Below are 230,686 nucleotides of genomic sequence, written 5' to 3'. Positions count from 1 at the left end.
GCGATGTGCCGCCAGCTATGCCAACAACTCCTTTGACAACACCTGGAATCTATTAACGGATGGAATTTCCTTCGACAGTTTTAGATTCTCAGAGCGTCAATTTGCGGTCGATAGTCTGCGCTACCCGGGGCTACGTAATGCAGCGCACGCCCTCATCGACCGTCAACGATATCGTTCCCAACTTTTCAGACACGAAAGCGGTCGCGAAGCACAGTACTCCCGCCTGACCCAGGGCGAGTGGCCAGCATTATTTGAACGCCACGGAGTTGCAACTGACGATGGAACATATCGCCTGATTTTCCATGACGACTTGCCTGAACAACTTCAGCCTCTGATTCACGAGCCAAGCGTCCTCGTCATTGAATCTGCCTCTCTGGCCGAGGTCGAACTTCACGCGCTAACCAAATCTGCGTCCAGAGAAATTTTCGAAATCGACGTTTCTGGAATGCCCACGACCTGTCTGACTTTCGCAAGTGGCCTGCTACGTGTTCCGGTCATCGGTAACCGTGCATTCCTGAGCGAAATTCGTAGCCACCTTTGCGTAGCGTACGTATTTGAAGACCACGCGCTTCTGGTCGAGTACCCGTGGTGTGGCATGACAGCAAAAGCGCGAATTGCAGCAGCAGAGTCGCTGGAAATTCGGGCATCCAGAGACCCGTCACCAGTTCCCCCTGCCGGCTATACGGACATTCTTGCGTGCAAGTTTATGGTCAACCACGTGCAGGGGCTTCCGACGGGCCGACTAGATGTTTGGGCAGACGAGATTCCCTTCTAGACCCACCCTGCTTAGTCCTTTTTGGTCTCCAGGCCACAACCCGGTAACGAAAAATCAACCACCTCACTTATGTTCCATCATCCCGACGCTTCCGCCCCGTACGACGACATTCTGCGGCTCTTTGAATACGCCAAGTTACTACTCGACCTGCATCAGGACAAAGGAGTTGAGTTCTGGCGAAACATTGATGAGACAGCTCTAGAAATCTGGATTCGCGAAGACAACGCCGATATCTCGAAACTTCTGGACTCTCGCGCCGCACTGTATGATTTGAGACAGCTGCTCTCAATGCATCTTGCGAAGATGCGATGCGCAGCCGAATGGATTCACCGCATCATCGTAGAAAACAGCAACGAACACATGATGCCCGACTACAGATACAGCCCCCGATTCGGTTCGCTGTACCATGACCATCCCGAGCTTATTCGTGACTGTTATCAGCATGCAGACCTGCCACAAGCAATTTTGATGCTGTTGAACAGATGGTACTTCCCCCCGCTATCGAAGGATTCAGTCGCGTGCACGCAATTTTTGCCCCATTCCATCATTAAAACAGCAGACAACGACGCGCTGGCATCTTTTCTCGCTGAAGATTGGTTCGCCGGCGACCGCTTTCAGGTTGACCGCGACCTGCTGAAAACCATCATCGGAAACGCGAGCAACGAGCGGCAGATTCTCGTGATTCCACGTCTGAAAGAGTGGGAATCAAACCCACTTGCATTGGTGTCTGCCAGCGCGACACCAGTCATCGAAAAATCCAGGCTCGATTCGCGCGTCACTGAGACATTCGCAGGTGGGCTGTTGCGCCTCCCGATGTCGGGCAGCCACGAATATCTTCAATCCGTACGTAGCCGGGTCGCGGTTCTTTACCTGTTCGACACGTATGCGCTTTTCGTCGAGTACCCCTGGAATCGGTTTGGGTCGGCCTACACCCGATTTCAATGTTTCTATGCTGCGGCCGGGAACACCTCTGACAGCGAGTCGCAGTACCCGATTGAGCAACACGACCGATTAGACCCGCTACGAGGCTGGTTTGCCGATGCTATCACCGAGCTATCAAGAAAGCGTATCGACAGCTTGAACGGCGCTAGCAAGGCTCCGCTAAAAATCATCTCTTAGATTTACGAGTAATGACAGGATGGCGCGGCTCCTAACACGGGAAAGGGGCTGCCCATTTATCAATCAGTTACTTCGGTTCGAGATAGTAACAACCCGTCAGCATCGCAGAAGCATGTAACTGTTTCCTTCGTGCTACATTGAGGCGTAATTCGATTGTCACCAAGCGGCTAACGAGCGCAGCGCTCGCTGGATGGCTGTCTGCTCTCAGAGATATCTGGTAGCTCGGATTGAGTACCTGGTGTTTCGGCCTCTATGGCAAACGAAAAGAGAAATTTGCCGAAAAGATGGGTTGTGAATCTGATAGGCACTCAACCTTCGGAAGCGTTTGCTGCATAAGCGTCGAGCGAGTTGCGCGGACGATGCCGGTCAGAGGCAGGCGCCATAACTCGCCAATTATGGAACGAAGGTCGAAACTTACCCATGATCCACGAATCCTATTACTGGAAACAACCTCTGCTTAGAACCGCGAATTGGCTTGAACGGCTTCGTGTTGATGATAACAATGAGGAGCGGGCACTTGCACGATTGGAACGCGAACTGTTTGTCGGCTTCTACAGCATTCGGAAGTTACTCGATACGTTCAAGGTCTCACGCGCGACGCGTACAAAAACATTTGCACTAATCTGGTCGCCGACTGTCAAGTCAGTTGACTATATGAATTGGCATCGAATTGATGAGCTTTTCAATCTCGATACACAACACATCGAACAACGCGATATAACTTTTCTTTGCAACCAGTTCGTTCATAGCTATGTTTTTATTCCCGCTTGCGACGAAGAAGGCGCGCTTGCCGGCGTCTATGTCGCGTCAGACAAGGCCAAGCGTGACAAAGTTTATTTTGTTGCGATCGATCAAATGCTTGAAGCCTTCCGAGTCGTAGGAAAGGACTACCCGACCGAGCAGCACATGCAACGAAACAAGGATGGTCAGTGGGAGGAGATAGCACCGCCAGCCTTGGAATAGCTTTGCCGGCATCGCGATTCAAGTCGCCTTGCGCAAGTCAGCTATGCCTGCGATGGGTGCGCGAGCAGCGGCGACATCTGTTCAATTCAGCAGTAAGGGTGTTCGTTAAAAGCGAGAAATGCTCCCTCGCGCACATAGCTAAAGACATGCTATCCGTCGATTCCAATATTTTACATATCGTGATGGACCGGACATCCGAGCAATCAACAATTTTAAGGTTTTGTAATAGCGTTCATCGACCGCGCTCACCTTGCAAGGGTTATGAGCAGCGTACGGAAGAACTCGGACGTCATTCGGATAGCACTAGAACGCGGCATGGATGCGTCCGGCGATTCGGCTTGAGGCTAGCACAATCTACAATGTAGCGCTCCTGCTCTAATCTCCCGCGACAGGATTACAATGCACTGCTTTCCGGAGCACTTCTTTCATCCACCTCTGCAATTGTCGGGTAAGTCGCGCCAGAGTCGGTTCAGCGCACTACATGGCGCCGTGCTCCGAACGGGAACGGTTTGCGGCTTACGCTTCCTTTTCGGACAACTCTGCGTCCTCCGCATCAACCGGAATGCGATGTCGACCATTCGCCCCGCTTTTAGACCGGAAATATGGAGCAATGTCATTATAAAGGGCGCGCCCTTTACGTCGATCTTCCTTCGACATAGGCATCGGACTCATCGCGTCGCCACTTCGGAAGGTGTACCCCCACTGCCTTGTATATAGGTCCCGATGCGGTGTATGCACGCCTGAAAGCTTCGCCAACTCTATGAGTCCAGTGCTTTGCAGCAAGGTTCGGAACTCGCCTTCATTGCTGTGTCCAAGCGCAATGTAAAAGAGGTATCTCAACTCAATATAGGTTAGTTGCGCTCGAACGACATCAAGGTAAAACTGCCGTTCTTCAGGATCCACCCCCACTGCTTCTACGTGGCGCAATAGCAGCTTGAATGACTCCACATACCGTGCATGCCGATGCATGTTCAAATAGATGGCGCGGTAGTGGGCAAATCTCAGCGCCAGGTGGACGCTCCCCGCGTCTATCCTCACACCAGCCTTCCTCAGCTTTTTGGGAATACCCTCGGAGGCCGAGAGTCCTTCGGCGCGCATGTGCTCGTCAAGTGCGACCGCCATGCGGTTTAACGCATCGATCCCATCGTATGTGCGTCCATCTCGTTTGGTCTTTAAGGCGGCAAGTGCAGCTTGGTAGATATCGAGCAGTCGAAAAAATTTCGCCTCGGACCACTCCGAATTCTGCCGCTTTCTCCCAATCGTGATCTCGTCGCGTTGATCAATAAGTTGCTGTCGCTGGAGGAAGATCGTGATGATCAATCCGGCAAATGCAAGCGAGCTAAACAGCGTGTTTAACCCTCCAAACGCGTCACCGAATTGGCCCGCCGCCTCGCCGCTTCTTCGCAGCGTTGACCAACCCGGCCAAATTACAGCGGCGTATCCTACGCACAAGCCTACGACGCCTGCGAATAGGAGACTCGACAGAATCCACCTTTTCGTTGAGACGTTCTGCCTGCGCTTTTCCGCTTCAGTAGGCGTCTGCATTTGCTCCGCCCCTCGCACCTTACTCAAAATGCATACCTCAATCTGACAACGAAATTTAGCCAGTACGCGACGCCTACGCTGCAGAGATGCCTAACTGTGCGTGACGCGCACTGCCTCAAGTGAAGCGTCCCAAATGTCACCTTAACGACGAGGCGACGAGAAACTTGAGGTCAAAGACCCAGCCATTCGGGCCGGCAGTCTTCAACCCGAGGCTTGCATCCTTACGATTTTTGAACAGAGCATTTCCCGCAGCCACGGTCGCTCGCAGTTTGCGCTACATTTGACTGCCGCTTTGATCACGCAACCAATTAGCAAAATGAGTCAAGAAATCCTGAATGCCGCCGCCATGATTGCGGCCATTATTAAAACCAATCCCGACACGTTGACCAGGGCACGCCAACAGTCCAGTTTTCCGGACATTGAGAATCTGGTCGTTAAGTCTATCGCGACCGCAAAAACACCGACAATGGCAGTCCAAGCTTATGCACGTTTCGGCGCATTAGTCCCTGATTGGAATTTCGTATACGCATCAGACAATGGTGCCCAGCTGGGATTTTCGGCAAGTCACACATTTTCGGAGGGCTCGGCTGTTCGAGGCTTGCTGTCAAAAAATAGTGTTTTCGTTCTTGACAGAGATACGAATGAGGAAATGCGAGAGGCCATCGAAGCAAAGTTGCATATCGACTACTCCATCGCGCTGGATACACAAACCGTTAGTTACCTAGAACCTTTTCTGACCGGCAACAACAGCCGCCTCCCGAAAGACTTTCTGGAGGTTTTCGAGTTTATTGCGCAAGACACTGTTTTCGTCGATCCCATTCCGTACATGATGGAGAACCTACCCAACGTTCTAGTGGAAGGTCGAAGGCCGGCGATCAGGCAAAAGCTCGTCGGTTACGAAAAATTGCGCGATATCGATGCGGAGTATTTACGAACCACGTCCTGCGTCCGATTCAGAAGTTCCGAAGAGGAGCGTAACCGCCGTGTTGACGAGCATCTTAAAGTCATGATCGAGGATGCATCAAAGCCGGCTCTTTTGAATCACGTGATCGGTAGTCGTGACGCCCTTTACTGCATCCTGTTAAAAATGACCACTATTCAACTGCGCCAGCAAAAAAAGTCGCTGGAGGAAAAGCTGGAAGAGTTCATTGAATTTCTAACCCGCCGACTGCACACCGTATTTCTTCGACTGATAGCTGTAGCTAATGAGTATTTCGTCAACGGTCAAAATTTGACGTTTTTCGGGAAAATTCAGCGAGCATCCGCCGGAAAGACGGCTGAAATGTTTGATCATTTGAAGAACATGGCGTGGGATCTTCTCCATGTGCAATGTGTTGAAGGTGCGATACCTCTTTACCGAGGCTCGTCTGCGATGCGCAAACTTTCACCCCGCTATTTTTTCCCATCGCTGTTGACATGTGATAGAAAACTGGTCGAAATCATCGATCTTTACCCACTCAAGTCATACGCATACCGGAGAAATCCGGATCGCATCGCGACGTTTCCTGAAGTCCCTGTCGATGTGAGATTGGCCAAGATAGGGAAACTAGCATCCGAAAAGCTAGACAAAGGTTTCTCTCAGGCAGAGATCAAGCGACGCGAAGCCGACCGCCGCAATGTTCGGAGGGATTTAAGCACCCTCACGCGTGAGCTGGAAAGCGAATTTGCCAAAGCTACGGTGATCAGATAAGCAAATCACGGCTGGCGGAATACGTGACACCTCTCTTCTGCGTGCAGATTGCTCTGAGGCGTATCGGCGGAGGAAATCGATATGCACGTTGCGTATCTATCCGACATAAACTGTTATGGTATCGGCGTTGCGAAGAACCGGAGTCCGCCAATGGTCCACCAAGGCCCGACCGCCATCTTTCCATAGTGCGCTCTACACCGGGAACCGAGCATTTTCCAGTATTCGGGTCCGTCTCCTGGTACTCAACGCGGAAGTGGCAGATGTTTGTGAAAGATGGCGATTACAACCTTGTCTTCTGACTCTGGCACTGGAGGATGCACGTATAACCGATTTTGGTGGAGTTCAAATTTACCATGCCATTCGCAGTAGAGCGTTCGATTCTGAACTTCAACTTCTCGGGCTGCCCGGCAAGTCCCGTCCCGATAGACATCCGGGTTCTCAGGTGCAATCTCCAGGTTTAATCCGTGAAAGCGTCGCTCGATTGTCTGGTTCGAAGGACGCATATGATGCTCCGGGCCTGCCGGCTCCCCCACTCTCAAGGCAGGAGGTGGAAACGTGAAAGCCCAGTGCCCATGATCATTCAACTTCGCAAGATAGCGACGTACGCGATCCGATAGTCTCGTGTAGCCACCTTCGAATCGTCCCAAGCCGTCCCACACGCCTTCGCAGAAAAAAAGATCGGGATACGCATGAGGAGCGAGCCGCGCAAGCGTCGCTTCGCTATCGCGCTCAATCTCAATCACACTTCTCCAGAACTCACGATGACTGCGTTCGTCCTTGACCCAATGCACGGTGGCAAATCCCGCAGCAGACTCGGTGCGCATCGGTCGGTCTCGATTTAGCGATAGACAAGCGACGGCGCGACCTGCTCTAACACTGTGGTGTGCCCAGGCAACATCACAGTTGTCGCCCGGTTCGCCGCCGTCAATCTGGATCCGGAAGTCTTCTGCTCCGGCAGGCCAGTCAACTTCATCGCCATAACGCGGGGCAGACATAAGCCATGCGGCCAGCGACTGTTGAACTTCCGCAGATAACTGTTGAGCCATGGTCCAAAGATCCTGGCCGTCCAGCATGGGCCGGCTCTGCAGGTCGTCCCCTATCCAAACCGTCTCATCGCGAGACTGTGCAGTATCAACGCGTTCGAGGAACGCGTCGATTGCTGCATCCACGTCATCAATAGCTTGTCCATCGAATTGCCACTCAGATCCGTCAACGACAAATGACATTCCTTAGCTCCGACGTCGAATTCGCCCCAGCGACGCGACGTCTATTTGAAATTGGTCAAAAAATCCGCGAGGCCAGTGAGAGATTCCACCGATGGTGGTGAACTCCAGACGGTTGACTTTAGGCTTGCCGTCGTTATCGGACTCAAAAAAATGCGCAATGGCACGGTCATGGGCGAGGTAGCCGAATTCGCCGATTGCACGTCTCATGCCGTTAAGGATATGGTCCGAGTGCGTCTCAACTATCACCTGGAGGCCCCGCCCCGCCAACCAGGCCAGGAAAACCCCCATCCGCGATTGCCCACCCGGGTGAAGATGCGCCTCGGGGTTTTCGATAATCAGAACGCCTCCGGCTGCCGCCGTAAGTCCGGCAACGACGATGGGGAGAGCGTACGAGACACCGAACCCCATATTAGGAGCACTCGCCCACTCCACCGCGTTGGGTGCGCGAAAGTACAGCGATGAGCCCAATGGCGCGCGAATTGTCGAATCCAGGACGATGGGGCGACACATCTCACTGACCCAGCGCTCAACTTCATACTTGAGAAAGTCCGCATCGGTCCCTTCCTCATCCGACCGGATGTCTCCCCTGTCAGGATGTCGTCGACCCTCATCTTCCAACGGCTTGCTTCCCAACATAGCTAGCATTTGCGCACAATGCTCCCCCTTCACCCCGACCTCAAGCTGGGTCGGCGGCAACGGGGATGTTGCGTTCACGGTGCGAGGGCCCAATCTTTCGGCAGTCAGGTAGCAGAACGACCTTGGGGCACCTGAGAAAATCTGGTCATCGAGGACAAGTGGACAATCTGTCAATGTCAGATACAACGCATCGTCCGTGTCCGCGTCCAGCCGCCACACCGAAGTAGTTCCGTCCGACGTCGCTACCCTGAATTCAATGATGTCATCAGCCTGCCAGTTGCGCACATCTTTGGTCCGCCCAAGTTCCATCCCGAATGGCTCGTTCAATCGAACTGTACTTCCGGGTGCTTTTCCTGACGCCTCCTTGGCGAGAAGAACGGATTGAATCAGCGACGTTTTGCCAGATCCGTTTGTACCGGTCAATACGGTCAGGTTGGCGAAATCAAAATCCTGCTCTCTGAAACGCTTGAACCCGGAAATCCCGAAGCTGGTAATCACCTAATTGCTCCTTCTAGCGCCGCTTTCGTTCTCATGATCCTGCGCTCAACTGCGCGTGGGTCTCCGGTACCGACCGTCACAGAACGTACGTAATCGGGATCGTCGAACAGTCTCCGAAATGCAGCCGCAATCTTCGGTTTCTTCGAGATCAGTTGCGCCGTTGGATATGCGGAAAATGCAACAGCTTGCGCTTCGAACAACGCGCGGTTGATTGGCCCCCGCTTGCGCTGACCCGAAGACGGGCGCCGGAACGCATCTTTCTCAAGGATGAAATGCGCATTCTCCATGGCCCGGTCGAAGTTATCCTTGAGCATAGTGAGTTGCGCGTCATCAATCTGACTGCCCTTCTTGGAGCGGTTATCCAACCGCCGCGTGAACTCGACAAGGAAGGAATCCAGCCCTGAAAACTGTCTGTACTCCGCGTCTGAGTACAGGTGGAATGCGCAAAATCGCAAGACAAGCTCGCGGCTCGTCATCCGACCGCTGTCGCGGACAGGTCCTTTTCCGGGATCGCGCCGCCAGAATTGTGATTCCGTCGCGCGATCAAATGACGGTAACTCCGAAAGTTCTTTCAGAAACTGGCGCGAGCGCTCCTTGCTCATCGCGTGTCGAATCTCTTGCGTAGAAAGCGGGCTGCCGAGAGTGTTGACTCGGCTGAAGATGTCGTACTTCACCTCATCAGGCGTCTGAGGTTCGATAACGTGAATCACGATCTGAGTGCCTCGAAACCTGCGCGAAGCAGAAGGATCGAGCTGCGAATACGTCAACCCATCCAGGTCATTTAAATACTGTAGGTCTTGCCCTTCAAGCCGATGACCGTCCGCCATGAAAAGAGAAACGGTTGACAGACGCTGTACTCCATCAACCACTTGATACGTTGCGTCGCTCTCCTGGTTGAAATAGAAGGCCGGCAGCGGAATGCCAAGCAGGATTGACTCAACGAGACGAGTCCGTTGCCGCCGCTTCCACACGAAATCTCGCTGGAAGTCAGGTGACAAGTCGATCTCGTTATCAGATATCTGGGTCACTACATCGCGCAGCGACAAATGGCGGGTGGTTATCCGGATTTTTCCTGGATCCCACGGTGCGGCATCGGCGTTCTGGCTTCCGGTGTCCTCGTCTTCGACTAGCTCGGGCGAGACATCCTCAGCGTTTTCGCGGTCGCTCATTTCGGAAGGGTCTGTCGGCATGGCAGTAGTTAAAAAATTCAAATATCCAAATCGTACACGATACCGGGGGCCTGACCGCGCCCAACCTGGAAAACCAGTCATACGGCCGTATGAGTGTCGCCCGTACTCAAAGATTACCCGTAAGCGGACTCACATTTCTCGTCACGGGGAAGCGCCGTTGCCGCGCAAATGCAGTGGCCTTCAGGCCAAAACCTCCTGGCACATGCGCCCAGCCACAGACGCGCCAAAACCTAAAAACTCGAATCGTTAGCATCGCGGATGGACAAACACCTTAACAACCGACAGGCAGGTGACTTGTGCCGCCCACGGCTCAACGCGCGGCCACAATCATCTTGGCGTGCATAGCGACAGGGATACTGGCCGCCGGGGAGTTCTCCCCGACGTTGGCGCTGAGTCGGCCGGGCTCTACGATGGCAGATTTAATCAAGCAGACGCGATTAGTCGCATGTCCGGAACCGGTATTATCTCTCAACGGGTTCGCATCTACGTGTTCATACGCAAACATCTTCTCAGGAGATTGCCGCCAGCGTGCGCAACGCGCGCGTCGCGTGGAACGAAACGCCTTAACTTCCATCCCAGATATCTCGTCGTTACTGCCGTTCCTGTCTCAAGCACGGTACGCGGCATTCTGTACGCGCGCTGTCGCGCCGGACCGGTCACACCGCCTGATGGTTCGCGTGAACGGTAGCGGGCTCGACTGTTATCTGTCGAATGCGGTGATGAACACACCTCGTGTCGCTCCAGCCTTGGCGACAACCGCTGCGCGCCGGATCACCGGCACACCATTGAGAAACTCAAACCCAAGCCACAGACCTTCACGTGGATTACGTTTCGCGAAGAGCGGTTTCCCTATAAGGCCTATCGCCGGCTGTGGGAACAGTTGGAGGCAAGGCTGACGCAACGCGAGGCGTCGAAAAACCTCAGTTGGATTGCTTGAACTCGCCGCGCTCGATGGAATCGGCACCGAGCTGACCGCACGCCTCAACGCGTTGCTGGTTGATGGCAAGCTGCCTGATCTGAAGGCTTTGCGTTAAAAATTTGTGTTTCGTTACGCCGATTGCTGCAAGGTCGACCTTCAGAGTCATCAGTGAACAGCTATGACGAACTGCTGGATCGCATGAGGACATGGTAATCGGGATATGCAGGAGTTGTCGCTCTTGAGTTTGCAGCTTCATGAGTTGCCGCGCCTGTCCGAACTGCCGTTCGCCATCGCGAACAAGATACCGGACGAACACCTTCAAATCCAAGGAGGTCATCAGCGACTCCAAGGATTCATCTCCTCGATATTCACATGCTTGTCCGTCTTCACCGACCCAGCCAGGTCCAGAATCGATAGACTTTTCGCGCATACGATGACGTCCCCGCCTGGGTCACATGCCACAAGGCGGGTGCCCGACCGGCGTGAAGTGCGGCTCTCAGTTCGGCAGGGACGATGCTGTCCCTTGGATGTCATGATTGATTTGGCCACTGCTAACTCCTCAATTTTCCTTTCGCCGCTCGCAAGCCGTGCCCTCCCTTTGCACGGCCACGCGCCGCTTACGGGTCGGCCGACGAATTCTGGAATGCCGACGTAAAATCAAAACGTTAGCAAGCATATTTGACGATATCACGCGGGTAGTCAGCACATGCCCGTCGTCTTCAGTCGAAAATCGTCGTATTTGGCTCCGCCCAGATAGTCGGCAACCATGCGGCAGACAGGTGCAAATCTGCACGCCCCGGGAAGTGTCTCAACAACGTCCGTGCTCGTAGACGTACTGCGCGCACGTCCAACTTATTAGGGGCGCTAGCCAATTCAATAAGGAAGTCTTGCGTGTCCAATACCGCGCGAGTGCGCTCATATGGTTGCGTCATCAATCATCCTTTCCAGGGCGCCGTTCGCTCTTGACCGGAGCCTTCCTGGATATGGAAAATCCGGACGGGCACCGGCGAAGTTATTTTGCACGCGTCGGGTCAGATTCCTACCTATCGGCAGAATCATTCGGTTGGTCGGGTTTCGGCCGGTCGAAGTCCGCCTCCGCCTCCGGAAACGGATTTCTCCAATCCGGACACAATTGCTGGGTCACGTCGCGCCAGCTCGTAATGTCCCACACCCTCGCCGCGCGATGCCACACGTAGTCCGCATCCTTGTCTAGTCCGGCCCTCCCAAGCAGATAATATTTTCGACCCGTGGAGGTCACCCCGGTCCGTGTGCGCGGATCAAAGGACACGATGGGCGTACTTACGCGACCGTAGCAATCGGAGGCGCTGAAACCAAGAAAGTGGCGCTTCCCTTTGTTGCTCTCGCGGATACACCAGCGCTCGAGAAAAATCTTTTCACCAGTCCCGGCCGGACTCGCTTGATATAGCGGCATTTCGACCCTCTTCTGCAGGTGCGGTATGGCTCAGCTCACAACGGCAAAATCAATGCATATCACACCACCGTGAGCGTCCAGATTGGATTCGCTTGTAATACTTCAGGCCCTGCGATTCGCACGAGCCACCTCCGACGCCTATTCGGAAGTTAGTCCGGTCACAAGTGAAAAACATGAGAAAACAACTCAACGAACCCTTCGCGCGGGGTTCTGCCAGTTCAGATTTCAATTACGAGTTCAGGATTGAACTGCGCGTTCTCATAAAACAAATCAGGCCTGGTTCTGTTGCGGCCGGGACGGCCTCGCGGGTTACACAGAACACGACATTTTCCTATCGAGTAGTCCGAGGTAAAGTGAATGTGGCCGTGAATCCAGAAATCCGCCTTGACAGCAAGCCGCTCGACGTTCGTCGCGTATGCGGCAGCCAGACTGTGTTCCCGCTTCGCGTGTGGAACAGACATTCCACTGGGGGCGTGATGGGTGATCACCACTGTTTTGCCAGAAAACGGCTCGTTCAGACGCTCGTTAAGCCATCGAAGCGTTTTACGCTGGTGTTGACGCGCGTCCTCTGGCTGGAAGAAACGCCGATCCGCGCGACGGATTTTTTGATGGTCAAGCATCGACATGCCGGCGGTTTTCATCGCATCGGCAAAATCGAGCGGGTACAGAAAATAGTCTGTCCACATACAGGCGCCCAAAAAACGAACCCCGCCAAGCGCCAGCATCTCGTCCTGAAGAAAATGGACCGACGTGCCCTTCGCTTTCTCGCGCAGTTCATCCACGAGCGCCGGATAAACACAGTCATAGGGCTCGTGATTGCCGTGCACGTATATCACGGGGATTTTGTAATCGGCGTAGAGACTTACCGCATCAGTCCCGTTCGCAATATCGCCCGCCAGGACAAGCACCTCGGCGTCTGAAGCGGGTTCGATAACGCTTGCGGCGCGACCACTTTCCAACTCGTGATGCAGGTCCGAAGCAATCTGCAACTTCACCGTGTTTCCTCCTCCGCGTGACGAGCACGCCTCAATCAAACGTCCTCCGCGTCCCCGGGACACCACCGGAGTGTGGTTTGCACCGTTCATGGCAAGTTGAACGCACGCAAAGACCAGCTAAATGCTCACGAGCCCGGCTCAGCTCATGCTGAATATGCCAAGTATGGAACATACGTCGCGATAGTTCAATATATATATTGATTTTTGTGGTCCAGCTAGATGCATACGGCAGCAACCGGTCCGGAGCACAACATCAAGCTGTTAAGGCCGAACCATGGGTTGCGAAACGGTCTTCGCGTGCCGGCCGGCGCTTTATCTAGCAGGCAGTATTGAGTTGGCGTTGACTGGCAACGATCTCGCAATCACGTTGCCAAAAGGCTCGCAGGAATCAGATGTTGGTGTCGATCGCTGTGGGTGAACAGCAAAGTCGGAACTCCAGGGGAATGGCCAACGCGCTGTATACCAGCGCTACTCGAAGACACTCGAGAGGATCGGTGCCGACGCCATCGATTGCAGTTGCAACGCCTGGCTTTGAGTCACGTCCGTCAACGCGAAATCATGGCGGACCGGATTCCCGAACACTTGCAGACAACGACGCGCGGCTTCTCGAAGTTGCTGAACACGGCCAGGAACTACGCAGCAGCCCCCTGCCATGTCCGCTAGCCTTGCGGATACGCCGCAATTTCAGACTTTCCATGCGTATCAGACAGTCACTTGTGCCGCACTCAATGAAACTCGACCGAAGGGGATCGGCTCGTCAGAATTGGCCCAAGCGCGGATGTCTCCCGACCGTAATTGCGATCAGTCGAGATCGCTCTACGTGGCAACATCCGACAACTAGAAATTGTATTGCAGGTACAGTTCACTAAAGTTGATGCCGGGGTTCGGATGCTCAAGACCGGCATTTGAGAGATGCTGAAATCTGAAGCCAGCCTGGTATTCCTGGTGCGATCCAAATGCGGCACCGACGCCGACCATATCCGCAAACTGGAATGATGAAGAGAAGGTCCGATCTTCTGTTTCTCTCACATGGGAAAGCAACCGCACACCCACACCTGCCTCGACGTAAGGTCGGAACCACCCTGAGCTCTTTATGAATCGCAAGACAGGGGTTATCCCGAACTCCCAGATGTTCGGATGGACGCCGCCGCTCTCGCGAATGTCCCAATACGCTGCGTGCGCTTCCCCCACAACGGTAAAATGGAATCCACCGATTTCCCACCAAGTTAGACCCGGATCCCAGACCATTCCGATGTCTGCCTTTCTCACATCGTGATCCGCTGTGCCGGCGGCAACCTGAATCCCATAATCGGAAGCATACGCATCCTGAAAGCAGGCCGCAATACAAGTGAAAGCAAATAGCGAAGTAAAACCGCGAACAATCCTGTTCTTGATTTCGGGCATGAATATCCAACGGTCGAAATAGTTGTTCTTCAGCGAAGCTATCCGCCGGCGGCACATATCTAGTTATTTCCTTGGACCTGGTTCTAGATTTTTTAGGCCACAGCCAGATCTGGACAAGCTTCCACGTACCATCCTGCGCTACAGTTTATTCGACGTAAGGAATTCGTGCTTTGAAGCCGCCGCAGGTACCGCCCTACCTGATAGGCAGACAATACGGGATCAAGTGATGAAGCTGCCTCGTTTCGTCTTCTACACCGAGTGCAAATCCCCAGATGCCTCTTTGCTTGAGCGTCAATCCGTTCGGATTGGTTTTTTTCGGCTCGTAGATGGGTATGGGAGCCCGCCTTGAACCTGGGCGACGTCCTAACCACTTGTCGAGAATGCGATGATCGGGGAAACAAAGCTCCGGGACGACGTCTCTTCGCAGCGCGTTTCGTTCAAATCGACCGTGTGATCGATTGACAGCCGGATGGATACGAATTAAAAGCACATATCCGTATCCCAGCTGTTTGGCGAGATTTCGACCAAGACTATGATCGTAGTCAATTTTCCAGGGACTGGCACCGAAGACTGATTCGGCTGTCCTGCGGTAGCCTCTATATTCAGGCCGGACATACACAAGCCTTAGAAGGCCTTGCTCGATAGCGAACGCGTTCTCGACGCTTACGCGACCAATCCTGAAGCACGTTCCGCCGATGTAGTTGTAGATATGCTCAAGCGACTGCCCAGCGATTGGCACGGCGTCTTGCCCCAGTCCCTGCAAGCGTTGCCCGATGTAGCGCCACGTGCCAGGCACAATTTCTTTTTTCAGACTGAGCATGCCTTCAAGATGTAGAAATCGATCAAGGCCAAACGCCTCGAGCTTGCCGCCTCCCCCCGTCAAAGATGGGCGTCTGGTACCAAACAACTACCACTTGCAATATAGCCGGTCGATCTCTGCAAGTCGCTCGCTACGCGCAAACTGTCTTACGCGCGAAGCTTCGGAGTCTTGCGTCTACTTCTCAGCTTTTTTCGGCTTGCGAGTGGACAGTGCACAGAAGCACAGCAGAACCAGAACAATGCCGAAAAAATACGCTACGACGGTGGCCAGATCCGAGTCCGCCATGTTAGAGCCCCATCAGGTTGTCTTCACTTCTTATCGGCAGATAGGCCGAAAATTTTAGGCATATTTCAAAAAAAATGCCGACTATGCCTGCTCGCATTCCGAAGGCAGCGGCCTCTCGACGATATAGGCGGCCTCGCTATGAGGCCGCTAGGCGGCACCGATTTTTGGCCGGGGGCACACGCGGCTAATAACCTAAAACTATCGCCGAAATTGACAGATATTAGTTGATATTGAAGGTTGATTGCCGAAAATTATGAAGAGCAAGACCCAGCAAAGGCGCATCGAGCATCCCTGCCACTAAAATGAAATGGAGGAGCACAGAACCTGACACCGGTGGCGCAACCTCCAGACACCGGAGAGACGACACTTTAGTAGTTTGACGGCGAAGCCGTGGAAAAGCCCGAGCCCGCCTGGTCGAACAGGTTACCGTCGGATTGCGGGGTGATAACGCTTAACAACTGATCATAAAGATGTTCGGGGTTCGAGCGGAAACGAAGCGCGTCGGCAATTCGTGCGAGCGCCGTGAAACCAACCATTCCCAATCCGAATCTAGCGGCCTCCTCAAGAAAAGGTTGAATCTCTGCGTCACTATGTTTTGTGACCAGCACACCAACAACTTCAAGATGTCCCAGATTCTGCTTTGCAAAGCTTTCCTTTATCCGCAGCACGCGTTGCTGAAGCTTTGAAAGCTTTTCAGAGGAATTCGTGACGACAGCGGCGCATTCAATCACAGCAATTCTGCCGGTCGGCGTCTCACAGTAGATGTCGGGAGCTTCCTGAAGGTGCGATATCTCCCCCAGATACATGCAGTTGAAGCCAAGGTCTTCCAGCGCAAGCGCGAGGATCCGTTCAAACGGATGTCCACGGCATTCGCGCGACAACAACTCCTCTTTCAGCCTCGTTAGATTGTTGTCAAATTGCGCCAGAAAAGCGGCTCGCTGGGTAGGTAAGCGAGTTGGGTCGACGATCCACCAGCGGGAAATGCTGTGGGCCGCATAGCTGAGAAAAACCTGGCAGATTGGCACGTCACCAACATCCTGCCTGAACTGCGCCGAGATCAGACCGTCCGCCTGCGGTGTCCAGTCAACCGTTTCCCCTGTCTTCGAACTCCGCGTCGCCTTCTTCCCGTCTGTCATCGTCTTCACACCAATTCTCAGCAACGCGGAGTTAATGCGTGGACTCGCCAGCACCTTAACCACTAACTCTCCACTATGAATGGTTGAGTCTGCAAGGATGGTCTCGGCCGGCCGCTGTAGCAAAATCTCAATCGCCGTCTCGGATCTTCGCAAAAGTGTGTCCGGAAGCAGATGTTCACTAAGCAGGTCGCTCAAGCCGTCGTAAGGCGTGTCGAGAGAGCGAAGTTGATGGTCTATGTCAGCGAGCACACGTCCATCAATGTTTGGTGCACGGCCACCTGACACCACGAGCGCGGGTGACCTCGCCTGACTTGGTTGATGCTGCGGAAGATTCTCTGGAAAAAAAGTCGCGTTTAACGACGATCGCTCCTCACGTGGCAGCACGTAAGTCTTCCCATCCACTTCGATGCCACCCTCGTATGCAATTTTGTCGAAGTCGTAATTGCCGTCGTTCAGCCGGAACACCTTGCGGCCAACAGTGATGCCACCAATGGCCACAGTAGATGGCTCCAGCAAAAGAGCCGGAACGCGGTCATACATGTACTGGATAATCGCCCATTGAAGCCAGCTTTGCCCCGCTGCTTCGATCGCTACGTACGACATGATGACGTGTTGCGCGGCAGTCGCCCAATCTTCCGCTATCGTCGTAAAGCGTTTGATTTCAGACTCTGAGTAAGCTGAGATGCCTGACTGACGATTACTTCCTTGCATGATGATGTTCACCTGTATGAATATTGGTTACGGTCAGCGCATCACGAAATAGGAAGCTGATGAGATACCGGCTGTCCTCTGTCCTCACCGCCCAATGCGTCCGAAGCAATCTGACTTTGACAGGGCAAACTATAAATCTGCACGGCGCCGTATTGCCAAACGTCAACACGGCGCTTCCACCTACCAATGCATCCAGCGACCTACATCAAGCCAGGATAGCTAGGTAACGACCTGCTATCGTAGTAGTGAGATGCCGTAGTTTCAACTGCTTTGCTTGAATCTAAAGCCGAGATATTCTTGATCATGCGATCAGATTGATGGACCCATGCCATGGCGCGAGGTATATATGCCTTGGGCCGCGAAACGCGCAGTCTCTCGCACGTCGTCAGTCAGAATGTGCGATGTGCATGCAATCATGCATATAAGCACCCCACCTTCACTCTTGCGAAACTTGAGTCTTGCGCTGACACAGTTCCCGACTACCGTATGAGCCGGATCCCGGTATGCATTATCGAACCTCTCGCTAAAGTTTCAGAAGATTCATGCCGATACATCAAAGGTATCCCTCATCAAGATATTGAGCTAGCGAAGCGAACTTGCGTGCCAGCTCGGTTTTCTTCTGAGGCGCCATGTTTCTGCAAAAGTGTGTGGCGTAAGTCTATGATCGGCCGTCCGAATCCGCGCGTTGCTATACGCATCAGGCAACCCACGGAAAGACACATGGTCAAGCACTACAGGCAAAGTGAACATGATGCATCGAGCGAGAATCCGGTCGTCGCAACACCACAGGGACTTCCTTCCTTGCAGGAATTTTGGGACGAGTTGGCTTCCTATGCATTCACTCCAGAGCAAGGACAGGCGGATATAGGTATCTTTCTCTGGCTGCAAGCCGTCGCGGAAAAATCGCCAACGCATCACGCGCTCATGTCGAGCTTCTGGGATGCTGCCTTTGACGGAGTGGCAAGGCCAGCGCGTCCGACAAACGGTTAATTCACTGGCGGCTTCTAGCCGCCAGTTTCTTTCAGGTGTCAAATTGAAAAAAGTGTGGAACTGGTTGATTGAGCTCTATCGTTGGGTTTGCTCCCTTACGCAGAAAAACTTGCCGCAGCCCGGCGCAACCGCAACCGCCGCACCGGCGGTGCCAAAGCCACCGAAGCCGCTCGCGCTATACGAAGGCCGCGAACTCGATTTTGACTCCGCGAAGGTCGCTTCGGCTCTGGAGCTTATGCGGCGGACAGATCCTAAAAGCGGAGAGACTACCGGCCCAAGTGAAGCTCAGGAACAACTGATATTCGCAAAAGAACGCGGAGTATCGGTCCTCGCAGGCGCCGGCTCGGGCAAATCCACCTCTCTCGTCTCGCGACTCCTGTTCATGCGACATCAACTCGACATTCCATATCCGCAAATTTCGGTGTTCACGTTCACACGCAAGTCGCGGGAAGATTTCATTGAAAAACTGGTCACCGAATCCAGTCACTGGCCAAACCCGGTCGCTCCCGATCTGGCCGAAAAAATTGTTAGAACCTTTCATTCGAAAGCGTTGGCAATGGCGCGCGGAGCGATGGATCCGAACACGCGCATTTTCGAATTTCTGGGTGCTCCACTACCTACAAGGAAAGGGTCCACAGCTTCCGATGAAGTAGCGGATTTAAAATCGACCGTGGAACCTCGTCCGGATGAATTGTCGGAAGCAGAGATGGAAGCGAACAGGCTGCCAGACGTGTTTCCTTCTGATCTTCGGCTTGAGCAGGTCCGGTTTCTGGATGCCGTGTACCGCCGTTGCTTCGCCAGTAGCCAGGAGTTCCGGGATACTGTCAAAGCGCTCCTCCGTGAGTCGGTCAGGCCAATGACTCCGCGCAACCCCGCCGACCCAGCAGTTGAAGCCGCCAAAAAGGAGATTGAGTGGCATGCAAAACACGATCAGCTACTCTTTGAACTTACTACCACGCATTGGACCAAACACGGTCAATGGCCAATCGAAGGCGTTCGGGAACTCGACGATAACGGAAAGCCATTCATGCTCGAAGCGTTCGGAACACACTTCCGCGCGCACGGATATGTGCGGCAATTGAACGCGTATATCGTGCTTGGCGTAGAGAACGGCGTCAGAAACACGCCATTGAAGCTCAAGCCGTCATACAAGGGCGTGTGGGCCAGTGTAATCGAACGGACCAAGGTCGCCGTCCTTCTTGCTTATTGCGACAAGCCTGTCATCTACGTTCGCAATGACTATCAGCTTCAGAATCTATCGCTACTGCTACGGTACGAGGCCGGCACGCAATCGACAGAGGCACCAAAGTTCAACATTGTGCCGCCGGGAGACTACGCGGACGCCCCTATAGACATTGCGCTCTACAAAACAGGAATTTTTGCGGAGAATCTGGCGCTTGATCCCCGAAAACTCCTCAACCGGACCCTTCTCCCTGCCGGGAGCGCCGAATATCAATTCGCCGCCGCCACCGCAGCTTTCTACGAGGAACTGTACCGAACGTTCGAAGCAGAACAGGTTGAGTCATTCAATCGCATCTTCTCCAAGCTTGCATCTGAAGCTGAATGGTGGCCGAAGGTGACGGGCGGAACAGCTTTGACGATGAAACATCTGCTCATCGATGAATTTCAGGACATTTCTCCTTTGATTGTTCGTTTCGTCGCCGCCATGCATAAGCGGCTTCAGACCGTGTCGAAGGGCTTTGACGCGCCAACGTTGATGTGCGTCGGGGATGACTGGCAATCCATCTACGGTTGGCGTGGCAGCTCTCCTCAGTTTTTCCTCCGCTTTGCCCAATATTTTCCTGGTGCTCGCAAAGCGGCTTATCGGCTTCGCGAAAACTACCGCTCATCCGCCGCCATTATCTCTGCCGCAGAGTCGGCGCTCAGCGACCTCGTTGAACAGTTTCCCGACAAGCAAGGCGGCATCGCAATGGGCAAACTGCGCGGCCTGAACCGTCCGGTTGCTTTGGTCGCGGAGTTCGTCACGGATGACGCTGTCGAGCTTGTGCGCACGCTTCTGGAACGACTTCCCTCAGGTGAGCGCGTGTTCGTGCTCACTCGGACAAAGACCAATCCAACCTTCACAGCTATCAAGAACGCGTTCAGGCATGAAAGCAATGACCGGCTCGTTGCTACGACTTTTCACCAGAGTAAAGGTCTGGAGGCGGAATACGTTGTGCTTGTGGGCGATATTCAGTATTCGAACGCTCACGTGTTGAGAAATGCGCTATACAGGATGGCGCGCATGGGCAACGGACGCTCGGAAACCCCATACGACGACGCCCAGCGCGACGAGGCGCGCCGCTTGGCGTACGTCGGCATAACGCGCGCGAAGAAAGTTTGCATATGGCTGTGTAAGCCACAGGATGGCGGTACGTTTAACCGGCTGCCGTCAAACGCCGGATTTTCCCGCTCGATGAAGCTAGGAGAGGTTCAAGACATGCTGGACGAACTGCTTGCGGACAAGACGCGCTCGGCGTAAAAATACGTGGCGCGGTTGCCCCATGGCGTCGCAGACATACAGTCACTCGAAGGTCGTTGCTGCTGCCTCCTGTGGTGGGGGCGGCGTCGACGGGCTTCCTCATTCCATGGACCGAGCCCCGCGAATTTTTCGCGAACGCACCTCACGCTTTGCGTCTCGGCCGCTTTGACGGCTCTCCTGCAGCGAGCACTTCGGCCTGTAGCAACAGTGCCGATACCGGTTGCTCCAGCGCAGCCGCGATGTTCTGTAACGTATCCAGCGAAACGTTGACCTGCCCCAGTTCAAGAAGCGACAGGTACTGGCCCGTGATTCCGCAGCGGGACGCGAACTCCGCCTGCGTCAAATCCCGTTCGCGACGCATGGTCCGGATGACTTTCCCGACGGGCAGGCGTTGGATCATTACCTTCCTTCTAGCCAAACTCCAGAGTTTCAGTCAACCAAAGGAAAGTCTCAACAACATATATGTTGAATTTTTCAGGAGCTCTATTGATAACGGCGCTATCAAAGGTGACTGCCCAGTGGGCGCGGCTTCCCGGCTGGCTCAACCTGAATGTGCGTCCGGCCGCCATGCCATCCGGCGGCGTTATCAATTCGGCAAAGAGGACGGCGTCTGTTCGATAATCGGCGGCAGCCGTCGCAGCGAATGGCAACCGGCGTTGGGCCCGCCGTTCTTCCCCGCATATTACGACGGCCAGCGGTAGCACGCCGCCGTTGCCTGCGCCCGTCATTCCTGGCTTCCATGTACACCGTCGGCAGTGAAAGCAAGGCACGCGAGCCGGCGACGCGTCGCCAGCTCGCACAAGACAACACCTATCGCTTGTCAAACACCGCCAATAGTTCCCCAACGACGCCTCGAGAGTCGGCGGCAGCACTTATCGACCGTCGCGCAGCGAATGTGAATATATTGGCTTATGCCTAGAGCCCCCGGGCTATAGCACAATCGTGATTGGACACGACAACCGGAATCCCCCGAGCGGCAAGCTCCCTCGCCAAATCCGCGAGTTCGCGTTGCCGGTCCATCCCGAAGCCGGCAGCAGCGTACGCCCGGAAACTCACGGCCTCATAGCGGTCGAGATGCGGAGGATCACAATAGACGACATCATCCGCTGTGGTTATCCGCATGACGTCCGCGAAATCACCGTGGAGGAATGTTGCACGCCGCGCTCTCTTTGCAAACGCAAAAATCTTGGACGTCGGGAAACGTGGTACTTGTTTTGGATGTCCGTAGGGAACGTTGAATTGTCCGGACCGGTTGTACCGGCAGAGCCCGTTAAATCCAAAACGGTTCAGATAAAAAAACTGCGCCGCACGCATCAGGACGTCGGATTCTTCGTTGAAGGCGCACCGCATCTCCTTATAACGTTCTGGCGTGCGGTAGCTCTCGTCAAAGAAGCGGGACGCTATATCGACGAATTGCTGAGGCCGCTCGGTGACAACCTGATACAGGTCAATCAGATGCCGGTTACTGCCGGAAAGGAGGTACTCTTCGAAACCTTCTGCGCTCAGGAAAATCGCCCCGCCACCAACAAATGGTTCGACCAAACGTTTTCTTGATAAAAGCGCGGGAAGTATGTGAGGAAGCAGACGGCGTTTTCCGCCCGCCCATTTTACGAGAGGCCGTGCGGCCCCGATTACCTGAGGCACTGGATGTTTTTGCATCCAACATCAAGCAAACAGGTTTTAGCCGGCTCTACGCCAGATTCAGATTTTCTGCTTACCGATTAAAAATCGATGCGTTTCGGAACTCACGTCGCCCCGACCGAAAGCGCATCGGATTTGCGATCGGCTGGCTTTCGGCTTTTGCCGCACTTGCGGGTGGCCGCCGCGCCGCTGCCGTGACACTGGCAGGCCATGCAAGAAATCGATACAATCCGCGTCACTTAGCATGTCGCCCGGGGTCCGCGTCGACCAGCGTTCACCCGTAACTGTGTCGAAGTGCGCTGTGTTAACGCAATGTCCGACGCTCGCCCCTTTCCCTTAATCAGAGATGACGAACGAGAACTCAGCGGCGCAGTTGGTCAGCACCGAAAACGCCGCTGGCAGCGCACCAAAGGTTCCGCGCAAGGAGCTTTTGCCAGGGAATCGGACGGTTATTACCGATCTCTATATCGCAGGAGCTATCACGAATGAACGCACCGATTATGCTTTCAAGGTGTACGTCCGGCTGAATGGCAGAAATCAGAGTATGCGGAAAGTATCGTTTCAGCACAGCGTGTTTGAAAGTTGCTACTTTAACAACTGCACGTTCGATTCCTGTGACTTCACGGGATGCCGGTTTGTCGGATGCAATTTTCATCAGTCAGCTTTTACCGGCTGCGATTTCAGGTACGCGATTTTTGAACGCTGTCAGATTGACGACGATATTCTTCAACGGGAAGCGCCTCGCGAGGAGAACCTGAAAATGCGGTTCGCCCGGACGCTGCGCATGAATTTTCAGCAGATGGGTGATGCAAAAGCAGTAAACAAGGCGATTTCGCTTGAGCTGGAGGCAACCGAAGGGTACCTGAAGAAGTCCTGGTCGTCGCAGGAAAACTACTATCAGAAAAAGTATTCCGGCTGGAAGAAAGTTCGACAGTTTTTGAAGTGGAGCGACTTTAAGATTTTGGATTTCATTTGGGGAAATGGGGAGAATATCCTCAAACTGATGCGCTCCATTTTTCTGGTGCATCTACTCATTGCGCTATACGACGTTTGCCAGTTCGGAAACGCATGGGATCTGAAGAGCTTTGCAGTGAGCCTTGCCGCGTCGCCTGGAGTTTTTTTCGGTATCGTTAATCTGCACACGTACCCGGTCTGGATTTCGTCTGTCATTGCAGCAACTCGCCTGGTCGGATTTGCCTTCCTGACGGCGATTCTCGTGAAACGGTTCGGGAGACGGTGATGCATATTTACGCCTTCGGTTCCGTATGCCGTGGTGAAATTGACTTCGGTTCTGACGTCGACCTGCTTGCCTGTACCGATGGACCCGCTTCGCACATCGATCCGCAAAAGTATTCGATTTACCGCTACGAACGGCTGCGCGCGATCTGGGAAGAAGGAAATCCATTTGCTTGGCATCTGCATCTCGAATCGAAGCTGCTGTTCTCATCCGACGGCCTCGATTTCCTGACCCGTCTCGGACAACCCGCACCATACCGTGCAGCTTCTGCCGATCTGGACAAATTCGCACGGCTTTTTGAACGCTCCCATCACGAGTTGCAGAACTCGTCAAATAGCGCAGTCTTTCACCTGTCCTGCATGTTCCTCGGTGTGCGCAACTACGCGACCTGCTATTCGCTCTCAAGCGGACATCCGGTATTTTCGAGAAATTCACCGCTGATGGTGCAGCCAACCCTTCAAATCGATCCTGCCGCATACTCGATACTTGCACGTGCTCGGCTGCTGTCAACGCGCGGCCATGGCGAGAACATTCTGCCGCAAGACGTGTCCGCAGTCATTGAGGCGGCGGCTGTAGTTCCTTCGTGGATGGAAAACCTGAAGAGTAGAATTAAAAATGAGTGAATTTAACAACCGTATCGACGCGCAGCGCAGTATCCTGCACGTCGTGAACAGCGGGCACTGGGAAGAAGAGCTTTTTGGTCTCTCGAGAGGCTCAATCGACCGCTGGATGCGCATCAACAAGATCGCGCCGTCGAACGAGCTGGCGCAGGCGGTCTACGAAGCCGCTGATAAGCTGTTTTTTCTGGCAAACAAAAGCCAAGAGCAAATAACTGAGGAATATCAACTACTTTCGCTCGCAGTTTCTAACCTTACCCGGCGTATCGAAGACATTGTGGATAGGCACATAATTGCGTACGCGAAGCATGAGAAGAATTAGGCGCCGTTCTACTGATTACCCGGAAACCGAGTCCACGATGCGTTTGTTCTCGCGCCCGAACTTCGCCAGGCATTGCAAAAGTCCGTTCGTGGGACAGGTTGGGAAGGGCAGAGTCATCGTAAATGTCGTCCGGCGCGTCACATGAAGAACGACGAATACTTGTGCTTCGTTAATCCATTGAGCATGTTGCGGCTACCGCTTTTGGTTCGGCAAGCCACCAAGCAAGACGCGCGCTGATTGAGGGATTTCGAACGATACACTCAGCATAGGTGAAAGCGCCTGCTTGACCAGCGGATTCCGTACGTTGAACCGCCCCGGGGAATCGTAGAGGCTGGTTGGTTTAAATTGATACGGGTTCAGTGGCAGCTGTTTCAAGTTGCCGATAGTAGCTTGCCTCAGCTTGAGGCGGGCGGAATAGCCGAGACGTTTCGTCAATCGATGATGATTGAACCAGGTCACCCACCCCCGGCGTTGCCAATTCAACAAATTCCCGCGTTTCCAGGCGCGGCGATGAATCAGTTCAGCCTTTTACAAGCCGTTGATCGTTTCGACCAAGGCGCTGTCATCGCTGTCGCCCCGGCTGCCGACCGACGGTTCGACCCCCGCTTCGACCAGCCGTTCACTACAGCGAATGCTGACGCATCGCGACCCTCTGTCCGAATGGGATCAAAGTCCCGTCGTCGCCCATGCGTCCCGCGTAAAGCGCCTGTTCAAACGCATCTAGAACGAAGTCCGTGGTCATCGAAGTACTGACCCGCTAGCCGACCATACGGCGATCGAACATCAAGCCGCGCAAACCCAGTTGCTTCGTCAACCGTTCGACCATGCAGCGTGGCACCGCGATACGCTCCCGATTCATCTGCTTCCAGACTTTATCGGCGCCGTAGACCTGCTTGTTGGCCCGCTATACACTCTCGATCCCCGGCCGCAGATGTTGGTTTCGAATTGCGCGAACAGAGCGCCGCAACGGATCACGAAGCTGTGCAGCATGGCGTCGGTAGCCCGACGGGGCAAACCGCAAGACCTTGCGGATAGGCTAAACCCCGAAGGCGTCGCGATGCTGATCGATATAGAGCTTCAGAACTTGAAACGGCGGTCGAGCTCCGCCTGGGCGAAAAAAATGCGCTCGCGACCATTAGAATTTCGTTGGCACGACGCAAATCCTTGACTTTGCGCTCCGGGGCTTTGAAGCGCTCGCGCGTATCTCAGGTCACGCCATCGCGCTCACCATGGTCGACTTGGTCGCGCTCGACCCACTCGTGCAGTGTCTGCGCTGTGCAGCCGATCATAGCCGCAATTGATTCGACCGCCGCCCACATCGACGGAAGTTCGCTACGCTGCTCGCGCACGAGACGCACTGCGAGCTACCGGACTTCCGGAAAAAGCTCGGTTACCTTCCTGTTCACTACTCCACTCTCAAGGGTTGGAGCCTCCACAAAATCTGGGGCGGTTCACAGTGCCGATAAGCACAAGTTTCTCTGGCCTTAGCCATTCAATATGCAAATGGACTCACACGAACGCGTAGCCAGCGTTGACCAGCACTATCCATGCAGTCACCGAATTCCATTGATACATGCTTCTCGCATCGGCTAACTCTATCGAATGAGAGCATTGAGTTCAGTGCAGAAGTAGTGGACGGCCTCGACCACACCGCACGCAGGATAGCAAAAGCGTCATCGAGATCCCAACAGCCACCCGCAAGATGCCCTCGTGCTATACAAACGGGCATGTATATGCACACCTCCAGTCGAGCGAATATCACAGAAATTGGTCGAGCAGGCTTGGGGTGGCTTCCGGATTTCAGCACTGTGACGTCAGTCTATCTTCAGAATTCGTGGACAACGTACTGTCGTCTTTTTGGCTTACGAACCGAAATAAACCGGCTTCATTCCGTCATTCGGATCAGGCCGCACTGAACCTTGAATCTTATGACCTAGATGGGCGAGAGTGGTGTCGAACGACCGAAGCAAATGGTGAGTGCCAGAAGCTGAAGTGCCATCGGTGACGCCACCAACTCCGGTCGACGAAGTGTTATCGGAATCTACGTTTGCTTGCGCTCCGTGCAAATCAGAAGGAGCAGCCACTCCGTTTGCTTGAGCGAACGATGAAACAGCGGGAATTGCAAGAGCAGCAGCAACGATGAGAGACTGAGCGAGCTTCATAATGCTTACCTCTAGACTTGGTTTCTTCGCAAACGACCGCTTGCGTTTCAGTTGTTGCAGTCTAGGCCGATGCTGACTTGAAATTAAGCATCCACGAAACAATACAATGTTGCCGATCTAGGTATAAACCCCAATCGGACGCGTGCCAAGCGATCGATAGCTCAACACTTGCGATCTGGGCTGATGCAATATCCCATTATCTAGCAGCTGCTCTCTCGCTGTCGCCCTGCTTCCGGAACGGACTTGCGAAACATCAGGGCTGAGTTGTCTGAACAGCTTGCGCGTCGGGTCCCGTGTTTTGATGCCATGATGACTACCTCGCTACCCGTGCTATTCATTTGTGACACCACAGCCCTTCTTCGTCGCGCCGTGAAAAATACCGACGCAATGCAAACATGCATTACATCGCAATGCTATCGAGAACTTCCTCAACTATCTGCGCTGGCGACAGCGTAATACTCACTGCTATAGCTTCTTCCGGTCCCGGCGGTTCAAGCGTTTCGAGCTGGCTATTGAGCAGCGACGGGTCGAAAAAGTGACGCGTACGCGTTTTGATCCTCTCACTTAGGACCTCCAGCGTTCCTTGCAGGTAGACAAATGTTACATCCTTATCGCCGTCACGAAGGACATCGCGGTAAGCGCGTTTCAGGGCTGAGCACGCATATACATGCGGCATCGCGTCGCCCTGTTTTCTAACAATCGATTGACGAATTGCCCGTAGCCATGGCCATCGGTCATCATCGGTTAACGGTATCCCTTCGTGCATCTTGTCCTTGTTTGACTGGCTATGAAAGCTGTCTGCATCTTCGAAGTCACAACCGAAGCGTTTAGCCAATGCCTCCCCGATTGTCGTTTTTCCGCATCCCGACACACCCATCACGATGAAGATCACCTGAACCCCCTTACACGACTTTTGAGAGCGCGAATGTCAGAGCTAGCCCCATCAGCGAAATTATCGTTTCGCAAAGGGACCAAGTTTTGAACGTCTGGCCAACGGTCATGCCGAAATACTCTTTGATGAGCCAAAATCCACCGTCGTTGACATGAGAGAAAATCAATGACCCCGATCCCGTTGCCAACACGAGCAATTCGGCACTCACGGCCCCGTGGGCCGCTGCCGAGATCGGTGCAACGATGCCGCACGCCGTGGTCATCGCGACGGTTGCAGACCCTGTTGCGAGCCGTATAAGAGCCGCTACAGACCACCCTAGGAGTAAGGGCGAGAGATGTGCGGCAGACGCGGTCTTCACCAGTTCCTGTGAGATTCCACTGTCGTGCAGCACATTACCGAAACCTCCGCCGGCACCAACGATTAACGTTATCCCGGCAATAGGTCCGAGGCATTCCCCGCAAAATTTCTGGATGTGCTCGCGATTGAAGCCGCGCGACGAACCAAAGCTCCAGAAACTGAAGAGCAATGCAAGCAGCAGCGCAACGTCGGAGTCTCCGATGAAGTGGAAAATCTCATTCGGCCACGTTTTTGGTGCGACAAACGTGTCGGCCGAACTACCGATCAGCATGAGAATCACTGGTAGCAAAATGCTGAACAACGTGATGCCAAAGCCAGGCAGGTCGCGCTTCAGTCCATCCTCTCGGGAATTCACGAACTGTGATGCCAAAGCGTTGTCCCTAGGTAGTTGTATACGCTTGTGCATCAGGAGCGCGAACAGAGGGCCAGCCACGATTGCGGTAGGAATACCAACGACCAGGCCGTATACGATTGTGCGGCCAATGTCTGCGTGATAGGCTTGGACCGCAAGCATCGCAGCCGGATGCGGTGGGACCATCCCGTGCACTACGGAGAGGCCTGCGATCATTGGCAACCCCACAAGCAGTAGCGACTTATTCGTTCTTCTGGCGACATTGAATGCTATCGGAATGAGAAGTACGAAGCCGACTTCGAAAAATACTGGCAGACCCACGATGATTGCGATGCACATCATCGACCAATGGATGCGTTTTTCTCCGAACCGTTGTATCAAGGTGTTGGCGACGCGCTCTGCCCCGCCCGACTCGGCCATCATCTTGCCGAGCATGGTGCCCAGTCCGACCACAATCGCGATGTGTCCGAGTGTCTTGCCGTTGCCCGTCTCAAATGCCGTGACGATCTTGCTCATCGGCATACCAACAGCAATCCCAAGGAACAGCGAGACGATGATAAGAACAAGAAAGGGGTAAACCTTGTATCGCGTGATTAGCAGGATCAACAGAGCGATGGCAACGAGCGCGCATACCAGTAGCGTGCTGCCGCGAACAGGTTCCACGTTGTGTCTCCCTTTCAGTCCAGCGTCAGTGCGCGGACGCCGGGCTGGATGCGACGATGAGCTGATTTCCGGAATCTAGGAACGTCGAGTCCACCCCTCGAACGGAAAACAAAGAACGCAATACCGAGCAGCTGCACAGTTTCGTCACCCGAGCTAGGCCTCGAACCGGCGACAAGAAGATGACCGCCTTTCTCAGTGACGTCAGACGCGGGAGCGGACAGCTCGAATACCCTACGGAAATCACCAGTCCGGCGCGAGTGATGCGAAGCATGCTAGCCCAACCCGTCTAACGCGCAACTATCTGAACAGGTGTGCGCGATCAAACACGATGTGTTTTCTTGTCATGCAGACAAGAATGATGCCCTCAATTCAATACATCATTTCACGAGGGACGTTAAATTCAGAGTGAAATTTCGCTAAAGGTCGCTAAAGTCAGCTTCATATGGGCGCGCTGCAGCGCCCTGTCGCGGATGGGGGCGCCCGAGTCGCATGCCCAGTCAGCGACGATGCCTTTCCCGGAGTCGGTTGCAGGGAGCGCGGTGCGCGCTTAACCAGAAGCTCGACCGCCACTCTGCTCAACTGCGTCCAAAGGCTGCGGCAAAATCCTCTGAGTAGATTTCTGCCAGAGCAAGGCGCAGTGCCGCCGCACGCTCTTTTCCATATACCTCTTCAAATTGGGTCTGAGCCTTGCGCCAGAGACGATTCGACTCGGCAAGCTTCGCCCGACCATTTGGCGTCAGCTCGATGCGACGACTCCGGCCGTCGTGATTGTCCGGCCGCTGCAAGACATAGCCGTCACGTTCGAGCGGCTTGATGTTGCGTCCGAGGGCTGACCGGTCCAGCACCAACGCGTACGCGAGATCGGTCATGGTTGGGCTGCCTGCACGTTCAATTTGAAGGAGAATTGAACGCTGCGCAGCACTAAGCCCGCACGGCTCCAGAACAGTGTCGTAGAGCTGCGAAAGTCTGCGGTTGGCCTTGCGCAGCGCTGCGCCATTACAGAAGAGCGGGTCTTTCTGATTCACTGTTGTCACTCGATTCTGCTCCGATATACCCGGAAACTTTGCCTGACGTCCGATTGCCCTACCAAGGTAGTTTGAATCACCCTGACGAATATTGGCACATGCACGTACATTCTGAATGAAATGTACGTGCATATGCCGATAAATATTGTAGTGGACAAGTGATCCGATGAGCACAACTCAGCCCGAGGGTGCTCCACTGCGAACGTCGCACCCGCATCCACGCGTGGCTGTTGCATTGGCAAGCCGGAGACGACGCGCAGCGGACGCCTCTGTGAGTCGTTGACGAACAGAGGCGTTTCTAACGAATTGAAATGCAGCTTTCAACCGAACAGGCCGACCAAGCGGGCGCAAGCGGTTGCAGATGGGCGCGTCGCACCGGCCTAACGGCCGGAGAGGGCCATACTGCCAAGGGGTAACTGCCCGATAATGACGTTTGGGGTAAATGAGCAGTTGTTGCGCACAGGGTCAATTTACCTTCACATCCTTGGACCGGTGTACGGTTTCTTTGGCCTCGGATTTTCACTCTACTTCGCCGCACAAGGTGCGGGACGCCTGAATTGGCCGCTCGCGGCAGAAGCGCTGCGCCTCGTGGTGTTTGCAGGTGTCGGTGCTTTGGTACTCCGTCTGACAGGGTCGCTTTCGTATTTCTTCGCGATTGGCGCTATTGCGATGGTCACCTACGGTACTGTCGTTGCCTGGTCAGTTGTTTCAGGGCACTGGACGTGCATTGGTTCACGTCGGACGACTTGAACACTTGCCAGCTCGATTCATTCGAACATCGTCGACGCTCCCTCGGTTTTTCAAGGCGTCCGTCCAGACGTGGAATGAACGCGCCTACGGTAGAGATGCAATTGTTAGATTCCATGGCATCCCGTCGATTGGTTTCGTTCGTTCGAGCGTGGGCGGCCGCATACACGAATATGACTCGATGACAGTCGGTGCGACACGCCGTCACTTCTATGTCTTATGCGTCTCGTGTATTCAACTCGGGAACGTGCGCGCAGAAACCTCCAAGTCCGGTTCTCGCCTCTATTATTTCGTAATTTGACAACGGCCTTTTGACTCAAAACGGCACGTGGCCGAAACTTGTATCAAATATCATCCATCAAAAGAGGAAGGCTGATCGCGTCGGTTAGCCTGTCGGTCTATGGAGACCCAATCGCGTAACAGACCACGCCCCGACCTTTATGCCTAGCTGGAGACTCAACAAAATATGAAGAAACAGTGGCTCGCTACGCCCCTCATGCTCTCGATCGCAGGAATCGCCTCCGCGCAGACTTCTGTTCAACTTTACGGCATCGTTGACGCCGGTATCACCTATCGCTCTAATCAGCGAACCGGATCGCCAGGGGATTACAGCGGACACTCAGATGTCAGCGTGACCAGTGGCAACTACTCAGGGAGTCGATGGGGATTGAAAGGAAAAGAGGATCTAGGGGGCGGCATGAGTGCTCTGTTCCTGCTGGAAGATGGGTTCGATATTACGAGCGGGAAAACCGGACAGAATGGCGGACTATTTGGGCGCCAGGCGTTTGTCGGTGTCAGCAATACGCAATTCGGGACGATCACGTTGGGCCGTCAGTATTCGTCGCTCAATGATTTCGTTGTTTCCGTGTCTCCTGTGGCTTTTGTCGGCGGCTACGGTGCACACCCCGGCGACATTGACGACCTTGACCAGACGGCCCGGGTAAACAATTCCATCAAATACACCAGCCTTACTTACAGCGGATTTGCGTTCGGAGCCCTGTACGGCTTTGGCGGACAGCCGGGCAGCCTGAAGCAGCAGAACACATGGAGCGTGGGTGCATCGTATGCGGGCGGCCCGGTACACGCGGGTATCGGTTACGAGCGCTCTGACAATTCAAAAACGGGTGCGACCGATCCAACCGTCGGGAAATGGAACGGCAGCGATGACGGCTTCTTCAATTCCTCGATTAACGAGGGATATGCGAGCGCCTTGTCGCAACAGATTGTTCACGCCGGCGCGACCTACGATATTGGACCCGTAACGGTTGGGGCAAACTACAGTAACGTTCAATACCGGCCGGGCTCAGACTCGCTGTTCAACGGCATCGCAACGTTCAATATCGTTGGTGCGTTTGCCCAGTGGAAGGTTCATTCGTCTCTGCGTCTCTTTGGGGGCTATAGCTATACTCGCGGCGGCAAGCCAGATGGAATCGAAGAGCGCGCGCAGTACCATAACGTAACTCTCGGCGCCCTGTACAACCTCACCAAGCGATCGACTCTATACGTTCTCGGCGGCTATCAGCACGCTTCGGGTGACACACTCAATGCTCTGGGCAATCCGGTTGCCGCAACCGCGTCGGTGTCTGACAAGGGGAACGGCAGTTCATCGGCGGCTCAATCACAAGCGATTATCACCGTAGGGATGCGCCACTTGTTTTGACTGGCATAACTGTATTTGGAGCAGTTTTGCACTACCTTGACGACAGTCGGTTAGCGCGGCTCCAATGACACCTGCGCATCGACGTCGGCCTTATTAGAAGCGGTTGGTCGTTACTGGGACGCCATAACAATCGCATGTCCGGCTGCTCGCCCATACGATGACGACGGCAGACATCAAACACCGACGCCAAGAGTCCCTCGAAAACGTCAGCGTGCACTGAAGTGCAGTCGCTGGAACAGCGGCTTGATTCCGTCATCTGCACCGTCACTTCGCAATCCCAGGTTTGGTTCGGTACTCGAAAATTGAATCCGCCACCCAGTGCCTGATTACGATTCCAGCCTGTCTACTAGTAGTTCTGGCTATCCATCTATAGTTCGCAAAACAAGAACCATCATCGCGGACAAGAATTTTAATTCTAAAGCGAAACAATTCCCGCGCCAAAATAAAGTATGGTTGCAATCTAACCGATAGAGACAGGTGTGCATCCTTTAGGGCGGACGCGGCACTGCCGTTTCATATCAACAGCGTAACGATCAAACGCAGACATCCGTTCATGACGTCAGCGGCTACCCCAATAACAGTCGCCATGCCTGATAACGTAAAAGATGCCAACCAGGCGTCGTCGAAACTATTTGACCGGTCACCTGCCTGGCGCGCGGTGAGGACTCGCCTTCCCCGTCTCCTCGCGGCAGGCACCGGTTGCCTGATTGTTCTCACTTTTACTTTGTTCGGAGAGCGTTGCGCGCATCGAGCAGTAGTCAATCACGAACGGATGGCTGGAAATGATCTGCTTATGTCTGTCGAACGGATTCTGAATAGCGTTACCCTGACCCGACAACCTGAACTTGCGACGCTCCCAGGAAAGCCATGCAATGATGCAAGACAGCCTCTGACCCGACTTCAGACATACATTCGATACGTGCGCGGCATCAATCTCGTCGAAGATGGACGTGTTTATTGTGCGACCGGCTTAGGACAAATCGACATCCCCTTATCCACGTATGTGATTGCAGGTGGGTCGGGCGTCAGTGTCAACCTTTTGCCGCAAACACCTTTTCATCCAAAGGATCCTGTTGTGGCGTTGTTTGTGCCAACAGCTCGCGACTCAGGGATCCTGTATCTGATCGCAGGTGACTACATCGCAGATGTCCTTTCCCATGGTGCTGGATACGGGTTGGAAGATGTAGTGTTGTCGATAGACAATTCAGGAACGCTCGACGGCAACAATGTATTTGCGCCTGCTACGAGGCCGGCAATATCAGGCAGCACCCGGATGCATTCTGCGAGATGGCCTCTATCCATTTCATTGTCTACCAACAACAGATTCCCGTCGCGACTGCACTGGCATTACCGTCTATATTTTGCAACTGCAGGCGCGATCCTGGATCTAGCCATTTTCGCGCTCTATCCGCTCGGATTTGGGCGAACCCGGAGGCTCCTCCGAGAGGTACGTCGCGGCCTGCGACATCGCGAATTTCACCTCGTGTACCAGCCTATAGTTGACGTCGTCAGTCGCCGTACCGTGGGCGTAGAAGCGTTGTTGCGCTGGGAACATCCCAAGAAAGGCCCGGTCGCACCATCCTCTTTCATGGGTGAAGTCGAATCGAGTCTCCTTCTGGCTGACGTCACAGAATTTGTATTGCGTACGGCAATAGTAGAGATAAGCAACCGTGCGCCTACGTTGCCATTGCGAGTGTCTGTCAACATCGCGGCAGGCGATCTGACCAGGAAGGGGTTTGCCGCCAAAGTGCTTTCCCTTCTCACCATGCTACCGGTCGGCGTTGGTCTCATTCTGGAACTTACCGAGCGATTTCTCGTGAATGAAGACCCGCATACACTTGACGTGTTTAATGAGCTGAAGGCAGCAGGCGTGCGATTCGCGATCGACGACTTTGGTACACACCACAACAATCTTGACCTTATCAGTCGCTTCCCGTTTGACTATGTGAAAGTGGACAGCCAGTTTGTGAGAAACCTCGATTCAGGTGGCAAGGAAATTATCGAGGCTATCGTAAGCGTCGCAGAACGTTTCGGATCAGCAACCATTGCTGAGGGTGTTGAGACTGAAGCGCAGCATCGCTTACTTCAAGAATCGGGCGTCTCGTTCTGTCAAGGCTACCTTTATCAGCGGCCAGTTCGGGCCGAGCGACTTACCAGGTCCCCCGAGTACCTTCCCGCTCTGGCAACAGAAACGCGCGGAGATTGAAGATGACATCTGTGCGAAGCATTGGCACACGCGTCTGGATCGGACACTCATGTGGGAACAAGCACCGTGTGCCTATCAAATCGACATCCCGGTTTTCCAAGACACGAGTCGTATTGAACTTCACGGCTGCTCGCCAACTCCGCGAGCTGTTGATCGAGAAGGGGAAAAAATTGCTGAAATCGTCTTGCCAGGATCGGTGTTGGACTCTTGGTCGTCGATGCATGGCTTTCGCCCAAGCAAAACTTTATCAACGGCGGGTTTTCGAGGAGGAGGTAGCCAATGTATCGCCAAGTATCGCAGCAATGGTGGCGGACCCAAGCGTCTTTCGAAGTCCATCATCTATCGAGTCATAGACTTGACTGAGCGTTACCCCAATGCCTCGACCAACCGGGCATGCCTGGCTGGGCTTCGAGGTATGCAGAGCAAAACGTGCACCCTCGCCCAGCGCATCAAAGACATTGAGCAAAGTGATGGCCTCAGCACTTTTTGCCAGACGCCATCCGGCATTGATGCCGCGATAACTCTCGACGAGACCTGCCTTACCGAGCAACCCCAGCGTACGCCGAATGACTACGGGATTGGTGTTGACGCTCTTTGCTATCTGGTCGGAGGTTACCGGGTCAGGATTGTTCCGCGCGACAAGTGCCATCCACGTCAGTACGTGAGTCGCCACGGTCAACCGGCTGTTCGCGCTCATAAAAACCTACGTATCCATGTCTGATGTAACTATATTTGTTACATCGAAACCTGTCAACCAGCATGCAAGTCGTACTGTGGCTTGTGCTAATTGCGGAGATGGTCTATGTTGTAACCAAAGCAGTTACAGCCGATGCTTGTGGCGCGTTGCGATTGCCACACCTTCGCCCGACAAGTCGGACCTGAACCGCTGCGTGCCCTATTTTTCAACAAACTAGAACCTTCAAGATGTCGACACTTTTAGACTCTCTCCAGATTGGTCAACTGATGCTTTCAAACCGCGTCGTCATGGCGCCGCTTACCCGCATGCGGGCGTTTTCTGAACGCAGCCCGGGGGCCATCAACGCCGCCCACTACGCACTGCGCGCAGGGGCAGGACTTATCATTACCGAAGCGACTTCCGTCACTCCTCAGGGCGTGGGTTACCCGAACACACCGGGCATCTGGACGGAAAAGCAGGTTGCCGGCTGGAAAGAAGTAACGTCGGCAGTGCACGGCGCCGGCGGCCTCATTGTGTCGCAACTGTGGCACGTTGGGCGTGTCTCCGATCCGATCTACCATGACGGCCGTCCTCCCGTGGCGCCAAGCGCGATTGCGCCAGAGGGCAACGTCAATCGCGTGCGTCCCCAGCGTCCCTATACTGTTCCTCGAGCACTAGAAACTGATGAGGTACCTGGCATCGTAGAAGACTTCCGGAGAGGGGCTGAGAACGCGAAACTTGCCGGGTTTGATGGCGTCGAGCTTCACGCTGCGAACGGATACCTGTTCGACCAGTTCCTGCACGATGGGTCCAACAAGCGAACTGACCGCTACGGCGGCTCAATCGAAAATCGCGCGCGTTTCCTGCTGGAAGCAGTGGACGCGTTGCTCTCGGTCTGGCCAGCAGGTCGAATCGGTGTTCACCTGAACCTGATGTCCAGCTCCTACTCGATGCACGACACTAATCCCCGTGCTCTATTCACGTATGTGGCCGAGCAGTTAAATGAGCGAAAAATTGCTTTCATTTTTTCGCGAGAAGCCTTGGAAGGCGGCGAAGAACGCATCGGCCGCGACGTACGCCGCATTTTCAAAGGCTCGTACATCGTGAACGAAGGACTGACAAAGGAAAGTGCCGAAACGGCTATTGAACGTGGCGAGGCTGATGCAGCGGCATTTGGACGCCCATTCATCGCTAATCCTGATCTGGTTGAGCGCTTTCGACGAAACGCCCCGCTTAACGGTGTCAATCTCGAAACCGTCTACACGAATGACGAAACTGGATACAACGACTACCCCTTGCTCGATCAAGCAGACTGATGTCGGAGGGCCGCCGATGGCGAACGGTCGCTGACGCAAAAGCAGCGTCACCACCGTTCCCCCGGCGGCTGCAACAACCTGCACGCGGCGTTGCTCCAAGGATGCCTCTGGTCCTCACGCCTTGCTTTTTTCGTAATCTTCGCCAAGAACGCGACCACCTCAGAAGTGAGATTGCATCGGTTTCGACCTCAAAAGTCAACGGAGTTACTTAGTAATGTTCGCCGGAAGTATCCAGCGACCAGAAATCACCGTTCAGGCCAACTGACCGGAATATCTCAAGGGCCTCGACCGGCGTCCATTTTTTCCAATCTGGATCGGCGTGATGGGAATACCAGCGCCGGGCGAGCTCCGCGAGCTGGGTAATGGGCATCACCGCCCCCAGTGGGAACTGATGCCTCTCTGCCCAAACTGTGACATCTTCTCGAGAGCGAAACGGGAGAACCCGCGCGCAAAAGTGATGCACGTTATTCCATGCCTTGCGCGGAGGTTCCGCGAAGTGGACGAAGAGTTCAGTCTGCAGTGGCACTCCATCTTGCATCTTGATCTCGATTGGTTCCGCTTCGCCGCCGATTCTGGTATGAACGGTCACCTTGTCTTTGACGAGTGCCGAGATGCCAAGCGCGCACCACATGCAGGGAGCCCACCAGCCTTGTTGAGGTCCCTGTACCCACGTGTGCGTAGGTGATGCAGAGAACGGGTGCACAACCCAGAGGCTGCGGCCGTCGGGATGGAGCACAACACCGTGGGATGCCTGTAGCCGGTGAAGCCCTGCATCAATGGCGCTGGCACTCAAGCCCAGCCTCTCTACCAGCTTCTCCTGAGATGGGGCATGACCATCCTGCATGAAGGTTGAAACAATTTGATGATGTATCAGTGAGTCAATCTGGGTCTGAGACATAAGATTTTCCGGCAATGCCGTACGGAGAGGGGTTTGGGAAGATGACTTTGGGCAAGGTATTGAAATTCGCTGCGCCTCTGTAGCGCTTAAAAAATTGCTGGCGAGGCGATAACCAGAAGGATACGCCTATGCGGCTGCCCTGACCTTCACGTCAGATCCGGTGCGCTTCAGTTCGGTCATGTCCTTTTCAAGCGCAAGAGGCAGTTCACGCGCAAGCAGCTCCAGCCACTCGCGCGTTTTGGCATCCACAAATTTCCTTGACGGCGTTAGTGCATAGACACCCACGTCGGTGGATTTCCAGTCCGGCAACACGTGAACGAGCGCGCCATTTAGCAGGTGGTCCAGCGTCGAATACGCGGGCAGCAGCGCAACTCCGACTCCCCGGAGAGCTGCGTTGACAACTGCCTCCGGAACGTCACTCACAAGAGGGCCATCCGGCATGAACGAGAATGTTTCATGTTTCCCCGTCAGCGCCCACATTGCGTCCAGCGACGGATTCACGAGTCTCAGACATGGATGCGTGCGCAGGTCCCTCGGATGGGATATCTCGGCTGAGGTCGATAGATATGCAGGAGACGCGACGAAAATGCTGTGCACACTGCCTATTCGGCGCGCAACCATCATCGAGTCCGGTAGGGAATGGGAGAGGTAGACACTCATGTCGGCTCCATCCGCGAGGAGATCAGGGGCCTCCTGGGACGTTCGATACTCCACCCGGATACGAGGATAGGTAACGCAGAACTCAGACAGCAGGGGCGCAATATATCGTGCGCCAAAGCTGGCCATGACCAGAACCCGGAGTCGCCCATTTGGCTCGGCATCGGATCCTGCCGCAATCTCTTCCGCCTTCGCCACAAGTTCGATGACCTGTCTACAGTGTTCAAGGTATCTCTCGCCGGCCTCTGTGAGCGCTAACCGTCGCGTCGAGCGTTGCATCAACTTTATCTGCAGCCGCGCCTCGAGATCCTTGATTAGTCGCGAGACCTGCGCCGTGTTCATATCCATCTGACTGGCCGCGCTCGTAAAGCTGCCAGTATCGATGACGTGAACAAATGTGTTCATGGCCTGAATCAGTCCAGCTTCGAGAAGTTTCTTCATAGTAACAAGCTTACTTTTGCGTCAAGAGTCTTTTGCAGGTGCCGCAATTGATCGACCGTTGACTTTCGTCCAAGGTATTCCAAGCCGCCATAACTTTGGCTGCCGACGGTGTGCCACCCACGCGCGTCATGAACACATGACCGAACGTCGGGCGACTCTGCCTGCGTAGGCGCCTCGCAGCGACGCGTAGATGTCCCGCGTTTGACTTTGCATAAATTATGACTATCATATATCTAAACGATTAATGAATGAACAAATCCGTCGACCAACCCTTCGCGTCGCGGCCGCGTTCCTCGTGACGCCACACACGCCCTCTTCTGATGAACACATCTGCACCTGAAGGCTTCTCATGGGAGAAGCAAAAACTCCTTCTTCTGATTGTCACAACGTCTCTCTGCGTGCTCGTCGTCATGGACGCCAATATGGTCGCTCTGTCTCTTCCGTCAATATCAAGGAGCTTCCACTCTGATTTCAATCAGCTCGAATGGGTGATCAGCGCTTACATGATCACCTTCGCGGCCTGCCTTCTTCCGGCAGGGGGACTGGCTGATCTGTATGGAAGGCGCAGCGTGTTGATGTACGGTCTGCTCATTTTTTGCGTGTCGTCCCTCGTTTGCGGTCTCGCGCCAAATACTCAGGTACTCAACATTGCCCGGGCTGTACAAGGCGTCGGCGCAGCATTACAACTTACTTCTGCCCTGGCAATTATTGCGAACGCATTCACTGACAGTGCATCGGCTTATCACGCCTGGGCGCTATGGGGTACCTGCATTGGTTTGACCACATGCGCGGCACCCGTGGTTGGCGGGATCTTCACAGCTTCGCTTGGGTGGAGGTCGATCTTTCTGGTCAACGTGCCCCTCGGCATCGTTATCTATTTCCTCGTCCGCCGCTATGTACCCGAATCCCGGAGCCTCGTTGCGAGACCAATCGACTACACCGGGAGTTTTCTTTTTGCAGGCATGCTAGCTCTGCTGATATGGGCTCTGATCACGGCAGGTGCCGCTGGCATATCAGCGCCCACGACGAAGTTCAAATTTGCCGTCAGCTTTGCATTGTTTGTGGTGTTTTTGGTCGTCGAAAATCGCCGGCTGCATCCGATGATCGACCTTGGGCTCTTTGCAATGCCAAGATTTTCAGCGGGTGTCGTGGGAATGTTCGCCTATGCCGCGTCGGCACAGGTGCTGCTCACTTTTTTTCCGATCTACCTGCAAACCTGGTTCCGTCTCTCACCGATGATGGCGGGTGCCGCAATGCTGCCATTTGCTGTGGCGATGGTCATCGGACCGAGTCTTGGTGTGCGACTTGGGCGAGGCAGGTCAGCGCATTACCTGCTTTCGCTCGGCCTTGTGGTCGTCTGTGCAGGTGATGCTGCATCCGCGTACGTGGTTACCAGTTCACACTACTTTCTCGTCGCCCTCGTAATGGCTGTCGTCGGTCTCGGAGCGGGGATACTGAACGGTACAACGCAGCGAGCGATCATGAATGAGGCCCCGGTCGATCGGGTCGGCATGATTTCCGGTATCGCCCAGACGACGCGGTTCGCGAGCATTGTGATGGCGGTGGGCGTACTTGGCGCGGTTATCGCACAGCGGGCGCACTCCACATTTTCAGGCCAGATCGCCGAAACGCTCGTACCACCAGCCGCCGCCAAGGCGTTTGTCGAGAAGGTATTGGCGGGTGATGTAGGGCACGCGGCATCGCTAGTTCAGGGAAATGCCTTTCCCCAAGCGCTCTCAGTCGCGCGCACGGGGAGCGTAGCTGGATTTTCGAGTGCCCTTCTGCTATCAGCGGGCATCGCGGTGGTGTCAGCTGTACTCATACTCCTCCTGATTTCGCGTGCGCAGCCGTCCCGCAAGGCCCAGACGAGCAAAGAAGCCGGGTCAGCCTGACTCCTGCCGTTATTAGTGATGGATGCAGTTTTCCGCACTTCCGGGCGCCACGTGTCTCACGCTCGATGCCAACGGCGATTGCCTCTATTTTTTCCGCGTTCAAGGAGTAACAATGGAATACAGATTCCTCGGTGGATCGGGCCTCAAGGTCCCGGCACTAAGTTTTGGCACCGCAACGTTCGGCGGTCAAGGTGAATTCTTCGGAGCGTGGGGACGCACGGTGGGAGATGACGCCCGCCGGATTGTCGATATCTGTCTGGACTCGGGCATCACAATGTTTGATAGCGCAGACATCTATTCGGCGGGACGCGCCGAAGAGGTACTGGGGGAAGCCATCAAGGGGCGCCGCAATCAGGTGCTGGTCTCCACTAAGGCCACCTTCCGGTCTGGACCGGGGCCCAACGATATCGGTTCCTCACGCCTTCATCTGATTGATGCCTGCAATGCGGCTCTCAGTAGATTGCAGACCGACCATATTGACCTGCTGCAGATGCACGGTTTTGATGCCTTCACGCCGATCGAGGAGACACTGGGTGCACTCGACGACCTTGTGCGCGCCGGCAAGGTGCGATATATCGGCTGCTCGAACTTCCAGGTTGGCACCTGATGAAGTCACTTGCGGTGGCTGATCAGTTAAACCTTCCGCGATATGTCGCGCATCAGGCTCACTACTCTCTCGTGACGCGCGACTATGAATCCGAGCTGATGCCGCTGGGCCTCGACCAGAAGGTAGGCGCGGTTGTATGGAGTCCGTTGGGCTGGGGCCGTCTGACTGGCAAAATCCGCAGGGGCCAACCTCTTCCGACCACAAGCAGATTGCACAAGACAATCGCCCAAGGACCGCAGATCAACGACGAGTATCTCTACCAGGTCGTGGACGTTCTGGACGATATAGCAGAGGAAACCGGAAAGTCCATCCCGCAGATTGCGCTTAACTGGCTGCTTCAGCGACCTACAGTGTCTACGGTAATCGTAGGAGCCCGCGATGAAGCGCAGCTTTTGGAGAACGTTGGAGCAGTGGGATGGTCTCTGACTCCAGAACAAATCGCCAAACTTGACAAGGCCAGCTGGATAAACCCGCCCTATCCATATTGGCATCAGCGGCGCTTCTCAGAGCGGAACCCGCCTGTCATCGCCGCCCCGTAATCATTCGTATGGCGCGTCGACGATTCCGGCGCGCCAGATAAAGTTAAAGCTGCTTCGCTCGAGAAGTGATCTGACGCCGTTGATTTTTCCGTCCCACAATGCATGCCCCATCCAAACGCAACACAGTTACCAACGCTTGCCGACTGCATCCTTTTTCCGCCTAAAGTAAACAAACGTCCAACCGCTTACAGTTGCATGCGCATCTAATGCTTTAGAAACAGCATTGCGCACGGATATCACGAGCACGGCACGTGCTTTCAAAAACTATCGGGTGGAACTGGCGAATTTCATTCTGGGAACATTCAAGGTCAATACGCAGCTTCTGCTCGCCTTTTCGATAATCATTGTCCTGTTGATCGGTTTCGGTAGTTTAGCCCTCTCGGAAGTAGATGCCGAGAACGGTCACGTCACCCACTTGGGGGACAAAAAGGCTCCCCGCCGTACCATACAGGTTTGAGATGCTGGCGGCGCTGCGTGATGCCCGGCTCAATGCTTATCGGAACCAGACCGAAATCGCTATCTCAACGTGAGGACGCCCTGCTGTTATCACGTCAATTACTATGCCTCGCCGACCCGTTGAAGCGATTCGAGTGCTTCCAGCAGTCGCTTGTTCGCTGAGCCCTTCGTGAAGCGCTGGACTTCGTTCTTGACACGCGTTTGAGCGACTGCCCAATGCGGCTCGGAGCGCCGCAACATCTTTGTTGCTTCCTTGCTGAGTGTCGCAAGCTTGTAACGCGCCTCTTCGTCGAGCGTGACGTCTACCCATCCTACGTTAAACAATACCTTGACACTCCGCGAGATCGTTGTTTTGTCCAGAACGACCTCTGCTGCGATTTCGTTGTATGTCGCGGAACGCAGCCGCTCAAGGGCTCGAAGCAGTGAGAACTGGTCGATTTTGAGCCCGATTGCCCACAAGGCATTGTCGTAGACGCTGGTCAGGGTGTTGGCAGACCGAAGAAACTGGGTACAGTAGCAATTTGTAAATATGCGTTTTCCCAAGGGGATGACGGAGGTAGTGTCATGATGCTGCGCGCGACAAAACCGGTCGATTGGTTCGAGAGCCTAGACCGTTCGCCGAGCAGATGTGCCTGCAACAGTATCGCGTGATTTCTTCTTTCCAAACTTGCAGGGTGCGCAGTCGCCGTCCAAGCCGCCGCTCAAATTTACGCACGGCGATGTGTCGGTGATTACCGAACCTATCGTTTTGCGCCTAAGCGGTGGCCGTCAACGCTAACAATGCATCTCGTCAATGGAGCGATTGCCAAGGGGAATAATAATTCCCATAGCTCATGATCTTCTTGATAATTATGCGCTTGCGGAGGTAACTCCAGCGGCCTAAGCTAACGACTAGCCATTCGCAACTTACCGATCTCGTTTGTGCGAATCAGCAACCACGGCTTTCAGCCAATTACTGGAGTATCAAACAATGCCTCTCGTTCGAATCAACCTTTCCAAAGACGCCTCCCAGGAAGTTGTAAGCGCTGTTAGCGAAACCGTATATGAAGCAATGATCGGCGTCGCCAACGTGCCGGAAGACGACAAGTTCCAGATCATTTCACGACACGCTCAGGACGAACTGGTTTATCCCGCCAATGGCTACCTCGGCGTCTCGTACACACCGGGCATTGTCTTCATCCAGGTAACGTGGAACGCGGGTCGTTCCATCGACGTCAAGAAGGCGTTCTTCAAGGCCGTTGCTGAAGGTATTCACGCAAAGGCGGGTGTTCGTAAGGAAGACATCTGGATTAGCCTTGTCGACGTCGTCAAGGAAAACTGGTCGTTCGGGAACGGCGAAATGCAGTACGCCCCCAAGGAATAACGACGCCATCAAGACCAGTCGACGACATCAGCGCGCAGGCTGAGTGCGTGGATCCTTGCGCTGCGAAAAAGGTCGCCAGTTTTGCTGGCGACCTTTTTCGCATTCTGCGCCGTTTGGCCCCGGAGCCAGTCCGTTAAGCGAAGAAAAAGTCCGTCGACAAAGCTTGCGCAGTAGAAGCCTTGCGACCAACTCGTCGGCACCCCAGACGGTTTCAACATCTGGTGCAAGCAGCGACCTCACCCAAACGTGCCGCCGTACGCGCCACCGTCAAGCATCAGGTTTTGTCCGGTAATGAAGCCTGCGCCAGCGCCACACAAGAACGCACAGGCAAGTCCAAACTCATCGGGCGACCCGAAACGACCAGCAGGAATCTGCCCCAACAACGTTTTCTCAGCGTCTTCAAGGCTACTGCCCGTATTTTTGACAATGGCCTTCGCGGCTGCGCCAAGCCGATCGGTGGCGTGATAACCGGGGAGTAAGTTGTTGATAGTTACGTTGTGCTTCACCACCTGCCGCGACAATCCAGCAACAAAGCCTGTCAGTCCGGTGCGCGCGCCATTCGACAATCCGAGAAATGCGATTGGTGCCTTCACGGCGCTCGATGTGATGTTGATGATTCGACCAAATCCCCGGGCAATCATGCCGTCAACAGTTTGGCGGATAAGCTCGATGGGAGCAATCATGTTCGAATCGACGGCCTTAATCCAGTCGTCGCGTCGCCAGTCGCGAAACTCTCCGGGAGGTGGTCCTCCAGCATTGGTGACCAGGATATCAATTTCTGGCGCAGCGTTCAGCGCAAGCTCCCGCCCCTCCGCAGTTGTGATGTCACACGCGACAGTGGCCACTGTCACGTTGGCCCTGGTCCGGATATTGTGAGCTGCGGCTTCAAGCGCTTCTTCGCCACGCGCAGTGATAACCAGATTGACGCCCTCCCCTGCGAGTGCCAACGCGCAGCCCAACCCGAGGCCTTTGCTCGCACCGCAAATCAGAGCAGTACGTCCTGCGATATTCAGGTTCATTTTCCTTCCTTGATTTTCCGTGTCATCGAACGGGTGCCAGAGGCACAGACAGCGCGTAATGCGCAAAGATCGCCAACATTCGGTTTCGGTTTCACCTGGCGTGGATCAAACGTCGGCCGAGGATTGAAACGTCACCCCATGTACCTCACATGGTTCTTGCTTGTGTTTTAGTCAAGACAACGCGGTCACAACATTAAATACGCGCATATGCACTTTTTTAACTATATTAGATGCGCGTATCTGCCCTGACAAGTTGGCCATTGCAAAGGAGTTTTGTCGACAGACGATGGATCGTCGCCTGTGAGTTTTGGTCAAATCAACCTTTACCGACAATGTTGAAAACTCCAGAGGCAGCCATGACAAATCAGGCCATTCAGCTAGTTGACGCGAATCGATTTCGTCCAACAGATTCCATGAAGATAGCCGTCGTACTGCGTGGTGATCTTCCAACCTGGAAGAAGCTAAACGTAACAGCATTCACCATGAGCGGTGTTGCAGGCATAGCCGACACGCTCGGAGAAATATATAAAGACGGTAGTGGCAACGAATACTTGCCGATGGTTAAAGACCCGGTAATGGTCTACGCATCGGACGAGCAGCAGCTTCGGCGCGTTCTTCAGAGAATTCGAACCCGTAATGTCCCATGTTCGATTTTCCCCGATGAGTTATTTTCTACATTTGATGATAGCGCCAACCGGGCTGCCGTTTCTGCCATACCGGATGACAGATTGAGTCTTGCCGGTCTCGCACTTCGAGCCGAAAAGAAAGTGGCGGACAAAATCCTGCGCGGACTGAAGCTCCATCCATAACGTCACAAGGCTGACGAATAGATTCGCGGGACTGCATTGTTTCTAAAGCTCATTTGCGGCAGCGTTGAAATACGAGATGGCGTAGTCGACAAAGACCCGCACCTTGGCAGGCATGAACTTCCGGTCGCTGTACGCAAGTCGAACATCGATGTCACTGCCAACAAGATCGTAGTCACTTAGTAACCGGATCAAACGACCTTCCCTGATCTCCTGAGCCACTAGCGTCTCTGGCAGGACGCCGAGGCCGAGTCCTTGAAGGACTATCTCCTTGCGCAACGAGGAGTTATTTGTGGCGATATCGAAATTGAGGTCGACATAGACGTCGCCACCCGCCTTCCGGAAATGCAGTGAGGGCGTTTGTATTGACGGAGGTAACGCTACAAACTTGTATTTCTCGAGATCCGATGGTGTCACCGGCGCGCCTTGTGCGGCAATATACGCCGGCGAGGAAACCAGCGATACCGGAATGCGTGTAAGCAATCGGGTGATCACCTTGTCAGTGGTCAACATAAAAGGCAGCAAAATTCCCAGATCGTATCCTTCCTCCACAAGGTCGACGGGCCGCTCTGTCAACGCAATGTCGAGATGTATAGCGGGGAACTCCTTCTTGAATTCCGCAATAAGCGGAACGAGAACGTTCACCGTAGCCGTCGTATGAGCAACAAGGCGAAGCATTCCCGTGGGTTCGGTGATACCACGCCGGGCCTCCGCTTCGATCGCATCCAAGTCGGCGAGAACCCTTGTGCAACCCAAAAAGAAACGTTCAGCCACTTCGGTTGTTGAGATATGACGCGTGGAACGGTGGAAAAGCCGAACGCCGAGCTTTTCCTCCAGCTCAGTCACGGATCGAGATACAACTGGCGTGGTCAGTCCCAGCACCTGCGCCGCCTTTGTAAAGTTTTTCACCTCGACAACAGTGCAGAAGACCCTCAGAGATTCAAGATGATCCATGGATAATCTCGGTTGCAGGATTGAACGGGCTGCAGTGCGCGACATTCCATAACAACGCACGCCCGTCAGACCCCACCCTCTGGGCCTTCACATGCTGAAGACGCTAGCGCTGGGGCCAAGCTCTTCTTGACAAGAGATCGGTTCTCGAAAAGAGAAGGAGACGAGCCACTCAAATCTCAATAAATGCGTTTCCAACAATCGGCCGACTCACGCGTCGTCAAATGAATTGTGCACGTCAGCAGCAAGGCGAGATTGCAGCGAGTATGGCACATACGAGCATATGCACGCATTGTGACGCAGCGAAAAGCTCTCGCAAGTTTCGCATTTTCGCGCCCGATCTTCCTGTGCGAATGTTACTGCCGATTCGACTCCACGTACAGTCTGTCAACAAGTCGTTGCCCTTCGCCAAAACCCGCGAGCAACGCCTGAGCCTCCGAATCGAATAACTGCTGAGACTCCCACGAGACGTCAGCCATCGAGTGCCTAACCTGTACCCGGCATGAATACATAGGAGCGAGCGAGAATCGTCGACTTAGAGTGGTCGTCCAGAGAGGCTCAACGTCCACTGCGACACTGGCTTGTCTGTATGAATAGGTCCGGTTCATGATTCTGAAATTGATTAAAACGGATCAATCGTCGCCCCCTCGGCTTCAAAATTGTTGGCTTGCGGTCCGTTCGTCAGCAGTTCAACGGTGCAATCCGACAAAGTCTTTCGCCTGATGAGCGATGCATCGGCCGTAGCCGTTACATTCGAGCGAATTGATTCCGACAAGAGCAAAGGGCCTTGTACTAGGAGCTACCACGGCAGCGGCAGTTGTCTTGAAAACTCCAGAATTCGTGAAAGGTGCACCGAATCTTACAGGCGCCAGTTACAGCGTTTAGCCCGCCGCCCTCATCGCCGTTCCCTCGCACGACCCGGTGTTTTCTGAATCTACAAACAAATGTCCGGACCACGAATTGACCTGGCTTTCTTCGGCGTGTATGCTGGCCACGGCTGCTTCCGCTTCCGGCAGCCCCGCCGGAAACGTCGACTCATCGGATTTCGGCCAGCAACTGGCCCGCTTCGACTCATCAGATTTCGCGTGAGCCGCCGATGCGAGATGGAGCTGGCCGTATCTCGAGTGAATGCCGCGAACGGCGTGCTGGTGGGTAGGGCGACAGCGCTAACATCTGATGGATGCGAAATCTTCATCGGAGGCCTCTCCCCCAGGCTAAGCCGCCTCCTATTGAGCGTCGGAAGCGCATACGGTGAGCATAATTAATTCAGGGGGCCGTGGAAATCCGTCAATCTGCAAGAGATAGTTGTTGGGACTGGCTGAATTTGGATATGTGTAGCCGCGTTCGCGCAAACGAGCCATCGATCGCAAAGTACGTGCTACAGAGTGGTCGTTCTCTGACCTGTCTGGATTTGCGTATGTTTCGAAATTGACGCCGCCTGCAGTGACGGACTTCCTCAATGATATGCGTACCGACCAGCTCGGACACGGCAATCTGGGATCAAGCTCTTTGCAGCTTTCTCCGCGCTACACCTGCTCCGCATTCTCTTCGGAAAGTTCTCGTCCGAGGCTTATGATAGAGCCCATCAAATCGCGCAAAGCCTTGGACTCTTTCTTTCCGAATTTCTTTTCAAATCGCTGCTGAATTTTTTCCCAAAGGGGCTTTGCAAGGCGATAAGCCTGCTGGCCCCGTGCAGTCAGGCTCACCAGTCGTGCACGTCGATCTTCACCGATTGAAATCTGCACGAGACCGTCTCGCTCGAGCGGTTGCAGGTTGCGCCCCATCGTTGTGCGGTCCATGGCCAGAATTTCGGCGAGTTCACTTAACGTCATTTCACCAAGCGACGCAATCCGCGACAGTATTGAATACTGAGTCGTCTTCAGTCCACTAGGGCGCAGCACTTCGTCATAGGCGAGCGAAAGGGATCGGGTCGCACTGCGCAACGAAGAACAATTACATTGAAGCGTATCCATTCAGGTTTCCTCGGCTGACACCTTAATGCTCAATTCTACGCGTATATGCAACAAACTCGCTAGACCAATGGATAGTAGCGTTTCAGTTCAGCATCAATGTTTCACATTCTGATGTAAGCGAGGGACGCCATGAGGATTTCCACGCCGGATCACGCAGGCTGTCAGGACTATCTTCAGAAGACGCAAGAGAGTTGCCGCGCTCGCAGGTTCGGGCAAATCGCAATCGAATACGCTAATACGATGCACGAGTAGCGACCTACGCATGAATATGCGAGCCGGGTGCGCAGTCCTAGGTGCGCAGTCATCTGCGCGCGGTTGGACCAACCTGGACGTCGTTGCGGGCACCTTACGTATTCGAGGCGGCTCGAACGCGCATCTGCCACAAGGAATCGGAGGGTCCGGAAAATGTATCTGGCACGCGGACGTCACCCCGGTCAGAACCTGCAGATGCCCGTACTGTATCGACGGGCGCTATCAGTGTCGTCGCTATATGCGGCTCGCTTCGCATATGGGGACAAGGATTTTGGCATGACGCCGGTCGCTCCGTGCGATGACGCGTATTTTATGAGCGTCAAGCTTCGCCCAATGTCGTCAGGACGAATGTGGTTAGGCGAGCGTCTCGTTTCAAACCTCCAGATGCAACTGCGTCTATTTGCAACCTGCTTCGCACATTTGAGCGATCAGCCGCATTCGGAAATGCTTGAGCCGTTTGATCTGGTGCGATTTCATGTACCTCGCTCGACGCTGAAGCAGTTCATTGACGACCAGGGCAGCAAGCAGATTGACGCACTTCGATGCCCGAAGCCCTAACAGTTGACCTGGTCTTGGGACATCTCACGTCATGCCCGATTCCGGCGCTAGAGCATCCCGAAACAGCATGCTCCCTGTTTGTAGATCCAATCTCGCGTGCGATAACGGCTCACCTGCTTTACTCCTATGGCGATTTGCTGCGCTCGGAACACCCACGTTCAAGAGGTGGACTTGCTCGATGGCAGGAAGCCCGGGTGAGAGAGTTGATCGACGCAAATCTTGATGGATCGCTTACGACATCAATGCTTGCCGATGGGTGCGGGATGTCACCCGGGCATTTCAACTACGCTTTTAAACAGAAGCTGGGCCAGTCGCCGTACCAGTTTCTCATCGCACAACGCCTCGCGCGCGCGAAGGCCCTGATGCTCAGCACACAATTGCCACTTGTAGAGATTGCAGCAGCCTGCGGCTTTGCCGCGCAAACCCATTTTAATAAGCGTTTCGTCGCCGCCAATGGAATGCCCCCAGGGATGTGACGTCGCATGAACAGCCGTCTTTAATAGCAATTTTCGCTCATTCGCAACACCAAGTCTGCCACGCTCGTGACAGGAAAGGACGCGAGGCAGCACTGGAAGCAGCGTCCGTCAGACGAATCCATGGCAGCACAACCGGCAGCGGATGCGCTCGACGCGCAGTCAGTACTGTTCAGCTTGTGCGCTGCGGTCTTCACCACGTGTAACCTGCGTCTGACCGAATCGGCGCTCGTATTGCGACTTGTCTCGCCGTGGAATTTTGATTACATTCAGGACCATACAAGGTAGTCGAGACCCACCGTGGTAACAACTCGTCGGAGATTGTTATGAACGACCGGGCAAACACCCGAAACACTGGTTCTGCCTTGGGGGAGCCAATCACCCCGACGCTGTATCAGGAGTCGATTGATAGTTCCCATGTCACTGCAATCCGGCTTCGGTACGATGACAGGAATTTTGGCTATATGCCAGTTCCAGAGCGGGAAGATGCGTATTTTCTTGGCGTCAAGCTGCGTGCCATGAGGTCAGTTCGCATGTGGTATGGTGAACACCTCGCGAGCGCGGATGCAATGCCCGTGAATGCCCTTTGTTTTACCCACTTCGATAGCCAGCCCCACGCGGAGTTGTACGACCCATTTGACTGCATGATTTTCAAGATCCCAACGATTGCGTTGGGAAATCTTGCAGACGACGTTGGTGCCCGTCGAATTACGGAGCTTAGGTGTCCGGAGCCGGGTGTCCTTGACCCAATTGTGGGCCACCTTGCCTCCTGTCTCGTTCCCGCGTTGGATAACCCGCTTAGCGCTTCGCCGCTATTCATAGATACAGTCACGCGTGCGTTAAATACGCACGTCCTGAGCCTGTATGGCGGCCTGATTACCCCGGTGATCAAGGCACGGCGGGCTGGTCTGGCACCTTGGCAGCAAGGACGTGCAAAAGACCTCATTCAGGCCAATCTCAACGGAAATGTCACTGTCGGCGATCTTGCCAGCGAATGCGGATTGTCGACGGGTCATTTCGCGCACGCATTCAAAACGAGCGTTGGCCGGTCGCCTTATCAATACTTGATCGAACAGCGCCTTATGAAAGCCAGACAGCTGATGCTCGAGACACAAATGCCGTTGTCCGATATTGCTCTGATGAGTGGATTTGGAAGCCAGGCACACTTCAACCGACGCTTTCTGAAATCGTTCGGGGTATCCCCGGGAGTGTGGAGAAGGATGCAGGACGCCAGCGTACCAGTATCCTTTGGCCACGCCGCTCAAGAAATCGACCGCGAATGACCGTAACAGCTACTGCGGATCTCCTTTCTTCAAGGATAGAGCACTTGACGAGCGTACGGGAGTCGCCCCCGGCAATGTGCAGACAGTCTTCGCGGGAAGCTTAATTCGCCGCAGGGGACCGGTGTCTGATAGAGGCGCCTGCTTACTCCCCGTCGTCCGCTGGCAGCGGTTCAACTGCGCAGTGAACAATTTACTAGGACAGACTTTCTAGAAGAAGGTTTGCCTGAGTACAGTCCCGCGTCCAGAGCTCACAATTCAGTCGGGCTACAACACGCTCTATCAGGTTCCTCGCTTCAAAGCACCTGTTTTGTTGACGCAGTAGCCCGGCCAGGGATGTCGAGGTCCTGAGCTCCCAGGCTAGTGCGCCCTGACGTCTCGCAACGTCCAGCGATTTCCCTAGTAAGTCGATGGTTCGACCAAGGCCGCCCACCCCGTTCTCTTCGTAATACTTCATTGCCGACGAACGCAGATTCTCGGCCGAGCACCAAAGCGGCTCACTTGAATGCGCCCTGGTGACAAGCGCCGGCGAAACAAATCCCTTGGGCAGTACACTGAACTCTTCAATATGCCTGGGGCCCCAGATTCCGCTTCTTGCTTCGCCTGTCAAACGGCGGTCCGCCGGGTAGGGTTTTGCTTTCTGCCCCATGCTCGCCCTGAACACCTGCGCGTACTGATACCAGTAATGCAAGTCAGTCGCGACTGATAATCGCTCGAGCTCCGAGACGTGTTTCTCGACGGCCTCCAGGTTCCCAGACCACAGATAGACTGGGCACACAGCAAGAGAAAGCGCAAACACGATGGAAATCCTGCGCTCCGAGGCGATGGCTTCCTGCAAACTGGCCACGGCCAATTCGGTTGCTCTTGTGAAATTTCCTTGGAGCCAATGAATGCGTGCGAGCATGACTGCTTCCACAACCTGCTGATCGCAATCGTAGGTTCCACGTCCCGGACTGATGTGTGGGTTCGACTGGCTTGACGCGTACTCAAGGTACTTGCGCGCCCGACGAAGCTGACCTTTGTAAAGTAACGTTGTGCCTTTGATGGTCGGAAACATGAATGGAGCGTCCGTCTGCGTCTTCGCACAGCGTCCGTATTCTTCTGCCAGAGAAAGAGCCATGGCGTGCTCGCTGAGTCCATGGTGATAAGCCCATAAGCCTCGCATCGCGAGAAGTTGGGTCTTTCTGTCATGATTCGCCTCGGCGAGAGCACGACCTCTTTCCAGAAGATCGCGCATCTCAGCCGTCGGCCCCCTCAGGTTGTACAGCGCTGGGCCGACAGCAACCAGCAACCGCATGCGTAGTTCGCAATTTGGTCTTGCGTCTTCTTCGAGATCGTTGAGCGCCTTGTTGACGAGCGCAACGTATTCTTCCAGCAGCGACAGGTGGAACCAGATGTAAGACGACGCAACCATCAGTTCCCAACCCAGCTGATTGCGTCCCGTCGTCGAAAAACACCAGGCTAGCGCCGCGCGCAGTTCTTCGATCAGGGACAGGTATGTGCGCTGACTTTCACACCGTGAAGCACCCAGCCTCGGTTCGAGTTTCTTGAGGGTTTGACATACATGCGTCGCATGCCTGCAATGGACGGCGTCCGCGTCCGGGGTATGTTCGAGTTTTTCGAGGGCGTAGGCTCGTGTCGTATTTAGCATGCTGTACGACACCTGAGCGCCCGAGACGCTCATGACGACATGCGACTTCGCGACAAGATCGGCTATGCCGTCGGCAACATCAGCGGCCGAGAGGTTTCCACCGGATACGACGGCAATCGCAGAATCGCACGTGAAGCTGGTCCTGAACACACCAAGGCGTGCCAATAACACTTTTTCGGCAGCTGGCAAGAGTTCGTAGCCCCAATCGAGGGTAGCCTTAAGCGTGCGCTGCCGGGCAACGGCTGCTCGGCGCCCGCGCGTTAAAACAGCCAGGGCGTCCTCCATCCGGGCAACCAGTCCATGCAGGCCAAAACCATCTATCCTTGCTGCTGCCATCTCGATGGCGAGGGGAATTCCGTCCACTTGATGACAGATTCTGGACAGAATCGGGCCATCTGATTCCGAAACCTGAAAGCTGTCGAAAGCAGCCTTCGCCCTTTCCACGAATAGTTTGATAGCTGGGAAGGCAAGCGCGCTCTGCAAGCTGATGTCCTGCTCGTCAGATGGTGGACATTCAAGAGCCGCGAGTCGATGCACCCATTCCCCGCGCGCCCGCAGAGGTTCACGGCTCGTCGCGAGCACATGAAGTCTTGGGGCACCCTCGTGCAACCTTTCTACGAGCGCAGAAACCTCTTCGATCAGGTGCTCACAGTTATCAAAGATGACCAATAGCTGCTTTTCACGTAGAGCACTTATCAATTCGGATAGCTGCGACGATGAGTCTGGTCGTGACGCCACTGCCATGTGAAGAGCCGACTGCATGTCGATGGCATTGGTAATCCCCCCGAGGTCGAGGAAGCATGTGCCCTCACCGAAAGCACCGAAAACCTTCTGACCTACGGCAATCGCGAGGCTTGTCTTTCCTATGCCACCCATCCCGACAATTGTGACAAGTCGACGGCGGACAACTTCGTCGGCAATAGTCCTAGTGACCTCGTCCCGTCCGACAAGAGCGTCAATGACCACAGGTAAAGTCGCAGAGCTTTGCGTCTCATCGGTCGCAGGTAAAAGTCGGATATCGTCGGCTGAAAACTGATATCCGCGACCAGGGATGTTGTAAATATATTCGGCCTCGCTGCTTCCATCCCGAAGAGCTTTGCGGATTGCCGACATCTGCACACGAAGGTTGTTTTCTTCAACGACAGTATCGGGCCAGACGTTGGAGACAATTTCGTTATGCTTGACAACATCACCCGCCCGTTCGACGAGCATGGTGAGAATCCTGATCGCTCGATAGCCGAGGTGCACCTGCTTTTCGCCATCGAACAGTTGACCAGGGTCCGGATATAGCCTGAATGGTCCAAACGCAATGGTACGGTTGTTCATGACGAGCTCCCTGTCAACACGCTGCGAACCTGGGTTTACGACCTTCGAACAGAGTCGAGTCACCCGCAGTCCGACAACGCAGCATAAAGATCCGGGTCCTACCATCGAAAACATTGGTGTCGATGCAGTAGCACAAGCAGTCGAACCAATTGGTATCTTGTTCTGGATGGCGAGCTGCCCCGCAAATCTATCGAGCTCGCGATAAAACCCCCTGCCCTCATCAACTACCACACCGCTTCGCTGTGCACAGGCACACTGCCTTGGAGTGCACAAGCACATTAGGGATAACGCCAGCCCATTTCACCCGAAAGCCGATATCAATGCTTATCCAATCAGCCGGTTTTTTGTCAAAAGTGGAGGTTTAGTTGCAAGTTGACCGATTGGTTGTAGAGGCTCCGCCACGCAAAAATAGCAAGAATATCCAATGAGTGTCCTCATTTCAAAAGACATCTCATAGCCGGCCCTCACCCGCGTGGCTATCAAAAGGATCGTTCCGTTTGCTGTTTCGCGTTGATGTCGATGCGGCGAGACAGATCCGGACGGATTTTATTTTTCGCGGATCGAATTGTGCATGTCGTTTTGACGCGATCCTGGGCATGATGCAGATGGACGAAATCTGGAGCACGGCCATGGACGAAATTCTCAAGCACGACCTTGATTGCATCGACCGCGTCATTGCCACGACTTCCGCTTATGCGGTGGAAACGCTGAGAGGTCTTGACGAGAAACCGGTAACGAAGCGCCCGGTACCCACTGAGCTCAGACAACTGCCCGAAGCGGGCCTCGGTTTCGAGGCTGCGCTGAAGAACTTCCAGGCAAGGTGGGCGCCCGGCTTTTCGGCAAGCGCTGGCCCTCGGTACCTTGGGTTTGTTACCGGCGGTGCTACGCCGGCGGCAATGGCTGGTGACTGGATAACGTCTGTCATGGACCAGAATCCAACCGCCAGCATCGATTCGACGGCACCCGACCTCGAAAGAGAGACCGTTAGCTGGTTAGCGGAAATGTTCGGCATCTCGAAGGCGCACACTGGAAGCTTCGTCAGCGGCGCTACCATGTCGAATATGGTGGGCCTTGCGATAGGTCGTGAGTGGCTGGGCGAGCAGTCAGGCGTCTGCATTAGCGAAGAAGGCGTAGGAGCGCTTGGGCGCATCCACGTTCTTTCTGGAGCCGCTCACTCCAGTGTCTACAAGGCACTGTCAATGCTCGGAGCCGGGCGTCAGGCTCTTCAGTCCGTATCGTTGCTTCCTGGGCGCGAGGCTGTTGATGTCAATGCTCTCGAGGCCCAGCTTGCAGCGCTGGATGGGGACCCGGCGATTGTGGTGGCTAATGCAGGCACCGTGAACACGGTCGATTTTGATGATCTCGCCGCGATTGTCGAATTGAAAAGCCGCTACCGCTTTTGGCTGCATGTGGACGCTGCGTTTGGGGGATTTGCAGCACTTACAGCTCAGCACGCGTCGCTGGTGCGTAGCCTCGACGATAGCGATTCGGTGTGCATTGACTGCCACAAATGGCTGAATGTCCCATACGACAGTGCACTCCAATTTACGAAGCGACAAGACCTGCAGGTGCGAGTATTCCAGAACAATGCGTCGTATCTCGGTGCTCCAACAGGACTTCCAGACTTCGTCCACCTTACGCCGGAGAACTCCAGACGCCTTCGGGCTCTCGCGGCATGGTTTTCCCTTTCATCCTATGGCCGGGCCGGTCACCGCGATATCGTTCAGCGCAATCTTGATGCGGCCAGCGAGTTGGCCAGGCGCATCGAGGAGGAACCCCGTCTTGCTCTGCTCGCGCCAGTACGGATGAACGTCGTGTGCTTTACGCTGGCCGACGGACCTGACGAAGCACGAATTCAAGGATTCGCGACCCGCTTGCGTGACGCCGGACAGGCATTTCTTACACCTACTGTCTTACGCGGGACGTGGGGTATGCGTGCCGCGTTCAGTAACTGGCGTACGGTGGTGGACGACGTAACCCGGATCTTCGAAGCGATTGCAGCGGCCCTATAGCCGGTCTGGAGTTCCTTGGGGACGTTGCCGTACAACCTCTCCTCGGGACACCCGCAACCGCCCGGGAACACGGGCGGTTATGAGCCAGCTCAGTTCCGCCGCTTTTCGACACGACTCGCAAGCACTCGTTTAATAAAACTCTCCACGCTGTCCAACGCATCCCTGGCCAGCGATAGTCTGTCATGCCAGGCGTGAAAACCATGGAAGGCGTGCGACCATATTTCAAGCTCAACTTGCACATTCGCCAGTCCAAGCTGCCGCGCGAGCTCAACGGACTCGTCGAGCATAACCTCATTGCTTCCCGTGTGGATCAAGGTTGGTGGTAGAGCTTCTACATTCGCGAATATCGGAGATACAAGATCTGTCGACAGAGCCTGCCCTCCCATGTATGCCTCGCCAAGCAGCCGTAGTGCAGACTCCTGAATGACGTGGTCCACAGACGCTTTGGTCTTGATACTCTCGCGGCTCAGTGAAAGGTCGATCCATGGAGACAACATGACGACGGCGGCGGGCACGGGCAGACCCGTATCGCGTGCCTGCAGTGCAACAGAAAATGCGAGAGCTGCGCCTGCAGAGTCACCGGCAATGACGATGTCCCGAGCTTCATAGCCAACCTCGAGCAGCCATCGATAGGCCAAAAAGACATCAGCGTTTGCAGCAGGATAAGGATGCTCCGGCGCCAAGCGGTATTCGACAGAGAAACTCCGCATTTTGAGCCGCCGTCCAAGGTCCCCTGACAGGGGCGCCCAAGATTGGGCGTCGCCCAGACAATATCCGCCACCATGACAGTAGAGCAGTATCAGGTCGTCGTCAAAATCGTCGCACTCCCCAAAAACACCTGCGACGGGTGTCGATACTTCCTTGAATCTGACGCCCGCTGGCAACGGGATATTTTCGCGATACAAACGCGCAAAACTTTCTCGCATGCTCGCCCATGAACCATCGCCGGGAGCCGATGCTTCGTGGGCGCGCATAAGGTCAATGACCGACCTTATTTCTCTTAACGACTCAGGTAGGTCCATGACTGCCTCTCGCATGATTCTCGTGACTGAATGTTCAAAGGTGACGTCTGTTGGGCTTCGGGGTCATCGACCTGTAGGCTGCCACCATCGACCAGCCGAAGCGCCCGGCGCGCGATGCTTTACTGTTTGTGAACGACGATGGCTTCTACCAGGGCCCAGACACTCGAAGGACCGCTCAGGTTTGCATACCCAGTCTGATCCTTTCCGACCACCCTACGTCGTGTGGCGAAAAGAAATCCATCGAACAACCGGGTGTCGTATGTGTAATGGGCCGCGTCGCCTTTCGCCACGTCGGTAAAGTAGTCGTGCCTTTGTTGAATGCCCTGCTCATTGAAATAAAACTTCTGTTCGGCACAATGAGTATCAATCGAACTTGGGAAGGTGGCGCCGAGCACACGCCATGTCTGTCCATTTTCCTGATGCGGTTCAAGCTCGACGGTATTGATCCCTTCGGCTGCGAGCAAAAAAGGTGTTGTGAGATAGTTCCAAAAGGCGTACCCAATGAAATAGAGGAACTGGAGGTCCGACCATGGCGTCTCCCGCGTGTGTCCTTCATACGCTTCGCGTGGCTTGTCCAGTCTGCTTATCACCTCCCCTGCATCCGTCTGGATGTAGACAGCACCGTCTTCAAAAATCCCCCTGAAGCCTCGGGTCGGGAACGGGGCGATCACAGTACGTAGCCGTTTGGTTTCAACCGAAACCAGCACATTGTTCAACCCGTCGGGATGCTTTTTTTTCTCGAACAGGTATCCAGACAGGTTCAGGCGGACATCGATCCGACTAACCCTGTTCCAGTTCTCGAGACCACCATGCGCGTCCGTAGCAAGCTTGAGTAACTCGTTCATTTCTGCTCCTTGTGAAGGACCTACCTGTCATATGCCCGCTCCCTACAGCGCCGACTCGCAGGAACCCAGCACGAGCGCAGAAGCTGGCAATCTGGATTCAGCATCGCAAGTGCTTTTTCACCCGGACACAGATGTCAGAGATACCCTCTCCGCCGTTCAGGCCTGCACTGCTACCGGTGCGAGGTCCGCGAGCCCGTTGGGGGAAAACGAACGTGCCGTCGAGACAATGTTTAGCGCTTCGCGAAGGACCTTTATCTGCCCATTTTCTGCCAGCAGATATCCGAAGAAGTGCTGCCTGAATGGCCGCTGCGTAGCAACTGCGAAAGCGTCAACCTTGTACTCGGCGAACACCTTATCCGGCGTGTCGATATGTACGACCGTGTCACGAAACTCCCAATCCGGGACTAACTCGAGTAGACCGGCATAGAGCGCTGCTATCTCTTTCTTTCCCTTGTACTGCCAAGGCATCCCAAGATCCGCGAGGTAAGGAATTTCGACAACGCCGTCCTCGGCAAACAACGCTGCAGCTTTCTCAGGTGAGCGTGCAAGGGGTAAAAACTCTTTGAGCAATTGAACGGCAGTTTTCATGACCACTCCGATAAAAGAAGGGATTTCGACCTCCAGACGCATTCCCGGTCGAGGGCGGCCGGCGCTAACAGATCAGGCAGCCGGTCGCTGCGAATCGAGGTGCGCTATAATCTGTAGGTCGATCGTGCTGCACAATCAGTATTACGCTCGCACTACACAATGTCAAGTATTTTGGAGTAAGTTCATGGGCCATTCACAAGCGGAAAAGGCGCGAAGCCGGGAGCGTATCCTCGACGCTGCCGCGAGCCAGATAAGCGAAACAGGCTTCGGTAGCGTCGCCGTCGCGGAGCTGATGCAAAGTGCCGGCCTTACTAAAGGCGCGTTCTATGCGCATTTCGATTCGCGGGAGGCGATGATTGCTGAAGCCTCGGTCCGGGCGATGCAGCGAGGTCAAGCGAGACTCACGGAGTTGTTCGCGAAAGATGTACAGCCCTCCCTTGCCGACATACTCGATGTCTGGCTTGACCCAATGCATATTCAGAACCCCAGCAGTGGATGCGGCATCTGTACGCTTGCCGGGGAGGCGCGACATGCTGGGCCTGAGGTGCAGAAGGTGATCGCTGAGCAATTCAACCGTAATGTTGAGCAGATAGCGCGCGCATTGGGCAGTGGGCCGTCGGCGACTGCCCGTGCCACCGCCGTTCTTACGGCAATTGTTGGAGCGGTGAACATGGCTCGCGCAGTGGGTGATCCCGCGCTTGCTCGAGATATCCTCGCAAACGCGCGTGCAATGGCGATGCAATGCGAGTCGCCTAGGAGTTTTCGGACTAGTTCCATGTAACGCTGAGCGCAGTCTGAGTCACTCGCTCCTGCGTGGCTCGTAGTGTCTACGTAGGAGATTGGGTCGTTGAGCACACTCGAAATACGTTGGCCTGCAACTGACAAAAGATTAAACATCTGCACTACCTCAAGTCCCATAATCAGCTTCGCGCGATAAGTCACAGAGCACCCGACCTCGGGACTTGAGACCAGTCATCTCTCAGGCGACTGCCAGGCAGGAGAACGAAACTACGCGTCTTTTGAGGCAAACTGAGTTGGCTAGACTTTTCCGTCCAACCTCTTCGCCAGTTCCGCTGAAATCTTGACGACCATGGGAAAGGGGCGATGATGCAGTCGTATGTTCACGATCCGTCCCGCGTCGTTGCGGGTGAGCGTTGTCGACCCGGCCACATCATCTCCTAAAGCCTTGCCTTCCCATTCCAAATATGTCTTGTTCCCGTCGTTTGACTCATACGTAAAATCGATGCAGTCATACATGCCACTTGTCGCCGAAAAAAATTGCCCTATGGCCGAGGTCCCTATGAGACCTGTGCGTAAAACGGACGCTTCGAGCAGGACATCCGGCGCGAAAGCTTCGCTGAATTCACTCGATGGATTCTTCTTGACAAGTTCAAGCCAGGTGTGACCGGGGTTCGAAGCAGCCATATCAGAGTCGACCCAAGAATATTAGAACCAACGTCACAGCCTTTTCTCACCCGCTGTCACGCCTCAGTTTGATGACTACCGAAACTGCATTGACTCAATGTCGATTGATACAAGCAAAGGGTGATCGATCCTCTTACGTTGCGCGTCGTATGCGAAGACCCTCCGCGATGCAGGCACGACCACGCCGTCAAATACGCGATAGTTCGTTGCGTAATTTGCTCCGGTGACCCCACCCATCACATCAACCGTGTAGTCGTGTCGTCGCAAAAGACCGTCGCCGCCGAAATACGAAATCTGCTCGCGGCAGTGGCTGGCGGTTGAAATGGGAAATGTCACTTTCAGTCGACGCCAAATCTCCCCATTCTCTTCCCATTCCGGGAGTTCTTCTGCGGAAAATCCGGGATAGGTGTATAGAAATGGGATAGTTATATAAGTCCACAGTGCGTAGCTGCAGAAATAAATCGCGTGAATGTCGTCCCATTTGGCATCAGGATTATGTACCGGAAACGACCTTCGCGGGGCACGACGCTCGTCCACGACCTCTCCGTCCCACGCCTCGACTCGAACATTGTCCGGCGTGAACACGCTGAGCCAATCACCGCTCATAGAACTGATCTGAACCTCTTGGGCCCAGAGCTTTCCGAGCAACTTTATGCGGGTGAACTTGCCGCCAACTCCTTTGGCGCCCCAAATACCACCATCGATGCGGAGTTGAGCGTCAACCGATCGCCTGCGAATCCAGTTTTGCAGGCCACCATGCGCTGCAACAGCCAGTTCGACCAGATCATCCATTGCCAGAACTCCCGCGAAAATAAAGACGATAGACACGAAGTCAATGCTTCCACTTCCGCTTCGCGTCTGATAGTTAAAAGTTGCTAAATCGAGCGCGGTCCCGTCGCGTTGCCAAAGGTCAGTCGAATGACGAACCAAGGAGCTAAAGGACCGGCGACTGCAACGCTACCGGGAAAGCGCGCGAGACGATGCGTACGATCTGTATTCAGCGTCACGCGACGTTGTATCGCGCGGCCGGCTTGCTGTGCGAGAGATTTGGCCCCAGCGCGGCGCGCGCTGTTTCGAACGCGGCCCAGTCTTTTTCCTCTGGCAACGACGGAACAGTTGCCAATTCCCCGAGATCGAGGCCGGCGAGCGCCGCGTCGACGAGATCGTCGGCAGCCATCACGATGGCTTCGGGTAAGTTATCAACGGGCTGTCCAGCGATATCCCAAAATTCCGTGCGAGTCGCGCCTGGGAGCACCGCTTGGACGCGGACACCCTTCGAGAAAAGTTCGTGGTGGAGCGACTGACTAAACGCAAGAACGAACGCTTTCGTGCCGCCATAAACTCCATTTAGAATCTCTGGGGCGACCGCGACAATCGAAGAAATGTTCACGATTGTTCCTGCTCCGCGTTCTACGAACCGAGGGGCAATAGCATATGTCAGTCGCATCAGCGCAATCACGTTTAGATTGATCATTGACTCCATTTTGTCGACTTCAGAGTCAAGCAGAGGGGCTGCGCCACCAATGCCCGCGTTATTAACCAGCATCGAAATACTCGCATCCTCACGAACAATCTTTTCAACACGGCGCAAATCCGCTTCGTTGCCGAGGTCTGCATCGACAACCTCAATCGACTGGCCAGTAGCGGTGGTCAGTCGATCGGCTAGTTGCATAAGTCGACCACGATTTCGCGCGACTAGGATCAAGTCATATCCTTGATCGGCCAGACGGTCTGCGTAGACTGCGCCGATTCCCGACGAAGCGCCTGTGATGACTGCGGTTCCCTTCTGAACAATGGCGTCCATTACCTTCTCCTGTTAAGGCCTGCACCTTGCCGGCCAGCGATGAAAGAAGCTTAAGCGTAGAATCGAGGCTCTCAAATGTCGCAATTCCCTCTTTTTAAGACACGCGGAGGACGTTCGATGTTACGAATTGGTATCGTGCTTTACCCAGGGTTTCAACTGTTAAACCTCGCCATTACTTCCGTGTTCGAATTTGCCAATATCACGGCCCGCGAGCGACTGTACGAATTTGTCCTTCTCTCTGAATCAGGGGGGCCGACACTCGCCTCTTCCGGGCTTGAAGTAATAACTCGGCCGTTTGACGGACAGACTTTTGACACGGTTCTCGTCGTGGGCGACAACGATGTCATGCCTGCGACACCTGCTCTCACAGATTTCCTCCGAGCATCAGCGTCAACTGCGCGCCGTGTGGGCGCTACCTGCACGGGAACATTCAATCTTGCGCAGGCAGGACTGCTGGACGACAAACGTGTTACTACGCACTGGATGCACGTAGCGAAGTTCCGGCGGGAGTATCCGCGTGTAAAACTAGAAGACGACAGAATCTTCGTAATTGATGGCAGTATCTGGACCTCGGCTGGCGCCACCGCCTGCATTGATTTAGCGCTAGCACTAATCGAAAAAGATCAAGGTATCGATTTAGCGCGTTTGGTTGCGAAGAAACTTGTGGTCTATCATCGCCGCGCGGGCGGCCAATCGCAATTTTCTGCAATGCTCGACATGGAACCTCGGTCTGATCGAATTCAGAAAGCCTTGACCTATGCAAAGCGCAATTTGAATACAGAACTATCTGTCGGAGAGCTGGCAAGCGCCGCAAATCTCAGCCCAAGGCAGTTCAGTCGTGCGTTCAGGGAGGAAATCGGCCAGACCCCTGCGAAGGCCGTCGAACATCTACGGACAGAGGCAGCACGCCTTATGCTTGAATCAGGTCGGCACCCAATCGGCACCATTGCCAAAGATACGGGATTCGGCGACCCCGAACGAATGCGTCGGGCATTCCTGAGAATGTACGGACTGCCCCCACAGGTTATTCGTCGGGAACGTCGAATTGCCCCTGACGCCCTGCTGAAAACCTAAAGGCAGCTGGCTTTATGAACGTTGTCAAACGCTTCAAGCTAGATCGTGATCATATCCCGACGGAGTCTAAACATTACCGTTGCGGCTCGTCAGGAAACTGTTTTGCCAAAAAATTGGCAATTAACTGCTCTAGGTCCTCCACGTCCGGATGAGTGCCCCACCCGCTGCGAGCCGACACTGAAGCGATAGCGAACCATGAGTCAGGTGGAAACCACTCGGCGCGAATCGCGGCACCACTCGATATGATCAGCCGTCCCGTTCCGCAGAAATATTCCGCTCGAAATTGTTCTCCATTCACCCACTTGCCAGCAACGATTCGTTCCAACGAGCTCATTTCAGCTCTTCCTTCTCGCATCGACCAGCTATGCCCCACGCACAAACCCACCCCTTCTGAACATGGTTTGCACAAGACCTGCCTCCCCCTCTGCCGCACGATAAAATGCATCGTACGGGGGAAAAAGCCTGCTTTTTGGCAACCCAAACCCGTGGTGTTGACCATGGGGAGGTGAGCAAAAAAACTACGACATCAACGTGCTTGAACGATCGATAGATGCGCGTTCTGATCCGTGTTTGCGCTTTTCAATGGTGCGCGTGTCCGGTATCAATCGCGCAGACGATAAGAAACCTAGGTCACGAGCTTCGCATCCATCGTGATTTCAGCGTTCAACACCTTTGAAACTGGACAACCTGCCTTTGCGGAGGTCGCCGCCTTGCCAAAAGCCGCTTCATCGCCATCAGCTATTTTCGCAGTAACTTCCAGGTGAACTGCGGTGATGGCGAAACCACCGTCAACCATAGCTAGCGTGACAGTCGCCGTCGTTGAGATGCTTTCAGGTTTGATCCCTGCCTGACCCAGTTCAGCGGCAAGGGCCATCGAAAAGCAACCCGCGTGACCTGCTGCAATCAACTCCTCCGGGTTCGTACCAATACCATTCTCGAACCGCGTACTGAACGAATATTGCGCTTGATTGAGAACACCGCTGTCCGTCGAGATGGATCCACTTCCCTCCGGCATACCGCCTTCCCATACTGCCATCCCTTTCCGTTTCATCTTTCCCTCCCGTTTAACCCGAACATCGGGATTTGACAAACCGCAGCAAATTGCGACCACTAAAGAGCCGCACGCATCCTACTCAAGCAGTCAGACAGGGTTATCAAAAGTTTCACTTGCATACGCTGAAACATGCCTCTCGATTAAACGTCTATATCTATTGTGCTCGCGCATAGCGTTGAAAGTGCTGGGCATTGTTGCACCTCCCTTCCCCTCAGCAAAAATACTGGCACCGGGCCTAACAAACTTCCAATAAAGCGTTGCTAAACAACGCTAAACAATTCGATAACGAAGCCGCTGACCCGAATGAACGCGAGGGTGCGACGCTCCCCATCGCATTTGGTGTACCTGTAGAACAAGGGCAAACTGGTAAAAATCCGTAGCAACCTCGCCTCAGCGAAGCGATCACTCGAATATCGAAAGATACTTCCACAGAGAATGCATTAGCCAAAATTAACAAGCTTTTACTCTCTTCCGCGATGTCGTTCGAACAAAAATGTGTCAATCAAGCACGAAGTCGCGATCTTTCTTGCCAGTTTTTACGACCTCAGCGATTCGAGCCTCCTCTTTGGCGATATGCGATATAGAGCACCCGTTGAAGCCGGTCGCGTACTTAATGGGATAGCAAGATGGCAAACCTCCATGCAAACACTGACCCATGGATTCACATAATGAGAGTCCTTCGCTGTGGCCGAGATGTGACTAACAGGGCCGAATTTTTGGGTAAGACTAAAAAAACGCCATGTCCCGTGCTCGGCTCGCCGTCGAATACCAAGGTGAGCGTGACCGGACGTAGTACAGATCGTACTCTCACGGTTATGTGGTGCAACCCAACCATCGGGTATTACGGCGCGCAAACATGGTGTATGTCTTTTGCGCAGGAAGCAGGTATCTGCCAGATGAGTGGCGAGCAAATATATCGTGGCGACTGCGTCTTTCGCCCACGATGCGGCTCTACGCCCCCAGTCAACGCCAACGCCATGATCCTTGCGAAGCACGTGCATCTTCCCGCAATCGACGAAGCGCCGGTCAAACGACTTTCAGGAACTCGACCACATGGTCGGCTTCAACGGAAGCAGTCTCAAAGTCGGCTCGCGCGAAAATAAACCTACATTAGCAGCGCGCAAGTTCTTGTGAATTTTCGTATAAGTAGTCCTCGGCCAACCTAGAGTAGCGCGAACTCCACAACATCGATGACAAAGAAGAAAAGCTTTCTGGCTCGATCTTTAGCGAGTCCTGCAATCGTAATCGCAGTGACGACCTGGCCGGGACCGTCACAAGCGAGCGATTTCGGAATTCAGCTCGGCGCCGGCGTAGCAGATCACGATGTCAGAAAGGGAGACCTTGGTTTTGTCTGGGATCCGGGCCTATCGTGGTGGAACATAGCTGGTTATCACTTCGCCCTTGTAGGAGAAGCCCATGCCGCTTACTGGGAAATCGACGAGTCCAGACGCGCGCACTCTAGCATCCAGGAATTCGGCATCACACCTGTCTTCAGGTTTATTCGAGGCTACGGTTGGTTCAGACCGTACATAGAGGCAGGGGTGGGCGTCAGACTTCTCTCACACGTTCGTGAAACCACTGACCGCACTTTGTCATCGTCGTTTCAGTTTGCAGATATGGTTGGAGTAGGTCTACAGTTTGGTGCGCGCCAGACATATCAGGTCGCATTTCGATTCCAGCACCTTTCAAACGCGGGGATCAAGCATCCGAATCCAGGGATCAATTTCAGTGAGATCTACTTCCAGTACAACTTTTAAGTTTGGAAGGAAGTACGGCCAGCGTATTCCAAGACTCAGAACGCACAATCGCAACAGGCGTCGCCGTAGATCGGTGCGCTGCTGAGGAATCTTAATCAGTAGATCACAGTCCTTTTCGAGGTGCCTGCGGCTCATCGCGTGACCCCGTGACCTAATGCGCCGTCATCATTGAAAGACCTCAGGTCGAAGCTTCAAGTGTACCTTCGCCCTCCAGGTTGACCTTCGTAAGTTCCATCGGCTCACATGGGATCTCATGCTCCCTCGATCTACGGTTCTGCGATAACATCTGGCTATCTCTTGAAAAAAACTCACAGACGTGCGTCGCAAAGGCTTTTATCTTGCTCTGCATTGGCGTTCTACCGCTGTAAGTAAGGTACAAATCTAAGGATGCATCATTCAGTTCACAGCCTGGAAGAATCTGGATGAGGTTGCCAGATGTGATTTCTGCTTCGGCAAGAACAGTCGGTATGATTCCAATGCCCAGTCCGTTTAACACTAACTGCGTATTAAGTGACAAACTGTTTGATGCAACATGGAAATTCAACGGGACCTTAAAGCTGCCCTTACCCGTCCCAACTATGATCTCGGGCGTCCGCAAAGAAGGCGAGATCGGAACAAACCGGTGTTTACCAAGGTCTGCTGGATGAGTGGGCTCGGAACATTCCGCTAAGTACAAAGGAGATGCGACGAGCACGATAGGGATCTTCTCCAATAGTTTAGTCACCAAAGTATTGTTTATCTGCATCTGCGGCAACAGAATTCCCACGTCGAAACCGTCGTCAGTTAGATCAACCGCACGCTCAGTCAGTGTGATATCCACAGTGACACGACCATATCGTTTGTTGAAGGAGCTTATAAGCGGTGCGAGCCGATTCAGCATGCCGGTTGTGTGAGCGACGAGCCTTAGGTCGCCTGTAGGCTCAGGCATTTCGGTTGACGCTTCGCTTTCGAGCGCGTCGAGGTCGTCCAGTATCCGACAACATCCGAGGTAAAATTTCTCAGCAGTTTCGGTGAGGGACACCTGGCGCGTCGTTCGATTGAAAAGACGACAACCAATGCGTTGCTCAAGCCCGGCAACAGCTCTGGAGACTGCTGAAGGCGTGATTCCTAGCAAATCAGCCGCTAGAGCAAACCGCCTCGTCTCCGCAACTACGCGAAAGACTCGCAAGCTCTCAACGTACTCCATAATCTAATCTCCTGATGCGTTCGACTTACAAGTCTGCAGTAACCATTTCTCGGTTGCGGACCCCCTCGAAGCCGCCACCCTACAACTTTTCCATATTTGAACCCAATAACTCTCGTGCTAGTGGCACTGCGAGACCCAAAGCAATTTGCGCATAGTCCGCTGAACGATCCGTCGACGATGCAACATATCGGGCCTGAGTGCGCCGCGACGACGCCTGGCTGGAACGCAGACTGTCCCAATGGTGAACTCCATAAGCGTCCATGCCAACACACCTACAAATCCCCAAAAAGGAATAATGCGGCAACGGTTAGCCCAGGCAGCCGCACCTATAGTCAAATAAAAAGTCAGCACCCCGGCACAAAACAGATAGGTGGCGCGCATCATCGTTTCCTTCGGATCTCTAGAATTTATGGAAGAAACATCTCGAATTGGGCTAGCGGCGTCTAAGGTGTAGTGGGTCGCCAGACTGCAGTCGACCCCTGCACAGCTGGGCGAACGTTGGCGTAATCGAATCAAAGCTTTTGCAAAACGTCCGCTCCAGCGCCCACGTCATCTGTTCAAAGCTCAATCTATACCTGTGTCCGCACAGGAATCAATCGACTTCCGGTAACTGATTCTTGTCTGAGATGGTCCGGACCAAGTCTTTTGCGGTCGGGAATTTTCGGCCTGCGGTGTGAAGTCGCTCGTCCTACTCGCGAGGCATAGGCAAGCGGCACTCCTGTAGGCTATTGAACGATAGGTGCTCGTGGGATGCGGACACAGTAGATAAGTATAGTGACAGCCCGCGATCTCCATACCGAATAAAGCATCGCTAAATTTCGTTAAACGCGGCCGAACAGATCCATCTGATGCATGTGACGCCGCCAGGTATGATCTACGCAAGCGAAGTATGGATGTGTGACGCGTATTCGCTCAGAAAAGCTCGGTTGTGGATCGCTGAGCTACCGAAACTCCTGAAATGCAGTGTCAAACGACACGAGTAGCATTTCACGGATTGCCCGTCCTGCCGAGTCGCGCGAGAAAACGTGTCTTTTCATCGGGACGTTAATCCCTGCGATAGTCACGTAGTCGCTAGGATAGTCCGATCGAGGTGAGCCACCCGCTATATCAACGTTGTAGTCATGCCGTCGTAGAAGTCCGTCGGCCCCAAAATACGAAATCTGTTCCCGGCAGTGAGTTGCAATGGAATCAGGGAAGACCACTTTTAGTTTTCTCCAGATTTCACCATTCTCGGTCCAACGCGGAAGCTCTTCTGTGCTAAACCCTCGATAGGTATAAAGGAAAGGAATCGTCAAGTACGTCCACAGAGAATAACCGCAGAAATACACCGCTTGGGAGGCGCTCCATGGGGTCTGTGGAGTGTGCCCTCCGAATGACTGACGAGGATCTCTAAGATCCTCAACCACGGCCCCAGCGGGACCATGCAGCCTAACAACATTGGAGCGGAAATCACCGTGCCAGTCTGGCGCTCGGCCCCCTATCAAGACACTCTGACGTCTGAGGTCAACATTCACAGTGAATTCAGAAGCCATACCGGGCTGCCCCTTCAGTTTCCAAAGGCTCCCGCCAACTTTGACCAGGGCCGTTGTTGACTGCACACGAGTCCAATTCTGAAGCCCTCCATGTGCTTGCAGAGCAATCTTGAGCAGCTCGTCCATTTATACCCCTCGGCGGGTGTCAACTCTCATAAATATCGTTATTCCTCGAGAGTTTCCGATTTAACCAAGAAATTCAAGTTAAAAAGCGCTAATTTATAGTTAAATATCCGATGATAATCGCTTTATTACAATGAGCAAGCGATTAGTCATTACTGGCCACGCGCAGATCGAATCGCTTCCAAGCGTCGCGCCAATTCTTTGGGAGCGAGCTCGCCGCTCGTTAAGTCATTAGGTTGACATTGATCTTCGGCCAGCGTCTTCGGAATTTCTTCTTGTAAAAATTCGATCCATGCCGCGATCTTCACGTCCAGATATTTTTGTGACGAATGCAGTGCATAGAGATACATGTTCTCAGCGGTGTATTCCTGCAGTATCCAGACCAACTCGCCGTTTCGAAGACCTCTGATTGCCTGATAGATAGGCAGCAAGGCGACTCCCATGCCTTCCCGTACGGCAACGGCAAGAGCGTCGACTGAGTTCACTTGAAAAGCGGCGCCGCCAACCGCGTGGACTTCCTGACCATTGGGGCCGTCAAGCGTCCATTCACTGCGTGACGAATTCGGAAAGGCTGATTGCAAGCAGGTGTGCCTGCAAAGATCGGACGGGACTAACGGTCGCCCATTCCTTTCAAGATACCCAGGAGAGGCGCAGGCAATGCTAAATGCGCTTGCCAAGCGCCGGCAGCCCATTCTTGAGTTCATCACGGTTTGCGCGAAAACAAGTGCCACGTCATAACCTTCCTCCAGCAGATCGGGCATTCGCTGACTTAAAGTGAGATCAACCACGACGTCCGGAAATCGTCGCTGGTAACGACTGATTACCTGCACGATGTAGTGTTGACCGAGGGCCGCCGTTGCATGAACTTTCAATTTTCCAGAAGGCTTTAAAAGACCTTCAGACGCCTCCGCTTCGGCCTCGTCTACCTTCGATAAAATTTGTTCGCAGCGTTGCAGGTACCGTCTGCCGGCTTCTGTGAGCGCTATGCGCCGCGTGGTACGGGTTAGCAGCCTTATCCTCAGGTGCGCCTCCAGATCGGAGACGGCGCGCGACGCATAGGCAGTTGTTGTATTGAGGTTACGGGCCGCAGCAGTAAAGCTCCCCGCCGTTGCGACGCGAACAAACATCCGCATGCTATGTAAGGTATCCATGATTCCCCTTTGTTAGCCATAGCGATTTTTGCACACGTCTCAACTCTAATTATTACAGCATCGACAACAATACATTGTTGCATCGAATTATTCAGGATTGCGTCAAATAGATATAATTCTCAGCGACTACATTCTGCTAATAAACGAAAGGGGGATTCGTGCAATCTCAGATATCAAAAGGGATCGCAACCCTCATATCTATTGCAGCGCTAGTATTAATCGATGGCTGCGCGAGCAACGGGAGCTTAAAACCCGACTCTCGACGAATCGAGCCGGAAGACATCGACGTTGGCGCGGCCATTCAAACTGCGAACCGTGATGCAAAATGGCCTATGACCGATTGGTGGCGTGCGTATAGCGATCCCCAGCTTGACGCGTGGATTGAGGCGGCGAAGAAAAGCAGTCCCACGCTTGCAGTCGCGCAAGCCAGAGTACGTGAAGCAGTATCGTTGGCGGGCGTGGCGCACTCCACTCTGGCGCCCCAACTAAACGGTAATCTCTCTATCGAACGCCAGCATTGGGCGGACAACGTTTTCTACGGTCCCGGGCCGCTCGCTGACGCGACTACGTGGAACAACGTTGGGACGGTGGGACTGACGTACCACCTGGACTTGTGGGGAAAGGATAAGAATTCTGCCGAACGCGCACTCGATCTCGCCCATGCAACAGCTGCTGATGAACGTGCAGCTCAACTTGAGCTTGAGGCAAACGTTGCCCGGACCTATATCAACCTGTCGATGAATTACGCGTTGCTTGACATCGCTCGATCTACTCTCGAACAGCAGCATCAGATTTATGATCTGGCAAGTCGCCGGCTTAAAGGGGGCCTCGGCACTCAACTGGAGTTGACCCAAGCAGAAACACCTCTTCCTGAATATGAACGCGAAATTGATGCCTTAGAGGAAGAGGTTGCACTTGGCCGCAATCAGCTTGCAGCCCTAGCAGGAAAGGGCCCGGGTGCAGGCGACTCAATCATGCGCCCAAAGCTTTCACTTGATACGCCTGCGAAGCTACCTTCTGCATTGCCTGCGGAACTACTCGGCCATCGGCCGGACGTTGTCGCGGCCCGATGGACGGTCGCGGCCCAAGCGCGGGGCATCGACGTAGCCAAAGCTAATTTCTATCCTGATGTCAATCTACTTGCGTCATTCGGTGGCTTCGCTGCCGCAGGCCCACTCTTTCGGTTTCTTCGTGCCGCAAATGGTGGATGGACTGCAGGGCCGGCATTGTCCCTACCGATATTCGATGGCGGCCGTCTGCGCTCAGAGCTCGGGGCTTCGGACGCGGGCTACGATGTGGCCGTAGAACAATACAATCAGACCATTATCAGCGCACTGAAGGATGTTTCGGATCAAGTAGTCCGGATGCGCTCACTTCAAACGCAGGAAGCCGACGCGGAGCGGTCGGTCGCTATTGCTCGCAAAAACTACGATCTTTCCAAAGAAGGCTTTCGTCGAGGCCTGACTGACTACCTGAATGTCCTAATCGCCCAAAATCAGCTGCTGCGAGCACAGGAAGGAGTCGCTCGTACACAGGCGCAGCGCTTGAACGCACATGCGTCGTTGATGACGGCTCTCGGTGGTGGGCTCGTGGAGTCTGAAGATAGTCCGGAAAGCAACGAAATGGCACCCGCACATGGCCGACGCCGTATAACCCCGAGTTCCACATCAACCGGCTCTCCCCCGGTTACTCCTCTCAACAACACAGATTCGGCTAGTGCCGCCGATCCAAACAAAGCACGGGAGTGAGACATGGAAACGCGCGCACAGACAACGCCCCGCAGTCCAGTGGCAACGGCAATGCTTTCCGCCGCAAGTAACTGGATGCGCACGGATGGAAGCACCTGGCTTTATCTCGTCAAAGCCCTCATCGCCGCCTTCCTCTCGCTCTATGTGGCGATGAAGCTTGAACTCCCGCAGCCGAGAACGGCGATGACCACGGTTTTTATCGTGATGCAACCTCAAAGCGGCATGGTGTTCGCGAAAAGCTTTTATCGGATCTGCGGCACCGTGGTGGGGCTTCTTGCGATGCTCGCACTTATCGGTCTCTTTGCTCAACAACCTGAACTGTTCATCCTCTCGACTGCGATCTGGGTAGGTATCTGTACGGCTGGAGCCGCACGATATCGCAACTTCCGCTCATATGGCTTTGTGCTCGCAGGATACACGGCTGCGCTGATTGGATTTCCTGCATCACAGAATCCAGATGGCGCGTTTCTATCCGCGCTAACACGCGTGGCTGAGGTAGTTGTTGGCATCATCTGCTCAGGCGCGGTCAGTGGCCTGATTTTTCCCCAATACACAGGCGAGCAAATCCGCACAACTGTTCGCGCTCGGTACAGCGCATTTGTGGAGTATGTCTCATCCTCACTTGAGGGAGAGGTCGACCGGGCTGGCATTGAGGCAACCAATGCGAGCTTCGTGGCTGACATTGTTGGATTTGAGGCAGCACGAAGCGTAGCAGTTTTTGAAAGCGCCTTTTCAAGGCTGCGAAGCAGGCGTCTTTCGCGCCTAAATAGCGAGTTCATGACGACATCTACGCGCTTTCGAGCACTGCATCAGTTAATGAACCGACTGTATGCAGAAAGAGCGGTCGAGGTGATAAAAGCGTTGGAGCCGTACTATAGAGAGATCGGCCCCTTGCTGAAAAAATCAGGCGAACCGATCCTGACTGCAGCGGATGCACGTGTTGCCGCCGCGCAGCTCGAAGACTTTAAGCGTAAGCTTCCGGGACGCTTTCGTGCTACGCGATCCACGCTTGAAAATCAGCCGAACCTGCCGCTTCTGGACTTCGACACAGCGTCGGAGCTGCTCTATCGATTTGTCGATGACCTGCACGCGTATTCGGCAACTTATGCCTCTCTTGCGGTGGACACGCATGAGCGCGAACGCTGGATTGAACGTTACGAGCCCAAGACCAATGCAATCTTTGCTGCAGTTTCAGGCCTCCGAGCAACGGGACTTGTGATTGTCCTTGGAGCGTTCTGGATTGAGACTGCCTGGCCGAGCGGGCCAACCCTGCTTGCGGTCGGTGCGACGACGTCTGCACTGGCGTCTACCTTCCCAAATCCAACACGCATGGCAATCCAGATGGCAATCGGAGCGGGGTTGTCTGCTCTCGCAGGTCTGTTCGTCACCTTCGGGATCTATCCTCGTATTGACGGCTTTCCGCTCCTTTGCGCCGCCCTAACCCCGTTCCTTCTCTTTGGCGTATTCATGACCACCAGACCGAAGCTGGTGGGCTACGGTGTTGGCTATTGCATATTTTTCTGCTTTCTTTCCGGGCCTGACAATGTCATCCAGTACAACCCGTCGGGCCTGATTAACGACGCGATAGCATTGACCGTGACCACACTGGTCGGCGCGATTGCCTTCGCCGTTTTCCTTCCCCCATCGACAAGATGGATGCGAAACCGGTTGATGGGAGAGTTGCGGCGCCAGGCTGTGGTGGCATGTCATGGGCGCCTCCGTGGTCTGCGCTCGAGATTTGAAAGCGGCACTCGCGACCTGATGTTTCAAGCTTCAACAACCCCGGATAACAATCCGCAATTCAAGCGCGACGCGTTGCTCTGGATGTTTTCGGTGCTTGAGGTTGGTGGTGCCGTCGTCGACCTTCGGGAAGAGATTGCGCGGTTGTCACGCCACGCACGGCATGGGAATGCGGTCGCATGGAGGGTAGCCGAACGTAGAATGCGCGAAACATTGGCCACTCTGTTTGGCAGACCGAGTAACCAGAACATGCATGACGCGCTCGTCGCGACGAATTCCACTGTGGGAATGCTGGTGAACGTCCTTGCAGACCCAGTTGATCATGATCAGGAGCCCCGCCTGCGACGCATTTTAAGTCACCTGCATTTCATCCGTAGCGCACTCCTTGATCCGCAGTCACCACTAGACAAGTACCGCGTGTCTCAAAACAAAGCCAAATGAGATAGGACTAAACCATGCCACGTGAAATCGCGGTCCTGGATGCTTACATTCCGGCCATCGTGCTTTTGTTTGTCGTTGGCGGCGTGCTGACCTGGTTCCTGGATCGCCTGATTGCCTATACCGGCCTTTATAGGATCGTCTGGCATCCAACTCTATTCAGGGCATGCCTGCTTGTTTGTGTTTGCGGCTCATTGGGTCTTACCGTCTACCGCTGAAGCGAGTCGAATCATGTACATCCGAAACATATTGGGTTTTGTCATCACGATTGTGATTTTCGCTATTGCGACATTGATAGGAAGATCGTTATGGGTTCACTACATGGACGAACCGTGGACCCGCGATGGGCGTGTGCGTGCCAACATCATTAATATTGCGCCGGATGTCTCTGGTGCCGTTGTGGGGCTTCCTGTTCACGACAACCAACCAGTCAGAAAGGGAGATCTCCTGATGCAGATTGACCCTTCTCATTATCAGATTGCTGTCGAAGAAGCAGTAGCGGCAGTGGCTGCGCGAAAGGCCGAACTGCAAATGCGCCGAGACGATGCAAAGCGTCGCGATGATCTTGACAACCTTGTCGTTTCAAAAGAAAGCCGGGATAACGCAACCCATTCCGCGTCTGCTGCTGAAGCGGCGTACCAGCAGGCGCTCGCAACGCTGGACGCGGCAAAACTCAATCTTGAACGGACCCGGGTGATCTCGCCTGTCGACGGCTATGTCACTAACCTTGCCGTCTTCCAGGGCGACTATGCCATAGCGGGATCGGCCAAACTTGCCATCGTTGATAGCCATTCATTCTGGGTCTACGGCTACTTTGAGGAAACGAAACTACCTCACGTTGCCATCGGCGACGCAGCTGAAATGCGCCTGATGAGCGGCGGTGTATTGCAAGGTCACGTGGAGAGCGTTTCACGCGGCATCTACGACCGGGACAACCCGCAAAGCCGGGAACTGCTAGCAGATGTGAACCCAACCTTTAACTGGGTACGGCTCGCCCAGCGCGTTCCGGTGCGTATCAAGATCGACTCAGTTCCGGACGGTCTGATACTCTCAGCCGGGACTACCTGCACCGTAGTCATACCCGCCAAGCTATCGACTAAATGGGTTGCGCGCTAATCGCGCAACTGAAAGAATTTCCGTTCATCCGCGCGGGCTGTTGCCCGCGTGCTTATTTGTCATCGTGTAACTCCCCTGCATTTAATCGATCTTTCCGGTGCCCTGGCACCGTTTTTCGGCAAACGTCAAATTTACGGCCGATGGGTCTACTAGAAATTTAGAAAGCCCACGTGTCTCGCGGTCGTCGGCATATGCCGGACTGGGCAGGCTAGCGCGGACCATGCACAACGTGCGGCTCGGATAACTAAATCGCCGCCCTATTAGCGATTATTAGCAAGCTTTTACTGCCGTCGAATGAGTCCCAAGACCAAACTGAAATCATCGACGCCGAGATAAACGTCATGACGGCCTTCGTCGATCGTAGACCCGGTTACGTCTGCCAATGAGGTGCTGTGTGAACGTTTCTGCGGTGCAAATCGGACATCCGCCTTGTGATGTGCCGCTTCATAACTTCTGGAGTAGCTATGGTCATGTTCAAACGAGTGAATCAGCCATGGACGCGGGCATCGGCTTATCTCCGCGAGATATCTGGATTGATGTGCGCTCGTCATCGCCCATTTGCCCTCGGAACATCTCGCCCCTGTCAGAACTATTCTAAGACGATCCGCAGGGCCATGCGTCTTGCTTTGGCGAGTAGCCATCCGGCTTTGTCGCCGTCCATGCGGCAGCGTCATATCGCCCGCCGGATGCAAACGCGGCGCACGGTACGACGAAAATTGAGCCGAAGCCATAAGGCTCAGTAGGCCCGCATTCGCAGTCGGTCTTCACCCGAATAAGCGATAAATTCACCGATAGACAAATGCGACGGGCAGCGTCACGAACCTAGCAACAACCGCGTCTCCTGTCGCCTGGAAAGATCATGTTCGCCAAGATTTCAAGCTTCAGAACTGTGGCTCAGCGGAAGATTCCTATATTAGTCTTGACGCGAAAAATTCGCATGGGCCATCAGTCGTAGGCCGGAGCAACACCACGTTTCGCGCCTCCAAACTATCGAATAGATTTTCACGAATTGAAAGAATCCATCGCTTGTCCACAGTGGCCCGGGGCGTGACCCGCATATCTTTCTTGCAGCAAAGCTCGTGCTCAGAATCTCCCGAGGAACACATGTCAAACAGCTCATCACAAATTGCAAAAGCAACCACACTTAAAACCGGGCTCTTCGGGTTCCAGTTGCTGGCCGATCCTCTGCTGAACAAAGGTACCGCCTTCACAGAGAGGGAGCGGGATATGTTCGACCTGCATGGGTTCCTTCCGCCAAATATCGGAACGCTAGATGAGCAGGTTTCCCGTCGCCTCCAGGCTCTGCGGGGATTCGAGTCAACTATTGAAAAATATGCCTTCCTGCGTGATCTCCAAGACACAAACGAAACGCTGTTCTTTGCACTTCTTGTGCAGAATCTGGAAGAGCTTTTACCAGTCGTCTACACACCAACGGTAGGCGCCGGATGCGAGCAGTTCAGCAAGTTGTTTCGGAAGCCACGAGGGATTTTTCTCAGTCCGCCGCACGTGAGCCGGATGGACAGGATTCTTGCTCATCCAAGGTTTGATACAGTCGAAGCCATCGTGGTGACGGACGGTGAGCGGATTCTCGGACTGGGCGATCAGGGCGCTGGAGGAATGGGCATTTCCATTGGCAAGTTGTCGCTCTACACGGGATGCGGAGGACTGCACCCGGCTACGACGCTTCCGGTGATGCTTGACGTCGGTACCGACAACCCTGACCGCCTCCAGGACCCGCTCTACATTGGCTGGCGACACGAAAGAATACGTGGGCAGGAGTATGACGACTTTGTTGATGCGTTCGTTTCGTCCGTAAAAAAGCGTTGGCCTCATGTGCTTCTGCAATGGGAGGACTTCGCCAAAGGCAATGCAACCCGTTTCCTGAGTCAATACCGTGACCAGCTTTGCACCTTCAATGACGATGTGCAGGGCACCGCTGCAGTTGCAACCGGAACTCTCTTGAGCGCTATCAACGTCACGGGCGTACCGCTTGGCGAGCAACGGATTGTAGTGATGGGGGCTGGATCTGCGGGATGCGGTATCGCAGGTCTCATTCGCACCGCACTTGTGGACGCAGGCCTGTCAGACGAAGACGCCGGCAAGCGGTTCTTCATGGTTGACCGGGAAGGTTTGCTCGTCGAAGGAATGGAAAACATTGCAACTTTCCAGTTACCGTTCCTCCAGCCCCAGGCCACGACCAACGGGTGGACGCTCGACCATCCCGACAGAATCGCGTTGCTTGACGTTGTTCGCAATGCGAAGCCTACCGTCCTTATTGGGGTTTCAGGACAGGCAGGCGTTTTCTCCGAGGCGGTTGTCAGGATGATGTCGAAGCACAATGAACGGCCAGTCATTTTCCCGCTATCCAACCCGACGTCGCACGCAGAAGCGACTCCTGCGGACATCGACGCGTGGAGCGACGGCAAGGCGGTGATTGGCACAGGAAGTCCGTTTCCGCCACTCATGAAAAACGGAAAACAGTTCAAGGTCGCTCAAACCAACAATTCGTATATTTTCCCCGGCGTAGGTTTGGGGGCGATCGCCGTACGGGCCAGGCACATCAGCGACCAAATGTTTATGTCCGCAGCCAAAGCCCTTGCATCGGCCTCTCCGGCACAGGGCGATCCCGAAGCGTCTCTTCTGCCTCCAGTAAGTGCGTTGCGCGAAGTAGCCATATCGGTGGCCATCGCGGTTGCACGACAGGCGCTCGACGAGGGACTCACAGAAGGCGTCGAAGCCTCAGAAATCGAGAATCTGGTTCATGAACGAGTGTGGGATCCCTTATACCTTCCCTACGACCGCGACTCGGAGGCTGATTGAACATGGCCACCGTCAACAGAGGTGCGCATTGATCGAAACCATTTTAAATGGCTTGCTGCCCGTTGCATTCGTGATCGGTCTCGGATGGCTTTCTGGACGTCTCGGTATGCTCCATCACGACGATGCCGGCGTCCTCGCCGTGCTCGTCGTCAAGTTTGCACTACCACTTGCGTTGTTTGAAGGCGCCACTCGCACGTCGCCAGAAAAGCTTGGAAGCCCAGGTCTGGGCTTGTGTCTGACATTCGGATTGATGGGGACGTTCGTGCTCGCACTAGCGGCAGGCCGTTATGTCTTCAGGCACGATCTGAAAACTTCAACGATGCAGGCACTGGTATGCGGGTTTCCGGATATGGCGTATTTCGGGGCACCAATTCTTGCGGCGATGTTCGGACCCGAAGGGTTCCTCGCGGTACTTGTCGGCAATCTGGTCACAAGCATTTTCATGCTGCCCCTAACGATTGTTCTGACCCAGCTAAGTGGCAATACCGCTGAGTCCACAAGCCTCTCGATGATTCTGCAGATACTGTTACGCAGCGTCTTCGGCGCCGTAAGGAATCCCATCGTATGGCTTCCTCTGATGGGCGTCGCAATCAGCTTCGCCCATCTCACGCTGCCAGTTCCGGTTCAGAACGCGGTCGGGCTGATGTCGAAGGCAGCAGGTGGGACCTCCCTTTTTGCGCTTGGACTGATGCTTTATGGGGAGAAATTCCGGATCAATCCGAACGTCCTTTTTAATTTGGGAATGAAAAATCTCCTGCAGCCGGCCCTGATGGCTGCAGGGTGCTTCCTGTTCGGGCTATCTGGCAGCATCGCCCATCAGGCAATCATCACAGGTGCTGTGCCCACTGCCACGGCAGCAGCGATGTTTGCGCTGCGAAACAAGACTTACACGGCCGATGCAACGGCGACGATTCTGATCAGCACAATCCTCGGTATTGCAACAGAAGGCGGTCTGATTGCGCTCCTGTCGCGTTGAATATTGTGTCCGCATGTAGCGAAGCGGCGCTGTGAACGGCGGCACTCGCGGCCCAAACGTGTTCCGTAACGATGGGCTTCATGCCCGTAATCGAATGGCTGACGTTTTTGGACCGGGCTTGACAAGGCACTGGCACTCGCCAGTCCAAATCCTTGATAAAGGAGCAAAACATGGCGAAGCAGACTATCGCCGACTATCTGGCGAAAACCCTCGCACTAGCTGGCGTGGAAAGAATCTGGGGCGTGACCGGTGACAGTCTGAACGGCCTTGCCTACAGTCTCGACAAGGTGGGTTCAATTCGATGGATGCATACGCGGCACGAAGAAGTCGCCGCTTTCGCCGCTGGGGCAGATGCGGCTTCGTCGGGTAAGCTCGCGGTGTGTGCCGGCAGTTGTGGCCCAGGAAATCTACATCTGATTAATGGTCTCTTTGACTGCCACCGAAATCAGCAACCGGTTCTAGCCATAGCGGCGCACATACCGTCGACGGAAATCGGCCTTGGCTACTTTCAGGAAACTCATCCGACAGAGTTGTTTCGCGAGTGTAGCCACTATGCCGAAGTGGTCTCGAATGCCTCCCAGTTTCCCCGTGTACTCGCGAGAGCCATGCGAACGGCCATCGAGTCTCGTGGCGTCGCCGTGATTGTGCTGCCCGGGGACGTCGCGCTTAGCGATGCTCCCGAGGAAGCTCCGAGCTGGTTCACTTCTGCCCCGCCTGCAATCGTCCCGGCGCCCGCTGATATCGAACGTCTTGCAGCGTTGTTGAATGGTTCCGAAGCTGTGACGCTGATGTGCGGTAGCGGAACGGCTGGCGCGCACGATCAGGTCGTCGCTCTCGCTGATGTTCTGGGAGCGCCGGTCGTACATGCGATGCGGGGCAAGCAGTTCGTTGAGTGGGACAATCCTTTTGACGTTGGAATGACAGGTTTGATTGGTTTCAGCTCCGGCTACCACGCAATGCTTTCCAGCGACACGGTATTGCTGCTCGGTTGCGATTTCCCATATCGTCCGTTCTATCCGACCGATGCCAAGATAATCCAGATCGACTGGAATGGCGCCAAGCTGGGCCGTCGCGCGCCGCTCGCCCTCGGCCTTGTCGGTACCGTCAAGGAGACACTGGAGGCTGTTCTGCCGAAGCTGCAACGGAAAACAAACCGGGGCTTTCTCGACAATGCCCGTAAGCACTACCAGCAAGCTCGCAAAAGCCTTGACGAGCTTGCCACTCCATCGGCGCCCGGTCAGCCTGTTCATCCGCAGTACCTGACCCGGCTCATCGATGAAACGGCCAGTGAAGACGCAATCTTCACCGTAGATGTGGGCACACCGACTGTCTGGGCCGCGCGCTACCTTACCGTCAATGGTCGCCGCCAGATTCACGGTTCTTTCAATCACGGCTCCATGGCGAACGCCATGCCGCAAGCGCTCGGTGCGCAAGGCGCCAATCTTGGCCGCCAGGTCGTTTCACTATCAGGGGATGGGGGGCTGTCGATGCTTCTTGGCGATCTGCTGACCGCCCGTCAACTTGAGCTGCCCATCAAGGTTGTGGTCTACAACAATAGCCTTCTTGGATTTGTGTCAATGGAACTCAAAGCCGCTGGGTACCTTGACACCAATGTGGACCTGGCAAAAACCGACTTCGCCGCGATTGCCCAAAGCGCGGGACTATTCAGCATCAGGGTCGAAAACTCAGAAGATATTGCCGACGCCCTGAAGAAGGCATTTGCTCACCCGGGCCCCGCCCTCGTTGATGTTGTGACTTCGAAGCATGAGCTCGCTATGCCGCCAAAGGTGCAGTTAGCCCAGGCGAAGGGTTTTAGCCTGTACATGCTGCGTGCCATCCTCAACGGCCGTGGAGACGAGATAGTCGAACTCGCTCGCACCAATTTGAGATGACAAGCCAGAGCCCGCATCGACTGCCGTGATCAGCGGCAAGCGACAGATGTGGCAGTCGTTGCTGACTCATTCGTAGACGAAACAGATTGCCCCATCGCTGACCTTGACTGCTGAATTATTCCAATAATTTTCCCAACGATTATTCGACGATCGTGATTTTCGATATCGCAGACTTTGCTTTTCGACCTGAACTGCGTATCCACGATTCGGAGGAATCAGGCCTGTTAATTTTTGTTAATCGCATTGCGCGTCGTTCGCCGACGCGCCCGCCATCGGGCCGATTCAGCATTAACAGCAAGCAACTTCCCCGCCCTCATCTTCGTGGATAGAGTAAAGACTGTCGGCGTGTCCGCCGCCAGTCACGATTGATTCCGACCCGACGTTAGCAGGCGGATGGAATCCTGCCGGTAGACGATTTGAATCCAGCAACAAGCAGATCAATTGTCTGAATTATCAATGGTCATTGCGGATGAAACTCGATTCAGCACAATCCCAGCTCGGCATTGCCGCCGAAGATTACGGCGACGTCTCACAGACTCGTCTGGAGCTGGGGCCTCTTGTGGTTGTTCATGTGCGTCGCGAAGGCTTGCGTCGGGCAGCGATCACTCTTTCTCGAAGTGAGAAGTCCAGTTTTCTCTGGATAAGTCTTGGCTCGCCCGCCGCTGTCAAAATGTGGCTGGCGTCTGGACCGGCACGCGTCAACCAGTCGGCTCCAGATTCAAGCTGGGTTACCCGAGCCGGAGAGAGTTCGCTTGTCGAAGTGGAAGGTTTGTTCGAGGCTATCGCGCTAGCCTTTAATGCGGACCGCTTCGACCCCTTTGCTGTTGCGGCCGCCACATCTACCGGGATAATACAGAGCGCGTCGCCGATGGTGGACTCGGTCACACACGACCTCTGCTCCTGTCTTGCTGCTGCCTTGGGGCGGCCTGGCAGCCAGAGTTACACATTCCTCGGGATGGTGATGCGCGCCTTGGCGGTTCATCTCGGCAGTCTGTGCAGCAAGCGCTTCAGCGAGGCACCATCGGACGCGCGAGGGCGACTGGCTACCTGGCAGGAGAACCGCGTCAAAGAGCTCATCGCCGCCAAGATTGACTCCAAAATCAACCTGAAAGCGTTCGCAGACGAGTGCAGCCTGTCTGTCAGTCATTTCAGCTATCTGTTCAAGCGCACGACGGGGCTTTCACCTTATCGCTATCTGATAAATTGCCGGCTTGCCCGCGCGAAGGATCTCATGCAAAAAACGCCTCTAACGCTTCTGGAGATTGCCCTTTCTGCAGGATTTGGATCGCAGATCCAGTTCAATCGAATTTTCTCCCAGACCTATGGCATTACGCCGGGCACGTGGCGTCGACAGAACCGTATTTCCTCGGGACCGCTATCGTCCGAGTCGGCTCGCCGTACCTGCGAACTCAGGCCGGCATAAGCCCGAGCCGTTCACGATCCACACGGATCCACACGCTACGAGTCATGAGCGAGGCAAATCGGACGCCTTCGGCACGTGGGACGGCATATCGCTGACCACCGTTGCGTTGCGACCGGCAGGGACCCGATTGCCGCCGGCGCGAACCAGAAGGTTGTTGGCCTCAATCAGATCACGCGTACCGAAACCCTGGTCGAACCTGCGCAATATGTCCTCAAGCAGTTGCGCTGCTTCGTCGCGCCTGTCTTCGACCAGCAATAGCCTTGCCAAACTCATGGTTCCGCGCAACTCCCAGGAGATCGCGCTGTTTTTCCGGGCGGTTTCAATCGACTGCATGAATAGCTGCCTGGCTTCGGCAGCGGCGGTCTTTCCCTGACGCTCCAGTAACCGCTCACCGCGCGCCCTGTAAACCTCCGGGACCGCGAAGCCAGCTGTCGTGTCATCCGCCCTGGCTGAAGTCGCCGGAGTAAGCAGCCTCCAGTTCATCGTGACCAACAGGTCCTGCAGCAGCGGGCCGAAACCCGTGAACTTGAACAGATCTGCCGGCACTCGTGCCTGACTAACCGCAAGCCCCTCCATCAATACCAACACCCACTGCTTCCAGAATTCCAGGGACTGCTCCTGAGCAATTTTCTCAAGGTGGCCAACGAACTCTGTAAGTGCCGCATCGTCGCCGGTCCATGCCATCACGGGGCATCCACCCGTCACAAGAGCGTGGCAAATCGACAATGGATGGCCCAGTGCGATTACATCCTCGATACAGTCATGAGCGACGGCAACGGCACTGTCGATCTGTCCAATCTCCCAGAGCGACCTCGCCCGAAGCGCTTCGAGCGCACTTTCATGGTCATACCTCATCAGCATTGGGGCATCACGGTCTACGAACTTCTGGGCATAAAGATTAGCTGCCATGTCTACATCAGCCAACACGTCGAGCGGCCTGCCGTCCCAACTGGTCACTATCGCGCGTAGTCGATGAAACATCGTAGTGGCCTCGAGCGACGTATGCCTTAACTCCCCAAGTCTGTCGACAAAACCCATCGCCGCGACGTAATCGCCGTCCTTGATCATCAAGATCACAAGACCGTAAAGGGCGTCGATCTGCGATTTCAACTCTCCCGCAACGACTGCCTTCTCTAGCGCAGTTGCGAACGCCAGGTAGCCGGGGGAGCGGATGCCTGTCGACAAGGAAGATATGTTGAAGTCCGCGTGCCCGAGCGCCAGATGGAGCCGAAGGTCAACATCGGGCAGAACCAGCCTTTCATCCTCCAGCCGAATTAGCGCCTGCATTGAGCGCTCACGGTATTCGGTCATCAGCGCAAACTGATGCCAGACCGGTGCAGCGGCGACCGTGATTCTGCAGCCCAGCGTGACATTGCCTGACGGAGAAAACGCCCAGTCGAGTGCTCCGCGTACGTCGCCAATCAACCTCTTGCTGGCCGCCTCCCACTCGGCTTTTGCAGTAAGCGCATGCCCAGATTCTTTGCTCCGAAGAAGCCTGAGGAGATAGGAGGCATGACGCCCGGAAGCCGCCCTGTCCTCCCCAGCATCGCGCAGCTTCTCCAGTGCATAGGCGCGCGTACTATCGAGCAGACGGTACTGAACGGGTTCGGCATCCCGCACAACGGACACGAGAGAGTTGTCGACAAGCGCGGTCAAAACCGGATAGAAGAAGCTTTCCGGGTTATCCATCGCGCCAGCAACAGCGGCCCCTGCATCGAAATCGAAATTACCCGCGAAAATCGCGAGCTGGCGTAGGGCCGCCTTTTCGGCATCCAGCAGGATGTCATAGCTGTAATCGAGCGTTGCCCTGAGTGTCCGATGGCGTGGCAGCGCTGCACGATTGCCCTGCGTAAGAATCTCGAAACGGTCGGTCAACCCAGTGAGCAGTCGCGAAACGCCCAGGATTTTTACCTGCGAGGCGGCCAACTCCAGAGCCAGAGGCAGGCCGTCCAGCGCTTTCACGATTTGGCATACCGTTTCGACGTTGTCGGGAGTCAGCTCGAAGGTATCGACTTTTGAACGGCATCTTTCGAGAAATAGCTGCACAGACGGATATTGCAGAGCCCTATCTACTGCAAGGGTGCTCGCCTCCTTTGGGATTTCGAGCGGCTGCAAATGATAAAGCCATTCACTCCGGGCATTTAACGGCTGCCTGCTGGTGGAAAGAATCAGAACTTCTGGGGCCACCTCCTGGACAGCCTCAACAAGTTCAGCCACGGCTTCGAGAACGTGCTCACAGCTGTCTAGCAGCAACACCATCTGCTTGCATCGAAGAGCGTTGATTACCGCATCGAGAGGCGTTGCAAGATTCACAGGGGCACCGACCGCCGCAGCGAGCGCGCTTGACACCAGTCGTGCACTACTGACCGACGACAGGTCAACGACGACGGAGCGAACATCCCTCATCTGAGCTACCGACTTCAATACCGCCGTCGCCACGGTGGACTTACCTACTCCGCCAGGCCCCACAATAGTCACAAGGCTGCGTACCAACAACAGTTGTGCCACGGCTGCGATATCAGCCCGGCGTCCAACGATTCCCGGGTGTGACCTGTCCACATGCCGGTTGAGAGCACCAATGAAACAATACCCTCGACCAGCCACGCTTTCGATGAACTTGGGCTCTCCCGGCCGTTCTCCCAGAGCTTTGCGCAGCTTGAACACCTGGACGCGCAGATTCACTTCGTCAACCACGGTATCCGGCCACACGAGGTTGGTAAGCTCTGCCTTGGAGACGATTTCACCCGCTCGGCTCACCAACGCCATCAGGATGTCAAAGGCCCGGTCGCCGATAGGCAACACCTTTCCGCTCGACATAACCCGACGCTCCCGGATTGATATCCGGAATGAGCCGAAGGTAATATCCTGCGGCCCCGTAAGCGGGCTGGCAAAATTCTCGCCACCGTCAGGAAACCGCATTGTTTAAGCTCCAGTTATACGAATCCATATCAACTTCAGCCTGGCATCCCGACAACATGTCCGCGAGCCGAACCGAACGCCCTTCCGGCATTGCTCGGGCTATGCCCTTGCAGCTACGTACGAAACCTTGCTCAACTCAGCGCTACTGCCGGTCGGTCGTGCACGCGAGGCGGTCGAGGTGCGTACGCGATAGCGTTCAAGCTACACCGGTGCGTCCCCCTCCGCGAAAAACATGTTGACTAACACAAGTATCTTGTCAGCTTACATGGGCACAATTGACGCAGCAAGGGCGACAACTATTGGATCAAACCGGCTGCTGGCGGGCCTTCCGGGCTGGCTCGGGCTTCCATCGAACCGTTCGCGTTGTATAGATCCGACGCGCGAATCCGCGCGTGCGTGACTGGCGAAAGGGGAAGTTAGACTCGGCTTGAGAAACCCTGAAGTGCAGCAGGTTTCCCGTGAAACGCAGTAGTTTCAAAGGCCGATGGGCAATGGAAGCTGGCGTCAGGCTACCGCAATCAGCTTAACTAAATTCAATTTCTGAAAGGTCGATTGAGACGAGCAAACGGTCAGGCAGTGGTCGCTGATTATCGTCACGAAGATAGGCGCGCCGACGGGTCGGCAGCTTTAGCCCATCCACTTCTACGTGCTCAGAAACATATTGGGCAGCCGCGAATGAACCTGCAATTTCGACGACATAGTCGTGGCGCCTGATCAAAAAACTGTCGTCGAAATAAAAGTCCTGCTGTTTGCTGTGTGTCGCTATCCATGCTGGAAAGGTTGCGCGAAGACCACGCCACGATTCGCCACCCTCATCCCATCGGTCTATTTCCTGCGTCGAGACGCCGGGCAACGTCAAGAGGAAAGGCGTCGTCAGATAGGTCCACATCGCGTAGCCATTGAAGTACGCGCGGTCAAGTGGATCCCATGGTGTCGTCATTACATGACCTTTGAAAGACTGACGAGGCGCCACGCGCTCTTTCAAAACGTCACCATCCAATGTTTCGATTGCAATGCGCTCAGGCGTAAAGGAAGTGCAGCGGTCCGGCGCGCCGTACGGTGACACAGAGGCCCACTCCTCGCGCAGTCTTGCTTTCATGAGGCGCGGCGTACTGTCTTGCGGCTGCCCCTTTATTCCCCAAAGCTCGCCCCCTGTGACGATCGTTGCCTGGACCTGCTTGAACTTGTTCCAACGGTCGATTCCTCCGTGGGCATCGACAACTCTTTGCAACAAATCACTCATGATGTACCTCAGACAGGCCGAATGGTGAACTTGACAGCACGGCTCGCAGCAATCCAAACCGACCAACGTTCGGTCTTTTTGCTTGTAGATTCCTTTCACTAACGCATGTCGACCCAACGGACCGACTTCACGGCCGATATGGAAGGCCCCCCACGTCCAGATCACTGGGAGTTTCGGGCCTTGGCGGCAAGAGCGATGAACTCTTCGCGACCAAACGCAGTGCCTGAAATCCCCCAGCCGCCTTCGGCCGCTTCCGTGAGCAGTACACTTGTGCGGCCAGCCTGCCCCGGATCGCCAGACACCTTGGCCACTATTCCGGTGATCTCTTTGACCAACTGCTTCTGACCATCCCGGCTCAATGCGCCGGGCGGCGTGAGAACCTGAACCCTGACAATTCGCGCTTGGTCTTGGGCGGCCGTCTGGACCGTAGGGGGGTCCATGTGATGGATGAAGACCGCTGTGTTGTTAAGATGGAACTCTCCGGGACTCGCGACACCCTCTGCTCGCAGAACAGCAAGCGTGATTTCTTCCCCGAGCTGGCGGTCGCAATCCTGCGGAAACAGGCCACGGGGAGCGTAAACATCAATCATTGGCATGATGGAACCCTGTAATAGAGCGGATATGAGTTTTCTTGCGCACCGCTGGTCCTTCCATGAGACTGACCTGACACAACGTCTTCCTCAATAAAGAGAGAATCGGTGTCAACCAATAACCGCTGCTTACACCGAAGCCAAGACCAGCGACGTCCGGGACAGCGAATCAAATCAACTGCACACAGGTGTGGCGACGGCCCTCAACCGATAGTCCGCAACTGCCAGATGGCACCTCGTCAACCCGGCTTGGGCGTGCCGCCGTTGCCATAAGAACTTGCAACGTGATCTATAAATGCCTTCACCTTTGCCGGCATCAAGGCACGCGTGTTATACGCAAGGCGGATCTCGATTGCACCTTCCACCAGTTGGAAGTCTTCCAGCAGCCGAATCAGGCGACCGGACGTCAGTTCCGCCTCCACTACCGCAGCCGGTACCACGCCAATCCCAAATCCCTCCAGAACCAGTTCCCGGTTGAACTCAGCATTGTTAGACGACATGTCGAACTTCATCGGAATGTTCAACTGTTCGTCGCCGACAACAAAGCTCAAGGAAGGCTTGCGGATGGATGGGGACATCGTCACGAATGAATGCTCAAGCAGATCCTGAGGGACCGTAGGTGGTGTCGTTGATGCGAGGTACTGGGGCGACGAGACAACCACAAGCGGTATGCGATCCAGCAATCGGGTGACCGTTGTGTCGCTGGTCAACATGTACGGGAGCACAATGCCAAGGTCATAGCCGTCCGCGACAAGATCCACTGGCCGCTCGGTCAGGGTAACGTCGAGGCTCACCTTCGAATAACGCCGTTTGAAGGCGGATATCAACGGGACGAGTCGATTGACAGTTGCGGTTGTGTGCGCAACCAGTCTCAGAACGCCAGATGGTTCGCGGGCCTGGGCCAAGGCATGCTCTTCCAGCAGTTCGAGATCGTCCAATATTCTCGAACAACCTTCATAAAACCGTTCAGCGGCCTCGGTCAGCGAAACCTGGCGCGTTGTTCGATGAAATAATCGGCTAGAAAGCCGTTGCTCAAGGCTGCCGATCGCACGTGATACAACTGGTGGCGTCAGTCCAAGCATATCGGCCGCTCGCGAGAAGCTTCTGGCTTCGACCACACACCGAAAGACCTTCAGGCTTTCCAGATAGTCCATGTATCCTCGACTCAGTTGAGCCCCTCGACACGTGCGGGAAAGGTCAGTGCATTCGCCCTTACTTCTGCGGAACGTTTCGCGCGCTATGCGCATCCAGTCATGCCAGTAGTACGTACGACCAGCGTGGGTCAACCTAAGTGTGAGCACAGATACTAGTCTCGATCGGGGAAACCCGACACTCGCAGCGCTGAATTCTGAATTTACAAAGATTGAACGCCTTCTTCCATTAAAAGCTCCATTATCGAACACACAGTGCTCGCTTGATCCATCGTATTGGATGGGCCACACACTCGGGAAAGCGCGCAAAGCGACGACGACAAAGCCGGGCCCATTCAACCGGAGATATTTCCGAACCTGATGCTGGCTCAAGTAAAAATAACCTTCTTTACTGCCTTAAATTTAAAAGCATTCGATGCGACCAGCCTGCCCCCTCAAAAACACCAACCGACCAATTCAATTACTGAGAAAGGTTTATTTTCGTTAGCGAAATTTAGCGATCTTTTACTAAAGGCTCGCCGAGGCATCAATGAAAATAAATTTCTGAGAAATTGAATTTGCGCGTATCTGCTCCGATCCTCAGGCGTGCCGCGCCCGCCGGGCCACGACGGCCATCAGCTCTCGTAGCGAATATCGCATCGACCGGGCATTACCTATCCACCGCAATTCCGAGAGAATATATGGATCGCCTCAACGCCATGCTTGTTTTCACAAGAGTCGTCGAAAGCGGCAGTTTCGCTCGGGCCGCCGACACACTAGACCTCGCGCGTGCATCCGTTACGGTCATCATTCAGAACCTAGAGTCACACCTTAAGGTTCGGTTGATTAACCGGTCAACGAGGCAACTTAGTCTCACTTCCGAAGGAGAGGCGCTCTATGAGCAGTGCGTTAAAATTCTGGCGGACGTCGCTGAACTCGAGAGTAGCTTCACGAACGGCGAAGTGGCTCCCGGCGGGAAATTGAGAGTCGATGTCCCATGCGCCATCGCAAAGGCGTTCATTATTCCGGCACTCCACGACTTCAGAGACGCGTACCGGGATATTGAACTAACCTTGAGCTTTGCAGACCGACCAGTGGATATCATCCAGAACGGAATTGACTGTGCGCTACGTTTAGGGCCTCTTGGCGACTCGAGCCTCGTTGCACGCCGAATTCGTTCGTTCGCGAGAATAACCGTTGCGTCACCCACCTATCTCCGACACCACGGCCTCCCACTATGCACGGACGATTTGCGCGCACACAACGGGGTGCGCTATCTCGCCGGCAGCGCAAACCGATCGCCGGACATGTCGTTTACTGTGGGCCGCGAGACGGTCGATGTGAATCTAAACAACAGCGTTTCCGTCACGGATTTTGAAGGATATCTGGCATGTGGCCTTAACGGGCTCGGATTGATACAGTGCCCTCGCTTTATGGCATTGCCTTACTTGCTTTGTGGGCAGTTCGTAGAAGTTCTTGAGCATTTCCGCCCTAGTCCCGTTCCCCTTTCCGTTGTCTATCCCCGTAACCGTCATCTATCGAAAACCGTCCGTGCGTTCGTCGACTGGACCGTACAGCACTTCCAGCGCACTGACGCACTTGACGCAGACGAACGTCCACCCACTGCGCATGACCGGACGGCTCCTGCAGAACAGTCGGTGGTGGTGGCTTAACTATGCCCCGAATGTTCTGGCTTGAACATGTTTGCGTATCCCGACATCGAAGTTGTAGAAAACGCTTCGGATCATATCTGCCCTTGTCTTGATCTGGGAATCATGCAACCGGACGTGAGATTGAATTTTACATAAACTGCACAAGCATTTACTGGCATATGCCAGTTTTATGCGATACTCTGTTTTCAAAGCTGGAGCGCGAAGTATCCAGATGCAGTATCGGTGCTGTCGTCTGACTTGGGATGCAGGTAGACGCGACCGCTCCAGATTTCTATGCACAGTGAGTATCAAGGAGTATGCAATGCCATTCGCAAAAATCTACTTCCAAGAGGGGCAGTACACAGAGGCACAGCTCGATGGTGTATCGGAGGCGGTTCACGATTCGCTCACCGAAGTCCTGTCTGTGCCGGACGATCATTTCTTCCAGGTGTTACTTGAACTGCCTAAATCCCGTTACCGCCACACTAAGTCGTTCTCGGGGATCAATTACACCGACGCCATGCTGACGTTAGAGATTCTGTTCATCTCCGGCAGGGACAGCGAGGCCCGACGTCGGCTGCTAAAAACACTGAACAAACGGATAGTTGAAGCAACCGGCATCTCCCCAAACGACGTTTTTATCAATCTGACTGAGTCGTCTGCCGATAACTTCTCGTTTGGACGCGGCGAAGCCCAGCGTGCCTGATCTGTCGACGCCCATATTGAAAATATCCAGGAGTTTTTAGAAATGCGATTTTTTCGTTATCAAACATCTGAAGCCGACGGTATCGCGCTTCTTGAGAAAGATATTGCCTACGGTCTGCAAAGCAATCAGGATGGTTATCCGGGAAACATATACGACATCCTGCGCCGTGGAGGCGATGCCCTTGAGCAGGCCGCTGAAGTGCTGCGCTCGGGAACAAAGTTGAATCTCGGTGACATCAAGTACCTCCCTCTCGTTGGTGAGTCGGGAAAAGTCCTGTGCGTCGGCATCAACTACAAGCAGCACGTCGAAGAAACCGGAAACAAGATTCCAGTCAACCCCACGCTCTTTACCCGCGTATTCACCAGCCTCATCGGCCATAGTGCGAGCATTGTTCGCCCGAAAGCGTCTGTGCAGCTCGACTACGAAGGGGAGCTGATGGTTATCATTGGGAAGACAGCTAGACACGTCTCCAAAGATGACGCTTTGCAATACGTCGCTGGCTACACCATCTTCAACGACGGCAGCATTCGAGATTTTCAGTTCGAATCACCGCAGTGGACCGTCGGCAAAAACTTCGATGCGACCGGCGCAATTGGTCCGGTACTCGTAACGGCTGACGAACTGCCACCTGGCGGAGCCGGTCTGCGCCTGCAGACGCGACTCAACGGCAAGGTGCTTCAGGAAGCCCTTACCAGCGAGATGATCTACGACGTTGCAACGACCATTGCATTCTTGAGTAAGGGAATAACTCTGGAACCGGGCGATGCTATCGCCATGGGAACGCCCCCGGGTGTCGGAGTCGCACGCGAGCCACAGATGTTTATGAAAGCGGGCGATGTGTGCGAGATCGAGATCGAAAGAATCGGGATTTTGATCAACTCCGTCGTTGACGAAAAGTAAAGAACTGCTGCGCGCCCGAAGTCCGCAAAATCGGGGCACGGAGCAGGAGTATAGTTCGATGTCAAATAGGACAGTCAGGCGTGGGCACGGATCTGTGTCAATGCACGCAATCGAATATTGAGGAAAAACCTGTGAGTGATCTGTCGCTAACCCCGAGCGATTGCAATCAAGCCGCGCTGCGACGGGCGTCACGGCGACTTGGTCAGCTTTACGATCTCGCGTTATCACCTACTGGCCTTACCTCCGCTCAATTTAGTCTTATCAAGAGTGTTGACCGGTTAAAAAATCCCAGCCAAAGCGACCTCGCTACCGACCTCGTCATGAATCTTTCAGCACTCGGGCACACCTTGAAGCCGCTCGTGCGTGACGGACTGTTGACGATCTTCCCCGACCCGAATGATCGCCGCAAGCGTCGTATTCGTCTGACGGATGCAGGGAGCCGGAAGTTAAAAGAAGCGGCAAAGAGACAAGGTCTCGCACATGCCCGATTTGAGTCCCTGCTTGGCCGTAATGAGGCGAAAGCGTTGCGCCAGCTTCTTGATCATCTAGCATCGCAGTCATTCACAGACCAGTTTCTGTGCGAACTTTAGGCTATGAACACTTTGACCACGGACCTCTGGCGGGTTCTGTTGAGGTTTCGCGGCTTAGATTATCCGGCTATGGCGACAACGCAGGCCGCCTTGATTCCCGGCACGAAGGAGACATTGCCAAATGACGTCGTCTCACCACACCTCCCTTTACCTTGATGATCTGACTGTGGGCGATTCCTTTACGAGTGAAACGTATCAGATGCAGGCAGACGAGATCAAGCAGTTTGCTCACCAGTTTGATCCGCAGCCTTTCCATCTTGATGAAGAGGCAGCGAGTGACTCTGTGTTCTCGGGACTAGCTGCCAGTGGCTGGCACACTGCCGCAGTTACCATGAAACTGATTGTCAGCAGTGTTCCGCTGGGCGATGGAGTCATTGGCGCCGGAACCGAGATCTCATGGCCTACCCCAACGCGGCCCGGCGACGAGGTCTACGTGGAAAGCAAAGTGGTCTCCGTGAAGCCCTCCCAGTCCAAACCAGACCGGGGAATCGTTACCATGCAAAGCGAAACGTACAATCAACGTGGTGACCTCCTTCAGCGATCGGTAGCAAAACTACTGGTGTTTCGGCGAAAAGCTTCCTGATCCCCATTCACCTTGCTGGGCGCATTCATTCTCTCAATCCCGAGGTTTGCGCAAGCTTGTCCAACTCGTAAGGCGACCACGCCTGTTAGTGCTCACCTCATAGCATGAGCTATGGTGAGGCTTTTGCCGCTGGCTCGTCGACGACTAATCTCCATACGACAAGATATTCATGCACCTGCGTAAATTGCCAACGAAGGTCTAACCCCCTACCATTCTATGGTCGATTTCATAGTTTTAGGTCGGCGCTACCGGCTAATGACATTCTGGAATCGTATTGACCATAACTGCCACCGACGAGATGCAGTTCCGCTCAATGGAGTCGAGTGCGGCACCTTGAATCGCGAACGGGAAACTTATCCCTTCCTTCGTGAAGGCATATGAATTACAAACACCATCGACATCCACAGATAGAGCAAGGGACTTAGTATGATAATCGCCGCGAAAGTGACCGAGTTTGGCTTCACGGGGATTCGTATGGAAATCGAGACAGCATTGCTATTTGATACTGTAACGGCGCGGTTGCGCGAGCTAACTGGCCGTGGTCCGACGGCCAGTTGCATGGAACCCGAGAATAGCGATCGGTCAGAATTTCAATACGCTAAAGAAGTCGAGCGGAAATTTGTAGGGTCCAGTGGATTCATGTTTCTGAGCGCGATCGATCACGGTGCATGCGTACAGAAGCTAGGAATTCAACGCCGCGCGGTCCGCTGGATTCTTGGTACCCCCTTGATGGCCATCGCGTTGCTTCGTCAAGACATGACATCCGGTCTATTTACACCAGTAGAACTTCTGATCATCGATAATCCCGTCGACAACGGCTGCGTCGTCACGTATGTGCGCCCCTCCTCTCTCATTTTGATTAACGACTCAAATCCCGAGCTAAAGGCTGCAGCAATGCGGCTGGACGAAAAGCTGGAGGCTCTGGTTATGGACGCTACGCAGTTGTAGCGTACCTCGCCCGGTGGTAGCAGAAAGCTACGGCCACTCGTTGCCCTGTTATGTACCTGTGCTTCCTCGCCTCTGTCCTGCTGCGACTAGAATCGGAATGTAGCTTTGACGAAGCAGCCTAGTGAGGCTAGCCTATATAGCCTGTGAGTCTCTTTCCTCTTCTTCGAATTTATGTCTTACTTATATGTGCATATGCACTTTAAATTGAATCCGTGAACCAGTGCGGTGCCTAGTCCTTGGAAACGTCTCGCGTAACGCGGAACAACTCGCTTCGGAGATCAGAGGCTTGCTGATGGCCAAACTTGCGCTCGAACTCTTCCTGGGCGGCAACCCAATATGTCATGGCTTCCTGAAGCTTTGCATAGCCGCTGTCGGTAAGGAATAGGTGCAGTCGCCGACTACCCTCATCGTCCGGCTGACTCACAATGAACTCATCCCGTATCAATGGTCGAACAGCGCGAACAAGTGTTGTCCGATCCATCACCATCGCCTGCGCCAGCTCAACCATCGTTAAGCGCGCTCCACGCTTTAAAATAGCGAGAATGTTGAATTGTGTCGGTGTGATCTGGGCAGCCGAAAGATGGCGCTCATACAACTGAGATATGTGTCGGGCAGCCTGACGAATTGCAAAGCAGTCGTCGTATTCGGGGGACGTCGTGTACATGCGCGCAGATTAGAGGTGTAGATGCATATAATCAATGCCTTATCAGGCATTAATTTCTGGCGGCGCGGAGAATAATCGGTGGTCACACACTGCTAGGGTAACGAGGTTGGAGCATTGTATTGTCTTGCAGTGAACAGGTTCGCGCGCAGATGTGGGTTGCATTGTCTATCGCGCTGGCCGAACTGTCGACATCGCTAATATCATTTCGGACGGATCTCAGCATCCCGTTCGCCGTAGCCCCTTCTTTCAGCTCTTGAACAGATCGACGACCCGAGCCACCATTGCACCGAAATCGCGAACCGGTAGCTTCAATGGGTTCGCTGGACGTTGATTCGACGCGGCGCCATCCCAAAGCAGAAGTAGCGTGCCAACCAGTTCATCGCTATCCATCACGCCGGCAGATTCGGCTTGGCGACTGAGCCATTTGTGGAACTTTGCCCTGTGCTGCGACAACGCATCAAGGACGGGTTGCACTTCGGTTTCGAGGCTTCGCGCATAAAGATATGCCGCACATCCGAGATAGGCCCCGGAAGCCGTTGGAGCGGCAAAATCGGAAAACAACTGGTTCAACCGCCGGGCTGGCTCGTCGGGAAACAACGCTTCCATCTCTTGCCACCGAAGCGTTTCGCATTCGCAAATCCGCTCGACGTATGCCAGAGCCAATGCATCTCGCGAACCGTATGTTCGATAAATGCTCATCTTGTTCAGTCCAGCCAGTTCGGAAACTCTTTCCAGGCTGACGGCTTCAAATCCCTCTTGACAAAGTAACTTGAGCGCGGCGTTCATGATGGCATTGCGCGCCTCGGATGCTTGTACTTGCGGGCGCCTTGCGCGCCCCATGTGAAGCCGCACCTGAGAGTCAATCAAAGTATTCGAAGGCTTCAACGTCTCCCCCTACCACTCGGCTATTGTCGAGCGGGCACACTGACCTGTTAAGCGACCGATGTGTGCTCCTTTCAGATTCGACTGGTAGGCGCCGCTGAAGCAAGTTTCAGATTCCGTTTGCACCAACGTCTACCGCTTGTCTGCCACGCCGTGACGGGCTGAGTAAACCTGCAAGTTCGTGTAAGCGGCCGCAGTAAGCACCGCAGAAACCTCGAATTGCTCAGCATGCGACAGCATGTCACCCACGATTCCGTCTGCCTCGAGCCTGGTCTTCCCCTGGTCGATATCGCGCATCATTGATGCGGCCCATGGAGACTGTCGGTCAAGTAGCCGGCCACGGATGTCGTTCAACGTATTTTCCGAAAGTGGATATCCAGCTCGCTTGGCGACCTCCGAGCATTCGTCGATGGCCTGATTCATGAGCCGCTCGCCGGCACGCGTTGCCAAAATCTCTTTGACCGTCCCACGCATCATGCAACACATTAGCGCGCCTGCAGCGAGCATGACCCACTTGTCCCACAGTGCCTGATCGATATTGTCGGAATATATGCGAATGCCGCTAGTTTTACCAATTGCGCCGAAGAATTCCTTGGCCAAATCAATCGATTTTCCCGAACGCGCACCAACAGTCAGCGAGTCGAGCTTGCCTAGATGCTTGATGACACCATCGTCGCCCAGTGTCGTAGCAATGTAGGCTACTCCGCCAAGTACCTTGTCTTTGCCGAATCTCAGGTCAAGCTTCTCGTATGCTCCTACTCCGTTGACAAATGGAAGTACCGACGCCCCGGAGGAAACTGCAGGAGCAATCGAATCCGAGGCGCTATCCAGGTCATACGTTTTGCACGTTAGCAACACAAGATCATACTTGTCGCGCAGATCGTTCGACGTGACAAGCTTCACTTTCTGCTCAAAATCTCCACTGTCACTCACCATCCGAAGCCCCTGGGACTCCATCAGTTTCTTTCGTTCTTCTCGAACAAGGAACGTAACATCCGCTCCGGCTTCAATCAGACGGGCGCCATAGTATCCACCGATGGCACCTGCGCCGAGTACAAGTAGTTTCATGTTAAATATCCGATGCCTCAGTTAAAGCCCAAGAAAACCTGCTCCATCACCCTCGTGCCCCGATCGATCAGGGGATACGTCGCCCACTTAAAGTTAGCTGGGACCTTCAGCAATTCAAGGTTTAGACGAACAACAATGCATTACACCGCGACCGAATTCCTTACCTTCTAGCAAGCCATTTATTGCTGCAGGTGAATCAAACAGCACCGTTTTAGGATTCGGACCGCGAGACGCGACAACAGTGCAAGTCTGTAACGCCCCACAGCTAGCGCGCTCACCACTTTGGCGCTATCGAAGACAGTTGAGCAACTCCACGACCAAAGGAGAAGTTCTCGTTAGGCGCCGGAATCATCGCGATGAAAACATCGTCAGGAGACACGTCGGCCATCTCAAGAAGCAGTTTCGTCACTGTCTTCATGAGCGTGTGTCGATCTTCCGGTGGTCGATGCGCCCCGAGAATGATCGTGATGATCATTGCCTCAGCGGTCCGCGTCATATCCATAAACGTCGGATCGATGAAGAGTTCGTCGTCACCGTGTTCGCTCAGGACGATAAAGCGGTCGCCCGCTGGAATACCCAGTCCCTGAACAAGCGATTGGTTCAGAGCGTTTCCAATTGCTATTTTCCGTTCCCGGGAGAAGCGACCTTTCGGCAGGTGTGCATGAAAGACGGGCATACGTACTCCTTTGAATGGTGCCGGTTGCAGTTAGGACAGGCACCGGGCATCGACCTTACCGGTGCAGCGCCGCCCTGCCCGTACGGGTCGCTTTACATTACGTTGATATCAACATATTATGCATTGATCTTCTGCTTGGCAAGTCAAACACAGTGCTTCGCGCGGAAGACCGGATCGAACGGGCTCGCGAACTCTCTCATTTAGAGCGTGGAGCGGTCCACATGCGAGGGCACCTTTATGAAAACGCTACAGGATGAGCCTGAAGACATCAATGGACGGTGCAACTGTCTGGCGGCTCGGAAGGCGTCCCGTTTTCTCAGCGCAGCTTACGATAAAGCACTCACTCCTGTCGGATTGCGCGCGACACAGTTTTCAATCCTTCGCAGAGTGATTGATACCGGCGGCCTTGGGGTCAGCGAGCTGGCTGATCACATGGCGATGGACCGTACGACTGTCACCGCAAACCTTAAGCCATTGGAGCGCGATGGTCTCGTGGTCATAGCAAATTCATCGGACCGTCGCAGGCGATTCATTTCGGCAACCGATGAGGGCGTCGCGCGGTTCAAGCAAGCTCTGCCACTGTGGACCCAGGTCCAGCACAATTTTGAAGAAGCATATGGGCCCCAAAGGGCGGCCAAGCTACGGGAAGCGTTGCGCGTGGTACTGGAAACAGCGTTGAGATGAACGGTGTCATGCCGTCAGAAACGCCTTGCTGAATTGCACGACAGGCGATAAATCGCAGGATAAGACTAAATTCCGAGGTTTTGTCCAATACACGGCGGCAAGATTGAGCCTAATATTTGTCAAGTGTTGATAGGCACAGAGGAGTACGCACTGATGCACGGCCGTCTTGACAGTCTCGTTCGTCAATCGCCAATCGTGGCCGGATGACAATTCAACGAAGGCACACGCCTCGTAGAAGTTAATCCAGTCGATGAAGCCCGGAGTCTCGGAACGCAGGCCTGCGGATCCCGGGTCCGCATGTATTGATCCTGCCGCTCTCGGTGGAACTTGACTTGAACGCTGCGGCCGCGATCCGGTGTGCGACGTAACGGTTGCCATCGCCACTCCGGAGAGAACGCGACGTCCGGGCAACATACATCTGAGCACGGCATAGCAAGTTCGTCCCTAATGGAATATTCATCTCATGACCACAAGAAAAGATATTTCGTTTGAGGTGGCAGGCGGTATTACGTTGCGCGGTTGGTTATACGTGCCGTCCAGCTCTCAGGAACCACATCCCGCGATAACGATGACTCACGGGTTTGCCGGTGTAAAAGAGCACGGACTCGAGCGTTTTGCCGAAGCGTTCGTCGACGCCGGGTTCGCTGTTTTGCTGCATGACCATCGCAACTTCGGGGGAAGTGATGGTACTCCCCGGCAAGATGTGAATCCATGGACACAAATTGCCGACTGGCGCCGTGCCATATCCTTTCTGGAAGCACGCCCGGAGGTTGATCCCGCACGGCTAGGACTTTGGGGAACAAGTTACAGCGGCGGCCATGCTCTGGTGCTTGGCGCGACTGACCGGCGACTCAAGTGCATCGTGTCGCAGGTACCGACCATCAGTGGATACGAACAAGGCGTACGACGCGTTTCGCCTGACGCCCTACCGGCCTTTCTTCAGACCCTGCTTGATGACGAGCGCGCGCAGGCTCGCGGCGAGCCCGCTCGGACGCAGGCCGTTGTGAGTGCGGACATGTCGCAACCCGCCGCGTACCGGTCACCGGACGCAATCTCGTTCTATACGCAGCCGCTTCCGGAGGGAGTCTGGAAAAACGAGGTGACTCTGCGATCGACCGCCCTAGCCCGCACTTACGAACCGGGTGTATGGGCCGCTCGCGTGTCGCCTACGCCACTTTTGATGGTCATTGGCACCAATGACACGCTCACAATGACCGATCTCGAGCTCGCGGCATACGAGCAAGCCCTGCAGCCCAAGCAACTATGCCTCATTCCAGGCGGGCATTTCGCTCCCTACCAGGCAGGATTCTTTCTCTCGAGCGCAGCAGCGGTTGGGTGGTTCACGAAGCACCTCGGCGCGCAATAATAGAGGCCGGCGTATGTCCAATCTTCGCGTCAGAATCGAGAAGAGCGTTGGTCATATAACCCTCGCGAGTCCGCCCCAAAACCGCCTGTCGATTGACATGGCCTCCGAGATGGAAAGCGCGCTTGAGTCACTGCAGAGCACCCAGGTGCGCGCCCTACTTCTTGACGCGGAGGGCGAAGATTTTTCCTTTGGCGTTGACATCGTTCCCTGGCCAGAAATGTCAACGGCCCGGCTCCGTTTCGTCTTCCAGCGCTGGATGGACATCCTCAATGCGATCGAGACCCTTCCGTTTCCAACTATCGCCGCTGTGCAAGGGACATGTTTTGGCGGGGGACTGGAATTGGCCTCGCGGTGTGACGTCATCATTGCTGCCGACAATGCGCGATTTGGACATCCAGAGCAAAGCCTAGGAATCGTAACCCTGCTCGGAGGAATCTATCGCGTCGCGGAACGCGCCGGTAGATCGACGGCGGCAATGATGGCTTTTACCTCAGACCCCATGTCTGCCGAGCATATGTTGCAACGTGGTTTTGTCAACGAGGTCGTCCCGCTAGCCGGGCTTTTACAGACAACAGAGGATCTTGCTGCGCGGTTCGCCTCTGGGCCAACCCGCGCACATGCCGTGCACAAAGCTCTTTTGCGCGCGTGGGGTTCTGGCGGTGTGTGCGCTGCAGATGCCGTGATTTTTGACCTTGCAATGGCGCTGTTCGATACCGAAGATGCCCGCGATGGCGTTCGCTCTGCCGTATCCGCATATAAGGCAGGAAGACCTCGGCCTGCCATGCGCTTCAAAGGCAAGTAGAAAGCATCAATCTTTTGCCGGTCGGGTGGGTATTCGCGGCTTGTCCAGACGACTAAACTTTCGGAAGTTCGTCTGGCTGTGAGGCTGGACCGTGAATTTATTCAATTTCCTAAAGATTATCTTAAGGAGTACGACATGTCGTCTGAACACAAAATTCTCGTCACCGGCGCCGCTGGAAATCTCGGAGCTATCGGCCGGACCCTGACCGAACTTCTGCTCGCGCGCGGCAAGAACGTGCGCGCAATGGTTCGGAGGGAGGACGAACGGTCGAATGCATTGCGGGAAATGGGCGCCGAGGTGGTTGTCGGTGACCTGTTGGAAGTGAAAGATATATATCGTATCGTCGAAGGATGTCAGTCAGTCTATTTCGGCATGTCGGTTTCCGATTCATATCTCGCGGCGACCGTCAACGTCGCGGCAGTTGCAAAGCACTTTGGCGTCGAGGCTTTTGTCAACATGTCACAAATGACCGTTTCGCAGATGAGCATTACCGAGACCACGAGCAGTCCGCAACAGAAACAGCATTGGCTTGCTGAACAGGCGCTTGAGTGGTCGGACCTTCCTGTCATCAATGTACGCCCTACCGCTTTTCTCGACGGATTCTTTCTTCAGTTTTCCGCGTTGTCGATCCGGGAAAGCGACGAAATCTGGGTGCCACTGGGAATGGGCAGAACCTCCCCGATTGCCGGCACGGATGTGGCGGCAGCCGTTACGGAAATCATGGTTGACCCGACCAAGCACATCGGAAAGGCCTATAACCTGACCGGCGCGCAGGCAGCCGATATGGTCTTCTATGCCGAAGAATTTTCCCAGGCATTGGGTCGGCCCATCACGTATGTGGACGCGCCCATCGGGCCGTTTCGCGAAAAGCTCCGCAGCCTCGGTCTTTCAGAGCATGTTGTCGAACATTTGACCACCATGTCCGAGCTGCATCGCGTAGGCAGCTACGATCGCATGACCGATGACTTTGTCAATCTCACGGGCCGCCGCCCAATAACCCTTCGTGAGTTTGTACAGCACAACGCCGATGCGTTCAAACCTTGGGACGCGCAATAGGAGTACAACACGCTGCACCCAGCTCCTTCGGAACCTCAGCACCAGTCCAGCTTCGACGATCTCACGTATGCTCAGTCTGAAAAGAATGCTGGGCCGTCCGAGGCGCGCTGGGGCGCGGCAAGTAGACATCTGACCGGTACTTGAGACGCTTCAGCGTCCTGTTATAAAAGATACGCTGATGGGTACCTAAATTTCATTAGTAAGCACGTAGCCAGTACTTGTTCGAACCTCAAATGTTCGCCATCGCGTAATGGCGCTAGTTTAAATCTTGTCGTGCCGCCTTTGCAAGCGAATGCAAATCTTCAGCAAGCTGAAAGCTGCACCCCTTCTAGCCTTGTCCATTGTTGAGATGTGCTGAAGTTTGAGTTTATTGGCATCAAACCTAAAGCGCATAAACTGCAACTACACTTAATTTTAAGGCTAGGTCGATGGCACCCCACTGCTGACTCGCCTGCTTCTTGCTCGACGCCCATTCGCTTTCGCTGCAGCCTGAAAAATCATGTCGCTAACGCCGATTTGCACAAAGCCCGACCCCGCGTCCCCAGACCATCCAATTAATGAAAGCGTTGGATATTTGATTGCGCGCGTTCAATCTCAACTCAACCAAATGGTCACTCAACGCACGTTGGCCAACCTAGGCGTGACTGCTACCCAAGCCAGTATGCTTTTCATGCTGGCCATCGGTCGCTGTACTACAGCGGCCGAACTGGCGCGCGAATACGCAATCGATGCGAGCGCCGTTACCCGTTTGCTCGATCGTGTCGAGAAACGAGGACTTCTTTCAAGAATGCGTAGCGTCAAAGACAGACGTGTTGTACAACTAAGCCTAACCAATAGTGGCCGCGAATTGGCCAACCAGATTCCAGAAATCTTCACTCAGGCGCTTGATCGGGCAGTTTTGGGATTCACTCCGGAGGAAGTCGGTTTCCTCAAAAGCATGTTGCGCCGACTATACGCGAACTGCAATGATGAGGGGCTGGAGATTCTTCCGAGATATTGACCGGTCGTCGTTGCGAGAAACGCGGAAGGTTCGTATCTACTCGCACCCATGAAACGACTCAAGAGATCCCCTCGTCGCTAAGGGGTAACCGGATAGATCAACCCTTCGAGCTTCACATGCCTAGCTAGATCATGCAGGCCGTAGAAAGTGCGCGTGACAACGTGTCCGCCGTCTCAAGCGTCAGCCTGCTCGCGGCCGCTCTGACAATCATGGTCGCTGCCGTACGTGTCTGTAGATCTACCGATTGCCTGGGACTCCCCCTTTTCGCACACAAATGTCCGCCGACGCTTGCCTGCCGTCAAGGTCCGCGCGACACGTTCATGCATCGCTTAATGATTTGACCTTATGCGAGCCACTCAAGCGGCTTGGCCACGCGAAAAACGCCCCGAGCGCAAGCGATCGGGGCCAAATCGGAAGTCACACTACCCTTACATCTCCAACGCTTGATAAATTACCCGGTTCCAATGGCACAGTCCATGCGCGCGGCAACAACTATTAGTTGCAGTGCGAGACGGTATGGAAAACCATTAAGATGGCAAACTAGCCGGGCTGCGCCAGATTCGTTGCCAGCTCGCGGAGATATTAAATTCATTAACTGCTTCGTATGGCAGCATGTCGGACCTAAAAGATTTGTGCCACGCCAGACAACTTGATTTCATCCCTCCAGGAAACCTTCGTGAATGCATCCGACGATACTCACCGGACATCCGTTCCGCCATCCCCAACTCGCACGGCTGCGGAGATACCCGCTCTTAGCCGCGACATGCTCGCGGCTGGACTGATTAACAGCCTGTCCGCGAGAGATGCTCCCGCACTTCGCCTCCTTAGCGACGAGGAGCGCAACGCCTCGTTGACCGCATTTCTTGCCGAGCGGCCGGAGGGAGACGTCTGGGTCTTCGCATACGGGTCTCTCATCTGGAATCCGGTTCTGCACAGTGTTGAACGCCGCGTCGCCTGGGCCTTGGACTGGCATCGAGCTTTTTGTCTCACGGTTTACGCAGGTCGTGGCTCTGCGGCAACCCCGGGACTTTCATTGGCTCTTGACGCAGGTGGTGAGTGCAGCGGCATCGCCTACCGCCTCGACGAGAACAGCTTGCACACCGAGCTTGATCTCTTGTGGCGTCGCGAGATGCTCTCCGGGGCCTACGTCCCAAAATGGCTGAAAATTTATGGAAGCGATCGCTCTTTCATTGGCCACGCGATTGGGTTCACCGTTGACAGACAATGTTCCCGATACGCAGGACATCTCAGTGAAAGTGATGTTGCCCGTCAGCTAGCGCTCGCCAAGGGCTATCTCGGTACCGGTGCGGATTATCTGAACCGCACAGTCAAAGCGTTGCGCTCGCACCACATTCCTGACCTTGAACTTGAGCGCATCGCGGGGATGGTTCTCGACCTAATATCTAAAGGTTTGTAACGTGATGCTTTTCCGGTGAGGAAGCTGCTGGCGTCCCCACGCCCTTGAAGTCCCGCCATAACACTGCACCTCATGCGCAGAGGATAAGCTCGCCCATGTCTCGTAGACAACGGTTCGTCGCCAGCTCCAAAAAGGTGTATATACTCTTAATTTCTGAAAGCGCCTTGTCCGACTGTCGTAAAGGCCCTGCCTGCGCTCCGGTTCTGCCCCACGCGAAGAGACGCCCGCTTCTCAGAAAAGCTGCGCCGGATGCAGTCTCGCCTCATAAAGGCGCGACATCACGTCCGTGTTGAGGCTGCGGCATTCCAACCCCAAAGAAGGCATCGATCCTGCTCATGACTCAGTTGGATAAACAGCCCAGCAACGGGCAAACGCCCCCTGTCAGTACCGACATGAATCGCAACTCAGGCACAAAGCGTTGGGTCAGCGGCCGGCGCGCGTGGGTGCTACTGTGCGCGTCGGGGGTCTCGTTCATGATCATGCTCGACTCGAACATCGTGGCCGTCTCCCTTCCGGCGATAGCCCGTGACCTGAATGCAGCGTTTTCTGACATCGAATGGGTGGTGAGCGCGTATGTACTCGCGTTCGCTGCGTTTCTGATGACGGCGGGAGCGCTGTCAGACCGCTTCGGTCGCAAGCGGATTCTGATAACTGGTCTTGTGGTGTTCACAATCGCGTCCGTCCTGTGCGGCCTGTCCCCTAATGCCTCCACGCTGAATCTGGCCCGAGCGCTGCAGGGTATCGGAGCAGCGCTACAACTGAGCGCCGCTCTTGCCGTTCTGGGTCATGAATTTCGGGGACCCGACAGGGCTCGGGCATTCGGATTCTGGGGGACAGTCATCGGAATTGCCATTGCGATCGGTCCGCTAGTCGGTGGACTGATTACTTCAGTCTTTGGATGGCGCTGGGCGTTTCTCGTCAATGCACCGGTCGGGATCGCGCTGGTCATCCTCGCGGTCAGGTCCGTGCACGATTCCCGCGATCCGGAAGCTGGAAGGCTGGATATTGCGGGGATGGTGACTTTTGGCAGCGCTCTTTGTTTGCTCGTCTGGGCGATGATTAACGGAAATGCAGCCGGATGGTCGAGTAATGCTACATTGATCAAACTTGGCGTTGCCGCAGGACTTGCATGCTTGTTCATTGCAGCAGAGATACTCCAGAAGCGCCCTATGGTGGACCTCAATTTTTTTCGTAAGCGCACCTTCCTTGGCAGCTGCGTCGCAATGTTGGGTTTCGCCTCGTCGGCGCAGGTCATGATGACCTATCTGCCGCTTTATCTGCAGAACGTATTCGGATACAGCCCTGCCGTAGCCGGACTGGGCATGTTGCCATTCGCCCTTCCACTCTTCTTTTGTCCGAGATTCGCGGCCTCATTTGCATTGCGCATGTCGGGGCGCACCCTCCTCGCTTTGGGACTCTCGATTGTCGCCATCGGGAACCTTGTTACCTCCGCGTGTGTGATCAGCAACCTGCCGTTCGGATGCACAGCGCTCGGAATGTTCCTGACCGGCTGCGGGGCGGGACTGTTGAATGGCGAGACGGCAAAGGTGTCCATGAGTGTCATCCCCCCCGAGCGCGGCGGAATGGCTTCCGGAATTAGCGGCACCCTCCGCTTTGTCGGGCTAGTCACCGGCATTACGGCACTCGGAGCCCTGCTTGCCGGCGAAACGGAGCGTTTTTTCAGCAGCGCCGCCGCCCACACAGGTCTTCCGAGATTCACCAGCGCCGATACACACCGGATCGCATCCCACATTGTTGCGGGTGACCTCGCAGCGGCCATCGGGCAAGTGAGTCAGCCGCTACAGGCAACAATGCTGACTATTGCGCGAGCAAGCTTCTCTTCCGGGTTTGCGATTGTCATGCTCACTGCCGCTTTCGTCGCCGCCGCAGCCTCGCTGTTGACCTTCTTGCTAGTGAGCCCCAGCGAGACTGCTCCCAGTCACGCAAGTCAATCGAGTGAAACTGACAACCTAGCCATGATCGACTAGACATAAGCAATTGGCGCATTCCTCAGCCACTGCATGTTTCCGTAGTGCCAACTGGCCATATGCGGAAGATTCTCGGTGCATCGTGGTGGAAGCCAGTTACGGAGCGGTTCACTGAGCGAATGCCCCTAGCTATTCAAATTGCTCTTGACGAAAAGAGCAACGAGCCAGTCGATGAAGACTCGAACCTTCGCACTGAGGTGACGATTTGGGGGGTATGCGACAAACACTGGCGTAGGTTCTGCACGCCAGTCATCCAGAACTGACTCCAGAGCACCACTTACGAGATGCGCATCCGCTATAAAGCTGAGCGCGTGGACGACACCCAGCCCTGCGAGGCACATCGTAAGGCAACCGGTGAGGTCGTTCGCCGTTAGCTTGCGACTCCCGGACACCTCTACCTCCTCATTTCCTTTGCGAACGACAATCGGAAACGGCCGGTTGGTTCGCGACGCGATCGTTCTTATTAATACGTGACCACTCTCAAGGTCTGAGGGATGTTTCGGTCGGCGGTGCTTCTTCCAGTAGCCAGGAGTCGCGCACAGAATCTGTTCAACCTGTCCGATGCGCCTGGCAACCAGCGACTCATCGAATATTTTGCCTGCACGGACGACGCAGTCGACGTTGTCTGCAATCAGGTCTACGGGCCGGTCACTCAGGCCGAACTCAAATTCGATATCCGGGTAACGCTCGATGAATTCCGGCAGGGCCGGGAGGATTATCGCAAGCCCCAAGGGCACCGGAAGATCGACACGGAGGCGCCCGCGTGGGTTGCTTTTGGCCCGCGAGACCGCCCCTTCAAGCTCCTCCAGGTCGCCGAGCAGACGTACGGCGCGTTCGTAGTACGCCCCCCCATCCGTTGTCATTGAGACTTTCCGTGTCGTACGGTGGAGCAGCTTTGTTCCGAGGTCGCCTTCCAGTCCTGCGATGAGACGACTGATTGCCGTTTTGGGAAGGTCAAGTGTGTGTGCCGCCTTGGTAAATGTGCCGCTCTCCACAACCCGCACGAACGCTTGCATCGCTTGGAACTTGTCCACCACCGCCCCCTTTCGTTTCGACGACCCAGCGATCATTGTTTCACTGGAGAATCAATGTGGAATCGTACCAGCCATTTATCCCTAGCGTGCGCTCGTCTATCGTTGCATTCATCGACGCGCTTCCAGATTTACTGCGCCCCACAGCGCCAGTCGGCAACGCTGCCGTCAGCGCGAGACGCGTGAACTTCAACCAAGATAAGGAAAATTATTGTGTCTACGATTGCACAGGAAAATTCAAACCGCCAACCGAAAGCGCTGGTTATCGGCGTTGGACCGGAGAACGGATTGGGCGCAGGACTTGCCCGCCGATTCGCCGCAGAAGGACGCCACGTTGTCGTGGCCGGTCGGACGAAGGAAAAAATTGACCGGGTCTGCGAAACCATCACGGTGGCAGGAGGTTCAGCCAGCGCAGTCGTGATGGACGTAACGCAAGAGGCGGACGTAATCCGCTTGTTCGACGTCGCGATGACTGTTGACGAGAATGGTGGCGCCGCAGATCTCGTGGCATACAACGCTGGCAACAACCAACCTCTCGACTTTCGAACGATGGAAGCGGAAGTCTTCGAGTCTTTCTGGAGACTCAACTGTTTTGGCGGCTTCCTCGTTGGCCGTGAAGCAGCGCGGCGCTTCGCACCGCTCGAGCGGGGGTCGATTCTCTTCAGTGGAGCAACCGGTGCGCTGAGAGGTATGCCGAAGTACGCCCACTTTTCCTCAAGCAAGGCCGGCTTGCGGATGCTCGCTCAAAGCATGGCTCGTGAGTTCGGCCCACTTGGCCTGCATGTCGCACATGTCGTCATCGACGGCGGCATCGACGGGGAGCGTGTTCACACACGGTTTGCCGACCTGATCAAGCATAAGGGTGAAGATGGATTACTTGATATCGAGGCAATCGCTGACGCGTTCTGGACGCTGCATCGCCAGCATCGGTCCGCCTGGACGCATGAACTCGACCTGCGCCCCTTCAAGGAAACTTTCTGATCGGCAGCACCTCAATCCCCTAACGTTCAAGGAATGAAAATGAAGCTTATTGGTCCGTGGTTTTCAGGCTATACCCGCCGGGTTGGCATCACCCTGAAGTTGCTTGGCATGCCATTTGAGCACCTTTCTTATCATGCCTATCAGCAGCAGGAACTTATCCGTCCGTTCAGCCCCATGGTGAAGGTTCCGGCTCTTGTGCTGGATGACGGCACGATCATGTATGACAGCAGCAGCATCATCGACTTCCTTCACGAGGTTGTCGGCCCGGAACGCGCGCTGCTGGCAAAGAGCGGCGCCGAGCGCCGCGATGCGCTTCAGTTCGTAGGTATCGGATCGGCAATCTACGGAAAACTCGGCGATATCTACGACGAGTCGCTTCGTCCATCCGAGCATCAAATCCAGTCGGTTACCGAATCGCTGGGCAAGCAGGCATTGGCGGGTTTCAAGATGATCGAGGCGCAGGTTGGCAAGAGCTGGCTGGTCGGGGACACCCTGTCCCAGGCGGACATCATGGTGGTGATCGCCTATCAAACCGCGTCACTCGGCCTGATGTCTGACTCCGTCAATGCGAGTGCCTTCCCAAAGATTGCGGGCCTCGCCGATCGTGCCATGACACTGGAAGCATTCTCGGCAACGAATCCGTTCTCGCAGGCTTAAAAGCACGCTATCGAACTTTACCGGCAAGCAACGCGGCTAGCTTTAAAGAACAACACGTGACGACGCTCATTCGGAAACTCGCGGGAATGCTGTGTCTGCCATTCGTTGACCAGTACAAGTGATTTGCGTGCCCTTGTGAGGCATCGCGCGGCAGAATGTGCGCCTCTCAGGTCTCCGCAGACGCCCTCGGAACGGAGCCAGAGACTTTCCAGCCGACCTCAAAAAGGTCGGCTCTTTTTCGTTCCATGTGGCAACCGAGGCCCACACTGAAGGCGACGTCCTGCTTGCGACTGAACGCAAGACATCTTTCAAGCCAAAACGTGACTAAACGCCGACGTGATTCGTCATTGCCTGCGTTCACAGCGACATCTTGAGGCGCTCCCCTCCATACGTCTGGTGCGGTACCGACCGCGTCCATGCGGGCTGAATCGCACGAATAAAAAGCCTCGCATAACCATGCCAAAATGAGAATTTCGCCGCTATCATAATGGGCCGGACCAGCCTGCCACATACGTCCTTGCATCTCACATGAGGCGTAACGACCAACTCTCTCAGACTCAATGAACAACACGGCTAGTAGTGCCTTTGGATACGTCGTGGATCGAATACTGCACCGCAGATGCGTACCGCTCATTGGAGCGGGAATTTCGATGGGATCGACTCTGCGTGGGGATTTTTGGGACGGGCACAAAGTTTCTGTAATGGTTCAGAAGGTCGTCAAAGCGACGCTGGATTTGCGCCTGGAGAGGCTCGTGGCCGCATCGGATGCCCCCCTCGACATCTGCGTGAAGTGTGCGAACGACTTTTCACAGGTCTTGTCAAAGCTAGAGCGTGAGCTTCACCGCCATCCGAGCCTAACTTGCGCACTCTGCGACTTGCGGCAAGCGAAATGTAGAAGCGAATTGACCAAGTGCTGCGAGGCATACCTTTGGGAATATCCGCAAAGTACTGACGAAGCCTACTGCGAACTCGCTCGCATACTTCAAATCCGTGATTTCGCGGACCTCGACCCGACGCCTGCACACTATTACCTGGCCTTCCTGGTCCGCGAAGGCTTGATCTCGGAACTGGTGACGACCAACTACGACTGCAATCTCGAGCGCGCGTATCTCAACACATGGCCGGGTTCGCACGATCTGGTATCTAATGAGTTCGTCCGCCGGGTATACGATCTGGATACTTTTGCAGAAAGCGCGGCACTCAATGCCGAGTGGCGTCCGGGCGAAGACACGCCTCACATTTTGAAAGCCTACAAGATTAACGGTTGTGCGGCGCAGCTCAGCGAGTGTGGCGCGCATGCAGTAGATATCTTGTTGACCGCATCTCAACTTCAGGACTGGAGGAAGCGAAAGTGGGCAGCGGATTTTTTCCGAACCAAGGTACGTAGCGCTGCCCTCGTGACCATCGGCTTCGGAAGTGACGAGCCACAAGTCGTTCACACACTGCAACAGGTTATCGAGGAATTTTCTGGACTTGGCATTCGAGCAGACAGCCAGTCGCAACCACTTTACGCGGCAGCGAACGCCCCGGTCGTTACGACCTACGGGCACAATCCCAGCTTCCAGCAGATGCAGCTGGTCTACGGCTTTTCCACGTGGTGGTCCGGCATCCCCACAAAGGGCGTTGACCTTGTGCTCGGTCCGTACCAGCGAGCGAAACCGCGCGTGTCCTTCGACGCGCCGGAGACGCTTCCGGACTGCCTGCCAGCCGATGAGCTGTGGCGCGACATATTTCAGACTGTCTACTCGCGCCTTGTATCGAAAAAATTGCGCGCGGCTGCAATCAGCCAGAACGCCGCGTTCACAGCGGCCGTACCCGATGCAGATAAGCTGCTCGTCCTGCTCGCCGCCCGGATCGAAGACCGCATCGAGCGCCAACTGTCGAACCCGGCAGACTCCCCTCATTGGCTGGTTTCCCTAGAACCGTTTGTCGGAGCCGCCGTAGTACGCCGTCCCTGGCTGACGCGCTGTCTGACCCATATGCAGCTTGGCTCAACAGAGCCCACGAAATATTGCGCGATCAACGACCATAGCAGCCTCACAGCAGAGATGGCACTTGTATTCGAGTTGCTGCAGATGATTCGAGGCCGTGCATCAGATACCAGCGCAGCTGCCGGTGATTTAAATGACCAGATATGGCCCGACGTAAGTTTTTCGGAAGAAGCACGGATTGAAGTCCGGTCTACAGGCGTTGGTGGAGCGGCAAGCTTCTATATCAGTCGCAATACCCAGCCTGGTGTTCGTCAGTTTGAAAATACCTCCTTTGGGTCGGCCACCGTTCAACGACTCGAACTGGTCATTGGTTTGGCGGGAGCAACGCCGCGCCAGTTGGGAGAGCGGCGCACCTACCTCAGAGAAGGTTCACGGATTGTTCCAGTCGTGGTCACGCGGGTCGACTGGCGCGCCCTCTTCCCTACTTCAACGCGAGCTGTCTCAATCCTAGAGGTAGCAGACTGCCTGGCGGATGCCATATCATTCCCGACCAAATATCGCCGAAGACTCAACACGAGTATTCGGCGAAACCCAAATTTCGAATTGAGGACATGAATGGATCCGTCCCACGAAGTTACCACCACTTATTCCCTGTCAGACGAGACGCTGGAAACAGACGTCGGTAAGGTAGCGCTGCGCCCTCATGACTGGGTAACCTGGATAAGGCTTTATATTTCTCCAATCATGATTGTCGTGGACGCGCAATCAATCGGCAACGAAATTGCCGATGAATATGGCGAACTCGACGAACAGAAACTGGGGATGTTGCGTGACGAACTTTGCGATCTAGGTGACGCGCTATCCGCCTACGGACATCAAACGCCACTCACGCTACTGGTGGAGTGCGACGAGTCGAGTTACCCAAAGTGGCACGAGATGGCTGGGAATCAGGACTGGCTGCGTGGAGCCTTTTCCATTCAACCGTTTACTACCGACCGTTTCGGTGGGGCAAAAATCGCGGACGCTGAGACACTCACGTCCCTGCTTACCGATGCGACTGCCATGCACGTTCACCCATACAAACTTCGGAACTTGACAGACCGTGAATATCTTGAGGCGGTTGCGCTCCGGGTTGAGGAGGAGCCGGAGCGGGCAGCATTGACGCGCCGGCTCGGCTTGCGGGTCCTGAAAGCATATGACGAAGGTGGCATGCGTGCCGGCGATCCCTTGGGAACAACTGTGGCGCAGCGTGGCGTCTCTGAATGGCTCAGGTACGACGTCGTGACCCCTGCGGAACAACTATTGACGTCTGCAAGTAACAATCAGACGGGAGGCGCTGAGTGATGACGAGACCAATCAGTGAACTCACCCTCGAAAACTTTCGGGGGTTCGCGGGCAAACATACGCTTGACCTCGACGCCGACCTAGTCCTGATTTCAGGAAAGAACGGGGTTGGCAAGACTAGCATCCTTCTCGCGCTTGATCTGCTTCTGAATGGCCGGACCCAATTACTTATGGAGATGGGGGACGCTTTAACCAAAGGCTGCACTGAAGGCTCTGTCGCGATGGGAGGAATAACTCCAGCCACGATTTCCTTGTCGTCATTACCTGCAGCGAGACTTCAGGGCGACCTTCTCGAACGCGCACACTTTTTCTTCCCCGAGGGACTTGCCACTCCGGAGAATTCTGACGATATTCTGAAGATCGTTTCACCAAGCTCCCGGTTGTGGGATGAAATCAAACTCGCGTTGGAGACTGCGCAGGGCGACTTGACCGAAGCGAAGAAAAATCTGGTCGTCCGCGACTTTGATGTAGAGATTAGCCGTCGTCAGGCAGCACAGGAATTTGAGCTTGCGCGAAAAGAATTGCCTGAGTACATGGAAGGCGGCGAGTCTTGGGCTCCGCACGTTCGCGGCGAGCAAAACCTGCTCCTGCAGGGTGGGAACCTGACCAACCATTGGCAAAGCCAGTTGCGAAACATTCTGAAAGTGCTGCAGGCCGACACAGCGGGTGATTTTGCACTCGACGATGGTGCATTCAGCGATAATCCGGCCGATCTGCTCCTGTCCATCTCTGTGGCGCTGGACCAACTCCGCAACCAGGCAGAAGAAAGACATAAGCCAGACTACCAGTCCACTTCCGCAACCCCTCTACAGCTTGCGGCGCTTCAACGCGGCCCCACGCATCTCCCGATCCGTTGGGAAAACCCGCTTCCCAACGATGCGGATTTTGTCATTGATGACGAAACCGTGATTCTGGCCACACGCGATGGTAACGCAAATTACAAGCGAAGGCTCATCGAGCTGGAGAGGGAGGCTTCCAGACTCCGCAACGAGCAGAATGACTTGAGGCGTCGTATCCCGATCATAGAGAACGGTGACGATTCTTTGCGATCATTTCTCTATAGTTTTCCTGAGCGTTCTGCCCGATGGCTTGCTTCGCTGCAGGACACTCCACTTGGTTCCGAGAAAGAGAGCGTCATCGTTCAGGATTGGCTCAAGAAAACGAATGACGAAGTCGGGCCTATGCTGAGGTATCTTGCGCCCCTTGCCCAGAAGATGAAGGAAAGCGAGTTCGGCTATAGTGACCAACTGGCGCGCGTAAGTACGAAGATGGAACAGCTCCTCACTCGAATAGGGCTAAGTGAAATTATTCACGCACTATCCGAGCAGACTTGGGCGCGCGGCGCAGTTACTGTGGGTGAACTGGGTTCGCGGGTTGAGAAAGTCCTCGCCAGCCGCCAGGAAAAGAGTTCCGGCCTCAGCCAATACTTCCGCTCACTGCATCGTCTTTCGAAAGCCGCCGCAGCATGGGCTGAAACAGAGCGCGAGATTGATCAACAGGTAGCAAAGGCGGCTACTAAAGTGAATTTTACGGCCGCCGACAAGCTGATGACTGAGGCAGAAAGAACCTTAAAGCGTGCGCTCGGCAAGGAAAGCATTTTCAGCCTGACCTCAGTAATTGACGATCGGCAGCTTGGCATCTTACTGGTGACCTTGAACAGGTTGCTCGCCCGCTTTCATTTCCCGACAGAATTCCTGCCTATTCGACTGCAGCCCGGCTCGGGCAAAGGCAAGGCAAGCTCCCATCAATTTGTGTCGGCGCACGGACCGGGGTACCGGGGCCTCTCAACGGGTCAACGCACGCAGCTCGCTGTGTGCTGGTCCGTATGTCTGAATTACGCATTGCGAGACAAGCTCTCCGCGCCATTCCTTGGATTCGACGACTTCACGACCGCACTCGACATGGGTCAGCTCATTCCGGCGGCTGGGATTCTGAGGCAACTCGCATACACAAACTCTGATGAGTATTACCGTCAGGTCGTCGTAACCAGCCACCATGAGGATCTGACCAACAGACTTGTCGAATACCTCTTGCCACCGCCAGGCAAGACCATGAGGGTTATTGAAATTCAGGAGTGGACGCCAAAGCACGGCCCGAAATTTAAAATATATGACGCTCGTGCCTCACAATCTCGAATGCATTCGAACATTGACCTAGGTTCTTGGCTAAACGCACAACTCGGCGGCCGTGCGCGCTGAAATCGGTCCGACTGGGCCCCCGTCAAACAGACGCTGCGGGTTCAGTACGTCGAACGGTATCACGTGCGTGCGGCACGGCTCGGGCGTGCCTCGGCTCACCCCAGGTAGCATTGCCCGACGTCAAACGGTCAATGTTGGTCCGCCTGACAGATTTTGGGCGGATTGATGAGCTGGCCATCCATGGTTTTCTGAATCCATTCGCCGACCTCGCCGTCCAGCCTGACATAAATGCCACCCGATCCGCAGATCGCGGTCTCACCATCATGGTCGCTGACTTGTCGAACGGCGAGGGCAAGCACTTTTGAGTTTGCTTTCTGACCATCGAACAGTGGGCCGCCGCTATCGCCCTCGCATTGATCATATCGCGACGAGAAGGCGACTATGTCGGTGCCTTTGTTGCACCCGTAGTACTCGTGGTCGGTCTTGGTCCCAACGTTTTTGTCGCGTCGAGATGTCGCCACCGTTAAGGCCCCTCCATAGCGCCGCGTTCCTACGGTGGACATGCTTCGCGCGCCGATGTCGCTTTCTCCATAGCCAAACACAAAGAGGCCAGTAAGAGCCCCATCTATAGCGGACGACGACGCGATTTTCGCAGCCGGAGCGAGGCCGTCAGTATTTTTCAGTTTCATGATGGCAACGTCGGGTAGTGATGGCGGATATGTATCTTTCTTGCAGCCGCACATGGGGATCGCCTCTGATGCCAGCTGCAGCAGCGTCATTTTTGATTTTGGCCCGACAGCGTACACGCCAATTATCGATTTACATGCGCAATGCGCAGCAGTAAGGACGCAGTTTCCATGTTTGAGTACCCCGGAGCATGCGCCCTGACTAGCCTTAACGAACAAGACATTCGATGTCGGCGCTGGATCAGCAATGCCGTTATAGACGAAAAGCACCGGAGTGTAGGGGCTTAGACCATGCAACGTGCTCTGTTGATTGCCAAAGGTTCCGTTGTCAATCTGTGTTGTTGACATGGATCGACCGAGGGAGAAGAGCATCTTGTCGTCTGCGCCGAATGCATTCATTGCAAACAGGAAAACAGACGGCATCAACGTTCCGGCGACTAGGAGCTTGACAGCAGACAGTTGTCGCATAGACCTGTTCCTCCACCTCAGAAGCAAGATGGGTTGTCCTGCTCTTTACCCGGGCTTTCTCCCGCTACGGCGCCGGCCGCCGACAGCGCCGACCATGCTGCGCCGACTGCGTAGTAGTCCGCTTGCGCGGTCGCTTTGTCGATGGCGCTCCGCGACTTCGCGTACGTACCACAGGCAGTTCTGTAACTTGCTATGGCAGCGTAGTACTTCGATTGAGCCGATTGAAAATTTGCGGAGTTTGTCAGAGCCGTCGAATTGCCCGGTAGTAGCGCATTACCAAGCGCGGAGCTTAGACCGCTGGCGGCTGAAGACGAAGCAAATCCAGCAGAGAGAGCCTGCAGAAAGGCATTCTCGTCACCGACCTCATGCAGGCTGGCCTTGATGTTCACAGGAAGGTATGGAAATTCCGTAGGCGTATCAGCAAGAGTTAGGTTTTTTTCTTCGGGAGGCTTGAAGTATGGAAGAATCGCCCAACCAACAGTTGAGTTATTTTTCAGGAAGACGGTATCGATCTGCCCAGGCGTAATCGCGCTGAAGTCGAGAGCCACGCCGGCGTTTTTGAAACTATCCGCGCCAGGAACTGGGGACGAGAAGTCCAAAGTGAGCAGAAGGTGCTTTTTCCGGCCTCTCTCGAAAGCGCTGCCGAGCTATGACTGTGGAAAAACATGGCGATCGGCGTTGGCCGGACTATCTGGATTGAATCCGAGGCATATCCCGAATTCATGAGCGATATCTCGACATAGAACTCCGGAACCGCTAGCGGCTGATAAGGATCGAGCACAGGGCCACTGGAGTTGCCCGGAGACGGGTCGACAACCTGAAAGTTTTGGGCGATAGAAAAATTCTCCAATTCCGACTTCCCGTTCACGCAGCTGTCGTGCATTGACGTGCCAAATGCTGGATCCTTGCACCAATCTACAGACGCGGAAACGGGAGCCGTATAGGCGACCACGTAACATCGTGGCTAAATCACGCTAAAGATCGAATTTCCGTCGGCGCCCGTTTTTTTAACGACACGCAGATAGAATTGCGGCATCGTTGTTGTGACTTGATAGCCGGCCTTGTCTGCTGCAGCTCCGGCAGAGATAGGAGCGGTTGCAGCGCTGACGAGAGCAGAAATTGCGTCCGCTCCAAGCGCCATCACAATTGGTATCAGGAGCGGCACGATATTCTGGCTCGGTTCCGACGGACACTTTGATGCAGTCCAGACGTACAGCCGCCTTGAGTCGCTCACCCGGGCAGCCTTCGGAAATAACGAAAAAGCTTCCGACGACGGGCAAATTGCGCATAGGAAGAAGAAAAGCAAAAAGGGATAGCGTCGCATCAAGGTCTCCAAGTACGGACCAGGCATTGATATGGCTTCTCTTGCTTTCGGATGCGAAGAACCTGAATCTAGTTTATCGCTTCAATCTGCAATGTGGTCAAACACACATTTCTCATCAGGTCGTCACGTCGGTCGACGAAGTGCGACGGAAATTCGCATCGCCATGTGTTCCAGGCCTTATCCGCCTGTCACGGTTTTTGTGCGACAGCTGGGCTGTCGCGTAGGCGTCAACCTTCTTGGAACGTTCGGTTTCCAAATGGCACGCTATGTGACATTTGCTGCGGAGCGTCGAAGGTACTCCCTCCAAGGCACAGATCTGGCAGATTTCAGAGGTGATCTACGGCCGGATGCACGACGAGGCGATCGACATCGGCCCATAATGCAAACTGTCGAACTGAACCCAAAGTCATGGAAAGCTGCAGCCGCGCAATCGGCAAAGCCGGCGCCTTCGCAGTATCCATAGACCTATGGATGGGCATCGCCACGCTGTGCCTGCCACATCGGTTTCCATGTCCTGCCTGAAGGAGCCATCGTATGTCCAATTTGCCGCTCGTACGTATTGCGATTCTTGACGACTACCAGAAAGTTGCTCTGGAGCTTGCTGACTGGTCCTCGTTGGAACAGGGCGCAGAAATCACCGTTTTCAGCGATCACGTTGCAGACATCGACCAACTCATCGAGCGCCTGACGCCTTTTGAAGTGCTGTGTGTGATGCGCGAGCGCACACCGCTAACGCGGGCGATTATCGAGAGCCTGCCCAACCTTAAGCTAATCGCCTCGACCGGTGCGGGCAATGCTTCGATCGACATGGATGCGGCGGCTGAACGCAACGTAGAGGTGGTGCATACCGGGTACTCATCGACGCCGACCATCGAATTTACGTGGGCAATGATTCTCGCGATGGCACGTAATATCACGATTGAAAATCGGTCCGTTCGCGAAGGTGGTTGGCAACGCACTCTCGGGACGGAACTGGCAGGAAAAACACTGGGGCTCCTTGGGCTTGGGCGCGTCGGATCGGCAGTTGGTGTCATTGGACGCACGTTCGGAATGAACATCATTGCCTGGAGCCACAACCTCACAGTCGAACATGCGGAATCGGTGGGCGCTCAGCTGGTCGACAAGGACACGCTATTTTCGGCGTCGGATTTCTTGTCGATTCATGTCCGTCTGAGCGAACGCACGCGTGGTCTGGTCAGCGCAGCCGAGCTTGACCGAATGAAGCCTTCAGGCCGGATAATCAACACATCACGCGGACCAATCGTCGATGCCCACGCTCTCCTTGCCGCGTTGAGAAACGAGCGGATCGCAGGTGCCGCCGTTGATGTATTCGATACCGAACCCCTGGAACTAACAGATCCATTGCGCTCGCTGGACAATGTGCTCGCCACTCCGCATATCGGATATGTGACACGCGAAATGTACCGAACTTTTTACGGCGATTGTGTTATTAATATTGCTAAATATCTCGACCAGAGGCCGCACCTGTCTGAAGCTTGACGGGTAGCCCTCTTCCACGACCAAACCAATACTATTGTTATTCCATGGCACCTGTCCGAATTCGTGGAGGCGCTTGTAACAAGTGCGGAAAAGCGTCGTTGATAAGGCAAATATTCACGCCTCAGTTTCGTCTATCGCCTCATGCCCAGATATTGATAAGCCATAACAATAATTTAAATTTTTGCACCCTTTTTCAATCTTTTAAGGTTCATCCGGACCTTAAAGTTGCCACGTGAAATTTTACCGCGACGAACGCGAATCCGACGAAATGCAGCAAGGTGGGCCGGCGGTGCGACGTGGTTACCGGCGGCCCAGCCAACTGATCCAGAAATGCTCCCAGCGGTCAATCAGCAAGGCTTAAATTAGCTTCATGCAAATCGACGGAGCTCGCGCTGTATGGTCTCGCACGCCCGAACACGCGAGGACATCATGACAAGACGCCTCGCGCATGTCGCCGCATAATTTCAGCCTGTCACTCGGAGCAGACGTGGATTCACCGCGTGAACCTCGAACTCACGCAGCATGTAGCGCGTCACAACTTTCTCAATTATGTACGGGTCGTGATCTACCAACGATTGCGCGTCATGCAAGGAAGCGGCCTCGTAGATGAAAAGACCGCCGTCGTCGTCAGGTACAAAAGAACCGGTGGCTATAGCCCTTCCATCCGCAACCAGCCCTAGCAGGTAGACTCTATGCCCTGGCCGCACCCGCACCAGGTCCCGCTTATCCGCCGGGTACTCCATCATGCACATGAATATCATATCAATCACCTGTTAGAGCCGCGCAAATAAGTTTGTCGTCAACGTCACCTGGCCATTGGGCACAAACACAAGAAAAGCACGAGCTCGATTAACGATTCTGACGCCGTCGACGGACTTCGCCATTCAGACTATTTCCCTAGAGAGTGAACCATTTTCAGATAAGACCTAGCATTCCCCCTTAGGGCAGGGGATGGGTGACGCTCAGCGGATATCTCAAGTCCGTACAAACGGTAATGCCCTACGATAAAGTCAATGAAGGCGCGCATTTTAAGCGGCATGTTCTGTCGTGTTTCGAATGCGAGGCACATATGCACGACTGGCATCTTCGCGTCTGATATGACATTGATGAGGCATCCCGCCTCGATGTCTGCGCCAATTAGAAACTCAGGTAGTGCTGCGATACCATGTCCGTCAATTGCAAGCCGACGAATCATGTGCAGATTGTTGACGATGATTTCTTTCTTACGCGGGATGACTTCCTTCCCCGGATGATCCGCGACACGCTTAAGCTCATCAGCCCATTTTTCAGGCTCTAGCAGCAACACGTGCTCACCTAGTTCATCAAGAGATTTTGGTTGTGAGTGGCGTGAAAGATATTCAGGAGATGCAACTAGCTTCATCGAGCTCGACCCGAATCGTCGCTTAATAATCGTCAAGCTCGATGCTTCATCCTCTGGGACTATGGCAACATCGAAACCCTGCTCGACCAGCTTTATTGGTTCATCAGAAAGGATAACCTGTAGGCTAACCCCCGGATACTCTGCCGAGAACTTCGTGAGGATGGAACTCAGGTGGCACAACCCAAAAGCGACCGGCAACGCAATCCGCAAAGTTCCAGACGGCTCGCCCTGTTCAATAGACACAAGGTTCTCTGCCTCTTCAATCTCTCGCACAAATATCGATGCACGACTTAAAAAAATTTGTCCGGATTCTGTCAAAGTGATGTGCCGCGTAGACCGACGGAAGAGACGAGCCCCAAGATGCTTCTCCAACGCGGCTATCTGCCGCGTAACGACAGGCGTAGTTGTGCCCAAAAAGTCGGCTGCTCGAGTAAAGCCTTTGGCTTCAGCAACTTTTAAAAAAGTACGGACCGTTTCCAGATAATCCATTTTTCAATCCTGCACAGTGTGAAGAGCATCGGAAGAGAGGCCACACTTCACCGGTGGCGCCACAAGGCCCGCGCGGTTTCGTTAATTGACCCCTTGCACGAAAAATGCGCCCTCCTCAGCGATAGCGCGTTGCAGTCCGCAATCAGTTGGGTATTCAGCGCATCTGCGACGATTCGCCGGCATGCACGGCACCGCACTTAACGGAAACTCCTACTTGAACGAACGTTTGCATCTCACCTCACGCGAAGTTCTCTTCTTTTTACTATACAGCGTCGGTACACGCTCGTGGTTAAGCTGAGACGAACTCTATCTTCAACAGCTACGAACCAAATTCGATAGACGCGCGCAGGTCCGCCATGCGAAACCCTCCAACTTGGACCTCCAAGGCTGGATGACTTGGTACCAATACCTAGCAAACTTTTCGGCGATGCACCAAGTACAAACTCGCGCCGTGAGCTGCTAGAAAGAATCCCTTGAATAGGCAGTCTACGGAGGACAGCACGAAGAACAGCATCGAAACCTGGTATTCGCGCAGGAGCGCTGAGGATATCGCAAACAAGCTCACTAGACATATGAAGGTAAGATACGTTGCGCGATCCTGTTACGGCACAGGGTTCCTACCGCCAGACCTAACCAGATAATTTTCCCAACTAATATGGCGCTGAGAGCAAGTGAACCATCTGAAACAACGAATTCCTCACTCAACTGAACAACGGACCATATGCAGATACCCCAGATCATCACTCGCTCAGTATGACAAAGTCGACAGAATGCCCGGGTAAGATCACAACGGCAGGATAGAAACACGTTGGACGGTCCGTCGTTTGATATATCACTCCCATTACGGGATGGCACGGTAGTTTTCGTCCCGCTATGTGCTCTGTCTAAGCTTGAATTTTTCAAATGACACCATCGCTATGTAGCTCGACATGCTCCCCATTCTGCTGCAGTCAAGGTGACGATTTCTTACGAAGAAATCGTCGGCACCCTCGATCCACAATCGATACTACAGCTAGGGCGACAACTTCACTTCTTTCAATGCACCTAGAGTTTTTCGACTTTGCAAAGAATTGGATGTTTGAAATTTCCGGACGAGATACATGGCCTGTCGAGGCCGGAAGGCGACCAATCGTTGACATCATGAATGCACATATTTTCGACCAGTCCTATACTGGTGACGGCACCGCGACTTTGGGCTCCCAAGACACTTAGAGCGCGCATGGCACCCTGCTCCTTCCCGTGGGGCACACTCGGTCTCCTCGTACAGCTCCACGGTTTTAGCCCCCTCGAGGTGCGGCAACCTCGAGGGCTTTCTTGCTATTGAAAATGTAGGTCTACGATTCTCGGTTACGCTTTTTTTACCGCAAGATTTAGGGCGTTAGTAATCGTGTTTCACGTTTAGCTCAATCGAATACAGTTTTTGAACACAGTGAACAATCAAACATTCTCATCATCGGCCGAGAAAGTCGGATACGCGAAGTGGTGGATGGGCTGGTATGCATCGAGTTTCCAAGACCGCTCAACGTCGCAAGCAATTTTCTAAGGCAGCGACTTTGCTCAGATTCTTCGTGAACCCCAAGGCTGCGATACGTCGTGCAAATAAGGAAAGATTCAATGCCTACTACACACGAAATTGACGCGTTACTTAGGATCAGACATCTCAAGTTGCGACCTTGTCGTCCGACATAGGTATGACTTGATTGAACTAAGGTGTGCAGGAGACATGCCCAGCCATGGGCTCACGCATCGTGGTCGCGATATTTTGCGAAGACTGACCGAGACCACGAATTCAAGGCGGACATCTTTAACAATGCTGGAATGCAATCAATTGATTAACATTTAGGCGGTAGCGTCAGCCAGTTCGCACTGGAAGACGCGGGTCAGAATCATGCACCACCATGTATTCCGCGTTAGTCGCGGCCATGGCGCTCGTAATTCGCAAGCACTAAGCAAAAAAGGTAGATGCATGACTAAGACGGCGCGACCTTTATACTGTTTTAGTTGCTGCAGAGACTAGCGCTTCGAATTTCTTGTCCAAGGCTCGCGCCGCCGCTTCAAGTTCTTCGTTTTCCTCAATCAATATTAGCGACGACGGACGGACGTAAGTCAGGAAGCATCCATCGTCATCGACTGACTCGGTGAGGAGGAGCTCGACTGGTGCAAAGAGTCCTGCAGTGATGTCGTGCCGGATCATCGTAATTGCAATAAGCGGGTTTCCAAGTATCCATCTCAGCGAGCGCCGCTTGATGCCGAACTTGCCGATCCAGCCACCGTGATCAATTTCACCAAACAGCATGAAGCCGCTTTTCCCGACGAAGCGCTTTTCCACTTCACTGACGTACTGCTGTTCTGTTATATCCTCTTTGGCCAGTGCGACCACTTCTGGAACGGTTGTCTTCCCGCAAAGCTTCCTCAGACGCCCCAGAACATCGTCGAACGGGACAGGTGTGCGGATCTCGACCCGAATGCCAGAAAACTCCAGCGAGTTGCTCGTAACTTCTTTACCCATCGCGATCTCCGTCCGTCGAATTGTTGGTAATAACAGCGCTTGCCGCAACTGATCCTTCATCTGCGGACATGATCAACAATTTATATGCGGTGGAATTGCACCGGACAAGGACGAATAGCAGCAAAAGATTGTTGCCATGAACCATCCACCATTACTGAACGTAAAGAATCAGCCTGTTCGGGTACCACTTTCAACCGGGCTCGCCGAATGCGAAGCGGGAGAGCCTGAGCGGCCCCCTCCAGCGTTCTATCGAATTCCAGCCGACTTGGTTCTGGTGCAGTCGGATTTTTGTTCGATGACAGACTAGATCAGCTCGATTGCCAGCGCGATGCCTTGACCACCACCAATGCACAAGGAAACAAGACCGCGCTTTAGTCCGTCGCGACGCATCGAATGAATAAGGCGGGTTGTTAAAACGGCGCCGGTTGCCCCGATTGGATGGCCGTGCGCAATTGCTCCGCCTTCTACATTGATGATCTCGTGATCGAGATGAAGCTTCTTGGCAACAGCTAGCGGAACTGCCGCAAAGGCCTCGTTAATTTCAACGCGTTCGACGTTACCCAGCGACCACCCTGCTCGTACGAGCGCCTGCTCAATCGCGGGAACAGGCCCAAGGCCAAACATACCGGGTTCGACCGCTGCAAGTCCGTACCCGGCCAGACGTGCTACACCGTTCAAGTTCCTTTTCTCAGCAATCGAGCGGCTCGCCACTACCATAGCGGCCGCACCGCTGTTCAGTCCAGGTGCGTTACCTGCAGTGATTGTGCCGTCCTTCCGGAACGCAGGCCTGAGCTTCGACAGCATCTCATAGGTTGTGTCCGGGCGAGGATGCTCGTCTTTATCCACTTTGACGATGCCCTTGCGCCCCTTGATTTCGACCGAAACGATTTCATCAGAGAACTTGCCGGCTGCTTGCGCGCTGGCGAACCGCTGCTGCGAACGCTCGGCCCAACGATCCTGCTCTTCTCGAGTCAAATTCAGAGCCGATACTAGATCTTCCGTGTGCCAGCCCGAATGCTCTGATGAGAAGGCATCAACCAATCCGTCATGCAGCATGCTGTCAAGAATTTCGACATTTCCCATACGTGCCCCCCAACGGCCGTTCGGCAGCAGATACGGGGCACGGTCCATATTTTCCATTCCACCTGCAACGACGACGTCAGCTGCGCCAAATGCGATTTCCTGCGCCGCATTTAGTAAGGCTTGAGCTCCTGAACCGCAAACCCGGTTGACGGTAAGCGCTGGCACTGATACTGGCACACCGCCATTCACTGACGCTTGGCGCGCCGGATTCATGCGATTGCCCGCTTGGATAACGTTGCCAAGCACAACAGTAGACACCTGCTCAGCGCTGCTGCCAGCGCGAACTAGCGCTTCGCGCACTACAGCGGCGCCAAGCTCGGTCGCAGCGAAATCCTTGAAAGCCCCCCCGTAGCCACCAATGGCGGTACGTACCGGTTCACAAAGTATGATTTCAGGTTTGTCTGACATCTCGAGTCCTTCATAAAATCGATTTGCGTCAACCGCTCGGCCGAAAACTCATGGTCGGATCACAACGCACCGACTCATCAGGCCACAAAAACGTCATTCCGCCGGCAGAAACTGGGCGCAATAGTTACCTGTCACTCAGCGTGCTTGCTCGAGTTGCGCTTTGCAAACCGAGCAATCCGCTGCGCCGCCTATCCCAATGCACATAGCGACTATACGCGCATATGCACATATCTGCATATCGTCGTCGAGCTGCCGTCAAGCAAAACGCCTTGGCCAGCGCGAGAACTCAGAAAGAACTCAACGTGCCGCTCTCCAAAGGAAGTGATTAGACCATGCGAAGATTAGGTGCGCCGCAATGAAACGCGGCACCATATGGATTGATATGGTGCTCAGATGTGTAAGTTGGTCTTCGTAACCGCCAGACCGCCGTGGCTTAGCGATTGAGTCAAAAAATTTCCCTGCCTTTACGCACTTCAGCTTCAACGCAAGCGTGCCGGCGCATGAACCGGCACACGCGGATTTTGCCGCAGGGATAGCGTGGTTCCTACCGAGAGGGTTGGCGTTTTCGCCACAGCCCGCCTTACATCGCGCAACGACGCGGCTGCACGGTGAGCAAGCGATCGCGCATCCCCCCTTGTACGCTGCACGAACCTCGAGCTACACGGGAATCTCCGCTTTCCTTGCAATAAGCTCGCAGGACCGCCAATTCCTGCGCACATAAGAAGGACAGTCGCGCAGGTGAGGGGAGGTCTTCTTTCGATTTCTGATCTCGACCGGTGATCACCCCGGTAACGGGACTATTCAAGCTCAGGCTGTCGTGCTGTGAATTTCGTTGCACCGATCATCGACTCTCAGGACTTGCGAATCAAAATCAGTTCCGACGCCGACCCAAGGCGATTTTCCACTCGCAGCTACGCATATCCGAAGTGAAGTTTCGCCGAGAGCATGCGTCCTTCAGGTCCGAGCAATGACATCGCCTTTATGTATGCCATGGAATCTCGCCCTTCTTCGACAATCGATTTCTAGAAGTGCCCCCAGTAGCCTAAAGCGCGAAAGAAGAACTGGCATTAAGTCGATTGAATCTGCGCCATGACCGCTCCATCTTTTTCTTCAGGCGTGCGATTAGCATCGTTAAGACGGCGCTGGCGTCCGTCTTTGAGCCGGCCACAACCCCATAAGCACAATCAAGCCGGCAATTCTGATCGACGTCTCAGACTGAAGAACGCCGACGAAAGAGCATATCTTCGGCATGCGCTCCCCTGCCCCCATGGTCCTTGGCAGATCCTCTCGGCGCTGCTATTTATCTTGGTGCTTCCCTATACTCAGAAGGTGTTCACGCTCGGCCGAAGACAACGATTCAAGCCATTGATCCTCGGTCCCAGGCTCTGGCAAGATTCGGCCATATTCCACCATTTGCGCCGGAGGAAGATCTGAAATATACGCCCATATGAAGCGTCGTTCCGTAGATGCTGCCTCACCCACAGCCGTCACAATTGAATTGAGAAGCTTTTGCTTTTGCTCAATGGTCCTGCCGCCTCGAATGTAACCGTGGATGAAGACGTGATCGGTACTCAGTGGGCGCCCACCGATGAAGCAGCCGCCATCAGGCATCTCATTAAAATAACCTGAGCGAAAAAGCTTGGAGCGCCGGTAGCATCACCATGAGATTCTGTAATGCGTGAAGCAATTTCCTGCTTTACGTAAGCAGTGAGCCTTCCCGATACAGTAGAAACAACATAAGTCGGCATAGAGAATCACCCCTATAAAGTTGTCATCAAATGCGCAGGTACCCGAATGTGGCAAATCCAACCTCTACAACCATTCAGTAACCAGCACCCCTTTTCGAATCAGATGTAGCCGTAACCGATTGGAGCATACAATAAACATCAGTTGTAGATGCATCTTATTTGAAAAGACCAATGGCGCCGACCCGGCTTTGCCAGCAAAGAAAGCTGATGGTACAAATCGTCAGCCCAGCATGACGAACAGTCCTAGCGATTTTTCTCCCAATCGGCACAATTAGCCCCTCAACTCCTAAGCAAACTCATCTGCCATTAGCATGTCAATAGCCTTTTGTTGACAGCGTCAACAGGTTTGGATATCAGCCACCATATCTATCTTGACAAGGAATGCCTTTGAAAACACTATGAATAGTGTCTTCAACTCCGACTGTCGGCCTAATTATCGCATTGATAAACCAGCGTTCCATTTATCTTCCCCCGTCACCATGGCTCTAAAGCCGATATACCAAAAATCATGGCTAAATATTGCATAACCGCCGCAAACCACAATAACCCGAACAATCACGTCGCGTCTTCTTTCAAAGTCTGGCTACTCAACGCTACATCGAATAGCTGGTCTCCAATGGGTGCGAAATCCGCGACACAGGTCGTGGAACTGCTTCAAGGCGGCAATACCGTTCTCACGGCCAAGCTCAGCGCCGACGGCAAGACAATTACACTCGGCGAACCGGTAGAAGTCGAGCTGCGAATCTCCAAAAATTCGACTAACTACGACATCAGCAAGATGCCAACCTTCTGATATTCCAAAGATTCGACGGGCAGTTTTTTGCATGCCGCCGTTAGTCTTGGTTGTAGGTTAACAACCGACGCACATCGCCGCCCCCGGGCAGGCGATGTAAAAAGCAAATACCCTTCAACCCGCGCCAGTAGTTGATTTGCTGTTTTTCAGCGCGGCCACAAACAATGACACAAGACGAGACGAGAGACGGCTGTCTGCATGCTCTCATGCCTTACCGATTCAACGCTTTGAGCAACTCTGCGGACGCTTCCAAGAGCACCGCCGCCAGCGCTCGCTCGAGCGCCAATGCTGGCACCTCGGCGTTGCCCACGATTTGATTCGAACTGGATGCGCGTTCCCTTGACCGGATACTACATTTTCGACAACGGTCCATTCTCGAACTGCTCAATTACTTCGGCGCCAGATTTTCGTAGCATTAGAACTGCCCTGATAAGAACATGTGCAGGCAGGATCGCAGCCGCGACAGGCTTACTCCGATCACGACATCCGAAGACATCTTCTAGCCGGAGCGGATGACAGACTGCAAAGTCTTGAATCCGAATACTCATGGATTCACAGATTGATCCTTGGAAGCAAACGCTGGTTTCCCTCGCTGCTGTCACCGACAGAGGCGCGAATTTCCGAGACGTGGCCTCGGCGGCGAAGCCACGCAAATCGGGTAGACGTAAAATAACGCCTCGTTCGCGGTCTTGCGCAGAATCGATCCGGATCCTTGAATGGCAAGACGAAGAAACGATTGTGGTTTGCTGGTGCGACTCAACTTTGGGACACTATGGTGAGCAGATATGGCAGCTGAGAGCCGCGCGTGGCAGCGGGCTATGCTCGCTGTCCGGGTGCCCAATTAAACGGGGAGACCCAGTATTCCGCCCCCGCTGCCGTGGGCTCCATCATCTCGCGTATCTTGAATTGGAGATTTTGGCCAGCAAGCTGGACTGCCCTCTTCCCGCAATTGCGACAGGATCAGGCGGCGCTGGGTCTACGATTTCGGGCTAACATTCCCAAAGCAGGACGTGAACTCGCCCTTCTGGTTGTACCTAAACGGTGCAACTGCGACTGGCAAAAGCTCTCGTCTATCGAAAACGCAAATACCGAAATTCTACCGATGCCAATCGGGGACACTGCGGTCAGCGCCCAAAGAAGATCGTTTCGTTCATAAATCTCGCATCTTGTAGTCACTTGATCGTAAGCGTGGCAGCAGCAACGTCTTGACTGGAGAGCGTGATTGTCAGGCTGGGCGGCGGAGCTGATCGGCGACGGCCCACGGTGTGAGTTCGTCGATGCGGTTAATCGCGTGGTCGGCGATGCGCGTGAGCACGTAGCGTAGATAGGCCTCAGGATCGATGCCGTTGAGTTTTGCGGTGCCAACGAGGCTGTAGATGGCAGCGGCGCGCTCACCCCCGGAATCGGCACCGGCAAACAGGTAATTGCGTCGACCGATGGCCACCCCGCGTAGCGCGCGCTCGACTGGCAGATTGTCAATCTCGAGCTGGCCATCATCGCAATAGCGTGTGAGCGCTTCCCACCGGTTCATCGCATAGAGGATCGCCTGGCTCGTATCCGATTTGCGCGAGAGCGTTTCCAGTGTCATGGTGAGCCATGCATGGAAGCGATCGAGTAGCGGCCGCGCGTGTTCCTGGCGATACGCCTGGCGCTCATCGGGTGGTTTGCCCCGGATCGTTTCCTCAATCCTGTATAGCGCGCCGATACGCTCGAGCGCTTCGGTGTTCAACGCATTGGGGCGCGCTACGTGCAACTCATAGAACTGTCGTCGGGCATGCGCCCAGCAAGCTGCCTCTGTAACTCGCCCGGTTTCGTAGATAGCCTGGTATCCACCGTACGCGTCGGCTTGCAGCGTGCCGTTGAATGCCTCGAGATGCTGTTGCGGATGGATGCCCTTTCGATCCGGCGTGTAGGCAAACCAGACCGCCGGCGGCGTCACGTCGGCCGATGCACGATCATCGCGCAAGTACACCCACAAGCGACCGGTCTTCGTCTTGCCATTGCCCGGTGCAAGCACGGGAACCGGTGTGTCGTCCGCGTGCAGTTTCGTCGCCGACATCACGTGACGATGTAGTGTTTCAACGAGCGGCTGCAGCAGCGTCGCCGCATGACCGACCCACTTCGCAAGCAGCGAGCGGTCAAGCTCGACGCCTTCTCTCGCGTAGATGACCGACTGCCGGTAAAGCGGCAAGTGGTCTGCAAACTTCGAGACCAGCACGTGTGCCAGCAGTCCTGGGCCGGCGAGACCACGCTCGATGGGACGGCTCGGTGCAGGTGCCTGAGAGATGTGGTCGCAACACACGCAGGCAAACTTCGGGCGCACATGACGGATGACACGGAAGCTTGCTGGTACGTACTCAAGTTGCTCGGCGACGTCTTCGCCCAGCGACTTCATCAGGCCACCACACTGCGTGCACTTCCCGGCGGATTCGGGCAAGTGTGTCTGGATCTCGCGCGGCAGATGTTCGGGCAGTGGCTTGCGCGGTGCCTGTTCCACGGCCGTGCGCGGCTTCTTCGGGATTTCGACCGGTGCCGCGCCTTCGTCAGTCTCGAGCTCTTCGAGACGCAGTTCGAGTTGCTCGATCTGGCGGTCCAGCTTCTCCGACTTGCGGCCGAACTGCATACGGCGCAGCTTGGCAATGAGCAGCTTCAGGTGTTCGACTTCCGCTGCGCGCGAGGCCAGCGCAGCTTGTTGCGAGTCGACCGTTTCCTGCAGTTTGAGCACTTGCGCGTCGCGCTCGCGCAGCGCCGCCTCTTGGCTGAGCAGCATGGCCTTCAGCGTTTCGACATCGTCGGGAAGTGGGTTCGCGCGCGTCATGCAGGCAGTTTACGCGCCGGCAACGACGTTTACAACGCTGAAGTCGGGCGCGCCGTTCTCGTCGGATGCCGCCAGTCGATGCCTTCCGGCAGCATCGATAGTTGCGCCGGGCTCAGGCAGATAACACCACCGTCGGCTTGAGGCCATACGAAGCGCCCCTTCTCGAGTCGCTTCATCAGCAGGCACATCCCATCGCCGCTCCACCACAGCACCTTGAGCAGGTCGCCGCGTTTGCCGCGAAACACGAAGACGTGCCCGCAGAACGGATCCCGTTCAAGCACGGTCTGCACCTTGGCGGCGAGGCTGTTGAATCCGGCACGCATGTCGGTCACGCCGGCAGCCAGCCAGACACGCGTGCCGACAGGAAGACCAATCACGTTTCAGCCTCCGCAGCAGCACGCAACGTACGTAGCACAACACGCAGCGTGGCCGCGTCGGGCGTGCCCTCGATACGCACGCGTGCGATGCCTACGCTTACCTCAATCACACCCGCGACGACCGGCTGGGTCTTGCTCTGCGACTGAGCCGGCAATACAGCCGCGTTCTCAATTGTGCGCTCCTCGTGCACCACTTCTACGGGCAGCAGTGTCGGCGGCTCATACTGCCCGACTTGATAGGCTCGGCGCCATTTGAACAAAAGATTCGTATTGAGCCCGTGTTCCAAAGCCAGTCGTGCGACCGAGACACCCGGTTCACATGCCAGCTTCGCGAGTTCACGCCGAAACTCGATGGGGTGGTTGGGGGTACCTTTACGCGTCCGTCTCGCTGCTGTTGCTATCTCAGGTGACAAAGTAGTCTCCACCACTCGTTTGGTGGGGCCTACTGTGTCCACTTTGGCAACATTGGTCTAGACGGTGCTGGGGCAACGCTTACACTTGATCCGACGAGCTTGCGAAAGCACGGCTACATATGGGCAGGCTCCCTAAAAGAAGTCCGAGGACTGTCACCGCATTTTGCGTATGAGTTTGCATGTATCGCAAGAAAGCGGGAGAAGAAAGGGGCAACGTGGAACATTTGGCGGAAATGCCGTTCCTTGAGACAGAGAGGATTCCAGCCAGACATCGATCCAATTTGCCAATTAACTGTCAATCGGCCTACCGTGCCGAATTCGCCCTGCACCGGGATGGGAACCCGCTTATGTTGTTTTTACTACCAACGGAGTCAGACAAACTTTGACAAATCCGATCAGGGATCGGCGACCATGGATGAACGCAAGCGAATAAGCACGATTGCTTATCTACGCCCCAGCATATCTGAGTACGGTACTACCGCAACAGATCTTGTGGGATTTACGAGAGCACAGCTGAGCTGCGAAACGCGCGTTATCGAAGCGCAGTGGAAGATCCGTGGAACGGTCTACACAAAAATGACACAACGATTGAACCGCGCTTTCATCGCCAGATAGTCTCTTAGACATTATGAACTTCCGTTGCAACGGATGAGCGGCGAACCAATCCCAATTGTTTGAACTGGGAAAATAACCCCTCCGCCCGAAATCCTCTGGCACGCTTTGACTTTAGTCGGATCATCGCCATTGCCGAGGATAGCTGATAATCGAGACAACTCGTTCATGCGTCAAGGTCTCGTCGCAAAACCGTTGATCAATAACTTGCCTCATTACCCGTTGATTAGTCAACCGAATTCAGTAGATCAACGTTTGCTGCTACGATTTTCCACGGCTTCATATCAAAGCTCGCAAATGCGCCACCAATGTCATAAGGGTCGGCTTTAAGGATGGCAAGCGCCGCATCATATGTATCGGCCTCGTAGATGAAAAGAGCGCCACTTCCATCCTCGAACGGACCGGCTGCCACGAGAGATCCAGCGGCACCGAGAAGCGCCATGTATTCGCGATGTGTGGGGCGAAGAGATGCCACCTTAGCAGCATCGTCGACATACTTTATGTAGGTGACGAACTTCATTTGCTTTGCACTCCCGAGTTGTTCGTACAAGAAACAAAACGTTTGAAAAAAATAACTTCAAACCTCCAGCATTGTTGCACGATTCAGCAGGCTGATTTAGAGCAAGCACGGCAATTGATTTATGCGTCAGGCGGTGATTACAGCGGACGAAACAACGTACAGACTGACGTCGAATTCTGGATTTCGCAGAATCGTCACTGGAGTGAGGAGCGCACCGAGGGAAACGGCGACTCTCGATCGCTTTCAATGAATCGGGACAGGCGACGCTTGGCCTCCATCACTCGCCAAACTGTCGCCTCAGCCAGTTGACGATCGTGCAATAACAAAATTCCGGCCAAAACGGCAGACGCCTCATCGGGCACGTACCAAAGTCCGTCCCGACGCCCGCTTATTCCCGCGTCTTCCAGCATTCGTTCAGCGCGCCTGTACAAGTCGACCGGCACATCACCAAACCCCGCAACTTGAAGATAAAAGGTTAGATAAACAACCTTCATCAATTCGTTAAGAAGGTGAGCATTTCCCTGTCCCTTCTCACACGCGGCGAGCGCAAGATGGTTTGCAAGAGAGATATTGAGGACGTATCTGTCAGCCATGGGTAGCAGCATTTCTTTGCTCGGATGCCGCTCGGTAGGCGAGAGCTTGCCCGAAACTTGACGAATTTTGAATGACATGGTGATCGAGTAAAAATTTTTTAATATCGCAGAGGCGACAGCAAGGATCGCAAGTATTGATGCCGAAATTCTATATGTGGATAACACGAACGGCGTACGTTGCTTCACGGACCGTTTTTTGGCTACCTTTCTTCGAGGTGAGAAATTTGACGAATCTCAGTGTCGACTGCTCTTTAAAGCACCTCGGGAGCGAAGGATGTAGCGACCGGAGCAAAAAGGGGGAAGTCACTGCTTTCCGGCGGTAACTATCAAAGACTCGAATGGGCACGAATAGGTGGCGACCGACTTCATAACGACCGACAGTCGTCGCACTTGGTGGATGCCGGATCAGAAACAAATACGTGTACATGCGCCTACTTTATCAAACCTGAAAACGGCTGTGGGAGAGACGTGGGTCTTCTGACCGAGATTTTGTTCGCGCGTACGCTTCAAGCCTCGTAGACGCAGCGGGAATTTTGAGGCGCAGGGGTGCTTGTTACAGAGGGACATCGCGGAATCCGTAAGTAAAACAGACGAACTGCGCTAAATGCCAACGCTACTAAATTCCGCGCATCGATACGGGAACAACACGCTAGCCGGCTACCGGGACGAGCAATCGATCATGCTTGACGTGACTAATTCTTCGAGCATCGCGTATGGCTCACCGAGCGATATTAGATCAATCGTCAAAAAGGTTGGGAAATCCGACGATGTCAGCCTTCGAATCCAATTTCCGGAATGAGCAGTCGCAGCATCTTATGATGATTGTTATTGGTCTACCGTTCGTGGCTTGTGCCTTGGCGTCGATTTTATTGGCGGCCGCCGTGATGCAGTGACCAACTTCTCGTACGTCACGAGTCGGACGAAATTGCGTGGCTTTGACTCAAAGACGCCTCGCTGACAATGGCGCAAAATCTTACCAAATGCTTTCGAGAAAAGTTGAAGGTATAGAAGACGCTCTAGTGGCAGTGCGTTTGGGATGCATGCACACAAACCGCGCTGCAGGTGCTACACGGCAAAAAAAGATTGAGAGGATATGGCTCGGTTCGTTCCGCATGGCACCAAAGCCGACGTCGAAGAACCTCGGACGAGGACTTCGACGAGTAAAAACTTAGAGAAGAGTGCTTTCCCGACTTATCTCATTCACGCGCTACCTTCTCCAAGATTGTAACTTCGCGATCTAGGTAGACGATTCGGGTCAGGTCGACTTTTTGGCCGCCACGTTTCGGGAATCTTGCCTCTGCAATGTCCCTCGCTGCAGTCGTCGTGCCCGAATTGTTGCAGTGACCGCAGAATCGTACAAATTTCTGTCTTTTTATCCAATACAAAGCGTAAGACGGACGACTAAAATGCGCTGACAAAAGAGTCCAATTTGCTATCGGCTATCTCGCCAAACGAGCGCAAGACACGAAGTCGATGAGCGTTGGCTACGAACAGAGAAATGAGAAGATTTTGCAAGTTGATCTTACGGATGGGCAGCCGACCAGCGCTCTACTACGTGGATTTGGTGACGTGATTTGAGTGGCCATAGCGGCCACGTGGCCAAATCTGGCGCTTGCGGGCCGTGCCGGCGAATTTGAACCAGCAAACTACAATTTCATTATCGTAAGAGAAGGCAAATTGATGTCGACGACGTTGGAACGAAACTGTAGTGGTGAAGCTAACGAGCGTGTTCTACATCGCAGGGAGCTTGTCAGCCCGACGTTATCTGTACTCCGGTTATCGTATGACGGACCCCGCTTCGGCCGGACACCGATCTTGCCTCGCGACGACGCCTATTTTATGAGCGTCAAATTGAAGCACATGTCTTCAGCACGGTTATGGTTCGGCGACAGAGTTGCGGCTGAGCTTAAGACTCCACTGCATGTGCATGCGGTATGCATTGCCCACTTAAGTGATGATCCGCATGCAGAGATGGTTGACCCATTCGACATCATCCGATTTTCGGTACCGCAGAGCACATTAAATCAGTTTATCGATGATATGGGGGCGAAACCAATTGAAGGCCTGCAATTTCCAGTACCTGGAACGGTTGATCCGATCTTTGGCCACCTTGCATCGTGTCTTTTGCCGGCACTGGAAAATCCGGCGCACTCGTCTCCCCTGTTCGTAGAGACAATAACACGGGCTGTTAGTGCGCACGTGCTCAACAAATATGGCAACGTGCGTTTTGCTGAAAGCCGGGCTATACGCGGCGGTTTAGCGCATTGGCAGGAAAGACGCGTGAGGGAGATGATTGACACACACCTCGATGGCTCTGTGACGATTGCCATGCTTGCGGCCGAATGTGGAATGTCGTCGGGACACTTCAGCCATGCGTTCAAGAGACAGGTCGGACAATCCCCCTATCAATACCTTATATCGCAACGTCTGCTGCGGGCAAAGACATTGATGCTGACAACGCAACTGCCTTTAGTCGAAATTGCAGTGGCTTGCGGGTTTTCGACCCAGACCCACTTCAACAAACGTTTTCTTGCGGCGAACGGGATATCTCCGGGGGTCTGGCGTCGGCTTAATGCAACACGCAAAAACGTTGGCAATCGCGACTAGCAGGCGCGCCCGTTGGAGCACACGGTCGCGATCGATTTTGCCATTTAGTGTCTGCCAATCCAGACGCTCTGGATGTTCGTAAACTCTAGCAGGCCAAAACTCGACAATTCTCGCCCATATCCACTCTTTTTGACGCCACCGACGCTCAAACGCGGATCGGTCGCAACATAGCCGTTGACAAATACACTGCCAGCTTCGAGTTGCTCCGCGATCCGGTCTGCGAGGTCCAAATCCCTAGTCCAGATAGTGCCTGAAAGACCGAACTCGCTGGTATTGGCCAGTTCGACGGAATGCTCGACGTCCCGCGCGACGGTGATGGAGGCAACGGGGCCAAACAGTTCTTCCGCGAATGAGGTCATACCCGGCTGCACGCCGGCGAGAATAGTCGGCTCGTAGAAGTTACCAGGACCGTCCATCTTCCGTCCACCCAGCAAAAGGTGAGCACCTTCATCAAGGGTGTTTTGAACCTGCCTGTCCAGTTCATCCCGCAAATCGTAGCGAGCCATGGGACCGACATAGTTGCGCTCGTCCATCGGGTCGCCGACTGTCAAGGTCTTCACTGCAGCGACGAATCTTCGCTCAAATTCTTCGGCTATAGCTTGCTCGACGATAATTCGTTTGGCAGCGATGCAAACTTGGCCTGTGTTCTGAAATCGACCGACAACTGCTGCTTTCACCGCCTCGTCAAGATCTGCATCGGCCAGGACAATGTACGGATCCGCGCCCCCAAGTTCAAGCACGCACTTCTTCAGAGCTGCACCAGCTTGCGATGCAATCGCCGCTCCTGCTTTGGCACTAGCGGTGACTGCAATGGCTGCTACTCTTGGGTCGATGATTGCCCGCGAAACGTCCTCGGGTTTGATATTAACCACTTCGAATACCCCGGCTGGCAGTTCAGTCGCCGCGAAGGCATCAAGCAGCATATAGGCACTCCCCACAACGTTTGGAGCAGGTTTTAGCACATACGAATTGCCAACCAAAAGGATCCCTACAGCACCTCTCAATACCTGCCATGCAGGAAAATTCCACGGCATTACCGCCAAGACCGGCCCTAGGGGTCGGAATTCATGCCTAGCTTGCCCATTATCGACGTGGACAGGTTTTGGCTTTAGGAATCCGGGACCATGCTCGCTGTACCAGTCACAAAGAAAAGCACACTTCTCGACTTCTTCCCGTGCCTGCGCTATTGGTTTTCCCATTTCGCGAGTGATCACCGTAGCGATCGACTCAATTCGGTCCCGAAGAACCGTCGCCAATTCCTTGAGAACCTTTGCTCGTTGTGCTAGCGGCAACTCCCGCCATTTCTTGAAGCCTGCGAAGCTCCTGGAGAGTGCCTGATCAAGGTCGAAGTTGCTCTGAAAGTCAAATTCTGCGGCTACCTCGCCGGTGGCGGGATTCCGGGACACGGCGCGGTCGGATGGAGCGTTTGACATGCTGCTCTCCCTAGTTGGATCTGAACATGCATCAAAGAAAGGCGCCGCACTGGCGATCTTACAGAGAGTCAATCCGCAACAGTTTCTAACGCCAATCGGCACGCACGATTTTGGCGTTCCACTTACTGTCCGACCCAACGCCCCCGAAGTGGTGCCCTGGCGGAACAAGCAGAAACACAACTACGGTGCTTCGAGCATGACCCGCTGTCGGAGCGGCATGCTAGCAGGGCGGCCGCGCAAGCAAAAAACCAGACAATCCAGCAATCATCGGACATTGACAAGTTCACGTTAGCTCATGACCGGCTTCGCGGTAGCGGGCAAATTTTGAATCACCCCCAAGCCCCGGGTTGAAACAATTGCATGGATCCAGTTCCCGATAAAACGATGCAAGGTCTGGCTTAGCGCGATACAGATGACCGACGTTGTGTTCGGCGGGATATTCAGCACCGCGCTCATCGAGGAGGTCCCACATGGCGCGTTCAACGGCAACGCAGTCATTGCCCTTCTTCACGATGTAGTCTTGATGAAAAACATGGCACAAAAAGTGGCCGTAATACATCTTGATAGATATCTTCTTATCGATTGCACAAGGCAAAGTCTCGACCCAGTCGCGATCGTTCCGCCGTAATGCGATGTCCAGTGCAACGATATCCTCGACGTCCTTGCCATGCACGGCACGATATCGGACGGCGGCACCAGCAGCAGCGAAGCGATGCAGAAAGGCCTTGCGTCCTTCCTCCTCCGTACACTCAAAGAAGTCCCCAGTTGCTGACGCGAAGAAATCAGTCAGGAACGTGCGCGTCTCTTTGAGGCTCGAAGCTGACACCTTGAGAATCAAATGATGCTCGTACTTATTCCGGTATTCCTTGATTCGCTTTGGCAGATGGCTTGGAAAGAGCTGGCTGGCAGCCTGCATTACGCGGTCGGTGAAATGCGACGGAAAAATACCGAGCCGGTTGAAGAAGGAATCGAATCGGGTTTTCAGGGCGAAAAGACCTGGAATTCTTGCAGTACCCAGCCAGTCGATCGCGAGGAACATGTCTTTCCCGTACTTCTCCGAGACATCGAATGCATCGCGATGAAGGTACTCGCCGGAGATGGGAACGTCAGTAAACTTCCGCAACGAGTGGCACCGGATGTCCGTCAGTTCGTCGGATTTATTCGTTCCTACGTAGAATACCTTGGCGCCCTTTTCAACCGGGAAAGTGTCGAGCCGAAGCGCGAACAGCATGATCTTGCCAGCAGAACCCGAGGCTTCGTAGAGCCGCTGCGGATCAGCGTTGAAGCGTGCCGGTGTGCCGGCGTCGGTATCCCGAACATGCTGCTTATAGTCCCGATCCGAGGCGGCGCCGGTATCGTGATCTATGTCCGCGTCAGTGAACGCCCTGTTTTCGAGACGTCCGAGAATTTCTTCGGGTGTATGTCCGAGTTCAATGCCGAGATGGTTGACGAGTGTCAGATGTCCAGAATCATCCACCCGGGCAAAGATAGCCAGTTGCGTGTATGCGGGCCCACGCTGAACGAGCGCGCCTCCCGAATTGTTGCACACCCCTCCGAACACAGAGGCACCGATACAGCTTGCGCCAATCACAGAGTGCGGTTCGCGACCCAGTGGTTTCAAGGTCTGTTCGAGTTGATCAAGCGTCGAACCTGGAAGACAAACGACCTGTTGACCTCTGTTGATCACAAACAGCTTTTTCATCCGCGACATACTTACGATAACGACGTCGCGGTCGTAGTTATCGCCATCCGGACTTGATCCACCAGTGAGACCCGTGTTCGACGCCTGTGCGATCACAATGACCTTTGCGTCAATGCACGCCTGAAGCACATTCCATTGCTCGACAACACTCCCAGGGCGCACGACCGCCAGGGCCTTACCCGCGCCAAACCGGAACCCCGTGCGGTAACGGCGCGTTGCACTTTCACGCGTAAGGACGTATCTCCGGCCAACTATATCTCGCAGAGCTTCGAGTAATGATGTCTTCATTGTGACTGGAGCGGCCGATAAAGTTGCAGGGGCGGCGGACAATCGAACCTCCATTCGGTCAAGCTATCTGATTATGACTGACACACTTGACTCGCACTGCTTCAGGGCGAGGCACAGTCGAGTTTGCACCAGTCCCATAAAAATACATGCATATACACGTTTGTCAATACACCCAATAAACAAATGTCTCTTACAGCGACGATATGTATTGATGTCGATACCCTGGATTCGCAGGCCCAGTAAGGCTTCGCTCGGTATGGACACGCGAACCTTCCATCCAAATACCCGCTAGCGCAAGCTGGGTAACATGTTGTTGCTCCGATAGACGAGGATATTCTTGGCGCCCGCAGCTAGTATCCGTTCGCCAGCCGCCCGAGATTGGCACGCTGATTCGCCGCACGTTCAGAGTCCCGCCTTTTCGCCTTCGATTCCGATGGATGAAGGTGACGGTCAGAGTACTGACTCGTCACGCAGGCAAGCATTGCATCGGTTCGTCGGTACTAGCGCTGAATAGTTAAACATCGTGACCCTGGATACCCCATGTTAGGCCTTGTCCGAACTGCTCTGCGACGACCGTATACGTTCGTCGTTCTGGCGATCCTCATTCTTATCATTGGACCGCTTGCTGCCCTGCGCACCCCAACCGACATTTTTCCAGACATCAGGATTCCGGTTATTGCTGTTGTATGGCAATACACGGGCCTGCCCCCCGACCAGATGGCGGGTCGAATCACATCGCCTTTCGAACGGGTGCTGACGACGGTGGTCAACGATGTTCAGCACATCGAGGGTGAGTCGCTGGCAGGTTATGGCATTGTCAAAATCTATTTCCAGCCCGGCGCTGACATCCGGTCCGCCAACGCCCAGGTTACCGCTGTTTCACAGGCCATTCTCAAGCAGCTTCCACCTGGCATTACGCCCCCGCTGGTGCTCAACTACAGCGCTTCGACTGTACCAATCATCCAGTTGGCGCTGTCGGGTAAGGGACTCACGGAGCAAAACCTCGGCGATATCGGGCTCAACGCTTTGCGTCCAAGGCTAACTTCTGTGGCCGGGGCTTCGCTGCCATACCCTTACGGCGGTAAAACGCGTCAGATTCAGATCAACCTCAAGCCGAACGCGCTCCAGGCGCGGGGGTTGTCCGCCCAGGATGTATCGAATGCGCTGGCTGCCCAGAATCTCATTACGCCAATCGGCACTGAGAAGATTGGCAGCTTTGAGTACACGCTGCAGCTAAACGATGCCCCGTCAACCATTGCCGCGTTCCAAGCCATACCAGTCAAAACAGCGAATGGAACCGCTGTCTATATGCGGGACATCGCTGATGTGACTGACGGCAGTCCACCGCAGACGAACATCGTGCACGTGAACGGAAGTCGCTCCGTGCTGATGACAATCCTGAAGAACGGGTCTGCATCCACCCTTGCGATTATTTCGGGAATCAAGAACCGAGTAGTTGATGCGAAGTCCTCCCTGCCGCCTAATCTGCAGATTGACCCAATTGGCGACCAGTCAATATTTGTCCAGTCGGCAATCACGGGGGTTGCGCGAGAAGGCGTGATCGCAGCCGTCCTGACAAGTCTGATGATTCTTCTCTTCCTTGGAAGCTGGCGCTCGACCATCATCATCGCCACCTCGATTCCGCTTGCAATCCTCGGCTCCATTGCCATTCTGTCTGCATTGGGTGAGACGCTCAACATCATGACACTCGGAGGGCTGGCGCTCGCGGTCGGGATTCTCGTTGACGATGCCACCGTCACAATTGAAAACATCAATTGGCATCTGGAACAGGGAAAACAGGTTGACGAGTCAATTCTGGACGGCGCCGCGCAGATTGTGACGCCTGCCTTCGTCTCCCTGCTATGCATCTGCATTGTTTTTGTGCCGATGTTCTTTCTGAACGGCATCGCCCGGTTCCTGTTTGTCCCGATGGCCGAGGCGGTTATCTTTGCGATGATCTCCTCATTTATCCTCTCGCGCACGCTCGTGCCGACCATGGCCAAGTATCTTCTGAAACCGCATGTCCACGATGAGCATGCAGGCCATCAACGCGTTTCGCGCAACGCGCTTGTTCGCTTCCAGCGTGAGTTCGAACGCGTATTCGAAAAGCTCCGTGCACGTTATCAATTGCTGCTCGAACTTGCGCTAACAAATCGCAGGATTTTCGTCAGCTGCTTCTTCGCGTTCGTTCTCGTCTCGTTTGGACTCGTGCCGCTTCTGGGACGAAACTTCTTTCCCTCAGTGGATGCCGGCCAGATCCTGCTGCACGTACGTGCACCGGTCGGTATGCGTGTTGAAGACACAGCGCAGGTATTTTCAAGCGTCGAGAACCAGATCCGAACTATTATCCCCGCGTCAGAAGTTGGTACTGTTGTTGACAATATCGGGCTGTCTATCAGCGGTATCAACACCGCGTACAACAACACTGGCACGATTGGTTCGCAGGACGGCGATATCCAGATATCCCTGAAAGAAGGACATCACCCGACTGCCGACTATGTCCGCGAAATGCGGGAGAAGTTGCCTCACGAATTCCCCGGCACGACGTTCTCATTCCCGCCGGCCGATATTGTCAGTCAGATCCTTAATTTTGGCGCTCCCGCTCCGATTGACCTGCAGGTCCGTGGCAACAATCTCTCTGCCAACTTCCGGTATGCCGACCGGCTGTTGCGTCAGATTCGTCGGATTCCAGGTGTTGTAGACGCGCGCATCCAGCAGTCACAAGGCAACCCACAGTTCAATATCGACGTGGACCGAACTCAGGCGCAGCTTGTTGGGATCACTGAGCGAGACGTGACGAACAGTCTTGTCGTCAACCTTGCTGGCTCGAGTCAGATTGCGCCTACCTACTGGTTGAATCCTGCGAACGGCGTTTCTTATCCAATCGTGCTGCAGACACCGCAGTACGCCCTGACCTCATTGCCAGCGCTGAAAAACCTGCCGCTCACGGGCACCAACGCCTCTGCTGACCGGCAGATTCTTGGTGGCATTGCCTCGGTGAACAGAACCACAAGCAACGTGGTGGTCAACCAGTACGACATCCAGCCTCTGGTCGAAATCTATGCCGCGACACAGGGTCGGGATCTCGGATCGGTAGCGGCGGATATCCAGAAGGTCGTCGCAGCGAACGAGAGCGCCCTTCCTGCGGGGTCCAAGACTGTGTTGCTTGGACAGGTACAGACAATGAACGATGCATTCAGCGGGATGTTGTTTGGCCTGCTTGGTGCCGTGGTTCTTATCTACCTGTTGATCGTCGTGAACTTCCAGTCGTGGGCTGACCCTTTCGTTATTGTGACTGCGCTGCCTGCGGCGCTCGCGGGAATTGTCTGGATGCTGTTCGGAACCGGCACACCCATGTCGGTGCCTGCGCTGACAGGCGCGATCATGTGTATGGGCGTAGCCACAGCCAACGCAATCCTTGTAGTGAGCTTTTGCCGTGAGCAGTTAGCGATACACGGGGACCCGTTCCGCGCCGCACTGGAGGCCGGTACCACCCGCTTCCGTCCTGTTTTGATGACCGCTCTTTCCATGATTATCGGGATGGCTCCGATGGCACTCAGCTTGGGCGAAGGCGGCGAGCAGAACGCTCCGCTCGGCCGCGCGGTGATCGGTGGCCTGATTTTCGCCACCACCGCCACGCTTCTCCTGGTCCCGGCAATTTTTTGCATGATTCATTCCCGTCAACGTCGCGCTCCCGGCCCGACGCCCGCTTCCCGAGGTCCCGTCAATGTCGTCTGAACCCGTAATTCATGGCGTGCCGCCCCGTCGCAAAACACTGGTCGCTACCGGCGTAGGGCTTGCTATCGCTGCGGCAATCGTAATCACTGGCGTGACGCTCCGTGCAGTTGATGCCGCAAAGCTCAAGAACTGGACCGAAGCAAGGGCAATTCCCTCTGTGACGGTAATCCAGGCCGTGAGCGCGAAGGAAGGTTCTCCGCTGGAACTGCCGGGCCGACTACAGGCTTTCACCACAGCCCCCATCTATGCACAGGTGAGCGGCTATCTGAAGTCGTGGAGCGTCGACATCGGCGATCGGGTGACGCAGGGACAGTTGCTGGCGGTGATTGATACGCCTGAGCTTGACCAGCAGCTCCTTCAGGCCAAGGCAGATCTCGAGAGTGCCACGGCCGACGAGTCTCTCGCGAAAACGACTGCGGCCCGTTGGCAGGCACTCCTGGGCTCCGACTCCGTATCGCGCCAAGAGGTAGATGACCGGACCGCCGATGCTACAGCGAAAATTGCGAAGGTGCGCGCAGCGCAGGCGAACGTAGACCGCCTGATGGCCTCCAAAGCCTTCGCGCGAATCACAGCGCCGTTTTCTGGTGTGGTCACTGCGCGTAACACAGATGTCGGTGCGCTTATCAACACGGGTAGCGGCGCGGGTTTGCAGCTCTTCACGGTCTCTGACGTCAGCCGTCTTCGGGTATACGTGCGCGTGCCGCAGGACTACGCGGCCCTGGTCCGCTCAGGAACCACAGCCCTGCTGACGGTACCGGATCATCCCGGAGAAAAATTCACTACAAAAATTATCGGACTGGCGGACGCAGTCAATGCCGAGTCGGGCACCACTCTGGTACAGCTTCTTGTCGACAACTCCGACAGAAAACTCTTGCCCGGCGGCTATGCAATGCTTCACTTTACCCTGCCGCTTCAGGGACAGGCGCTGCGGATTCCGGCGACCGCGCTGATTTTCGACGATCACGGAACACGGGTCGCCACCGTCGATGCGAACAACCGCGTTGAATACCGAACTGTCGCAATCAAAGAAGACCTCGGAAGTGCGGTTGAAATCGGGTCAGGCCTGCAGACGGGTGAGCGTGTGATCGATACTCCTCCGGACGGACTGACCCAGGGAGACGTCGTGCAGGTAGTCACCACACCGGCTGGCAAGAAAAAGGCAAGCGCCCATGAATAAGCGGCCGATCTGCGTGATGTTAACGGCGTTTTTTGTCGCCGGATGCTCGCTTGCCCCCGAATACAAGATGCCCGATGTTCCGGTCGCAGCGACGTACAAGGAAAGTGGCCCTTGGGTCGCCGCGACACCGGCCGACCAGATCGACCGAGCGGGCTGGTGGAAAACGTATAACGAGCCGGAGCTCGACTCCCTTGAGCAACAGCTCATTCAGAGCAATCCCGATCTGAGCGCGGCCCTTTCCCACTATGCTGCCGCGCAGGCTTTTGTGAGACAGACGCAATCTGACCTGTACCCGCAGGTTGGCGCAGTCGGAAACGCCCAACGCGACCGCGAGTCCGACACCCGGCCGCTGCGGGGAGCGACATCTCCGGCAGACTACAACTCCGCGACGCTTGGCGTAGAGGTCGATTACGAGGTAGATCTGTGGGGGCGCGTGCGCGACTCTGTCGCGGCTGGCAAGGACGAAGCAGACGCAACAAAGGCCGACCTCGCGTCGGTCCAGCTTAGCCTGGAAGCGCAGCTAGCCGAAAGTTACATCCAGCTCCGTGGATTCGACCAGGAGCTTCGGCTGTTATCCCAGACCGCTGACGAGTACCAGAGAGCATTGACACTGACTGAGGCCCGGCACACGGGAGGGGTAGGAAACGGTTTGGACGTCGCCAGAGCCAAGTCGCAATACTCGTCAGCGCAATCACAGTTGTCGCAGGTAACTGCAATGCGCGCGGTGACGGAACACACCATTGCGGTATTGGTTGGTGCATCCGCCTCAGATTTTTCATTGCAGCCAGATTATGCTCCCATCACGGTTCCGCAGGTCCCGTTGAGCCTGCCCTCTGCTTTGCTCCAACGCCGCCCCGACATCGCGGCTGCCGAAAGACGCGTTGCAGAAGCTAACTCCAAGATCGGTGTCGCACGAGCGGCGTACTTCCCCTCCTTGACGCTGAGCGCGCAGGGCGGACTCCAAAGCTCAATCTATGGAGATCTTCTAAGCGCACCAAGCTCATTCTGGGCAATCGGACCCTCTCTTGCGACTTACATTTTTGACGGTGGGAAGCGTCGGGCTCAGGTCGACTCTGCCAAGGCCGCAACAGAAGAAGCCGGTGCAAAATATCGCGGAGTCGTTCTAGCCTCGTTCAAGGAGGTGGAGGACAATCTATCCCTGTTGTCAAATCTCGGAACGGCCTTGGGGCAGCAGCAAGATGCCGCAAGCGAGGCTGACGTATCCGTGAACCTCGCGCTTGAGCGGTACAAGCGCGGCACGGTCAGCTATCTGGACGTGGTACAGGCGCAGACGACTGCGCTCGACGCACAACGCGCTGTCATCAACGTCCAGACACAGCAACTCGGAGCTGATGTCGGACTGATCCGGGCGCTTGGCGGTGGCTGGTCCAAAGACGACCTTGCGAGAAGCTAGCCGCGTGGGCGCTGTACCTAGGAATCGGCGAGGCGCCCCATCTAGCATCATCTGCTTTCCCTTTCTACCTTGAGCTAAGTCAGATCTCAAATCTCATTTAAATGTATATACATCTATTTGTCTTCGTTTTGACGCGTTAGCGACTCTAGCGAATGCAGCCACCGCTCGCTCGAGCTCAGCGGGTTGGCTTTTGCCGCCACTACTACATGAGCCTCGCGACGACCATCCACACAGTTCACGATCATCTCCTCGAGCATCTCCCGCAACGCCGCCTTTCGGTCCTCCGCAAATGTTGTCAGCGCGGAATCGACGACTTCGTGGAGAATCTTGGGAAACTGTACGGCGACCTCACGACCAGATCTGGTCAGTTGCAGCTCCAGCACACGGCGGTCTGAGTCCGACCGAACGCGCGTAATCAGTCCCCTCTCTTCTAGGACCGTCACAAGTCGCGACGTGCTCGCCATGTCCATCCCGCTGCCCAGCGCAATCGCTTTCATGGATGCCGACCTGTTCGTACCAATCAAAAAAAGGACATTGGCTTGAGCGCTTGACACGCCCAGATTTGCCATCAATCTTTTGTTAGTCCGGCTCGAGAGGGAAAGACGGGCACGGCCAAGAAGAAAACCAACGTTGCGCGTCAGTTCAGTGACGTCAGGGAAGGCCCTTTCTTTCTGATCACATGAAGCGGTTGCGTCTACGCCCTTTTTAATGCCCATTACCCAACTCCTGCACTCTAATTGCTAACTTCGACCATGCGACACCAATCTTTTGCGGCAAAGGCACTCCTGCTGGCCCCCGCGTTGGAGCGAAACTGATCACAGGAAAGACATTATTCGGGCAGAGTTATGTGACACCATCAGTGGCCTCATTCGCCCTCTAGCGGCCGTTCAGCATCCATCACGAGGTAGTTCCTAGCCGCATCGAGAATTTCGTCCGAAAGAGGGTCACCACTCACTGCCCTGGAAAGCGTCAGCGCTCCTACTAGCATCGATAGTCGCACTAGCGCCTGTTGTCGTACGCGCCTGGATTTGCGACGCTTTGAGAAAGACATCAGTGTCTCGATCAATCCGAGAACACCGCGCTTATACGCCTGTTTCAAGGGGCTACCTTCCGGCTCACGACTCACATCACCAGACAAAGCCGTCATCGGACAGCCGTTACCAAAGTCATCACGCTGAGCTGCACTCAAAAAATGTTGCGAGAGCCTTTTGACCAGTATGGCTTCATCTGCGGCGCCGTCATCGAAAGCTTTCCACCGCCCGAGCGACTGCTCAAACGTCTGAACGCAGGCAATCGTAGCCAGTGCGTCCTTCGATTCAAAATGCCCGTAAAAGCCGCCGTGCGTTAAACCCGCGCTAGCCATGATTTCTGCGACGGACACACCGTTAATCCCTCTTTCTTTGAAAAGCCGGACTGATTCCCGCTGGATAAGGGAACGATGTTTCTCAACCTGCTCGCGAGACGCTCGAGGCATGCTAACTCTCTCTTATATCAAGACCCCATGATACATGACCACCAACATCTTTTTGTGGCCTCTCTTCGCTCGCGAGGGACTCGGGGCAGGCTGCCAAACTATCTCGCAGCCGCGATTGAGGAGATAGCGCAGGGATATTCCCAATCTTCTTTTTCGCAGGAATTCTGGTGCTCAGTATCGGCTTGGCGTGAGGACGCGTGTTGTAAAAAAATTAAGCTTGCGAGTGGTCTTGGCAGGAACTAGTTCAATAGACTGACATATATGCCCTGTCTGCTGCAGACAGCGAGTCAATCCAGTTGCTGGACGGGATTGACGGCGCTGCCCTTGTTTCGCCCTTGAAAACGGCCGTTAGCTTTGTCAGAAAGACCGAGGTCGGGTCAACGGAGCCATTGCTTTCCTGGGCAAGCAACTTCGCGACGCCGGCCCGCATTTGATATTTCTGCGACTGGGTGTGGTCGACCGCGATGTGGCCATGCGCAAACATAGGAAACTCTCGCTCGCCCGCCTCCTTCATGCGGAGGGCTACCTCCGGAACCTCATTGAACAAAACCGGGACGGGCTCTGTTGTGCTTTGAAATACCCTGGCGTACAAGGCATTTATTTTTACGGCCAGCGACTGTTTCGCTTGATGGCCGAGACGCCCTTCTGGCGCTGTTACGATAAATACTGACATTTGTTAACCTCCAGATCAGCTTCGGCAAATGCGGACACATCGACCTGCCCGTGTTGTCTTGCTCTACACGCGCACCGCCCTTGTTGGGAGTCGAAATGCCCGGCAACATCGCGAAACAGACAGGACAAAAAAACCAAACAAATGGGTGCATATGCATCTATTAAGTATAAACCTAATTTCAGATATGCGCGTAAAGCAACCGCTCGTCATACCTTGGCCAGCGACGCGTGGACACGTCGCTGGCCAAGGTAGAAAAATCGCAATCGGATCCGCTTAACTCCCACTTGCATCGGCGGTGCGAAGACCTGAGGTGCGCCCTCTCCAGCCTGCCGATTCAGGGAATCATCCACGAAAGCCAGTACGCCTGAATGAACGTTATTGCGCCAATTACGGTAACGAGAGCGACGCTTCGTCGCAGCGTAAAGCGCAACAATTCAGATTCCCTGCCAACAAGACCGGTAGCTGCGCACGCGATCGCGATAGATTGCGGCGATATCATCTTGCCTGCGACGCCGCCAGTAGTATTTGCGGCTACCAGCAGGTTCCCGGGCACACCTATCTGCTGCGCGGTGGCCGCCTGAAGTGAGCAGAACAGCGCGTTAGAAGATGTATCGGAGCCGGTCAGGAAGACCCCGATCCAGCCTAGAAACGCTGAAAAGAACGGAAACGCTGCGCCTGTCTGGGCAAGTAACAGAGCGAGCGTAGAGGACATCCCGGAAAAATTTTCGACAAATGCGAAAGCAAGTACGAGTCCGATTGAAAATATTGGCGCTCTCAGTTCTTTAAGTGTCGCCGCGAACGCTTTCGCACCCTCGCGAAGCGGGAGCTTGAGAAAAAGCATTGATAGAAGCGCCGCCACGAAAATTGCTGTGCCCGTCGCACCAATGGTGTCGATACTCAGTACGGCCGGCACCTTCACCGGATGACTGACAATCGGTGCAACCCTTTGCGTAAGCAGATCAAGGTGAGGGATGTGAAATACAAACGTCGTCCTGTTCAATGTATGCCCCGTTTGAAAGAGCGATTTGAACGGACCATAGCTCCAAAGAGACACGCAGGCAGTCAAGATGACGAAGGGTGACCAAGCCTTGCAAATCTGCAAGCTGGAATACCGACTTGTATTTCTCGCACCCACGCGCCCCACACGGCTACCTGTGAAAGGCGAATGAGCGGACAAGACTGCTCCGCCGCCCACCGCGCCAGTCGTCGTCGCGGCCGACCTGACGGTTTTCGGTTGCCAGACATTCAAGAACGCAGTCAGCGAAACCAGACTCACCAGAGCTGACGCGACATCCGGCAACTCAGGGCCTAAATAGTTTGACGTCAGGAACTGTGTGATGGCAAAGCTGCCCCCCGTAACCAGGGCTGCTGGCCAAGTTTCCTTCACGCCCTTAACTCCGTCCATTATGAAAACCAGCCAGAAAGGAATCAGGAACGACAGAAAGGGTAACTGGCGCCCAGCCATTGCAGCAATAGCTGCAGGATCATGTCCTGAAACCTGGCCCGCGACGAAAATAGGGATGCCCAACCCTCCGAACGCCACCGGGGCCGTATCGGCGATCAGGCAAAGCCCTGCAGCGTAGAGTGGATTGAAGCCCAGCCCGACCAGCAATGCTGAGGTGATGGCTACCGGTGCCCCGAAACCAGCGGCCCCTTCAAGAAAAGCTCCGAAGGAAAACCCTATCAACAAGACCTGTAGTCGGCGATCGTCAGTCAGCGAAATTATGGATCCGCGAATTACATCAAACTGGCCTGATCGAACCACTACCTTGAACAGGAAAACGGCGGTCACGATGATCCACGCAATCGGCCACAAACCATACGTAAATCCAAAGAGCGCGGCTGCCGTCACTCGATCGACAGGCATATGGAATACGAAAGCCGCGATTCCGATTGAAAGCGCCAGCGTGATTCCACTAGCCACGTATCCTCGAAGCTTGAAAACAGCTAGCAAAGTGAAGAAGCTCACGATCGGTATTACCGCAAACACGGAGGACCACAGCAGACCGCCTATTGGTAAGTACTCCTGACTCCATGCATTCATATATGTCTCCAGTATTGATTTTGTGTTTTAGAAAAATGGATTCTCCAGCCGCGAATAGAGCGGTGCGTGGGAAACGATGAAAGATGACGCAAAAATAAGTGCGTATAGCTCACGGAAGACTGGGCAGCGAAAAACGAATGTCCAAGCTGCTCAGTCTATGAAATGCAATGTCTCCTCCTCACGATCAGACAGACGCCCGTCGCTACGTCAAATCCTCTTGATCGAGAATAGAGACGAAGGATGCTTGCCGCAAGCTCATAATTGTCATGAACTACATGCCTGAGAAGAATAGTCCGGCGCCGCCGACGCTGGCGAGTGCCCCGGACTTGGTGGTCCGCGACCTCACATATCGAAATTGACACTAACGCATGCTGGCCATCAGAAGATGGCCCGGTGGCATGCGCCATTTGTCGCCGATGCGTTGCAATAATTTACTGGTCAATGATTGCCCGGTTCCGATAACGCCGATGCGTGTTTGCGAAACGACTCGACTACGGAGTCTTCCAGCAGCTTGACCGCCCGCTTCAGGTTACCCATCTGGTTTCGAGAAACGAGCCATACATCTAGGGATAGCGAGAAGTCGCGCATCTTGACCACACTCAGCTCGTCCTTCCATTGACTGCGAGCCAGGACGTCCTTCGGTACAAGCCCCAGTCCCATACCCGCCGAAATCAGGCGCAACTGCATCTCGGTACCGTGGGTGTCGACGCTAAGTCTTAGCCTGCGCCCCGCTTCGTCCATGGCACGCTCCAGTGCCGCGCGATAACCACAACCCAGCGGATTTAGAATCCAATCTTGACCGGCAAGAGAGTTGATGGTTGCCGATCCGGTAACGACTGGTTTCTTGCGGCTTTGCACAACCATAACATCGAGCGTGGCAACGTAACGACAGGCGAGTTCATCAGGGGGGGGCGCCCTCTTTGTTAGCATCAGAACGGCCGCGTCGAGGGCACCGCTCTCAATCATCTGATGCAAACCGGAACTCCAGTCGGTGTGCAGGCGAACGTCAAGCGAGGGAAACTCCGTTTTCGTGCCCATCACGGCGTCAAACATCGCAATGTCCGCGACGACCTGTGGCAGTCCGAAACGGAGCGTTCCGGACGGCGGAGCGTCTTCGCGCGATAGCTCAACAAGCCGCTCAAAATTCTGTAGGAGCGGAATGGCCTCCTCAAATACGCGGTTTCCCAATGATGTTGGCTTCGGCGGTTTGAAATTTCGGTCGAACAGCTCAGCCCCGAGCATTTCCTCGAGTCTCTGAATACGCTTTGACACGGCCGATTGACTGACGCACAGCACATCGGCCGCGCGTGTCAGATACTCCTCATTTACCACAGTTACAAACGACTTTAGCTCATCAATCATAATTCCATCCTGGCATGACGTTCTTGACAATTATGCGCTTGCCGGAATATCTGGGCAAGCCTACTCTGTACCCTTAATTCGCTGACCGAATGTCGAACACGACCAGGCCGCCGTCGCTGAGCAGCGCCGAGGTTGGCGTCAATGGCCGTTAGTCGGGCCATCACCGACGGTACTCACGCGAGCGTGAAAACCGAAGGAACGGCATCAGACACCGCTGGGCGCTTTCGCTTGCGAGCTCTGCTCGTTCCGGCAAATGCAATATGGGCGCTAGTGATAGCAACGGCAGGGGCAGCGCCCTGCTTTCAAAAAATGGAGACTCTGCTGATGACACGACCAAATGTATTACGCAAAGCGACTAGCATCGACGACCTTCGCAATATCGCACGTCGACACGTACCACGCGCCTTTTTTGAATACGCGGATCACGGCTCGTACACACAGTCCACAATGCGCGCAAACCGCTCCGATCTGGAAGCCATCAGGCTGCGCCAGCGCGTCGCTATCGACGTTGATAGCCGCGATCTGAGCACGACAATTATTGGCGAGCGTGCGGAGCTCCCGCTTGCACTGGCGCCGATTGGACTATGTGGTATGCAGTATGGTGACGGTGAAATTCTCGCAGCCCGAGCAGCACAGGAAGCCGGCATTCCGTTTTGTTTGAGCACGATGTCAATCTGCTCGATTGAAGACGTGGCCGCCGCAGTGGACAAGCCCTTCTGGTTCCAGTTGTATGTGATGCGTGACAGGGGATTCGTGCGCTCTCTCATCGAGCGCGCAATTGAAGCAAAGTGCAGCGCACTCATGCCAACACTTGATCTTCAGATTCTCGGTCAACGTCACTGCGACATAAAGAACGGCATGACAGTCCCGCCGGAAATCACGTTCTCGAATGTCATGGACGTGGCTACAAAACCATCTTGGGCATGGAGCATACTTAAGGGCAAGCGCAAGACATTTGGCAATATCGCCGGTCACATCAGCGGAATGGATAGCGTCAACACGCTTGCTCAATGGATGTCCCAGCAATTCGACCCGACTTTGAACTGGAAAGACATGGACTGGATCCGCAGTATCTGGCCCGGCAAGATCATTCTCAAAGGCATTATGGATGTCGAGGACGCAAAAATTGCCGCAAGTCTTGGCGTGTCGGCTATCGTCGTCTCGAACCATGGAGGGCGGCAGCTCGACGGAGCCAAGTCATCTATCTCTGAGCTCGAGAAAATCGTCGATGCAGTTGGCTCCGATGTGGACGTGATGTTTGACGGTGGTATTAGAACAGGCCAGGACGTACTGCGCGCCCTCGCACTCGGCGCAAAGTCATGCATGGTTGGACGTGCATTTGTCTACGGCTTGGGGGCCGGCGGTCAAGCTGGTGTGAGCAAGGCGATCGACATTCTGAAGAAAGAACTCGATGTTTCGATGGCATTGACGGGAACGCGGTCGGTGAGGGAAATAACGTCGGGAATTCTCGCGCACTAGGTCCGCGAACGGGCCGCGCTTGCGGGCTCGGCGTGCTTGCAAAGTACAGCGCAAGTCTCAAAAACCCAGTCGCGCAATCGCGCGACTGGCAATCATTCGCGTCCTCGGTGCAGGCCCACCCTGCACCGAGGACGCAGAATCCGTGCTTTTGGCACGGCCGACTCTCAGTTCTGCATGTGCGCCCTTTCCCGAATGAACGCGATTATGGCGTCTATCCCGCGCTCAAGATCATCGAGCCCGGTTGCGAACGAAATCCGGATACTGTACCGCGATGTTGCGCCGAACGTTCCACCCGGAGCCACCGCCACCCCTTTCTCTGCCAGAAGCCCATCGACGAATTCGTCTGAGTCCATGCCGGTCCGTGAGATGTCGAGCATCGCGAAGAATCCCCCGGTAGGCGTTGCCTGAAGTATTCCTGCTGACTTCAATCGCTCCATTACGGCGCCCATCCGGTGTTGATAGACTCGTCGCATTTCCACAACTGAGTTTTGTGGTCCTCGAATGGCTGCCAGTGCTGCAAATTGGGAGGGCGCCGGTGGGCAGGACGTAGTTGGCTCGACGAGCGCCACGCCTGCCGCGACGACCTCCGCATGCGCGACGAGCCAGCCAATCCGCCATCCCGTCATTGCGTAGCTCTTCGATACCCCTGAGATGAGCAGCACGCGTTCTTTAGGCGCCACCTCTAGCATGCTGACGTGGCGCCCCTCAAAAACCATGTCCTCGTACACCTCGTCGGAAAGAATATAGAGCCCATGTCTCTGGGCGAAATCCGCGACCTGCCTCAGCGTCTCGGCCGACCACGAAACGCCCGTAGGGTTGCCGGGGGTGTTGACGAATATCACCCGTGTTCTAGGCGTCACAAGCCTTTCAAGCGAGTCAAAGTCAGGTTCGTACGCGTTATTGGCGAGCAGCGGATAACGGATAGACTCTGCTCCCGCCATCGTTACGGCGCTGTGATAGTTTGGCCAGCCTGGGTCGGGCACCAGAACGCTATCTCCTGACTCGAGAATTGCTGAGAGCGCCAGGTAAATCCCATTCACGGCGCCAGTCGTAATGAGGACCTCATTGGGCAGAAGGTCACATCCCGTTCGCTCGTTTATCCTGTTCGCAACGGCAGTCCGCAGTTCCGACACACCTGCGCAAGCGGTGTAGCCGGTCTTGCCTTCGGAGACCGCCATCGAGGCAGCTTCCTGAATGTGTTTCGGGGTTGGAAAGTCGGGCTGTCCGACTTCAAGGTGAATGATCTCTCGCCCACTCGCTTCCGCCTCTGCGGCCAGTAACATCACACGCCGGATGCCGGAGCGTGTCAAAGCTTCAATCCGGCTCGATATCATCACGCGACCTCCAGGGCTTGCCGGATATCTTTCAGCAAGTCCTCCGTTTCCTCGATACCGGCTGAAAAGCGGATGAGACCAGGACTCACTCCTTGCTTGCTGACAAGCTCCGGTGACAAGCGTCCTAGCCACAGCGCTGCCGGTTGGATCACGAGCGAGTCGACACCGCCAAGGCTTGCCGCATAGAACGGAATCTTTAGCGCTTTGATAAAGCGCTGCCCCGCGTCGAAGCCGCCTTTCAGCTCGAACGTCAACAAGCCACCATAGCCCTTCATCTGCTGACGGGCCAGCGCATACTGCGGGTGCGACTCGAGACCCGGGTAATACACGTGCTCAATTTTTTCGTTCTGCTCCAGCATCTGGGCGATTGCCAGACCATTGCGATTGCTCTGGTCAACACGCATTTTCATCGTTCGAAGACCGCGTAGCACAAGCCATGCGTTGAACGGTGCACACACCCCGCCAAGTGTCATGCCCATATCCCAGACTGCATCAATGTGCTTTTTTGACCCAACTGCCACCCCACCGAGCAGATCATGGTGACCGCCCATATATTTAGTCGCGCTGTGCACAATGATATCGACGCCCAAGTCACCCGGGCGCTGATTAAAGGGCGTCGCGAACGTGTTATCGCATACCGTGGTGATCCCGCTTTTTGCTGCTATCGCACTGACTGCCTTCAGATCAGTAAGTTTCATCGTAGGATTGACCGGCGTTTCGAGCATGAATACTCGCGTATTTGCCTGAATTGCCTGCTCGAAAGCATCCGGATCATCCTGCTCCACAAGCGTGACGCCAACGCCATAGCGCTCGAGCGTCTCGTTCATCAATGTGGTCGTCCCGATGTAGTGGCTCTTTTGCGCGACCACGTGGTCACCCATGCGCAGAAGCGACAACAATGTTGTGGTGATGGCAGCCATACCGGAGGCGAACATGATCCCCGTCTCTTTGCCCTCCATGTCTGCCACAATCATCGCCGCCCGCGATGCAGTCGGATTACCGTGACGGGCGTAGAAGATATCTTTCAGCGGTTCAGTCGCTTTGTTTGCAAAGTCGGCACCGTCCTCCGAAAAATACGTAACCGACTGCATGATTGCTGGGGCTACCCCTGTTCCCGGTTCGAGTGCGCGGTCGATGTGCAAGGCCCGCGTCGCCGGAGAGAACCCTTCATAGTCATGCGCGTTATGGTCGTCAAACTGCTTTGCCATCGAGTTCTCCTTGGATATACATGATCAGGACGTGAGAAATGATTGGCGTGTCCTCCGTCCGTGGCTACGCCGGTGCACGTGCATTAACGATTACAGGCAGACCGGCGACACGTATCAATGTACCGATTCACATCAGGGGCTCTTTGGAGAAAATTGCGCCAAGAAGGTTCGCGCATGGAACGTAGCGCGAGCATGGCTATCGAGGAACGATATGCAGCTAAAAATGCTATACGGTCACCGACCAGATCTGGCGCTCGCGTATTGATGGAACCGACGTCGTTGCAACGAACGGTTTTACTGACGAGCGGCGCCTGGCGGGACGCCAAAGAAGCGACTGAATTCGCGGCTCAAGTGTCCCTGGTCGTAGTAGCCAGCCTCAATGGCAACGAGCCGCAGGGGGCGCCCTTTGAGCAGGAGATGTTTGGCCAGCTCAACTCTGCGTTGAACCAGATAGGCGTGCGGGGCAACGCCAAAAGTCTTTTTAAATTCCCGCAGTAGGTGGAAAGGACTCATCCCGGCGATATCGGCTACCGTGTCGAGTGACGGATTCTCGCACACGTGTGCGTCGATGTATTCGCGAGCGCGCCGAACCGAGCCCGGCACCGGTGAACTCGTGATGAGCGGGCGAGCTGACTGACCGTGGCGTTGAGCCAACTGATAAACAGCCTGGGTAAGTCTCGAGGTCTTCTCAAGCTGCGACGCGTCCTGCGATTCTGAACAAACATGTGCCTCGTAAATCAGCCGCATTGTGTCAGGGTCGTCGATGACCGTCTGCGGGAAATACAGATTCGTTCCTGCGGCCTCGCCATGCACGTCTTTGAGTGCAGCTGCCAAATTTGCGGCCGGGACGTACACCATTCGATAGTCCCACCCTTCCTCGGTGGCAGGCCCTCCTTCATGCACAGCTCCGGGATTGACCACGCAGATTGTCCGCTCAGGCATGATCAGGCGTTCACCGTTTGTATAGATGAACTCCTGGGCACCTCTTTCAATCAGGCCAAACGCGAACTCGTCGTGCGAATGCGGGGGGAACGTGTGCGTCTTGTAGGCAGCACGAAGCAATTCCGCATTTGCGAACGACGGCTCTCGCCATAGTTTTGCCTGATTGCTTCGTTTTGGCACGCCTGAAGCCATATGCCTGATGTCATCACAAAAAAGTTTGAGCACCGACGCCGAGCCGTTCGTCAGCGATGCCGGTACACGGGAAATTACGGCTAGGGAAAACACTATTTTCCATTTGTGTATCCGCTCTGAAAATGCGGGGACAGACCGAAAACGGCTTCCACCGCTTGGCACGTCCAGCGTGCACCTCACGGCTGTTCACCCAGACTTGCCCATTCTGCTGCGAGATAATCAAAACCATTGTATAAAATTGCGCAAACTTTCGTGCAGCTCACTAGGACCGTCCGTCGAGCTGGCTGCGGCTATATTACTTCAGCATTGCCATGGCTGGTGTCAGGTTGCAGACCAACGTCTCGCATTGGACCGAGTTCGTCGCGCCCTATCGCTAGCAGGCGAACCCTGACTGCGTCGTCAAAATGAATTGGGCACTCGCCATATTGCACTCGTCTCCTACTGCTGCTTGCTGGACGCTAGTTGCTGGTTGCGCTCGGCGAGGAATTGAATTAGCCCATCCACGCCGGTTTGATGGATCTTGTCGCTAAATTGCTGCCGATAAGTCTGTATAAGCCAGACACCTAACACGTTCAGATCATAGAGACGCCAACCTTGCGGCGTGCTATAGAGTCGGTAATCAATCTCTGCGGGATTCCCGTTCCGCGTAGCAATCGTTCGAATCACAACGTCTGTGTCAGTCGGCGCGATATGAACGGGCGGATAGTCGATAGTCACGTCTTCCTGAAGCTGCCCAATAGCACCCGAATATGTGTAAATCAGCAGCATCTTGAACTGTTCAACCAGTTGCTGCTGCTGTGCGGGCGTCGCCGTCCGCCAGTACCTGCCCATCGTAAGTGACGTGGTGCGTCGGAAATCGGTGTAAGGAAGAATATCTTGGTCAACGATACCCATGATGCTATGGATGTCATCTGGCTGAATTGCTTTGGTGCGGACTTCACCTAAGACCTGCTGCGTCGCGGTTCTGATTAGAGACTCCGCATTCGACTGATCCACTTGCGCCCAGGCGATATCACTGTTCGCAAACAATGCAGCGAAAAGAGTCAGTAGAGCGAAAACCTTCATTTGAAAATCCTTGGCAAAGGGGATCCACTTGTGGCGACATAAGTATCCTCTGTTTATCCAGATACGTCTTTTTTGGGGCCAACGCTTTAGGAACGAGATGCTCCTTTTGCACGTTAGACTCACGTCGCGTCCTTCAAGGTTTCGTCCTATCGCTAAGAGCGTTTGAGAAAAATTTGCACGACTAGAAAAATGAGCTCGCTGGTATAGATATAAATTGCCGTATGTTGATAAGGCAATGATGGACTCGTTAAGCGACGCAATTCGCGGAAAGCGTCACCAGATTGACCGCGATTCTCCTGTAGCCTGCCTGATCAAAGCAAAAGATCGGACTCACACAATCAGACGTAAAACCATGCGCGCGCCTAACATGCGGTGAACCAGAGTGTCACTTGGCTACCGCCAAAAGTTGTCGGCGCAACAAACATGCTGCACCGACTGGCAGAAGCTATCCAGGAATCTGGACTCAAGGGAGATTTCTCACCGCCGTCGCAGATCTCCCTGGAACATTGCTCTTTTCTTGGACCGAGTCGCTGCCCCAATCATCACGATGTTCGACAAGCAAAGACAGGTCATTCCATTCCCACAATATTGCCGTTGCGCCGATTGAGTTCCGTGATTTTGAGCATGGATTACTTGTTGATGATTTCAGCGGTAGCAAAGCTCCTTAGGACAGTGAAGTCACGGAAATCTCGATATGCAAACGAAATTCATCGGCGTATTTTCATACAGCATCTGGCGGGAAACGTGTTCCACTACACTGGATTGCGAACTTTCGCAATCCAGACTACTTGACTCTTCCGCCAAGCCATCCCAATTCATACAGTTTGCTTTCAACGCGCACTCCTCAGCGAGTTAATCCTCGGTGAACGAGTGCTCAGCTTGCGCTTTCAGTTGTTACTTCCATTGAGGGGCCGGCCAGACTTGTTCAGCCGCCCATTCCTTGCATCACGAACGGCTCGACGTCTTTTCAAGGACCACCTCCATGAGCAAAAGAATGCGCCGACTGCGCCGGACTGCTCTGCTATCACTGACAACGCTTATTGCGGGCCTCGGTTACTGGTTGCTCGGGATTTACCAGCAGATGCATCCGGGCGCATGCTCGACTCACGATCCGTTTATGCACTTCGTCGCGGATTGCTCGTCAGAGGCACTGTCTCACCTGCTACATCCACCAACCGGACCGGAAAACGTTTCGGCGAGCGAGGCGTGGGGTCTGGCCATCTTGGTGGCCGTGTTAACGGTTGTCGCCTTTCAGGTAAATCGAACGCGAAGTCAACTTGAGCGACTGCGGGCTGCCGAAGACTGGCGCGCGATTCGCTTGACCAGCCGACGTCGCCAGCTCGACGCATTAAGGCAAAACCGCATTACCTTGAGCCAAAAGTTGGCGCAAGCTCTTGGCTTCGAGCAAATCTCTCCTTCGCTACAGACGGCTGAGAATCCGTCGGTGACGCACGAGCTGGAGCTTGAACTGGACGGTGAAATCCGTTCTCTAGAGCGCGAAATCCAGCAACTTGAGCAAAGCGCACCCGCACCGCCGGAACCAAGTGAGCGCAGGCTAACCGAGTGGTTTCAATCACCTCGATGCGTGTTCTATCTTTGCCTTCTTCCATGGATCATTTTTTTTGGAGCGATGATCCAGCACGGTCAGAAAGACGCGGCTATCTTTGCCATGGCGCTCGCCGCGATTTATGTGGCAGCCGAACACTGGTCGTCATTGCACGAGCAAAAGAAACTTATTGGAGATGAGAGACGTGAGCTGCTTCAGGTTCGCGACGATCTACAGGTCAAATCAGATAAGTTGACACGATCACTACATAACCAAAGCATCGTTGGCCTGAAGCAGGAAAATGTGTTGTCAACCATTCAGACCGAGCTGGCGCAGAAGGTCGGCAGCATTCAAAACGCGTTGGGCACAGCGGTCGGTATAAGAACAATCTACAACACGTTCAAGGATCTGACTGGAGGTAGCGGCGAGCGTGGTATCTACGCCATCTACAGGATCTTTGATATTGACGAGCGCTGGTGGAAAAGTCCCTCATGGAAAGTTTACTGCGGCCACAAAGACGTTGCTGGAGCGATTCCGGTTCGCCCGGACCCCAACGGGATTGAAGTGAACACGCTCTATAGCGCTCTCAAAGATGGGCTCCGTCGTGACATCGTGATAGTCGCTGCAATGACGTTCAGGGATCCGACCACCTTGGGCTCCCAGCAGGAAACGTCCCGGCAATTTGGCGCTCTCATAGGAATTATCTGGCATTACCTGGTGCTCTGGCACGTTCGGCAGCGACTCCGAGACTCCGAACTGCCATGCGATCACCAGATGCTTGTGATCGACGACACCATCACACCAATCTGGTTTCATGTCATTGGACACAAGGTATTCCAGATTCTCGGTGAACCGGGCGACGAATTGAGGGTGCGCGACATGACCTTCGACCTTGAGTCAATGGCCGCGCCGTTAGTGAGTTGGGCGAAGACCGAGATCCTCGCCCTCGCGTCCAGAGGATCATCAGCTGAAGAATTTATCTGCTCGCAGTTGTCCAATGCGATGCCAAGCCTGCCAAGTGAGCTGTTTCTTAATCTTGAAGCGGAAGTGTTTTTCAAGAATCTCGGAGGAGATGCGTGGCTGAACGAGCAAAAAGACAAGCTGCCGGGCGGATTGACGCGAGACATGGCTCGAGAACGTTGCTGCAAGTTGATACGTGACTTCTTGCAAGTTATTTCGGCATATCAAGGAGATGCATTCACGCCCGTAAACCTCGATTCTGAGTCCGGGTTTGTTGTCAACCTCAGGCACATCGCGACGGAGCTTGAATGATGAATCCCAATCTCGACCTAAACATCGCGTCGTTTCTAACCAATCTCAAGCGATTGCACGGTTGTGTTTCCACCATCGTGGTACCGCACGCTGGTCAGCCATTCAACGATAGAACTCCGATCTCTCTAAAGGTTCGACACTGCTTTCAGAATGTCGACCTACACGCTTGCGCGCGGTGGTTCGGTCGATTTTCAAACGAGCTTGTCAAGATCAAGGGAGGAGACGCCCTTGCACGAAACCCATCGCTTAAGGTCGGGATGCCGAGCAACGTAGATAGTCTTGATCGACTCTATGTTGAATTGCTCACAGCATCATGGCTGTGCCTCTATTTTCTGGGCGTCCCATCTGGAAGTCCTTGGGGATTTGTAAAGACGTGGGCTGAAACGAGGGGCGGTGGTTTGCCGAACGGAGTATGCGTCGCTAAGGCCATTGGTGACATCGTGCGGGCGTCGCGGCGAGCCAACCATAATTATCGTCTGTTTCCAACGACTACGTCACAGCATGATTTGACGCTGTATATGCACTCGTATCTACCGGTACTTCTATTTCCTGAACTTCTCGATACCGGTTCGGAGATCATGTATCAAGACGTGTATGGCAGACCTAAGCCGATCCAGAACGAGAATGGCGTGACCCACCAGAGCGATGGTGTTCCTTCAGATCTCCATTCTCGATTGCCCGAATACGTTCATGGCCTTGGCCGATGCTACGAGTTCCTCCAGATTGCGCTCTATGTGCGTGACGGATATCCGATCCTCTACAGCATCCCTGAGCAGCTCGTCGTCACTCTGCATGCACATTTCAGCAAAGATGAGGAAGACAAGCGAGCAGCTTGGCTGAAGCGATGCAATGTGCTTCAACAGAATGTCTTTGCTTTGACAGATGACACAGATGCATGCGCAAAAAGCCAGCGCATGGCTCTTCTCACTCAAGGTAGACCGCCCGCATGCTTTCTCAACCATGAAAGCGGCCTCTTCACTTTCGAAGGGCTCGACGCACACGAGCGCAGGGAAGACTTACCGCTGCCTGCGAGCTACATGCACGAGACTCGTCGGACGCTGTATCGCGCACGATTGTTAGCTGCCGAGCCGGATTTCAGTCCCGGCTCTGAAGAACGGTTTCGAAACATCCTGTACCGTCAACACAACGTCGAACTTTACGACAGGCTGATCGCCACCTGATGACTCTGGCACCGCAGCCTTCGATCCATTGCGGGGAGAACCTTTCACCTGTCAGCTTCTGCGTTCCGCACCGCTCCAAGTCCCGAAAAGATTGTCTTGGATCTGTTTCAGGTGCGCTTGCATCGCCAATGACGCGGCGTCAGCGTCACGGTCGCGCAGGGCCGACACCAGTTCCCGGTGTTGCAGCTCGTAACTTCTCCGTCGCTCAGGTGTCATAGACCGTTTCTTTAGACGCCCCCACTCGCCCCGGTCTCGAACCTCATTAACGAGATCAAGAATCTGCGCGAAGAACGCATTGTGTGTGGCTGCCGCAAACGCGCGGTGCAGCTCTGCGTCCCAGTGTTCGAAGTCATCAAGCGACTCGGCGCGCTCAGCTCGTGTCAGACATTCCTCCATCCGCGAAAAATCAGACGCGGTTGCATGACGAACAATCAACAAGGGCATGAGCGGCTCAATGAGCAGCCTCGCCTCCATCAATTCTGACGGACTGGTCTCGATCACCGCAGGTTGAGCGTCGGCGATTTCGGCAATGGCTGACGCCAGCGTAACCTCGGCCCCGGCCTGAACAAACGTACCACTGCCTACTGTCTGAGAGATGAGCCCCCGGCTTTTGAAATCCTGCAACACGCGCCTGACGGCTCCGCGAGATGCACCGAATTGCTCACTCAACACTCGTTCGGCAGGAAGCTTCATGCCCTCGCGCAACCTTCCCGCAGACATCTCCTGAAGCAGATAGGCAGCCATCGCCTTCGCGCCCGACGCCCTTACGCTCGCCTGTCTGTCGCTCATGCCTAACCCTGTTTTTTTAATCACATAGCCCTATTGTAGTACCAATTTGGTATATTTTGCAACAATATTTTGTTTGCAAAAGCACCAAAGTGGATTTACATTTCGATACCACTTAACCAATTGGATAATTAAGGAGTCAAGGTCATGCGTTTCGCTAACGTGTTGTTTAATGGTGCAAAGACCGTGTCTGTGGTGTCAGATGACGGGACCTCCTTCTGGCCAGTAGCTCAGCTCGTCGAGAATTTCTCCGGAGATATGGTTGATTTGGTACAGCAATTTGGTTCGATCAAGGACTACCTTGCACCGGCAACACCAGGCATCCGATTGAGCGAATCGATGCTTCTCGCCCCGATCGACCAGCCACGCCGCAACATCTTCTGTGTTGGCAAGAACTACAGCGAGCACGCGGCAGAGTTTCAGAAATCCGGTTTTGATCACAGTGCCAAGGACGGCGAACACGCACCGGAAGCGCCGGTCGTCTTTACCAAGCCAGCGTCGACGGTTATCGGGCCGGGCGCCATTATTCCGCGACATGCGAACGTAACCAGTCAGCTCGACTATGAAGCAGAACTCGGGGTCGTCATCGGCAAAGGCGGCATTGGGATCAAGAAGGCGGACGCCATGGACCACGTGTTCGGTTACACGGTGATCAACGACTTCACCGCGCGCGACCTGCAGAAACTGCATCGCCAATGGTTCATCGGCAAATCGCTCGACGGCTTCTGTCCGATGGGGCCTTACCTGGTCACAGCAGACGCGGTAGACGGCCAAAGCGTTGATGTGAAGTGTTGGGTCAACGGGGAACTCCGTCAAAACTCCAACACAAAACAGCTAATTTTTGATATTCCGACACTTATCGAGACGCTGTCCGCCGGCATCCACCTTCTGCCGGGCGATGTTATCGCAACCGGTACGCCGGCCGGGGTCGGCATCGGATTTACCCCACCCAAATTCCTGAAGCCCGGCGATGAAATTTGTATCGAGATTGAGAAAATCGGCGTCTTAGTCAATCAGGTGGGCGCCTAGAAGTAGGAGGGAATCAAGCCTGCCCGCAATTTGGCGAAAAGGAGTCGGTCGCGGTCAACTAACACCTTGGCCGCGACCGGCGACCCATAGATCCGCTGGGACGCATTCTCTAACTCCGAGATCGGGCAGCGGAAAAACGAAGCCACGAAGATGCTATTGCGCTGTCTGTAAGCGTTGAGTCCTCGGTCCGGCTGCCCGAGCTTCTACGAAATCAATATCCGGCGGCGTTGTTCATTTTGACTGTGTGCCGAGTGCTAACGTGTCGCCAGTGCGCAAACACGGCAGTTTCTTACAGCAGAATTTCCCAGTTGGGGCGCGAACTTTCCACTTCCTCCGGGAGACACGTCTGGTGCTTCAGAACTAACTTCACACCTGGAATCCGACGTCTGAAATTTCCATGCTTTCGAGATTGAACTTTTTGCTAGAGGCCGTCCCCGCAAAGATACGTCCTTCCTCGTAAGCACTAGTGAAAAGTTCATAGTCTGCGGTCCCTTCGGTCAGACCATCCCGTAATATTTTCATTACACGTTGCTCCTGCTGGCGTTCTACCTCAATGCCTGAACTTCGAGCGCAAACTCTCCCGAGAGTAGCTATGGCAACCCGCTCCTTTTGCTCGTCCATCTGTTCTCCGTGCATGAGTTCTACGACAAGCCGGAAGACCCGCCACAACTGGCGCGCCTCGCCGGATGGCTTATCCATTCCCATGGCTGCGATTGCTACGGCCACGGCAAGTGTTTCAATCACATCCAGAGTGCCCGCGTCGGTACGAAATCGGACTTTCCAGAGCCACATACCAAGCACGCCTGCGATTACAACATCCGCATTGTGTTTCGCCACGACCATGTCCCGAAGGAGCGTCGCACCGCTGCGCATGACGTTCTCAAGTTTCTGCCTGACATTCCAGATTCCTTCTAGGATTGCATAACAGCAGGCATCCTGACGAATCATCTCGTCGGCAACCAAGACTGTCCTGGCTTTGGCCAGTCCGACCGGAAGACTCGCCATCAGAAACCTGGGTTCGATAGCAATCTGTACGTTCCAGAGACAAAGCTGACCCATCTTTTGCGCAACCGTATTCACTGGTAACAACTCCAGCTCGTCGATGATTCTCAACAGATCGAGCGTACATAAGCCCGAGGCGCCCTGCTCGTCTTCTGTCGCGTACAGGCGGAAGAACGCATCGTCTGAATAAAGAACGAACCGCTTATCGCTCAGAAGCGCTTTCACATCTTCGCCCAGCCTTCCATCGCGACTAATGAATTCATCCGGCGGCCTCGGGCTTGCCGGTTGCAGAATCTGGTCAATATTTGTGGTCAGTACCTTGGTCAGGCTGGAAAACCGTGCGTGCATCAGATTGAAGGGGCTTTGCACCACATTTCGCTGGATTTCAAGGAGGGTGGACTGAGCAATCGCAACGCGCTGGAAAATCAAAAAAAGCGGGCCGAAAAGTTCAAGATCCTGTATGACGAACAGGGTCGGCAAGTCCAGCAGCGGAACCATTCCCGCCACGTCTCGACTGCTACGTCTGGCGGCCGTTCCGTGAACCATGGTCAAGTGATACTGGACGTCGTCCTTCTTTGAGCGCTTCCCGATTTCCCAGAGTTCCGCAGTGTCACGGACTGTAGGGAGAACCGTGTTTGGCCGCCAGGAGAACGGCATTGGAAGCTCCCCTCTGCATAGCTCCCGGATCATCTTCAATTGCCAGTCGGGGGTTCGCTTCGGCTCACCGAGCACCCGTTTAAGTGCCTCCAGCAATCCGGTGGCTGAGTGCTTTGGCGGCAACTCTATACTCCGAAGAATTCTCGACTCCGGCCACTTGTCGAAAAACCTCTGTCGACGTTTATCGAACTCTTCCAGCCGGCCTGACTGTGAAGCGCCCGAAAACTGCAACGCAGAGAAATAGGTGACAAGGAATCGTCCCTCCTCCTCTTCGCTGCTTTGATTAATCAACTGGCCGATTTGCCAGAGCACGTCCATGGCCCGCCTGCCGCCCGGTTCCTTCGAGTGCGACAACTGGAAAACAAGCCAGAGACAGTCTAGCCGCTTCGCCGCTTCCAGTTCAACCTCAAGGAGTCTCTCGGCAAGGCTCAATGCTTCGTCGACAAGACCGGATCGCGTCACAATGCTCACGTACAGGTCGAGCGCCAACTGGTCTGATGACCCTAGTTCGACAAGCGCGCGAAGTTCGTCAAGCGCCTCATTAGATGCTCCAAGCTTGTCGAGTGCGAGCGCGCGAACGGCACGGAATCGGCCCACCTGCCGAAAGCGTCCGATTGCGCGCTCCGTCACGGCGAGCAACTCCGTCCACTCCTCGCGAGTCGTTCGCGCCTGAGCTAAGGCAAACTCGCCATCGACAGACAATTCCTGCGATTGCCGAAGGTTCTCTGCCACATCGATGCAGATTTGCGCCTCGTCAGCTCTTGCCGGTCTGAGGATGTAAAGAAGCTGCTGGGCGATTACCTTGGGGCTACCTTGCTCCAGATATGCAGCGACCAGAGTCTGCGTAGCCTCGTCGCGCGAAAGCGGTTTGGCATCGACCGCACGAAAATAGTCCAGCACTGCTGCGTGAGGCGCCCATTCAGTGCGAGCTTTGAGTCGGGCTACCATGGCCTCTGCCCGTTCAGAATAGAATTGCTTATCTGCGCAAAGCGTTGCAATAGCCACAGACACAGGATACAAAGCGTGGTCTTTCGGCAAGGAATCGACCTGCTCCTCCACAACCTGCAAGCATTGGAGATATTTGTGCGCGTGATACAGGATGCCGATGCGTCTGAAATTACGCTCCGCCGACTCTGGCTGACGGCCGTTCGCCTCCAGAGCATCGTCAAACCGCTCGACGTGCATCGCGAGCATTTCTGCAGCCAGCTGCATCGTCGCCAGCGAAGGTCGCGCCTTCGCCGCCTCTAACGCAACATCGATAGTCTCGGCCGCGCGCCCTAACATCAGCGCAACCGGGCACCAGATGTCAGCGAGATACTGCGTATTGTTCGGCCATGCGGCGCGACGCAGCACGTCAATGGCGGCCTTGATATCCGACCAGGCGAGTTGCAGCCGCTCAGCGTCAACGCCAGCAGGCCCTGACATTGATTCAATATGATAGTCAGTGCTCATCCGGGGAGGAGTGGGCATGGCTAACCAGAAATTCGCGCCCGCCCGCAACAGGTAAAACAGCTGGGTCTCGCGGGACTCAAGCCCCTCCTGAATAATTCCCGCGTTGCAGAACTCAATGACTTCCTGGTATCGGCCCTGCATCATTGCAAGTACAGCCTGCGTGTGAAGTGCAGTCCGACGAGGCAGCGGTGCCAGAATCGCCGACGCTTCATCGAACTGGCCGTCAATCGCGAGCAGGCGTGCGCGTACTGCCTGAATTTCTGGGGCGTGTCCCGTCGCCAGATGCAAAAGGTCCGCAACTCCCGGCGTGGCGAGCGACGACACGCGGTGTGCCAGATCAGCTTCGACGAGCGCAACAACGTAACGAGGGGCATGTGCTGCGAGATCGTAGGCGTGTCTGAAGCATTCGATTGCCTGCGCATTGCGGGAGGAGCGGGCATGGACCCGTCCCTTGCAGTACCAGTATTCGGCTTGCTCGATTGGAAGGGCGTTCTCAATTCCGGGGGCCAGTTGACCGAGGATTGCTTCCGCGTCAGCTGCCTGCCCGGATACAAGCAGCCTGTCTGCCTCATCGAGCTGACCAGGTAGAGAGTCACGGGGTGCCTCTGGCCACGGACGCGTAGCCGGTTCTGTGACGGCCAGAATCAAAGAGCTGTTGTATGCCGTGAGCCCGGTTGGCAGACCGCCAAGGATCTCTGCTCTATCCTCGTAATCCAGAGCAGGCAGCTTGGCTTCGATAACCGCATTCAATTCGTTAGCGATTTCGCGATTCTTGCGAATTCGCTCGAGATCAGGCAGCACATCGGTGTTCTCTTCGAGTCGACGCGCGACGGGCACGCGAAACGTGAGCCTGTCGCTTAAACTTGCAGAACGCCCCTCGCTCTCCCGTCGCTTCAGGTCGTCATGTATCCATACATGGAAGACCGGGCATCTCGACGTGTTAACGTCAACGCTCAAATCAGCGAAAACGAGCAGAACAGGCCCGCCGATGCGGAGGTAGTAATTCACCGTCGATCTTTCAAGGGGAACCGAGTAAAACTCGCCCGTGGCGTTCAGCGCCGGTGACTCGCTACCTTTAAGTTGGACGTGGAACAGCCCGACATACTGTGCGCCGTCGACCAGTTGGATCTGGTAGTCAAGCCCAACATCATCGGTGCCATCGGTCGGCTTCACTCGCCAGCAATCGGGCCGATTTGCTACAAAACACTTATCTGCGCGATGCCCAATGCGCTGCGCCTCGCTCTCCTGCGGAAGTGGTTCCAAAGTTATTACCCCCATATGCATGTGAGTTATTCTGCAATATCCTGTATGCTACGGGCCCACGTCGGGGGCCCACCCATCGGCTCCGAGCTCGCCTCGCTTTGCACAAGACAAGTTCCGTCGCAATCTCGTCCCGCGACCAACGGCAATACATGACAAGACCGTGCGTTCACACGCTCTTTAACATTCTTTCCAGCAGCAACCTTTACAGTCTTCGCAGCCGTTGCTTGCGTCTTTTCGCCATTAGACGGGTGGCATCCGGTACGTGCCGCCAGCTGGCCGCTACAAACAATCCGAACCGCACCGGTTCCACAATCTGGCCTTGGAAGATTGCTTTCAACATCGTCGACCGCATCGATAGCTTCAGCAGGAAAAGACATGCATTGACCAGTGTCCCCGCGACGGGGTCGATGAGCTCCTACCGTTCATATTGGCCCCCAAGAGAGCATGCCGCATTCAATACTGTGAAACAATTCTCGAGCCTCTGACATCATCCTACCATCGGCCTCGACATCAACCGTCGCGAACTAAGAGCGGGTCTCCAGTGGCTCAGTGACGTGTGACGAAAAAAAGAGGTGAACAGTTTCGGTTATGCATAGGATAACTTCAGTGATTCCGTCAGCTTGCACGTCGAAAACAAGTTGATCAACGGCGACGCGTTTCTCGGTCGCGGTGGTCGTATCGTTGGCGCCACTTTTAATCAAAAGATTGAGCGCATTGGACAAGTACATCACTGCGCGGCCGTCGGATCTGAACACAAGGTTCATCTTGGCGAATCGGGTCTATCTATCAGCAGCGTGAGCAATTCTCTTGACAGTTTTTTTCCAGATGGTGACCATTCAATATGGCCAACATTCTGCTGGCCGTATTCAGCATGGTGAAGCAGCATGAATCAAAGTTTGCGCGGCGGCCCCCGCTTCGTCGTTCGTCGTTCCCCTGTTCACGGAAGGGGACTATTCGCCATCAGGACGATCGCCGCTGGCGCCCTGATTTGTGAATACAAAGGGACGCGGGTCAAATGGCAGGATGTACAACAGCATAACCGTCCCGGCGAAGCTGAAGCCGGACATACGTTCCTCTTCGACGTTGAACATGGGCTGGTCATTGATGGCAGCAAAGGCGGAAACAGCGCGCGCTGGCTCAATCACAGCTGCTCGCCAAACTGTGAAGCCGAACTTTCAAACAATCGAATTTTCATCTACGCGTTGCGCGCCATTGCGCCGGGCGAAGAGTTGGCGCTCGACTACGCTCTCGTTGTCGATGAACGTCACAGTCGCAAAGTTTGCGAGCAATATCTTTGTCGCTGCGCTTCCCCTGAATGTCGGGGAACCATGCTGGAAAAGCGCAGGAAAGCCACGAAATTGCAAGAGCGGATGCCGCGTTCGACGTCTGCAGGTGAATAACGGCATCTGCCACGCATTCGGTCTTGTGACTGGCAGTTGTCGGCACTCCTCGTTATGGCAGCGGCTCCCGCCGTCACGCCGGTCTGTGAAGGGTCGAAAATAGGCGAAAATTGCCCCCCAAACCGCATCAGCCCCATGGAGAACGTCAAGAAACCGTAGTGCAGCTCTAATCCGAGACAGCAACCGGCGCGCAAGAGGCCATTATGGCTCGCGAGTAAATCTTGAGGTATCCGTGCCCGGCTCCCAAGAGCGCGGCTTGGACACACATAACCTTGTATCGGCCCATGCGCCCCGGTAACTTCATTCGTTTCGCAAGATTGCTCCTACACCGCAGTGGGCCGTATTCCGTCAAAGGACAAAGAAATTCGATTTCCCTTCAACAGCGCGTGCGCCCCGCCTTAAGTTGTCTCCTCCGGAGAAGACTCCGACGCCTCCTGAGCTAAATCTCGACCGACTCCGAATATCGCAGCTTTGGCCTGCTTTATCACAGACCATTTCCACTCTCTCGAGAATCGACCGATGCCACCGCAACTCTCATCAATCAGCCTTCGGCCGGGAGAAATGCGCTGAGCCTGGCACGCCTTCACAAAGGCAATCACTTCGCACTGGTATTGATCCTTCAGGCGCTGCATCTTTTGCGCCGCGTAACCAGCGTGGAACAGCGCAAGACGCGATGCGAGTTCTCTCTCGCGCCTCCACACTGTCGTCGATGTGATGTTCAGACTGTCGGCGATGTCCATTACAGACGTGGACCCATCGCCAGCGAGCGCTTCCGTAAGCTTTTTGACAAGCGCATTGCTCATCTGCACCCGTTTTGGCACCGACCGCCTGATTTCAAACTCGCAACCATCCCTGACACGCGCGACGTCACTAAAATCGTTTGTCTGGAAAATTTGCTTTGTAGTCGCCCCAGTTGCGTAACAAGCGCGAACGAACAGATGTAGAGGTGCAGGGAAAGTCCCGGCAGCGAAGTGAACAATCTGTGAGGGCAGCACTCCGAGTGCTCGCCCCATCTGCGCGGATGATCCCTCGTAGAACACATCGCGAATCGCTCGCACTGCCACATCGGAAGTAACCAGTTCTGCGCTGCCTTCTACATTAGAAAGTGCCAAGGCACTTTCAATCGTCCGCGCGCTGAACACATCAAATTCACTATTGGAAGCCCGCGTCAGTTTGGCAACGGCTCGCCCCAGCCATTTGCCGCATCGGCGACAACAACCCACCCGCGTGAAGGCCGCAAATGATGGTTGTTTGCCACGACCACAATGCGGACATTCGGTCTCAAGCCAAACGGTGTGAACGGGGCATACCACGACTTCCACCACTCGCCAGACAAGAGGCTCGTACACGGTTTCACCGCTTTCAGCGAAGTCATGCAAGCAGGCGGGACACCATGCCCTGTAAGTTCTCACAAGCCCTCTCGGCGCAAGAGTCTGACGCCAGGCGAGCATCGTTGTGCGTTGCAAGTCCGTCCGGATCAGGAGCCTGTTCATTGCGCGCACCCATATCCCAGCGGCTTCCAGGGTTCCGTCGATGGCTCCGCTTACAGGCAGCCCCTTTACTTTAGGCAAGGTTCGCCCCTCGTAAAGCACCGGCGCGACCAGTTCCCGGTAAAAGTCCCGAAATGGTAGCGACAGACGCTCAGCGCATCGCAGCGCGAGACTGCTGAGCTGCTCACCCCTGCCACCTGCGTCACTTGCCATCTGAATGTCCATTTTTTATACCCGACATAATTTGTCGTTTTACTATAAATCATGTATATTTCAGTCGCAACAAGGTGTGACTTGAGAGAACCACGTGACGATGGGAGAAATCTGAATGTGGCTGATGCTGCAACGGCTACTCCACTCAGCCTCTCGAGAGCTCATTTGGGGAACCAGGACAGTACGAGGCCAGAATGCGGCTGCAGATTGCGTCAGACTTGCATCTGGAACGGGTGCCGGGAAACCGTCGGAGAGACAAATTGCTAGACACGACGCAGTCGGATGTTCTGGTCCTCGCAGGAGACATACATCGACTGGACCAGATGGCGGACCACTTTCACGACTGGCCGACGCCAGTGGTATATGTTCATGGTAACCACGAGCTATACCATCGCGACTATGACGCGGTCATCCGTCACGCAAGAGGCCAGCTTGCCGGGACGAACATCCAGTTTCTTGAGGGTGAGCAGTATGTGCAGGGGGAAGTGCGTTTCCTGGGATGCTGCCTGTGGAGCGACTTCGCCCTTCACGAGAGGGCCGGCCCCGAAATGGACTATGCACAGGCATATGCACCTGAACATCGAATCATTTCGGCTGGGCCCGCGAGAAAGCTACTACCCACCGATGTCCGGCGGATTCATCGAAGATCCGTCGCGTGGCTCGAGCGCAAACTCCGGCAACCCTTCGCTGGAAAAACCGTCGTTGTTACGCATTATGCACCGCACGCGATGTCACTCGGCTATGACGCCGCGCATATGCCCTCAGCCGCTTTCGCCAGCGATTTGGGGCGTCTGCTGAGATGGGCGGACCTGTGGATTCATGGCCACATACATCGTTCTTGCGACTACATATGGGCAGGATGCAGAGTCGTCGCCAACCCCGCCGGTTACCAGCGCCACGGGAAATATGCAGGTGAAGTAACGAACAAAGACTTCGGCCGGCGCATGGTAGTGCAGGTCTAGCGCACAGTTTTGCTCGCCATTGACCGCAATGCGACTTCGGTCGTTGGTTTATTCAACGAATAGCTTGCGGGTCCCTGCAGTACGTCTCCTGCGAAAAAACTGGCCCTCACCAAGCCGCGCCCACTCTTCATCGATTAGCTGCCTAACTTCACTTTCCTGCCAGCGCTGAGACACGCCTGAGGTAGCTGTAAGTCGTGGAGTTGACGGGTAGAGTCCTTTTGCTACCAGCACGCGAAACGCATTCCGAAGCTTCTCCATACGAGCAGTTTTGCTTTGCTCAGCCTCTTCTTTTCTTGACCTTCTCCCTCTTTCGACAATACGTTTGACATGATCCGGAAAACGAATGCGGGCTGACCCAAGACTGATCCCCACAGTTGCACATGCATCCTTCAGTCTGGTGACGTTGACGTCGTCGGCCATTTGCCGGAACTTTACTGCGATAACCGTCCAGTCTGGCCTGGGCGTGGGTCGCGGACCTTCGGAGGCAGGTTTGACGACTTTCCTCCATGGGCGTAGTTGCCCAAGAATAACCCGGTCCAACGGCGCTTGAGCGTTGTCAGCTATCATCGCCAACGCTCGCAAACGGGGCAGTCGAGGCCGTGCCACTGATAGCCTCACCTGGTCTACATTCATGTCCAGTGCCGATGCGAGCAGATAGGTCATCTCATCGGAAGTTAGCATTCGCCTGAAAGTTAGCCGGCCATCGTGTTCGATTTCCCGAAATTCGTTGGTACGGGAAAGCAGGCCTGCGACAGCACGTGCAATGCGCACCTCCAGATCATCTCCAGACCGGAGGCCGGGGCTCTCGTCGTTGCCCTGCCACGCGCCGCAGCGACTGCAGCAACCTACCCGTGCAAATCGCGCGACAATTTCTCCGGGCCTGTTGCACGACTCGCATTCGGTGACGAGATTTACGTTGTGCTCAGGACAAACCGTGACATCTGTCAGCCGCCAGAGCAAAGGCTCATAAACACCTGACCGTTCCTTCATCGCCATGAGGCATAGCGGGCACCACGCTTTGTACCTGCGCAAGATGTTCTTCTCTGTCAACATGCCGGCAAATGGAAGCAGCGTGCATGCTTCCAGATAATCGGATTCTACCAAGGGCCGTAAAGGGTCGAGATAGACCCTGGCGACGGCCGTATTTCCGTCGACACCCAACAGTCGCCGTTTAAGCGCGAGCGATCCCGAAACCTCGTGTGGATAGTCCGGCAACACCGCCCGCTGCTCAAACGCCCACCGAACCATGTCGCCAAACCGCACGGACGCGCGTTCAGCAGCGCGCTTCCACACACTCGAAGAAGCCTCGACCAACCCGGTTCCGACACCAATGGGTTCGACCAGATGGAGATTATTCGAAGGGGTGATTGGGCGCATTCGAATTCCTCGTTGCTCCGACTCGCCCGGAAGGCTGCCTCTTTTTCGCTTCGGGCCGCCTGGTCGTGACTGCCTCTGCTGCCGCCACAATTCGCTCGGCTGTGACGTGACGTTCCACCGTCAAATCATCAAGAGATGCGCTCGATATGATGTTCAGATGGCGTTGGTAGCGATTCCACGTCAGCCGACTTCTTTTGCTCGGCTCACTCAGAGCGTCGGTCGCAACCCGCACGGCGAGCCCGGGGCGCCCGTCGATGGACTTACGGATGATTTGCGCATGCGCTACCAGGCAACCCGGTTCGCAATGGTCGGGGCCGAGTCGCTTCTCCATTTCGTCAAGAAATTGTTCGAAGGCTTCGTTGTCTTCTGGCGTATCGCTGTAAGGTTCGAATGCTATTAATTTCGTCCGCGTCTTGAGTTGAACATCATGCTCAACCAGACGTTTGATGTTGGAAGTACCTCCGATGACCAGAGGCTGCTTCGTTAGCGCAACAATATATTTGAGCGCATGAATCGCGCGAGACACCTGAAGATCCGAAAGCGTGACAGGGATAGTGTTGCCTTCATCCACGACAGTTACCAGCTTCTCGAGCTTGATGTTCTTAACGAAGCTGTGCCATAAGCCGGCATCCCTTGCTGCTACAGAGCCACTTACAGCCCTCCCGCGAGGCGCGCCGTGCTCAACGTCGCCATATTCGATTTTGTTGTATGGCAGTGGCTCATCGGCTGCCACATACGCATTAATGATGGCTTCTGTCCAGTTAAAGCGCCCGACGTGGTCCGGGGGTGGCACTGAAAAACGAAAGCATCCTCGCCGCTGTCCACGTTCGAGCGCTAACGCATCGCTCATCCCTGCAATTGACTCAAGCAATGTCGTCTTCCCGACGCGCGCCGGACCAATGACGACAATAAGCAGATCACGTGATCGACCGGCGATTGCATTCATGATTTTCTGCTGCGTGGTCAGGAACTTCGCATGCAAACATATCCATTCGTTGAGATCGTCAATTGCGTCCACCGCCGACTGGGGCGTCAAATTCAGTTGCTTGGCCATGCTTGCATAGTCTGGCTTTGCCATCGGAAATCTCCGGGTAAAGAGATGGTTAGAAAGAAAGTCGATTTGGTCGAACTATCGGTACGAGATCGTCGTCATCATCTTCATCGGCAGGCGCATGTGCATCGCTATCTGCCTGACTCTGAGTCTCAGTTGTCGTCATATCTGGCGCGATTGCACCGGTCGGGACCGCGCCAACGGCATTCTGTCGTGCGGAATCGGACTGCGATTGAGGCGACCCGGTTGCGGATACGTCCGGTGCACTCGACTTTTTTGATGCGGCGTTTTGCGCCGACTTCGGGGAAACATCTGCCCCTTCTTCGGCTTGCGGGTGCGTCCCGGGGACCGGAGGTGCACTGAAATAGTTCTCCGGTTGTTCTTCGGTTTGGAGCAGCGAGGGTGCCCGGTTGAGAAGCATTTCCAGCTGTTTCGTCAATGTGTCTTTGCGCGCCGGGTCCTTTTCCAGCTCAAGGAGCTTCTCCGCGAGTGCTACTGAGATCTTGACAGGATCGCGAACGCCCTGCAGCCTTCCGAGCTTCAATTCGGCCATCACGCCGAGGATTTCTCGCTTGGAGTACAGCGCGAAGAAGTCTGCGTAGATGCTTCGTCCAGTAATCCATCCTGTCTGGTTGTCCACGTAGATGTACACGAGACCAGGGTGGATAACATCGGGGAACACGCGGACCCGTCGGCCTCTAAATCGCTTGAGATCGTCCCCAGTGTCCCAATACGCAAGATTTTTTACAACGACATATCCTTCGTCCCGAACAACACGCATACCGTTACCAGAGGCCGGCGGCATGCATAGCCTGCGGAAAGAGAGCGTCAGCTCAATCGGCTTTCTGTATTTGTCTCCGTATTCGCGTTTGTATCTGGCTACGTAATCCCTGATCGACTCATCACCCGTTTTAGCAGAGCCGTGCTCCATTTCGACCTCGGAGAACACTCCCTTCAGATGAGCATGGAGTTGGGTTAGCGTCATCAACTCAGGATTGCGCGCAATAAAGGTTCGCGAATAAGCGTACAAGTCCTTCACTGCGACGGTATTTCCGGTCAACTGCTGCAGCAGTTGTGTCGTGATTTTGTTGTTCGCAGCTTCGACTGGCGCCCCGTATCGGGGGTGATAAGCCGGACGCCAGACAAGATGAGATTCTGCTTCTTGCAGAATGCGATGCATGACGAGGGAATCAAACTCAGGCGCGTTGTCGACAACGATGAAACGAGGTAGGCACTTGTGCTCTTTTACGCACTCGAATAACACCGTTGTAACGGCCGCTGCGCTCGGCGCATTGAAGGACAGCGTCCACGCGAGTTTCTGTCCAGTCGCAGCGTCGATCATGACAGTCAACCATACCTGACTCTTGATGCGTCGCCCATTGGCCGAGTTCTCCAGCCTGATAAGCAACGGGGTATGGTCGATGTGCGCAAGCGTGAACGGAACCGCGCATTTATAGAGGCGGTTTGCGGTGCCGGGCGGCGCAAATCCAGCGATGGCGTAGCGTGCTGAGCTGCCGTCACGAAACTGGACAAAGACACTTTTTTCGCACTCTTCGTCCCGTTTTCTCGCCGTACGATAAGAGAACTGTTCAAGTCCAAGGCGCTTTGCGATGGCCACAAACATCGCCCACGTCGCACGGATCGAAAACCGCTTTAGCAGGCGGTATTTCAGATAGACATGGTCCCAGAGCTTTTCAGACTCAGGATATTTCGGCGCTTTGTGCCCGCGCGCCCTCCAGTTTGGAATGAGGCCGAAGACCTCGCTGTCATATAGCAGCCGACCGAGTTCCGCCTGGCTTTGCCATTCCGCCTTTGTCTGCGGTGGAATTGGTCGACCTTCCCTTTTTGGCCCACTACCCCTCCACCAATACGAAATCTTTTCGGCAAGGGAGGCGAGTTTTCGATGTGCAAAGTCATATGCGGCTGGCGATACGAACTGGAGGAATCCCGGTTCTGGATCAGGCTTATCACCCTTGGAATCCGCATCGGCTTTCTCGATATCAAGCGACAGAAAACCGATGTTGGCAGCCTTCGCTGCCTTGAACGACTCATACGCCGCAATGTCCCTGAAAACGATGCAACTGCGGATGTCGGTGACATCCTGCGTTCCGAGAGGAAAATAGACCCGCCGGGTGATGATCAGATAGTTCAGGTCATCCGCACCGATAATGTTTTGTTCAATCAGTTCGCGTCGTGACAGATATCCTTTCACTGCCACCATGCTGAGCACTGTCTCGCATGCGGCAGGGTCCATCACGCTATAGCTGTCTCCGCGATACGGACTAAGAAAGCCGACGTTAAGCAGGTACCACGGACCAAAATGTGTCTCTGTGAGGATCTGATACTTAAGTCCATAGTGACTGAGCCGCTCCGCAATTGGCGAACTGACCCAATGCCCAGGACTGACCTCTTCATAAAGGCCACTCCCGCCAGTGACACCCTTTTTGAGCATCGCGTTTGGGAAGACGTCGACAAATCCACACCAGTTCTCCGATATTTTCAGCAAAAACGGGCGGAACACGTCCACCTGGACGCGAGTGCCATTGCTGACAGGGTATCTGACACCTCCAATGTCCGTCGGCCAGCTATAAAACTCGATGCAATCGGAATGGGGATCATCGAGTTCGTGCAGGAGTGAAAACTGCAATGTCGTGTCATTACAGCGAACCGCGAAATTCATCCGGGTACTGATGTGCGACCCGCGCGTGCGGCCCTGCCGAATCCGAGGTTTGGGCTCGAGCGGTTCCCCGTTGCGAATTTCGTGTACCAGCTCAATACCCGGTTTCGTAACCAACGCGCGACTAAGCAACGCATTGAGTAAATCCTGATCGAGTCTGCTCATGAATGGTCACCCACGCGTAGCGAGTAGGTGTGCCTCTGTGAGAATCTGATATCCGAGACCATAGCGACATAGCCATTCCGAAATGGGCTCGCTGACCCATTGCCCCGGACTGCTCTCTTCATAGAGGCCGCTGCCGCGAGAGACACGCTCTCTGAGCATCGAAGTTGGGAACGCGTCAACAAACCCACACCAGGTCTCAGAAATCGTTAGCAGAAAAGGGCGAAACACATCGACCTCGACACGTGTCCCGTTGGCGACTGAATATCTGACGCCTCCGATGTCCATCGGCCAACTGTAAAATTCAACGCAGTCGGAGTTAGGACAATCCAGTTCGTGCAAGAGCGCAAACTGCAAAGCAGCGTCATTGCAGCAGACCGTGAACCCCATCCGAGTGCTGACTTGCCGTCCGCGCTTACGGAGGTGGCGGACCTGAGGTTTGGGTCCAAGCGACTCCCCAATCCGTAACTTGTGTACGATTTCGATCCCCGACTCTGTGACCTTCAGGCGTGTGAGCAGAGAGTTAAGCTCGTCAGCATCTATTTTTTTCATGGATGTTTATCCGCAATCAACGAGTGGATCGAATTGGAGTCATCCCGCGCCTGCGCCGAATCGAATTGCAGAATGGAAGTGACATAAGACTCAATCACTGGTGTGACGAGATCCTCCGCTCGATTTGTGTCGGACGAAGAACGTCGCCGTCGGCGACAGTCGAAAAAAGGCGCCTTGCCTCGCATTAATCTGCCCATCAGCGCTACCTCCACTTGATCTACAGGAAACACCTCCCAAGTCAATCTAAGCGATTTCTGACGTCCCTAAAAGAGCTTTTTGGGCGTGGCCTCATCGCCGGGGAGAGCTTATGTGACTCAAGAAGTACACCAACGGTCGTCTATCTGTAGTTATCAATTGATTTGATAATCACTATGGAATGCGAATAGATTTATAACGAGATGGTCCGCATGCAGTCGTTTGAAGCGCCCCCCAATTGATAACCTCATCTTTAGTGGGCGCTAATAGCAGAGAAAAACAATCTTTTTAATTTCACTCGGAGAACGGCACGACGCGCCATGCCCCCGTTGTGCGCCTACAACGACGTGGCGGAGGTAGGCGGCAAGGACCATTGCGGATCTGCTGACGGACATCGGTAAAGTGGATTGTGGCGTGCTCCTAAGCCGCTATCGGCCGGGAAGACCTGCTGATCACAACGAGCGTCGTACGCAACTTCAAGCGCAACCTCGCGCGCCCCGTGGCTGGCTTCTCTACGGTCGAATGAAAGTGCGGTCGCTCAACTAGAGGTCAGACCGATGGCTCGTCCCTGATGGCAACGAGGTATGCAGCGGCCGTTTCTCGACGTTTAGGGCAAGACGAGCCATGGACGAAGTCGACACCTAACGCGATTCGAGATCCCCGAAGTGAAGGCGCCGGAGTGCGGAGTTGAGATGGCATAAGGCGACCAAATTCACCAACTTGGTGCATAATTTCTATGTAATGTATATTTCGAGAAGATTACGTTCTTAAGTAGGGTTCGCCACAGTTTGCGGGCGGTTATTTCGAGCTCGGATGGGCAAGAAACGGTAGTTATCTGGTTCCCTAGTTAAACTTTAATGGTTCCCAGACCAACGCCGGCTGCGTTCGCCACGGCCGTGTCGGCATACTCGTGGTGTTCGGGGCTGTCCGGCCTGTTCGCGGCGACCTACATCGACCGCTTCGACCGGCGCCGCCTGCTGCTCACCGTCTACGCGCTGTTCGCGCTGTCGAACCTCGCCTGCGCGCTGGCGCACAGCTTCCCCCTGCTGCTCGCGGCGCGTGCCTTCGCGGGCATTACGGGCGGCGTGCTCGGCTCGGTCATCATGGCGATCGTAGGCGACGTGATTCCGGTGCAACGGCGCGGCGCCGCCACCGGCACGATCATGACGGCGTTCTCGCTCGCGGCAATTGCCGGCGTGCCCGCTGGCGTGATGCTCGGCGCGCATTTCAACTGGGCCGCGCCGTTTTTCCTTCTGGTCGCGCTGTCGCTGTTGATCTGGCTGGTGGGATCGCAACAGGTGCCGTCGCTCGCGGAACACCTGAGCCGCAAGCAGCCGGCGCTCAACGAAGTGCTGCCCGATTTGTGGCGGCTCCTGAGCAATCCCCGGCATCTGAATGCGTTCGCCCTCACCTTCATGATGATGATCGCGCACATGCTGGTGATTCCGTTCATCTCGCCGGTACTGGTGGCCAATCACGGCGTCGCGCCCGAGCAGTTGTCGTGGCTGTACATGGCGGGCGGTGCGGCGACGTTCTTCACCTCGCGCCGCGTCGGCCGGCTCGCCGACCGCTTCGGCACACGCCTCGTGTTCCGTATCGCCGCGCTGCTCGCCTGCCTGCCGGTGCTGTTCGTCACGCATCTGCCGAACCTGCCGTTCTATGCGCTGGTGCTGTTCTTTCCGTTCTTCATGGTGCTGATGTCGGGACGGATGGTGCCGATGCAGGCGCTCCTCACCACCGTGCCGCAACCGGCGCATCGCGGCGCGTTTCTCAGCGCCAATAGCGCCTTGCAGGCGCTCGGCACGGGCTGCGGCGCGTGGCTCGGCGGTCTGATGCTGAGCAGTTCGCCGGGCGGACAGATCGTCGGCTATGGGACGGTGGGCTGGGTATCGGTGATGGTGGCGGTGGCGGGCGTGTTCTGGGTGTCCCGCGTGCGCGGCGTCGAAGGCGGTGGCGTGCCGCCGTCGGCGGTTCTGAACAGCGAGCCGGCGAAAAGCTGAGCGGATCGGCGGTCCGCTCAAGCGGTGGTAGCGACGAACGCAACGGCGGAAGTCGCTTCATCTGCCCGCTAAAGCGGCAGCTAACGCAAAGGCGAACGCACGGCGGTCATTGCTTCATCGCCCCGCCTTCTACTACGCTGCCGCCGCAGGCACACCTCATCGAGGCGTGCACTCTGCGCAACCCGTCACTCAGGCTCGCCGGTCAATGCACGGCGCGCCGCCACGCCGTCGCTTCGCGACGAAGCGTAGAAATCTCTGGCGCGTCCGATCACGATTTTCAGCATGGCGATCACCGGCACGGCAAGGAAAATGCCGGCCACGCCACCCAGTTGATCGCCCGCGAGCAGCCCGACGATCACCAGAAACGGACTCACTTCCACGCCTTCGCTCATCAGATACGGATTGAGCACGTAGTCCTGGAACAGCCGGTAGCAGGCGATGAAAATCACCAGCGCGAGCAGGTGCGAATAGCCGCTGAAAACGGCCACCACCAGCGTGATCGCCACCGCGCCGAGCGGACCCGCGAACGGCACGAATTCCAGCAAGCCGGCGCTGACGGCCAGCAGAAACGCATACGGCACGCCAAGCAGCGAAAACGCGACGCCATAGCAGATCAGCGTGGCGAGCGAGAGAAACAGCAGCGCGCGGACATACTTCGACAGCAGAACGTTCAGGTCGGTCACGATCTGCGCCCACAGCACGCGATGCCGGTTCGTCAGCATGGCCAGAAACGCGTCGCGCATCTGCGGGCCTTCCTTGATGAGCAGGAAGCTGAGAATCGGGATCAGCACGAGATAAATCAGGTTGCTGGCGGCGTGCATCACGCCGAGCCCGACGCTGCGCGCCATCGGCACGGCCTTGTCGGAACCGGTCTCGATCTGGCTGCGCACGAAATCGACGATACGCTCGCGCAGCGGCTCGAGAAAATGCGGCAGCGGAAAGCGGTTCGGCACGTCGGATTTCATCAGCGCCGGCAATTGCTGCAAAAGGTGCGTGGCCTGGTCCTGCAGTTGCACGCCGAACAGCGAGCCGACCACGGCGATCACCGCCACCACGACCACGAACACCAGCGCGATGGATGCCACCCGCGGCACGCGTCGCGGGCGGACACGCTCGACGAGTTCGACCATCGGGTAGATCAGGTAACTGAAGAAGACCGCGAACACGACCACCAGCAAGGTGGACGACGCGGTGTAGAGAATGAAGAACAGCAGCGCGATCAGAAACGCCGTCCAGACTTTCCTGGCGGTAGAAACATCGAATCCCAGCATGAACCTTCCTTCAACAGACGATGAGATCCGGCGCCTCGAATGCGCCGGGAACATCGGACAACCAGGGCGTCCGCGGGGCTGAAACGGGCGCCGGCAGACGGCCGCTAAAGCGGCCGGCAAAGGCCAGCAAAGGCCGGCACCGGCGCCATTGGCCGCCTAGATCAGCTTGCCCAGCAGGAAGCCGACGCCGACCGCGATCAGCAGCGCGCCGATCGGATTGTTGCGCGCCGCTTCGGCAACGTGATCGACGCTATCGCCGTAAGTCGCCTGGGCTTTGCCGGCGAGTTGCCGGACCTTGCCTTCGGCCTGCAGATCGACATCGCCCGTGAGACCGCCGACGGCGTCCTGCACCTTACCCGCGGCGTCCTTGACCGTACCTTCGAACTGGTTCGAATTCATCGTGTTCTCTCCTTGTGCAGCGTTGTGCGAGCAGGCGCGCACGGCGCCCGCGCTATTTCATGAATGAGTTCACTTCCGCAGACGGTGGCGAACAGCGTCAGCCGCCTGACCGACTTTCGACTGTACCTTGCCGACGAGCCTTTCGGCGGCGCCCTCGACCTGAGTCGTCCGGTTGCCGGTCACCTTGCCGACGGCTTCCTTGACGGACCCCTTGACCTGCTTCGCCGCTCCTTCGAGCCGGTTCCTGTCCATGATGTTTCCCCAAACAATTGCCGCGCGCCCGACGACCGGCCGCGCAGCCGATTGACGTCAGCACGGTTCGTTCCCGGCCTGCCCGAAAGAGTGGAAAAAATCGACGAAACCCGCGCCATGCCCTTGCAGCACGGCGTCGTGACGCTCGAAACAGCGTCACGACTTCAAACGGGAGAGGCGCGCCGGGCACGCCGGCGGCGGTGAAAACAACCAGTACAGGAATGAGCGGCACCTAGCCGCGTACCCGGCACGCCGGGCGACAGAACAGCCCTCGCGATCAACCCTCTTCGGCACCAAGCCCCGCCAACGGATGCGCTTCGCGCTTCCACGGTGAACTCAGAAAGTGCCGGACGCGTTCGGCACGCACCTCGGCCAGCGTGGCCGGCGCCCAACGCGGTTTGCGATCCTTGTCGATCAGATGCGCGCGCACGCCTTCGCAGAAATCGCCTTCTTCGATCACGCGCCGGACAATGCCGAGCTCCATGCGAAAGCATTCGGCCAGCGTCATCTGGCGCCCGCGCAACAAGGCTTCGCGCGTGACGTACAACATCGTGGGCGAATGGGCTTGCAAGGCGTCGTACGTGGCTTGCAGCCATTGCCGGATTTCGCGCGGCGGCTCGCGCTCCAGATCGTGCCGCAAGGTGGCGAAAGTGCGCTCCACGCTGGAGCGCCGGTCGAAATGCTTGAGTATCAACGGCGTGAACGACTGCAACGCCGCGTGCGGCACGATGTTGCACGGCGGCTCGAACACGCTGCGCAGCGCCGCCATCAGATCGCCTTCGTGCGACATGCGATGCAGGCGCTCCTCGAACGTCGCGAGCCAGTCGACGGGTACGCACAGATCCGCCAGTTGCAGACGCAAGGCGTCGGCGCCCGACAGCGTCGCGCCGGTCATGCCGACGTACAAGGCCAGTTCCGCCTGCATCACGCTGAGAAACCGCGTCGCGCCGACATCCGGCAGAAAACCGATGCGCGTCTCCGGCATGGCGACGCGGCTGCGCTCGGTCACGATGCGCAAGCGTGCCGCCTGACCCAGCCCCATGCCGCCGCCCATCGCAATGCCGTCGAGCAGCGCGACCACCGGCTTCGGAAAGCGATGCAGCGCGTAGTCGAGCCGGTATTCGTCGACGAAAAACGCGAGCCAGCGGCTGTCGCCGTTCTTCGCGAGCCGCTCGACCTCGCGCACGTCGCCGCCCGCGCAAAAGGCCTTGCTGCCCGCGCCCTTGAGCACCAGCGCGACGATGCCGTCGTCGGTGCGGCAATGCTCGACCAGCACCGCGAGTTCCCGCACCATCGCGTGCGACAGCGCGTTCAACGCGGACGGCCGGTTCAGCGTGACGATTGCCACCCGGTTGACCACACGAAACAGGATCTCGCGTTCCGCCGCCGCGTTCGTATCGAACACGGCGTTCGGCACGGCGCTCATTGCGGCGTCCCCGGCCCGCTCTGCCAGCGCGGCGCGCGCTTTTCGAGGAACGCGTTGACGCCCTCGCGCTGATCGGCGCCGTCGAACAGATCGACGAAACGTTCGCGCTCCAGCGCCAGGGCCGCGTGACGCGGCACGCCGTTGCGTCCCTGGTGAATGAGCGTCTTGCTGAAGCCGACCGCCTGCGGGCTCAAGGTCGCGACGCGCGCGGCCATGGTGATGGCGGCCTCCAGCGCCGCGCCCTTCTCCACCACTTCCTCGACCAGACCGATGCGCAACGCCGTTGCCGCGTCCACCCGTTCGCCGGTCAGGATCATGCGTTTCGCCCAGCCTTCGCCGACCAGCCAGGGCAGCGTCTGCGTGCCGCAACCGCACGGCAGGAGGCCCACCGCCGTCTCAGGCAAGGCCAGCAGTGCGTGCTGCTCGGCAATGCGGATGTCGCACGCCAGCGCGCACTCCAGACCGCCGCCCATCGCATAGCCGTTGATCGCCGCGATCACCACGGGCCGCGCGTTCTGCAAGGTTTCGAACGCCGCGCCGAAACGCGCCGCCGCCGTGCGCGCGACTTCGCGATTGCCGTCGGCGAAGGTGTTCAGATCGGCGCCCGCGCTGAAGAACTTCGGACCGTCGCCGGTGATCACGATGGCGCGCACGCGCGCCTCGCCATTGAGACGCTCGACGGTGTGCTGCAACAGCAGCAGACCTTCCGGCGTAAAGGCGTTCGCGGGCGGCCGCTTGAGCGTGAGCAGCGCGACCGCGCCGTCATGCCGGAAATCGAGTTCGATCATTGGCCGCTCCCCGGCGTCGTGTCCGTATCGTTTTTGTCGTCCTGACGGTACAGCTTGATGACCGCGGAAAAGTCCAGACGTCCCGCGCCTTTCGTGCTCATGGTCTGGTAAAGCTGCTGCGCGAGTGCGCCGAGATAGACCGGCTGACGCGCGAATTTCGCGGCGTCGGTGGCGAGGCCGAGGTCCTTCAGCATCAGGTCGGTGCCGAAGCCGCCGCTGTAGCCGCGCGAAGACGGCGCGGTCCCGATCACGCCGGGCATCGGGTTGTAGGTGTCGGAACTCCAGCAGCGTCCCGTCGACGTATTGATGATGCTGCCCAGCACCTTCGTGTCGATGCCGAGCGCTTCGCCGAGCGACATGGCTTCCGCCACGCCCGCCATGGTGATGCCGAGCACGAGGTTGTTGCAGATTTTCGCGACCTGGCCGGTGCCGGTGTCGCCGCAATGCACGATGTTCTTGCCCATTGCCGAGAGCACGGGCTTGACCTGTTCGTAGACCGCCGCGCTGCCGCCCACCATGAAGGTCAGCGTGCCGGCTGTCGCGCCGCCCGTGCCGCCCGATACGGGCGCATCGACGAACGCGTTGCCGTGTTGCGTGGCGAGTTCGGCGAAGGCCTTGACGCTCGCCGGGTCGATGGTGCTCGAATCGATGATCGTCACGCCCTTCGCGATGCCGGCCAGCACGCCGTCCTCCGCGCTCAACACGTGGCGCACGTGGGCGGCGGCGGGCAGCATCGTGATCACGCATTCCACGTCGGTCGCGGCCGCTTTCGGCGAGCCGGCCGCCTTCGCGCCGGCGTCCACCAGCGTCTGCACGGCCTGTGCATTCAGGTCGAACACGTTGACCGCGTGACCCGCCTTGAGGAGGTTGAGCGCCATCGGCGCGCCCATGTTGCCGAGTCCGATAAAGCCTATTTTCATGGTGTCGTCTCCGTGTTTCGCGTGTTTCGCGTGTTTCGCGGACAGTCGCGTTCAGCGCAGGCTGATGGTCGTGTTGACGCCGTCGTTGACGGTGTCGTCGTCGAACCAGCGGGCGGTGACGGTCTTGGTCTGCGTGTAGAACTGCACGACCTGCTTGCCGTACGGACCGAGATCGCCGAGCTTCGAGCCGCGCGAACCGGTAAAGCTGAAGAACGGCACCGGCACCGGAATCGGAATGTTGATACCCACCTGGCCGATGTCGATTTCACTCTGGAACTTGCGCGCCGCCGCGCCGCTTTGCGTGAAGAGACCCACACCGTTGCCGAACGGATTACGGTTGACCAGCGCAATCGCGTCGTCGAGCGTGGCCGCGTTGAGCACCACCAGCACCGGGCCGAAAATCTCCTGACGGTAGATGTCCATTTCCGTGGTGGCGTCGGTGAAGATCGTCGGGCCAATGAAGTTGCCCTGCTCGTAGCCCGGCACCTGCACGTCGCGGCCGTCGAGCGCGAGCGTCGCGCCCTGCTTCAATCCCGAGTCGATCAGCCCGAGAATGCGCTGCTTCGCGGCGCGCGACACTACGGGCCCGACATCCGTATTCGGTTCGTTGCCCGCGTTGACCTTCAGCGTTTTCGCCTTCGCCACCAGATCGGGCAGCCATTGCTGCGCCGCGCCCACCAGCACCACGACCGAGGTCGCCATGCAGCGCTGACCCGCCGCGCCGAAGCCCGCGCCTGCCAGCGCGTTCAGGGTCTGCTCGCGATTCGCGTCGGGCAATACGACCGCGTGATTTTTCGCGCCCATCATCGACTGCACACGCTTGCCGTGTTCGCTGCCGAGGCGATACACGTGCGTGCCGACCGCCGTCGAGCCGACGAACGATATGGCCTTCACCAGTTCGTGCGTGCACAGCGCGTCGACCACGTCCTTGCCGCCGTGCACGACGTTCAGCACGCCTTTCGGCACGCCGGCTTCGAGCGCCAGTTCGACCAGTTGCATCGTGGAGAGCGGGTCCTGCTCCGACGGCTTCAGCACGAAAGTATTGCCGCACACGATCGCCATCGGGAACATCCACAGCGGAATCATCGCGGGGAAGTTGAACGGCGTGATGCCGGCGCACACGCCGATGGGCTGGCGCAGCGTGTAGGTGTCCACGCCGCCCGCCACGTTCTCGGCGAACTCGCCCTGCTGCAAGGTGCCGATCGAGCACGCATGCTCGACCACTTCGAGGCCGCGGAAAATATCGCCCTCGGCGTCAGGAATCGTTTTGCCCTGCTCCGCGCTGAGCGTCTTCGCGATACGCGGCGAATGCTCGCGAATCAGCGCCTGGAACTTCAGCATGATGCGCATGCGCGCCCCGATGGGCGTGTCCTTCCACGTCCTGAACGCAGCGTGCGCGCTGCGAATCGCTTCGTTCACTTCGTCGGTCGTGCCGAACGGCACGCGCGCCAGCACTTCCTGGGTCGCCGGATTGACGATGTCGCGCCACTCCGCGCTTTTCGATTCGACGAACTCGCCATTGATCAGCAGTTTGACGGTAGCGATCTGACTCATGCTGGAACTCCTCTGCAGTGGCTGCGCGGCGGCCGCGCAGCAAAGGGAAAATGACAGGGAACGAAAACGTTCGACGAAACCATTCAGCGCAGATCCGGGAAATCTTCTTCCCAGTACTCGCCGGGCAGACGTGCGGGCTCGGCGGCACGCTCCATTTCACGGCGCCGCAGTTCGACGCGGCGAATCTTGCCGGAGATGGTTTTCGGCAATTCGCTGAATTGCAGACGACGAATCCGCTTGTACGGGGCGAGCTTTTCGCGCGAAAACGCGAACACGGCGCGCGCCAGTTCGGGACCGGCTTCGTAGCCGTGCCGCACCGTCACGAACGCCTTGGGCACGGACAGACGCACCGCGTCGGCGCTCGGCACCACGGCGGCCTCGCCGATCGCCTCGTGCTCGATCAGCACGCTTTCGAGTTCGAACGGACTCAGGCGATAGTCGGACGACTTGAAGACGTCGTCCGCGCGGCCGACGTACACGTAGTAGCCGTCGTCGCCGCGCAAGGCGACATCGGACGTGCGGTAGAAACCGTTGCGCATCGCCTGCGCAGTAGCGTTGGCATTGTTCGCGTAGCCCGTCATCAGGCCGAGCGGCCGATGCGCGAGCGGCAAGGCAATTTCGCCTTCCGTCACGGGATGATCGTCGGCGTCGAGCAGTTCGATGCGGTAACCGGGCAGCGGCCGGCCCATCGAACCCGGCACCACCGGTTGACCCGGCGGGTTGCCGATCTGGCAGGTGGTTTCGGTCTGACCGAAACCGTCGCGGATGGTGATGCCCCACGCGTGCTTCACGCGCTCGATGATCTCCGGATTGAGCGGCTCGCCCGCGCCCACGATCTCGCGCAGCTTCACCGGATAGTCTGTGAGGTGTTCCTGAACCAGCATGCGCCAGACGGTCGGCGGCGCGCACAAGGTGGTCACGTTGAAGCGCACGAGTACATCGAGCGTGTCTTTCGCCACGAAGCGCGGGAAGTTGAAGACGAACACGCAGGCCTGCGCATTCCACGGCGCGAAGAAGCAGCTCCACGCGTGCTTGGCCCAGCCCGGCGAGCTGATGTTCCAGTGAATATCGTTGGGTTGCAGGCCGATCCAGTACATGGTGGACAGATGCCCGACCGGATAACTCTGATGCGTATGCTCGACCAGTTTCGGCTTCGAGGTCGTGCCCGAAGTGAAATACAGCAGCATCGGGTCGGAGGCGAGCGTCACGCCCGCGGCGGTGAACTCGGGCGAGGCATCGTAAGCAGCGGCGAGATCGATCCAGCCTTCGCGCGGCGTGCCGGCCGACAGCTTCGTGAGCGGCACGTCGAGCGTGTCGAACTTCGCGGTTTCCGCGCTATCCACCACGACGAATTTCGCGCCGCCGATCTGCACGCGATCGCGCACGTCGTCGGCGGAAAGCTGGGTGGTGGCGGGCAGCACGATCGCGCCGAGCTTCATGGCGGCGAGCATCACGTCCCACAGTTCGACGCGGTTGGGCAGCATGAGCAGCAGGCGGTCGCCACGGCCGACGCCCACCGAGCGCAGGAAGTTCGCCATGCGCGAGGAGCGCTCCGACATCTGCGCGTAGGAAAGCCGCAGGCCGTCGCCGGCCGGATCGTCGACGATCCATAGCGCCGGGTTATGGTTGCCCTGCGCGATCACGTCGAAGTAATCGAGCGCCCAGTTGAATTCGCCGAGCGCCGGCCACTGGAACTCGCTGTAAGCGCGTTCGTAGTCGGTGCGATGGCGAAACAACAGATCGCGCGCTTCCAGAAAGCTCTTCGCTGCATTCATCGTCGTCTCCTGATGGTGCGGTATTCGTTCCGCGTGCCGTGCTCCGGTCTGGCGGTCGACCCGCTCTTCTGTGTCCAGCAAGCTATTTTGCGCCCAAAAACGCGGCGCTTCTGCGTTTAAACGTGACGCGCGATCACCATGCGCTGCACTTCGCTGGTGCCTTCGTAAATCTGCGTGATGCGTGCGTCGCGGTAATGACGTTCAACGGCATAGTCTTCCAGATAACCGTAACCGCCGTGAATCTGGATCGCGTTCGAGCAGATTTCCTCGGCGAGCTCCGACGCATACAGCTTGGCCTGCGAGGCTTCCGACAGGCACGGCTTGCCGGCGCTGCGCAGGCGCGCCGCGTGATGCACGAGCAGGCGCGCGGCATTGAGCCGGGTGGCCATGTCGGCGAGCATGTTGGCGATGGTCTGGTGGTCTTTGAGCGCCTTGCCGAACTGGACGCGTTCGTTCGCATAGCGTCGCGCGGCGTCGAACGCGGCGCGCGCGATGCCGACCGCCTGCGCGGCGATGCCGATGCGCCCGCCTTCGAGATTCGACAGCGCGATGCGCAGGCCTTCGCCCGGTTCGCCGAGCAGATTGGCTTCGGGCACCGCGCAATCGTCGAATGCGATCGGGCAGGTATCGGACGCGCGGATGCCGAGCTTGTGCTCCGGTTTGCCCACGTTGAAGCCCGGCGTATCGGTCGGCACGATGAACGCCGACAGCCCGCGCTTGCCGCGATCCGGGTCCGTCACGGCGAACACGATGGCGATATCCGCGCGCGCGCCGTTGGTGACGAACTGCTTGTTGCCGTTGATAACCCACTTGCCGTCGCGCAGCACGGCGCGGGTGCGCAGATTGTTCGCCTCGGAACCCGCTTGCGGCTCGGTCAGACAGAATGCGCCGATGCGCCGGCCGGTGGCGAGGTCCTGCAGATAGCGGTCTTTCTGCGCATCGCTGCCGAAGTTCAGGATCGGCCCGCAGCCCACCGAGTTGTGCACGCTCATCAGCGTGGCGCAGGACGCGCAGCCGGCGGCGATTTCTTCGAGCGCGAGCGCGTAAGCCACGTAGTCGGTGTACGAGCCGCCCCACTCGGGCGGCACGATCATGCCGAGAAAGCCCAGTTCGCCCATTTGCGCGACCACCTGTGAAGGCAGTTGCGCGTCGCGATCCCATTGCGACGCAAACGGCGCGAGCCGTTCGACGGCGAAGTCGCGGGCGGCGTCGCGGATCATCCGCTGTTCGTCGGTGTAGAAGCTGTCCATAGGCTCGGTCCTGTCAGGTTCGCCTGCTGGCGGCGCAGGCAATCGGTTGCGCCCAGTGTAGGCAAGGCGGCGGCCACGTTCGATGCTCAGCCCGATCAATCTCGCTGAGCGCATTTGCCATACTGCTACCATGTATCAATCGTTCGGCCTGCTTTTTTCAGGGGCCTAGCCGAACCTCACAAGGAAAATGTTGAGCGCTTTTGCCAGCATGGCGCATGACCAGGGGAAACGCTCGTGAAGTCGGATAAAGGCACCATCTCCGTCGCGATGGTGGAGGAAACCTTGGCGCTGGCCCGCGCGAGCGGTCTCGACGCGTTGCCGCTCGCCGAAGCGGCGGGCATTGCCGCGCCCATGCTCGCCTCGCCGCGCAGCCGGGTGTCGTCCGCGCAATACGGCGCGTTGTGGGCGGCGATTGCCCGCGCGCTCGACGACGAATTCTTCGGCCAGGATTCGCACCGCATGAAAAGCGGCAGCTTCATCGCGATGACGCAGACCGCGCTCACCGCCCGCAACGGCGGCCAGGCGCTCGCCCGCGCGGTCGGCTTCATGCGGCTCGTGCTCGACGACCTCGGCGTCGAGATCGAAACGGGCGGCGACAGCGACGCACAACGCGTGCGTCTGCGCTTCGTCGAACGCGAAGGCGCCAAACCGCCGGCCATGTTCGCCTATGCCACGTGGTTCATCCTCGTATATGGACTGGTTTGCTGGCTGGTCGGACGGCGCATTCCGCTGCTCGAAGCGCGCTTCCGTTGCGCCGAGCCGCCCGCCGCGCACGAATACCGTCTGATGTTCTGCGACGCCATGCGCTACGGGCAACCGGAGTCGTATGTCGACCTCGCGCCGGACTTCCTCGACCTGCCGGTGATTCAGACCGTCAAGTCGGCCCGGCCGTTTTTGCGCGACGCGCCGGGCAGCTTCATCGTGAAGTACCGCAATCCCGGATCGCTGGCGGCGCGCGTGCGCAAGATGCTGCGCGCAATGCCGATGTCCGCGTGGCCCGGTGCCGACCAGCTGGCCGCGCGCCTGCACGTGGCCGAGGCGACCATGCGGCGGCGTCTGAAGCAGGAAGGCCACACCTATCAGTCGATCAAGGACGACCTGCGGCGCGACATCGCGATCGGCGAATTGCAGGACACCGAGCGCACCATCGCGGATATCGCGAGCGCCGTCGGTTTCGCGGAACCGAGCGCGTTTCATCGGGCGTTCCGCAAATGGACCGGCATGCGTCCGACCGATTACCGGCTCGCGCGCGCGGGTTTCACGCGCCGTCCCGAATCGGACTAAGCTGTCAGTAGCAGACCAGCTTTTACGGGGTTGCGCGCGCGCCGATACCCGTCGGCGCGGCGTTGCAGCCGTCAGCGATGAGCACGTATCCGCGTCTCCCGTTCCGGCAGTCTGGCCCACGCGCCGCGCCTATCCGCGAGACGCGCGTGAGCCGGTCGATGCGCGGCTTGACCGTGCTCGGCGTGCTGTTGGCCATCGGCTTCGCGTTGTGCGAAAGCGTCGTGCCACGCCATGCGGCATTCGCCGCCGTTGCCGCCGCCGCGCCGGGCAGCGTCGTGCTGATTCCGCTCGACGGTGCGATCGGGCCGGCCAGCGCCGACTTCATCGTGCGCAGCCTGCAGCGCGCCGCCGACGATCGCGCCCAGCTCGCCGTGCTGCAACTCGATACGCCGGGCGGACTGGATACGTCGATGCGGCAGATCATCAAGGCCATCCTCGGCTCGCCCGTGCCCGTCGCCACCTTCATCGCGCCGAGCGGCGCGCGTGCCGCGAGCGCCGGCACCTATATCGTCTACGCCAGCCATCTTGCGGCCATGGCGCCGGGCACCAACCTCGGCGCGGCCACGCCGATCCAGATGGGTTTAGGCGCGGGCGGCCCGGCGGGGAGTCCCGCACCCGCGTCGATGGGCACGGCAAGCTCTGCCAACGGAGCAAGCGCGCCGGCCTTGCCGCTCGACACGCCATCGACCGAACTGCGCAAGCAGGTCCACGACGACGCCGCCTACATTCGCGGACTCGCGCAGATGCGCGGGCGCAACGCCGACTGGGCCGAGCGCGCGGTGCGCGAAGCAGTGAGCCTGTCGGCCGCCGACGCGCTGGCGCAGCATGTCGTCGACCTCGAAGCGCGCGAAGTGCCGGACCTGCTGCGCGAGGCGGACGGCCGCACGCTCGTCACCGCCGCGGGCCCGGTCACGCTGCATACGCTGGGCGCGCCTGTCGTCACGCTCGAACCCGACTGGCGCAGCCATTTCCTCGCGGTGATCACCGACCCGAATGTCGCGCTGATCCTGCTGATGATCGGCATGTACGGGCTGTTCTTCGAGTTCGCCAATCCGGGCTTCGTGCTGCCTGGCGTCGCCGGCGCGATCAGTCTGCTGCTCGGGCTGTTTGCCATGCAGATGCTGCCGGTCAACTACGCCGGGCTCGGCCTCGTATTTCTCGGCATCGCGTTCCTGATCGGCGAGGCGTTCCTGCCGACCTTCGGTTCGCTCGGTTTCGGCGGCGTGGTCGCCTTCGTGATCGGCGCGCTGATGTTGATCGACACCGACGTGCCCGGCTACGGCATTCCGCTGCCGCTGATCGCCGCGGTGAGCCTGTTCAGCGTCGTGTTCGTGCTGGGCGTCTCGCGGCTCGCCCTGCGCGCGCGGCGCCGGCCAGTCGTGACGGGCGCGGAAGCGCTGATCGGCAGCCTCGGCGTGATGCTCGACGAAGCTTCATCGGCGGACCACGACAAGCCGGCCGGCGCTTCAATCAATGCCCCCGCCGCCGCCCCCGCCGACTCGCTCCGGCGCGATCCGGGCGGCTGGGCCCGCGTGCAGGGCGAACGCTGGCGGGTGTCGAGCGCCGCACCGATCGCCGCCGGCCGCACGGTGCGCGTGACGGCGCGGCACGGGCTGATCCTGACCGTGGTCGCCGCGCAGCAGGAACAAGTACAAGCACAAACGCAAGCACAACCGGGAGAGCGTTCATGATCGGCTTCACGTTCGGCTTCAGCAGCATCCTGTTCTTGCTGGTGATCGCGCTGATTGCATCGTCGATACGGATTTTTCGCGAGTACGAACGCGGTGTCGTGTTCATGCTCGGGCGCTTCTGGAAGGTCAAAGGACCGGGCCTCGTGCTGATCGTGCCGATCGTGCAACAGGCGGTGCGCATGGACCTGCGTACCGTCGTGTTCGACGTGCCGCCGCAGGATGTGATTACGCGCGACAACGTGTCGGTGAAGGTCAATGCGGTGGTGTATTTCCGGGTGGTCGATCCGGAGAAGGCGGTGATTCAGGTAGCGCGCTATTTCGAAGCCACCAGCCAGTTGTCGCAGACCACCCTGCGCGCCGTGCTCGGCAAGCATGAACTCGACGACCTGCTCGCCGCCCGCGAGCAACTGAACGCGGACATCCAGCGCGTGCTCGATTCGCAGACCGACGCATGGGGCATCAAGGTATCGATCGTGGAGATCAAGCACGTGGACATCAACGAAACGATGATCCGCGCGATTGCGCGTCAGGCCGAAGCGGAACGCGAGCGGCGCGCCAAGGTGATTCATGCGGAAGGCGAACTGCAAGCCTCGCAACACCTGCTCGAAGCCGCGCAGACGCTCGCGCGGCAGCCGCAGGCCATGCAGCTGCGCTATCTGCAGACGCTCACCACGATCGCCGCCGACAAGAACTCGACGATCGTTTTCCCCTTGCCGATCGACCTGCTGAGCGCGGTGCTGGAGCGTTTCGGCAAGCCGTCCCAGCCGTAAAGAACGACAAAGGAGGCGCGCCAATCGACCAACACACTCAGACACACGCATGCGTCCGGCGCAATGATCCATTGCTTCGAAGCGCATTACTCGACAACAGGGCGAACTCTAGAATCCCGGAGGTCCTGCTCAACGCTTAACCGCTCCACAGGAGCCAGCCATGAAACTCGTCAATCGACATACGACACACGTCGCCCTGCAACTCGGATGCGGCGCGCTGCTCGCCGCGCTCACCCTGGGCAGCGCTTTCGCCCAAAGCACGGCCCGGCCGGGCGATCCGTCGGCGCCGAAAACGCGCGCGGAAGTCCGCGCCGATCTCGTCGCCTGGCTGAAGGCCGGCTACGATCCGCTCGACTGGATCGACTATCCGGAAAACGCGCAACGCGCCGGCCGCATCGTCGCGGACCAGCGCGCGCAGCAGGCGGGCGGCACCGTCACCCAGTAGGCGTCCGCTGCCGGCATGCCGGGCCGCCCGCGACTGCAACGGTCGTCGGCGACCTCGGCCCTGCATGCCTCGCGCTGTCTTTCAGCGCCTTTCCAACATTCCCACATCAATTCGCTTGCCGCCCTGCCCCGTGCGCTGGCAAGGTATCATCTCGCCCCGTCGACCCGGCCGCGCAGGATCGCGCCGGATCGAGCCGTATGCATCCAGGTACGCGCCGACGACTTCGCACCTAATACGCATAACCGCCTCAACCCCATCACACGCATTCAAGACGACGAGAGACGCGCCTCATGGACTCCATCAAACGCTACTTCGGCTTCGACGCCGCCGGCACCAACCTGCGCACCGAAGTGCTGGCCGGGCTGACCACCTTCCTGACGATGGCCTACATCATCTTCGTCAATCCGGCGATTCTCGGCGACGCCGGCATGCCGAAAGATTCCGTGTTCGTCGCCACCTGCATCGTGGCGGCGCTGGCTTCGCTCATCATGGGTCTGTACGCGAACTACCCGATCGCGCTCGCGCCGGGCATGGGCCTGAACGCGTACTTCGCCTACACGGTGGTGAAGGGCATGGGCTTCACGTGGCAGGCGGCACTCGGCGCGGTGTTCATTTCGGGCTGTCTGTTCCTGATCGTCACGCTGTTCCGCGTGCGGGAGGTGATCGTCAACGGCATTCCGCATTCGATCCGCATTGCGATCACCGGCGGCATCGGCCTGTTTCTCGCCATCATTTCGCTGAAGACGGCCGGCGTGGTGGTCGGCAATCCGGCCACGCTCGTCACGCTCGGCAATCTGCACGACCCGCACGTGATTCTCGCGGTGGTCGGCTTCTTCGCCATCGTCACGCTCGATCATCTGCGGGTGCGCGGCGCGATCCTGATCGGCATCGTCGGCGTGACGGTGTTGAGCTTTTTCTTCGGCGGCAACCAGTTTCACGGCATCGTTTCGGCCCCGCCCTCGATCTCGCCGACGCTGTTCCAGCTCGACATTCGCGGCGCGCTGTCGAGCGGCGTGCTCAACGTGATTCTGGTGTTCTTCCTCGTCGAACTGTTCGATGCGACGGGCACCCTGATGGGCGTCGCGAATCGCGCGGGTCTGCTGGTGGAAGGCAAGATGCATCGACTGAACCGCGCGCTGCTGGCCGACAGCACCGCCATTCTGGCGGGCTCGATGCTCGGCACGTCGTCGACTACCGCGTATATCGAAAGCGCGTCGGGCGTGCAGGCAGGCGGCCGCACCGGCGTCACGGCCATCACGGTGGCACTGCTGTTCCTCGCGGCACTGTTCTTCGCACCGCTGGCGGGTGTGGTGCCGGGTTACGCCACGGCGCCGGCCCTGCTCTACGTGTCGTGCCTGATGCTGCGTGAAATGCTCGATCTGCCCTGGGACGACGCCACCGAAGTCGTGCCGGCCGCACTGACCGCGCTGCTGATGCCGTTCACCTACTCGATTGCCAACGGCGTGGCGTTCGGCTTCATCTCCTACGCGGGTTTGAAGTTGCTGACCGGCCAGGCGCGCAAGGTGAAGCTGGTGGTGTGGATCATCGCGGCGATTTTTCTGTTCCGCTATTTCTATCTCGGCAGCGAGTAAATGGCGGCGCGGTTCAGCCGCGCAGAAGCAAACCGGCCGCGCGATTCACGCGCGGCCCGCTGTGTCGGCATCACATCGAAACTGGCGGGCGTGCTCACGCCCACGGCGACTCAAGCGTCCTAATTGCGCCAGTTCGCTTCGTAAAAGCGTACATAGCCGCTGCGCAGCACGAGGCATTGCGCCCTCGTTTCCGACAGCAGACGCCGCGTGGCCGCCTCGATCCGCGCGCGATGCGCGTCGAACGCGCCCACCATGTCTTCCAGACGCGGCGAGGCCGCGCCGAAGTGATCTTCGAGCGCTTCCGCAGTAATCATGCACTCGACCCTCTCTCCATCCACCATTGCCGGGAACGCCAGGGTTAATTCGCGACCTGAATACTCAGGAGTTTCGTTCGGGAAGAGGATCTGCATGGGAGTTCGCCTAAAGGTTGAGTGCTGCGCATGCTGGCTTCGGTGGATCGCGCGTCTGGCGGGTTTTCTCCTTGACGAATGCCGGCCGGCGCGGGCTCATCAACCTCATGGCACTGGCAGTGCGCGCAGTTCGCGCTGCGCGGAGGTGATCTGATTCACTTTAGACGAGTTCGGGCCGGGCGCAAGTTTTCCTTTCCGGTTTCACCGGTTTCCCGCAGGCATGCACCATTTCGATGATCTGGATGCGGGTTTCCGGCATTCCCGCGCTCCCCCGGTCGTCCTGTACTATGGCTATTCGGCCGGTGCGCGCATGTTGCACCGCGCAACAGAACGGCGGGCAACGTACCCGCCACGCGCGATCCGTATTTGCGCCGTATCCGCATAACCAGGAGACATGCCTTGGTTCATCGCTCTGCCTCGCCGGCCACCATCGGCCGGCCCGATCTTCTCGCGCAGGCGCATGCGCGCTCGCTCGACGTGGGTCTGCGCCAGTCGGAAACGCCGGACTTCCAGCCGCTCGCGCGCACTGCCTTGCGCGAACTCGTCGAACGCAATCAGTCGCTTTACACGCATGCGTTGCCGGTCATGGAATCGCTGCACGCGCAGATCGTGGATACGCAAAGCATGGTGCTGCTAACCGACAGCCGCGGCGTGATCCTGCACAGTCTCGGCGACAGCGACTTCGTCGCCAAGGCGAATCGCGTGGCGCTGTGTCCGGGCGTCTCCTGGGCGGAAGCGGATCGTGGCACGAATGCCATCGGCACCGCGCTGGTGGACGGCCAGCCGACCGTCGTGCATGCGGGTCAGCACTTCCTGCACGCCAACCGTATCCTCACCTGCTCGTGCGCGCCGATCGCCGATCCGTTCGGACGCACGGTCGGTGCGCTCGACGTCAGCGGCGACACGCGCGGCTTTCACAAGCACACACTGGCGCTCGTCAGAATGTCGGCGCAGATGATCGAAAATCATCTGTTCTCCAATCAATTCGCCGACGCCATCCGCGTGCACTTCCATGCGCGTCAGGAATTCATCGGCACGCTGTTCGAAGGGCTCGCGGCCTTCGCGCCCGACGGCTCGTTTCTCTCGGCGAATCGCAGCGGTCTGTTCCAGTTCGGCCAGCCGCTCGCCGATCTGCAAAGACAATCGTTCGACGCCGTGTTCGGCGTGCCGTTCGCGCAGATCGTGCAGCAGGCCACGCGCGCGCCCGGCGAAAACATCACGCTAACCTTGCCGAGCGGCGTGCGCGTGGTGGCGCGCGGCGAATATGCCGCCCCGCGCTTCATGGCGCCTTATGGCGACGTCGCCGGCGAGCCGTCCGGCAACGACACGAATCCGGCGACGATGCGTTCCACGCGCGTCGCGCATCCGGCACGACCGGCACGGCACTACGAAGCGCGGCCGCTCGCCACGCTCGAAAAACTCGACACCGGCGACGCGCAGGTCGCCGCCGTCCTGCGGCGCGTGGCCAAGCTGCGTGGCCGCGACATTCCGATTCTCGTACTCGGCAAGACCGGCACTGGCAAGGAGTGGCTCGCCCGCGCGATTCACCACGACTCGCCCCGGCGCGACGCGCCCTTCGTCGCGCTCAATTGCGCGTCGCTGCCCGACACGCTGATCGAAGCCGAACTGTTCGGCTACGAAGACGGCGCCTTCACCGGCGCGAAGAAACGCGGCAGCGTCGGCAAGATCGTGCAGGCGGACGGCGGCACGCTGTTTCTCGACGAAATCGGCGACATGCCGCTCGCGCAGCAGGTGCGCCTCATGCGCGTGCTGCAGGAGCGCACCGTCGTGCCGCTCGGCGGAACGCGTGCGATTCCGGTCGATCTGCGCATCGTCTGCGCGACGCACCGCAATCTGCGCGAGATGATCGAAGCCGGCACGTTCCGCGAAGACCTGTATTACCGCATCAACGGGCTCGTCGTGACGCTGCCCGCGCTGCGCGATCGCACCGACCTCGCGGCGCTCGTCACGCGCATGCTGGCCTTGCAGCCGGAGAGCGAACGTCTGCCGCGACGGGTATCCGAGGCCGTGCTCGAACGCTTTGCGCAATGCCGCTGGCCCGGCAATCTGCGACAGCTCGCCAATGTGCTGCGCACGTCCAGCATCATGGCCGAAGGCACGCATCAGATCGAACTCGACGATCTGCCGGAAGACTTCTTGCAGGATTGCATGAACGCCGACGACGCGACCCGTGGCGTTAGTACGGCAGGTGAGGGTCAGCGCGCGCACGCAGAGGGCATGCAACGCGAGGGCGACGTGAACCGTCAGCGCGATTGTGCGCCCGTATCGGCGCAGCCGACGGCGCCGGCGCGCATGGAAGACTGGCAAACGGTTCTGATCGAGCAGACGCTCGCGAGGCTGGACGGCAATGTGTCGGCGGCGGCTCGCGAACTGGGACTGGCGCGCAATACGGTGTACCGGTATTTGCGGCGCGGCAGTACGCACTGAACGTGCGTTGCAAAGTCACTCGCAAGCCGCGCAATCGCGCGCATGGAAAATCGCGCGTTGAACGACAGGCGCTGAAACCGCCCAGCGCGCGGATGGTCGGGCGCGCCAGCGTGTAAAGTGTCGCGCAACCCGTCACCACTGCCGCGCAGTCATTCTCACGATGTCCGACCCATCCCGTCCGCCGCTCGTTCGCGTCGAACCGCTCGGCGAAACCTTCGAGGCGCCCGACACCCTGACGATTCTCGAAGCCGCGGGCTTTGCGAATCTGCGTTTGCCGCGTTCGTGCCGCAACGGCACGTGCCGCACCTGTCTGTGCAAAATGACGGCGGGACGCGTGCGCTATACGATCGAATGGCCGGGCCTGAGCCGCGAAGAAAAAGCCGAGGGCTACATCCTGCCTTGCGTGGCAATCGCCGAAACCGATCTGGTGCTCGACGTGCCGGACGCGGCGGCATCGACGCCGCGCTAGCAATGCGCCGGCTTAACGGCCGCTGCCCATGGCGCGGGCAATTTTCTTGTCGGTGGTGTACTGGCTCAACGCATACACCGACCAGATCGCAGCCGGGATCCAGCCGATCAGGGTGATCTGCAGAATCAGGCAGATGATGCCGGCAAACGGACGGCCGATCGTGAAGAACTGAAACCACGGCAAGATGATGGCAAGCAATAGACGCATGCAGATTCCTGTTGATTGTGCGGTTGGTGATGCAAGTTTTGACGCTGTGCGAACGGGTGCGCGCTGCGTTATACGCTACGTGCGACGCTACGTGCGCGACCTGAAGAAAACGCCTGCGCGCGGCACGCCTAATTGATCGGTGCGAAGCGCGGTATTTTCTCGCCGTCGACCTCGACCAGTTCGAAAAACACCGAAGCCGGACGTGTCCAGATCGTACCATTCGCCGCTTTGTAGACGATCATGATGACCGTCGGATCGGACTCGAGCGTCGCTTCGCAGATGAACTCGTAAATTCCGCCTTTGTAATGCCGGTAGCGCACCATTCGCCTTCCCCGTTGAATTGAAAACCGTGCCTCGCAGCGGCGTCGGCCATGCCGGCGTCAGCCGCCCTCTTTCATCTGCTTCAGAATCTTGTAGACCGTCGCGCGTCCCATGGTCAGCACCGCGGCCACGTAGTTCGCCGAACTGCGGCCGCGAAACGCGCCTTGCGCGTGCAACGCCTCGACGATTTCGCGCTTGTGCTCGCGCGTGAGCGCATTCACGCCGATCTGCCGTTCGCGCAGCCACGTGTGCAGGAACGTGTTGATGCGATCCTGCCAGTCGTCGCGAAACAGGTCTTCCGAGGGCGCGTCGGTGAGCGAGCCGCCTTTGATGAACAGATCGAGCGTGGCGCGCACGTCTTCGAACACCGCAATGTTGAAGTTGATGCACAGCATGCCGGCCGGCTTACCGTCGTCGTCGAACAGGATGTTGCTCACGCAGCGCATGCGCCGGCCGTCCCAGTTGAGCTTTTCATAGGGGCCGATGGTGCGCCCGCGCGCCGCGTAGTGGATTTCGTCGAGCACCGAAGGACCGCCCACTTCCAGCTTCGAGAGATTGTTCGCGAGATACGCGATGCGCTGATCGCGCAGGTCGTGGATCACCACTTCGGCGCACGGATAGAACAGCGCCGCGATACCGTCCGCGACAGGTGCATAGCGTTCCAGCAGCAGATCTTTCACAGGCGTGGTGTTTGGTTTGCGCATCGGACAATCGCAGGGTTCGAAGGAAGCAGCGCAACGCCGGCGCCCACGAAGCGCGGGCCGCCTCGCGACGCGGACCCGCCATTGTAGCCACCGGACCTGTGATCGGCGACCCCACGCCGACGAGCGCGCCGATAAGCGCGTTCATGACTCGCGCCGCGTCATTGCGATGCAGAACGGTGTGCTTGCCGCGGGGCCATATCGGCCGACGAGCCGTGTCGTGCGCGCCATGCCGCCGTCACCGCGCCACATTCGCACTGCGAGCCTGTTGCGTGCGCACAGCGCGAATTTTGTCGGCGTGGCGGCGTGTTTTTTTTCGTGCGATAACAGACCCATCTATTTGACGGAGCAACAGATGGCTACGCTCGAAGCGTTTCGCGCCGTGCTCGATGACGAGGGCACGCCCGAGATCATCCGCAATCACATCATCGATTCGCTGCAATACACGCTGCGCAATCACGGCCAGATTTTCACGTCGAAGGAAGTGGAATGGCTGGCCGGCTGGGACGACGCGCGCATTCCGCTGGCGGCGTCGCGCGAGTTGCAAAAACGCGTGGCGGAAACGTCGCGCTGAGCTTGAGCGGGTTTCAACGGTTTTCGCCGGTTTTCATCGATTTTCTTCGAGCGCCATCGGCCTGAAGGCCGGCGCCCGAACGATCGGCAAGCGCCGCGCCCCGTCGCAGGCGGGTCGCCGCGCATCGCGCCACGCCACGGGCCTCGGGTCGTTCGCGCCCAAGGCCCGTCGCACGGGCGGTTCCGCCATGCGCGGAACTTTTTGCTATCCAATTAGCCCCATTTAGTGCATCATATTGGAATAGCTGTATTCCGCATCCGTAGCATCGGCAGCACCAGACAGTCCCATCGGCATCTCCGCACCACTCCAGACTGTTCGACCGCCGCCTGTCGGCGATCCCGTCACTCCGGCAATGCGCCGCATGCATTCGCCGTCGCGAGTTGTACAGCTGAGATGCTCAGCTGAGTTGCTCGGCTTACGCGCCCGGTGTCTGCGCGACATCAGCGTGTTTCTTCTCCATTGAATCCGCGACTGTGCGCGGCCGCGCTCAAGCCCTCGCCATCGGGCCTGTGCCAACCTTTTTCCATGGCGGCGCGCCCCAAGGTGCTGCGCTGCCCGGCCCGTCTTGCCGCGCGTAACACGCGTGACACGGCAGCCACGTAATACAGGACACGTGCTACATGAATTCAGTTGTCAAGACGTACAAGGGTTACGAGATTCACCCGCTCGTCTATCCGCGCCGCCCGACGGACGGTCAAACGAGCCGCAACCCGGACGCCGGTTATGACGCGTCGGTACGCATCTGCCGCGTGGGCGCCAATCCGGCAGCCGACGGCCGTGTGTTCCGCCTGCAGTATCTGTTTCCGTTCGACGGCACGGGCAAGGCGCGCATCGCTTGCATGGCCCACGCCGAGCAGTTGATCGACGGTCGCGTCGACGGTCAATCCGTCGCCGATCTTTGAGCGGTAATATCAGCGAATCCGCGGTAACCGTGGTTGCCGCAAGACGGTGGGTTCGACACCCGCTGTCAACCGTATCGAACACCGTTCCGGCCGGTCAAACCGGCGGCGCGGCAAAAAACCAATCCCATCGACCAGGAGTTATGCATGGCGAAAGAAGAACTGCTTGAACTTGACGGTATCGTCGACGAAGTACTTCCGGATAGCCGCTACCGCGTCACGCTCGACAACGGCGTCGTGGTTGGCGCTTACGCGTCCGGACGCATGCGCAAGAACCACATCCGTATTCTCGCGGGTGACCGCGTTACGCTGGAACTGTCGGTTTACGATCTGACCAAAGGCCGGATCAATTTCCGTCACAAAGACGAGCGCGCCACCGGTGGCGGCGGCGCACGCAACTCGCAATTCCGCCGTCGTTGATGCCGGCGTCACGCTAGCGCGATAAGACCGGATCGACCGGCTTCGAGCGCAGCGTCAGTCGCAGCATCGGTTGCTGCATCCATTGCGGTATTCGCTGTGGCGAGAACCGCAGCACGTCGATGTTTGCGAAGCCTCGAAGCCTCGAAGCTTTCTACGCGCCCACTCCGGCCTGACCTCTACGCTCAGGCCCGAGCGGCGCGTTTGCGGCGTCGCAGGAATCACGCAAGAGCAGGCTCAGCCTGCCGCGTGCCTCTCTAGTTCACCCGTACGCCAAAAACCGCGCCGAGATCTTCTCCCGCGGTGCTTGCGCGCATCTGCTCCACCACCCGCTCTTCCAGTTCCGACAAGTGCTCGCGCATGGCCGCGAGGGCCGCGTGCAGATCGCCCGCTTCCAGCGCCTCGATAATTTGCAGATGTTCGTCGGCCGAGCAGGTCGAGCCTTTCGACGGATCGTAGAGCGCCTTATACAACTCGGTCTTGCCGACCAGTTGCCCGACCAGCCCGAGCAGTTCGGTGCCGCCCGCGAGTTCCGTCAGCAGCACGTGAAACTGGCCGGCGAGCCGCACGGACTCGTCGAGCGCACCTGCTTTCGACGCCTTTTCCTCGCTGCGCACGTGCGCCCGCAAGCGACGCTTGTGGCTCGCGCTCACGTGCCCGCATAACGCCGCGACAATCCCCGCCTCGACGATCTGGCGCGCGCGATAAACCTGGCGCACGTCGGCCTCGGACGGCGACGGCACGAACGCACCGCGATTCGCTTCGAGCACCAGCTTGCCCTCGAACCCAAGCCGCGCCAGGACCTTGCGCAGCGCGCCGCGCGTGCAGCCGAACGCCGCGGCGAGATCGCGCTCGACCAGTTGCGCGCCCGGCCGCAGACGGCCCTGCAGAAGCGCCGTGGTGATCGCCGAATAGATGCGCGCCTCGACGCTCGCCGTTTCGGTGTCGGCGGAATGGGAGGCAGGCAGGGCCGTGTCGGCGGACGACGATCGTGGAGAGCGTGGAGCCATGGATTCGGTGTCGGAAAGCGGGACAGTCGCCGGCATTGTAGCGACGTCGATCGCCCGGCGCGGCCGCCGCCAAAAAATATCGCCTGCCGGGCCGCGGGGCCGCCATCCGCGCAACGGCGTCGTTCATGGTCCGCTCATGGCTCACTCACGACCGCTTACAACTCCTGACTCGTCGGTCGGAACAGGATTTCGTTCAGATCGACGTCGTCGGGCTGGCTCATTGCGAATGCCACGACGCGTGCGAACGACTCCGCCGGAATCGCATGCTGCTCGTAGAACTCCTGGACGCCCTTCGCCACGTCCGGCTCCGTCACGCTGTCCGGCAATTCGGTCGCGACCGCGCCCGGCGACACGATCGTCGTGCGGATGTTGTACGGCTTCACCTCGAGACGCAGCCCTTCGGAGAGCATTCGCACGGCGGCCTTGGTGGCCGCATACACCGCGCTGCCCTGCCGCACCTTGTGACCGGCCACCGACGACACGTTGATGATGTGCCCGCTTTTCTGCGTTTTCATGATCGGCAACGCAGCGGCGATGCCGTACAGCACGCCTTTCAGGTTCACGTCGATCATGCGGTCCCAGTCTTCGATCTTGCCGCGTTCGAGCAGCGAGTGCGGCATCAGACCCGCGTTGTTCAGCATCACGTCGACGCGGCCGTAGGTCTCGACCGCCTTGTCGACGAGGCGTTGGACCTGCGATGCATCCGTCACGTCGGTGGCCACGGCGAGCGCCTTGCCGCCGTCGGCGACGATGGCCGCCGCCAGCGCGTCGATCCGCTCGACGCGCCGCGCGCCCAGCACGACCGCCGCGCCCTGCGACGCCAGCAGACGCGCCGTGGCTTCGCCCAGCCCGCTGCTCGCGCCGGTGATAACGACGACTTTGTCGGCGATGTTTTGCGTCATGGTTCGAACTCCTGTTTCGTGAAAGCACAATCGGCCGATGTTAATGTCGGCGCGACACGAGCAGAAGGCGATCCACGCGCATGGCCTTGTGCGAAAAATTCACAAATCACCCCGGCCGTTCGCCTCACGGTGCGAACCATTGCAAAACGGCGCGGCACCGCACGGCATCGCATGACACCGCGCGCGGCATGCCGCGCCTCAGGGCAAGCCCGCGGCCTCGGCCCAGTCACGCACCGCCTGCGCGAACAGGCGCAAGGCCGTCGGCGGATGGCGATTGGCCGGGTAATACAGGCACAGCCCCGCAAACGACGGGCTCCATTCGGCCAGCACCCGCACCAGTTGCCCCGACGCCAGGTGCGCGCTCACGAGATGATCCGGCACCCAGGCAATGCCGATCCCGGCCAGCGCCGCTTCGACCATCAGATTCAGATTGCCGAGCGTCATAGGACCGTCGACGTCGATACTCGCGCTTTTGCCGTGCTGCTCCAGATCCCAGCGATACAGCGTGCCGCTTTCGAAACGAAAACGGATACAGCGATGCTGCGCCAGATCGTGCGGCGCCCGCGGCGCTTCGTGAGCTGCGAAGTACGCCGGCGACGCGACTGCGGCAAAGCGCATGTCGGCGCCGAAGCGGACCGCGATCATGTCGCGCGGCACGTCTTCCAGCACGCGAATGCCGGCGTCGAAACCGTCCGCGACGATATCGACCAGCCGCGTATCGACGACGAACTCGACGTGAATGTCCGGATAGGTCGCGAGGAAACCGGGCAGCACGTTGCGCACGAGCAATTTTGCGGCGGACTCGGACGCGCTGATGCGAATCGATCCCGACGGCCGGTCGCGCGCCGACGTCACCTCGTTCACCGCGTCTTCGAGATCGGCAATGGCGGGCGCAACGCGCCGCAACAGTTGCTCGCCGGCTTCGGTGAGCGCGACCGAGCGCGTGGTCCGGTTAAACAATCGCACGCCGAGCCGCCCTTCCAGGCCGCGCATGGCGTGACTGAGCGCCGACGGCGACACCCCGAGCGTACGCGCCGCGGCACTGAAGCTGCGCTGATGAGCAATCGCGACAAACACGTTGAGTTCGGACAGACCGGCACGCAGCATCGGTGAAATTTCCTCATAACCTCATGCGATTCTAGCCATATTGTTGAACCACGCACAGCAGACTAAGATTGACTCCCCTACAGCGTGGGGTCGCGCCGGAGATTCCGGTCGGCACCGCGCCTGCCACTTTTCGACAGGAGTCTTCACATGCAAAAGCGCACACTGGGTAATGGCGGTCCGGCAGTATCGGCGATCGGCCTAGGCTGCATGGGCTTGAGCTTCGGCTACGGGCCGGCCACGGAAAAAAGCGAGGGCATCCGCTTGATTCGCGCCGCCGTCGAGAAAGGCGTCACGCTATTCGACACCGCCGAATGCTACGGGCCGTTCGTCAACGAGGAACTGGTGGGCGAGGCGCTCGCGCCGTTTCGCGATCAGGTCGTGATCGCCACCAAGTTCGGCTTTCAGAACGGCGACTCGAAGCAGCCGCTCGATAGCCGCCCCGAGCACATTCGCGCGGTGGCCGAAGCGTCGCTCAAACGGCTGAAAACCGACCGCATCGATCTTTTCTACCAGCATCGCGTCGATCCGAATGTGCCGATCGAAGACGTGGCCGGCGCAGTCAAGGATCTGATCGCCGAAGGCAAGGTGAAGCACTTCGGCCTGTCCGAAGCCGGCGCGCAGTCGATCCGCCGCGCGCACGCCGTGCAACCCGTGGCCGCCTTGCAGAGCGAGTATTCGCTGTGGTGGCGCGAGCCGGAAAAAACCGTGCTGCCGACGCTCAAGGAACTCGGCATCGGCTTCGTGCCGTTCAGCCCGCTCGGCCGCGGCTTCCTGACCGGCGCGATCGACGCGACCACCTCGTTCGACAAAACCGACTTCCGTAATCTCGTGCCGCGTTTCTCCGAAGAGAATCGCAAGGCCAATGCGGGTCTCGTCGAGGTGCTGGGCAAGATTGCCGGCGAACGCGGCGCCACGCGCGCCCAGATCGCCCTGGCGTGGCTGCTGGCACAGCAGCCGTGGATCGTGCCGATTCCGGGCACGACCAAACTGCATCGACTGGAAGAGAACGTGGGCGCGGCGAGCGTGGCATTGTCGGCGGCCGATCTTGCCGCGATCGAGTCGGCGCTCGAGCAGATCACCATCGTCGGCGATCGCTATCCGGCCAGCCTGCAGCAACGCGTGGATCGTTGAGAATGGTCGAGGCGCCGGCGTTCGAATGATGCGCCGGCGTTAGCTGTCCCGGCGGGGCGCCTCGCCGCCGCCGTCTTTGCGCGCCTGCTCGTCGAGTTCGCGCAGGTGCTTCAGCTTGTCGGCGATCCGGATTTCCAGGCCGCGCGGCACGGGCTCGTACCAGCGTTGCGCGGCGAGGTCTTCCGGGAAGTAGTGCTCGGCCGCCGCGTACGCCTCCGGCTCGTCATGCGCATAGCGGTAGTCCTTCTTGTAGCCGAGGTCCTTCATCAATTGCGTCGGCGCGTTACGCAGATGCAGCGGCACCGGTCGCGTGCGATCGTTCCGCACGAACGACAAGGCCTGATGCCAGGCCATGCTCACGGCGTTCGACTTCGGCGCCACGGCGATGTACACGAGCGCCTGCGCCAGCGCCAGTTCGCCTTCCGGCGAGCCGAGCCGCTCGTAGGCCTCGGCCGCGTTCAGGGCCAGTTGCAGCGCGCGCGGATCGGCATTGCCCACCTCCTCGCTTGCCAGAATCACGATGCGCCGCGCGAGATAACGCACGTCGACGCCGCCGTCGATCATGCGCGCCATCCAGTACAGGGCCGCGTCCGGATCGGAGCCGCGCGCGGATTTGATCAGCGCCGAAATCTGGTCGTAAAACGCCTCGCCGCCTTTGTCGAAACGTCGTGCACTCGCCACCGACGCACTGCCGACGAAGCCCGCGTCGATCCTCTCCAGGCCCGCAGCCCGCGCGGCGTTCGCAAGCTGCTCGACGAGGTTCAGAAACTTGCGGCCGTCGCCGTCGGCAAAACCGATCACGGCGTCGAGCGCGGATGACTCGAAGGTCGGCGTTCCCAATACCGTTTGTGCGCGCGTGAAAAGCTGGCGCAACTCGTCGTCGGAAAGCGGCTCGAGCACGTAGACCTGAGCGCGCGACAACAGCGCGCTATTAACCTCGAAACTCGGATTCTCCGTGGTCGCGCCGATCAGCGTCAGACGGCCGATCTCCACGTGCGGCAGCAGAGCGTCCTGCTGACTCTTGTTCAGGCGATGGATCTCGTCGAGAAACAGCACCGTCGAGCGTCCCTGATGATCGAGCACCTGCTGGGCGCGCGCGGCGGCCTCGCGCAATTCCTTCACCCCGGCGGCCACCGCCGATTCCGCGATGAATTCGTAGTCGAACGCGCGTGCCGCAAGCCGCGCGATCGTCGTTTTGCCGACGCCGGGCGGTCCCCAAAGAATGAACGAGTGCAGCCGGCGCGAATCGAGCGCGAGCCGCAGCGGCTTGCCCTCGCCGAGCAGGTGGGACTGCCCCACGACATCGTCGAGCGATTCGGGCCGCAACTGCTCGGCGAGCGGCGCGCGCGGCGCGGTGGCAAAGAGATCGGTCATGGGCGTGCAAGGTGACGAGGTGACGAAATGATCCAGGCGCGCGTGGGTTCGCTGCGGTTCGCTGCGGTGCGCTCGGGTTCGAACAGGGCTCAGGATTTTACGCGCAGACACCGGCTCCGCCGGAAAACCACGATCGGCGCTATACCGGACATCACGGAAATGGTTAACCATTTTTTGATATTATGGTTGACCATAAACCGATCAGACCGCGCGGTCCCTGCGACCCCGAAGCGCGGCGTCGCTGCTTACTTCAAGGTCTATCGTGAATTCGCCCTCCCGCGCCGCGCCCGATTCCCGTTCCCACGCCCGCCCCCACGCCGGCACCGCTGCCCGCGCGACTCCGTTGACGCGGCAGGATCTCGTCTGGCTCGCCGCGATCGTCGCGATCGGCATCAATCTGCGGCCCTTGCTGACCTCGATCAGCCCGCTCATGAACACGATTCGCGACGGGACGGGCCTGAGCTTCTACGGCGCTTCGCTGCTGACCAGCCTGCCGGTCGTCGCGATGGGCGTCGGCGCCTTCGGTGCGGCCGCGCTGGCGTGTTGGGTCGGCGAAACGCGCGGCGTGGCGCTCGGCCTGCTGGCCATCGCGCTCGCCTGCGCGGCGCGCTGGACCGCCGCGAGCGGCGCCTCGCTGCTCCTGACGGCGGCGCTCGCCGGCGTGGGTGTCGCCGCCATTCAGGCGCTGCTGCCGTCGGTGTTGAAGCAGCGCTTCCACAGCCGCGTGCCGCTCGCGATGGGCGTGTTTTCCGCCTCGATCATGGGCGGCGGCGGCTTGGGCGCGCGCCTGAGTCCGATGGTCGGCGCCGCGATGAATTCATGGCATGCGGGTCTCGCCGTGTGGGCGCTACCGGCCGTGCTGGCCCTGTTCGTCTGGCTGGCTTTGAACCGCCGCGCCGCGGCGACGGCCACACCCGCTCCGGCACCCACCGCGCCAGCGCGGGCCGCGACGCCGCCGTTATGGCGCACGCGGCGGGCGTGGACGCTCGGCCTCTATTTCGGCATCGTCAACGGCGGTTATACGAGTTTGGTCGCGTGGCTGCCGGCGTTCTACCAGCAGCGCGGCGTGAGCGTCGCGGACAGCGGATCGCTGCTCGCTTCCATGACGGCGTTTCAGGCCGCCGCGGCCCTGCTGCTGCCGCTGGCCGCGGCGTCGTTTCACGACCGCCGGCCCTGGCTGCTGCTGGGACTGTCGGCGCAACTCGCCGGTCTGCTCGGCCTGATCGTCTGGCCCGACGCCGCCCCGTTGCTGTGGGTCGGCGTAGCGGGAGCCGGCCTCGGCGGAACGTTTTCGCTGACGCTCGTCACCGCCATGGACCACTCCGCGCAGCCGACCGTGGCGGGCAAGCTGGTCGCGTTCACGCAAGGCGTCGGCTTCATCGTCGCGGCCGTCGCGCCGGTTGTGGCCGGCCTGATGCGCGGCTGGAGCGGCGGCTTCGGCGCAGCGTGGATCATGCTGGCCACGAGCGTCGCCGTCATGCTGGGCGTGAGCCTGCTGTTCTCGCCGTCCAGTTATGAAAAATGGCTTGCCGCAAAATAAACGGGAAATTCACCACGGAATCAAGCCGTTCCCGCTGGTCGCATTACCCGCCCTACTCGCCGCGTAATTTGTCCGACGCGCACACCGACATTTTCTGATTGCCCAACCTGATCGAGCTATTTATTCTCCTGTTCAGGCTATTTTTTAAACAATAACAACAAATGAAAAGCCTGCATCGCTGCGCGCATCGGACCGTGAGTTCCATCCCGGTCGCACCGATGACCGTCAGCGGGGCGTCTTTCATAAAAACAGGGGCAATCAGAGCGGTATGTCGTAAGAGACAAAACAGAAATGCACGACCCAGGCAGACAAACAAAAAGCCAGAACAGACAACACGACTCTCATCCGCACACCTCACCCAACGCGTCCAGACTGCGGCAGCCGATTCGCTTCGGCATGCTGACACGCGCTGCCTGCGTCGCCGCGTTTTTCGCCTTGTCGGCGTGCAGCGGCAACACCGGATCCGGCGGCGCAAGCAACAACAGCGGCGGAACATCGCCCGCTAGCGCGCCGACGCTCGAATCGGGCGCGGCATCGGCGGCCGCCTCGCCCACGATGTCGCTGGCCATGTCGCTGAAGATCCACTCGGGCGGCGTCGCGGCCGACGCGTCCAACGATCGCTTCATCGTCAAATACCGCAAGGGCACCGCCGAAGGCAGCGCAACGACCGCCGTGCAATCGCGGCTCGACCGTCTGCAAAACGCGTTTCCCGCGAAGGCGCATCATCTGCGCCGCACGGGCGTGGGCGCCGACGTGGTCACGACTGCGCGCAAGCTCGATGGCGGCGAAGCGAAAGCGTTCATGCGCGCGATCGCCTCGGACCCGAACGTGGAATACATCGAAGTGGACCGCGAGATGTCGACGACCATGGTGCCGAACGATCCGGAATACGCGAAGCAATGGGGGCTCACGTCCAACCTCAAACCCGGCACGACCACCGCAGGCATACGCGCCGAAGGCGCATGGGACCAGGCGAGCGGTGCGGGCTCGGTCATCGCGATCGTCGACAACGGCACCACGAATCACGCCGACCTCAGCGGCAACGCCCTGCCCGGCTACGACTTCACCTCGGTGAGTCGCGGCGGCAACGGCAGCAACCCCGGCATCGTCACGGAGAAATGCACGGTTCAATGGCACGGCACGCACGTCGCGGGGATCGCGGCGGCGCAGACCAATAACGGCAGCGGCATCGCGGGCGTCGCGCCGGCCGCGAAGATCGTGCCCGTTCGCGTGCTGAACGCGTGCGGCACCGGTTTTACGTCCGACATCGCCGACGGCATCATGTGGGCCGCGGGCGGCAGTATCGCGGGCGTGCCGGACAATCCCTATCCGGCCAACGTGCTGAACGTGAGTCTCGGCGGCGGCGGAGCGTGCGAAGCCACCTTGCAGAACGCGATCGACTTCGCCACCAGTCGCGGCGCCGTAGTAGTGGCGGCCGCAGGCAACAATAGCTACAGCGCGACCAACTTCTCGCCGGCCAATTGCCGCAACGTGGTGAGCGTCGGCGCCACCAACCGTCTCGGCGCGCGCTATGTCGTATCCAACTTCGGCCCCACGGTGGACCTCGCCGCGCCCGGCGATTCGATCTGGTCAACGTACAACAACGGCACGACCCAACCCGGCGCCGACAGCTTCGGCTATATGTCGGGTACCTCGATGGCCGCGCCGATGGTCAGCGGCGTGGTCGCGCTGATGCAGTCGGTGGCGGCCACGCCGTTCTCGCCGGCCGAAATCCGCGCGCTGCTCACACAAAGCGCACAAGCGTTTCCAGGCAAGCCGGATCAGCCGATCGGCGCGGGCATTCTCGACGCCAACGCCGCCGTCGTCGCGGCGAGGTCGGGAAAAATACCGGCGGCGGCGAATTTCAACTGCTCGCAAAGCGTCGACCTGATGCATGTCTCGTGCACGGATCTTTCCACCGCGCGCGGCGCGCCGATCCGCTCGTGGAGCTGGAATTTCGGTAACGGCGGTGGCGATCAGACCACAAACCATTCGATCAATCCGGAGATCGACTTCGACCAGCCTGGCACGTACGAAATCACGCTCACCGTCACGGACGCCAACGGCATGTCGAACCGTCTGACGCGGCGCTTCGACGTCGCGCCCTTGCTGGTCACGGACATCACGAACAGCACCTATGCCGTGCGATTTCCGGTGAAGGCCGGCGGCAGGATGTATTTCGCGGTGACAGTCGAGCCGGGACCGAAAAGCAACCTGGCTCGCGTCGGCATGAAAACGCTGACCTTCACGCTCATGCCGTCCACGCAAAGCGACAGCGCCACGCTTTCGATGAAGGCGCTGACGGCTTCGATGGTCGATCCCGATTGCACGTCGGTCATGTCGGCGGGCATGCCGGCCTCCTGCACGAAATACGAACTGGTTCCACCGGGTACGTACTACGCCATGGTGAGCGCCGATCAAGCCATCGACGACGTCTCCATCCAGTCGTTCGCCACCTACTACGGCCTGGACTGATCCGCAGCACACCGATGCGCCCGGCGTTCACGCGCCGGGCGCACTTCCGAGTCACGAGAATCTGCAATGAATCACGGCGATGCCGACCCGGACGCGCTGATCCGGACCGCGGACGCGCTCTTTGCTTCACGACGCATGCGCGAGGCGCTGTGCTGCTATCGCGCGGCATTGGCCGGCCAGCCACGTCATGCACAGGTGCAGGCACAGATGCATGCACATGCGCTGCATCGCATGGCGCTCGTCTGCGTGCACACCGGCGAAACGGCGCTCGCGCGCGGCTATCTGCGGCGCGCGCTGCAAGTGGAACCGGAGTGCGCGCAACGGTGGGAGCACGCCGGTCTGCTGGCTGCGGCCGACAATCAGCTTGCCGAGGCCGAAGCGCTCTACCGGCGCGCGTTCACGCTGGCAGGCGGCAGCGCCAGTCTGCATCGGAATATGGCGGATTGCCTGCGGCTCGCAGGCCGCTTCGACGAAGCGCGCGCGCATTATCGTCACGCGCTCGACTTCGATCCCGGCCTGCATCACGCGCTGCGCGCGCTGGCACGTCTATGCACACAACAAGGTCTCGTCGACGACGCCGCCGACTATTGGCAGCGCGCATGGGCGTCGGACGACACCGCTTTGCAGGACGGACTCGACGCCGTTGCCGCGCTCGCGACAGCGAAGCGCACTCACGCGCTGGCGACACTTGTCGCGCAACTCAGCGCGCGTTTTGCCCGCGACGCCGAGGCCTTGAAATCACTCGCCTACGTTCTGAACACCCACGACTGCTTCAGCGCAGCGCTGAGCGTCGCGCAACAAGGACTCGCGCTCGCGCCGGACCACGCGCTTCTGCATCACAACGCGGCGCGCGCGCTCAGCATCTGCGGCAAGACGGCGGAAAGCCTGCCGCATAGCCTCGCCGCGGCGCGATTGCAACCGGACAATGCGCGCCTGCAATTCCAGCTTGCCGGCGTGTTGCTCGCGCTCGGTGAATTCGACGCGGGCTGGCGGCAATACCGCTGGTTTTACGCGCTGGCCGGGTCGAACCGGCCGCCGGATCAGCTTGCCTGCGCGCAATGGCAAGGCGAACCGCTCGCGGGCCGCGTATTTCTGCTCGTCGGCGAACAGGGCCTCGGCGACGAAATTCAGTGCATCCGGTTCGCGTCATGGTTGCATCGTCGAGGCGCAATCGTGGATGTGCTGGTGAGCGAGCCGGTAGCTCATGTGGCCGCCAGCATGCCGCCGATACGGCACGTTTTCACCACGCCGCCGAGCGGCTTCTACGACTTCTGGTCTCCAATGCTAAGGATGCCGGAACATATGAAACTCGACCTCGCGATGCTGCCTGCAGTCGAGATGCCGTATCTCGCAGCCACGCCGCACAACAAAGCGTCCTGGCGCAATCGGATCTTGGCCTGTGAGACAAACGGCCCGCATGCAGAGCGATACGCGGGCACACCACGCCTTCGCGTCGGTCTGGTGTGGGCGGGCAATCCCGCGCATCCACTCGACCGCTTCCGGTCCATCGACCTCACCACGCTGACGCCGCTTCTCGGCGTGAGCGGCATCACGTGGTACGCGCTTCAAAAAGGCGCTCACGAAAGCGACAGCGTGGGCCTCGACAACGAATACGATCTGCACGCGCTCGGTCCCGCTATCGAGAATTTCGACGACACCCTCGCGATACTCGCCACACTCGATCTGCTCATCACGGCCGATACATCGGCGGCGCATCTCGCGGGCGCGGCCGGTCGTCCGGTGTGGGTGCTCGTGCCCGCCTACACCGAATGGCGCTGGCTGGCCGGTCGCGCGGACAGCCCGTGGTATCCGTCGATGCGTCTGTTCCGCGCGCGCGAACCCGGCGTTTGGGACGATGCCGTCGACGCGCTCAAGCACGCGCTGCTGGAATGGCGCGGCAAGTTTCACGATGACCAGCATGACGACATGCGCGATGACCTGCACAAAGCAGCGCACGGCAACCCGCCTCGCAGCGCCTGACACGCCACACGCGAGCCGCGCCCGCCGTAATGCGCCGCTTCGGTGCATTCGAGCGCCGCGCCCCACGCCAGTGCACCTCGAACGGTAAAGACGCATGCTAAGCACATGATTTCGTTGACATGCACAGGCGAACGCGTCGATTGGCACAGCCATTGCTTTAACTAAGGCAAAAGCCGTCGTCAAGCCGTTCAACAAGCTCCCCCATGCTGCGTGTTCTCCTCGTCACCGATACCGACAAGCCGATTGGCGACCTGCGCGACGCGCTGGCGCGACTCGGCTACGACATGCTCGCCGGCACCGCGACGCCGCAGGCGTTGCATCGCGTGGTGGAAAGCGAGCGGCCGGACGTCATCATCATCGACACGGAATCGCCGTCGCGCGACACGCTCGAACAGCTTGCCGTGATGAACGCGACGGCGCCGCGTCCGGTGCTCATGTTCAGCCACGACGCCAACCAGCAGCTGATTCGCGACGCGGTCGGCGCGGGCGTCACCGCGTACCTCGTCGAAGGTCTCGCGACGGAGCGGCTGGCGCCGATTCTCGAAGTCGCACTCGCGCGCTTTGCGCAGGAATCGCAGTTGCGCGAGCGTCTCGCGCAAGTGGAAAACGAACTCGCCGAGCGCAAGCTGATCGACCGCGCCAAGCGACTCCTGATGGACCAGTTGAAGCTCAGCGAGCACGCCGCCTATGCCAACCTGCGCAAGCGCGCGATGAACCAGGGCGTTAAACTCGCCGAAGTCGCCCGCGCCGTCGTCGCATCGGCCGACTCGCTCAAATGAAGCGCCGCTCATGAATACGCCTACGCCATCTCCATCCGCTTCCATCGCGCCTGCTGCGTTCGGACCGCCCGAAAAAACCCATCTGCGACTGGGCTTCGTCTCGCTCTCCGACGCCGCGCCGCTCGTCGCCGCCAAGCTGCTCGAATTCGGCCACGCGCACGGCCTCACGCTCGAACTGATCCGTCAGCCTTCGTGGGCCGCGCTGCGCGACAAACTCTGCTCCGGCGAACTCGATGCGGCGCATGCGCTCTACGGCATGATCTACGGCGTGCAACTCGGCCTGGGCGGTCCGCGCACGGATATGGCCGTGCTGATGGTGCTCAACCGCAACGGCCAGGCCATCACGCTGTCGAACCGTCTCGCGGATGCACTCGCCGCACACGGCACGCTGCCCAAGGCGCTCGCCACACTCGGCCGCAGGCCGGTGTTCGCGCAGACTTTCCCGACCGGCACGCACGCCATGTGGCTGTACTACTGGCTGGCAGCGCAAGGCGTTCACCCGCTGCGCGAGATCGACAGCGTGGCGATTCCGCCGCCGCAAATGGTCGACGCGCTGGCCGGCGACAAACTCGACGGCCTGTGCGTCGGCGAACCGTGGAACACCGTCGCCGAAGCACAAGGCGTAGGCCGCACCATCGCCTACACGAGCGAAGTGTGGCCGGACCATCCGGAGAAAGTCCTCGCCTGCCGGCGCGATTTCGTCAGCGATCATCCGAACACCGCCCGCGCGCTGGTGCAGACCATGCTCGAAGCGTGCCGCTGGCTCGACGGCGCGGGTCATCGCGAAGAGATCGCGCGCTGGCTGGCGCGCCCGGAATTCATCGGCATCGACGCGGCGCTGATTGCCGCGCGACTTGGCAACGAGATCGCCGCCGGCGCGCCGCGCGGTTTGCCGCTGCGCTTTTTCGACGAAGGCGCGGTCAACTATCCGCGTGCCTCGGACGGCGCGTGGTTCCTTACCCAGTTCGAACGCTGGGGCATGATCGACGCGCGGCCGGACTATGCGCAGATAGCGGCGCAGATCAACCAGACGCAGCTGTACCGCGAGGCCGCGGCGCATATCAGTGTATCCGTGCCCGACACCGATGCGCGGCAAACGCTGATCGACGGCAAGGTGTGGGACGAGGCGACGTCGGCTTCGGGTTACGCGCGGGGCTTCACGATCCGCGCATGAGCTTGGTGAGGCGCATGAAGCACCTGAAACCCCGACACGCTGCAAAGAAAAAAGCGTGCGGTCCGTCATGCGGACCGCACGCTCTGTGCGAGTTTGTTCCTAAGCGTTCGCTCAGAAATTGAAGTTGTCGATGTTGCTCGAATCGAACGTGGTGGGCGGTCCGAGGATGATTTCGCCTTGCGGTCCGATGGTGCGCTTGCCGAGTTTGCCGGCGTCGAACGATTCGCCTTCCTTACCCGTGATGGTGCCGGATGCCAGCGCAGCCGCCGCATAGCCCGCGAGATAGCCGAGCTGGTTCGGGTCCCACAACTGGAAAGCCTTGACCGTGCCGTTCTTCACGAACGCGCGCATCTGGTTCGGCGTGCCGAGACCGGTCACCGCCACCTTGCCCTTGCTCGACGACGACGAAATATAACGCGCCGCCGCCGCGATGCCGACCGTCGTCGGCGCAACGATCGCTTTCAGGTTCGGATACGCCTGCAGCAGACCTTGCGTTTCGACGAACGACTTCTGGTCGTCGTCGTTGCCATAGGCGATCTTCACGAGCTTGATCTTCGCGTACTCCGGCTTCTTCAACTCCTCCTGCATCCACTTGATCCACGTGTTCTGGTTGGTGGCGTTCGGCGTGGCCGACAGCACGGCGAATTCGCCCTCGCCGCCCATCAGCTTCGAGACGAGTTGAATCTGGCCGCGGCCGATGCCTTCGGCGTTGGCCTGATTGACGAACAGTTGCCGTCCCTCGGGCGCGGTGTCGGAGTCGAAGGTGACGACCTTGATGCCTTGCGACATCGCTTTCTTCAGATATGGCACGACCGCGTTGGCGTCGTTCGCGGCGATCACGATCGCGTCCTGGCGCTGCGTGATCAGCGTGTTGATGTATTGCACCTGCGACGACGCGCCGGCATCCGACGGACCCACCACCTTGCCCACGCCGCCGAATTCCTTGATGGCCGCCATCCCGCCGTCGTCGGCGATCACTTCATACGGGTTGTTGATCTGCTTCGGCACGAATGCGATCTTCAGGCCGCTCTTGAGTCCGGCGGCGCCCGCCGCGCAACTGATCGCGAGCAATGCGACGCACAGCGCAGCCGTGCCGGTGTGACGTAGAGGCTTGAACATGAAGTGTCTCCTGCTTCGTTGTTGGACGGGATGATGTCCGGGTTGTTGGTTTTGGGCCTTGCTCTTGCTGAACGGTATTACGACGAAGCCGCCGACTTCGCGATGAAACGCCGGTCGCGTGCCGCACGCCAGCGCGCCACCAGATTCGGGATCAGCACCGACGCGAGCAGCAGCACGCCGGTCACGATGGTGAGCGTTTCGCTGGAGACGTCGTCGAGTGTCAGGGCGTTTTTCAGCACGCCGATAATCAGCAGCGACAGCAGCACGCCGACCATCGAACCGCGTCCGCCGAAAATGCTCACGCCGCCGAACAGCACCGCCGCGATCACCGACAACTCGAAGCCCTCGCCGTTATCGCCGCGCGCGCTGGTGAAGCGCAGCGTGTACACCACGCCGGCCAGCGCACTCATCGCGCCGGACAGCACGAACAGGCGCAACCTGATCTTCGCGACCTCGATGCCGGAGAAAGCCGCCGCGGTCGGATTCGCACCGATCGCATAGAGGCTGCGGCCGAACGCGGTGGCCTGCAGCAGCACCGTGAACAGCACTGCACCGACGATCACGATGGCGAACGGCAGCGGAATGAAACTCGCGCCGACGGTGTCCATACCGAACGCCGTGTAGGCAGCCGGGAAATCGGCCACGGCCTGATCGCCGAGCAACACGTAGGCGAGTCCGCGAAACAGCGCCAGCGTGCCGATCGTGACGGCGAGCGAAGGCAGGTTCAGCTTGACGATCACGAGGCCGTTCAGGAGCCCGGCGAGCGCGCCGAAAATCAGGACCAGCACGATCACCACCGGCATCGGCAGTCCCATGTGCCACAGCACGCCCATCAGCGCGCTGGACGCGCCCAGCACCGACGCCACCGACAGATCGATTTCCGCCGCGACAATGATGAGCGTCATGGGCAGCGCCATCAGCGCGATTTCGGTGAGATCGGCCAGCACGTTGCTCAGGTTTGCACCGCTCAGGAATACCGGAGACAGCACGCGGCCGAGCACCAGCGCGACGATCAGCACGATGACCGGCAGCACTTCCCATTGCAGCGGCGTTTCGCGTTTGCGCGTGAGCAGCGCGGAATCGGGTTTAGCCATGATCGCGTTTCCTCATCATGCGTTTGGCGACGGAGCGGGCCAGCAAGGTATCGGCGGTGATCGCGGCGACGATCAGCGCGCCTTCGATAGCCTGCTCCCAGAATGGCGAAACGTGCAGCACCACGAGCGCGATACTGATCACGCCGAGCACGAGCGCGCCGAGCGTCGCGCCGAGTATCGTGCCGACGCCGCCGGTAATCGCCACACTGCCGACCACGGCGGCAGCCACCACCTGGAGTTCGATGCCCTTTGCGGTGCTCGCGTCGACGGTGCCGAAGCGCGCGAGCCACAGCGCGCCGGCGAAACCGGCGATCGCGCCCGACAGCAGAAAACCCGACATCACGCGCCGCTCCACGTTCACGCCGGCCAGACGCGCCGCCTCGGGGTTCGAGCCGATCGCGTAATGCTCGCGTCCGCCGCGAAACTGCTTCAGATAGATGCCGAGGCCGACCAGCACCACCACGGCGATCAGCGCGAGATTCGGTATGCCGAGCAGCGTGCCGGTCGCCAGCCGCGAATAGGCGTCCGGCAGACTGGTCGCGTTGATCTGTCCGCCGTGAACCCACGCGTAGTCCGCGCCGCGAAAAATATAGAGCGTGGACAAGGTGGCCACCAGAGACGGCACGCGCCCCACCGCGACCAGCAGCGCGTTCACGCCGCCCGCCACGAGACCGATCGCCAGCCCCGCCAGCAGCGCGACGAGCACCGGCATATGCGGGAACGTCACGTAGAGACTGCCGACCGCGTAGGCGCTGATGCCGACCGTCGATCCCACCGAGAGATCGATATGCCGCATCAGGATCACGACCGTCACGCCCGCCGTCAGCAGACTGATGATCGACACGTTGAGCAGCACGTCGCGCAGATTCTGCAGGTTCAGGAACTGCGGCCTCGCGAGCCCGGTGCCGACGATCAGCAGAACGAGCACCACGAACAGCGTCGTTTCGCGACTCTTCGCGATGCTCGCCACGAAACCGCCCGGCGCGCTGGCCGGGCGCCGCGCGACTGTCGGCGGCACGGGTGCGGGATGAGTGGAGGAATGGCGCATCATGCGGCCCGCCCGAGCGGTGGAATGGGTTGTCCGAGCGCGGCAGCCATGATGCGCTCCTCGTCGGCGTCGGCACGCGGAATGTCTGCGCTGATGCGGCCTTCGTGCATGACCAGCACGCGGTCGGCCATGCCGAGCACTTCCGGCAGTTCGCTCGAAATCATCAGCACCGCCATGCCCTCGCTCACCAGTTCGGCGAGCGCGCTATAGACCTCGGCCTTGGCGCCCACGTCGATGCCGCGCGTGGGTTCGTCGATGATGAGTACTTTGGGGCCGGTGGCGAGCCATTTGCCGAGCACGACCTTCTGCTGGTTGCCGCCCGACAGCGTGCCGACCGGCGCGTTCGGATCGCCCGCTTTCAGACGCAAACGCGTGCCCCACTGATTGGCCAGTTGCGTCTCGCTGCGCGCGGAAATCAGGCCGTGCTTCACGAGCCGCCCGAGCACCGTCATGGAAGCGTTGCGGGCGATGCTCAACTCCAGCGCGAGTCCTTGCTGACGCCGGTCTTCCGGCACCAGCGCGAGACCGGCGCGCACGGCGGCGGCCGGACGTCCCGTCGCGAGCCGCTGACCGCCGATCGAGATTTCGCCCGAATCGAGCGGGTCGATCCCGAAGATCGCGCGCGCCACTTCGCTGCGGCCCGCGCCGACAAGACCGGCCAGCGCGACGATCTCGCCGGCGCGCACGTCGAAGGAAATATCCTTGAACACGCCGATGCGCGTGAGCCCGCGCACCGACAGACGCACTTCGCCGGGCGGCCGCTCCGCCTTCGGATAAAACGTTTCGAGATCGCGACCCACCATTTTCGCGACGATGGAATCGGTGGTGAGATCGGCGGTGAGTCCGTCGAACACTTTGGCGCCGTCGCGCATGATGGTCACTCGTTGCGTGAGCGCGAACACTTCGTCGAGCCGGTGCGTGATGAACAGGATCGCCACGTCGCGTTCGCGCAGCTTGCGCACGATGGCGAAGAGCCGCTCCACTTCCGGCAGCGACAAAGCCGCCGTGGGTTCGTCCATGATCAGCACGTTGGCATTCAGCGAAAGCGCCTTGGCGATTTCGATCACCTGCTGGTCCGCGATCGACAAACCGCGCACCAGCTGATCCGCGCGCAGATCGACGCCGAGCGACGCGAGCAGGCCGTCCACTTCGCGGCGCATCGCGTCGTATTGAATGCGGCCGATGCGATCCACCGGCTGACGTCCCATGAAAATGTTCTCGGCAATCGAGAGGTCGAAGAACAGCGTGGGTTCCTGATAGATCACCGCGAGCCCCGCATCGCGCGCCTCGGCGGGCGTCGCAAAACGGCGCGGCGCGCCATCCACCAGCAGTTCGCCGCCATCGGGCTGGTGCACGCCCGCGAGAATTTTCACGAGCGTGGATTTGCCCGCGCCGTTTTCGCCGAGCAGTGCGTGCACTTCGCCCGGCCATAGCGCGAGGTCGCCGTCGGAGAGCGCACGAACCCGGCCGAATGATTTGCTCGCGTGCCGCAGTTCGAGTCTGGGCACCGCGGATGTCGGTTGCTGCACTACGTGTCTCCTTCTTTTTTCTTCCGGTTGCGCGCTTGCGCACGCCCGTCGAGTCCTGGCAGATTCAGATCCGGTACACGCGCTCGGCGTTGCCGCGAAACAGCGCATGCCGTTCCGCCTCGCTCGCGTCCTGCACGACGCTCGCATACGCTCGCCACAAATCGGTGTACGAGCCGAACAGGCGATCCACCGGAAAATTCGATGCGAACATGGCCCGCTCCACACCGAACGTGTCGATCGTTTCGAGCACGTAAGGCCGCAGGCTTTCCACCGTCCATCGATGATCGAACATCGCCAGGCCGCTGAGTTTCACGGTGACGTTCTCGCAGGTGGCGAGCAGGCGCATGCCGTCGCGCCACGCGCGATAACCCGCCACGCTGTTGCGATCGACGAACATGCCGGCGTGATTCACCACGAACTGCGTGTCGCCATGCGCGTGCGCGAGCGCGGCGGCCTCTTCCATCTGCGAGGGATAAATCTGCAGATCGAACGACATGTCGTAACGGCGCAGCAAGGTGAAATGCTGCCGCCACTGGGGCTCGCGCATGAAATGGCGGCCCACGTAGTCGAACAGGCTGTTGTCGTGAACGTTCAGAATCTGGCGGATGCCGCGCGTGTTGGCAAACCCGGCGTGTGCTTCGAGCAAGGCCGGCGCGTGGTCCGAGGAAAGATCCACCGCCGCGACGATCGCGTTCGGCATGCCGCGCGATTCGGACCGGTCGGCAATGGACTGCAGCCAGCGCGTTTCTTCCACCGGATCGGCCGGATCGTGATTCGCTTCGACGTGCACCAGTTTCACGACGTCGATCTCGCCCGCTTCGCGCAACAGATCGTCGAGCAGATAGTCGTGCTTCAGGTCGCGCGCGTCGCCCACGAACGACACGCCCGGATTCTCCAGCCACGGATAACGATGCGTTTTCAGATCCCACAGATGGATATGCGAATCGACAACCTGCATGCGGCTTGCCTCCGTGCGGTGCAACTCAGATCAGGATCGGGAAATCAGCTTAACGAGTTCAGATGGAACACCGGTTCGAGCGGCTGCTGCAAGGGCGTATGGTCGGGCGCCGTCTGCATGATGTCGGCCATGTAATCCCACCATTTGCGCATGACCTCGAGTTGCGGCAACTCGTTCATACGGTGATTCGTGTTGCGCGTGAGGATAGCGAACAGATGATTCGTGTCCGCGTCGAAAAAGATGCGGTAATCGCGCACGCCGGCGTTGTGCAACGCATCAACCAGCTCGGGCCAGATCTGCGCGTGACGCCGTTCGTATTCCTCGCGCATGCCGGGGTTGAGCACCATCCGGAAAGCGATTGTTTCCATTGCGGCCTTGTCTCCCGTCGTCTTTCGGCACATTTCCCGGCCTCGCCGGGGCTGCGTCTGAAGCGACTATAATTCCTGCGTCGATAGCAACTCAATCCGTTGTTGGGATTGGGCGATCCACAATCCGAATCGCACCGCACTGCATCGGACCTTCGAGCGTTATCCGCACCATGAGCCCCATGAGCCAATCTTCAGCAGCAATCGCCCTCGTCAACCGGCTCAAGTTCAAGCATCTCGCGCTGCTCGTCGCACTCGACGACACGCGCAATCTCCATCAGGCCGCCGAAGCCGTCAACGTGGCGCAGCCGAGCGCGAGCCGCATGCTGGGCGATATCGAGGAAGCGTTCGGCTTCCTGCTGTTCGAGCGCAACGCGCGCGGCATGACGCCCACGCCGCTCGGCGTGGTGACTTTGGCTTACGCGCGCCGCGCGCTCGCCGAACTCACCCGTTTCGCAGACGACCTCGACGTCAAGCGGCGCGGCGGGCACGGACAGCTGACCGTCGGCGCGATCATGGGCGCCGCGCCCGATCTGCTCGCCATGGCCATCGCCACGCTCAAGACCGAAAGCCCACTGCTGAACGTGCGCATTCTCGGCGAAACCAGCGACCAGGTCGTGCAGTTGCTGCACCGCCGCGAAGTCGATCTCGCGCTCGGCCGTCTCACCAGTCCGCTGCAACACAACGATTTCAGTTTCGAGCCGCTCGCACGCGAAACCTTGCGGCTGGTGGTGCGCTCGGTGCATCCGCTGGCGCAGCGCACGCGCATTACATTGCGCGAACTGATCGACTGGCCGTGGGTGGCGCAACCGGTCACGAGTCCCGCTCGCGTGCTGTTCGAAGAAGAACTCGCGCGCGCCGGCCTCGCCACGCCGGTGAATCTGACCGAGTGCGCGTCGATTTTCGCCACCCTGCAACTGCTCGAAAACTACGACGCCGTCGCCATGCTGCCGGAATCCGTCGTACGCGATCATGTGCGCGGCAAACTGCTGGTGGCGCTGCCGATCGAAATCGGCGAAAGCCTGGCGGGCTTCGGCATTCTGACGCGCAAGGAAGAAGCGCTCGCCGAACCCGCGCTGCGTTTCATCGACCTGCTGCGCAGCGTCTCGCGCCAGCTCGCGCGCGAAGAAACCAGCGCCGCTGCCGCCTCGGCCTCGACCGCCACTTCCGACACTCCGCCTACGCCCGCGCACGTGGGTTGAGTGCGCCATGCCGGTCATTGCAGATTGACGAACAGACCGCCGTCCACCAGCAAGGCGGCGCCCGTCACGTAGCGCGCGCGATCCGACGCAAGAAAGGTCACGCAGTCGGCCACGTCTTCCGGACGGCCCAGACGCCCTAACGGAATGCGCTTTTCGAAGTAGGCTTTCTTGGCTTCGTCGGCGAGATCGTCGGCGTTCAGGTCGGTCGCAATGGTGCCGGGCATCACCGAATTGCAGCGTATGCCGTACGGGCCGAGCGCCACCGCGCACGACTGCATCAGCGAATGCACGCCGGCCTTGGTGGGCGTGTAATGCGTCTGCATGCCGCCGCCCACCAACGCGCTGATCGAACTCGTGGCAACGATCGCGCCGCCGGTGCCCTGCGCTTTCATCTGCTGCGCGGCCGCTTGCGTCACGTAGAAGGCGCCGTTCAGATTGACCGCCACGGTCGATTCCAGCACCTCGGGCGGCATGTCGAGAAAGGCGTGAAACGGACAGATGCCGGCGTTGCTCGCCAGCACGTCCACCTTGCCGAATGCTTCGACCGTATGGCGCACCAGTTGCTGACCCGTTTCGCGCGCGGCCACGTTGCCTTCGATGGCAATCACGCGGCGGCCAAGCGCCTCGATTTCGCCGACCACTTCTTCGACCGCGGAACGGCGTCCATACGACGCGTCGTTATCGCCCCAGTAGTTGATCGCGACATCGGCGCCTTCCGCCGCGCATGCCACGGCGATCGCGCGGCCGATGCCACGCGAACCGCCCGTGACGATCACAACCTTGTCCTTGAGCAGCACGTCAATCTCCTCGTAGCGTAGCCACGTTATTCTCAGCGCGGATACGGCCGCACCAGTTTGCATTCCGGATTCAGACGCACGCCGAAGCCCGGCGTGTCCGGCACTTTCATTCTGCCGTTCACGGGCACCGGTTCGTCGAGCAGCAGCGGCGTGAACATCGGCACGACTTCGTCCGCCTTGGGCGCCATCATGAGGAACTCGGCGAACGGCGAGTTGTGTCGCGTGACGACGAAATGATAGCTGTACACCGACGAGCCGTGCGGCACCACCATCACGTTATGCGCGTCGGCCAGCGCGGAAATCTTGATGAGTTCCGTGATGCCGCCGCACCAGCCCACGTCCGGCTGGATCAGATCGCAGCACTCCATTTCCAGCAGCATGCGAAAGCCCCAGCGCGTCGCTTCGTGTTCGCCGGTCGACACCATCATGCCGCGCGGCACGTTGCGACGCAGTTCGGCGTAACCCCAGTAGTCGTCGGGCGGCAAACATTCTTCGAGCCACTTCAGCCCGTACTCGTGAGCGGCATGCGCGAGCTTCGTCGCATACGGCACGTCGAGACTCATCCAGCAGTCGTACATCAGCCAGAAGTCGTCGCCGACGCGGCTGCGCATCTCGGCGAGCTTGTCGAGATTCTTCTTCAGGCCCGCTTCGCCTTCGGCGGGACCATGCTGCAACGGCAGCTTTCCGCCGATGAAGCCCATTTCCTTCGCGAGATCGGGCCGCGCGCCGGTGGCGTAGAACACCAGTTCGTCGCGCACCGGTCCACCCAGCAACTGGTACACCGGTTCCTTGCGCACTTTCGCGAGCAGATCCCACAACGCGAGATCCACGCCGGAAATCGTGTTCAGCACCACGCCCTTACGGCCGTAGTACAAGGTCGAGAAGTACATCTGATCCCACATCTTTTCGATGTCGGTGACGAGTTGTCCTTCGAGAAAACGCGCCAGATGTTTTTCGACGATGAACGCACCGATCTCGCCGCCCGTCGTCACCGCGAAGCCCACGGTGCCGTCGCTCGCTTCGATCTCGACCACCAGCGTGCCGAGTACGTTGATACCGAACGACTGACGGCTCTGGCGATATTCCGGATAGCGCGCCATCGGCGTGGCGATGTGATCGTCGATCCAGTGTCCGCCGGGTTGATCGTGATAATCCGCGCCGCCGCCGCGAACGATGAAGGCACGCACGTGCCGGATGGTGGGCATGGCCATGAAAGGGCTCCGTTGAAGGTGCGTTAGTGCGCAATAAATGCGTTAGTGCGATTAATGCGATTGATACGCGCGCGGCAAGGCTCAGCGATTCCGCCGCGATTCAATTGCGATTCCACTGTGATTGCATTACGCGGCCCTAGCGGGCGCGATGCAGCAGGTTGTCGAAAGCCGGGTCGGCCGCCGTGCCGCCTGGTCTCAGCAAGGTGCCGATCAGCAGCGCCGCCAGCAGGCTCGATGCGCCGAGCACCACGAGTCCCGCCGACGTCGACGCGAACGTGTGTTCCGCCGCGGTCCGCAAGCTCGGCGCAAAGAAGCCGCCGAGACTGCCGAGCGAGTTGATCAGCGCGATGCCGCCGGCCGCTGCCGCGCCGGTCAGGTAGCGCGTCGGGAAAGTCCAGAACAGCGGTTGCGCCGCGATGAAACCGCTTGCCGCGCAGCACAGCGCGATCAGACCGATCGACGGGTTGTGCGCGAGCCCAGACACACCGATACCGAGACCCGCGACGACCAGCAAGGTCACGGCCCAGCGCCGATGACCGCCGGTGCGATCCGCGCGCCGCGGCACGTACCATGTCACCGCCAGCGCACACAGCCACGGCAAGGCCGTCACGAGACCGACGCGCAGGCCGACCGTGGTGCCGAGCAAGGCGGCCACCTGTTGCGGCAGATAGAAGATCACGCCGTACACGCTCATCTGGATGAGCAGGTAGATCAGCGAAAGCAGCAGCACGCGACGATCCACCAGCGCGGCCAGAATCCGATGCGGTCCATGCGATGCCGCGGCGCGCGCATCGTCGTCGAGCGCGGCACGCAAGGTGGCGCGTTCCTGCGCATCGAGCCAGCGCGCGTCTTCGGGACGGTTGTCGAGATACCAGAAGGCCCACACGCCGACCAGCGAGGCGAGCGAACCTTCGATCAGAAACAGCCATTGCCAGCCGGTCAATCCGAGCGCGCCATGCAATTCGAGCAGCGAGCCCGACAGCGGACTGCCGAAGATGAACGCGAGCGGCGCGCCGAAATAGAACACGCCGACCGCGCGAGCCCGCGCATTCTGCGCGAACCAGTGCGTGAGGTAATAGATCACGCCGGGAAAGAAGCCGGCCTCGGCGACGCCGAGCAGAAAGCGCAACACGTAGAACGCCGTGGGCGTGTGCGCGAGACACATCGCCGCCGACACGATGCCCCACGTGACCATGATTCGGCACATCCACAGCCGCGCGCCGACCCGATGCAGCAGCAGATTGCTCGGCACCTCGAACAGCGCATAGCCGACGAAGAACACGCCTGCGCCGAAGGCGAATGCCGCGTTCGACAAGCCCGTATCGTGCTGCAGGGCTTTCTGCGCAAAACCGATGTTGGCGCGATCGAGAAAGGCCAGCACGTACATCAGCAGCAGGAATGGCAACAGCCGGCGCATGACCTTGCTGTTGATCGCCTCCAGCGACGCGGGCGAATGCGGATTCATGACGTCTCCTTGGAAGCGCGTGGGCGCGCTCCGCTTTCTTGTGCTTGTGTACTGCTGCCGCGCATGATGTGCGGCTCGACCTGCGCGATGATCAATGCGCGGCTTATCGGTTACGAGTCATGGGTTAAGACTCACGGATTACGAGTCATGCACCACGACTGCAGCCGCGCACCCGGCCGCTTAGTAGGTCGCGCGTCCGCCCGACAGATCGAACACCGCGCCCGTGCTGAACGCGCAGTCTTCCGACGAGAGCCAGAGAATCATCGATGCCGCCTCTTCCGGCAGCAGGAAGCGGTTCATCGGAATCTTCGAGAGCATGTAGTCGATATGCTGCTGCGACATCGAATCGAAGATTTCGGTTTTGGCGGCCGCGGGTGTCACTGCGTTCACGAGAATGTTCTTCGTGGCGAGTTCCTTGCCAAGCGATTTGGTGAGACCGATCAGGCCGGCTTTGGACGCGCTGTAGTGCGACGCGTTCGGATTGCCTTCCTTGCCGGCCACCGACGCGATGTTGACGATGCGCCCATAGCCCTGCTTGAGCATCTGCGGCACGACTGCGCGGCAGGTGAGATAAGGCCCGATCAGATTGACGTCGATCACGCGGCGCCACACGTCGGGTTCCAGCTCCCATGTCGTGCCATTGCCGCCGGTGATGCCCGCGCAGTTGATCAGCACGTCGATCGAGCCGTGCGCGGCAAGCGTCTTCGCCACCGCCTGCTCGACCGATGCTTCCTGGGTCAACTCGACCGTGACCGAGCTGACCTTGCCGAGTTCGCTCAACTCACGCTCACTGCGCGCGAGCCGTTCGGCGTCGATGTCCCACAGCGCCACCGAGGCGCCCGAGTTCAACGCCCGCTGCGCCACCGCGTAGCCGATGCCGCGCGCGCCGCCGGTAATGGCGACCACGCGCCCCTCCAGATCGATCCGATTCATCGCTGCTCCTCTGCTCCTGAGGCACACGGCTGGGCGTGCGCCTTCCAGTTGTTGTATGTCCGCTGTACCGCTTCGGTCCAGCCAATATACGAACATGGCGATGCAATAACAATCCGAGAATCGGAGCGGGTGATAACAAAAGTGGATCGGGTGTGGCGGGGATGCGGCGACCGAAGTGCCGCCGAAAGCGTGTGGGGAGATTGCGCGGTCGATGCGCGGTAGTTGCGCGCCTGTTACAGGGAAATTGCGGGGCTGTTGCGTGGTTACTGCGTGGCAGTTACGTAGCAATTACGTAGCGATCGCGCGGACGGCGATAAAACCAGGCTAAAGCGAAGCCTGCCCGCGCTTCACAGCGCCTCGTGGCACAAGGCCATCATTTTCTGCACCATCGTGCTGGCGCCGTTCAGCTCCATTTCATCGGTGAAGAGCGCGTTCACGCTGGACAGACGCACGGCCACGCCCGCGTCCAGCAGATCTTTTTCGGCAATCTTCAAGGCAAGCTGGCCGATGCGGACGCGGTCGAGCCAGTGCATGGTTGCGTGGTTCTTGCCCAACCAGCGCCGGCAGCTTTCGACCACGTGATCCACGCGCCATTCGCCCGTCAGCGCATACGACGCCGCCGCGATGGCGACGAGAAAACACAGCAGCTCGGGGCGCGCACTGTCCGGCTCGGTAAATTCAGGTTTGATCATGCTCTGGGCCTGCTTTTGCTGGATGCTGGATGCGATGCACCGGACCACGCTTCGTGGCCCGGTATCGACACATGTGGGCGGGACCGCTGGATTCAACAGCGGCCTGGCGTATCCGTCGAACGGGTACAGTACCAGGCCGGTTTCAGCGCGGTAACGATCGACAGAACATTCTGGACAAACTCGCGGCAAAAATCAAAAAGCATCTGCCGCCGACCAGAACCGGACCGGCACGAGAGCAGCGCGCGACCAGACCCAGGCAGACTCAGGCAAACTCAAGCCGTCGCCATCAGGCGTCCGGGCAGGCCAGCGACCGAGCCGCCTCGCGTTCGACACGTCCGAAGCTCGCGAGCGCGGCGAGTCCCAGCAGGCCGAGACTGCTGCCGAGCAGGAAGTCCGCGGAAATGCCGACATGATCGACCACCACGCCGCCCACCAGCGACCCCAACGCGATCGCCACCTGGATGATGCTCACGAAAAGCGCCGAACCGGCTTCGGGCGCATCCGGCGTCGCGCGCTGGATCCACACGCTGAAGCACAGCGGCAGCGCGCCGAACGCGACGCCCCAGGCGAGCACCAGCGCCGTGACACCGATGGTGGAGTGCTGCAGAAGCGGCAACGCCAGCAATGCGAACATCAGCAGCGAGATCATCGCGGCCGCCGACACCTTCAGATTGCGTGTGACCGTGGACGACACCGCGAAGTTCGAGATGAAGCCGATCATGCCGAAGCCGAGCAGCAGCCAGGTAATCGTTCCCATCGACAGATTGGCGTTGCGCAGCAAAAACGGCGTGATGTACGTGTACGACGAGAAATGCGCGCCGAATACGAGCGCGACCATCAGCATGCTGCGGCGCGGATGCGGCCGGCGCAGCAGATCGGTCAGGTCGCGCAGGCGCAACGCGGCGCTCGACGGCAAGGACGGCACGAAGACGAATTGCGCGACCAGCGCGACCGCGACCAGCACGCCGGTTGCCATGAACGACGCACGCCACGACGCGAAGCTCGCGATAAACGTGCCGAGCGGCACGCCGATCACCGTTGCACAGGTCACGCCGGTGAGAATCGTGGCCATGGCTCGCGCCGAATCGTGCGGTTTGACGAGCCGCGCGGAGGCCGCGGTGGCGAGTGTCCAGAAACCGCCCAGCGCGGCCCCGAGCAATGCGCGGCCCACCAGCATCACGCCAAAGTTGGGCGCGAACGCGGAGATCATGTTCGACGCCAGCAGCAGCGCGGTCAGCAACAGAAAGACCTGACGACGGTCCATGCGTCCCGCCACCAGCATCAGGCCGGGCGCGGAGATCGCGGCAATGACACCTGGCACGGTGACCATCAGACCCGCCGTGCCGGGCTGCACGCCGAGTTCGGCGGCGATGCGCGGCAGCAATCCCACCGGCAGGAATTCGGTGGTCACGAAAGCGAACGCGCCAATGGCGACGGCAACGACCGCGAGCCAGTCGCGCAAGGACGACGACGCGCCATCGTCCGGCAAGCCTGTGCCTGCCGGCAGATTATCTTCGATCAACATAATATTGTTTGCGAGTAATACAACAACGGGTGGAATTGGAGCGGTTTCACCGGACTAATCGAATCGGCTAATCGGGTCGCACTGGGTCATGTCCAATGCGCGGCACCACGCGTGACGGCGCGCCGCAAACAGAAAAGCAGGCAACGTGGGCCTGCTTCTCTCTGCGTGGCCCGAAGGCCCGGTGCGCCTGTTACGTGTGGTGCGGAATGCTCGACGGTCGGTTTGAAAAATCGGCGGTGAAACCTGAATGGAAGACACCTTACCATCGTCTTTAATTCGCTGCTGGCTCCACCGGAAAATCGCAGTCGGCAATGGGGATATTGACGGGGATATTCACGTGACCACTCGAATCGTCATCAACGGCGACGGCTGCATCGCAACGAGCGCGGCAGGCACACCGTTTGCTGAAGCAGTCGCCGACGCGCCGCCTGTCGCGGCTCGGCCCGATCTGCTACGAACGATCATAAAAAGGAATTCAGCCAAATGGTTACGACCCGCCCGTGCACTGCGACCTGCATTATCGACGGCATGCCCGTCACGCTCACTTTCTACCCGGACAACGGCGTGCTGCGCATTGCCGATCCGACGGGGACGTGCATCCGGGAAATGCGTTGGCACGCGTCGTGGCGCGCCCTGCTCGACGAGTTCAGGGACTTCACGGACCAGAGCGCCGACCATGCCGCCGGCTTCGATACGATCGTCGGCAAGCTCACCGACACCGGCGTGCGTGCCACGCGCACTGAGCCGATGGCCGCGCAGATGGCGCTTGCCTGACTACGCAAACTCGAAGACAAACTCGGCCGCGAATTCAAACGCAGACTCGACGCAAAAATCAGCCGCGAAATCGCGGCTGCATAATTGACAAGCAAATTCGTGCCGAACAAAACCGCGCCGAGCAAATTCGGACAGACGCGCACCGCCAACGCCAGGAACAACCGCGCCTGAAAGCGGGAGGCGAACCAGCCAGGGTTGCGGCCGCCTCCCGTATCGCCATTCCGCTTACTGGCCGAAGTACACCTTGCATTGCGGACCGCCGGAACACGGCTGCCATTGCGGCCCCCCCGTTTCCGCGTGACCCGCGGCCGTGCCTCCATACGATACGTTGCGCACGTCTTCGGCGCCGGGCGTGTTCGCCTGACCCGCATCGCCGTACGACATGTCCGTTGTCGCCTGTGCCGACTGATTTGCGTTCTGCATCAGGGCCTGCCCGTTCGCCGCCTGGGTCTGCGGGTTGTCGAGCGCGCCGGCCGTCTTCGGCGCGAGAAAAAGTACGGCGCTTGCCACTGCCACCCATAAACGTAATTTCATGTCCAGACTCCTCGAATCCGGCGCAGCAGTCCTCGCCTTTCCAAAGAATTGATCCGCGAAAAAACGTTTGACGCCAATCGAGCCGACTATCCATCACCTGGCGGCAAAACACAGGCAAAAAACGGGCGAATGCAAAAACGTGACTGCTGCGGCGAGTCACCGAACTAAACGAGTGAATAATTGCCAGACCGTTGACCGACGACGCGCGCGTCCTCGCAGCTGGGCGGAATCGGGCGCAAGGCTGGAAATGCGGAATGTCGCTCCGCAGTTTCGTTATAGTTCGGCCGCGCAGGATTGCAATCCTGTCCGTAAGCCGATGATTCACGTCTGGTTCGGCAGGTTAAATGTTCACAAGCGCATATTTGAACGAAAATCAGGCAGCCAGCGCGTGCATTAGCCTGACAGTGCGTTATGATGCGCATATAACGCAGAAAAACTGGGCCCACCCGCAAGTGTCACCGGCGAAGTCACCGGCGAGAGGTGGAGCACCGAGACAAGGTCAGCCGTTCGCAATCAATGCATTGTCATCATCGTTCTTTTTTCCACGGCATCACGGTGGCTTATCCAGTCACATTTGCCGTACGGCGAACAGTTTGAATATTCATTGATTGCTACGGCGCCGGTAGTGGGCCAGGCATCTGGCCAGTTTGCGCATCAACAGTAGCGCTTTTAGAGGTGGACGTTATCCGACGCCGCCAATGGCATTTTCTTCGATTAATCGTTTCACCGCGGGCCGGCCCCAGCACATGGGCGTGAGGCTTTCGCGGCGGACTCTTGCAATCTGCAACTGACAGAACGCTGGACGCTTTAGAGGGACGAATATCTTATGGACGAACGGAAGCGAGATAGCATGATTGCGTATCTCCGCCATCGCATGGAAGAGTTTGGTATCAAACCAGAAGATCTGGCAGCCGTACTCGCGAACGAGCGTGGTGGACAAAAAAACGCCCGTTACCGCAGCGCCACTGGGGATACCTGGGACGGTCAGGGCGAGATGCCTCAATGGCTCAAACAGGCAATCAGCGCCGGTCAGTCGATTGGCCACTTCGAACTCTCGGCCACGCCCGCTCCGGCGCCGGCGGCCGCCGCACCGGCAAAAAAACGCGTCGACTGGCAGAACGATCCCTTTGCCGGCAGTCCGCTCGCGCGCTCCAATAGCCGCTGAGCCGCCGCTGTTTTTTGCCGGCGGTCACGAGACCGCTGTCGGAAACCTGCCGCCAGGCACAGGGCGGTCAGCGCACGACGCAAAACATTTTCCGTTGCACGCCACGGCCGTGACCGCTTTGCCGACGCCCGCGCGTGCGTCGCGCGCCGCTTTCCCTTCGATGTGAATCCAGACGCCGCTACCCGCCGTATATCCAGTCAGAGCAACGCCATGGCGCGTTGGTCCGTCGGAGGACTGGAGACGATTTTCTTGCCGCCGCGCAACCAGCCTCTCATTAGCGGTTTACGTCGGCTCGCCGGGATCAACGAACCCGATGCGCTCGCAAGGAGAAATGTCATGCGCAATTCAACGCGGAAAATCATGTTGACGGGTTTCACGGCTCTGTCGCTCGCGATAGTCGGACCCGTGTTCGCACAGGGTGGCGGCAATGGTCAGGGCGGCACGGGCGGCGGCAATGCGCACAGCGCCGCCACAGCCGGTATGACCTATCGGGGTGATCCGATCAACCAGCCGATGTCGGGCATGCAGGCCGGTTCGATGAGCAAGATGGACTCGGGCAACGCGCCGATGGGTTCGATGCCGGCCAACGATCCGATGGCACCCGCCAAAGCGTCCCAGTAGAAACCGCCTGCTTTCGTCGCGTCCCGCGCGATGCGGACGCGGCGAACGCCGCGCAGCAGAGCGGCGTTTCAGCTCGTCACACCCGGCACGAGGTGGTATTGCGCGCTGTGCCGCCCATCGACGCACCGCCCGGCTGGGCATCCGACTCGATGCAGCGCTCCTTGCCGAGCAGCGGCACCTCGATGGCCTTCGCGCTGTCCCGGCGCGCCACGGCATACTGCGGCAAATCGATGAATGCACTCACCTGGCGCACGATCTGCCAGAAGACTTTTTCGAATGAGCGCAGGCGTTCGGCGTCGGACAGATCGTCTGCGAGCGGATTGGCGAAGCTCCAGTTGCACAAGGCCGGGTCGCCCGGAAAACCCGGCGCGTGTTCGCCGGCCACGCCGTCGTCCATGGCAATCACGAGGTCCATGCGCGGAGCCCACTCGCCGGTGAATTCCAGCCAGCTTTTCGGGCATAGCACGCCGAGATCCGAAATGCCCGGCCGCAATTGGGCGATGGCGAGCGGATGAACGCGCGCAGCGGGTTCCGGCCCGGCGCTGAATGCGTCGAACCGATGACTGGCGAGTTCCCGTAATAGTGCTTCGGCAATGATGCTGCGTGCCGAATTCTCGCGACAGAGAAACAGCACTTTGTATTTTCTGGTCACGCTTACCCCGTACCCATGTTTTTCTTGTTTCTGTCTGCAATTCTGCCGACCCAGTCTTGCGTCTCCGTGACACTACGATGCCTTAATTTCTTTCGCCACGAGAATTTTTACCAGGTTGTGCTGAAACCTTAGGCAATCGCAGGAATATTACATTAGCCTATCGCGACGGCGCATGACGGACAAAAACATGCGCGACGCGACTGCGCCGCGTTCAGACGCTGCTGTCCGAGACGGGCTGCGCGGAGAGAATCCGGTTCGCGGCATCGTTGCCCTCGGCCGCCGCCGTGGGCGAGGCCTCGTAGCGCATCTCAGCCGTGGGCTGGGTCACCGCCTTCACGCCTTTTTCGATGCCCGGAGCCGCGACATAAGGGACGAACGCCGCGACCGCAACCACAACGATGAAAGTGAACATGGCCGTCGAGCCTCCGGCATCTGCGAGGTGGGATCAAGCGAAGTCATGGATCGCCTCGACCGGCAGAACTGTTGGATCGAGGCAGACACCTCATCGAGTTTAGAAGCCGCCCTCCAAACGCTAAAGGCCGGCGTCTATATCAATTCGGCCCAGGTCTATCGCCTGACGGCCATCATCGTCCGATCATCGGATCAAACGGAAGGCTCGCGGTTCAGAAGCGCAAGCCGTTCAGGAATTGATACCAGAGTCCGCCGAGGGCGCCAGCGGGACTGGCTTCGTGGACGGTATCGTCGCGTCGGGTTTGACCCGTTTGACTGGCTGACGCTTGCCGGCGACCCTCTGCTTCGGCGCCGTCGTGCACCGTAGCTTCGGCTTCGAGTTCATCGTCGCCGGCCGTCGCGGCTTGCGGCGGCTCGCGCCGCGACGCCTGCAGCGCGGCCACGCTGTCGGCGATCTGCGCGGCCCGCTGCGCTTCGCAGCCGCGCCCCAGCAACACGCCGAACACGACATCGCGATTGTGGTCGTCGTCGGCGAAACGCATGGCGAGCGACACCATCTGCGCGTACGCGGCTTCGTCGGCCGCGCGCGCGGCGGCTTCACGTTGCGCCTGCGCCTGTTCGTGGCGCGCGCG

193 protein-coding genes, 2 pseudogenes and 1 other annotated feature (2 of these 196 only partly in view) are annotated in these 230,686 nt (G+C 57.1%); of the genes and pseudogenes, 86 read left to right on the top strand and 109 right to left on the bottom strand.

Annotated elements, in window-relative coordinates; genetic code table 11:
* The 3 genes from P3T18_RS15470 to P3T18_RS15460 form a co-directional block, all read left to right on the top strand.
* A protein-coding gene (locus tag P3T18_RS15470) for a hypothetical protein (RefSeq protein WP_429300789.1) crosses the window boundary here: on the top strand, positions 1-775 show its 3' portion. It extends 314 nt beyond the left edge of the window; the window shows 775 of its 1,089 coding nt (coding positions 315-1,089); its start codon lies off the left edge, out of view; its stop codon occupies positions 773-775.
* Positions 776-844: 69 nt separating this feature from the next.
* Positions 845-1,894, top strand: coding sequence for a hypothetical protein (locus P3T18_RS15465; RefSeq protein ID WP_429300788.1), 1,050 nt, complete (start codon positions 845-847; stop codon positions 1,892-1,894).
* Between the two features lie 420 nt (positions 1,895-2,314).
* On the top strand, positions 2,315-2,857 hold the full coding sequence (locus P3T18_RS15460; RefSeq protein WP_429300787.1) for a hypothetical protein: 543 nt from the start codon (positions 2,315-2,317) through the stop codon (positions 2,855-2,857).
* Between the two features lie 516 nt (positions 2,858-3,373).
* Here P3T18_RS15460 and P3T18_RS15455 read toward each other — a convergent pair.
* Positions 3,374-4,402, bottom strand: a complete 1,029-nt coding sequence (locus P3T18_RS15455) for a hypothetical protein (RefSeq protein ID WP_429300786.1) — start codon at positions 4,400-4,402, stop codon at positions 3,374-3,376.
* 316 nt (positions 4,403-4,718) lie between these two features.
* On the opposite strand from P3T18_RS15455, the gene P3T18_RS15450 reads away from it, so the two are divergent.
* Complete coding sequence (locus P3T18_RS15450; RefSeq protein ID WP_429300785.1) at positions 4,719-6,092, top strand: hypothetical protein; 1,374 nt, start codon at positions 4,719-4,721, stop codon at positions 6,090-6,092.
* 242 nt (positions 6,093-6,334) lie between these two features.
* Here the strand turns inward: P3T18_RS15450 and P3T18_RS15445 are convergent, their stop codons facing one another.
* The 9 genes from P3T18_RS15445 to P3T18_RS15405 all read right to left on the bottom strand — a co-directional run bounded on the left by P3T18_RS15445 (position 6,335) and on the right by P3T18_RS15405 (position 17,344).
* Positions 6,335-7,318 carry a hypothetical protein gene (locus P3T18_RS15445; RefSeq protein ID WP_429300784.1) on the bottom strand — a complete coding sequence of 328 codons (984 nt, stop codon included), beginning with the start codon at positions 7,316-7,318 and terminating at the stop codon, positions 6,335-6,337.
* A gap of 3 nt (positions 7,319-7,321) precedes the next feature.
* On the bottom strand, positions 7,322-8,452 hold the full coding sequence (locus P3T18_RS15440) for a DUF3696 domain-containing protein (RefSeq protein WP_429300783.1): 1,131 nt from the start codon (positions 8,450-8,452) through the stop codon (positions 7,322-7,324).
* A complete protein-coding gene (locus tag P3T18_RS15435) occupies positions 8,449-9,621 on the bottom strand; it encodes a DUF262 domain-containing protein (protein WP_429300782.1) in 1,173 nt (390 codons plus the stop codon). The genes P3T18_RS15440 and P3T18_RS15435 overlap by 4 nt, the downstream gene beginning before the upstream one ends.
* Positions 9,622-10,562: 941 nt before the next feature.
* Positions 10,563-10,898: a hypothetical protein gene (locus tag P3T18_RS15430; RefSeq protein ID WP_429300781.1), complete on the bottom strand. Its 336-nt coding sequence runs from the start codon at positions 10,896-10,898 to the stop codon at positions 10,563-10,565.
* 382 nt (positions 10,899-11,280) lie between these two features.
* Positions 11,281-11,493 carry a BPSL0761 family protein gene (locus tag P3T18_RS15425; protein ID WP_429300780.1) on the bottom strand — a complete coding sequence of 71 codons (213 nt, stop codon included), beginning with the start codon at positions 11,491-11,493 and terminating at the stop codon, positions 11,281-11,283.
* A gap of 718 nt (positions 11,494-12,211) precedes the next feature.
* Complete coding sequence (locus tag P3T18_RS15420; protein WP_429300779.1) at positions 12,212-12,988, bottom strand: metallophosphoesterase; 777 nt, start codon at positions 12,986-12,988, stop codon at positions 12,212-12,214.
* 837 nt (positions 12,989-13,825) lie between these two features.
* Positions 13,826-14,392: an acyloxyacyl hydrolase gene (locus P3T18_RS15415; RefSeq protein WP_429300778.1), complete on the bottom strand. Its 567-nt coding sequence runs from the start codon at positions 14,390-14,392 to the stop codon at positions 13,826-13,828.
* 193 nt (positions 14,393-14,585) lie between these two features.
* Entirely contained in the window at positions 14,586-15,212 is a 627-nt protein-coding gene (locus P3T18_RS15410) for a hypothetical protein (protein ID WP_429300777.1), read from the bottom strand.
* 653 nt (positions 15,213-15,865) lie between these two features.
* Positions 15,866-17,344 carry a hypothetical protein gene (locus P3T18_RS15405; protein ID WP_429300776.1) on the bottom strand — a complete coding sequence of 493 codons (1,479 nt, stop codon included), beginning with the start codon at positions 17,342-17,344 and terminating at the stop codon, positions 15,866-15,868.
* 720 nt (positions 17,345-18,064) lie between these two features.
* Here P3T18_RS15405 and P3T18_RS15400 point away from each other — a divergent pair.
* Both P3T18_RS15400 and P3T18_RS15395 read left to right on the top strand, forming a co-directional pair.
* A complete protein-coding gene (locus P3T18_RS15400) occupies positions 18,065-18,334 on the top strand; it encodes a hypothetical protein (RefSeq protein ID WP_429300775.1) in 270 nt (89 codons plus the stop codon).
* Complete coding sequence (locus P3T18_RS15395; RefSeq protein ID WP_429300774.1) at positions 18,285-20,816, top strand: UvrD-helicase domain-containing protein; 2,532 nt, start codon at positions 18,285-18,287, stop codon at positions 20,814-20,816. Before P3T18_RS15400 ends, P3T18_RS15395 begins: the two co-directional genes overlap by 50 nt.
* Before the next feature lie 142 nt (positions 20,817-20,958).
* On the opposite strand, the gene P3T18_RS15390 is transcribed toward P3T18_RS15395, so the two are convergent.
* The 3 genes from P3T18_RS15390 to P3T18_RS15380 all read right to left on the bottom strand — a co-directional run bounded on the left by P3T18_RS15390 (position 20,959) and on the right by P3T18_RS15380 (position 22,475).
* On the bottom strand, positions 20,959-21,216 hold the full coding sequence (locus tag P3T18_RS15390) for a helix-turn-helix domain-containing protein (protein ID WP_429300773.1): 258 nt from the start codon (positions 21,214-21,216) through the stop codon (positions 20,959-20,961).
* Between the two features lie 10 nt (positions 21,217-21,226).
* The gene (locus P3T18_RS15385; protein ID WP_429300772.1) at positions 21,227-21,544 is read right to left on the bottom strand and encodes a hypothetical protein; all 318 of its coding nucleotides are present in this window, start codon (positions 21,542-21,544) and stop codon (positions 21,227-21,229) included.
* A gap of 187 nt (positions 21,545-21,731) precedes the next feature.
* Positions 21,732-22,475, bottom strand: a complete 744-nt coding sequence (locus P3T18_RS15380) for a DNA adenine methylase (RefSeq protein WP_429300771.1) — start codon at positions 22,473-22,475, stop codon at positions 21,732-21,734.
* A 328-nt stretch (positions 22,476-22,803) separates the two neighbouring features.
* Between P3T18_RS15380 and P3T18_RS15375 the strand changes: the two genes are divergently transcribed.
* From P3T18_RS15375 to P3T18_RS15365, 3 genes are read left to right on the top strand one after another with little or no spacing between them, the layout of a single operon-like run.
* Positions 22,804-23,697, top strand: coding sequence for a pentapeptide repeat-containing protein (locus P3T18_RS15375; protein ID WP_429300770.1), 894 nt, complete (start codon positions 22,804-22,806; stop codon positions 23,695-23,697).
* On the top strand, positions 23,697-24,317 hold the full coding sequence (locus P3T18_RS15370; protein ID WP_429300769.1) for a nucleotidyltransferase domain-containing protein: 621 nt from the start codon (positions 23,697-23,699) through the stop codon (positions 24,315-24,317). Before P3T18_RS15375 ends, P3T18_RS15370 begins: the two co-directional genes overlap by 1 nt.
* The gene (locus tag P3T18_RS15365; RefSeq protein ID WP_429300768.1) at positions 24,310-24,633 is read left to right on the top strand and encodes a hypothetical protein; all 324 of its coding nucleotides are present in this window, start codon (positions 24,310-24,312) and stop codon (positions 24,631-24,633) included. The genes P3T18_RS15370 and P3T18_RS15365 overlap by 8 nt, the downstream gene beginning before the upstream one ends.
* A 340-nt stretch (positions 24,634-24,973) precedes the next feature.
* On the opposite strand, the pseudogene P3T18_RS15360 reads toward P3T18_RS15365, so the two are convergent.
* The 5 genes and pseudogenes from P3T18_RS15360 to P3T18_RS15340 all read right to left on the bottom strand — a co-directional run bounded on the left by P3T18_RS15360 (position 24,974) and on the right by P3T18_RS15340 (position 30,084).
* A pseudogene (locus tag P3T18_RS15360) lies at positions 24,974-25,991 on the bottom strand (IS3 family transposase).
* Positions 25,640-25,756: a sequence feature (AL1L pseudoknot), on the bottom strand. Its footprint overlaps the pseudogene before it by 117 nt.
* 504 nt (positions 25,992-26,495) lie before the next feature.
* Positions 26,496-26,795 (bottom strand): hypothetical protein, encoded by a 300-nt coding sequence (locus P3T18_RS15355; RefSeq protein ID WP_429300767.1) that lies wholly within the window; start codon positions 26,793-26,795, stop codon positions 26,496-26,498.
* Between the two features lie 400 nt (positions 26,796-27,195).
* Positions 27,196-27,687, bottom strand: coding sequence for a gluconokinase (locus P3T18_RS15350; RefSeq protein WP_429300766.1), 492 nt, complete (start codon positions 27,685-27,687; stop codon positions 27,196-27,198).
* A 10-nt stretch (positions 27,688-27,697) separates the two neighbouring features.
* Positions 27,698-29,059: a GntP family permease gene (locus P3T18_RS15345; protein ID WP_429300765.1), complete on the bottom strand. Its 1,362-nt coding sequence runs from the start codon at positions 29,057-29,059 to the stop codon at positions 27,698-27,700.
* A gap of 575 nt (positions 29,060-29,634) precedes the next feature.
* On the bottom strand, positions 29,635-30,084 hold the full coding sequence (locus tag P3T18_RS15340; protein WP_429300764.1) for a MarR family winged helix-turn-helix transcriptional regulator: 450 nt from the start codon (positions 30,082-30,084) through the stop codon (positions 29,635-29,637).
* 1,213 nt (positions 30,085-31,297) lie between these two features.
* On the opposite strand from P3T18_RS15340, the gene P3T18_RS15335 reads away from it, so the two are divergent.
* Together P3T18_RS15335 and P3T18_RS15330 are read left to right on the top strand one after the other, a co-directional pair.
* Positions 31,298-32,491, top strand: coding sequence for a porin (locus P3T18_RS15335; protein ID WP_429300763.1), 1,194 nt, complete (start codon positions 31,298-31,300; stop codon positions 32,489-32,491).
* 586 nt (positions 32,492-33,077) lie between these two features.
* Positions 33,078-34,697 carry an EAL domain-containing protein gene (locus tag P3T18_RS15330; protein WP_429300762.1) on the top strand — a complete coding sequence of 540 codons (1,620 nt, stop codon included), beginning with the start codon at positions 33,078-33,080 and terminating at the stop codon, positions 34,695-34,697.
* 247 nt (positions 34,698-34,944) lie between these two features.
* Here the strand turns inward: P3T18_RS15330 and P3T18_RS15325 are convergent, their stop codons facing one another.
* Positions 34,945-35,346: an RrF2 family transcriptional regulator gene (locus P3T18_RS15325; protein ID WP_429301107.1), complete on the bottom strand. Its 402-nt coding sequence runs from the start codon at positions 35,344-35,346 to the stop codon at positions 34,945-34,947.
* A 275-nt stretch (positions 35,347-35,621) separates the two neighbouring features.
* On the opposite strand from P3T18_RS15325, the gene P3T18_RS15320 reads away from it, so the two are divergent.
* Complete coding sequence (locus P3T18_RS15320; protein WP_429300761.1) at positions 35,622-36,689, top strand: alkene reductase; 1,068 nt, start codon at positions 35,622-35,624, stop codon at positions 36,687-36,689.
* A 208-nt stretch (positions 36,690-36,897) separates the two neighbouring features.
* On the opposite strand, the gene merB is transcribed toward P3T18_RS15320, so the two are convergent.
* Complete coding sequence (gene merB / locus P3T18_RS15315; protein WP_429300760.1) at positions 36,898-37,587, bottom strand: organomercurial lyase; 690 nt, start codon at positions 37,585-37,587, stop codon at positions 36,898-36,900.
* Positions 37,588-37,713: 126 nt separating this feature from the next.
* Positions 37,714-38,685: a LysR family transcriptional regulator gene (locus P3T18_RS15310; protein WP_429300759.1), complete on the bottom strand. Its 972-nt coding sequence runs from the start codon at positions 38,683-38,685 to the stop codon at positions 37,714-37,716.
* Positions 38,686-39,005: 320 nt separating this feature from the next.
* Here P3T18_RS15310 and P3T18_RS15305 point away from each other — a divergent pair, with 320 nt between their 5' ends.
* The 3 genes and pseudogenes from P3T18_RS15305 to P3T18_RS15295 all read left to right on the top strand — a co-directional run bounded on the left by P3T18_RS15305 (position 39,006) and on the right by P3T18_RS15295 (position 42,180).
* Complete coding sequence (locus P3T18_RS15305) at positions 39,006-40,577, top strand: MFS transporter (protein WP_429300758.1); 1,572 nt, start codon at positions 39,006-39,008, stop codon at positions 40,575-40,577.
* A gap of 112 nt (positions 40,578-40,689) precedes the next feature.
* Positions 40,690-41,723: pseudogene (locus P3T18_RS15300) on the top strand (aldo/keto reductase).
* A 223-nt stretch (positions 41,724-41,946) separates the two neighbouring features.
* Positions 41,947-42,180 (top strand): hypothetical protein, encoded by a 234-nt coding sequence (locus P3T18_RS15295; RefSeq protein ID WP_429300757.1) that lies wholly within the window; start codon positions 41,947-41,949, stop codon positions 42,178-42,180.
* Between the two features lie 101 nt (positions 42,181-42,281).
* Here P3T18_RS15295 and P3T18_RS15290 read toward each other — a convergent pair whose 3' ends face one another.
* Entirely contained in the window at positions 42,282-42,722 is a 441-nt protein-coding gene (locus P3T18_RS15290; protein WP_429300756.1) for a MarR family winged helix-turn-helix transcriptional regulator, read from the bottom strand.
* 427 nt (positions 42,723-43,149) lie between these two features.
* Between P3T18_RS15290 and P3T18_RS15285 the strand changes: the two genes are divergently transcribed.
* The gene (locus P3T18_RS15285) at positions 43,150-43,542 is read left to right on the top strand and encodes a tautomerase family protein (protein ID WP_429300755.1); all 393 of its coding nucleotides are present in this window, start codon (positions 43,150-43,152) and stop codon (positions 43,540-43,542) included.
* A gap of 236 nt (positions 43,543-43,778) precedes the next feature.
* Here P3T18_RS15285 and P3T18_RS15280 read toward each other — a convergent pair whose 3' ends face one another.
* Positions 43,779-44,561, bottom strand: a complete 783-nt coding sequence (locus P3T18_RS15280; RefSeq protein ID WP_429300754.1) for an SDR family oxidoreductase — start codon at positions 44,559-44,561, stop codon at positions 43,779-43,781.
* 356 nt (positions 44,562-44,917) lie between these two features.
* Here P3T18_RS15280 and P3T18_RS15275 point away from each other — a divergent pair, with 356 nt between their 5' ends.
* Positions 44,918-45,370 carry a DUF2000 family protein gene (locus P3T18_RS15275; RefSeq protein ID WP_429300753.1) on the top strand — a complete coding sequence of 151 codons (453 nt, stop codon included), beginning with the start codon at positions 44,918-44,920 and terminating at the stop codon, positions 45,368-45,370.
* A gap of 42 nt (positions 45,371-45,412) precedes the next feature.
* Here the strand turns inward: P3T18_RS15275 and P3T18_RS15270 are convergent, their stop codons facing one another.
* Both P3T18_RS15270 and P3T18_RS15265 read right to left on the bottom strand, forming a co-directional pair.
* The gene (locus P3T18_RS15270; RefSeq protein WP_429300752.1) at positions 45,413-46,321 is read right to left on the bottom strand and encodes a LysR family transcriptional regulator; all 909 of its coding nucleotides are present in this window, start codon (positions 46,319-46,321) and stop codon (positions 45,413-45,415) included.
* A gap of 1,523 nt (positions 46,322-47,844) precedes the next feature.
* Entirely contained in the window at positions 47,845-48,291 is a 447-nt protein-coding gene (locus P3T18_RS15265) for a MarR family winged helix-turn-helix transcriptional regulator (RefSeq protein WP_429300751.1), read from the bottom strand.
* Between the two features lie 528 nt (positions 48,292-48,819).
* Here P3T18_RS15265 and P3T18_RS15260 point away from each other — a divergent pair.
* The 3 genes from P3T18_RS15260 to P3T18_RS15250 all read left to right on the top strand — a co-directional run bounded on the left by P3T18_RS15260 (position 48,820) and on the right by P3T18_RS15250 (position 50,857).
* The gene (locus tag P3T18_RS15260) at positions 48,820-49,101 is read left to right on the top strand and encodes a hypothetical protein (RefSeq protein ID WP_429300750.1); all 282 of its coding nucleotides are present in this window, start codon (positions 48,820-48,822) and stop codon (positions 49,099-49,101) included.
* Positions 49,102-49,295: 194 nt separating this feature from the next.
* Positions 49,296-49,577, top strand: a complete 282-nt coding sequence (locus P3T18_RS15255; RefSeq protein WP_429300749.1) for a helix-turn-helix domain-containing protein — start codon at positions 49,296-49,298, stop codon at positions 49,575-49,577.
* A gap of 323 nt (positions 49,578-49,900) precedes the next feature.
* The gene (locus P3T18_RS15250) at positions 49,901-50,857 is read left to right on the top strand and encodes a helix-turn-helix domain-containing protein (protein WP_429300748.1); all 957 of its coding nucleotides are present in this window, start codon (positions 49,901-49,903) and stop codon (positions 50,855-50,857) included.
* Positions 50,858-51,050: 193 nt separating this feature from the next.
* On the opposite strand, the gene P3T18_RS15245 is transcribed toward P3T18_RS15250, so the two are convergent.
* Positions 51,051-53,831, bottom strand: a complete 2,781-nt coding sequence (locus tag P3T18_RS15245; RefSeq protein ID WP_429300747.1) for a winged helix-turn-helix domain-containing protein — start codon at positions 53,829-53,831, stop codon at positions 51,051-51,053.
* A 497-nt stretch (positions 53,832-54,328) separates the two neighbouring features.
* Here P3T18_RS15245 and P3T18_RS15240 point away from each other — a divergent pair, with 497 nt between their 5' ends.
* Positions 54,329-55,843, top strand: a complete 1,515-nt coding sequence (locus P3T18_RS15240; RefSeq protein ID WP_429300746.1) for a pyridoxal phosphate-dependent decarboxylase family protein — start codon at positions 54,329-54,331, stop codon at positions 55,841-55,843.
* 89 nt (positions 55,844-55,932) lie between these two features.
* Here the strand turns inward: P3T18_RS15240 and P3T18_RS15235 are convergent, their stop codons facing one another.
* The 3 genes from P3T18_RS15235 to P3T18_RS15225 form a co-directional block, all read right to left on the bottom strand.
* Entirely contained in the window at positions 55,933-56,865 is a 933-nt protein-coding gene (locus P3T18_RS15235; RefSeq protein ID WP_429300745.1) for an alpha/beta hydrolase, read from the bottom strand.
* A gap of 119 nt (positions 56,866-56,984) precedes the next feature.
* Positions 56,985-57,710, bottom strand: coding sequence for a hypothetical protein (locus tag P3T18_RS15230; RefSeq protein ID WP_429300744.1), 726 nt, complete (start codon positions 57,708-57,710; stop codon positions 56,985-56,987).
* A gap of 156 nt (positions 57,711-57,866) precedes the next feature.
* A complete protein-coding gene (locus P3T18_RS15225) occupies positions 57,867-58,298 on the bottom strand; it encodes a nuclear transport factor 2 family protein (RefSeq protein WP_429300743.1) in 432 nt (143 codons plus the stop codon).
* Positions 58,299-58,482: 184 nt separating this feature from the next.
* On the opposite strand from P3T18_RS15225, the gene P3T18_RS15220 reads away from it, so the two are divergent.
* Positions 58,483-59,079, top strand: coding sequence for a TetR/AcrR family transcriptional regulator (locus P3T18_RS15220; protein WP_429300742.1), 597 nt, complete (start codon positions 58,483-58,485; stop codon positions 59,077-59,079).
* Positions 59,080-59,336: 257 nt separating this feature from the next.
* Here P3T18_RS15220 and P3T18_RS15215 read toward each other — a convergent pair whose 3' ends face one another.
* The 3 genes from P3T18_RS15215 to P3T18_RS15205 all read right to left on the bottom strand — a co-directional run bounded on the left by P3T18_RS15215 (position 59,337) and on the right by P3T18_RS15205 (position 61,527).
* A complete protein-coding gene (locus tag P3T18_RS15215) occupies positions 59,337-59,723 on the bottom strand; it encodes a hypothetical protein (protein ID WP_429300741.1) in 387 nt (128 codons plus the stop codon).
* Between the two features lie 75 nt (positions 59,724-59,798).
* Positions 59,799-60,515 (bottom strand): hypothetical protein, encoded by a 717-nt coding sequence (locus P3T18_RS15210; protein WP_429300740.1) that lies wholly within the window; start codon positions 60,513-60,515, stop codon positions 59,799-59,801.
* Between the two features lie 211 nt (positions 60,516-60,726).
* Positions 60,727-61,527 carry an SDR family NAD(P)-dependent oxidoreductase gene (locus P3T18_RS15205; protein ID WP_429300739.1) on the bottom strand — a complete coding sequence of 267 codons (801 nt, stop codon included), beginning with the start codon at positions 61,525-61,527 and terminating at the stop codon, positions 60,727-60,729.
* Between the two features lie 117 nt (positions 61,528-61,644).
* Here P3T18_RS15205 and P3T18_RS15200 point away from each other — a divergent pair, with 117 nt between their 5' ends.
* Positions 61,645-62,601 carry a GlxA family transcriptional regulator gene (locus tag P3T18_RS15200; protein ID WP_429301106.1) on the top strand — a complete coding sequence of 319 codons (957 nt, stop codon included), beginning with the start codon at positions 61,645-61,647 and terminating at the stop codon, positions 62,599-62,601.
* A gap of 73 nt (positions 62,602-62,674) precedes the next feature.
* On the opposite strand, the gene P3T18_RS15195 is transcribed toward P3T18_RS15200, so the two are convergent.
* Positions 62,675-62,935, bottom strand: a complete 261-nt coding sequence (locus P3T18_RS15195) for a hypothetical protein (protein WP_429300738.1) — start codon at positions 62,933-62,935, stop codon at positions 62,675-62,677.
* A gap of 291 nt (positions 62,936-63,226) precedes the next feature.
* Complete coding sequence (locus P3T18_RS15190; protein ID WP_429300737.1) at positions 63,227-63,652, bottom strand: OsmC family protein; 426 nt, start codon at positions 63,650-63,652, stop codon at positions 63,227-63,229.
* A gap of 629 nt (positions 63,653-64,281) precedes the next feature.
* Here P3T18_RS15190 and P3T18_RS15185 point away from each other — a divergent pair.
* Together P3T18_RS15185 and P3T18_RS15180 are read left to right on the top strand one after the other, a co-directional pair.
* Positions 64,282-64,758 carry a DUF3331 domain-containing protein gene (locus P3T18_RS15185; protein WP_429300736.1) on the top strand — a complete coding sequence of 159 codons (477 nt, stop codon included), beginning with the start codon at positions 64,282-64,284 and terminating at the stop codon, positions 64,756-64,758.
* Positions 64,759-64,845: 87 nt separating this feature from the next.
* A complete protein-coding gene (locus P3T18_RS15180) occupies positions 64,846-65,412 on the top strand; it encodes an acyloxyacyl hydrolase (protein WP_429300735.1) in 567 nt (188 codons plus the stop codon).
* A 178-nt stretch (positions 65,413-65,590) separates the two neighbouring features.
* Here P3T18_RS15180 and P3T18_RS15175 read toward each other — a convergent pair whose 3' ends face one another.
* Both P3T18_RS15175 and P3T18_RS15170 read right to left on the bottom strand, forming a co-directional pair.
* Positions 65,591-66,598, bottom strand: coding sequence for a LysR family transcriptional regulator (locus P3T18_RS15175; RefSeq protein WP_429300734.1), 1,008 nt, complete (start codon positions 66,596-66,598; stop codon positions 65,591-65,593).
* A 1,807-nt stretch (positions 66,599-68,405) separates the two neighbouring features.
* On the bottom strand, positions 68,406-69,404 hold the full coding sequence (locus tag P3T18_RS15170; protein WP_429300733.1) for a LysR family transcriptional regulator: 999 nt from the start codon (positions 69,402-69,404) through the stop codon (positions 68,406-68,408).
* Positions 69,405-69,562: 158 nt separating this feature from the next.
* Between P3T18_RS15170 and P3T18_RS15165 the strand changes: the two genes are divergently transcribed.
* The 8 genes from P3T18_RS15165 (at position 69,563) to P3T18_RS15130 (ending at position 81,557) form a co-directional block, all read left to right on the top strand.
* Positions 69,563-71,152: an efflux transporter outer membrane subunit gene (locus tag P3T18_RS15165; protein ID WP_429300732.1), complete on the top strand. Its 1,590-nt coding sequence runs from the start codon at positions 69,563-69,565 to the stop codon at positions 71,150-71,152.
* Between the two features lie 3 nt (positions 71,153-71,155).
* Positions 71,156-73,333 carry an FUSC family protein gene (locus tag P3T18_RS15160; protein WP_429300731.1) on the top strand — a complete coding sequence of 726 codons (2,178 nt, stop codon included), beginning with the start codon at positions 71,156-71,158 and terminating at the stop codon, positions 73,331-73,333.
* A 14-nt stretch (positions 73,334-73,347) separates the two neighbouring features.
* A complete protein-coding gene (locus tag P3T18_RS15155; RefSeq protein WP_429300730.1) occupies positions 73,348-73,548 on the top strand; it encodes a DUF1656 domain-containing protein in 201 nt (66 codons plus the stop codon).
* 13 nt (positions 73,549-73,561) lie between these two features.
* A complete protein-coding gene (locus P3T18_RS15150; protein WP_429300729.1) occupies positions 73,562-74,446 on the top strand; it encodes an efflux RND transporter periplasmic adaptor subunit in 885 nt (294 codons plus the stop codon).
* 1,104 nt (positions 74,447-75,550) lie between these two features.
* Positions 75,551-77,266, top strand: a complete 1,716-nt coding sequence (locus P3T18_RS15145; RefSeq protein ID WP_429300728.1) for an NAD-dependent malic enzyme — start codon at positions 75,551-75,553, stop codon at positions 77,264-77,266.
* Between the two features lie 28 nt (positions 77,267-77,294).
* The gene (locus tag P3T18_RS15140; RefSeq protein WP_429300727.1) at positions 77,295-78,242 is read left to right on the top strand and encodes an AEC family transporter; all 948 of its coding nucleotides are present in this window, start codon (positions 77,295-77,297) and stop codon (positions 78,240-78,242) included.
* A gap of 170 nt (positions 78,243-78,412) precedes the next feature.
* Positions 78,413-80,134: a ubiquinone-dependent pyruvate dehydrogenase gene (poxB, locus tag P3T18_RS15135; protein WP_429300726.1), complete on the top strand. Its 1,722-nt coding sequence runs from the start codon at positions 78,413-78,415 to the stop codon at positions 80,132-80,134.
* Positions 80,135-80,603: 469 nt separating this feature from the next.
* Positions 80,604-81,557, top strand: a complete 954-nt coding sequence (locus P3T18_RS15130) for a helix-turn-helix domain-containing protein (RefSeq protein WP_429300725.1) — start codon at positions 80,604-80,606, stop codon at positions 81,555-81,557.
* A gap of 42 nt (positions 81,558-81,599) precedes the next feature.
* On the opposite strand, the gene P3T18_RS15125 is transcribed toward P3T18_RS15130, so the two are convergent.
* The 4 genes from P3T18_RS15125 to P3T18_RS15110 all read right to left on the bottom strand — a co-directional run bounded on the left by P3T18_RS15125 (position 81,600) and on the right by P3T18_RS15110 (position 87,463).
* Complete coding sequence (locus P3T18_RS15125; RefSeq protein ID WP_429300724.1) at positions 81,600-84,476, bottom strand: winged helix-turn-helix domain-containing protein; 2,877 nt, start codon at positions 84,474-84,476, stop codon at positions 81,600-81,602.
* A gap of 523 nt (positions 84,477-84,999) precedes the next feature.
* Complete coding sequence (locus P3T18_RS15120; protein WP_429300723.1) at positions 85,000-85,719, bottom strand: hypothetical protein; 720 nt, start codon at positions 85,717-85,719, stop codon at positions 85,000-85,002.
* 161 nt (positions 85,720-85,880) lie between these two features.
* Positions 85,881-86,315, bottom strand: a complete 435-nt coding sequence (locus P3T18_RS15115) for a tautomerase family protein (protein ID WP_429300722.1) — start codon at positions 86,313-86,315, stop codon at positions 85,881-85,883.
* A 233-nt stretch (positions 86,316-86,548) separates the two neighbouring features.
* Complete coding sequence (locus P3T18_RS15110; RefSeq protein ID WP_429300721.1) at positions 86,549-87,463, bottom strand: LysR family transcriptional regulator; 915 nt, start codon at positions 87,461-87,463, stop codon at positions 86,549-86,551.
* Between the two features lie 273 nt (positions 87,464-87,736).
* Between P3T18_RS15110 and P3T18_RS15105 the strand changes: the two genes are divergently transcribed.
* From P3T18_RS15105 to P3T18_RS15075, 7 genes are all read left to right on the top strand, one after another.
* Positions 87,737-88,015 (top strand): hypothetical protein, encoded by a 279-nt coding sequence (locus P3T18_RS15105; RefSeq protein ID WP_429300720.1) that lies wholly within the window; start codon positions 87,737-87,739, stop codon positions 88,013-88,015.
* Between the two features lie 125 nt (positions 88,016-88,140).
* Positions 88,141-89,112, top strand: coding sequence for a LysR family transcriptional regulator (locus tag P3T18_RS15100; protein ID WP_429300719.1), 972 nt, complete (start codon positions 88,141-88,143; stop codon positions 89,110-89,112).
* Positions 89,113-89,413: 301 nt separating this feature from the next.
* Positions 89,414-89,797 carry a tautomerase family protein gene (locus tag P3T18_RS15095; RefSeq protein WP_429300718.1) on the top strand — a complete coding sequence of 128 codons (384 nt, stop codon included), beginning with the start codon at positions 89,414-89,416 and terminating at the stop codon, positions 89,795-89,797.
* 42 nt (positions 89,798-89,839) lie between these two features.
* Positions 89,840-90,697 carry a fumarylacetoacetate hydrolase family protein gene (locus tag P3T18_RS15090; RefSeq protein WP_429300717.1) on the top strand — a complete coding sequence of 286 codons (858 nt, stop codon included), beginning with the start codon at positions 89,840-89,842 and terminating at the stop codon, positions 90,695-90,697.
* Between the two features lie 131 nt (positions 90,698-90,828).
* Positions 90,829-91,287 (top strand): MarR family winged helix-turn-helix transcriptional regulator, encoded by a 459-nt coding sequence (locus P3T18_RS15085; protein ID WP_429300716.1) that lies wholly within the window; start codon positions 90,829-90,831, stop codon positions 91,285-91,287.
* Between the two features lie 121 nt (positions 91,288-91,408).
* Positions 91,409-91,870, top strand: a complete 462-nt coding sequence (locus P3T18_RS15080) for a MaoC family dehydratase (RefSeq protein ID WP_429300715.1) — start codon at positions 91,409-91,411, stop codon at positions 91,868-91,870.
* A 426-nt stretch (positions 91,871-92,296) separates the two neighbouring features.
* Positions 92,297-92,818 carry a DUF302 domain-containing protein gene (locus tag P3T18_RS15075; protein WP_429300714.1) on the top strand — a complete coding sequence of 174 codons (522 nt, stop codon included), beginning with the start codon at positions 92,297-92,299 and terminating at the stop codon, positions 92,816-92,818.
* Between the two features lie 229 nt (positions 92,819-93,047).
* On the opposite strand, the gene P3T18_RS15070 is transcribed toward P3T18_RS15075, so the two are convergent.
* From P3T18_RS15070 to P3T18_RS15055, 4 genes are all read right to left on the bottom strand, one after another.
* Entirely contained in the window at positions 93,048-93,482 is a 435-nt protein-coding gene (locus tag P3T18_RS15070) for a MarR family winged helix-turn-helix transcriptional regulator (protein ID WP_429300713.1), read from the bottom strand.
* A gap of 246 nt (positions 93,483-93,728) precedes the next feature.
* A complete protein-coding gene (locus P3T18_RS15065; RefSeq protein ID WP_429300712.1) occupies positions 93,729-94,367 on the bottom strand; it encodes a TetR/AcrR family transcriptional regulator in 639 nt (212 codons plus the stop codon).
* 129 nt (positions 94,368-94,496) lie between these two features.
* Positions 94,497-95,432, bottom strand: coding sequence for a ketopantoate reductase family protein (locus P3T18_RS15060; protein ID WP_429300711.1), 936 nt, complete (start codon positions 95,430-95,432; stop codon positions 94,497-94,499).
* Positions 95,433-95,706: 274 nt separating this feature from the next.
* Positions 95,707-96,108 carry a tautomerase family protein gene (locus P3T18_RS15055; RefSeq protein WP_429300710.1) on the bottom strand — a complete coding sequence of 134 codons (402 nt, stop codon included), beginning with the start codon at positions 96,106-96,108 and terminating at the stop codon, positions 95,707-95,709.
* A 237-nt stretch (positions 96,109-96,345) separates the two neighbouring features.
* Between P3T18_RS15055 and P3T18_RS15050 the strand changes: the two genes are divergently transcribed.
* The 7 genes from P3T18_RS15050 (at position 96,346) to P3T18_RS15020 (ending at position 104,421) form a co-directional block, all read left to right on the top strand.
* Positions 96,346-96,792, top strand: coding sequence for a MarR family winged helix-turn-helix transcriptional regulator (locus P3T18_RS15050; protein WP_429300709.1), 447 nt, complete (start codon positions 96,346-96,348; stop codon positions 96,790-96,792).
* 463 nt (positions 96,793-97,255) lie between these two features.
* Positions 97,256-98,158, top strand: coding sequence for an alpha/beta hydrolase (locus P3T18_RS15045; RefSeq protein ID WP_429300708.1), 903 nt, complete (start codon positions 97,256-97,258; stop codon positions 98,156-98,158).
* Positions 98,159-98,171: 13 nt separating this feature from the next.
* Positions 98,172-98,960: an enoyl-CoA hydratase/isomerase family protein gene (locus tag P3T18_RS15040; RefSeq protein WP_429300707.1), complete on the top strand. Its 789-nt coding sequence runs from the start codon at positions 98,172-98,174 to the stop codon at positions 98,958-98,960.
* A 135-nt stretch (positions 98,961-99,095) separates the two neighbouring features.
* The gene (locus P3T18_RS15035; protein WP_429300706.1) at positions 99,096-100,016 is read left to right on the top strand and encodes an NAD(P)H-binding protein; all 921 of its coding nucleotides are present in this window, start codon (positions 99,096-99,098) and stop codon (positions 100,014-100,016) included.
* Positions 100,017-100,515: 499 nt separating this feature from the next.
* Positions 100,516-101,016, top strand: coding sequence for a MarR family winged helix-turn-helix transcriptional regulator (locus tag P3T18_RS15030; protein ID WP_429300705.1), 501 nt, complete (start codon positions 100,516-100,518; stop codon positions 101,014-101,016).
* 676 nt (positions 101,017-101,692) lie between these two features.
* The gene (locus tag P3T18_RS15025; RefSeq protein WP_429300704.1) at positions 101,693-102,433 is read left to right on the top strand and encodes a gamma-glutamylcyclotransferase; all 741 of its coding nucleotides are present in this window, start codon (positions 101,693-101,695) and stop codon (positions 102,431-102,433) included.
* A gap of 473 nt (positions 102,434-102,906) precedes the next feature.
* On the top strand, positions 102,907-104,421 hold the full coding sequence (locus P3T18_RS15020) for an MFS transporter (RefSeq protein ID WP_429300703.1): 1,515 nt from the start codon (positions 102,907-102,909) through the stop codon (positions 104,419-104,421).
* Between the two features lie 125 nt (positions 104,422-104,546).
* On the opposite strand, the gene P3T18_RS15015 is transcribed toward P3T18_RS15020, so the two are convergent.
* Positions 104,547-105,455: a LysR substrate-binding domain-containing protein gene (locus P3T18_RS15015; protein ID WP_429300702.1), complete on the bottom strand. Its 909-nt coding sequence runs from the start codon at positions 105,453-105,455 to the stop codon at positions 104,547-104,549.
* Positions 105,456-105,665: 210 nt separating this feature from the next.
* Here P3T18_RS15015 and P3T18_RS15010 point away from each other — a divergent pair, with 210 nt between their 5' ends.
* The 5 genes from P3T18_RS15010 to P3T18_RS14990 all read left to right on the top strand — a co-directional run bounded on the left by P3T18_RS15010 (position 105,666) and on the right by P3T18_RS14990 (position 112,563).
* Positions 105,666-106,433: an SDR family NAD(P)-dependent oxidoreductase gene (locus P3T18_RS15010; protein ID WP_429300701.1), complete on the top strand. Its 768-nt coding sequence runs from the start codon at positions 105,666-105,668 to the stop codon at positions 106,431-106,433.
* 39 nt (positions 106,434-106,472) lie between these two features.
* Positions 106,473-107,090 (top strand): glutathione S-transferase family protein, encoded by a 618-nt coding sequence (locus tag P3T18_RS15005; protein ID WP_429300700.1) that lies wholly within the window; start codon positions 106,473-106,475, stop codon positions 107,088-107,090.
* 650 nt (positions 107,091-107,740) lie between these two features.
* Positions 107,741-109,636 carry an SIR2 family protein gene (locus P3T18_RS15000; protein ID WP_429300699.1) on the top strand — a complete coding sequence of 632 codons (1,896 nt, stop codon included), beginning with the start codon at positions 107,741-107,743 and terminating at the stop codon, positions 109,634-109,636.
* A complete protein-coding gene (locus P3T18_RS14995) occupies positions 109,637-110,365 on the top strand; it encodes a hypothetical protein (protein ID WP_429300698.1) in 729 nt (242 codons plus the stop codon).
* Positions 110,365-112,563: an AAA family ATPase gene (locus P3T18_RS14990; RefSeq protein ID WP_429300697.1), complete on the top strand. Its 2,199-nt coding sequence runs from the start codon at positions 110,365-110,367 to the stop codon at positions 112,561-112,563. The genes P3T18_RS14995 and P3T18_RS14990 overlap by 1 nt, the downstream gene beginning before the upstream one ends.
* A 128-nt stretch (positions 112,564-112,691) precedes the next feature.
* Here P3T18_RS14990 and P3T18_RS14985 read toward each other — a convergent pair whose 3' ends face one another.
* From P3T18_RS14985 to P3T18_RS14975, 3 genes are all read right to left on the bottom strand, one after another.
* Positions 112,692-113,657 carry a trypsin-like serine protease gene (locus P3T18_RS14985; RefSeq protein ID WP_429300696.1) on the bottom strand — a complete coding sequence of 322 codons (966 nt, stop codon included), beginning with the start codon at positions 113,655-113,657 and terminating at the stop codon, positions 112,692-112,694.
* Positions 113,658-113,674: 17 nt separating this feature from the next.
* Positions 113,675-114,205 (bottom strand): hypothetical protein, encoded by a 531-nt coding sequence (locus P3T18_RS14980; RefSeq protein ID WP_429300695.1) that lies wholly within the window; start codon positions 114,203-114,205, stop codon positions 113,675-113,677.
* A 416-nt stretch (positions 114,206-114,621) separates the two neighbouring features.
* Positions 114,622-114,981 carry a hypothetical protein gene (locus P3T18_RS14975; protein WP_429300694.1) on the bottom strand — a complete coding sequence of 120 codons (360 nt, stop codon included), beginning with the start codon at positions 114,979-114,981 and terminating at the stop codon, positions 114,622-114,624.
* A 534-nt stretch (positions 114,982-115,515) separates the two neighbouring features.
* Between P3T18_RS14975 and P3T18_RS14970 the strand changes: the two genes are divergently transcribed.
* Positions 115,516-116,481 carry a D-2-hydroxyacid dehydrogenase family protein gene (locus P3T18_RS14970; protein WP_429300693.1) on the top strand — a complete coding sequence of 322 codons (966 nt, stop codon included), beginning with the start codon at positions 115,516-115,518 and terminating at the stop codon, positions 116,479-116,481.
* A gap of 464 nt (positions 116,482-116,945) precedes the next feature.
* Here P3T18_RS14970 and P3T18_RS14965 read toward each other — a convergent pair whose 3' ends face one another.
* The 4 genes from P3T18_RS14965 to P3T18_RS14950 all read right to left on the bottom strand — a co-directional run bounded on the left by P3T18_RS14965 (position 116,946) and on the right by P3T18_RS14950 (position 122,351).
* Positions 116,946-117,233, bottom strand: coding sequence for a YciI family protein (locus P3T18_RS14965; RefSeq protein ID WP_429301105.1), 288 nt, complete (start codon positions 117,231-117,233; stop codon positions 116,946-116,948).
* A 137-nt stretch (positions 117,234-117,370) separates the two neighbouring features.
* Positions 117,371-118,351: a LysR family transcriptional regulator gene (locus tag P3T18_RS14960; protein WP_429300692.1), complete on the bottom strand. Its 981-nt coding sequence runs from the start codon at positions 118,349-118,351 to the stop codon at positions 117,371-117,373.
* A 1,987-nt stretch (positions 118,352-120,338) separates the two neighbouring features.
* Positions 120,339-120,860: a DUF302 domain-containing protein gene (locus P3T18_RS14955; RefSeq protein WP_429300691.1), complete on the bottom strand. Its 522-nt coding sequence runs from the start codon at positions 120,858-120,860 to the stop codon at positions 120,339-120,341.
* A 303-nt stretch (positions 120,861-121,163) separates the two neighbouring features.
* Positions 121,164-122,351 (bottom strand): acetyl-CoA C-acetyltransferase, encoded by a 1,188-nt coding sequence (locus P3T18_RS14950; RefSeq protein ID WP_429300690.1) that lies wholly within the window; start codon positions 122,349-122,351, stop codon positions 121,164-121,166.
* Positions 122,352-124,742: 2,391 nt separating this feature from the next.
* Between P3T18_RS14950 and P3T18_RS14945 the strand changes: the two genes are divergently transcribed.
* The gene (locus P3T18_RS14945; protein ID WP_429300689.1) at positions 124,743-124,892 is read left to right on the top strand and encodes a hypothetical protein; all 150 of its coding nucleotides are present in this window, start codon (positions 124,743-124,745) and stop codon (positions 124,890-124,892) included.
* Between the two features lie 546 nt (positions 124,893-125,438).
* A complete protein-coding gene (locus P3T18_RS14940) occupies positions 125,439-125,885 on the top strand; it encodes a DUF3331 domain-containing protein (RefSeq protein ID WP_429300688.1) in 447 nt (148 codons plus the stop codon).
* A gap of 232 nt (positions 125,886-126,117) precedes the next feature.
* Here P3T18_RS14940 and tnpC read toward each other — a convergent pair whose 3' ends face one another.
* The 5 genes from tnpC to P3T18_RS14915 all read right to left on the bottom strand — a co-directional run bounded on the left by tnpC (position 126,118) and on the right by P3T18_RS14915 (position 130,411).
* On the bottom strand, positions 126,118-127,710 hold the full coding sequence (gene tnpC / locus P3T18_RS14935) for an IS66 family transposase (protein ID WP_429300687.1): 1,593 nt from the start codon (positions 127,708-127,710) through the stop codon (positions 126,118-126,120).
* 29 nt (positions 127,711-127,739) lie between these two features.
* Positions 127,740-128,087, bottom strand: coding sequence for an IS66 family insertion sequence element accessory protein TnpB (gene tnpB, locus P3T18_RS14930; protein WP_429300686.1), 348 nt, complete (start codon positions 128,085-128,087; stop codon positions 127,740-127,742).
* Positions 128,084-128,512, bottom strand: a complete 429-nt coding sequence (tnpA, locus tag P3T18_RS14925; RefSeq protein ID WP_429300685.1) for an IS66-like element accessory protein TnpA — start codon at positions 128,510-128,512, stop codon at positions 128,084-128,086. The genes tnpB and tnpA overlap by 4 nt, the downstream gene beginning before the upstream one ends.
* Positions 128,513-129,338: 826 nt before the next feature.
* Positions 129,339-129,632 carry a YciI family protein gene (locus P3T18_RS14920; RefSeq protein ID WP_429300684.1) on the bottom strand — a complete coding sequence of 98 codons (294 nt, stop codon included), beginning with the start codon at positions 129,630-129,632 and terminating at the stop codon, positions 129,339-129,341.
* 194 nt (positions 129,633-129,826) lie between these two features.
* Positions 129,827-130,411 carry a hypothetical protein gene (locus P3T18_RS14915; RefSeq protein WP_429300683.1) on the bottom strand — a complete coding sequence of 195 codons (585 nt, stop codon included), beginning with the start codon at positions 130,409-130,411 and terminating at the stop codon, positions 129,827-129,829.
* A 1,629-nt stretch (positions 130,412-132,040) separates the two neighbouring features.
* Here P3T18_RS14915 and P3T18_RS14910 point away from each other — a divergent pair.
* Positions 132,041-132,832 carry a helix-turn-helix domain-containing protein gene (locus P3T18_RS14910; RefSeq protein ID WP_429300682.1) on the top strand — a complete coding sequence of 264 codons (792 nt, stop codon included), beginning with the start codon at positions 132,041-132,043 and terminating at the stop codon, positions 132,830-132,832.
* Positions 132,833-132,876: 44 nt separating this feature from the next.
* On the opposite strand, the gene P3T18_RS14905 is transcribed toward P3T18_RS14910, so the two are convergent.
* Both P3T18_RS14905 and dld read right to left on the bottom strand, forming a co-directional pair.
* Positions 132,877-134,265, bottom strand: coding sequence for an aldehyde dehydrogenase family protein (locus tag P3T18_RS14905; protein WP_429300681.1), 1,389 nt, complete (start codon positions 134,263-134,265; stop codon positions 132,877-132,879).
* A 283-nt stretch (positions 134,266-134,548) separates the two neighbouring features.
* Positions 134,549-136,255 (bottom strand): D-lactate dehydrogenase, encoded by a 1,707-nt coding sequence (dld, locus tag P3T18_RS14900; RefSeq protein WP_429301104.1) that lies wholly within the window; start codon positions 136,253-136,255, stop codon positions 134,549-134,551.
* A gap of 540 nt (positions 136,256-136,795) precedes the next feature.
* Here dld and P3T18_RS14895 point away from each other — a divergent pair.
* The 3 genes from P3T18_RS14895 to P3T18_RS14885 are packed head-to-tail and all read left to right on the top strand — an operon-like array spanning position 136,796 to position 142,584.
* Complete coding sequence (locus P3T18_RS14895) at positions 136,796-139,993, top strand: efflux RND transporter permease subunit (RefSeq protein WP_429300680.1); 3,198 nt, start codon at positions 136,796-136,798, stop codon at positions 139,991-139,993.
* Entirely contained in the window at positions 139,983-141,170 is a 1,188-nt protein-coding gene (locus P3T18_RS14890) for an efflux RND transporter periplasmic adaptor subunit (protein WP_429300679.1), read from the top strand. The genes P3T18_RS14895 and P3T18_RS14890 overlap by 11 nt, the downstream gene beginning before the upstream one ends.
* Entirely contained in the window at positions 141,163-142,584 is a 1,422-nt protein-coding gene (locus tag P3T18_RS14885) for an efflux transporter outer membrane subunit (protein ID WP_429300678.1), read from the top strand. The genes P3T18_RS14890 and P3T18_RS14885 overlap by 8 nt, the downstream gene beginning before the upstream one ends.
* Before the next feature lie 113 nt (positions 142,585-142,697).
* Here P3T18_RS14885 and P3T18_RS14880 read toward each other — a convergent pair whose 3' ends face one another.
* From P3T18_RS14880 to P3T18_RS14860, 5 genes are all read right to left on the bottom strand, one after another.
* Positions 142,698-143,300 (bottom strand): MarR family winged helix-turn-helix transcriptional regulator, encoded by a 603-nt coding sequence (locus tag P3T18_RS14880; RefSeq protein WP_429300677.1) that lies wholly within the window; start codon positions 143,298-143,300, stop codon positions 142,698-142,700.
* A gap of 149 nt (positions 143,301-143,449) precedes the next feature.
* On the bottom strand, positions 143,450-144,058 hold the full coding sequence (locus P3T18_RS14875) for a TetR/AcrR family transcriptional regulator (protein WP_429300676.1): 609 nt from the start codon (positions 144,056-144,058) through the stop codon (positions 143,450-143,452).
* A gap of 244 nt (positions 144,059-144,302) precedes the next feature.
* Positions 144,303-144,731 (bottom strand): hypothetical protein, encoded by a 429-nt coding sequence (locus tag P3T18_RS14870; protein ID WP_429300675.1) that lies wholly within the window; start codon positions 144,729-144,731, stop codon positions 144,303-144,305.
* 334 nt (positions 144,732-145,065) lie between these two features.
* Positions 145,066-146,775, bottom strand: coding sequence for a lactate permease LctP family transporter (locus P3T18_RS14865; RefSeq protein WP_429300674.1), 1,710 nt, complete (start codon positions 146,773-146,775; stop codon positions 145,066-145,068).
* 438 nt (positions 146,776-147,213) lie between these two features.
* Positions 147,214-148,137: a LysR family transcriptional regulator gene (locus tag P3T18_RS14860; protein ID WP_429300673.1), complete on the bottom strand. Its 924-nt coding sequence runs from the start codon at positions 148,135-148,137 to the stop codon at positions 147,214-147,216.
* 324 nt (positions 148,138-148,461) lie between these two features.
* Between P3T18_RS14860 and P3T18_RS14855 the strand changes: the two genes are divergently transcribed.
* Positions 148,462-149,616: an alpha-hydroxy acid oxidase gene (locus P3T18_RS14855; RefSeq protein WP_429300672.1), complete on the top strand. Its 1,155-nt coding sequence runs from the start codon at positions 148,462-148,464 to the stop codon at positions 149,614-149,616.
* 164 nt (positions 149,617-149,780) lie between these two features.
* On the opposite strand, the gene P3T18_RS14850 is transcribed toward P3T18_RS14855, so the two are convergent.
* From P3T18_RS14850 to P3T18_RS14835, 4 genes are all read right to left on the bottom strand, one after another.
* The gene (locus tag P3T18_RS14850; RefSeq protein WP_429301103.1) at positions 149,781-150,950 is read right to left on the bottom strand and encodes a pyridoxal phosphate-dependent aminotransferase; all 1,170 of its coding nucleotides are present in this window, start codon (positions 150,948-150,950) and stop codon (positions 149,781-149,783) included.
* Complete coding sequence (locus tag P3T18_RS14845) at positions 150,950-152,158, bottom strand: trans-sulfuration enzyme family protein (protein WP_429300671.1); 1,209 nt, start codon at positions 152,156-152,158, stop codon at positions 150,950-150,952. The genes P3T18_RS14850 and P3T18_RS14845 overlap by 1 nt, the downstream gene beginning before the upstream one ends.
* A gap of 294 nt (positions 152,159-152,452) precedes the next feature.
* Entirely contained in the window at positions 152,453-153,385 is a 933-nt protein-coding gene (locus P3T18_RS14840; protein ID WP_429300670.1) for an AraC family ligand binding domain-containing protein, read from the bottom strand.
* A 345-nt stretch (positions 153,386-153,730) separates the two neighbouring features.
* On the bottom strand, positions 153,731-154,357 hold the full coding sequence (locus tag P3T18_RS14835) for an MlaC/ttg2D family ABC transporter substrate-binding protein (protein WP_429300669.1): 627 nt from the start codon (positions 154,355-154,357) through the stop codon (positions 153,731-153,733).
* A gap of 982 nt (positions 154,358-155,339) precedes the next feature.
* On the opposite strand from P3T18_RS14835, the gene P3T18_RS14830 reads away from it, so the two are divergent.
* Both P3T18_RS14830 and P3T18_RS14825 read left to right on the top strand, forming a co-directional pair.
* Positions 155,340-157,175 (top strand): hypothetical protein, encoded by a 1,836-nt coding sequence (locus P3T18_RS14830; RefSeq protein ID WP_429300668.1) that lies wholly within the window; start codon positions 155,340-155,342, stop codon positions 157,173-157,175.
* Positions 157,172-158,356: a hypothetical protein gene (locus tag P3T18_RS14825; RefSeq protein ID WP_429300667.1), complete on the top strand. Its 1,185-nt coding sequence runs from the start codon at positions 157,172-157,174 to the stop codon at positions 158,354-158,356. Before P3T18_RS14830 ends, P3T18_RS14825 begins: the two co-directional genes overlap by 4 nt.
* 51 nt (positions 158,357-158,407) lie before the next feature.
* Here the strand turns inward: P3T18_RS14825 and P3T18_RS14820 are convergent, their stop codons facing one another.
* A complete protein-coding gene (locus P3T18_RS14820) occupies positions 158,408-159,145 on the bottom strand; it encodes a FadR/GntR family transcriptional regulator (protein WP_429300666.1) in 738 nt (245 codons plus the stop codon).
* 144 nt (positions 159,146-159,289) lie between these two features.
* Between P3T18_RS14820 and P3T18_RS14815 the strand changes: the two genes are divergently transcribed.
* Positions 159,290-160,171, top strand: coding sequence for a fumarylacetoacetate hydrolase family protein (locus P3T18_RS14815; protein WP_429300665.1), 882 nt, complete (start codon positions 159,290-159,292; stop codon positions 160,169-160,171).
* Positions 160,172-160,537: 366 nt separating this feature from the next.
* On the opposite strand, the gene P3T18_RS14810 is transcribed toward P3T18_RS14815, so the two are convergent.
* Both P3T18_RS14810 and P3T18_RS14805 read right to left on the bottom strand, forming a co-directional pair.
* Positions 160,538-164,560, bottom strand: coding sequence for a DUF4365 domain-containing protein (locus tag P3T18_RS14810; protein WP_429301102.1), 4,023 nt, complete (start codon positions 164,558-164,560; stop codon positions 160,538-160,540).
* 11 nt (positions 164,561-164,571) lie between these two features.
* Positions 164,572-164,922, bottom strand: a complete 351-nt coding sequence (locus tag P3T18_RS14805) for an HU family DNA-binding protein (protein ID WP_429300664.1) — start codon at positions 164,920-164,922, stop codon at positions 164,572-164,574.
* Positions 164,923-165,429: 507 nt separating this feature from the next.
* Between P3T18_RS14805 and P3T18_RS14800 the strand changes: the two genes are divergently transcribed.
* The gene (locus P3T18_RS14800) at positions 165,430-165,945 is read left to right on the top strand and encodes an SET domain-containing protein (RefSeq protein WP_429300663.1); all 516 of its coding nucleotides are present in this window, start codon (positions 165,430-165,432) and stop codon (positions 165,943-165,945) included.
* Between the two features lie 398 nt (positions 165,946-166,343).
* Here the strand turns inward: P3T18_RS14800 and P3T18_RS14795 are convergent, their stop codons facing one another.
* The gene (locus tag P3T18_RS14795) at positions 166,344-167,660 is read right to left on the bottom strand and encodes a TniQ family protein (RefSeq protein WP_429300662.1); all 1,317 of its coding nucleotides are present in this window, start codon (positions 167,658-167,660) and stop codon (positions 166,344-166,346) included.
* Positions 167,661-167,842: 182 nt separating this feature from the next.
* On the opposite strand from P3T18_RS14795, the gene P3T18_RS14790 reads away from it, so the two are divergent.
* Positions 167,843-168,610 carry a metallophosphoesterase gene (locus P3T18_RS14790; RefSeq protein WP_429300661.1) on the top strand — a complete coding sequence of 256 codons (768 nt, stop codon included), beginning with the start codon at positions 167,843-167,845 and terminating at the stop codon, positions 168,608-168,610.
* A 48-nt stretch (positions 168,611-168,658) separates the two neighbouring features.
* Here P3T18_RS14790 and P3T18_RS14785 read toward each other — a convergent pair whose 3' ends face one another.
* Genes P3T18_RS14785 through P3T18_RS14775 form a run of 3 tightly spaced genes read right to left on the bottom strand, consistent with a single transcriptional unit; the run spans position 168,659 to position 173,880 of the window.
* Entirely contained in the window at positions 168,659-169,987 is a 1,329-nt protein-coding gene (locus P3T18_RS14785) for a TniQ family protein (protein ID WP_429300660.1), read from the bottom strand.
* Positions 169,962-171,065 (bottom strand): hypothetical protein, encoded by a 1,104-nt coding sequence (locus P3T18_RS14780; RefSeq protein WP_429300659.1) that lies wholly within the window; start codon positions 171,063-171,065, stop codon positions 169,962-169,964. Before P3T18_RS14780 ends, P3T18_RS14785 begins: the two co-directional genes overlap by 26 nt.
* 25 nt (positions 171,066-171,090) lie before the next feature.
* Positions 171,091-173,880: an integrase catalytic domain-containing protein gene (locus P3T18_RS14775; protein WP_429300658.1), complete on the bottom strand. Its 2,790-nt coding sequence runs from the start codon at positions 173,878-173,880 to the stop codon at positions 171,091-171,093.
* A 1,601-nt stretch (positions 173,881-175,481) separates the two neighbouring features.
* On the opposite strand from P3T18_RS14775, the gene P3T18_RS14770 reads away from it, so the two are divergent.
* Positions 175,482-176,624, top strand: a complete 1,143-nt coding sequence (locus P3T18_RS14770) for an MFS transporter (RefSeq protein WP_429300657.1) — start codon at positions 175,482-175,484, stop codon at positions 176,622-176,624.
* Positions 176,625-176,809: 185 nt separating this feature from the next.
* Here the strand turns inward: P3T18_RS14770 and P3T18_RS14765 are convergent, their stop codons facing one another.
* The 9 genes from P3T18_RS14765 to P3T18_RS14725 form a co-directional block, all read right to left on the bottom strand.
* Positions 176,810-177,895: an AI-2E family transporter gene (locus tag P3T18_RS14765; RefSeq protein WP_429300656.1), complete on the bottom strand. Its 1,086-nt coding sequence runs from the start codon at positions 177,893-177,895 to the stop codon at positions 176,810-176,812.
* 156 nt (positions 177,896-178,051) lie between these two features.
* Positions 178,052-178,294: a CsbD family protein gene (locus P3T18_RS14760; RefSeq protein ID WP_429300655.1), complete on the bottom strand. Its 243-nt coding sequence runs from the start codon at positions 178,292-178,294 to the stop codon at positions 178,052-178,054.
* A 69-nt stretch (positions 178,295-178,363) separates the two neighbouring features.
* Positions 178,364-178,546 carry a CsbD family protein gene (locus tag P3T18_RS14755; protein ID WP_429300654.1) on the bottom strand — a complete coding sequence of 61 codons (183 nt, stop codon included), beginning with the start codon at positions 178,544-178,546 and terminating at the stop codon, positions 178,364-178,366.
* Between the two features lie 277 nt (positions 178,547-178,823).
* Positions 178,824-179,972, bottom strand: coding sequence for an enoyl-CoA hydratase/isomerase family protein (locus P3T18_RS14750; protein ID WP_429300653.1), 1,149 nt, complete (start codon positions 179,970-179,972; stop codon positions 178,824-178,826).
* A complete protein-coding gene (locus P3T18_RS14745; RefSeq protein WP_429300652.1) occupies positions 179,969-180,760 on the bottom strand; it encodes an enoyl-CoA hydratase in 792 nt (263 codons plus the stop codon). Before P3T18_RS14745 ends, P3T18_RS14750 begins: the two co-directional genes overlap by 4 nt.
* Positions 180,757-181,680, bottom strand: a complete 924-nt coding sequence (mmsB, locus tag P3T18_RS14740; RefSeq protein ID WP_429300651.1) for a 3-hydroxyisobutyrate dehydrogenase — start codon at positions 181,678-181,680, stop codon at positions 180,757-180,759. The genes P3T18_RS14745 and mmsB overlap by 4 nt, the downstream gene beginning before the upstream one ends.
* Before the next feature lie 51 nt (positions 181,681-181,731).
* Entirely contained in the window at positions 181,732-183,234 is a 1,503-nt protein-coding gene (locus tag P3T18_RS14735; RefSeq protein ID WP_429300650.1) for a CoA-acylating methylmalonate-semialdehyde dehydrogenase, read from the bottom strand.
* Between the two features lie 83 nt (positions 183,235-183,317).
* Positions 183,318-185,009, bottom strand: a complete 1,692-nt coding sequence (locus P3T18_RS14730; RefSeq protein ID WP_429300649.1) for an AMP-binding protein — start codon at positions 185,007-185,009, stop codon at positions 183,318-183,320.
* A 116-nt stretch (positions 185,010-185,125) separates the two neighbouring features.
* Positions 185,126-186,259, bottom strand: coding sequence for an acyl-CoA dehydrogenase family protein (locus P3T18_RS14725; RefSeq protein ID WP_429300648.1), 1,134 nt, complete (start codon positions 186,257-186,259; stop codon positions 185,126-185,128).
* Positions 186,260-186,493: 234 nt separating this feature from the next.
* On the opposite strand from P3T18_RS14725, the gene P3T18_RS14720 reads away from it, so the two are divergent.
* From P3T18_RS14720 to P3T18_RS14700, 5 genes are all read left to right on the top strand, one after another.
* Positions 186,494-187,543: an AraC family transcriptional regulator gene (locus P3T18_RS14720; protein ID WP_429300647.1), complete on the top strand. Its 1,050-nt coding sequence runs from the start codon at positions 186,494-186,496 to the stop codon at positions 187,541-187,543.
* Positions 187,544-187,620: 77 nt separating this feature from the next.
* Positions 187,621-189,234 (top strand): NfeD family protein, encoded by a 1,614-nt coding sequence (locus tag P3T18_RS14715; protein WP_429300646.1) that lies wholly within the window; start codon positions 187,621-187,623, stop codon positions 189,232-189,234.
* Positions 189,231-190,004, top strand: a complete 774-nt coding sequence (locus P3T18_RS14710) for a slipin family protein (protein ID WP_429300645.1) — start codon at positions 189,231-189,233, stop codon at positions 190,002-190,004. The genes P3T18_RS14715 and P3T18_RS14710 overlap by 4 nt, the downstream gene beginning before the upstream one ends.
* A gap of 160 nt (positions 190,005-190,164) precedes the next feature.
* Positions 190,165-190,449 (top strand): DUF4148 domain-containing protein, encoded by a 285-nt coding sequence (locus P3T18_RS14705; protein ID WP_429300644.1) that lies wholly within the window; start codon positions 190,165-190,167, stop codon positions 190,447-190,449.
* 290 nt (positions 190,450-190,739) lie between these two features.
* On the top strand, positions 190,740-192,041 hold the full coding sequence (locus P3T18_RS14700) for an NCS2 family permease (protein WP_429300643.1): 1,302 nt from the start codon (positions 190,740-190,742) through the stop codon (positions 192,039-192,041).
* A 119-nt stretch (positions 192,042-192,160) separates the two neighbouring features.
* On the opposite strand, the gene P3T18_RS14695 is transcribed toward P3T18_RS14700, so the two are convergent.
* A complete protein-coding gene (locus P3T18_RS14695; protein ID WP_169484646.1) occupies positions 192,161-192,451 on the bottom strand; it encodes a DUF1488 domain-containing protein in 291 nt (96 codons plus the stop codon).
* Positions 192,452-192,850: 399 nt separating this feature from the next.
* Here P3T18_RS14695 and P3T18_RS14690 point away from each other — a divergent pair, with 399 nt between their 5' ends.
* Together P3T18_RS14690 and P3T18_RS14685 are read left to right on the top strand one after the other, a co-directional pair.
* Positions 192,851-194,899 (top strand): sigma-54-dependent Fis family transcriptional regulator, encoded by a 2,049-nt coding sequence (locus P3T18_RS14690; RefSeq protein WP_429300642.1) that lies wholly within the window; start codon positions 192,851-192,853, stop codon positions 194,897-194,899.
* A 160-nt stretch (positions 194,900-195,059) separates the two neighbouring features.
* The gene (locus tag P3T18_RS14685; RefSeq protein ID WP_429300641.1) at positions 195,060-195,368 is read left to right on the top strand and encodes a 2Fe-2S iron-sulfur cluster-binding protein; all 309 of its coding nucleotides are present in this window, start codon (positions 195,060-195,062) and stop codon (positions 195,366-195,368) included.
* Positions 195,369-195,380: 12 nt separating this feature from the next.
* On the opposite strand, the gene P3T18_RS14680 is transcribed toward P3T18_RS14685, so the two are convergent.
* The 3 genes from P3T18_RS14680 to P3T18_RS14670 form a co-directional block, all read right to left on the bottom strand.
* Positions 195,381-195,575 (bottom strand): YqaE/Pmp3 family membrane protein, encoded by a 195-nt coding sequence (locus P3T18_RS14680; RefSeq protein WP_325046827.1) that lies wholly within the window; start codon positions 195,573-195,575, stop codon positions 195,381-195,383.
* Between the two features lie 128 nt (positions 195,576-195,703).
* Complete coding sequence (locus P3T18_RS14675) at positions 195,704-195,898, bottom strand: DUF1653 domain-containing protein (protein ID WP_429300640.1); 195 nt, start codon at positions 195,896-195,898, stop codon at positions 195,704-195,706.
* Between the two features lie 57 nt (positions 195,899-195,955).
* Positions 195,956-196,600 carry a helix-turn-helix transcriptional regulator gene (locus P3T18_RS14670; RefSeq protein WP_429300639.1) on the bottom strand — a complete coding sequence of 215 codons (645 nt, stop codon included), beginning with the start codon at positions 196,598-196,600 and terminating at the stop codon, positions 195,956-195,958.
* A 352-nt stretch (positions 196,601-196,952) separates the two neighbouring features.
* On the opposite strand from P3T18_RS14670, the gene P3T18_RS14665 reads away from it, so the two are divergent.
* From P3T18_RS14665 to infA, 3 genes are all read left to right on the top strand, one after another.
* Positions 196,953-197,171 (top strand): hypothetical protein, encoded by a 219-nt coding sequence (locus P3T18_RS14665; protein WP_106277571.1) that lies wholly within the window; start codon positions 196,953-196,955, stop codon positions 197,169-197,171.
* 620 nt (positions 197,172-197,791) lie between these two features.
* Positions 197,792-198,073 (top strand): hypothetical protein, encoded by a 282-nt coding sequence (locus P3T18_RS14660; protein ID WP_211610712.1) that lies wholly within the window; start codon positions 197,792-197,794, stop codon positions 198,071-198,073.
* 144 nt (positions 198,074-198,217) lie between these two features.
* A complete protein-coding gene (gene infA / locus P3T18_RS14655) occupies positions 198,218-198,490 on the top strand; it encodes a translation initiation factor IF-1 (protein ID WP_007177610.1) in 273 nt (90 codons plus the stop codon).
* Positions 198,491-198,744: 254 nt separating this feature from the next.
* Here the strand turns inward: infA and P3T18_RS14650 are convergent, their stop codons facing one another.
* The 3 genes from P3T18_RS14650 to P3T18_RS14640 all read right to left on the bottom strand — a co-directional run bounded on the left by P3T18_RS14650 (position 198,745) and on the right by P3T18_RS14640 (position 201,506).
* On the bottom strand, positions 198,745-199,497 hold the full coding sequence (locus tag P3T18_RS14650; protein WP_429300638.1) for a GntR family transcriptional regulator: 753 nt from the start codon (positions 199,495-199,497) through the stop codon (positions 198,745-198,747).
* Between the two features lie 155 nt (positions 199,498-199,652).
* On the bottom strand, positions 199,653-200,399 hold the full coding sequence (locus tag P3T18_RS14645; protein WP_429300637.1) for an SDR family oxidoreductase: 747 nt from the start codon (positions 200,397-200,399) through the stop codon (positions 199,653-199,655).
* A 198-nt stretch (positions 200,400-200,597) separates the two neighbouring features.
* Complete coding sequence (locus tag P3T18_RS14640) at positions 200,598-201,506, bottom strand: LysR substrate-binding domain-containing protein (RefSeq protein ID WP_429300636.1); 909 nt, start codon at positions 201,504-201,506, stop codon at positions 200,598-200,600.
* A 147-nt stretch (positions 201,507-201,653) separates the two neighbouring features.
* Between P3T18_RS14640 and P3T18_RS14635 the strand changes: the two genes are divergently transcribed.
* On the top strand, positions 201,654-202,637 hold the full coding sequence (locus P3T18_RS14635) for an aldo/keto reductase (RefSeq protein ID WP_429300635.1): 984 nt from the start codon (positions 201,654-201,656) through the stop codon (positions 202,635-202,637).
* Between the two features lie 39 nt (positions 202,638-202,676).
* On the opposite strand, the gene P3T18_RS14630 is transcribed toward P3T18_RS14635, so the two are convergent.
* Positions 202,677-204,011 (bottom strand): replication-associated recombination protein A, encoded by a 1,335-nt coding sequence (locus P3T18_RS14630; RefSeq protein WP_429300634.1) that lies wholly within the window; start codon positions 204,009-204,011, stop codon positions 202,677-202,679.
* Positions 204,012-204,273: 262 nt separating this feature from the next.
* On the opposite strand from P3T18_RS14630, the gene P3T18_RS14625 reads away from it, so the two are divergent.
* Positions 204,274-205,551, top strand: a complete 1,278-nt coding sequence (locus tag P3T18_RS14625) for a cyanate transporter (protein WP_429300633.1) — start codon at positions 204,274-204,276, stop codon at positions 205,549-205,551.
* A gap of 341 nt (positions 205,552-205,892) precedes the next feature.
* On the opposite strand, the gene P3T18_RS14620 is transcribed toward P3T18_RS14625, so the two are convergent.
* Complete coding sequence (locus P3T18_RS14620) at positions 205,893-206,120, bottom strand: hypothetical protein (RefSeq protein WP_429300632.1); 228 nt, start codon at positions 206,118-206,120, stop codon at positions 205,893-205,895.
* On the opposite strand from P3T18_RS14620, the gene P3T18_RS14615 reads away from it, so the two are divergent.
* The 4 genes from P3T18_RS14615 (at position 206,119) to P3T18_RS14600 (ending at position 211,959) form a co-directional block, all read left to right on the top strand.
* Complete coding sequence (locus tag P3T18_RS14615; RefSeq protein WP_429300631.1) at positions 206,119-208,026, top strand: S8 family serine peptidase; 1,908 nt, start codon at positions 206,119-206,121, stop codon at positions 208,024-208,026. The two genes, P3T18_RS14620 and P3T18_RS14615, sit on opposite strands and share 2 nt — an antisense overlap.
* Before the next feature lie 66 nt (positions 208,027-208,092).
* Positions 208,093-210,006 carry a tetratricopeptide repeat protein gene (locus P3T18_RS14610; protein ID WP_429300630.1) on the top strand — a complete coding sequence of 638 codons (1,914 nt, stop codon included), beginning with the start codon at positions 208,093-208,095 and terminating at the stop codon, positions 210,004-210,006.
* 203 nt (positions 210,007-210,209) lie between these two features.
* The gene (locus tag P3T18_RS14605) at positions 210,210-210,785 is read left to right on the top strand and encodes an ANTAR domain-containing response regulator (RefSeq protein ID WP_429300629.1); all 576 of its coding nucleotides are present in this window, start codon (positions 210,210-210,212) and stop codon (positions 210,783-210,785) included.
* A 10-nt stretch (positions 210,786-210,795) separates the two neighbouring features.
* On the top strand, positions 210,796-211,959 hold the full coding sequence (locus P3T18_RS14600) for a CmpA/NrtA family ABC transporter substrate-binding protein (RefSeq protein WP_429300628.1): 1,164 nt from the start codon (positions 210,796-210,798) through the stop codon (positions 211,957-211,959).
* A gap of 111 nt (positions 211,960-212,070) precedes the next feature.
* On the opposite strand, the gene rhaS is transcribed toward P3T18_RS14600, so the two are convergent.
* The 6 genes from rhaS to rhaM form a co-directional block, all read right to left on the bottom strand.
* Positions 212,071-213,078, bottom strand: a complete 1,008-nt coding sequence (gene rhaS, locus P3T18_RS14595; protein ID WP_429300627.1) for a rhamnose ABC transporter substrate-binding protein — start codon at positions 213,076-213,078, stop codon at positions 212,071-212,073.
* A gap of 77 nt (positions 213,079-213,155) precedes the next feature.
* Positions 213,156-214,172, bottom strand: a complete 1,017-nt coding sequence (locus tag P3T18_RS14590; RefSeq protein ID WP_429300626.1) for an ABC transporter permease — start codon at positions 214,170-214,172, stop codon at positions 213,156-213,158.
* Positions 214,165-215,223 (bottom strand): ABC transporter permease, encoded by a 1,059-nt coding sequence (locus P3T18_RS14585; protein ID WP_429300625.1) that lies wholly within the window; start codon positions 215,221-215,223, stop codon positions 214,165-214,167. Before P3T18_RS14585 ends, P3T18_RS14590 begins: the two co-directional genes overlap by 8 nt.
* The gene (locus P3T18_RS14580) at positions 215,220-216,749 is read right to left on the bottom strand and encodes a sugar ABC transporter ATP-binding protein (RefSeq protein WP_429300624.1); all 1,530 of its coding nucleotides are present in this window, start codon (positions 216,747-216,749) and stop codon (positions 215,220-215,222) included. Before P3T18_RS14580 ends, P3T18_RS14585 begins: the two co-directional genes overlap by 4 nt.
* Before the next feature lie 64 nt (positions 216,750-216,813).
* The gene (locus tag P3T18_RS14575) at positions 216,814-217,707 is read right to left on the bottom strand and encodes an amidohydrolase family protein (RefSeq protein WP_429300623.1); all 894 of its coding nucleotides are present in this window, start codon (positions 217,705-217,707) and stop codon (positions 216,814-216,816) included.
* 44 nt (positions 217,708-217,751) lie between these two features.
* Positions 217,752-218,075, bottom strand: coding sequence for an L-rhamnose mutarotase (gene rhaM, locus P3T18_RS14570; RefSeq protein ID WP_429300622.1), 324 nt, complete (start codon positions 218,073-218,075; stop codon positions 217,752-217,754).
* Positions 218,076-218,254: 179 nt separating this feature from the next.
* Here rhaM and P3T18_RS14565 point away from each other — a divergent pair, with 179 nt between their 5' ends.
* Positions 218,255-219,274: a LysR family transcriptional regulator gene (locus P3T18_RS14565; protein WP_429300621.1), complete on the top strand. Its 1,020-nt coding sequence runs from the start codon at positions 218,255-218,257 to the stop codon at positions 219,272-219,274.
* Between the two features lie 14 nt (positions 219,275-219,288).
* On the opposite strand, the gene P3T18_RS14560 is transcribed toward P3T18_RS14565, so the two are convergent.
* The 6 genes from P3T18_RS14560 to P3T18_RS14535 all read right to left on the bottom strand — a co-directional run bounded on the left by P3T18_RS14560 (position 219,289) and on the right by P3T18_RS14535 (position 225,897).
* Positions 219,289-220,071: an SDR family NAD(P)-dependent oxidoreductase gene (locus tag P3T18_RS14560; RefSeq protein WP_429300620.1), complete on the bottom strand. Its 783-nt coding sequence runs from the start codon at positions 220,069-220,071 to the stop codon at positions 219,289-219,291.
* A 32-nt stretch (positions 220,072-220,103) separates the two neighbouring features.
* Positions 220,104-221,282, bottom strand: a complete 1,179-nt coding sequence (rhmD, locus tag P3T18_RS14555; RefSeq protein ID WP_429300619.1) for an L-rhamnonate dehydratase — start codon at positions 221,280-221,282, stop codon at positions 220,104-220,106.
* A gap of 136 nt (positions 221,283-221,418) precedes the next feature.
* On the bottom strand, positions 221,419-222,747 hold the full coding sequence (locus P3T18_RS14550; RefSeq protein WP_429300618.1) for an MFS transporter: 1,329 nt from the start codon (positions 222,745-222,747) through the stop codon (positions 221,419-221,421).
* A 180-nt stretch (positions 222,748-222,927) separates the two neighbouring features.
* Positions 222,928-223,680 carry an SDR family NAD(P)-dependent oxidoreductase gene (locus P3T18_RS14545; RefSeq protein WP_429300617.1) on the bottom strand — a complete coding sequence of 251 codons (753 nt, stop codon included), beginning with the start codon at positions 223,678-223,680 and terminating at the stop codon, positions 222,928-222,930.
* 347 nt (positions 223,681-224,027) lie between these two features.
* Positions 224,028-224,372 carry a hypothetical protein gene (locus P3T18_RS14540; protein ID WP_429300616.1) on the bottom strand — a complete coding sequence of 115 codons (345 nt, stop codon included), beginning with the start codon at positions 224,370-224,372 and terminating at the stop codon, positions 224,028-224,030.
* 286 nt (positions 224,373-224,658) lie between these two features.
* The gene (locus P3T18_RS14535) at positions 224,659-225,897 is read right to left on the bottom strand and encodes an MFS transporter (RefSeq protein WP_429300615.1); all 1,239 of its coding nucleotides are present in this window, start codon (positions 225,895-225,897) and stop codon (positions 224,659-224,661) included.
* A 483-nt stretch (positions 225,898-226,380) separates the two neighbouring features.
* Between P3T18_RS14535 and P3T18_RS14530 the strand changes: the two genes are divergently transcribed.
* Positions 226,381-226,671 carry a hypothetical protein gene (locus P3T18_RS14530; protein ID WP_429300614.1) on the top strand — a complete coding sequence of 97 codons (291 nt, stop codon included), beginning with the start codon at positions 226,381-226,383 and terminating at the stop codon, positions 226,669-226,671.
* Between the two features lie 225 nt (positions 226,672-226,896).
* Here the strand turns inward: P3T18_RS14530 and P3T18_RS14525 are convergent, their stop codons facing one another.
* Complete coding sequence (locus P3T18_RS14525; protein ID WP_429300613.1) at positions 226,897-227,205, bottom strand: hypothetical protein; 309 nt, start codon at positions 227,203-227,205, stop codon at positions 226,897-226,899.
* Between the two features lie 826 nt (positions 227,206-228,031).
* Between P3T18_RS14525 and P3T18_RS14520 the strand changes: the two genes are divergently transcribed.
* A complete protein-coding gene (locus P3T18_RS14520; protein ID WP_429300612.1) occupies positions 228,032-228,370 on the top strand; it encodes an H-NS family nucleoid-associated regulatory protein in 339 nt (112 codons plus the stop codon).
* Between the two features lie 336 nt (positions 228,371-228,706).
* Positions 228,707-228,991, top strand: coding sequence for a hypothetical protein (locus P3T18_RS14515; RefSeq protein WP_429300611.1), 285 nt, complete (start codon positions 228,707-228,709; stop codon positions 228,989-228,991).
* A 76-nt stretch (positions 228,992-229,067) separates the two neighbouring features.
* Here P3T18_RS14515 and P3T18_RS14510 read toward each other — a convergent pair whose 3' ends face one another.
* The 3 genes from P3T18_RS14510 to P3T18_RS14500 all read right to left on the bottom strand — a co-directional run.
* Positions 229,068-229,643 (bottom strand): arsenate reductase ArsC, encoded by a 576-nt coding sequence (locus tag P3T18_RS14510; protein WP_429300610.1) that lies wholly within the window; start codon positions 229,641-229,643, stop codon positions 229,068-229,070.
* A gap of 211 nt (positions 229,644-229,854) precedes the next feature.
* The gene (locus P3T18_RS14505; protein ID WP_429300609.1) at positions 229,855-230,055 is read right to left on the bottom strand and encodes a hypothetical protein; all 201 of its coding nucleotides are present in this window, start codon (positions 230,053-230,055) and stop codon (positions 229,855-229,857) included.
* A 211-nt stretch (positions 230,056-230,266) separates the two neighbouring features.
* A protein-coding gene (locus P3T18_RS14500; RefSeq protein WP_429300608.1) for a J domain-containing protein crosses the window boundary here: on the bottom strand, positions 230,267-230,686 show its 3' portion. Its footprint extends 237 nt past the window's final position; only the last 420 of its 657 coding nucleotides appear in the window; its start codon lies off the right edge, out of view; the stop codon is at positions 230,267-230,269.

This window comes from Paraburkholderia sp. GAS199, assembly GCF_050436585.1.
Taxonomy (GTDB): Bacteria; Pseudomonadota; Gammaproteobacteria; order Burkholderiales; family Burkholderiaceae; genus Paraburkholderia.
The sequence above is the reverse complement of the archived record's forward strand: the minus strand, read 5'-3'. Positions and strand labels throughout refer to the sequence as shown.

Coding starts and splice junctions, on each gene's coding strand:
- P3T18_RS15465 (WP_429300788.1), top strand. CDS start 845: ATGTTCCATCATCCCGACGCTTCCGCCCCGTACGACGACATTCTGCGG.
- P3T18_RS15460 (WP_429300787.1), top strand. CDS start 2,315: ATGATCCACGAATCCTATTACTGGAAACAACCTCTGCTTAGAACCGCG.
- P3T18_RS15455 (WP_429300786.1), bottom strand. CDS start 4,402: ATGCAGACGCCTACTGAAGCGGAAAAGCGCAGGCAGAACGTCTCAACG.
- P3T18_RS15450 (WP_429300785.1), top strand. CDS start 4,719: ATGAGTCAAGAAATCCTGAATGCCGCCGCCATGATTGCGGCCATTATT.
- P3T18_RS15445 (WP_429300784.1), bottom strand. CDS start 7,318: ATGTCATTTGTCGTTGACGGATCTGAGTGGCAATTCGATGGACAAGCT.
- P3T18_RS15435 (WP_429300782.1), bottom strand. CDS start 9,621: ATGAGCGACCGCGAAAACGCTGAGGATGTCTCGCCCGAGCTAGTCGAA.
- P3T18_RS15430 (WP_429300781.1), bottom strand. CDS start 10,898: ATGACCTCCTTGGATTTGAAGGTGTTCGTCCGGTATCTTGTTCGCGAT.
- P3T18_RS15425 (WP_429300780.1), bottom strand. CDS start 11,493: ATGACGCAACCATATGAGCGCACTCGCGCGGTATTGGACACGCAAGAC.
- P3T18_RS15415 (WP_429300778.1), bottom strand. CDS start 14,392: ATGCCCGAAATCAAGAACAGGATTGTTCGCGGTTTTACTTCGCTATTT.
- P3T18_RS15410 (WP_429300777.1), bottom strand. CDS start 15,212: ATGCTCAGTCTGAAAAAAGAAATTGTGCCTGGCACGTGGCGCTACATC.
- P3T18_RS15405 (WP_429300776.1), bottom strand. CDS start 17,344: ATGCAAGGAAGTAATCGTCAGTCAGGCATCTCAGCTTACTCAGAGTCT.
- P3T18_RS15400 (WP_429300775.1), top strand. CDS start 18,065: ATGGTCAAGCACTACAGGCAAAGTGAACATGATGCATCGAGCGAGAAT.
- P3T18_RS15395 (WP_429300774.1), top strand. CDS start 18,285: ATGCTGCCTTTGACGGAGTGGCAAGGCCAGCGCGTCCGACAAACGGTT.
- P3T18_RS15390 (WP_429300773.1), bottom strand. CDS start 21,216: ATGATCCAACGCCTGCCCGTCGGGAAAGTCATCCGGACCATGCGTCGC.
- P3T18_RS15385 (WP_429300772.1), bottom strand. CDS start 21,544: ATGACGGGCGCAGGCAACGGCGGCGTGCTACCGCTGGCCGTCGTAATA.
- P3T18_RS15380 (WP_429300771.1), bottom strand. CDS start 22,475: ATGCAAAAACATCCAGTGCCTCAGGTAATCGGGGCCGCACGGCCTCTC.
- P3T18_RS15375 (WP_429300770.1), top strand. CDS start 22,804: ATGACGAACGAGAACTCAGCGGCGCAGTTGGTCAGCACCGAAAACGCC.
- P3T18_RS15370 (WP_429300769.1), top strand. CDS start 23,697: ATGCATATTTACGCCTTCGGTTCCGTATGCCGTGGTGAAATTGACTTC.
- P3T18_RS15365 (WP_429300768.1), top strand. CDS start 24,310: ATGAGTGAATTTAACAACCGTATCGACGCGCAGCGCAGTATCCTGCAC.
- P3T18_RS15355 (WP_429300767.1), bottom strand. CDS start 26,795: ATGAAGCTCGCTCAGTCTCTCATCGTTGCTGCTGCTCTTGCAATTCCC.
- P3T18_RS15335 (WP_429300763.1), top strand. CDS start 31,298: ATGAAGAAACAGTGGCTCGCTACGCCCCTCATGCTCTCGATCGCAGGA.
- P3T18_RS15330 (WP_429300762.1), top strand. CDS start 33,078: ATGCCTGATAACGTAAAAGATGCCAACCAGGCGTCGTCGAAACTATTT.
- P3T18_RS15325 (WP_429301107.1), bottom strand. CDS start 35,346: ATGGCACTTGTCGCGCGGAACAATCCTGACCCGGTAACCTCCGACCAG.
- P3T18_RS15320 (WP_429300761.1), top strand. CDS start 35,622: ATGTCGACACTTTTAGACTCTCTCCAGATTGGTCAACTGATGCTTTCA.
- merB (WP_429300760.1), bottom strand. CDS start 37,587: ATGTCTCAGACCCAGATTGACTCACTGATACATCATCAAATTGTTTCA.
- P3T18_RS15310 (WP_429300759.1), bottom strand. CDS start 38,685: ATGAAGAAACTTCTCGAAGCTGGACTGATTCAGGCCATGAACACATTT.
- P3T18_RS15305 (WP_429300758.1), top strand. CDS start 39,006: ATGAACACATCTGCACCTGAAGGCTTCTCATGGGAGAAGCAAAAACTC.
- P3T18_RS15285 (WP_429300755.1), top strand. CDS start 43,150: ATGCCTCTCGTTCGAATCAACCTTTCCAAAGACGCCTCCCAGGAAGTT.
- P3T18_RS15280 (WP_429300754.1), bottom strand. CDS start 44,561: ATGAACCTGAATATCGCAGGACGTACTGCTCTGATTTGCGGTGCGAGC.
- P3T18_RS15275 (WP_429300753.1), top strand. CDS start 44,918: ATGACAAATCAGGCCATTCAGCTAGTTGACGCGAATCGATTTCGTCCA.
- P3T18_RS15270 (WP_429300752.1), bottom strand. CDS start 46,321: ATGGATCATCTTGAATCTCTGAGGGTCTTCTGCACTGTTGTCGAGGTG.
- P3T18_RS15265 (WP_429300751.1), bottom strand. CDS start 48,291: ATGGATACGCTTCAATGTAATTGTTCTTCGTTGCGCAGTGCGACCCGA.
- P3T18_RS15260 (WP_429300750.1), top strand. CDS start 48,820: ATGACGCCGGTCGCTCCGTGCGATGACGCGTATTTTATGAGCGTCAAG.
- P3T18_RS15250 (WP_429300748.1), top strand. CDS start 49,901: ATGAACGACCGGGCAAACACCCGAAACACTGGTTCTGCCTTGGGGGAG.
- P3T18_RS15245 (WP_429300747.1), bottom strand. CDS start 53,831: ATGAACAACCGTACCATTGCGTTTGGACCATTCAGGCTATATCCGGAC.
- P3T18_RS15235 (WP_429300745.1), bottom strand. CDS start 56,865: ATGGACCTACCTGAGTCGTTAAGAGAAATAAGGTCGGTCATTGACCTT.
- P3T18_RS15230 (WP_429300744.1), bottom strand. CDS start 57,710: ATGAACGAGTTACTCAAGCTTGCTACGGACGCGCATGGTGGTCTCGAG.
- P3T18_RS15225 (WP_429300743.1), bottom strand. CDS start 58,298: ATGAAAACTGCCGTTCAATTGCTCAAAGAGTTTTTACCCCTTGCACGC.
- P3T18_RS15220 (WP_429300742.1), top strand. CDS start 58,483: ATGGGCCATTCACAAGCGGAAAAGGCGCGAAGCCGGGAGCGTATCCTC.
- P3T18_RS15215 (WP_429300741.1), bottom strand. CDS start 59,723: ATGGCTGCTTCGAACCCCGGTCACACCTGGCTTGAACTTGTCAAGAAG.
- P3T18_RS15210 (WP_429300740.1), bottom strand. CDS start 60,515: ATGGATGATCTGGTCGAACTGGCTGTTGCAGCGCATGGTGGCCTGCAA.
- P3T18_RS15205 (WP_429300739.1), bottom strand. CDS start 61,527: ATGGACGCCATTGTTCAGAAGGGAACCGCAGTCATCACAGGCGCTTCG.
- P3T18_RS15200 (WP_429301106.1), top strand. CDS start 61,645: ATGTTACGAATTGGTATCGTGCTTTACCCAGGGTTTCAACTGTTAAAC.
- P3T18_RS15195 (WP_429300738.1), bottom strand. CDS start 62,935: ATGAGCTCGTTGGAACGAATCGTTGCTGGCAAGTGGGTGAATGGAGAA.
- P3T18_RS15190 (WP_429300737.1), bottom strand. CDS start 63,652: ATGAAACGGAAAGGGATGGCAGTATGGGAAGGCGGTATGCCGGAGGGA.
- P3T18_RS15185 (WP_429300736.1), top strand. CDS start 64,282: ATGGCAAACCTCCATGCAAACACTGACCCATGGATTCACATAATGAGA.
- P3T18_RS15180 (WP_429300735.1), top strand. CDS start 64,846: ATGACAAAGAAGAAAAGCTTTCTGGCTCGATCTTTAGCGAGTCCTGCA.
- P3T18_RS15175 (WP_429300734.1), bottom strand. CDS start 66,598: ATGGAGTACGTTGAGAGCTTGCGAGTCTTTCGCGTAGTTGCGGAGACG.
- P3T18_RS15170 (WP_429300733.1), bottom strand. CDS start 69,404: ATGGATACCTTACATAGCATGCGGATGTTTGTTCGCGTCGCAACGGCG.
- P3T18_RS15160 (WP_429300731.1), top strand. CDS start 71,156: ATGGAAACGCGCGCACAGACAACGCCCCGCAGTCCAGTGGCAACGGCA.
- P3T18_RS15155 (WP_429300730.1), top strand. CDS start 73,348: ATGCCACGTGAAATCGCGGTCCTGGATGCTTACATTCCGGCCATCGTG.
- P3T18_RS15150 (WP_429300729.1), top strand. CDS start 73,562: ATGTACATCCGAAACATATTGGGTTTTGTCATCACGATTGTGATTTTC.
- P3T18_RS15145 (WP_429300728.1), top strand. CDS start 75,551: ATGTCAAACAGCTCATCACAAATTGCAAAAGCAACCACACTTAAAACC.
- poxB (WP_429300726.1), top strand. CDS start 78,413: ATGGCGAAGCAGACTATCGCCGACTATCTGGCGAAAACCCTCGCACTA.
- P3T18_RS15130 (WP_429300725.1), top strand. CDS start 80,604: ATGAAACTCGATTCAGCACAATCCCAGCTCGGCATTGCCGCCGAAGAT.
- P3T18_RS15125 (WP_429300724.1), bottom strand. CDS start 84,476: ATGCGGTTTCCTGACGGTGGCGAGAATTTTGCCAGCCCGCTTACGGGG.
- P3T18_RS15120 (WP_429300723.1), bottom strand. CDS start 85,719: ATGAGTGATTTGTTGCAAAGAGTTGTCGATGCCCACGGAGGAATCGAC.
- P3T18_RS15115 (WP_429300722.1), bottom strand. CDS start 86,315: ATGCCAATGATTGATGTTTACGCTCCCCGTGGCCTGTTTCCGCAGGAT.
- P3T18_RS15110 (WP_429300721.1), bottom strand. CDS start 87,463: ATGGACTATCTGGAAAGCCTGAAGGTCTTTCGGTGTGTGGTCGAAGCC.
- P3T18_RS15100 (WP_429300719.1), top strand. CDS start 88,141: ATGGATCGCCTCAACGCCATGCTTGTTTTCACAAGAGTCGTCGAAAGC.
- P3T18_RS15095 (WP_429300718.1), top strand. CDS start 89,414: ATGCCATTCGCAAAAATCTACTTCCAAGAGGGGCAGTACACAGAGGCA.
- P3T18_RS15090 (WP_429300717.1), top strand. CDS start 89,840: ATGCGATTTTTTCGTTATCAAACATCTGAAGCCGACGGTATCGCGCTT.
- P3T18_RS15080 (WP_429300715.1), top strand. CDS start 91,409: ATGACGTCGTCTCACCACACCTCCCTTTACCTTGATGATCTGACTGTG.
- P3T18_RS15075 (WP_429300714.1), top strand. CDS start 92,297: ATGATAATCGCCGCGAAAGTGACCGAGTTTGGCTTCACGGGGATTCGT.
- P3T18_RS15070 (WP_429300713.1), bottom strand. CDS start 93,482: ATGTACACGACGTCCCCCGAATACGACGACTGCTTTGCAATTCGTCAG.
- P3T18_RS15060 (WP_429300711.1), bottom strand. CDS start 95,432: ATGAAACTACTTGTACTCGGCGCAGGTGCCATCGGTGGATACTATGGC.
- P3T18_RS15055 (WP_429300710.1), bottom strand. CDS start 96,108: ATGCCCGTCTTTCATGCACACCTGCCGAAAGGTCGCTTCTCCCGGGAA.
- P3T18_RS15050 (WP_429300709.1), top strand. CDS start 96,346: ATGAAAACGCTACAGGATGAGCCTGAAGACATCAATGGACGGTGCAAC.
- P3T18_RS15045 (WP_429300708.1), top strand. CDS start 97,256: ATGACCACAAGAAAAGATATTTCGTTTGAGGTGGCAGGCGGTATTACG.
- P3T18_RS15040 (WP_429300707.1), top strand. CDS start 98,172: ATGTCCAATCTTCGCGTCAGAATCGAGAAGAGCGTTGGTCATATAACC.
- P3T18_RS15035 (WP_429300706.1), top strand. CDS start 99,096: ATGTCGTCTGAACACAAAATTCTCGTCACCGGCGCCGCTGGAAATCTC.
- P3T18_RS15030 (WP_429300705.1), top strand. CDS start 100,516: ATGTCGCTAACGCCGATTTGCACAAAGCCCGACCCCGCGTCCCCAGAC.
- P3T18_RS15020 (WP_429300703.1), top strand. CDS start 102,907: ATGATCATGCTCGACTCGAACATCGTGGCCGTCTCCCTTCCGGCGATA.
- P3T18_RS15005 (WP_429300700.1), top strand. CDS start 106,473: ATGAAGCTTATTGGTCCGTGGTTTTCAGGCTATACCCGCCGGGTTGGC.
- P3T18_RS15000 (WP_429300699.1), top strand. CDS start 107,741: ATGGGATCGACTCTGCGTGGGGATTTTTGGGACGGGCACAAAGTTTCT.
- P3T18_RS14995 (WP_429300698.1), top strand. CDS start 109,637: ATGGATCCGTCCCACGAAGTTACCACCACTTATTCCCTGTCAGACGAG.
- P3T18_RS14990 (WP_429300697.1), top strand. CDS start 110,365: ATGACGAGACCAATCAGTGAACTCACCCTCGAAAACTTTCGGGGGTTC.
- P3T18_RS14985 (WP_429300696.1), bottom strand. CDS start 113,657: ATGCGACAACTGTCTGCTGTCAAGCTCCTAGTCGCCGGAACGTTGATG.
- P3T18_RS14975 (WP_429300694.1), bottom strand. CDS start 114,981: ATGCGACGCTATCCCTTTTTGCTTTTCTTCTTCCTATGCGCAATTTGC.
- P3T18_RS14970 (WP_429300693.1), top strand. CDS start 115,516: ATGTCCAATTTGCCGCTCGTACGTATTGCGATTCTTGACGACTACCAG.
- P3T18_RS14965 (WP_429301105.1), bottom strand. CDS start 117,233: ATGTGCATGATGGAGTACCCGGCGGATAAGCGGGACCTGGTGCGGGTG.
- P3T18_RS14960 (WP_429300692.1), bottom strand. CDS start 118,351: ATGGATTATCTGGAAACGGTCCGTACTTTTTTAAAAGTTGCTGAAGCC.
- P3T18_RS14955 (WP_429300691.1), bottom strand. CDS start 120,860: ATGGGTAAAGAAGTTACGAGCAACTCGCTGGAGTTTTCTGGCATTCGG.
- P3T18_RS14950 (WP_429300690.1), bottom strand. CDS start 122,351: ATGTCAGACAAACCTGAAATCATACTTTGTGAACCGGTACGTACCGCC.
- P3T18_RS14940 (WP_429300688.1), top strand. CDS start 125,439: ATGGATTCACAGATTGATCCTTGGAAGCAAACGCTGGTTTCCCTCGCT.
- tnpC (WP_429300687.1), bottom strand. CDS start 127,710: ATGACGCGCGCGAACCCACTTCCCGACGATGTCGAAACGCTGAAGGCC.
- P3T18_RS14920 (WP_429300684.1), bottom strand. CDS start 129,632: ATGAAGTTCGTCACCTACATAAAGTATGTCGACGATGCTGCTAAGGTG.
- P3T18_RS14905 (WP_429300681.1), bottom strand. CDS start 134,265: ATGTCAAACGCTCCATCCGACCGCGCCGTGTCCCGGAATCCCGCCACC.
- dld (WP_429301104.1), bottom strand. CDS start 136,255: ATGAAGACATCATTACTCGAAGCTCTGCGAGATATAGTTGGCCGGAGA.
- P3T18_RS14895 (WP_429300680.1), top strand. CDS start 136,796: ATGTTAGGCCTTGTCCGAACTGCTCTGCGACGACCGTATACGTTCGTC.
- P3T18_RS14890 (WP_429300679.1), top strand. CDS start 139,983: ATGTCGTCTGAACCCGTAATTCATGGCGTGCCGCCCCGTCGCAAAACA.
- P3T18_RS14885 (WP_429300678.1), top strand. CDS start 141,163: ATGAATAAGCGGCCGATCTGCGTGATGTTAACGGCGTTTTTTGTCGCC.
- P3T18_RS14880 (WP_429300677.1), bottom strand. CDS start 143,300: ATGGGCATTAAAAAGGGCGTAGACGCAACCGCTTCATGTGATCAGAAA.
- P3T18_RS14875 (WP_429300676.1), bottom strand. CDS start 144,058: ATGCCTCGAGCGTCTCGCGAGCAGGTTGAGAAACATCGTTCCCTTATC.
- P3T18_RS14870 (WP_429300675.1), bottom strand. CDS start 144,731: ATGTCAGTATTTATCGTAACAGCGCCAGAAGGGCGTCTCGGCCATCAA.
- P3T18_RS14865 (WP_429300674.1), bottom strand. CDS start 146,775: ATGAATGCATGGAGTCAGGAGTACTTACCAATAGGCGGTCTGCTGTGG.
- P3T18_RS14860 (WP_429300673.1), bottom strand. CDS start 148,137: ATGATTGATGAGCTAAAGTCGTTTGTAACTGTGGTAAATGAGGAGTAT.
- P3T18_RS14855 (WP_429300672.1), top strand. CDS start 148,462: ATGACACGACCAAATGTATTACGCAAAGCGACTAGCATCGACGACCTT.
- P3T18_RS14850 (WP_429301103.1), bottom strand. CDS start 150,950: ATGATATCGAGCCGGATTGAAGCTTTGACACGCTCCGGCATCCGGCGT.
- P3T18_RS14845 (WP_429300671.1), bottom strand. CDS start 152,158: ATGGCAAAGCAGTTTGACGACCATAACGCGCATGACTATGAAGGGTTC.
- P3T18_RS14835 (WP_429300669.1), bottom strand. CDS start 154,357: ATGAAGGTTTTCGCTCTACTGACTCTTTTCGCTGCATTGTTTGCGAAC.
- P3T18_RS14830 (WP_429300668.1), top strand. CDS start 155,340: ATGAGCAAAAGAATGCGCCGACTGCGCCGGACTGCTCTGCTATCACTG.
- P3T18_RS14825 (WP_429300667.1), top strand. CDS start 157,172: ATGATGAATCCCAATCTCGACCTAAACATCGCGTCGTTTCTAACCAAT.
- P3T18_RS14820 (WP_429300666.1), bottom strand. CDS start 159,145: ATGAGCGACAGACAGGCGAGCGTAAGGGCGTCGGGCGCGAAGGCGATG.
- P3T18_RS14815 (WP_429300665.1), top strand. CDS start 159,290: ATGCGTTTCGCTAACGTGTTGTTTAATGGTGCAAAGACCGTGTCTGTG.
- P3T18_RS14810 (WP_429301102.1), bottom strand. CDS start 164,560: ATGGGGGTAATAACTTTGGAACCACTTCCGCAGGAGAGCGAGGCGCAG.
- P3T18_RS14805 (WP_429300664.1), bottom strand. CDS start 164,922: ATGTCTTTTCCTGCTGAAGCTATCGATGCGGTCGACGATGTTGAAAGC.
- P3T18_RS14800 (WP_429300663.1), top strand. CDS start 165,430: ATGAATCAAAGTTTGCGCGGCGGCCCCCGCTTCGTCGTTCGTCGTTCC.
- P3T18_RS14795 (WP_429300662.1), bottom strand. CDS start 167,660: ATGGACATTCAGATGGCAAGTGACGCAGGTGGCAGGGGTGAGCAGCTC.
- P3T18_RS14790 (WP_429300661.1), top strand. CDS start 167,843: ATGCGGCTGCAGATTGCGTCAGACTTGCATCTGGAACGGGTGCCGGGA.
- P3T18_RS14785 (WP_429300660.1), bottom strand. CDS start 169,987: ATGCGCCCAATCACCCCTTCGAATAATCTCCATCTGGTCGAACCCATT.
- P3T18_RS14780 (WP_429300659.1), bottom strand. CDS start 171,065: ATGGCAAAGCCAGACTATGCAAGCATGGCCAAGCAACTGAATTTGACG.
- P3T18_RS14775 (WP_429300658.1), bottom strand. CDS start 173,880: ATGAGCAGACTCGATCAGGATTTACTCAATGCGTTGCTTAGTCGCGCG.
- P3T18_RS14770 (WP_429300657.1), top strand. CDS start 175,482: ATGGTTCCCAGACCAACGCCGGCTGCGTTCGCCACGGCCGTGTCGGCA.
- P3T18_RS14765 (WP_429300656.1), bottom strand. CDS start 177,895: ATGCTGGGATTCGATGTTTCTACCGCCAGGAAAGTCTGGACGGCGTTT.
- P3T18_RS14760 (WP_429300655.1), bottom strand. CDS start 178,294: ATGAATTCGAACCAGTTCGAAGGTACGGTCAAGGACGCCGCGGGTAAG.
- P3T18_RS14755 (WP_429300654.1), bottom strand. CDS start 178,546: ATGGACAGGAACCGGCTCGAAGGAGCGGCGAAGCAGGTCAAGGGGTCC.
- P3T18_RS14750 (WP_429300653.1), bottom strand. CDS start 179,972: ATGAGCGCCGTGCCGAACGCCGTGTTCGATACGAACGCGGCGGCGGAA.
- P3T18_RS14745 (WP_429300652.1), bottom strand. CDS start 180,760: ATGATCGAACTCGATTTCCGGCATGACGGCGCGGTCGCGCTGCTCACG.
- mmsB (WP_429300651.1), bottom strand. CDS start 181,680: ATGAAAATAGGCTTTATCGGACTCGGCAACATGGGCGCGCCGATGGCG.
- P3T18_RS14735 (WP_429300650.1), bottom strand. CDS start 183,234: ATGAGTCAGATCGCTACCGTCAAACTGCTGATCAATGGCGAGTTCGTC.
- P3T18_RS14730 (WP_429300649.1), bottom strand. CDS start 185,009: ATGAATGCAGCGAAGAGCTTTCTGGAAGCGCGCGATCTGTTGTTTCGC.
- P3T18_RS14725 (WP_429300648.1), bottom strand. CDS start 186,259: ATGGACAGCTTCTACACCGACGAACAGCGGATGATCCGCGACGCCGCC.
- P3T18_RS14715 (WP_429300646.1), top strand. CDS start 187,621: ATGAGCACGTATCCGCGTCTCCCGTTCCGGCAGTCTGGCCCACGCGCC.
- P3T18_RS14710 (WP_429300645.1), top strand. CDS start 189,231: ATGATCGGCTTCACGTTCGGCTTCAGCAGCATCCTGTTCTTGCTGGTG.
- P3T18_RS14705 (WP_429300644.1), top strand. CDS start 190,165: ATGAAACTCGTCAATCGACATACGACACACGTCGCCCTGCAACTCGGA.
- P3T18_RS14700 (WP_429300643.1), top strand. CDS start 190,740: ATGGACTCCATCAAACGCTACTTCGGCTTCGACGCCGCCGGCACCAAC.
- P3T18_RS14695 (WP_169484646.1), bottom strand. CDS start 192,451: ATGCAGATCCTCTTCCCGAACGAAACTCCTGAGTATTCAGGTCGCGAA.
- P3T18_RS14685 (WP_429300641.1), top strand. CDS start 195,060: ATGTCCGACCCATCCCGTCCGCCGCTCGTTCGCGTCGAACCGCTCGGC.
- P3T18_RS14680 (WP_325046827.1), bottom strand. CDS start 195,575: ATGCGTCTATTGCTTGCCATCATCTTGCCGTGGTTTCAGTTCTTCACG.
- P3T18_RS14675 (WP_429300640.1), bottom strand. CDS start 195,898: ATGGTGCGCTACCGGCATTACAAAGGCGGAATTTACGAGTTCATCTGC.
- P3T18_RS14670 (WP_429300639.1), bottom strand. CDS start 196,600: ATGCGCAAACCAAACACCACGCCTGTGAAAGATCTGCTGCTGGAACGC.
- P3T18_RS14665 (WP_106277571.1), top strand. CDS start 196,953: ATGGCTACGCTCGAAGCGTTTCGCGCCGTGCTCGATGACGAGGGCACG.
- P3T18_RS14660 (WP_211610712.1), top strand. CDS start 197,792: ATGAATTCAGTTGTCAAGACGTACAAGGGTTACGAGATTCACCCGCTC.
- infA (WP_007177610.1), top strand. CDS start 198,218: ATGGCGAAAGAAGAACTGCTTGAACTTGACGGTATCGTCGACGAAGTA.
- P3T18_RS14650 (WP_429300638.1), bottom strand. CDS start 199,497: ATGGCTCCACGCTCTCCACGATCGTCGTCCGCCGACACGGCCCTGCCT.
- P3T18_RS14645 (WP_429300637.1), bottom strand. CDS start 200,399: ATGACGCAAAACATCGCCGACAAAGTCGTCGTTATCACCGGCGCGAGC.
- P3T18_RS14640 (WP_429300636.1), bottom strand. CDS start 201,506: ATGCTGCGTGCCGGTCTGTCCGAACTCAACGTGTTTGTCGCGATTGCT.
- P3T18_RS14635 (WP_429300635.1), top strand. CDS start 201,654: ATGCAAAAGCGCACACTGGGTAATGGCGGTCCGGCAGTATCGGCGATC.
- P3T18_RS14630 (WP_429300634.1), bottom strand. CDS start 204,011: ATGACCGATCTCTTTGCCACCGCGCCGCGCGCGCCGCTCGCCGAGCAG.
- P3T18_RS14615 (WP_429300631.1), top strand. CDS start 206,119: ATGTCGCTGAAGATCCACTCGGGCGGCGTCGCGGCCGACGCGTCCAAC.
- P3T18_RS14620 (WP_429300632.1), bottom strand. CDS start 206,120: ATGGCCAGCGACATCGTGGGCGAGGCGGCCGCCGATGCCGCGCCCGAT.
- P3T18_RS14610 (WP_429300630.1), top strand. CDS start 208,093: ATGAATCACGGCGATGCCGACCCGGACGCGCTGATCCGGACCGCGGAC.
- P3T18_RS14605 (WP_429300629.1), top strand. CDS start 210,210: ATGCTGCGTGTTCTCCTCGTCACCGATACCGACAAGCCGATTGGCGAC.
- P3T18_RS14600 (WP_429300628.1), top strand. CDS start 210,796: ATGAATACGCCTACGCCATCTCCATCCGCTTCCATCGCGCCTGCTGCG.
- rhaS (WP_429300627.1), bottom strand. CDS start 213,078: ATGTTCAAGCCTCTACGTCACACCGGCACGGCTGCGCTGTGCGTCGCA.
- P3T18_RS14590 (WP_429300626.1), bottom strand. CDS start 214,172: ATGGCTAAACCCGATTCCGCGCTGCTCACGCGCAAACGCGAAACGCCG.
- P3T18_RS14585 (WP_429300625.1), bottom strand. CDS start 215,223: ATGATGCGCCATTCCTCCACTCATCCCGCACCCGTGCCGCCGACAGTC.
- P3T18_RS14575 (WP_429300623.1), bottom strand. CDS start 217,707: ATGCAGGTTGTCGATTCGCATATCCATCTGTGGGATCTGAAAACGCAT.
- rhaM (WP_429300622.1), bottom strand. CDS start 218,075: ATGGAAACAATCGCTTTCCGGATGGTGCTCAACCCCGGCATGCGCGAG.
- P3T18_RS14565 (WP_429300621.1), top strand. CDS start 218,255: ATGAGCCAATCTTCAGCAGCAATCGCCCTCGTCAACCGGCTCAAGTTC.
- rhmD (WP_429300619.1), bottom strand. CDS start 221,282: ATGGCCATGCCCACCATCCGGCACGTGCGTGCCTTCATCGTTCGCGGC.
- P3T18_RS14550 (WP_429300618.1), bottom strand. CDS start 222,747: ATGAATCCGCATTCGCCCGCGTCGCTGGAGGCGATCAACAGCAAGGTC.
- P3T18_RS14545 (WP_429300617.1), bottom strand. CDS start 223,680: ATGAATCGGATCGATCTGGAGGGGCGCGTGGTCGCCATTACCGGCGGC.
- P3T18_RS14540 (WP_429300616.1), bottom strand. CDS start 224,372: ATGATCAAACCTGAATTTACCGAGCCGGACAGTGCGCGCCCCGAGCTG.
- P3T18_RS14535 (WP_429300615.1), bottom strand. CDS start 225,897: ATGTTGATCGAAGATAATCTGCCGGCAGGCACAGGCTTGCCGGACGAT.
- P3T18_RS14530 (WP_429300614.1), top strand. CDS start 226,381: ATGGTTACGACCCGCCCGTGCACTGCGACCTGCATTATCGACGGCATG.
- P3T18_RS14525 (WP_429300613.1), bottom strand. CDS start 227,205: ATGAAATTACGTTTATGGGTGGCAGTGGCAAGCGCCGTACTTTTTCTC.
- P3T18_RS14520 (WP_429300612.1), top strand. CDS start 228,032: ATGGACGAACGGAAGCGAGATAGCATGATTGCGTATCTCCGCCATCGC.
- P3T18_RS14515 (WP_429300611.1), top strand. CDS start 228,707: ATGCGCAATTCAACGCGGAAAATCATGTTGACGGGTTTCACGGCTCTG.
- P3T18_RS14505 (WP_429300609.1), bottom strand. CDS start 230,055: ATGTTCACTTTCATCGTTGTGGTTGCGGTCGCGGCGTTCGTCCCTTAT.